The sequence below is a fragment of the Xanthomonas graminis pv. graminis genome, from assembly GCF_030168915.1.
GTDB classification, from domain to species: Bacteria; Pseudomonadota; Gammaproteobacteria; order Xanthomonadales; family Xanthomonadaceae; genus Xanthomonas_A; species Xanthomonas_A translucens.
The window spans coordinates 115,344-346,029 of sequence record NZ_CP076255.1 but is presented as its reverse complement, the minus strand read 5'-3'; the positions used below and the strand labels follow the sequence as shown (position 1 = coordinate 346,029).

177 protein-coding genes, 4 tRNA genes, 3 rRNA genes, 11 pseudogenes and 2 riboswitches (2 of these 197 only partly in view) are annotated in these 230,686 nt (G+C 67.4%); of the genes and pseudogenes, 67 read left to right on the top strand and 128 right to left on the bottom strand.

The features are described 5' to 3' along the window. The 7 genes from KHF85_RS01435 to glnA form a co-directional block, all read right to left on the bottom strand. A protein-coding gene (locus KHF85_RS01435) for a superoxide dismutase family protein (protein ID WP_284568233.1) crosses the window boundary here: on the bottom strand, window positions 1–65 show its 5' portion. 595 nt of this gene lie to the left of the window's left edge; 65 of the gene's 660 nt are visible here — the first part of the coding sequence; the start codon lies at window positions 63–65; the stop codon falls past the left edge of the window. Window positions 66–134: 69 nt separating this feature from the next. Beyond that, complete coding sequence (locus KHF85_RS01430) at window positions 135–716, bottom strand: superoxide dismutase family protein (protein WP_284568232.1); 582 nt, start codon at window positions 714–716, stop codon at window positions 135–137. Window positions 717–1,046: 330 nt separating this feature from the next. Continuing rightward, window positions 1,047–2,471, bottom strand: a complete 1,425-nt coding sequence (gene ntrC / locus KHF85_RS01425) for a nitrogen regulation protein NR(I) (RefSeq protein WP_284568231.1) — start codon at window positions 2,469–2,471, stop codon at window positions 1,047–1,049. 10 nt (window positions 2,472–2,481) lie between these two features. Further along, window positions 2,482–3,519, bottom strand: a complete 1,038-nt coding sequence (locus KHF85_RS01420) for a two-component system sensor histidine kinase NtrB (protein ID WP_284568230.1) — start codon at window positions 3,517–3,519, stop codon at window positions 2,482–2,484. Window positions 3,520–3,859: 340 nt separating this feature from the next. Further along, on the bottom strand, window positions 3,860–5,296 hold the full coding sequence (gene amt, locus KHF85_RS01415) for an ammonium transporter (protein WP_284568229.1): 1,437 nt from the start codon (window positions 5,294–5,296) through the stop codon (window positions 3,860–3,862). 19 nt (window positions 5,297–5,315) lie between these two features. Then, window positions 5,316–5,654, bottom strand: coding sequence for a P-II family nitrogen regulator (locus KHF85_RS01410; protein WP_003470522.1), 339 nt, complete (start codon window positions 5,652–5,654; stop codon window positions 5,316–5,318). 329 nt (window positions 5,655–5,983) lie between these two features. Next, window positions 5,984–7,393, bottom strand: coding sequence for a type I glutamate--ammonia ligase (gene glnA, locus KHF85_RS01405; protein ID WP_003480122.1), 1,410 nt, complete (start codon window positions 7,391–7,393; stop codon window positions 5,984–5,986). A gap of 224 nt (window positions 7,394–7,617) precedes the next feature. Here glnA and KHF85_RS01400 point away from each other — a divergent pair, with 224 nt between their 5' ends. Further along, complete coding sequence (locus KHF85_RS01400) at window positions 7,618–8,409, top strand: undecaprenyl-diphosphate phosphatase (protein WP_284568228.1); 792 nt, start codon at window positions 7,618–7,620, stop codon at window positions 8,407–8,409. A 155-nt stretch (window positions 8,410–8,564) separates the two neighbouring features. On the opposite strand, the gene KHF85_RS01395 is transcribed toward KHF85_RS01400, so the two are convergent. The 17 genes from KHF85_RS01395 to dusA form a co-directional block, all read right to left on the bottom strand. Next, complete coding sequence (locus KHF85_RS01395; protein ID WP_284566649.1) at window positions 8,565–9,521, bottom strand: IS1595 family transposase; 957 nt, start codon at window positions 9,519–9,521, stop codon at window positions 8,565–8,567. A gap of 93 nt (window positions 9,522–9,614) precedes the next feature. Continuing rightward, the gene (locus KHF85_RS01390; RefSeq protein ID WP_284568227.1) at window positions 9,615–10,226 is read right to left on the bottom strand and encodes a YbhB/YbcL family Raf kinase inhibitor-like protein; all 612 of its coding nucleotides are present in this window, start codon (window positions 10,224–10,226) and stop codon (window positions 9,615–9,617) included. Window positions 10,227–10,247: 21 nt separating this feature from the next. Beyond that, complete coding sequence (locus KHF85_RS01385; RefSeq protein ID WP_284568226.1) at window positions 10,248–12,320, bottom strand: tetratricopeptide repeat protein; 2,073 nt, start codon at window positions 12,318–12,320, stop codon at window positions 10,248–10,250. Window positions 12,321–12,551: 231 nt separating this feature from the next. Further along, window positions 12,552–13,541, bottom strand: coding sequence for a YheT family hydrolase (locus KHF85_RS01380; protein ID WP_284569453.1), 990 nt, complete (start codon window positions 13,539–13,541; stop codon window positions 12,552–12,554). Window positions 13,542–13,612: 71 nt separating this feature from the next. Continuing rightward, window positions 13,613–14,407, bottom strand: coding sequence for a lysophospholipid acyltransferase family protein (locus KHF85_RS01375; RefSeq protein ID WP_284568225.1), 795 nt, complete (start codon window positions 14,405–14,407; stop codon window positions 13,613–13,615). Between the two features lie 76 nt (window positions 14,408–14,483). Continuing rightward, on the bottom strand, window positions 14,484–14,903 hold the full coding sequence (locus tag KHF85_RS01370) for a hotdog fold thioesterase (RefSeq protein ID WP_284568224.1): 420 nt from the start codon (window positions 14,901–14,903) through the stop codon (window positions 14,484–14,486). 295 nt (window positions 14,904–15,198) lie between these two features. Then, window positions 15,199–17,196 carry a phospholipase D family protein gene (locus KHF85_RS01365; protein ID WP_284568223.1) on the bottom strand — a complete coding sequence of 666 codons (1,998 nt, stop codon included), beginning with the start codon at window positions 17,194–17,196 and terminating at the stop codon, window positions 15,199–15,201. Then, the gene (locus KHF85_RS01360; protein WP_231104168.1) at window positions 17,193–17,741 is read right to left on the bottom strand and encodes a YceI family protein; all 549 of its coding nucleotides are present in this window, start codon (window positions 17,739–17,741) and stop codon (window positions 17,193–17,195) included. Before KHF85_RS01360 ends, KHF85_RS01365 begins: the two co-directional genes overlap by 4 nt. Window positions 17,742–17,797: 56 nt before the next feature. Then, window positions 17,798–18,274 (bottom strand): SixA phosphatase family protein, encoded by a 477-nt coding sequence (locus KHF85_RS01355; RefSeq protein WP_284569452.1) that lies wholly within the window; start codon window positions 18,272–18,274, stop codon window positions 17,798–17,800. A gap of 15 nt (window positions 18,275–18,289) precedes the next feature. After that, window positions 18,290–18,922: a ParA family protein gene (locus KHF85_RS01350; RefSeq protein ID WP_284568222.1), complete on the bottom strand. Its 633-nt coding sequence runs from the start codon at window positions 18,920–18,922 to the stop codon at window positions 18,290–18,292. A gap of 316 nt (window positions 18,923–19,238) precedes the next feature. After that, window positions 19,239–20,153 (bottom strand): AEC family transporter, encoded by a 915-nt coding sequence (locus KHF85_RS01345; RefSeq protein WP_284568221.1) that lies wholly within the window; start codon window positions 20,151–20,153, stop codon window positions 19,239–19,241. 588 nt (window positions 20,154–20,741) lie between these two features. Then, window positions 20,742–21,932, bottom strand: coding sequence for a DUF1501 domain-containing protein (locus KHF85_RS01340; RefSeq protein WP_284568220.1), 1,191 nt, complete (start codon window positions 21,930–21,932; stop codon window positions 20,742–20,744). A 63-nt stretch (window positions 21,933–21,995) separates the two neighbouring features. Further along, the gene (locus KHF85_RS01335; protein ID WP_284568219.1) at window positions 21,996–23,576 is read right to left on the bottom strand and encodes a DUF1800 domain-containing protein; all 1,581 of its coding nucleotides are present in this window, start codon (window positions 23,574–23,576) and stop codon (window positions 21,996–21,998) included. A 136-nt stretch (window positions 23,577–23,712) separates the two neighbouring features. Continuing rightward, window positions 23,713–25,083, bottom strand: coding sequence for an ATP-binding protein (locus tag KHF85_RS01330; protein WP_175402490.1), 1,371 nt, complete (start codon window positions 25,081–25,083; stop codon window positions 23,713–23,715). Between the two features lie 85 nt (window positions 25,084–25,168). Further along, window positions 25,169–25,852, bottom strand: coding sequence for a response regulator transcription factor (locus KHF85_RS01325; protein WP_003469280.1), 684 nt, complete (start codon window positions 25,850–25,852; stop codon window positions 25,169–25,171). Between the two features lie 73 nt (window positions 25,853–25,925). Beyond that, the gene (locus KHF85_RS01320) at window positions 25,926–26,249 is read right to left on the bottom strand and encodes a hypothetical protein (protein WP_409975995.1); all 324 of its coding nucleotides are present in this window, start codon (window positions 26,247–26,249) and stop codon (window positions 25,926–25,928) included. Between the two features lie 434 nt (window positions 26,250–26,683). Continuing rightward, window positions 26,684–27,703: a tRNA dihydrouridine(20/20a) synthase DusA gene (gene dusA / locus KHF85_RS01315; RefSeq protein ID WP_284568218.1), complete on the bottom strand. Its 1,020-nt coding sequence runs from the start codon at window positions 27,701–27,703 to the stop codon at window positions 26,684–26,686. Between the two features lie 145 nt (window positions 27,704–27,848). Next, window positions 27,849–28,102, top strand: a riboswitch (cobalamin riboswitch). Between the two features lie 213 nt (window positions 28,103–28,315). Between dusA and metE the strand changes: the two genes are divergently transcribed. After that, window positions 28,316–30,607: a 5-methyltetrahydropteroyltriglutamate--homocysteine S-methyltransferase gene (gene metE, locus KHF85_RS01310; protein ID WP_284568217.1), complete on the top strand. Its 2,292-nt coding sequence runs from the start codon at window positions 28,316–28,318 to the stop codon at window positions 30,605–30,607. A 185-nt stretch (window positions 30,608–30,792) separates the two neighbouring features. After that, a pseudogene (locus KHF85_RS01305) lies at window positions 30,793–30,984 on the top strand (conditioned medium factor domain protein); the annotation flags it as partial. A gap of 40 nt (window positions 30,985–31,024) precedes the next feature. On the opposite strand, the gene purU reads toward KHF85_RS01305, so the two are convergent. The 5 genes from purU to KHF85_RS01280 all read right to left on the bottom strand — a co-directional run bounded on the left by purU (window position 31,025) and on the right by KHF85_RS01280 (window position 35,846). After that, entirely contained in the window at window positions 31,025–31,876 is an 852-nt protein-coding gene (gene purU, locus KHF85_RS01300; RefSeq protein WP_003469272.1) for a formyltetrahydrofolate deformylase, read from the bottom strand. 354 nt (window positions 31,877–32,230) lie between these two features. Beyond that, entirely contained in the window at window positions 32,231–32,641 is a 411-nt protein-coding gene (locus KHF85_RS01295) for an XVIPCD domain-containing protein (protein WP_175402592.1), read from the bottom strand. Window positions 32,642–32,811: 170 nt separating this feature from the next. Continuing rightward, window positions 32,812–33,687 carry an NAD(P)-dependent oxidoreductase gene (locus KHF85_RS01290; protein ID WP_284568216.1) on the bottom strand — a complete coding sequence of 292 codons (876 nt, stop codon included), beginning with the start codon at window positions 33,685–33,687 and terminating at the stop codon, window positions 32,812–32,814. 61 nt (window positions 33,688–33,748) lie between these two features. After that, complete coding sequence (locus tag KHF85_RS01285) at window positions 33,749–34,846, bottom strand: NADH:flavin oxidoreductase/NADH oxidase (RefSeq protein ID WP_284568215.1); 1,098 nt, start codon at window positions 34,844–34,846, stop codon at window positions 33,749–33,751. A 130-nt stretch (window positions 34,847–34,976) separates the two neighbouring features. Then, window positions 34,977–35,846 carry an NAD-dependent protein deacetylase gene (locus tag KHF85_RS01280; protein WP_409976638.1) on the bottom strand — a complete coding sequence of 290 codons (870 nt, stop codon included), beginning with the start codon at window positions 35,844–35,846 and terminating at the stop codon, window positions 34,977–34,979. Window positions 35,847–36,150: 304 nt separating this feature from the next. On the opposite strand from KHF85_RS01280, the gene KHF85_RS01275 reads away from it, so the two are divergent. Next, on the top strand, window positions 36,151–36,900 hold the full coding sequence (locus KHF85_RS01275; protein WP_284568214.1) for a response regulator transcription factor: 750 nt from the start codon (window positions 36,151–36,153) through the stop codon (window positions 36,898–36,900). Here KHF85_RS01275 and KHF85_RS01270 read toward each other — a convergent pair. Next, window positions 36,881–38,260 carry a sensor histidine kinase gene (locus KHF85_RS01270; RefSeq protein WP_284568213.1) on the bottom strand — a complete coding sequence of 460 codons (1,380 nt, stop codon included), beginning with the start codon at window positions 38,258–38,260 and terminating at the stop codon, window positions 36,881–36,883. The genes KHF85_RS01275 and KHF85_RS01270 overlap by 20 nt on opposite strands. Window positions 38,261–38,405: 145 nt before the next feature. Between KHF85_RS01270 and KHF85_RS01265 the strand changes: the two genes are divergently transcribed. Then, window positions 38,406–40,742 (top strand): YadA family autotransporter adhesin, encoded by a 2,337-nt coding sequence (locus KHF85_RS01265; protein ID WP_284568212.1) that lies wholly within the window; start codon window positions 38,406–38,408, stop codon window positions 40,740–40,742. Window positions 40,743–40,799: 57 nt separating this feature from the next. Continuing rightward, entirely contained in the window at window positions 40,800–42,758 is a 1,959-nt protein-coding gene (locus KHF85_RS01260; RefSeq protein WP_284568211.1) for a S8 family serine peptidase, read from the top strand. A 114-nt stretch (window positions 42,759–42,872) separates the two neighbouring features. Here the strand turns inward: KHF85_RS01260 and KHF85_RS01255 are convergent, their stop codons facing one another. Next, entirely contained in the window at window positions 42,873–44,126 is a 1,254-nt protein-coding gene (locus tag KHF85_RS01255; RefSeq protein ID WP_284568210.1) for an MFS transporter, read from the bottom strand. A gap of 96 nt (window positions 44,127–44,222) precedes the next feature. Here KHF85_RS01255 and KHF85_RS01250 point away from each other — a divergent pair, with 96 nt between their 5' ends. Further along, window positions 44,223–45,128, top strand: a complete 906-nt coding sequence (locus KHF85_RS01250; protein ID WP_284568209.1) for a LysR family transcriptional regulator — start codon at window positions 44,223–44,225, stop codon at window positions 45,126–45,128. A gap of 121 nt (window positions 45,129–45,249) precedes the next feature. On the opposite strand, the gene KHF85_RS01245 is transcribed toward KHF85_RS01250, so the two are convergent. The 6 genes from KHF85_RS01245 to KHF85_RS01220 form a co-directional block, all read right to left on the bottom strand. Then, window positions 45,250–45,915 (bottom strand): VOC family protein, encoded by a 666-nt coding sequence (locus tag KHF85_RS01245; RefSeq protein WP_284568208.1) that lies wholly within the window; start codon window positions 45,913–45,915, stop codon window positions 45,250–45,252. Between the two features lie 169 nt (window positions 45,916–46,084). Then, window positions 46,085–46,417, bottom strand: a complete 333-nt coding sequence (locus KHF85_RS01240; RefSeq protein WP_003469256.1) for a thioredoxin family protein — start codon at window positions 46,415–46,417, stop codon at window positions 46,085–46,087. Window positions 46,418–46,508: 91 nt separating this feature from the next. Then, the gene (locus tag KHF85_RS01235; protein WP_284568207.1) at window positions 46,509–47,054 is read right to left on the bottom strand and encodes a flavodoxin; all 546 of its coding nucleotides are present in this window, start codon (window positions 47,052–47,054) and stop codon (window positions 46,509–46,511) included. Between the two features lie 197 nt (window positions 47,055–47,251). After that, window positions 47,252–48,292 (bottom strand): ribonucleotide-diphosphate reductase subunit beta, encoded by a 1,041-nt coding sequence (locus KHF85_RS01230; RefSeq protein WP_003476601.1) that lies wholly within the window; start codon window positions 48,290–48,292, stop codon window positions 47,252–47,254. Window positions 48,293–48,417: 125 nt separating this feature from the next. Next, window positions 48,418–50,835, bottom strand: a complete 2,418-nt coding sequence (locus tag KHF85_RS01225) for a ribonucleoside-diphosphate reductase subunit alpha (RefSeq protein WP_284568206.1) — start codon at window positions 50,833–50,835, stop codon at window positions 48,418–48,420. Between the two features lie 180 nt (window positions 50,836–51,015). Next, window positions 51,016–51,238: riboswitch (cobalamin riboswitch) on the bottom strand. 204 nt (window positions 51,239–51,442) lie between these two features. Further along, the gene (locus tag KHF85_RS01220; RefSeq protein WP_284568205.1) at window positions 51,443–52,213 is read right to left on the bottom strand and encodes an SIR2 family NAD-dependent protein deacylase; all 771 of its coding nucleotides are present in this window, start codon (window positions 52,211–52,213) and stop codon (window positions 51,443–51,445) included. An 811-nt stretch (window positions 52,214–53,024) separates the two neighbouring features. Between KHF85_RS01220 and KHF85_RS01215 the strand changes: the two genes are divergently transcribed. Beyond that, window positions 53,025–54,169 (top strand): IS3 family transposase gene (locus KHF85_RS01215; RefSeq protein ID WP_284568204.1). Its coding sequence is split into 2 segments (ribosomal slippage): window positions 53,025–53,277 and window positions 53,277–54,169, totalling 1,146 coding nucleotides; the frame shifts between segments, so codons are not numbered across the junction. A gap of 100 nt (window positions 54,170–54,269) precedes the next feature. On the opposite strand, the gene KHF85_RS01210 is transcribed toward KHF85_RS01215, so the two are convergent. The 5 genes from KHF85_RS01210 to KHF85_RS01190 all read right to left on the bottom strand — a co-directional run bounded on the left by KHF85_RS01210 (window position 54,270) and on the right by KHF85_RS01190 (window position 57,817). Continuing rightward, complete coding sequence (locus tag KHF85_RS01210; protein ID WP_284568203.1) at window positions 54,270–54,509, bottom strand: hypothetical protein; 240 nt, start codon at window positions 54,507–54,509, stop codon at window positions 54,270–54,272. A 151-nt stretch (window positions 54,510–54,660) separates the two neighbouring features. After that, window positions 54,661–55,092 (bottom strand): organic hydroperoxide resistance protein, encoded by a 432-nt coding sequence (locus KHF85_RS01205; protein ID WP_284568202.1) that lies wholly within the window; start codon window positions 55,090–55,092, stop codon window positions 54,661–54,663. 111 nt (window positions 55,093–55,203) lie between these two features. Further along, on the bottom strand, window positions 55,204–55,671 hold the full coding sequence (locus KHF85_RS01200) for a MarR family winged helix-turn-helix transcriptional regulator (protein ID WP_064538942.1): 468 nt from the start codon (window positions 55,669–55,671) through the stop codon (window positions 55,204–55,206). A 321-nt stretch (window positions 55,672–55,992) separates the two neighbouring features. Then, complete coding sequence (gene zapE, locus KHF85_RS01195; RefSeq protein ID WP_053838093.1) at window positions 55,993–57,090, bottom strand: cell division protein ZapE; 1,098 nt, start codon at window positions 57,088–57,090, stop codon at window positions 55,993–55,995. Window positions 57,091–57,151: 61 nt separating this feature from the next. Next, window positions 57,152–57,817: an alpha/beta hydrolase gene (locus KHF85_RS01190; RefSeq protein ID WP_284568201.1), complete on the bottom strand. Its 666-nt coding sequence runs from the start codon at window positions 57,815–57,817 to the stop codon at window positions 57,152–57,154. Between the two features lie 84 nt (window positions 57,818–57,901). On the opposite strand from KHF85_RS01190, the gene KHF85_RS01185 reads away from it, so the two are divergent. Continuing rightward, window positions 57,902–58,765, top strand: coding sequence for an EamA family transporter (locus KHF85_RS01185; protein ID WP_284568200.1), 864 nt, complete (start codon window positions 57,902–57,904; stop codon window positions 58,763–58,765). Between the two features lie 95 nt (window positions 58,766–58,860). Here KHF85_RS01185 and KHF85_RS01180 read toward each other — a convergent pair whose 3' ends face one another. Further along, window positions 58,861–59,787: an IS110 family RNA-guided transposase gene (locus KHF85_RS01180; RefSeq protein ID WP_284567062.1), complete on the bottom strand. Its 927-nt coding sequence runs from the start codon at window positions 59,785–59,787 to the stop codon at window positions 58,861–58,863. Between the two features lie 319 nt (window positions 59,788–60,106). Further along, a complete protein-coding gene (locus KHF85_RS01175; protein WP_284568199.1) occupies window positions 60,107–61,432 on the bottom strand; it encodes a GTP-binding protein in 1,326 nt (441 codons plus the stop codon). A gap of 323 nt (window positions 61,433–61,755) precedes the next feature. Here KHF85_RS01175 and KHF85_RS01170 point away from each other — a divergent pair, with 323 nt between their 5' ends. Continuing rightward, entirely contained in the window at window positions 61,756–63,045 is a 1,290-nt protein-coding gene (locus KHF85_RS01170) for a hypothetical protein (protein ID WP_284568198.1), read from the top strand. Between the two features lie 111 nt (window positions 63,046–63,156). On the opposite strand, the pseudogene KHF85_RS01165 reads toward KHF85_RS01170, so the two are convergent. Further along, window positions 63,157–63,260: pseudogene (locus KHF85_RS01165) on the bottom strand (c-type cytochrome); the annotation flags it as partial. An 88-nt stretch (window positions 63,261–63,348) separates the two neighbouring features. Here KHF85_RS01165 and KHF85_RS01160 point away from each other — a divergent pair. Then, window positions 63,349–63,759, top strand: coding sequence for a MerC domain-containing protein (locus KHF85_RS01160; protein ID WP_284568197.1), 411 nt, complete (start codon window positions 63,349–63,351; stop codon window positions 63,757–63,759). Between the two features lie 192 nt (window positions 63,760–63,951). Here the strand turns inward: KHF85_RS01160 and KHF85_RS01155 are convergent, their stop codons facing one another. The 3 genes from KHF85_RS01155 to KHF85_RS01145 form a co-directional block, all read right to left on the bottom strand. Next, window positions 63,952–65,679 (bottom strand): ExeM/NucH family extracellular endonuclease, encoded by a 1,728-nt coding sequence (locus KHF85_RS01155; RefSeq protein WP_284568196.1) that lies wholly within the window; start codon window positions 65,677–65,679, stop codon window positions 63,952–63,954. Between the two features lie 94 nt (window positions 65,680–65,773). Next, complete coding sequence (locus tag KHF85_RS01150; RefSeq protein WP_053114211.1) at window positions 65,774–66,292, bottom strand: c-type cytochrome; 519 nt, start codon at window positions 66,290–66,292, stop codon at window positions 65,774–65,776. A 259-nt stretch (window positions 66,293–66,551) separates the two neighbouring features. After that, the gene (locus KHF85_RS01145; RefSeq protein ID WP_009574648.1) at window positions 66,552–67,169 is read right to left on the bottom strand and encodes a TetR/AcrR family transcriptional regulator; all 618 of its coding nucleotides are present in this window, start codon (window positions 67,167–67,169) and stop codon (window positions 66,552–66,554) included. Between the two features lie 133 nt (window positions 67,170–67,302). Here KHF85_RS01145 and KHF85_RS01140 point away from each other — a divergent pair, with 133 nt between their 5' ends. The 5 genes and pseudogenes from KHF85_RS01140 to KHF85_RS01125 all read left to right on the top strand — a co-directional run bounded on the left by KHF85_RS01140 (window position 67,303) and on the right by KHF85_RS01125 (window position 74,108). Further along, window positions 67,303–68,466, top strand: coding sequence for an isovaleryl-CoA dehydrogenase (locus tag KHF85_RS01140; protein WP_284568195.1), 1,164 nt, complete (start codon window positions 67,303–67,305; stop codon window positions 68,464–68,466). A 127-nt stretch (window positions 68,467–68,593) separates the two neighbouring features. Next, entirely contained in the window at window positions 68,594–70,204 is a 1,611-nt protein-coding gene (locus tag KHF85_RS01135) for a carboxyl transferase domain-containing protein (protein ID WP_284568194.1), read from the top strand. A 972-nt stretch (window positions 70,205–71,176) separates the two neighbouring features. Then, window positions 71,177–72,853: pseudogene (locus KHF85_RS01130) on the top strand (acetyl-CoA carboxylase biotin carboxylase subunit); the annotation flags it as partial. Between the two features lie 45 nt (window positions 72,854–72,898). Beyond that, a pseudogene (locus tag KHF85_RS20555) lies at window positions 72,899–73,165 on the top strand (acetyl-CoA carboxylase biotin carboxyl carrier protein subunit); the annotation flags it as partial. A gap of 208 nt (window positions 73,166–73,373) precedes the next feature. Beyond that, window positions 73,374–74,108 (top strand): DUF6065 family protein, encoded by a 735-nt coding sequence (locus KHF85_RS01125; RefSeq protein WP_284568192.1) that lies wholly within the window; start codon window positions 73,374–73,376, stop codon window positions 74,106–74,108. 279 nt (window positions 74,109–74,387) lie between these two features. Here the strand turns inward: KHF85_RS01125 and KHF85_RS01120 are convergent, their stop codons facing one another. From KHF85_RS01120 to KHF85_RS01100, 5 genes are all read right to left on the bottom strand, one after another. Beyond that, on the bottom strand, window positions 74,388–75,314 hold the full coding sequence (locus tag KHF85_RS01120; protein WP_284566813.1) for an IS110 family RNA-guided transposase: 927 nt from the start codon (window positions 75,312–75,314) through the stop codon (window positions 74,388–74,390). A 348-nt stretch (window positions 75,315–75,662) separates the two neighbouring features. Beyond that, the gene (locus KHF85_RS01115) at window positions 75,663–76,271 is read right to left on the bottom strand and encodes an excalibur calcium-binding domain-containing protein (RefSeq protein WP_284568191.1); all 609 of its coding nucleotides are present in this window, start codon (window positions 76,269–76,271) and stop codon (window positions 75,663–75,665) included. 31 nt (window positions 76,272–76,302) lie between these two features. Beyond that, a complete protein-coding gene (locus KHF85_RS01110; RefSeq protein ID WP_284568190.1) occupies window positions 76,303–76,572 on the bottom strand; it encodes a hypothetical protein in 270 nt (89 codons plus the stop codon). A gap of 483 nt (window positions 76,573–77,055) precedes the next feature. After that, on the bottom strand, window positions 77,056–77,400 hold the full coding sequence (locus KHF85_RS01105; RefSeq protein WP_284568189.1) for a hypothetical protein: 345 nt from the start codon (window positions 77,398–77,400) through the stop codon (window positions 77,056–77,058). A gap of 150 nt (window positions 77,401–77,550) precedes the next feature. Beyond that, a complete protein-coding gene (locus tag KHF85_RS01100) occupies window positions 77,551–80,247 on the bottom strand; it encodes a bifunctional acetate--CoA ligase family protein/GNAT family N-acetyltransferase (protein ID WP_284568188.1) in 2,697 nt (898 codons plus the stop codon). 599 nt (window positions 80,248–80,846) lie between these two features. Here KHF85_RS01100 and yedA point away from each other — a divergent pair. Both yedA and rarD read left to right on the top strand, forming a co-directional pair. After that, complete coding sequence (yedA, locus tag KHF85_RS01095; RefSeq protein WP_284568187.1) at window positions 80,847–81,752, top strand: drug/metabolite exporter YedA; 906 nt, start codon at window positions 80,847–80,849, stop codon at window positions 81,750–81,752. Then, on the top strand, window positions 81,749–82,660 hold the full coding sequence (gene rarD / locus KHF85_RS01090) for an EamA family transporter RarD (RefSeq protein ID WP_284568186.1): 912 nt from the start codon (window positions 81,749–81,751) through the stop codon (window positions 82,658–82,660). The genes yedA and rarD overlap by 4 nt, the downstream gene beginning before the upstream one ends. 626 nt (window positions 82,661–83,286) lie before the next feature. Here rarD and KHF85_RS01085 read toward each other — a convergent pair. From KHF85_RS01085 to KHF85_RS01075, 3 genes and pseudogenes are all read right to left on the bottom strand, one after another. After that, window positions 83,287–84,942 (bottom strand): M28 family metallopeptidase, encoded by a 1,656-nt coding sequence (locus tag KHF85_RS01085; protein WP_284569450.1) that lies wholly within the window; start codon window positions 84,940–84,942, stop codon window positions 83,287–83,289. A 148-nt stretch (window positions 84,943–85,090) separates the two neighbouring features. Next, window positions 85,091–86,014: pseudogene (locus KHF85_RS01080) on the bottom strand (MBL fold metallo-hydrolase). A gap of 219 nt (window positions 86,015–86,233) precedes the next feature. Further along, window positions 86,234–87,544 carry a tryptophan--tRNA ligase gene (locus KHF85_RS01075; protein WP_284568185.1) on the bottom strand — a complete coding sequence of 437 codons (1,311 nt, stop codon included), beginning with the start codon at window positions 87,542–87,544 and terminating at the stop codon, window positions 86,234–86,236. A gap of 110 nt (window positions 87,545–87,654) precedes the next feature. Between KHF85_RS01075 and KHF85_RS01070 the strand changes: the two genes are divergently transcribed. Continuing rightward, window positions 87,655–88,497, top strand: a complete 843-nt coding sequence (locus KHF85_RS01070) for a hypothetical protein (RefSeq protein WP_284568184.1) — start codon at window positions 87,655–87,657, stop codon at window positions 88,495–88,497. Between the two features lie 52 nt (window positions 88,498–88,549). Here the strand turns inward: KHF85_RS01070 and KHF85_RS01065 are convergent. The 8 genes and pseudogenes from KHF85_RS01065 to birA form a co-directional block, all read right to left on the bottom strand. Beyond that, window positions 88,550–88,782 (bottom strand): annotated as a pseudogene (locus KHF85_RS01065) (CsbD family protein). 201 nt (window positions 88,783–88,983) lie between these two features. Further along, entirely contained in the window at window positions 88,984–89,118 is a 135-nt protein-coding gene (locus KHF85_RS01060; protein ID WP_003469322.1) for an entericidin A/B family lipoprotein, read from the bottom strand. A gap of 99 nt (window positions 89,119–89,217) precedes the next feature. Then, entirely contained in the window at window positions 89,218–89,370 is a 153-nt protein-coding gene (locus KHF85_RS01055) for an entericidin A/B family lipoprotein (RefSeq protein ID WP_003469323.1), read from the bottom strand. 144 nt (window positions 89,371–89,514) lie between these two features. Continuing rightward, complete coding sequence (gene rocF / locus KHF85_RS01050) at window positions 89,515–90,438, bottom strand: arginase (RefSeq protein WP_064540906.1); 924 nt, start codon at window positions 90,436–90,438, stop codon at window positions 89,515–89,517. A gap of 189 nt (window positions 90,439–90,627) precedes the next feature. After that, window positions 90,628–90,703 (bottom strand) — tRNA-Thr (locus tag KHF85_RS01045). Window positions 90,704–90,837: 134 nt separating this feature from the next. Continuing rightward, window positions 90,838–91,698 (bottom strand): SPOR domain-containing protein, encoded by an 861-nt coding sequence (locus KHF85_RS01040; protein ID WP_284568183.1) that lies wholly within the window; start codon window positions 91,696–91,698, stop codon window positions 90,838–90,840. A gap of 9 nt (window positions 91,699–91,707) precedes the next feature. Next, complete coding sequence (locus KHF85_RS01035; RefSeq protein ID WP_284568182.1) at window positions 91,708–92,448, bottom strand: type III pantothenate kinase; 741 nt, start codon at window positions 92,446–92,448, stop codon at window positions 91,708–91,710. Further along, a complete protein-coding gene (gene birA, locus KHF85_RS01030; protein ID WP_284568181.1) occupies window positions 92,445–93,416 on the bottom strand; it encodes a bifunctional biotin--[acetyl-CoA-carboxylase] ligase/biotin operon repressor BirA in 972 nt (323 codons plus the stop codon). Before birA ends, KHF85_RS01035 begins: the two co-directional genes overlap by 4 nt. A gap of 161 nt (window positions 93,417–93,577) precedes the next feature. Between birA and KHF85_RS01025 the strand changes: the two genes are divergently transcribed. Together KHF85_RS01025 and KHF85_RS01020 are read left to right on the top strand one after the other, a co-directional pair. Continuing rightward, on the top strand, window positions 93,578–93,850 hold the full coding sequence (locus KHF85_RS01025; protein ID WP_284568180.1) for a hypothetical protein: 273 nt from the start codon (window positions 93,578–93,580) through the stop codon (window positions 93,848–93,850). Further along, window positions 93,817–94,605 carry a M90 family metallopeptidase gene (locus KHF85_RS01020; protein ID WP_284568179.1) on the top strand — a complete coding sequence of 263 codons (789 nt, stop codon included), beginning with the start codon at window positions 93,817–93,819 and terminating at the stop codon, window positions 94,603–94,605. Before KHF85_RS01025 ends, KHF85_RS01020 begins: the two co-directional genes overlap by 34 nt. Before the next feature lie 592 nt (window positions 94,606–95,197). On the opposite strand, the gene KHF85_RS01015 is transcribed toward KHF85_RS01020, so the two are convergent. Continuing rightward, window positions 95,198–95,797, bottom strand: coding sequence for a tetratricopeptide repeat protein (locus KHF85_RS01015; RefSeq protein WP_064540918.1), 600 nt, complete (start codon window positions 95,795–95,797; stop codon window positions 95,198–95,200). 191 nt (window positions 95,798–95,988) lie between these two features. Between KHF85_RS01015 and KHF85_RS01010 the strand changes: the two genes are divergently transcribed. Continuing rightward, window positions 95,989–99,708, top strand: a complete 3,720-nt coding sequence (locus KHF85_RS01010) for an indolepyruvate ferredoxin oxidoreductase family protein (RefSeq protein WP_284568178.1) — start codon at window positions 95,989–95,991, stop codon at window positions 99,706–99,708. A gap of 577 nt (window positions 99,709–100,285) precedes the next feature. Here KHF85_RS01010 and KHF85_RS01005 read toward each other — a convergent pair. The 5 genes from KHF85_RS01005 to KHF85_RS00985 all read right to left on the bottom strand — a co-directional run bounded on the left by KHF85_RS01005 (window position 100,286) and on the right by KHF85_RS00985 (window position 105,378). After that, entirely contained in the window at window positions 100,286–101,068 is a 783-nt protein-coding gene (locus KHF85_RS01005) for a hypothetical protein (protein WP_284568177.1), read from the bottom strand. Between the two features lie 175 nt (window positions 101,069–101,243). Beyond that, a complete protein-coding gene (locus KHF85_RS01000) occupies window positions 101,244–101,846 on the bottom strand; it encodes a DUF938 domain-containing protein (protein ID WP_284568176.1) in 603 nt (200 codons plus the stop codon). A gap of 146 nt (window positions 101,847–101,992) precedes the next feature. Then, window positions 101,993–102,781 (bottom strand): NYN domain-containing protein, encoded by a 789-nt coding sequence (locus KHF85_RS00995; protein WP_409976637.1) that lies wholly within the window; start codon window positions 102,779–102,781, stop codon window positions 101,993–101,995. A gap of 260 nt (window positions 102,782–103,041) precedes the next feature. Next, window positions 103,042–103,857, bottom strand: coding sequence for an EcsC family protein (locus KHF85_RS00990; protein WP_231104361.1), 816 nt, complete (start codon window positions 103,855–103,857; stop codon window positions 103,042–103,044). Window positions 103,858–103,968: 111 nt separating this feature from the next. Continuing rightward, window positions 103,969–105,378, bottom strand: coding sequence for an MFS transporter (locus KHF85_RS00985; RefSeq protein WP_284568175.1), 1,410 nt, complete (start codon window positions 105,376–105,378; stop codon window positions 103,969–103,971). 408 nt (window positions 105,379–105,786) lie between these two features. Here KHF85_RS00985 and KHF85_RS00980 point away from each other — a divergent pair, with 408 nt between their 5' ends. The 3 genes from KHF85_RS00980 (at window position 105,787) to KHF85_RS00970 (ending at window position 107,270) form a co-directional block, all read left to right on the top strand. Next, a complete protein-coding gene (locus tag KHF85_RS00980; protein ID WP_284568174.1) occupies window positions 105,787–106,407 on the top strand; it encodes a lysozyme inhibitor LprI family protein in 621 nt (206 codons plus the stop codon). Between the two features lie 142 nt (window positions 106,408–106,549). Beyond that, on the top strand, window positions 106,550–106,807 hold the full coding sequence (locus KHF85_RS00975; protein ID WP_284568173.1) for a hypothetical protein: 258 nt from the start codon (window positions 106,550–106,552) through the stop codon (window positions 106,805–106,807). A gap of 67 nt (window positions 106,808–106,874) precedes the next feature. Continuing rightward, complete coding sequence (locus KHF85_RS00970) at window positions 106,875–107,270, top strand: BA14K family protein (protein ID WP_284568172.1); 396 nt, start codon at window positions 106,875–106,877, stop codon at window positions 107,268–107,270. Window positions 107,271–107,453: 183 nt separating this feature from the next. Here KHF85_RS00970 and KHF85_RS00965 read toward each other — a convergent pair whose 3' ends face one another. The 3 genes and pseudogenes from KHF85_RS00965 to KHF85_RS00955 all read right to left on the bottom strand — a co-directional run bounded on the left by KHF85_RS00965 (window position 107,454) and on the right by KHF85_RS00955 (window position 109,090). Beyond that, on the bottom strand, window positions 107,454–107,918 hold the full coding sequence (locus KHF85_RS00965) for a hypothetical protein (protein WP_284568171.1): 465 nt from the start codon (window positions 107,916–107,918) through the stop codon (window positions 107,454–107,456). Between the two features lie 88 nt (window positions 107,919–108,006). Then, complete coding sequence (gene trhA / locus KHF85_RS00960; RefSeq protein WP_409976636.1) at window positions 108,007–108,669, bottom strand: PAQR family membrane homeostasis protein TrhA; 663 nt, start codon at window positions 108,667–108,669, stop codon at window positions 108,007–108,009. A 148-nt stretch (window positions 108,670–108,817) separates the two neighbouring features. After that, window positions 108,818–109,090: pseudogene (locus tag KHF85_RS00955) on the bottom strand (HigA family addiction module antitoxin). A 180-nt stretch (window positions 109,091–109,270) separates the two neighbouring features. Between KHF85_RS00955 and KHF85_RS00950 the strand changes: the two are divergent. Both KHF85_RS00950 and KHF85_RS00945 read left to right on the top strand, forming a co-directional pair. After that, complete coding sequence (locus KHF85_RS00950; protein ID WP_284568170.1) at window positions 109,271–111,769, top strand: DEAD/DEAH box helicase; 2,499 nt, start codon at window positions 109,271–109,273, stop codon at window positions 111,767–111,769. A 341-nt stretch (window positions 111,770–112,110) separates the two neighbouring features. Next, window positions 112,111–113,226 carry a ribonuclease H-like domain-containing protein gene (locus KHF85_RS00945; RefSeq protein ID WP_345782173.1) on the top strand — a complete coding sequence of 372 codons (1,116 nt, stop codon included), beginning with the start codon at window positions 112,111–112,113 and terminating at the stop codon, window positions 113,224–113,226. Window positions 113,227–113,363: 137 nt separating this feature from the next. On the opposite strand, the gene KHF85_RS00940 is transcribed toward KHF85_RS00945, so the two are convergent. The 7 genes and pseudogenes from KHF85_RS00940 to KHF85_RS00910 form a co-directional block, all read right to left on the bottom strand. Continuing rightward, on the bottom strand, window positions 113,364–115,202 hold the full coding sequence (locus tag KHF85_RS00940) for a M56 family metallopeptidase (protein ID WP_284568169.1): 1,839 nt from the start codon (window positions 115,200–115,202) through the stop codon (window positions 113,364–113,366). 3 nt (window positions 115,203–115,205) lie between these two features. Beyond that, complete coding sequence (locus KHF85_RS00935; RefSeq protein WP_228320807.1) at window positions 115,206–115,592, bottom strand: BlaI/MecI/CopY family transcriptional regulator; 387 nt, start codon at window positions 115,590–115,592, stop codon at window positions 115,206–115,208. A gap of 521 nt (window positions 115,593–116,113) precedes the next feature. Further along, window positions 116,114–117,559, bottom strand: a complete 1,446-nt coding sequence (locus KHF85_RS00930) for a hypothetical protein (RefSeq protein ID WP_284568168.1) — start codon at window positions 117,557–117,559, stop codon at window positions 116,114–116,116. Beyond that, window positions 117,556–118,734, bottom strand: coding sequence for a caspase family protein (locus KHF85_RS00925; RefSeq protein ID WP_284568167.1), 1,179 nt, complete (start codon window positions 118,732–118,734; stop codon window positions 117,556–117,558). Before KHF85_RS00925 ends, KHF85_RS00930 begins: the two co-directional genes overlap by 4 nt. After that, window positions 118,731–119,915, bottom strand: a complete 1,185-nt coding sequence (locus KHF85_RS00920; protein ID WP_284568166.1) for a hypothetical protein — start codon at window positions 119,913–119,915, stop codon at window positions 118,731–118,733. Before KHF85_RS00920 ends, KHF85_RS00925 begins: the two co-directional genes overlap by 4 nt. Before the next feature lie 205 nt (window positions 119,916–120,120). Then, window positions 120,121–120,360: pseudogene (locus tag KHF85_RS00915) on the bottom strand (IS3 family transposase); the annotation flags it as partial. A gap of 258 nt (window positions 120,361–120,618) precedes the next feature. Next, window positions 120,619–121,488, bottom strand: coding sequence for a WYL domain-containing protein (locus KHF85_RS00910; RefSeq protein ID WP_284568165.1), 870 nt, complete (start codon window positions 121,486–121,488; stop codon window positions 120,619–120,621). A gap of 113 nt (window positions 121,489–121,601) precedes the next feature. Between KHF85_RS00910 and KHF85_RS00905 the strand changes: the two genes are divergently transcribed. The 3 genes from KHF85_RS00905 to KHF85_RS00895 are packed head-to-tail and all read left to right on the top strand — an operon-like array spanning window position 121,602 to window position 126,460. Next, complete coding sequence (locus KHF85_RS00905; protein WP_284568164.1) at window positions 121,602–124,658, top strand: HsdM family class I SAM-dependent methyltransferase; 3,057 nt, start codon at window positions 121,602–121,604, stop codon at window positions 124,656–124,658. Next, window positions 124,633–125,361: a hypothetical protein gene (locus tag KHF85_RS00900; protein ID WP_284568163.1), complete on the top strand. Its 729-nt coding sequence runs from the start codon at window positions 124,633–124,635 to the stop codon at window positions 125,359–125,361. The genes KHF85_RS00905 and KHF85_RS00900 overlap by 26 nt, the downstream gene beginning before the upstream one ends. 25 nt (window positions 125,362–125,386) lie before the next feature. Continuing rightward, the gene (locus KHF85_RS00895; protein ID WP_284568162.1) at window positions 125,387–126,460 is read left to right on the top strand and encodes a DUF3800 domain-containing protein; all 1,074 of its coding nucleotides are present in this window, start codon (window positions 125,387–125,389) and stop codon (window positions 126,458–126,460) included. 513 nt (window positions 126,461–126,973) lie between these two features. Here KHF85_RS00895 and KHF85_RS00890 read toward each other — a convergent pair. After that, window positions 126,974–127,903 (bottom strand): hypothetical protein, encoded by a 930-nt coding sequence (locus tag KHF85_RS00890; RefSeq protein WP_284568161.1) that lies wholly within the window; start codon window positions 127,901–127,903, stop codon window positions 126,974–126,976. A gap of 945 nt (window positions 127,904–128,848) precedes the next feature. On the opposite strand from KHF85_RS00890, the gene KHF85_RS00885 reads away from it, so the two are divergent. Further along, window positions 128,849–129,993 (top strand): IS3 family transposase gene (locus KHF85_RS00885; protein ID WP_284566970.1). Its coding sequence is split into 2 segments (ribosomal slippage): window positions 128,849–129,101 and window positions 129,101–129,993, totalling 1,146 coding nucleotides; the frame shifts between segments, so codons are not numbered across the junction. Window positions 129,994–129,999: 6 nt separating this feature from the next. Here the strand turns inward: KHF85_RS00885 and KHF85_RS00880 are convergent. Then, window positions 130,000–132,093, bottom strand: a complete 2,094-nt coding sequence (locus KHF85_RS00880) for a hypothetical protein (RefSeq protein ID WP_284568160.1) — start codon at window positions 132,091–132,093, stop codon at window positions 130,000–130,002. Between the two features lie 598 nt (window positions 132,094–132,691). Between KHF85_RS00880 and KHF85_RS00875 the strand changes: the two genes are divergently transcribed. The 4 genes from KHF85_RS00875 to relB all read left to right on the top strand — a co-directional run bounded on the left by KHF85_RS00875 (window position 132,692) and on the right by relB (window position 134,105). Then, window positions 132,692–132,784, top strand: a tRNA-Ile gene (locus KHF85_RS00875). A gap of 61 nt (window positions 132,785–132,845) precedes the next feature. Then, entirely contained in the window at window positions 132,846–133,235 is a 390-nt protein-coding gene (locus tag KHF85_RS00870; protein WP_284568159.1) for an SAM-dependent methyltransferase, read from the top strand. Between the two features lie 200 nt (window positions 133,236–133,435). Further along, window positions 133,436–133,795 (top strand): hypothetical protein, encoded by a 360-nt coding sequence (locus KHF85_RS00865; RefSeq protein ID WP_284568158.1) that lies wholly within the window; start codon window positions 133,436–133,438, stop codon window positions 133,793–133,795. 121 nt (window positions 133,796–133,916) lie between these two features. Next, window positions 133,917–134,105, top strand: coding sequence for a type II toxin-antitoxin system RelB family antitoxin (gene relB, locus KHF85_RS00860; protein ID WP_284568157.1), 189 nt, complete (start codon window positions 133,917–133,919; stop codon window positions 134,103–134,105). A gap of 39 nt (window positions 134,106–134,144) precedes the next feature. On the opposite strand, the gene KHF85_RS00855 is transcribed toward relB, so the two are convergent. Together KHF85_RS00855 and KHF85_RS00850 are read right to left on the bottom strand one after the other, a co-directional pair. Next, window positions 134,145–135,128, bottom strand: coding sequence for a hypothetical protein (locus KHF85_RS00855; RefSeq protein WP_284568156.1), 984 nt, complete (start codon window positions 135,126–135,128; stop codon window positions 134,145–134,147). A gap of 254 nt (window positions 135,129–135,382) precedes the next feature. After that, window positions 135,383–136,318: a hypothetical protein gene (locus KHF85_RS00850; protein WP_284568155.1), complete on the bottom strand. Its 936-nt coding sequence runs from the start codon at window positions 136,316–136,318 to the stop codon at window positions 135,383–135,385. Window positions 136,319–136,983: 665 nt separating this feature from the next. Here KHF85_RS00850 and KHF85_RS00845 point away from each other — a divergent pair. Next, complete coding sequence (locus KHF85_RS00845; RefSeq protein ID WP_284568154.1) at window positions 136,984–137,742, top strand: hypothetical protein; 759 nt, start codon at window positions 136,984–136,986, stop codon at window positions 137,740–137,742. Window positions 137,743–138,088: 346 nt separating this feature from the next. Here the strand turns inward: KHF85_RS00845 and KHF85_RS00840 are convergent, their stop codons facing one another. Beyond that, entirely contained in the window at window positions 138,089–139,045 is a 957-nt protein-coding gene (locus tag KHF85_RS00840) for an IS30 family transposase (protein ID WP_009597007.1), read from the bottom strand. A gap of 188 nt (window positions 139,046–139,233) precedes the next feature. On the opposite strand from KHF85_RS00840, the gene KHF85_RS00835 reads away from it, so the two are divergent. The 4 genes and pseudogenes from KHF85_RS00835 (at window position 139,234) to KHF85_RS00825 (ending at window position 143,467) form a co-directional block, all read left to right on the top strand. Further along, on the top strand, window positions 139,234–140,874 hold the full coding sequence (locus tag KHF85_RS00835; RefSeq protein ID WP_284568153.1) for a DDE-type integrase/transposase/recombinase: 1,641 nt from the start codon (window positions 139,234–139,236) through the stop codon (window positions 140,872–140,874). Further along, entirely contained in the window at window positions 140,874–141,950 is a 1,077-nt protein-coding gene (locus tag KHF85_RS00830) for a TniB family NTP-binding protein (RefSeq protein ID WP_284568152.1), read from the top strand. Before KHF85_RS00835 ends, KHF85_RS00830 begins: the two co-directional genes overlap by 1 nt. Then, window positions 141,950–142,273 (top strand): annotated as a pseudogene (locus KHF85_RS20550) (TniQ family protein); the annotation flags it as partial. The gene KHF85_RS00830 and the pseudogene KHF85_RS20550, both read left to right, overlap by 1 nt. 165 nt (window positions 142,274–142,438) lie before the next feature. Continuing rightward, a complete protein-coding gene (locus KHF85_RS00825; RefSeq protein ID WP_284568151.1) occupies window positions 142,439–143,467 on the top strand; it encodes a hypothetical protein in 1,029 nt (342 codons plus the stop codon). Between the two features lie 465 nt (window positions 143,468–143,932). Here KHF85_RS00825 and avrBs2 read toward each other — a convergent pair whose 3' ends face one another. Next, complete coding sequence (gene avrBs2 / locus KHF85_RS00820; RefSeq protein ID WP_409976635.1) at window positions 143,933–146,119, bottom strand: type III secretion system effector avirulence protein AvrBs2; 2,187 nt, start codon at window positions 146,117–146,119, stop codon at window positions 143,933–143,935. Window positions 146,120–146,235: 116 nt separating this feature from the next. Here avrBs2 and KHF85_RS00815 point away from each other — a divergent pair, with 116 nt between their 5' ends. Next, window positions 146,236–146,592 carry a hypothetical protein gene (locus KHF85_RS00815; protein WP_284568149.1) on the top strand — a complete coding sequence of 119 codons (357 nt, stop codon included), beginning with the start codon at window positions 146,236–146,238 and terminating at the stop codon, window positions 146,590–146,592. A gap of 96 nt (window positions 146,593–146,688) precedes the next feature. Here KHF85_RS00815 and KHF85_RS00810 read toward each other — a convergent pair whose 3' ends face one another. Further along, window positions 146,689–147,897 (bottom strand): DNA topoisomerase IB, encoded by a 1,209-nt coding sequence (locus KHF85_RS00810; protein ID WP_284568148.1) that lies wholly within the window; start codon window positions 147,895–147,897, stop codon window positions 146,689–146,691. A gap of 151 nt (window positions 147,898–148,048) precedes the next feature. Here KHF85_RS00810 and KHF85_RS00805 point away from each other — a divergent pair, with 151 nt between their 5' ends. From KHF85_RS00805 to KHF85_RS00765, 9 genes are all read left to right on the top strand, one after another. Beyond that, window positions 148,049–148,444 (top strand): I78 family peptidase inhibitor, encoded by a 396-nt coding sequence (locus tag KHF85_RS00805; RefSeq protein WP_284568147.1) that lies wholly within the window; start codon window positions 148,049–148,051, stop codon window positions 148,442–148,444. 205 nt (window positions 148,445–148,649) lie between these two features. Beyond that, entirely contained in the window at window positions 148,650–153,107 is a 4,458-nt protein-coding gene (gene gltB / locus KHF85_RS00800; RefSeq protein ID WP_284568146.1) for a glutamate synthase large subunit, read from the top strand. A gap of 127 nt (window positions 153,108–153,234) precedes the next feature. Further along, window positions 153,235–154,725 (top strand): FAD-dependent oxidoreductase, encoded by a 1,491-nt coding sequence (locus KHF85_RS00795; protein ID WP_284568145.1) that lies wholly within the window; start codon window positions 153,235–153,237, stop codon window positions 154,723–154,725. Window positions 154,726–155,397: 672 nt separating this feature from the next. After that, window positions 155,398–156,456: a glycoside hydrolase family 5 protein gene (locus KHF85_RS00790; protein ID WP_284568144.1), complete on the top strand. Its 1,059-nt coding sequence runs from the start codon at window positions 155,398–155,400 to the stop codon at window positions 156,454–156,456. 295 nt (window positions 156,457–156,751) lie between these two features. Beyond that, window positions 156,752–157,795, top strand: a complete 1,044-nt coding sequence (locus KHF85_RS00785; RefSeq protein ID WP_284568143.1) for a glycoside hydrolase family 5 protein — start codon at window positions 156,752–156,754, stop codon at window positions 157,793–157,795. 213 nt (window positions 157,796–158,008) lie between these two features. Beyond that, the gene (locus KHF85_RS00780) at window positions 158,009–159,064 is read left to right on the top strand and encodes a glycoside hydrolase family 5 protein (protein WP_284568142.1); all 1,056 of its coding nucleotides are present in this window, start codon (window positions 158,009–158,011) and stop codon (window positions 159,062–159,064) included. Window positions 159,065–159,201: 137 nt separating this feature from the next. Further along, window positions 159,202–160,080: a methylglyoxal synthase gene (locus tag KHF85_RS00775; RefSeq protein WP_284568141.1), complete on the top strand. Its 879-nt coding sequence runs from the start codon at window positions 159,202–159,204 to the stop codon at window positions 160,078–160,080. Window positions 160,081–160,342: 262 nt separating this feature from the next. Further along, complete coding sequence (locus KHF85_RS00770) at window positions 160,343–161,701, top strand: substrate-binding domain-containing protein (protein WP_284568140.1); 1,359 nt, start codon at window positions 160,343–160,345, stop codon at window positions 161,699–161,701. Window positions 161,702–161,797: 96 nt separating this feature from the next. Then, window positions 161,798–161,932: a hypothetical protein gene (locus tag KHF85_RS00765; RefSeq protein WP_284568139.1), complete on the top strand. Its 135-nt coding sequence runs from the start codon at window positions 161,798–161,800 to the stop codon at window positions 161,930–161,932. A 414-nt stretch (window positions 161,933–162,346) separates the two neighbouring features. On the opposite strand, the gene rrf is transcribed toward KHF85_RS00765, so the two are convergent. The 5 genes from rrf to KHF85_RS00740 form a co-directional block, all read right to left on the bottom strand. Further along, window positions 162,347–162,461, bottom strand: a 5S ribosomal RNA gene (gene rrf, locus KHF85_RS00760). 170 nt (window positions 162,462–162,631) lie between these two features. Beyond that, window positions 162,632–165,511 (bottom strand): 23S ribosomal RNA (locus tag KHF85_RS00755). Between the two features lie 227 nt (window positions 165,512–165,738). Further along, window positions 165,739–165,815: transfer RNA gene (locus KHF85_RS00750), tRNA-Ile, on the bottom strand. A gap of 76 nt (window positions 165,816–165,891) precedes the next feature. Further along, window positions 165,892–165,967 (bottom strand) — tRNA-Ala (locus tag KHF85_RS00745). 85 nt (window positions 165,968–166,052) lie between these two features. Next, window positions 166,053–167,597: ribosomal RNA gene (locus KHF85_RS00740) — 16S ribosomal RNA — on the bottom strand. Together the 16S, 23S and 5S rRNA genes with 2 tRNA genes alongside form the textbook arrangement of a ribosomal RNA operon. Window positions 167,598–168,311: 714 nt before the next feature. Between KHF85_RS00740 and KHF85_RS00735 the strand changes: the two genes are divergently transcribed. Next, window positions 168,312–169,493 (top strand): benzoate/H(+) symporter BenE family transporter, encoded by a 1,182-nt coding sequence (locus KHF85_RS00735; RefSeq protein ID WP_284568138.1) that lies wholly within the window; start codon window positions 168,312–168,314, stop codon window positions 169,491–169,493. 22 nt (window positions 169,494–169,515) lie between these two features. On the opposite strand, the gene bphP is transcribed toward KHF85_RS00735, so the two are convergent. The 6 genes from bphP to KHF85_RS00705 all read right to left on the bottom strand — a co-directional run bounded on the left by bphP (window position 169,516) and on the right by KHF85_RS00705 (window position 176,820). Further along, a complete protein-coding gene (gene bphP / locus KHF85_RS00730) occupies window positions 169,516–171,420 on the bottom strand; it encodes a bacteriophytochrome BphP (protein ID WP_284568137.1) in 1,905 nt (634 codons plus the stop codon). After that, the gene (locus KHF85_RS00725) at window positions 171,417–172,013 is read right to left on the bottom strand and encodes a biliverdin-producing heme oxygenase (RefSeq protein ID WP_409976634.1); all 597 of its coding nucleotides are present in this window, start codon (window positions 172,011–172,013) and stop codon (window positions 171,417–171,419) included. Before KHF85_RS00725 ends, bphP begins: the two co-directional genes overlap by 4 nt. 220 nt (window positions 172,014–172,233) lie before the next feature. Continuing rightward, window positions 172,234–173,478 carry a TCR/Tet family MFS transporter gene (locus KHF85_RS00720; RefSeq protein ID WP_064542462.1) on the bottom strand — a complete coding sequence of 415 codons (1,245 nt, stop codon included), beginning with the start codon at window positions 173,476–173,478 and terminating at the stop codon, window positions 172,234–172,236. A gap of 294 nt (window positions 173,479–173,772) precedes the next feature. Beyond that, complete coding sequence (locus KHF85_RS00715) at window positions 173,773–176,016, bottom strand: lytic murein transglycosylase (protein WP_409976723.1); 2,244 nt, start codon at window positions 176,014–176,016, stop codon at window positions 173,773–173,775. Between the two features lie 184 nt (window positions 176,017–176,200). Then, window positions 176,201–176,311: a hypothetical protein gene (locus KHF85_RS00710; RefSeq protein WP_284568134.1), complete on the bottom strand. Its 111-nt coding sequence runs from the start codon at window positions 176,309–176,311 to the stop codon at window positions 176,201–176,203. A gap of 116 nt (window positions 176,312–176,427) precedes the next feature. Further along, on the bottom strand, window positions 176,428–176,820 hold the full coding sequence (locus tag KHF85_RS00705; protein WP_064542461.1) for a YchJ family metal-binding protein: 393 nt from the start codon (window positions 176,818–176,820) through the stop codon (window positions 176,428–176,430). A gap of 99 nt (window positions 176,821–176,919) precedes the next feature. Between KHF85_RS00705 and KHF85_RS00700 the strand changes: the two genes are divergently transcribed. Beyond that, window positions 176,920–177,693 (top strand): sulfite exporter TauE/SafE family protein, encoded by a 774-nt coding sequence (locus KHF85_RS00700; RefSeq protein ID WP_284568133.1) that lies wholly within the window; start codon window positions 176,920–176,922, stop codon window positions 177,691–177,693. A 12-nt stretch (window positions 177,694–177,705) separates the two neighbouring features. On the opposite strand, the gene KHF85_RS00695 is transcribed toward KHF85_RS00700, so the two are convergent. The 6 genes from KHF85_RS00695 to KHF85_RS00670 all read right to left on the bottom strand — a co-directional run bounded on the left by KHF85_RS00695 (window position 177,706) and on the right by KHF85_RS00670 (window position 186,913). Further along, the gene (locus KHF85_RS00695) at window positions 177,706–178,914 is read right to left on the bottom strand and encodes a Wadjet anti-phage system protein JetD domain-containing protein (RefSeq protein WP_284568132.1); all 1,209 of its coding nucleotides are present in this window, start codon (window positions 178,912–178,914) and stop codon (window positions 177,706–177,708) included. Between the two features lie 5 nt (window positions 178,915–178,919). Continuing rightward, entirely contained in the window at window positions 178,920–182,477 is a 3,558-nt protein-coding gene (locus tag KHF85_RS00690; protein ID WP_284568131.1) for an ATP-binding protein, read from the bottom strand. 82 nt (window positions 182,478–182,559) lie between these two features. Continuing rightward, the gene (locus KHF85_RS00685) at window positions 182,560–183,264 is read right to left on the bottom strand and encodes a DUF4194 domain-containing protein (protein WP_284568130.1); all 705 of its coding nucleotides are present in this window, start codon (window positions 183,262–183,264) and stop codon (window positions 182,560–182,562) included. Next, window positions 183,251–184,720 carry a DUF3375 domain-containing protein gene (locus KHF85_RS00680; RefSeq protein WP_284568129.1) on the bottom strand — a complete coding sequence of 490 codons (1,470 nt, stop codon included), beginning with the start codon at window positions 184,718–184,720 and terminating at the stop codon, window positions 183,251–183,253. The genes KHF85_RS00685 and KHF85_RS00680 overlap by 14 nt, the downstream gene beginning before the upstream one ends. Window positions 184,721–184,791: 71 nt before the next feature. Then, a complete protein-coding gene (gene folE / locus KHF85_RS00675; protein WP_284568128.1) occupies window positions 184,792–185,394 on the bottom strand; it encodes a GTP cyclohydrolase I FolE in 603 nt (200 codons plus the stop codon). A gap of 145 nt (window positions 185,395–185,539) precedes the next feature. Next, window positions 185,540–186,913: an MFS transporter gene (locus KHF85_RS00670; RefSeq protein ID WP_284568127.1), complete on the bottom strand. Its 1,374-nt coding sequence runs from the start codon at window positions 186,911–186,913 to the stop codon at window positions 185,540–185,542. 237 nt (window positions 186,914–187,150) lie between these two features. Here KHF85_RS00670 and KHF85_RS00665 point away from each other — a divergent pair. Together KHF85_RS00665 and KHF85_RS00660 are read left to right on the top strand one after the other, a co-directional pair. Then, window positions 187,151–187,587 (top strand): annotated as a pseudogene (locus KHF85_RS00665) (MCP four helix bundle domain-containing protein); the annotation flags it as partial. Window positions 187,588–188,036: 449 nt separating this feature from the next. After that, entirely contained in the window at window positions 188,037–188,927 is an 891-nt protein-coding gene (locus tag KHF85_RS00660) for a type II toxin-antitoxin system RelE/ParE family toxin (RefSeq protein ID WP_284568126.1), read from the top strand. 23 nt (window positions 188,928–188,950) lie between these two features. On the opposite strand, the gene KHF85_RS00655 is transcribed toward KHF85_RS00660, so the two are convergent. Further along, window positions 188,951–189,907, bottom strand: a complete 957-nt coding sequence (locus KHF85_RS00655; protein ID WP_284566649.1) for an IS1595 family transposase — start codon at window positions 189,905–189,907, stop codon at window positions 188,951–188,953. Window positions 189,908–190,199: 292 nt separating this feature from the next. Here KHF85_RS00655 and KHF85_RS00650 point away from each other — a divergent pair, with 292 nt between their 5' ends. Further along, on the top strand, window positions 190,200–190,631 hold the full coding sequence (locus KHF85_RS00650; RefSeq protein WP_064542437.1) for a hypothetical protein: 432 nt from the start codon (window positions 190,200–190,202) through the stop codon (window positions 190,629–190,631). A gap of 119 nt (window positions 190,632–190,750) precedes the next feature. On the opposite strand, the gene KHF85_RS00645 is transcribed toward KHF85_RS00650, so the two are convergent. Next, complete coding sequence (locus KHF85_RS00645) at window positions 190,751–191,056, bottom strand: hypothetical protein (protein WP_284568125.1); 306 nt, start codon at window positions 191,054–191,056, stop codon at window positions 190,751–190,753. 157 nt (window positions 191,057–191,213) lie between these two features. On the opposite strand from KHF85_RS00645, the gene KHF85_RS00640 reads away from it, so the two are divergent. Next, window positions 191,214–192,476, top strand: coding sequence for an alpha/beta hydrolase family protein (locus tag KHF85_RS00640; protein WP_284568124.1), 1,263 nt, complete (start codon window positions 191,214–191,216; stop codon window positions 192,474–192,476). 190 nt (window positions 192,477–192,666) lie between these two features. On the opposite strand, the gene KHF85_RS00635 is transcribed toward KHF85_RS00640, so the two are convergent. After that, window positions 192,667–193,518 (bottom strand): hypothetical protein, encoded by an 852-nt coding sequence (locus KHF85_RS00635; protein ID WP_284568123.1) that lies wholly within the window; start codon window positions 193,516–193,518, stop codon window positions 192,667–192,669. Between the two features lie 325 nt (window positions 193,519–193,843). On the opposite strand from KHF85_RS00635, the gene KHF85_RS00630 reads away from it, so the two are divergent. Then, window positions 193,844–193,996: a hypothetical protein gene (locus KHF85_RS00630; RefSeq protein WP_284568122.1), complete on the top strand. Its 153-nt coding sequence runs from the start codon at window positions 193,844–193,846 to the stop codon at window positions 193,994–193,996. Here the strand turns inward: KHF85_RS00630 and KHF85_RS00625 are convergent. From KHF85_RS00625 to KHF85_RS00610, 4 genes and pseudogenes are all read right to left on the bottom strand, one after another. Further along, window positions 193,993–194,681 (bottom strand): annotated as a pseudogene (locus tag KHF85_RS00625) (DUF2306 domain-containing protein). The gene KHF85_RS00630 and the pseudogene KHF85_RS00625 sit on opposite strands and share 4 nt — an antisense overlap. A 179-nt stretch (window positions 194,682–194,860) precedes the next feature. Then, window positions 194,861–195,217 carry a SymE family type I addiction module toxin gene (locus tag KHF85_RS00620; RefSeq protein ID WP_284568121.1) on the bottom strand — a complete coding sequence of 119 codons (357 nt, stop codon included), beginning with the start codon at window positions 195,215–195,217 and terminating at the stop codon, window positions 194,861–194,863. Then, on the bottom strand, window positions 195,210–195,539 hold the full coding sequence (locus KHF85_RS00615; protein ID WP_284568120.1) for a hypothetical protein: 330 nt from the start codon (window positions 195,537–195,539) through the stop codon (window positions 195,210–195,212). The genes KHF85_RS00620 and KHF85_RS00615 overlap by 8 nt, the downstream gene beginning before the upstream one ends. Before the next feature lie 259 nt (window positions 195,540–195,798). Further along, on the bottom strand, window positions 195,799–196,335 hold the full coding sequence (locus tag KHF85_RS00610; protein WP_284568119.1) for a hypothetical protein: 537 nt from the start codon (window positions 196,333–196,335) through the stop codon (window positions 195,799–195,801). 114 nt (window positions 196,336–196,449) lie between these two features. Here KHF85_RS00610 and KHF85_RS00605 point away from each other — a divergent pair. Then, a protein-coding gene (locus KHF85_RS00605; RefSeq protein WP_284567722.1) for an IS3 family transposase occupies window positions 196,450–197,594 on the top strand; the annotation gives its coding sequence in 2 pieces (ribosomal slippage) (window positions 196,450–196,702 and window positions 196,702–197,594; 1,146 coding nt in all). 367 nt (window positions 197,595–197,961) lie between these two features. Here the strand turns inward: KHF85_RS00605 and KHF85_RS00600 are convergent. The 4 genes from KHF85_RS00600 to KHF85_RS00585 all read right to left on the bottom strand — a co-directional run bounded on the left by KHF85_RS00600 (window position 197,962) and on the right by KHF85_RS00585 (window position 201,005). Then, a complete protein-coding gene (locus KHF85_RS00600; protein WP_284568118.1) occupies window positions 197,962–198,423 on the bottom strand; it encodes a hypothetical protein in 462 nt (153 codons plus the stop codon). A gap of 279 nt (window positions 198,424–198,702) precedes the next feature. Next, window positions 198,703–199,056 (bottom strand): lysozyme, encoded by a 354-nt coding sequence (locus KHF85_RS00595; RefSeq protein WP_409976722.1) that lies wholly within the window; start codon window positions 199,054–199,056, stop codon window positions 198,703–198,705. Window positions 199,057–200,044: 988 nt separating this feature from the next. After that, window positions 200,045–200,497 (bottom strand): hypothetical protein, encoded by a 453-nt coding sequence (locus KHF85_RS00590; protein ID WP_284568117.1) that lies wholly within the window; start codon window positions 200,495–200,497, stop codon window positions 200,045–200,047. Window positions 200,498–200,846: 349 nt separating this feature from the next. Beyond that, complete coding sequence (locus tag KHF85_RS00585) at window positions 200,847–201,005, bottom strand: hypothetical protein (protein ID WP_284568116.1); 159 nt, start codon at window positions 201,003–201,005, stop codon at window positions 200,847–200,849. A 356-nt stretch (window positions 201,006–201,361) separates the two neighbouring features. Between KHF85_RS00585 and KHF85_RS00580 the strand changes: the two genes are divergently transcribed. Next, on the top strand, window positions 201,362–201,808 hold the full coding sequence (locus KHF85_RS00580; protein ID WP_284568115.1) for an HIT family protein: 447 nt from the start codon (window positions 201,362–201,364) through the stop codon (window positions 201,806–201,808). Between the two features lie 268 nt (window positions 201,809–202,076). Beyond that, the gene (locus tag KHF85_RS00575) at window positions 202,077–202,409 is read left to right on the top strand and encodes a hypothetical protein (RefSeq protein WP_284568114.1); all 333 of its coding nucleotides are present in this window, start codon (window positions 202,077–202,079) and stop codon (window positions 202,407–202,409) included. Between the two features lie 103 nt (window positions 202,410–202,512). Here the strand turns inward: KHF85_RS00575 and KHF85_RS00570 are convergent, their stop codons facing one another. From KHF85_RS00570 to recC, 5 genes are all read right to left on the bottom strand, one after another. Beyond that, on the bottom strand, window positions 202,513–202,902 hold the full coding sequence (locus tag KHF85_RS00570; RefSeq protein ID WP_284568113.1) for a type II toxin-antitoxin system RelE/ParE family toxin: 390 nt from the start codon (window positions 202,900–202,902) through the stop codon (window positions 202,513–202,515). 3 nt (window positions 202,903–202,905) lie between these two features. Continuing rightward, window positions 202,906–203,250: a type II toxin-antitoxin system Phd/YefM family antitoxin gene (locus KHF85_RS00565; RefSeq protein WP_284568112.1), complete on the bottom strand. Its 345-nt coding sequence runs from the start codon at window positions 203,248–203,250 to the stop codon at window positions 202,906–202,908. A gap of 224 nt (window positions 203,251–203,474) precedes the next feature. Then, window positions 203,475–205,496 (bottom strand): exodeoxyribonuclease V subunit alpha, encoded by a 2,022-nt coding sequence (gene recD / locus KHF85_RS00560; RefSeq protein WP_284568111.1) that lies wholly within the window; start codon window positions 205,494–205,496, stop codon window positions 203,475–203,477. Next, window positions 205,493–209,350 carry an exodeoxyribonuclease V subunit beta gene (gene recB / locus KHF85_RS00555; protein WP_284568110.1) on the bottom strand — a complete coding sequence of 1,286 codons (3,858 nt, stop codon included), beginning with the start codon at window positions 209,348–209,350 and terminating at the stop codon, window positions 205,493–205,495. Before recB ends, recD begins: the two co-directional genes overlap by 4 nt. After that, window positions 209,347–212,766 (bottom strand): exodeoxyribonuclease V subunit gamma, encoded by a 3,420-nt coding sequence (recC, locus tag KHF85_RS00550; RefSeq protein WP_284568109.1) that lies wholly within the window; start codon window positions 212,764–212,766, stop codon window positions 209,347–209,349. The genes recB and recC overlap by 4 nt, the downstream gene beginning before the upstream one ends. Before the next feature lie 176 nt (window positions 212,767–212,942). Here recC and KHF85_RS00545 point away from each other — a divergent pair, with 176 nt between their 5' ends. Continuing rightward, window positions 212,943–213,899, top strand: coding sequence for an IS1595 family transposase (locus KHF85_RS00545; protein WP_284566649.1), 957 nt, complete (start codon window positions 212,943–212,945; stop codon window positions 213,897–213,899). 223 nt (window positions 213,900–214,122) lie between these two features. Here KHF85_RS00545 and KHF85_RS00540 read toward each other — a convergent pair whose 3' ends face one another. Beyond that, complete coding sequence (locus tag KHF85_RS00540; protein ID WP_284568108.1) at window positions 214,123–214,641, bottom strand: hypothetical protein; 519 nt, start codon at window positions 214,639–214,641, stop codon at window positions 214,123–214,125. A 140-nt stretch (window positions 214,642–214,781) separates the two neighbouring features. After that, window positions 214,782–215,672 carry a phenylalanine 4-monooxygenase gene (phhA, locus tag KHF85_RS00535; protein ID WP_284568107.1) on the bottom strand — a complete coding sequence of 297 codons (891 nt, stop codon included), beginning with the start codon at window positions 215,670–215,672 and terminating at the stop codon, window positions 214,782–214,784. A 127-nt stretch (window positions 215,673–215,799) separates the two neighbouring features. Between phhA and KHF85_RS00530 the strand changes: the two genes are divergently transcribed. From KHF85_RS00530 to KHF85_RS00515, 4 genes are all read left to right on the top strand, one after another. Continuing rightward, on the top strand, window positions 215,800–216,279 hold the full coding sequence (locus KHF85_RS00530; RefSeq protein ID WP_284568106.1) for an Lrp/AsnC family transcriptional regulator: 480 nt from the start codon (window positions 215,800–215,802) through the stop codon (window positions 216,277–216,279). Window positions 216,280–216,425: 146 nt separating this feature from the next. Further along, entirely contained in the window at window positions 216,426–217,304 is an 879-nt protein-coding gene (locus KHF85_RS00525; RefSeq protein ID WP_284568105.1) for a hypothetical protein, read from the top strand. Window positions 217,305–217,501: 197 nt separating this feature from the next. Continuing rightward, window positions 217,502–218,458, top strand: coding sequence for an IS30 family transposase (locus KHF85_RS00520; protein ID WP_009597007.1), 957 nt, complete (start codon window positions 217,502–217,504; stop codon window positions 218,456–218,458). Further along, window positions 218,455–219,726, top strand: coding sequence for an XVIPCD domain-containing protein (locus KHF85_RS00515; protein WP_284568104.1), 1,272 nt, complete (start codon window positions 218,455–218,457; stop codon window positions 219,724–219,726). Before KHF85_RS00520 ends, KHF85_RS00515 begins: the two co-directional genes overlap by 4 nt. Window positions 219,727–219,888: 162 nt before the next feature. Here the strand turns inward: KHF85_RS00515 and KHF85_RS00510 are convergent, their stop codons facing one another. From KHF85_RS00510 to KHF85_RS00485, 6 genes are all read right to left on the bottom strand, one after another. Beyond that, a complete protein-coding gene (locus tag KHF85_RS00510) occupies window positions 219,889–220,908 on the bottom strand; it encodes a patatin-like phospholipase family protein (RefSeq protein ID WP_284568103.1) in 1,020 nt (339 codons plus the stop codon). A gap of 289 nt (window positions 220,909–221,197) precedes the next feature. Then, window positions 221,198–222,211 carry a TIGR00266 family protein gene (locus tag KHF85_RS00505; protein WP_284568102.1) on the bottom strand — a complete coding sequence of 338 codons (1,014 nt, stop codon included), beginning with the start codon at window positions 222,209–222,211 and terminating at the stop codon, window positions 221,198–221,200. A gap of 157 nt (window positions 222,212–222,368) precedes the next feature. After that, complete coding sequence (locus KHF85_RS00500; RefSeq protein WP_284568101.1) at window positions 222,369–223,223, bottom strand: acid phosphatase; 855 nt, start codon at window positions 223,221–223,223, stop codon at window positions 222,369–222,371. Between the two features lie 246 nt (window positions 223,224–223,469). After that, complete coding sequence (locus KHF85_RS00495; protein WP_284568100.1) at window positions 223,470–224,339, bottom strand: acid phosphatase; 870 nt, start codon at window positions 224,337–224,339, stop codon at window positions 223,470–223,472. A gap of 354 nt (window positions 224,340–224,693) precedes the next feature. Continuing rightward, a complete protein-coding gene (locus KHF85_RS00490) occupies window positions 224,694–225,479 on the bottom strand; it encodes a rhomboid family intramembrane serine protease (protein ID WP_284568099.1) in 786 nt (261 codons plus the stop codon). A gap of 120 nt (window positions 225,480–225,599) precedes the next feature. Next, the gene (locus KHF85_RS00485; protein ID WP_284568098.1) at window positions 225,600–226,553 is read right to left on the bottom strand and encodes a TerC family protein; all 954 of its coding nucleotides are present in this window, start codon (window positions 226,551–226,553) and stop codon (window positions 225,600–225,602) included. A 255-nt stretch (window positions 226,554–226,808) separates the two neighbouring features. Here KHF85_RS00485 and KHF85_RS00480 point away from each other — a divergent pair, with 255 nt between their 5' ends. Together KHF85_RS00480 and KHF85_RS00475 are read left to right on the top strand one after the other, a co-directional pair. After that, the gene (locus KHF85_RS00480; RefSeq protein ID WP_284568097.1) at window positions 226,809–227,990 is read left to right on the top strand and encodes a class I SAM-dependent rRNA methyltransferase; all 1,182 of its coding nucleotides are present in this window, start codon (window positions 226,809–226,811) and stop codon (window positions 227,988–227,990) included. A gap of 701 nt (window positions 227,991–228,691) precedes the next feature. After that, window positions 228,692–230,686, top strand: the 5' portion of a protein-coding gene (locus KHF85_RS00475) for a TonB-dependent receptor (protein ID WP_284568096.1). 1,185 nt of this gene lie beyond the right edge of the window; the window shows 1,995 of its 3,180 coding nt (coding positions 1–1,995); the start codon lies at window positions 228,692–228,694; its stop codon lies off the right edge, out of view.

Sequence of the window (230,686 nt, the reverse complement as noted above, 5' to 3'; positions counted from 1 at the left end):
TCGCGCTTGCAGGCGCCGAGCGCGAGAGTCGTGGCCAGGAACAGGACGGTAGGAAGCGTGCGCATGGTGGTTCTCCTTGAGGGGCCGCGGAATGCGGACGTTCGCCGCGGAGCAAGCTCTGGGCGGATGATCGGTTAGCGCAACACGCGGATCACGCCGCAGGCCACGCGCGCACCGGCGTTGCCGGCCGGCTGGCTGCGGTAGTCGTCGGCATCGGCATGCGCGACCAGCGCGCGCCCGGCGATGTCGTTGGCCGCGCCGCCGCCGAGCACCACCCCGTGCAGCAGCACATCGACCTGGGCCACACCGTCGGCGTTGGCGCTGAGGTTGTCCATATCGCCGGCATGGTGCGGGCCGCTGCCGGCGCGGCCGTGCGGGCCGCCAAGCGGATTGAAGTGGCCGCCGGCGCTGCTGGCGTCGGCCGCGCTGCAATCGCCGCGCTCATGTACATGGAACGCGAACGGGCGGTTGGGCTGCAGGCCGCCGAGGGTGCCGGTGATGCGCACCCCGCCAGGCGCGACCACCAGCGACAGCTTGCCGCTGACCAAGCTGCCGGAGGCCGGCGCGAGCACTGCCTGCGCCTGCTGCGCGGTGCCGCTGGTAGGCATCGGCGGCGCTTTCGGCGGCGGCGGTGGTGGCGCGACCGGCGGCGCACTGCTGCAGCCGGCCAGTACCAGCAACGCGCTTCCCACGATGGCATGCAAGCTGTAACGCATCGGCATTGGCTCCTTGTGCAGCGAAACTAGAGGGAGGGCCGTTCAGACCTCATGAAGGCTGCGGCGGTGGCGGGGAAGTCTAACCGGCGCTGGGAGCTCGTATCGGGACCAGGGACCAGGGACCGGGGACCCGGAAGAGCTCGGCAACTGGTGGCTTGCGAAGTCTTCGGAACGATCAGAGCGAGGCACCTTACTTTTCCGGATTCCAGTCCCTAGACTCGGGACGGCAGAGCATCGCAGCTGCCGGTTTACGAAGTCTGCGGAACGATCAGAGCAAGACATCGCGCTTTCCCGGGTCCCCGGTCCCCGGTCCCTCGCCCCCAAGCCCCTTCAGCGCCGCCGCCGCCCCGGCCCCAACTTGCGCGTCACCGTATTGCGGCCCACCCCCAGGCGCGCGGCGGCTTCGGCGCGGCGGCCCTGGGTGAAGCGCAGCGCCACTTCCAGCAGCGCCTTGTCGAAACGGTCGCGCGCTTCCGCGTGCAGGCCCTCGGCGCCGTCGGTCAGGCGTTGCTGCGCCCAGGCCGACAACTGCGCGTCCCATTCGCCGCCCTCGCCGCTGCGCTCGCGGCGGCTGCCGCGCAGCAGTGCGCCGTCCACGTCGTGCGCGTCGATGACGTCGGCCGGCGCCAGCGCGGCCAGCCGCCAGCACACGTTCTCCAGTTCGCGCACGTTGCCCGGCCAGGCGTAGCCGCGCAACGCGTCCAGTGCCGCCGGCGACAGCCGCTTGGGCGGGGTGTCGAGCTTGCGCGCGGCCATCGCCAGGAAGTTCTCGGCCAGCTGCGGCACGTCGGCGCGGCGCTCGCGCAGCGGCGGCAGCTGCAGCCGCACCACGTCCAGCCGGTGCAGCAGGTCGGCGCGGAAGCGGCCCTGTTCGACCAGCGCTTCCAGGTCCTGGTGGGTGGCGGCGATCACCCGCACGTCGACCCGGATCAGTTCGCGGCCGCCGACGCGGAAGAATTCGTTCTCGGCCAGCACGCGCAGCAGCCGGGTCTGCAACGGCAGCGGCATGTCGCCGATCTCGTCGAGGAACAGGGTGCCGCCGTCGGCCTGTTCGAAGCGGCCGATGTGGCGCCGCTGCGCACCGGTGAAGGCGCCGGCCTCGTGGCCGAACAATTCGCTTTCCAGCAATTCGGCCGGGATCGCCGCGGTGTTGAGCGCGACGAACGGCTTGCGCGCGCGCGGCGACTCGGTGTGCAGCGCATGCGCGACCAGTTCCTTGCCGGTACCGGTTTCGCCGTTGATCAGCACCGACAACGGCGCCTGCGCCAGGCGGCCGATGGCGCGGAACAGCGCGCGCATCGCCGGGGTGTCGCCGATCAGTTCGGCGCTGCCCTGGCTGGACGCCGGCAGCGCGGCCTCGGCAATGCCGCCGGCCGCCGGCAGCGCGCGCGCGGCCAGCGCCACCGCGTCGTCCAGGTCGAACGGCTTGGACAGGAATTCGTGTGCGCCGCCGCGGAACGCGCCGGCAGTGCTGGCCACGTCGGTGTAGGCGGACATCACGATCACCGGCAGTTGCGGATGCGCGGCCTTGAGCTTGTCCAGCAGCACCAGGCCGTCGTCGCCGGGCATGCGCACGTCGGTGAACAGCAGGTCCGGCAGCGGCCGCTGCGCCAGCGCCTGCAACGCCGAGGCGGCGCTGTCGAAACCGTCCACGCTGTAGCCGGCATCGCGCAAGGCGGTGGACAGCACGAAGCGGACCGAGCGGTCGTCGTCGACCACCCAGATGCGTTGCGATCCTTCCAGGGATTCGGTCATCGGAATGCTCCTATGCGGGGTCCGCTGCGGCCTGCGGCAGCAGCAGCGTGAACACGGTATGCCCGGGGCGGGAGCGGAAGGTCAGCGAACCGGTGTGTTCGCGCGCCACCTGCTGCGCCAGCGCCAGGCCCAGGCCGCTGCCTTCGGCGCGGCCGCTGACCAGCGGCAGGAACAGGTGCTCGGCCAGTTCCTCCGGCACGCCGCGGCCGTCGTCGACGATCTCCAGGCGCACGCCGCGCGCATGCACGCGGTCGCGGATGCGCTGGGCGTGCTCGACGCGGGTACGCAGGGTCACCTGCGCGGCGCCGGCCTGGATCGCGTTGCGGACCAGGTTCCACACCGCCTGGGTCAGGCGGTCGGCATCGCCGAGGAATTCGGGAATGCTGGGGTCGTAGTCGCGTTGCAGGCGCACCGACCAGCCGCCTTCGTTCTCGGCCAGGCGCAGCACCCGCTCCAGCACCGCATGGATGTTGAGCATGGCGTGCGGCCGCGCCGGCGCCGGCGACAGCAACTGGTCGAGCAGGCTGTTGAGGCGCTCGATCTCCGCGCCGATCAGGTCGATCAGTTCGCGCTCGTCCTCGTCGCGGTGCTGCGCGCGCCGCGCCAGCAACTGCGCGGCGCCCTTGAGCCCGGCCAGCGGGTTGCGCAGTTCGTGGGCCAGCCCTTTCAGCGCCGCGCCGAGCGCGTTGGGCAGCGCCTGGGTCGGGTCCAGGGTGGGGAATTCATCGACCGGATGCGCCTCGAGCAGCCAGCCGCCCGCGTCCAGCCGCGACAGCCAGCCCTCGGCGAAGCGCGGGGTCTCGCCGGGAATGGCCAGGGCCATGCGGTGCAGGCGCAGCACGTCGCGCTCGTCGTTGAGCAGGAACCGCGCCAGCGCGTCGCCCTGCACTTCCAGCGAGGCCAACGGCTGGTCGAGCAGGCGCCGCACGCTCACCCCCAGCCAGCGCGCGAAGGCCGGATTGGCGCCGAGCAGGCGGCCGTCGGCATCGGCCCAGACCACCGGGGTGCCGAGGGCGTCGAGCGGGGGCGGCGGCGAGGTCATGGGCATTGCACCAATGTAGTGCAAAGGCTGCCGGAAGGCGTTGCGCGCCCGGCCGGGCGGGCCATTTGCCGGAACCTGCCGGCGACGTCGGTCGGCACCGAAGCGCAGCCTGGCGCAGCCACCGCCGCCGACGGGCACGAGGCGCCGCAGGCAACGGAGAAGAAAAGAATTGGGGGTCGGGCGAGGCTAGCGGCCACGCGGGAATACCTCGGATCGCGAAGAAAACTGCCGTCGTTCCGCCCCATGGAGCGCCGGCGATGGCCACTGACCGCCAGCACCGGTGCATACCGGCCGCAGGCGGGGGTGCCGCAACGGCCCGCGACGCCAGGTCGCGGGCCGCTCTTGCTCAGGACTCGTACGCGGCTTCGCCGTGCGAGGTGATGTCCAGACCTTCGCGCTCGGCTTCTTCCGAGACCCGCAGGCCGAACACCAGCTTGGCGACCAGGAAGCCGAGCACCGAGACCACGCCGATCCAGACCACGGTCACGCCGACACCGGTGGCCTGCACCAGCACCTGGTGGCCCATGCTCCCGCCTTCGGCATAGCCGGCGCCGCCCAGCGCCTTGTCGGTGAACACGCCGGTCAGGATCGCGCCGACGATGCCGCCCACGCCGTGCACGCCGAACACGTCCAGCGTGTCGTCGGCATTGAGCAGCTTTTTCAGCCCGGTCACGCCCCACACGCAGATCGCGCCGGCGGCCACGCCGATAGCGATCGCGCCGAACGGGCCGACGGTGCCGGCCGCCGGGGTGATGCCGACCAGGCCGGCGACCATGCCCGAGGCCACACCCAGCGCCGAGGACTTGCCCTTGACCAGCTTCTCGACCAGCGACCAGGCCAGCACCGCGGCGGCGGTGGCCAGCAGCGTGTTGAGGAAGGCCAGCGCCGCGGTAGCGTTGGCTTCCAGCGCCGAACCGGCGTTGAAGCCGAACCAGCCCACCCACAGCAGCGAGGCGCCGACGAAGGTCAGGGTCACGTTGTGCGGCTTGAGCGCGGTCTGGCCAAAGCCCAGGCGCTTGCCGACGAAGTAGGAACCGACCAGGCCGGCGACACCGGCGTTGATGTGCACCACGGTGCCACCGGCGAAGTCCAGCGCGCCCTTGGTGAACAGGAAGCCCGGGGCCGCCCACACCATGTGCGCCAGCGGCAGATAGCCGAAGGTGAACCAGATGACGATGAACAGCAGCACCGCGGCGAACTTCACCCGCTCGGCGAAGGCGCCGACGATCAGCGCGCCGGTGATGCCGGCGAAGGTCAGCTGGAAGGCGACGAACACGTATTCCGGCAGCTTGAAGCCCTTGGAGAAGGTATCGGCCAGTGTGGTGGTGTCGACCCCGCTCAGCAACATCTTGCCGAGCGTGCCGATGAACAGGCCACCGTCGGCGAAGGCCAGGCTGTAGCCGTACAGCACCCACAGCACCGCGATCAGCGAGAACACCACGCCGACCTGGATCAGCACCGACAGCACGTTCTTGGAGCGCACCATGCCGCCGTAGAACAGCGCCAGGCCCGGCACCACCATCAGCAGCACCAGCAGCGTGGAGGTCAGCATCCAGGCGACGTCGCCCTTGTCCACCACCGGCGCGACCACGGCCGGCGCGGCAGCGGCCGGCGCCGGCGGCGGCGTCAGTTGTTCGGTGACCACGTCCGCGCTCTGCACCGGCGTCACTTCGGCCTGGGCGAAGGCCGTGGCGGGCACGCCGACCGCCATCGCGCTGACCAGCATCAGCATGCCTACCGCGTAGAACCGGGCCTTCCACCCGGAGAAAAGACCTGTCTTCATGAGGGGCTCCAGGGTGGGGTTAGAGCGCATCTGCGCCGATCTCGCCGGTGCGGATCCGGATGACCTGTTCGATCGCGGTGACGAAGATCTTGCCGTCGCCGATCTTGCCGGTCCCGGCCGCGGTCTGGATCGCCTCGACCACGGCGTCCAGACGCTCGTCGGTCACCACGGTCTCGATCTTGATCTTGGGCAGGAAGTCGACGACGTACTCGGCGCCGCGATACAGCTCGGTGTGGCCTTTCTGCCGGCCGAAGCCCTTGACCTCGGTGACGGTGATGCCGGACACGCCTGCCTGCGACAAGGCCTCGCGGACCTCGTCGAGCTTGAATGGCCGGATGATGGCGGTGATCAGTTTCATGCGCATACCCCGTTGGTGGAAGGAGCCGGCCGCCGAACGCCGGCCGGCGGTTTGCATGTCATCGGCGCCGCGAACGGCGCCGTCCTGCTGCGCGGTGCGTCCCGCGGATCACGCCGTGGCGCGGCGCACGCGAAGTGCGACGGCAACGGCGACGTGGGAGGGAGCGTGGCCCACGGCACGCAAGCGCTGTCTTTCGTGGTGCATCCCCTGGAAACACCGCTGGTGCCACTGCGTTCGGGCGCGGACCACCGGCGCGGCTCCCCAGCCGAGTAGGTGGCGGCGATGACGAAGGAGGGAGGGGGAACCTTCGCCATCGCCGCGCGTGAAACTCAGTTGGCGTAGTACAGCTGGTATTCCAGCGGGTGCGTGGCGGCGCGGAACTTGGTCACTTCCTGCATCTTCAGCGCGATGTAGCCGTCGATGAAGTCGTCGCTGAACACGCCGCCGGCCTTGAGGAACTCGCGGTCGGCGTCGAGCGCTTCCAGCGCCTGGTCGAGGCTGGAGCACACCTGTGGGATCTTCTTCTCTTCTTCCGGCGGCAGGTCGTACAGATCCTTGTCGCTGGGCGCGCCTGGGTCGATCTGGTTCTTGATGCCGTCCAGGCCGGCCATCATCAGCGCGGCGAAGGTCAGGTAGCCGGACTGCAGCGGATCCGGGAAACGGATCTCGATGCGGCGCGCCTTCGGGTTGGAGACCCACGGAATGCGGCACGAGGCCGAGCGGTTGCGCGCCGAGTAGGCCAGCATGACCGGCGCCTCGAAGCCCGGGACCAGGCGCTTGTAGCTGTTGGTGCCGGAGTTGGTGAAGGCGTTGATCGCCTTGGCGTGCTTGAAGATGCCGCCGATGTACCACAGCGCCATCTGCGACAGGCCGCCGTAGCCGTCGCCGGAGAACAGGTTGGTGCCGCCCTTGGCCAGCGACTGGTGCACGTGCATGCCCGAGCCGTTGTCGCCGACGATCGGCTTGGGCATGAAGGTCGCGGTCTTGCCGTTGCGGTAGGCGACGTTCTTGATGATGTACTTCATCATCATCAGCTCGTCGGCCTTCTTCACCAGGGAGTTGAACTTGGTGCCGATCTCGCACTGGCCGGCAGTGGCCACTTCGTGGTGGTGCACCTCGACCTCGATGCCGACCTGCTCCAGGGTCTTGCACATTTCCGCGCGCAGGTCCTGCAGCGAGTCGGTCGGCGGCACCGGGAAATAGCCGCCCTTGACCGCCGGACGGTAGCCGCTGTTGCCGCCTTCGATCTTGCTGCCGCTGCTCCAGGCCGCTTCTTCCGAATCGATCTTGAAGAAGGTGTGGCCCATCTCGTTGCCGAAGCGCACGCCGTCGAAGATGAAGAATTCCGGCTCCGGGCCGAAGAACGCCTGATCGGCGATGCCGCTGGACTTCAGGTAGGCCTCGGCGCGCTTGGCCACGCCGCGCGGGTCGCGGTCGTAGCTCTGCATGGTGGCCGGGTCGAGGATGTCGCAGGTCAGGACCAGGGTCGGATCGGCCATGAACGGGTCGATGAACGCGGTGTCGGCGTCTGGCAGCAGGACCATGTCCGACTCGTTGATGCCCTTCCAGCCCGAGATCGAGCTGCCGTCGAACATCTTGCCCTCTTCGAACAGCGCCGGCTCGATGATGCTGACGGGGAAGGTCACGTGCTGCTGCACGCCGCGCATGTCGACGAACCGCAGATCGACGAACTCGACCTTGTTGTCCTTGACCAGCTTCTCAATATTTTCCGCAGACATCGATGAAACCTCGGGTTGGTGAATGACTTGGTCCCAGTGACAGCAATCACCGTGCCAACTGTGACTGATTCACAAGTCCTTGATTTTGGTAAAGGAAGCACGCCAACGGGGCGGACTGCATGCACCAAAGTGGTTCGATGGCAATTAAATGCACCAAAATGGTGCTCAAAGCAATGTTCTATCCTTGCCCGGCTTTTTCCTCCCCCACGAGCCGAACCCTCCCCATGAGCGACATGTTCTCCGCCCTGCTGCTGGGCATCCTCGAAGGCCTGACCGAATTCCTGCCGGTTTCCAGCACCGGCCACCTGCTGATCGCCGAGCAATGGCTCGGCCGCCGTTCGGACTTCTTCAACATCGTGATCCAGGCCGGCGCGATCCTGGCCACCACCCTGGTGTTCCGGCAGCGGCTGTGGACGCTGGCCACGGGGCTGGGCGACCGCGCCAACCGCGACTACGTGCTCAAGCTGGGCACCGCATTCCTGGTCACCGCGGTGGTCGGCCTGGTGGTGCGCAAGGCCGGCTGGCAGCTGCCGGAGTCGGTGCAGCCGGTGGCCTGGGCGCTGGTGATCGGCGGCGTGTGGATGCTGGTGGCCGAGCATTTCGCCGCGCGCATGCCCGAGCGCGAGCGGGTGACGTGGAAGGTGGCCATCGCGGTGGGCCTGGCGCAGGTGGTGGCCGGCGTCTTCCCCGGCACCTCGCGCTCGGCGGCGACGATCTTCCTGGCGATGCTGCTGGGCCTGAGCAAGCGCTCGGCCGCGGCCGACTTCGCGTTCCTGGTCGGCATCCCGACCATGTTCGCGGCCAGCGGCTATTCGTTCCTGGAGCTGTACAAGAACGGCGCGGTGGGCAGCGAGGACTGGGGCGACGTGGCCATCGCCTTCGCCGCCGCGGTGGTGACCGGTTTCATCGTGGTGAAGTGGCTGCTGGGCTACATCAAGTCGCACCGCTTCACTGCGTTCGCGGTGTACCGCATCGTGCTGGGTGCGGCGCTGTTGCTGTGGCTGCCGGCGGCCTGAGGGCCGTTCCCTTCTCTCATCGGGACCATGGCCCCCTTTTCGGGGGAAGGTGTCCCGCGGGGGCGGATGAGGGTACGGGCGCAGCTTCGTGCACCCAAACTCCGCGAGACGCTGCGCGCCGGACCCTCACCCCAACCCCTACTCCGACGGCCTGATTAGCGCTGTGTCTCAGCTGTCGTACGCAGTTGCTGCTCTGTGAGCCTTCCCGCGCCGGCCAGGGCACTGGCCAGGCGCGGCACCATGGCGGCCAGGTTGAAGCGGCGATTGAAGCGGTAGGCATGCGCATGCAGGTAGCGCGCGCCGTATTTGGGGAAGTCCACCGCATGGTGGGTGCCGCTAAGCGCCGTTTTGAGATTGCCCAGGATCGTATTGACCCAACGCAGACGAGGCTGCTGGACGCCTTTGCGGCCGCTTCCGGTCACGATGGCATCGTGGGTCAGGCCTGCCCAGCCCACACCGGTGAACGCTGTCAGCCCATCACTGACGACATGGGTGCCCGGTGCCAGTGCCTGCTGAGCCCACGTGTGCACGACGCTTCTTCGGAAGCTGGAGACCACATCCAGGCGGAGATAGCGCGGGCGCCCTTGATGCAGGGAAACCGCTGCAATAAACGGCACTTTATTGCGCCACTGCGGTTGGCCTGGACCACCGGCGCGTTCGCCGCCCAGATAGGCATCATCGATCTGGACCTCTCCGTCGAGCCGGCGTGACTGCTCACGATCGGCCATCGCCGACATCACTTTGTGCTTGATCCGCCATGCAGTGCGATAGCACACGCCCAGTTGCCGAGCCAGTTCCAGCGCAGCAATTCCGTTCTTGGCTTGGCTCACCAGATAGATGGCCAGCCACCACACCCGCAAGGGAAGCTTGGTGTCTGCCATGGGCGTGCCGGCGGTCAAGCTGGTCTGTACCCGGCAGCGCGCGCACTGCCACAGGTGCTGGCGTCCCCGCTCAAAGCCACTGGCATGCGTGTGTCCGCACTGCGGACACACGAAGCCATTGGGCCACCTGGCCTGAACCAAGGCCTCGACACATTGCGCCTCGGAGCCGTAGCGGCTCAGAAAAGCCGGAATCGAAAGCCCCTTTTGGAACTGGATCCGATTGAGCGTCATCGCCGTATCTCACTGAAGAACCTGCATTTCTAAACCAAGGCAGCATCACCAGCTGAGACACAGCGCTAATCAGGCTCCGACGGGAGAGGGGCTTTAGGCGAGCTTGGGATTCAGGCTGTACGTGCCATGGAGGCTGGCCTCGGCCAGCACATGGCCTTGCATCGCGCGCAGCGCGTCGGCGGCGGTGAAGCGCGCCGGCAGCGCCAGCGTGGCCACGTCCAGCGCGAACAGGCGGAAGAAGTAGCGGTGCACGCGCAGGTCGTTGGCCGGCGGGTACGGGCCGTCGTAGCCGTAGTAGTCGCCGCCCATCTGCGCATCGCCGGCGAACCAGTCGGTATAGCTGTTCAAGCCCTGCCGCGCGCCTGGCAGGCCGGGCGGTTGCCGCTTGCCCTTGGCCACGACCCCGTCGCTGGCGCTGCCCTCGGCGATCTCGCGCAGGTCGGCCGGAAGATCAACGGCAGCCCAATGCACGAAATTGGTGCGTGGCTGCTCGACCGGGATCTGCACGTCGTCGCGGCCGACCATCGCGGCCACGGTCGGGACGTCCGGATCGAGGCACAGCAGCGCGAAGGCCGCGGTGCCGGCCGGCACGTCGTCCCAGGCCAGGTGCGGATTGCGGTTGGCGGCGAAGCCGTGTGCCTGGCCCATCGCGTAGGTCGCGGCGATCGGCTGGCCGGGCTGGATGCTGTCACTGCGAAGACGCATGCGAAAACTCCGGTGGGGGAATCAGGTTTCGGTGTAGCCGAGGCGCACGGCCACCGGCGTGAGCAGCGCGAACGCGGCCGCCAGCGGCGCGGCATAGGCGCGCCAGTGGCCGGACGGCAGGCGCGGCGGGCCGATCGTGGGCACGCTCGGGAACGGGACGCCGAAGGCCTGCTGCAGCGCCGCGGCCACGCCGGCCGGATCGGCCTCGATGCCGTCCAGGCGCAGCAGCCGGTGCGGATACAGGTCCTGTTCGTGCAAGTCGGCGACCTGGGTCAGCACCGCCGCCAGCCAGTGCGCGCCGGCCTCCGCGGTGGCCAGGCCGAGCGGCGCCGGGGCGCCGTTGGCCAGCCAGTCCAGCAGCATGTCGCGCGGGTCGCGCAGCGCGATCAGCAGCCGCCCTTCCGGCAGCTGCGGGCGCAGCGCGCGCAGCAGTGCGTTGTCCCACCACAGCAACCAGTCGACGATGTTGCCGTCGTCGATGCCGCGCGCCGGCAGCTGCGCGCGCCACTCGGCGATCAGCGCCGCGCCGTCGCGTTCGCCGCTGTCCAGTTCGGTGACGCTGCGGTAGCGCTGGAAGCCGTCGGTGGGCGGCTGCGCGCCGAAGCGGTCGCTGCGCAGCACCTGGCTGGCCGCGTCCATCAACGCGACCACCCGCTCCACGCCGCTGCCCGGCGCGCCCCACACGAACAACGGCCGCGCCCGCACCTGCGGATCGATCTCGGCCAGCGCCGGCCATTGCGCCGGGGCCTGGCCCAGCGGCGGCAGCGGCAGGCGCTGCGGCAGCTGTTCCTGGTGGAACGCCAGCCAGGTCGCCAGCGCCTCGGCCGGGCGCCCGGCGCGGTCCTGCACCGCCGCCAGCCACGGCCGCAACACGCTCTGCTCGGTCTCGGGCATGCGCTGCATCAGGCCACGCACGTGGGCGATGGCCGCGTCGTGCTCGCCGCGTTCCAGCAGCGCTTCGACCAGGCGTTCCTCGCCGCTGATGCGGCCCGGCTCCAGCGCCACGATGCGCTGCGCCACGGCTTCGCCTTGATCGCGCTCGCCGGCCATGTCGTGCACCCGCAGCTGCGCTTCCAGCGCCGGCACGTGGCCCGGCATCGCCGCCTGCCAGCGTGCGATCAGCGCGCGCGCCTCGGCGCCGCCGACCGGCTCCAGCGCCAGCCGCGCCAGCCACAGGTCGTGCGCATCGGTGGTGGTGGCCAGCGCCGCTTCCAGGGTGGCGCGGGCATCTTCGACCGCGCCCAGCCGCTGCCAGGCGATCAGCGCCGCATGCAGGGTGCGGCGATCGGCGGGGGCGGCGCCCAGCGCGCGCCGCAGGTGCTCCAGCGCATCGGCCGGGCGCCCGGCCTGCAAGGCGTATTCGCCCGCCAGCCGGCGCATGCCGGCGGTGTCGCTGCGCGGATCGGCCAGCACCGCGTCCAGCGCCGCGATGGCGTCGTCGAGGCGACCCTGGCGGTGCGCCAGCTGCGCGACCAGCGCCATCAGCGCGCTGCTGCCGGGCGTCAGCGTGGCGACGCGGCGGAACGCGGTTTCGGCGAAGGCCAGGTGCTGCTTGTCCAGGTAGGCGAAACCGAGCGCGTACAGCAAGCGCGGATCGTCGGGCAGCGCCTTGCTGGCGCGCGATAGTAGCGCCAGCGCGCGATCGGCATCGCCGCGGCGCAGCGCCAGCATGCCGTCCAGGCACAGCAGTTGCGGATGGTCCGGATCCAGGCGCGCGGCGGTGCGGCTGAGCCGCTCCACTTCGTCCAGGTCGCCGCGGCCCAGCGCCAGGTGCGCGCGCATCACGTAGGCCAGGAACTGGTTGGGATCCAGCGCGGCGGTGCGTGCCAGCGCGTCTTCGGCCTGGGCGATGTCGTTGCCGCTGAGCAGCAGGCCGGCGCGCAGCAGGTGCAGGCTGGCGTCTTCCGGCGCCAGCGCGATGGCCTGGTCGATGCTGTGCAGCGCGGCAGCGGTGTTGTCGTTCTGCTGCTGCGCCAACGCAAGCCAGCGGTGCGCCTGCGCGTCGGCGGCGGCATCGGCCACCCAGGCCTGGGCGATGCGCAGCGCGTCGGCGTCGGCCTGGCGGCGCAGGGCGTCGAGAATTTGCTCTTGCATGAGGGTCCGGCTCGCGGCAAACCGGCATTGTAGCGGGCGCGCCCGGACGGCCTGCGCTGGAACGCGCCAGGCCTGTCACCCGTTCGCGAGGGTGTGGCAGACCGGCTGCGTGGCGCAGCGCCCCGCTGGCGGTCAGGTCGAGCTGCGCGGTACCGACTGGGGGTCTGCCAGGCCCAATCGGCAGGGCCACGCCCGGCGCGGCCTGCGCTGGCACCCGCGACAGGCCCTGGCTCAGGCGGGCAGACCGTGGGTCAGGCGCTCGGCCACCCAGCGCTCGGCGAACCCGTCGCCGCGCGCATTCTCGATGAAGCCGCAGTGCCCGCCCCAGCGCGCGATTTCCAGCCGCGCCAGGGGCGGCAGGCGCAGGTTGCGGAAATCGTCCAGCGGGATCACCGGGTCGTCCTCGGCCATCAGGATGTCGGCCGGCACGCTCAGGGTGCGCAGGCGCTCGCCGGCGATCGAATAGCTTTCGAAGTACGCGTCCAGGCTGGCGAAACCGGCGTGGCGCTGCGCCAGCCAGCCCATCAGCTTGCGCATGTCCAGCGCCAGCGTGGCGTCGTCGTAACCGTGCCGCTCGGGGAACAGTTCGCGCTTGCGTAGCAGCGACTCGCGCCACCTGCGGCGGAAATACCAGTCGTAGAACTGCGGGCCGTTCTCGATCCGCTGCATGGTCGTGGCCGGATCCAGCAGCGGACACACCGCGGCCACGTGCTGCAGCGGCAGGCCAGCGGCCGGCGCGCGCAGTGCCAAGCGCAAGGCGAAGTTGCCGCCCAGCGAATAGCCGGCGGCCAGCAGCGTCGGCGCCGGGAAGCGCCGCCACAGGTCGCCGGCGGCGTTGACCACTTCGTCCAGGCGCTCGGAGTGGAACAGGTCCACGTTGAGGTGGTGGGTGCCGCCGTGGTCGCGGAAGTTGAGCCGGAACACCTGGTAGCCGCGCGCCAGCAGCTGCGCCGCGGTCAGGCGCATGTAGCCGGAGTCGGCACTGCCTTCCCAGCCGTGCAGCAGCAACACGGTGCCGCGCGGCTCGGTACCGGCCGGCGCGCTGAGCCAGCCCTGCAGGCGCACGCCGTCGCCGCCATCGAGGATGTGCGAGGTGGTGGTCGCGCCGCTGGCGGCGAGCAGCTGTTCGCCGCGGCGCACGCGCAGGGCGCTGGAGCCCAGCACCGATTGCAGGTGCGGGTTGCGCAGCCAACGCGGGGGGAGGTAGTCGGCGGCATTCATCATCGGCAGCGAGCTTGCCCCGGGCGAGTGGAGCAATGGATCAAATCGCGCGGGCCGCAGTGTTCCATGGTTCAGCGTTGCGCCATTGCCGCGACGATGCGTGCGCGCGCGATCTCGGCGATGCGCCGGCGGCCTTCCACGTCCTGCAGCCGGATCGGCTCCAGGAAGTGCACCTCGGCCACCGTGCCCGGCTCGCCGAGCAGGCGCAGGAAATTGGTGAAGAAGCTCTCGTGAGGGCCGAACGCGATCGCCGTCTGCGCCGAGCCGCCGGCGCCGTAACGCACCGCCACCGGCTGCACCGCCACCTCGGCCTCCACCGCGGCCTGGAAAATGCGCGCGTGGAACGGGCCGACATCGTGGCCGCCGCGGGTGCGTCCTTCCGGGAACACGCCGACCGAGCGCCCCGAGCGCAGCCGTTCCAGCATCGCCTGCAGCACCCCGCCCAGCGATTCGGTGTTGCCGCGCTGGTGGAAGATGGTCTGCCCGCGCGTGGCCAGCCAGCCGACCACTGGCCAGCCGGCGATCTCGCGCTTGGCGACGAAGCCCATCATGCGCTGGCTGTGCAGCATCACGATGTCGATCCAGCTGACGTGGTTGGCCACGAACAGCACCGGATTGGGCAGCGGCGTGCCGACCCGGCGCACGCGCAGGCCGAAGATGCGCAGCAGCCAGGTCGACCACCAGCACACCACACGGTCGCCGAACGATTCGACGCCGGCGCGGCCGGGCGACAGCGCCATGCACGCCAGCAGGAACGGCAACGACAGTAACACGTGCAGCGCAAGCAGCGGAAGGCGGTAGCCGTAACGGACCCAGCGCAGCGCCCCACCGTGGTGGTGCGGGGCGGTTGAGGAGAACTCGCTCATTCTGGTCAGGGTACCGGAAGCCGGGAGGGAAGCACCCTATTGTGTCAGCATGAAGACGGTTGCGACTGAGCGCACGCTAATTGCCTGCGATCACCGCCAGGGTCAGCCGCGAGACGCAGACCGGCTTGCCGGCCGCGTCCTCGATGCGGATCTCCCAGACCTGGCTGGTGCGGCCGAGGTGCAGCGGCCGCGCGGTGCCGGTCACCGTGCCGGTGCGAGCCGAACGCAGGTGGTTGGCGTTGATCTCCATGCCCACGCAGAGCTGGCCTGCTTCCACGCACAGGTTGCCGGCGCCGCTGCCCAGGGTTTCGGCCAGCACCATCGAGGCGCCGCCGTGCAGCAGCCCGTACGGCTGCCGCGTGCGCGCATCGACCGGCATCGTCGCGCGCAGCCAGTCCGGCCCGGCTTCGGTGAAGACGATGCCCAGGTGCGCGATCAGGGTGTCGCGGGCGGCGTCGTTGAGGGCAGCGAGATCGACGGGTTCGCGGAAGGTCATCGCGCAGGGTCCGTGGACGAGGAGGGCGCCAGCCTAACGTCAAACGGTACCGCGGGCGATGCGGTGCGCCACGCACGCCTGCGCCCGTCGGCAATCGCTCCGCCACCAGAGTCCTGGAACGCCAGCTTCAGGCAGCCTGGCCCGCAGCCGGGCATCGGCGATCGGAAGCGATGCATCAAGCCCTTGCGCCCTTGCGCCTTTGCGGCCCGGCCCCGGCCCCGGCTCCGGCTCCGGCTCCGGCTCCGGCCCACGCGATTTTCCGAGTCCCCGATCCCGAGTCCCAAGTCCCGGCCTCTCAAAGAATCGGCACCAGGCCCGAGCCGAACGCCGTCAGCATCCGCACCAGCAGCCACTTCGGGCCGACGTTGACCTCGGGGAAGTCGCCGACCGCGCTGTAGCAGCGGTGGAAGCCGGGATCGCGCCGGGTCAGCGGCGCCGGGCATTCGGGGCCGGGCTGGAATGCGTAGTTGGTGGCGTAGCGCCATGGCCAGAAATCCAGCACCGGCAGCGCCTCGGAGGCCTTGCCCATGCTGTAGTTCAGGCCCGACAGCAGCGGCGGCTTGACCCGCGCCGCCACCGTCCACGAATTCTCCGGCTCGATGTCGCGGCCGATGCTGGCGGCCAGCGCCTGGGCGAAGGCCGGGTCGTCGATGATCACCGCGCCCTCGGTGTTGTAGGTCTCGCTGCGCGGATCGAAGTTGTGGGTGCCGATCACGCCGACGCGCCGGTCCACCACCAGCGACTTGGCGTGCAGGCCCATGCGCGCGCCGTCGCGGGTCACCGGCAGCGGCCGGTTGGCGACGCGGCGGCTCAACAACGAGGGCCGGGTCTCGGTGCGCAGCACGCGCCGATCGACCTGGCTACCGTCGGCGCGACGGCTGCTGCCGGAGGGTCCGCCGCTGCCGAGCACCGAGCTGCGGCCGCTGCGCGCATTGCTGCCGGCGGCACTGCCGCCGATCAGCGGATTGCGGCCGCCGGCCTCCCCGGCGTCCGGCAGCTGCAGCGGCGCAGGCAGCAGGTTGGCGTAGTCCACCGGCGCGTCCAGCGGGAACGGCTTGTACTCGTAGATGTCGAAGCCCAGCTCGCGCAGGTTGCGGCGCTTGTACTTGTACGACAGCGCATACACCACCGGGTTGTCGGTGCTGGCCAGGCTGTTAGTGGCCACGATCACCTGCGGCGGCTGCGCGCGCTTGCGCAGGTCGCGGAAGATCGCCTGCGCCGGATCCGACAGCACCAGGTACGGCGTCTGCAGGATGATCTCCTGCTGCGCCTCGGCGATCAGCTTGTCCAGCCTGGGTGCGGTCGAGATCGCCTTGGGGCCGTGCTCGCGGCGATGCTTCTGCGGTAGGTCGGCGACGTAGTCCACGTGCCTGACCGGCAGCGCCGGCAGCACGAAGGCGTCCTCGACGAAGGCGGGATCGGCGGCCTCCTCGCTCACCCGCTGCACCCGCTGCGGGTGCAGCAACTGGGCGGGCGGCAGCTGCGGCACGCCGTCGCGCAACAGCAACTTGCCGACGTCGTTGAGCCGCGCCACCGGCACGCTGCGCCGCGCCGCCCAGTAGGCGTCGAAGCTGGCGGCCATGGTGCGCGCCACCGGCCCGGCCACCAGCACGTCGCGGTCGCGGAAGTTGTACTCGCTGTCCCAGTCGTAATAGTCGTCCTGGTAGTTGCGCCCGCCGACCACGCCGATCGCGTCGTCCACCACCAGCAGCTTGTTGTGCATGCGCTGGTTGAAGTGGCGGAAACAGCACAGCACGCTGGCGGCGTAGTGCAGGTAGTTGGGCTTGGCCAGGCCGAAGGTGGGGTTGTAGATGCGCAGCGAGAAGTTCTGGTGCGCGCCGGCCAGCGCGCCGAGGATCTGTAGGTCGGAGATCGCCGACAGCTGGTCGATCAGCACCCGCACCTGCACGCCGCGGCGCGCCGCGGCCAGCAGCTCGTCCATCACCAGCCGCGCGCTGTCGTCCTTGTCGAAGATGTAGGTCTGCAGGTCGATGCTGCGGCTGGCGCTGCGGATCAGGTTGATCCGCGCCACCAGCGCTTCCTCGCCGTGGTCCAGGATAGTGGCGTAGTGGCGCGGCGCGGCGCCGCTGGCGGACTCGGCGAAGGCCTTGCCGGCCAGCGCGCGCAGCGGCGAGGCCAGCGCGCAGTGATCGCGTTGTGTGCAGTCGACGCGGCCGTCGCGCGCGGCCTCGGCGATCGCCACCGCACGGCCGTGCTCGGCCTGCGACAGGCTCGCGCAACCGCTGCCGAGCAGCAGCGCCGTCAGCATCAGGACCCGCAGCAGCAATGTCACGGAGCGTCCGCTGCCGTCAGCCGTGCGCGCAGCACGAAGGTGACCCGATCGCTCAAGGCCAGATCCCACTTATCCATCCCATAACGTCCACGCAGAACCGTACCGCGGCTGATCACGTCGCAATCATAGCCTGGGCGGCTGCACGCCGCCGGCATCAGGGTCAGCGTCTCGGTATGGCCGACCCCGCGGATGCTCAGCGTGCCGACCAGCGCACCGCCCGTGGTCAGCAGCGCCGGGGAGAACGGCTGCGAATCGAAAGAGACGGTCGGAAAGCGTTCGGCGTCGAAGAAATCCTCGCCGCGCATCCAGCCGGAGTAGCGCGGCTTGCCGGGAATCTGCACGTAGGCGGTGAACAGGCGCAGGCGCACCTGGTGGCGGCCGTCAGGCAGCATCTCCACGGTGCCTTCGAAGCGCGGGAAGAAGCCCTCGATGCGCTGCCCGAAGCGGGTGCGGATCTCGAAACCGAAGCGCGACTGGGCCGGATCGAGGGCGTGTTCCCCCAGCGCCAGCGGCGGCGCCTGCGCGTTGCTCCAGCCCGGCAGCAGGCATAGCGACAGCAGCGCGGTGCACAGCGCCGGGCGCAGGTGCCGGCGCGGTGCGTTCAGGGCCACCAGAATGCGGTCAGTTGCGCCACGCCGGGTTCGATCGCCGCGTCCTGCGGCACCGTCAGCACCACCACGCTGGCGGTGGGCATGCCGCGGTAGTCGCCGGACTGGCCGCTGTGCATCAGCGCCGCCAGCTGCTCCAGGCCGGGGTTGTGGCCGACCAGCAGCAGCCGCTCGACGTCGCGGTGATCGTCCAGCAGCGCGGCCAGGGTGCCGGAGGTGGCCTCGTAGGCCCGCGGCTCCAGGCGCTGCTCGACATAGCCGGTCAGCTCCAGCACCGCTTCCAGGGTTTCGCGCGCGCGCCGCGCCGGCGAGCACAGCACCCGGTCGGGCACCAGCCGTTGCTCCACCAGCCAGCGCCCGGCGGCTTCGGCCTCGGCCAGGCCGTGCGGCGACAGCGGCCGGTCGACATCGGCCTGGCCGGTATCGGCCGGTTCGGCATGGGCATGGCGCAGCAGGATTACTTCACGCAGGACGATGGTCATCGGTCAGGCCTTCTTGAGCCACTTGAGCAAGGGTTCCCAGTCCTGCTGGTGATCGCGCACCTGGGCAGAACGGTAGTCGAACAGGCTGCGGCCGAGGCCGACCAGCACCACATAGGCCTGGCTGTCGCGCAGTTGCGCCAGCACCGGATACGGCCAGCCGCCGAGCATCTCCAACGCCTGCTGCGCGGCGTGGGTCCACGGCTTGCTGCGGTTGATCACCAACCCCACCGGCAACTTGCGCTGATGCACCCGCGGCACCTTGGCCAGGGTGTTGAGGAAGCCGACGGTGGCCTCGATGTCCAGCGCCGACGGCATCACCGGCACCACCACCGCATCGGCCTCGTCCAGGAACTGGGACAGATCCTCGGCCATGGCGCCGGCGGCGCCGTCGATGATCACCCGCTGGGTGTCGTCCGGCAGCGCCGCGCGCCAGTTGCGTTTGCGGCTGGCGTCGATCGGCAGCACCGCGCTGTCCAGGCCGGCGCGGCGCTCGGCCCAGCGGGTCGAGGAGCCCTGCGGATCGGCATCGGCCAGCACCGTACGCTTGCCGGCCAGCGCGTAGTACGCGGCCAGGTGCGTGGCAATCGTGGTCTTGCCCACGCCGCCCTTGGAGCCGGCCACCAGGATCGTCTTCATGCGCGCCTCGCTTCCGGAAGAAGAGGCCGCAGCGTACACCGGCCCCACGTTGGCCGGTAGTCAACGCGTGGCGGGCGGGCCAGCGCGTTGCTATCGTGGCGGCCCCACGGCAACGGATCGCCCATGAGCGAGCTGCTGCAGGAACTGCGCGGCACGCGGCCGCTGTCGGTGATGATGGCCGAACAGGTGCAGGCGCCGCGCGAGTGGGCGCGCGCGCGTGCGGTGCCGGCGGATTGAGGAGCCGCGTTTTTGCAGGAGGGATTCAATCCCGACCTGGCATTGCCGGTAACGCCCCGGCCGCGGTTGCACCCCTTGCTTACGGAAGCGCCCCCAGCAGCCACGCCCAGGCCGGCAAGGTGACCAGCGACAGCAGGATGCCGTAGCCGACCAGCGCCGCCGCCAGCCGCGGCGCCAGCCGGTGCGAGATCGCCAGCGCGGCGGCGGTGATCATCGTCGGCATCGCCGATTCGAGCACGTTGGCCTGCAGCAGCTGCCCGCGCAGGCCCAGCGCCCACGACAGCGGCCAGGCCAGCGCCGGCAACAGCAGCAGCTTCAACAGCAGGCCGGCGGCGAGCGGCTTCAGTTCCTCGCGCGGCAGCCGCAGCTGGATCGAGAAGCCCACCGCCAGCATCACCAGCGGCAACATCGCGTCGGCCAGGTGCTGCAGGCCCGAGGCGATCCATGCCGGAGGCTGCTTGGGCATCAGCGTCAGCGCGAACGCCAGCGCCCACAGCGGCGGGAACCGGGCCATGCGCAGCAGCGTCTGCCGCGGCGTTGGCGGCGTCTCGCCGCTGTAGCGGGCCAGCACATACAGACCGAAGCTGGACAGCAGCACGAAGGTACCGAACTGGTCGTAGACCACCGCATACGGCAGCGCCGCCTCGCCGAGCAGCGCGCGCGCCATCGGATAGCCGATGAAGCTGGAATTGCCCAACGCCACGCACAGCAGCAGGACCGCGTACTGGTCGCGGTGCAGGCGCAGCGGCCGGCGCAACGCCAGCGCCGCGAGCACGGTGACGCCGGTCAGCAGCCACGGCGTCAGCATCAGCCCGAGCAGGGCCAGGTCCAGCTGCAGGCGCGGCACGTAGAGCAGCACCGAGGCCGGCAGGCACAGGTACAGCACCACGCGGTTGAGCACATCGGTGGTGTTGGGCGGCAGCGCGCGCAGGCGCGCGAACAGCATGCCGAGCGCCAACATGGCCAGGATCAGGGCGAACGCGTCGAAAGCCATAGGCACACCGGGAATCTGGCGGGTACGCCGGCATCATCGCATGCGCGTGCCGGCAGGCCGGTCGATCACATGCACCGCGGCGCGCGGCGCAGCGGCACTTACGCATGCAGCGTTCCCGCGTCGGGGCTGAAGCCCCTCCCACAGTGCACCCTGCCGGCTCGCTGCAAACCATTGATTGTGAGAGCGACTTCAGTCGCCACGCGCGGCGCCGTCCGGTTGCCGGGCTTCAGAAACCATCGTGACGGGTGGACCACGAAAATGCCGGGGATCGCAGCGGCTTGGGCAACCTGTCGCGGCTGAAGCCGCTCCTACAGTGCACACGGCGAGTCGGCAGCAAGCTTCCTGTAGGAGCGGCTTCAGCCGCGACGAACGAAGCCATCCAACTATCCGGCCTCGGAAACAGTCGGGACTGAAGTCCCTCCCGCAGTACACCCCGCCAGCTCGCTGCAAGCCATTAATTGTGGCAGCAGCTTCAGTCGCGACGAACGGAGCGGTAGACCTCGCTGCATCGAACGGCATCGACGCCGAGGCCCCCCACCCTGCACCCAGCCCGCGCACCGTTGTTCGTGCAAGGCCATACCGCGCCTCTCACACCAGTTGCAGATCCCGCACATGCGCCTGCGGGAACACTTGCTGCAATTGCGCCGGCGACAGGCCCCACATGCGGCTCAGCAGGCCGGCGAACAGGTCGCGGTAGTTGGTCAGCACCGGATAGTCGCGATCCTGGAACAGCGTGTCCTTGCTCACCGCGACCTGCTCGCCGGCGATGCGGCCGCCGTTGACCGCGCCGCCCATCACCCAGTACGTGGTGCCGTGGCCGTGGTCGGTGCCCTTGTCGCCGTTCTCGCGGAAGGTGCGGCCGAACTCGGACAGCACCACCACCACGGTGTTGCGCCATTCCGGTCCCAGCGCCTCGGCATAGGCGGCCAGGCCCTCGGACAGGTTGCCCAGATTGGTCGCCAGCGGGCCGTCGGTGCTGCCCTGGTTGACGTGCGTGTCCCAGCCGCCGACATCGACGAAGCCGAGCCGGTAGCGCTCGCGCATCAGCGTGGCGATGCGCCGGGTCTCCTCGGCGAAGGTGCGCGCGCTGGCGGCGCCGCGGTTGGCCTGCTGCATTTCGTCCTGCAGCGCCTGCGACACCTGCTGGCGTAGCGCCAGGCCTTCGTGCGCAGCGCTGGCCAGGCTCGTGCCCTGGTACATCTGCGCCAGGATCCCGGCCTGGCGCTGGTCGAAGGCCGGCGTGGGATTGCGCTTGAGCGACAGGTTGGGAATGTCGCCGCCGCCCTGGAAGCTCAGCGGCAGCGAATCGGTGAACGCGATCGCCGGAGTGCCGGTGGCCACCTGCGACAGCCGCGCCAGAAACCCGGAGCGGTAGTCGCTGCGCTGTCCGGCCGGCTGCCCGGCCTCGATGCTGTCCTGGGTTTCGAAGTGGCTGCGCGACAGGTCGTCGGTGCCGGCGAACGGCACGAACGCCAGCTGCTTGTCATTCCACATCGGCTGCAAGGTGTCGCGCAGCCGCGGGTTCAGGCCCCACTGCGCGTCCAGCGCGATGACGCTGTTGGGATTGGCCGGATCCGGCCGCGCGATCGCCAGGGTCGGCCGCGAGGCGTAGTAGAAATCGCTGGCGTAGGGAATCAGCAGGTTGCTGCTGTCGTAGCCGCCGCGCAGGAACACCACCAGCAGCCGCGGCGAGGGCGCCGGCGCGGCGAACAGGCGCCCGGCGAACGGCAGACTCGCCGCGGCGGTGGCGGAGGCGAACAGGAAGTGGCGACGGTGCATGGCAGGGACCTCCGTGATCGCTGGACGCAGCGCCGATCGCCGCGCCCAACGCTATGGGCCGGATCAGCGGTAATTGAAGTCGGGCGACGCCAGCAGGAACGCATTCCACTCCTGCTGCGAGCGCGCCTGCGCCAGCGCCTTGCGGGTGGCATCGCCGAGCTGCGGTGCGATCGCCTGGTAGTACAGCGGCGTGGTCAGTAGCGGGAAACCGCCGCCCTGCTGGCCGTCGCTGGTGAACAACTGGGTGTTGCCGCCGCCGATCGCGCGCGCGATCTCGAAGCGCTGCGCCATCTGCCCGGAACTGTTCCAGGCGCTGGACTGCAGCGGCCAGCCGTCGGGGGTGATCCGGCCATAGCTCGGCTCGCCCATCTGGCTCAGCCAGCCCAGCAGCGGCTGCGGATTGACGATGGTCTGCCCGTCGTAGGCCAGGCGCAGCGACGACACCAGGAAGCGGTACGGATCCTTGAACTTGTGCGGCGCCCCGGCGGCCATTTCCGGCGCGGTGAACAGCACCTGCAGCACGGCGGCGATGTCGCCATCGCTGTGCTGGAAGGTGCGCGCCATCTTCTCCACCAGCGCCGGCGGCGGATCGTCGGCGACGAAGTATTCGGCCAGGCGCCGCGACACGAAATGCGCGCACGCCGGCTGGCGCACGATCAGCTGCACCGCACGCTCGACTTCGTCGAAACCGCCGCCGGCGATGCGCTGGCCGAGCAGGGTCTTATCGCCGGGCTGGTGCCGCGCCGGATTGAATTCGAACGCGCCGCGGCGCAGGTATTGCGCCTGCTGCGGCGGCGGCAGCTTCGGCGGCGCATCGCGGTTGGGCGGGGCGATGCCGACGCCGGTGAGGATCAGCGCCAGTTGCTGCACGTCGTGCTGGCTGTAGCCGCTATCCACGCCCAGCGTGTGCAGTTCCATCAGTTCGCGCGCGTAGTTCTCGTTGACCTTGCCCTTGGCGTTCTGCGCGTTGTCCAGATACTCGAGCATGGCCGGACTCTGCAGCTTCGCCATCACCAAATCGGAGAACTTGCCCAGCGCGTGCGGGCGGATCGCGTTGTCTGTGTAGTCGGCGACGGTCCAGCGCAGGCGGCCCTTGTCGGCGAACACGCTGAAGTGGTTGAGCCAGAACCACGCCATCTGCTCGCGCAACTGGTCGCGCGAATACACCGCGCGCAGCAGCTGCGCCTGCCGCGCCTGCGCCAGCAGCGCATCGGCGCGCTGTTGCAGCGCCTTCTTCGCCGCAACCTTGGCATCGCCGTCGGGCATCGCCTTGATGTACTGCTGGCGCGTATCCAGTTGCTTGAGCAGTTCCTGCACCGGTATATGCAGCGCCTCGTAACCATCGAGCTGCGCGCGCACCGGCGCAGGCAGGGCCGCGTCGCCGCTGGAGGCCTGCAACTGATCGCGCAGGAAACGCGTGCGCCCATCGTGCTGTAGCTGCGACACGCTGGCGCTGTCCAGGCCGGTGGTCATCGATTGCAGCCAGCGCGCATCGTCGCGCTCGAGCACCTTCTGGCTGCCGGCGATGGCGGCCACGGTGAACAACACCAGCAGCAGCGACAGCAGCAGCCGCTGCGCCGTGCGCAACGCACGCCGTCCGTGCACGCGCAGACGCACTACAGGACGATGCCGGGGCTCGGGCATGCGGCGCTCCTTGGACGGAAAAACCGGGTTTGACGAACCATGCAGTATCCGCGCCTGTCTACGCCAGGGGTTAAGCGAATGTCGGAAGCCCAGCCGGCGTTTGCGCGGGATTCACCTGAAGCGCACGAACCGGCTGCTACAGGCCCGGCGGCATGGTCACCAGGAAGCGCGCGCCGCCCAGTTCCTCGGAGCGGCTGACCTGCAGCTCGCCGCGATAGCCCTTGACCAGATCCTGCACGATCGCCAGGCCGATGCCATGACCATGCACGCGTTCGTCGCCGCGCACGCCGCGCTGCAGGATGTGCGCGACCTCGTCCGGCGCGATGCCGGGGCCGTCGTCTTCCACCGACATCACCAGGCCGGCGCGGCGGCTACCGGCGGCCGGGGCCGGACGCACGCTCAACAGCACCCGCCGCCGCGCCCACTTGAAGGCGTTCTCGAGCAGGTTGCCGAGCAGTTCCTGCAAATCGCCGGGTTCGCCGTGGAAACGCGCGCTCGGCTCGATGTCGAACTCGCACAGCACGCCCTTGGCCGCATACACCTTCTCCAGCCCGCGCACGATCTCCTCGGCGTTGGGTTCGATCGGCAGCGGCGCGGAGAACAGCTTGTGGCCGCTGGACGCGGCGCGGCTGAGCTGGTAGGTCACCAGGTTGTTCATGCGCCGCAGCTGCGCGTCCAGTTCCTCGCGCAACTCCGGGCCGTCGTTGCCGCTGTCCAGCTGGGTGCGCAGTACCGCCAACGGCGTCTTCAGGCTGTGCGCCAGGTCGGCCAGGGTGTTGCGCTGGCGGTCCAGGTTCTCGCGCTCGCTTTCGATGAAGGCGTTGATGCTGTCGGTCAGCGGCTCCAGCTCGCGCGGATGGCGATCGCCCATGCGCACCGCTTCGCCACGCTGCACCTTGGTCAGTTCGTTGATCACCCGCCGCAGCGGGCGCAGGCTCCATTGCAGGATGAAGGCCTGCAGCAGCAGCAGGATCAGCCCGGCGCCGCCGAGGTTGAACCACACCCGGCCGCGGAACACCCGCAGCTGCGCGCCCAGCGCGCGGGTGTCTTCCATGATGTAGATGGTGACCGGGGTTTCCTTGTCGCGGCGCACATAGGCCAGGCCGATGCCGTAGCGATAGACCTCGCCTTCGCTACCGTCGATCTGGGTCATCGGCCAGGGACCGTCGAAGGTTTCCTGGCGCGGTTCGAGCATGTCGCCCTTGGGCGGCAGCGGGCCCTCGCTGGACATCGAGATCCAGCCCTCGTTGGGCAGCACGATCTGCGCGTACAGACCGCTGCCCGGCCGGTCGAAATGCGGGTCCGGCGGCGGCTTGTCGTTGTTGATGTACAGCGAGCCGTCGCGCGCCACGTCGACGTTGTTGGCGTAGGCGGTGGCGTAGCTCTTCAGGCGCTCGCGCATGTTGCTCAGCGCGGTGTCGGCGAAGGCCTGGTCCAGCGCATAGCCGGCCGCGGCCAGGAACGCCACCAGGCTGAGGCTGGCGGCCAACAGCTGGCGCGCCTGCAACGAACGCGGACGCCAGCGCTTGTACCACTTGGGCCGTGCCACCACGCCGTCGCGTCCTTCGCGTGCTTGTCGCAGGCGCGTGGGATCAGCCTTCGGTGCGCGGGATGGCGAAGCGGTAACCGCGGCCGCGCACGGTCTCGATCGGCTTCAGCTCGCCGTCGGGATCCAGCTTCTTGCGCAGGCGGCCGATGAACACTTCCAGCACGTTGGAATCGCGATCGAAATCCTGCTGGTAGATGTGCTCGGTGAGGTCGGCCTTGGAGACCAGTTCGCCGGCATGCATCATCAGGTACTCGAGCACCTTGTACTCGTAGCTGGTCAGATCCACGTTGCTGCCGCTGACGCTGACCGTCTGCGCGGCCAGATCCAGCGCCACCGGCCCGCATTCCAGGGTCGGCTTGCTCCAGCCCGCGGCGCGGCGCAGCAGCGCGTTGACCCGCGCCAGCAATTCCTCGACGTGGAACGGCTTGACCAGATAGTCGTCGGCGCCCTGCTTCAGGCCCTCGACCTTGTCCTGCCAGCTGGAACGCGCGGTGAGGATCAGCACCGGGAACTTCTTGCCTTCGTCGCGAAGCGCCTTGATCAGCTCCATGCCCGACATCTTCGGCAGGCCGAGATCGATGATGCCCACGTCGAACGGCACTTCGCGGCCCATGTACAGGCCTTCCTCGCCGTCCTGCGCCGCATCCACCGCAAACCCCTCGCGCTTCAGGCGAGCGGCCAGGGTTTCCCGCAGCGGGGCTTCGTCTTCGACCAGAAGGATACGCATGAACTCTCCCTAGTGACTTACAGATGGCCGGCGGCCGGGGCAGTGTGTGACAAGCTGAACCAGACTATCCAGGTCAGGGGTTATCGTCGCGTGGTGGTTCCTGCGCGTCGCTGGGGCGCGGCACGCGCGGCGGCGCCGTACGGCCAGGCTGCGGATCGTCCATGTAGCGCACGCGGCCGCGGCCATCCATGTACTTGACGCGGTTGATGTCGCGCCCGTCGAACGGTACGCGCTCGGCGCCGAGGATTTGTCCGCCGGTGGACCGCTGCACCCGGCGCACCGCGTCGGACAGCGAACTGCCGTTGTAGTCGCGCGGCCGGGCCGCCTCGCCGGGCGGCACCATGGGCGGCACGCCCGGCGGACCCGGCTGCTGCGCCCAACCGTCGGCCACGGCCATGAGCGCGAATGCGATCACGGCGGCGGTGCGGTAGCGGCGGAGAGTGGGCGAGGTCACGAGCGGGCATCCTAACGGACTGATCGGAAACGTTCAAAATTTGTGAAACTGAGCCCTGCCAGCAGCCGAGGTTTCGCAAAATCGTGCCAAATTCTTGATTTTTCGGGGTGAATCCGATCTGAACTTTTCCCGCAGCGGCCGGCGGCGTTCAGTGAAATGAACTTCCGCTTCCAGCCCCGCGAGCTGTCCCTGCCGGCGCCCGGCCCCGCCTCGGCAAGGCTCTGCCGCCTCTGCCGCGGCGGTGCAGACTGCCGCGACAAGCTGAACAAAGTAACTGAACGGGCGTCCGAAAGGGAAGCACGGCATTCGTCTGGACAGCTTGCGTTGTGCAGCGGCGCACGCCTGGCGTGCGCGCACCGCCACGCGTGCCCATCTCGCTACGCCGCGACGCGGGGCGTCCCCTCGGTCACAAGCAACGCCTGTTCCAACAGCGCCCAGTCCGCGCCCGGCCGGTGTGCGCCCTCGCTGAGCACCTGGCGGAACGCGCGGCCGCCCGGCTGGCCGTGGAACAGGCCGAGCAGGTGGCGGGCGATGTGCTTGAGGGCGACGCCGTCGGCCAGGCGCGCCTCGACATAGGGCCGCAGCGCGCGCAGCAGCTCGGCGCGCGGCCGCGGCGTGGCGCCGGTTAGGGCCGCGTCCAGCCGGTGCAGCACATAGGGATCGTGATAGGCGGCGCGGCCCAGCATCACGCCATCCACCGCGTCCAGCTGCGCGCGTGCTGTATCCACGTCGGCCAGCCCGCCGTTGAGAACGATCTGCAACTGCGGCCGCTCGCGCTTGAGCCGGTAGGCCCAGTCGTAGCGCAGCGGCGGCACCTCGCGGTTCTCCTTCGGCGACAGGCCCTGCAGCCACGCGTTGCGCGCATGCACCACGAACAGTCCGCAGCCGGCCGCGGCGACCTGATCGACGAAAGCGAGGAAGACCTCGTAGTCGTCGTCCTGGTCAACGCCCAGCCGGCACTTCACCGTGACCGGGATGTCCACCGCCTGCGCCATCACCGCCACGCAGTCGGCGACCAGCGCCGGCTCGCGCATCAGGCAGGCGCCGAAGCGCCCGGCCTGGACCCGGTCGGACGGGCAGCCGCAATTGAGATTGATCTCGTCGTAGCCCCACGCCTGGCCGATCCGCGCCGCCTGCGCCAGCAGCGCCGGATCGCTGCCGCCGAGCTGCAGCGCCAGCGGATGCTCGACCGCATCGAAGCCCAGCAAGCGCGCGCGATCGCCCAGCACCACCGCATTGGCGTGCACCATCTCGGTATACAGCCGCGCAGACGGCGCCAGCAGCCGGTGGAACACGCGGCAATGGCGGTCGGTCCAGTCCATCATCGGCGCGACGGACAGGCGCAGGGAGGCGGCATAGCGCGCATGCAGGTTGGAAGGCGGGAGCGGAAGCGTCATCGGGCGCGGCGGTGCTGCGCTGTCGCCTGCTGGCGGAAGCGTCAGATCATTAGGCTTTGGGATCAATAGCTTACACGTTCGTCCTGAATGCTGCCGGTGAACGTCCGCGAATTCACTTGGCGCTTGACCCGCCGCCGCATCCAGCCTATCGTGCGCTCGCCGAAGGTATCCATCGCTTCATTCGGATGAAGGGATGGATTTAAACGGGAATCCGGTGAAGGCCGGCGCCGCAAGCGCCTGCCCATTCCGGAGCTGCCCCGCAGCGGTGAATGGAAACGACCTCCGTCAATGGCACTGGGCCGGCGCATGCCGGCCTGGGAAGCGGCGGACAGTAGGCGCGCAGCCGGCACGGTGCGCTCGTCCATCAGCCCGAATACCGGCCCCGGCCGGAGGACCTGTGCGTCCTCCGATTCGACCTGGCACCTCCGCGGGGAGGCGGCCGGAAGCCGTGCCGTGGCCTTGCGCCGCGCCGCGCTCTTCCGCCTGCCCGCGTGGCGCCGGTTCGCCCGCGGGGGCGAAGGTCGCTGGCGTGGCGGGCGTCCCGTGCGAACGGGCGGACGGCGCGCGGTTCCTTCGTTCCTCAATGCCTATGACCGCAATGAGGAAACGCAAATGACGATCGTGACCAACCTGGGCTTCCCGCGCATCGGTGCGCGGCGCGAGCTCAAACGTGCGCTGGAAAGCTACTGGCGCCGCGAAACCGATGAGGCAAGCCTGCACGACACGGCGCGGCAGCTGCGCCAGCGGCACTGGCAACTGCAGGTCGAGGCCGGGGTGGAGCTGCCGCCCAGCAACGACTTCAGTCTGTACGACGCGATGCTCGACACCGCGTTCCTGGTCGACGCGATCCCGCAGCGCTACCGCGCACTGGCCGATGCCGATCCGCTGGCCGGCTACTTCGCGATGGCGCGCGGCACGCAGGAAGGCGGACTGGACCTGCACGCGCTGGAAATGACCAAGTGGTTCGACACCAATTACCACTACCTGGTGCCGGAACTGGCGCGGCGCCAGCACTTCCGCCTGCGCGGCGACAAGCCGCTGGCCGAATTCCTGGAAGCCAAGGCGCTGGGCATCACCACGCGGCCGGTGCTGATCGGGCCGGTGACCTTCCTGCTGCTGTCCAAGACCGTGGACGGCAGCGATCGCTGGGCGCTGCTGGACAGCCTGCTGCCGGTCTACGCCGAACTGCTGCAGCAACTCGACGCGGCCGGCGCCAACTGGGTCCAGATCGACGAGCCGGCGCTGGTGCTGGACCTGGACGAGGCCGCGCGCGAGGCCTATCGCCGCGCCTATGCGTTCCTGGCCCAGGCGCCGCGGCCGAAGCTGCTGCTGACCACGTACTTCGGCGAGCTGGGCGACAACCTGGAACTGGCCGCGGCGCTGCCGGTGGACGGCCTGCACGTGGACCTGGTGCGCGGCGTGGCGCAGCTGGACGCGGTGCTGCAGGCGTTGCCGGCCGGGCGCGTGCTGTCGGCGGGGCTGGTCAACGGCCGCAACGTGTGGCGCACGCCGCTGGAGAATGCGCTGACCCTGGCGCGCTACGCGGCCGGGCATGTCGGCCGCGAGCGTCTGTGGATGGCGCCGTCGTGCTCGCTGCTGCACGTGCCGGTGGACCTGGAACAGGAAAAGGCGCTGGACCGCGAACTGCACGCCTGGCTGGCCTTCGCCAAACAGAAACTGCAGGAGTTGCGCACCCTGGCCGACGCGCTGCAGGAATTGCCGCATGCGCAGGCCGAGTTGGACCAGGCGCGCGAGGCGTTGGCCACGCGGCGTACCTCGGCGCGCGTGCATCGCCCCGAGGTCGCACGCCGGGTGGCGGCGCTGAGCGAGGACGCCGGACGCCGGCAATCGCCATATCCGCAGCGGCGCGACGCGCAACAGGCGGCGCTGCGGCTGCCGGCCTACCCGACCACCACCATCGGCTCGTTCCCGCAGACCGCGCAGGTGCGGCAGGCGCGCGCGCAACACAAGGCCGGCAAGCTCGGCGATGCCGAGTACGACGCGTTCCTGGCCGCCGAAACCGAGCGCTGCGTGCGCGCGCAGGAGCAGATCGGGCTGGACGTGCTGGTGCACGGCGAGTTCGAGCGCAACGACATGGTCGAATACTTCGGCGAGCAGCTCGACGGTTTCGCCTTCACCAAGCATGGCTGGGTGCAGAGCTACGGCTCGCGCTGCGTGAAGCCGCCGATCATCTACGGCGACGTGCAGCGGCCGGCGCCGATGACGCTGCGCTGGACCCAGTACGCGCAGTCGCTGACCGACAAGCCGATGAAGGGCATGCTGACCGGGCCGGTGACGGTGCTGCAGTGGTCGTTCGTGCGCGACGACCAGGAACGCGCGCAGACCTGCCGGCAGATCGCGCTGGCGCTGCGCGACGAGGTGCGCGACCTGGAAGCGGCCGGCATCGGCGTGATCCAGATCGACGAGCCGGCGATCCGCGAGGGCCTGCCGCTGCGCCGCGCCGACTGGCAGGCGTACCTGGACTGGGCGGTGCAATGCTTCCGCATCGCCGCGGCCGGGGTGCGCGACGCCACCCAGATCCATACCCACATGTGCTACTCGGAGTTCAACGACATCATCGAGGCGGTGGCGGCGATGGACGCGGACGTGATCTCGATCGAGACCTCGCGCTCGCGGATGGAACTGCTCGATGCGTTCGTGCGCTTCCGCTATCCCAATGCGATCGGCCCGGGCGTGTACGACATCCACTCGCCGCGCGTGCCCAGCACGCAGGAGATGGTGCAGTTGCTGGACAAGGCGCGCGCAGTGCTGGATCCGCAGCAACTGTGGGTCAATCCGGATTGCGGGTTGAAGACCCGCGGCTGGCCGGAAACGCGCAACGCGCTGGAAGCGATGGTGGCCGCGGCGCGGCAGCTGCGCGCGCAGCAGGCACAGGCGGCGTAAGTCGGCGATGAGCCGACGATGCCCGGCGTGCTGCACGCCGGGCATCGCAACAGCCGCGTGCACGGCATGTCCGTGCGCGGACATCGCCGCGCAGCGCCTGGTTCATGCGCCGACGCTGGAAACAGACTGCCCTGCTCCACTGCACTGCGCGCGGCGGCGGCGGCGATATTGCTCGGGCGGGGGACTGCAACGCGGCCTGGGACCTGGTGCTGGACGACCCGGAGGACGGCGCGGTCGAACAGGTCAACGCGCAGCTACCGGGTGGGGTCAACCGCGGCCACACCACCGGCCCATGCCACACCGCCGGGATGCGCGATCCGGCGCACTCCCTGGACGCCAGCCGCAACGCGACGATCAACGCCAACGCGGCGCGCTGAGCGACCGGGATGACCCGCCGTTCGGCGGGTCATCCAGGCCTCACCGAAAAACGACCGTGCGATGCCCGTTGAGCAGGATGCGATGCTCGACGTGGCGGCGCACCGCGCGCGCCAGCACCAGCGATTCGGTGTCGCTGCCCAGGCGCACCAGTTCGCGCGGGGTCATCGCGTGGTCCACGCGGGCCACGTCCTGTTCGATGATCGGGCCTTCGTCGAGGTCGCTGGTGACGTAGTGCGCGGTGGCGCCGATGATCTTGACCCCGCGCGCGTGCGCCTGGTGATACGGCTGCGCGCCCTTGAAGCTGGGCAGGAAGCTGTGGTGGATGTTGATCGCGCGACCGGCCAGCGCGGCGCACAGCGTCGGCGACAGGATCTGCATGTAGCGCGCCAGCACCACCAGATCGATGCGTTCGCGTTCCACCAGCGCCAGCAGCTGCGCTTCCTGCTCGGCGCGGTTGTCGGCGCCGACCGGCAGGTGGTGGAACGGCACCGCGTAGGAGCGCGCCAACCCGGCGAAATCGTCGTGGTTGGACGCCACTGCGGCGATGTCCACGCGCAGTTGCCGGCTGTGCGCGCGGAACAGCAGATCGTTGAGGCAATGGCCCTGCTTGCTCACCAGCACCAGCAGGCGCGCGCGGCGCCGCGCATCGTGCAGTTGCCAGTCCATCGCGTAGTCGGCGGCGAGCGGCGCCAGCTGCGCCTGCACCGCGGCGACGCTGCCGTCGGCAGGCACGTCGAAGTGCACGCGCAGGAAGAAACGGCCGCTCTCCTCGTCGCCGAACTGCTGCGCGTCGAGGATGTTGCAACCGTGCTCGAACAGCAGACCGCTGACGCGGTAGACGATGCCGGTACGGTCCGGGCAGGACAGGGTCAGGATGTAGTCGGGGCGCATCCGGACAATGATAGAGGAGAATTCGGGATTCGGGACTTGCGATGGGATGGTCGGCTAGGGAGGTTGACAGGGCATCGGGGGTGGGATGGCGCGGGGGTATTGCCAGATGTTTGCCGAATGTAGGAGCGGCTTCAGCCGCGACCGAACCTTACCGGTAGAGCCCGGTCGCGGCTGAAGCCGCTCCTACAGGGGCTTGCGGTGAGCCGACCGGGTGCACTGCGGGAGGGACTTCAGTCCCGACGCTCTGCGGCACAGGAAGCTGCACCGCTTCACTCGTCGCGGCTGACGTCGCTGCAATGCGCTGCAGCATCGGCGTGCTGGCGGCAGGCGGCCTCGCCCGCGCGCCATGCCCGCTCACTCCGGACGCAAGCGCAGCGCCAGGCGCCGGTTGACCTTCTCCAGCCGCGCCAGCGAGTCTTCCACCGACATGCCGACCGCTTCGTGGGTGGTGATGTGCGCGCGCAGATGCGCCGGGTCGTCCAGATCGCCGCGCACCAGGAACACGTTCTCGCCCTGCTCCACCTCGCCCAGCTCGCGGCTCAGCACCACGTGGTCGACTTGGTCGAAACCGTACTCCTTGGCCAGCGGCAGCAGCCGCGCCACCATGCGCTCGCTGATCGCATCCGGCGCACGCCCGCAGGCGGCATCCAGCGCGTGCACGCCTTCGCGGATCTGCGCGTACAGCAGGTGGTCGGGGTGATCCGGATGCTCGGGGCCGAGCACGGCGTCGCGGGCGACGGCGCGCGGCGGCTGGATGGGCGTCATGGCGCCGGGATCGGACGAATTCGGGCTCATGGCATCCTCCTGTGATGCGCCTGCAGGCCGCCGCACCTTAGCGGCAAGGACACGGTCAGCTCAAGCGCAGCGACGGAGTCTGCACCATGCCGCGACAAGCGCGCCTGAAGCGCGCGCGGCGGTGTGGCCCGAGCGCGCGCTCAGGCCTGCCCGGCGCGGCGTGCGGCGACCTTGGCCAACGCCGACCAGTCCAGCTCGCCGTCGCCATGCGCGATCGCGTCGATGAACTGGTCGCGCAGCACCGCCGCCAGCGGCATCGGCACGTGCCGGCTCTCGCCGGCGTTCAAGGCCAGGCGCACGTCCTTGAGCCCCAGCGTGGTCTTGAAGCCGGCCGGGCTGTAGCGCTGCTCGGCGATCATGCCGCCATAGTTCTGGTACGCCGGTGCGGCGAACACGGTACTGCTGAGCATGCCCAGGAAATCGGCCGCGGCCACGCCGTGCCCGCGCACCAGTGCCGAGGCTTCGGCCATGGTGCCAATGGCGCTGGCCAGGCACAGGTTGGCGGCCAGCTTGACCGCGTTGGCCTGCTCCGGCGCATCGCCGAAATACCAGGTCTTGCGCCCGATCACTTCCAGCAGCGGCTGCACCCGCGCCAGCGCGGCGGCGTCGCCGGCGGCGAGCAGGTTGAGCTGGCCGGCCGCGGCCACGTCGCGGCGCCCCAGCACCGGGATGGCCAGGTAGGCCACGCCGCGCTCGGCATGCAGGGCGCTCAGCTCGCGCGCCAACGCCACCGAGATCGTAGCCATGTTGACGTGCACGCTGCCGGCCGGCAGCGCGTCGAGCGCGCCGCGCTCGAGCAGGATCTCGCGCACTGCGGCGTCGTCGGCCAGCATCGAGAACAGCACCGGGCCGCGCACCGCGTCGGCCGGCTGCGCGGCCAGCTGCGCGCCGGCCTCGAGCAGCGGCTGCGCCGCGGCCGCGCTACGGTTCCACACGGTCAGCGCATGCCCGGCGCGCAGCAGGTTGTGGGCGATGGGCTGGCCCATCGTGCCCAGGCCAAGAAATCCGATGCTCATCGCCAACTCCTTGCACAATTCGTGGTGGATGCCGCGACCTGCGCGGCGCAGCGCGCGCGCATCAGGCGTCGAACAGGCCGCGTGCCGAACGCGGCTCGCAACGCAGGTATTGCGGCGACGGGGTCAGCCTGGCGCCCAGCGCGGCAGCAGCGTGCCACGGCCAGCGCGGGTCGTAGAGGATGCCGCGGGCCAGCGCGATCGCGTCGGCCCGGTCCTCGGCCAGGATCGCCTCGGCGTGCTGCGGCTCGGTGATCAGGCCGACCGCGATCACCGGCATGCGCACTGCGCGATGGATCGCCTCGGCCTGCGGCACCTGATAGCCGGCCGCCAGCGGAATCTGCTGGCGGCGATCGAGGCCGCCGCTGGACACGTGCAGATAGTCGCAGCCCTGCGCCTGCAGCGCCTGCGCCAGCGCGACGCTCTGCGCCACGTCCCAGCCGCCCTCGACCCAATCGGTGGCGGAGATGCGCACGCCCACCGCGACCGAGGCCGACACCGCCGCGCGCACCGCGGCCTGCACGCGCAGCAGCAGGCGCATGCGGTTCTCCAGGCTGCCGCCGTAGGCGTCTTCGCGCCGGTTGCTCAGCGGCGACAGGAACTGGTGCAGCAGATAGCCGTGCGCGGCATGCAGCTCGATCAGCTCCAAGCCCAGCCGTTCGGCGCGCTGCGCCGAGGCGACGAAGGCGGCGACGATGGCGTCGATGCCGGCCAGGTCCAGCGCCTGCGGCGGCGTGCCGTGTTCGGCGAAGGCCAGCGGCGACGGCGCCACGGTCTGCCAGCCGTTCGGCTGCCCCGGCGCGATCGCGCCGCCGCCGTGCCATGGCTTGGCGGTGGATGCCTTGCGCCCGGCATGCGCGAGCTGGATGCCCAGCGGCATCGGCGACCAGCGCCGCACCGAGGCCAGCACGCCGCGCAGCGCCGCTTCGGTGGCGTCGTCCCACAGGCCAAGATCGGCGTAGCTGATGCGCCCGCGCGGCTCCACCGCGGTGGCTTCCAGGATCAGCAGGCCGGCGCCGGACTGCGCCAGCTGGCCGAGGTGGATGGTGTGCCAGTCGCTGGCCTGGCCGTGCTCGGCGGAGTACTGGCACATCGGCGCGATGACGATGCGATTGGACAACGACAGCGGCCCCAGCGCGAGGGGCGAGAACAGATGGCTCAAGGTGGCGTTCCGTGGGGGCGCCCGCTGCAGTGCGGGCAGGTTGCCATTGCACTCCTGCCGGCGCTGCCGATCAACCACTGCGGATGGATCAGTTCGTACGCGGATTCGGAACGCGCTGCGCCGCGGGGCGCTACGCGGCCACCGGCGGCAGCAGAAACTCCAGCGCCTGCGCGCAGGGCTGGGCCAGCTTCAGGCTCAGCAGGTCGTCGCCGCGGGTGCGGCCCAGGTTGACCGCGGCGATCAGCATTCCGGCCTTGGCCGCGGCCTGCACGAAGCGGAAGCCCGAATACACCATCAGCGACGAGCCCAGCACCAGCATCGCATCGGCCTGCTGCAGATGCGCGAAGGCGGCGGCCACGCGCTCGCGCGGCACGTTCTCGCCGAAGAACACCACGTCCGGCTTCAGCACGCCGCCGCATTGCGTGCAAGGCGGCACCGCGAAGGCGGCGAAGTCCACGTCTTCCAGGTCGGCGTCGCCATCGGGCGCCTGCCCGGCCTGCAGCGTCGCCCAGTGCGGATTGCGCTGCAGCAGCTGTTGCTGGAAGTCCTCGCGCGGCAGGCGCCGTTCGCACTCCATGCAACGCACCACGTCCAGGCGCCCATGCAGGTCGATCACCGCTGCGCTGCCGGCGGCCTGGTGCAGGCGGTCCACGTTCTGGGTCAGCAGCAGTTCGACCTGGCCGCGCGCTTCCAGCTGCGCCAGCGCCGCATGCGTGGCGTTGGGCCGGGCGTGGCCGAAGCGCGGCCAGCCGACCAGGCTGCGCGCCCAGTAGCGCTGCCGCGTCGCCAGCTCGCCCATGAAGGCCTGGTAGGTGACCGGCTGCGCGCGCTTCCAGTCGCCGGCGGCGTCGCGGTAATCGGGGATGCCCGAATCGGTGCTGCAACCGGCGCCGGTCAGCACGAACAGGCGCCGGTGGCGCGCGACGAACGCGTGCAGCGCGGCGTCCGCAGCGGCCGGCGCAGGCATGGGCAGGGCGTGATCCGGCAATGTCTGGCGCATCGTACGGTGTCCTTGGGCGGTTGCGTTGGCGCGGCGTGAACATGCGCTGCCAGCGACCCGATAACTCCCATCTTGGGCCCGCCGCGCGGCAACGCAAGCGCCAGCATGCCGGCTTCGCAGCGCGGCATCTGCCGCGCGAAGACGGCGCGCGGCGCCGAATACGCGTGAAGCCGCAGCGCGCCACGCATTGAAAGCGCTGCAGAAACTGGCTACTGTCGAGCCCAGGCAGGGTGCATCGGCTGCGCGCAGCCTCGCTGCCGCACGATGGCTCCGCAAGGAATGCCGCCCATCCCGATTCCGCGTCGTGAGCAGATTTTCCGATCCGATAGGCCAGCCGATCGCCGCCACCGCCAACGCCCCGCTGCGGGTGGCGCTGCTGGAGGACGACGACGTACTGCGCGACCGGGTCCTGGTGCCAGGATTGCAGCGGCACGGTTTCGACGTCACGCCGCTGCGCACCGCGCAGGCGCTGTGGGCGGCGCTGGACGACCACCGCTTCGACCTGATCGTGCTCGATATCGGCCTGCCAGATAGCGACGGCTTCACCTTGACCGAGCAACTGCAGGCGCGGCGCCCGGGGCTGGGCATCGTCATCCTGAGCGGGCGCGGCGAGCAGCCGGATCTGGTGCGCGGCCTGACCCAGGGCGCGGACTCCTATCTGATCAAACCGGTGGAGATCGAGATCCTGGCCGCCACGCTGTTCAGCGTGGCCCGGCGCATGTCGCGCCCGCTGTCCGCGGCGCCCGACGCGGTGGAGGGATGGCAGCTGCAGGACGATGGCTGGTGCCTGTTCTCGCCCGATGGCCAGGCGGTGCCGTTGACCGGCTCCGAACGCAAGGTGGTGCAGAGCCTGTGGAGCGCGCGCGGACGCCTGGTCACCCGCGACGCGTTGATCGGCATGCTCGGCGGCAACCTCGGCCTGGAAGTCGACCCGCATCGCCTGGACGCGCTGCTGCACCGGCTGCGGCTCAAGGTGCAGGGGCGTACCGGCGTCGCGCTGCCGCTGAAGGCGGTGCGTGGCGAGGGTTACCTGCTCATGCCGCAGGAGCACTGATCGCCGCTAGCGGCAGGCGCAGCACGAAGCAGCTGCCCGCGCCCGGCGTGCTGCGCACCTCCAGGCTGCCGTGCGCCTCCTGCGCCATTTCGAAGGCGACCGCCAGCCCCAAGCCGGTGCCTTGACCGGCCGGTTTGGTGGTGAAGAACGGCTCGAACGCCTGCCGCTGCACGTCCGCGCTCATGCCAATGCCGGTATCGGCGATCTCGATGCGGGCACAGGCGCCATCGCGGCGCAGGCAGATCGAGAAACTGCCGCCGCCGGGCATGGCATCGCGCGCATTGGCGGCGAAATTGAGCAAGGTCAGGTCGAACCGGCTGCGGTCCAGGAACAGCGGCAGCGGTTCCGGCGCCACGTCCAACTGCAAGCGCACGGTCGGCCCGAACAGTTGCCGCAGCATCGGCTGGATGCCGTGCAGCGCCTCGCCGGCGTCGAAGCGCTCGGGTACGCTCACTTCGCGCCGGCTGAAGCTCAGCAGCTTGCGGCTGATCGCCACGCCGCGCTGCGCGGCAAGCGCCACGCCGTCCAATGCGTCGGCCAGCGCCAGCGCATCGCGCCGCGGATCGAAATCCAGTTCGTGCACGCAGTGGCGCTGCTCGGCATAGCCGAGGATCGCGCTGAGGACGTTGTTGAAGTCGTGCGACACGCCGCTGGCCAGTTGCCCGACCAGCTCGATCTTCTGCAGATGCAACAGCCGCTGTTGCGCCTGCGCGCGCTCGCGCATCTCCACCCGCAGCCGCGCGGCGCTGCGCCGCGCACGCCACAGGCTCTCGCGCAACGCGGCCACGGTGCGATCGAGCACCAGGGTGATCATCAGGTAGCTCAGTGCCAGCGACGGCAGGTTCTGGAACGGGCTGCGGGTGCCGCGCGGGTCGCGGCCCCACGGGCTCTCCATGCCGGCCCAGAAGATCAGCGTGATGCACAGGTACACCACCCACAGCGCGCGCCGCCCGATCACCAGTGCGGCCAGGGTCAACATCATCATCGGGTAGGGATCGAAGGCCTGCACCTGGTAGCCGAAGGCCAGGTTGGCCGCCACCGCCGAGCACAGCACCACGCCGATGAACGCGGCGGCGGCCTGTTGCAGCAGGCCGCGGCGGATCATCCACACCCCGGCCCAGGCGGCCACCGACATCGCCGCGTCGGTGCCCACGTCCACCGCCAGCTGGCCGGCGCTCATCTGGATCTGCGGAGCGGTCAGCAGGTGGTAGAGCTTGTTGAGCGGGATCTCGCAGCCAAGGAACAGGAACAGCACCTGCAGCGCAGGCGCGTTGCGGCAGTCGACCGGATCGGCAATGGGAACGCGCCGCAGCCAGGTCCAATGCCGGCGCCACAGCCGGACCAGCAGATTTTGTGGCATGCGTCGCACCCAGACTCCCATGTCGGTGAGTCTACCGTGAGGTTGACGTGAATTTACCGGCATTGAAGGCGGCCGGGCTTGCCGCCTTAATCGGGGCTAAACCCATTGCCGGGACCGTCGTCCCAGCGCTTCCATGGAACCGCTCATGCCTGTTAAGCACACGCTCGTTCGCTCGCGCCGCACACGCTCTTCGTCCACTCTGTCGCACGCTCCTTACAGCCTGCTGACGGTCGCGTTGCTGCTGGCGGCGGCGCCGCTGGCCGCCAGCGCGGCCGATGCGCCCGCGGCCGCCACGCCAGCCGCCCAGCCAGCCACGACCACGGCAGCAGCAAACAGCGGCGATGCGCAGCCCGCCGACAAGGCGGATGCCTCCGCACCGGTGCAGCCCGGCAGCCAGAACACCACGGGTTACTTCATGGCCGAGGGCCTGAACGACGGCAGCGACGTCGCCACCGCCGCCGGCCTGCGCGCCGTGGCGATGGGCGCACGCGCCAACGCGTCCGGCGCCTTCGCCATCGCCATCGGCCACCACAGCGTGGCATCCGACGCCGCCGCCATCGCGATGGGCGACGGTGCGGTAGCCAGCGGCACCTCGGCGATCGCGATCGGCGGCAGCTTCTTCGGCAGCACCTACGGCGATGCGGCCGGCGCGCAGAGTACCGGCTTCGGTGCGCTGGCGCTCGGCACCGCCGCCAACGCCAGCGCCGCCAACGCCAGCGCGCTGGGCTGGAACACCAGCGCCAGCGGCGCCAGCGCCACGGCGATCGGCGCCACCTCCTCAGCCACCGCCAACTACGCCACCGCCGCCGGCACCTCTGCCGTTGCCGCAGCCGAACAGGCCAGCGCCTTCGGCTATGCCGCCAAGGCCAGCGGCGTCGGTGCGATCGCCAACGGCGGCTATAGCGCTGCCTCCGGCTTCTTCGGGGTGGCCATGGGCTACAGCGCCATGGCCACCGGTGCCGGCAGCATCGCCATCGGCGACAACGCTTCCTCGTCCGGCCAGCAAAGCGTGGTGATCGGCGCCAGCAACGCCGGCATCCCGTCCCAGTCCAATGGCTTGGGCGCGGTGACCATCGGCGCCGGCAGCTGGGCGCTGTCCGACTACGGCACCGCGCTGGGCTTCGACAGCCATGCCGACGCGACCCACAGCCTGGCACTGGGTGCCCAATCGGTGGCCACCAGCAACAATGCCGCCGCGGTCGGCGCGCAGGCCTTCGCCGATGGCGAGGACGCCAGCGCCTTCGGCGCCATCGCCAGCGCCAACGCGGCCGGTGCGACCGCGCTAGGTAGCGGCGCCACCGCGCTGACCGCCGGCAGCGTCGCACTGGGCTACAACAGCGCCGCGACCGGCGCCAACAGCGTGGCGATCGGCGCCGGCGCGGTCGCCGACCGCGACAACACGGTGGCCTTCGGCACCAATGGCGCGCTGCGCCAGCTGACCTATGTCGCCGCCGGCACCGCCGACACCGATGCGGTCAACGTGCTGCAGCTGCGCAGCATCGCCACCGCGCTCGGCGCCGGCAGCGTGGTCGGCGACGACGGCACGCTCAGCGGCAGCGCCTACCTGATCCAGGGCAAGACCTACGGCAGCGTCGGTACCGCGCTGTCGGCACTGGACGGTGCGCTGTCGACACTGGATACCCGCGTCGGCAGCCTTGCCCAGAGCGGCGGCGGTGGCGTGGCCATCGGCAACGGTAGCAGCGGCGGGCCCAGCGTCGGCGCCGGCACCAATGCCGTGGCGGTCGGCGCCGAGGCCACCGCCAACGGCCACAACGGCACCGCGATGGGCGCCAATGCCCTGGCCTACGGCCCCAACGACACCGCGTTAGGCGGCAATGCGCGGGTCAATGCCGACGGCAGCACCGCGGTCGGCGCCAACGCCAGCATCAGCACCAACGCCACCAACGCGGTGGCGGTAGGCGAAAGCGCCACCGTCACCGCCGCCTCAGGCACCGCGCTGGGTCAAGGCGCCTCGGTCTCGGCCGACAACGCAGTGGCGCTGGGCCGCGGCTCCAGCGCCACCCGCGCCAATACCGTGTCGGTGGGCAGCGCCGGCAACGAGCGCCAGATCAGCAACGTGGCGGCCGGCAGCGCCGCCACCGATGCGGTCAACGTCGCGCAGATGCAGGCCGGCGACAGCGCCACGCTGCGCAGCGCCAATGCCTACACCGACAGCCGCATGGCCGGTTGGGACGACAACCTGACCAAGCTACGCAGCGACACCGACCATCGCTTCCAGGACATGGACCGGCGCATCGACCGGATGGGCGCGGTCAGCGCGGCCTATGCCGGCATGGCGACGAACACCTCCGGCCTGGCCGGCGCCAATCGGGTCGGCGTCGGCGTCGGTTCGCAAGGCGGCGAGAACGCGCTGGCGGTGGGCTACCAGCGCGCGATCGGCAACCGCGCCAGCGTCTCGCTCGGCGGCGCCTTCTCCGGCAACGAGAAGAGCGTCTCCGCCGGTGCCGGCTTCAGTTGGTGATGCCACGTCTCAGCGCACTGCCTCCGCATCCTTCCGACCTTCCGTAGAGATCCAGACATGACCGACATTTCCTCGTTTCCCCGCACCCTGCTGGCGCTGGCGCTGGGCGTGGCGCTGGCCTCCGGCGCGCATGCGCAGTCCGCCCCGCGCTTCTCCGTCCTGGACACCGCCGCGCCCGGCCAGTCCAAGCTTTACGACGGCCTGATCGTCACCTATCGCGACGGCAGCAGCGAGCGCCGCGATGCGACCGCCGCCGCCGTCAAGCTGAAGCAGATCATGGCCGCACCGAGCGCCGTCAACGTGTGGTCGAGCACCTACCAGCAGAGCGCGCCGGCGCTGAGCCGGGTGCGCCGGCTCGGGATCGGCGCCGATCTGGTCCGGCCCGACCGCCGCCTGAGCCAGTCGCAGCTGGAGACGCTGATGGCCAGACTCAAGGCCGATCCGGCGGTGGCGCACGTGGAACCGAACCTGCTGCTCAAGCCGGTGCGCAGCACCGCGCAGGCCAGCGCCACGGCCGTTGCCACGCCCAACGATCCAGGCTACGTGTTGCAGTGGCACCTGCGCACGCCGGACGGCCACCTGGAAACGCTGGCGCCGGATACCACCGGCTACGCCAACCGCGGCGGCATCGACCTGCTGCCGGCCTGGCAGTACGGGACCGGCCAGGGCGTGGTGGTGGCGGTGATCGACACCGGCATCACCGCGCACCCCGATCTGGACACCTCGCTGGCCAGCGCCGGCTACGACTTCATCAGCGACGCGCTGATGTCGGGCCGGGCCAGCAACGGGCGCGTGGCCGGCGGCTGGGACACCGGCGACTGGACCACAGACGACAAGTACCTGGCGGCCAACGGCGGCTGCGCGCAGCCGGGCGAGCAGAGCGACAGCAGTTGGCATGGCACCCACGTGGCGGGCACCATCGCCATGCGCACCAACAATGGGGTGGGCATGGTCGGCATCGCCCCGGACGCCAGGATCCTGCCAATCCGCGCGCTCGGCCACTGCGGCGGCACCACCGCCGACATCGCCGACGCCATCGTCTGGGCATCGGGCGGCCACATCGACGGCGTGCCGGACAACGCGAACCCGGCCGAGGTCATCAACATGAGCCTGGGCGGCGGCGGCTCTTGCGGGCAGGGTACGGTCACCGCCAACGCCATCGCCAGCGCGATCGGGCGCGGCAGCGTGGTGGTAGTGGCCGCCGGCAACAGCAACGCCGACGCGGTCGGATTCAACCCGGCCAGTTGCCCGGGCGTGATCAACGTGGCCGCCACCGGCATCACTGGCGGCCGCGCCCACTATTCCAACTACGGCAACAGCATCACCCTGTCGGCGCCGGGCGGCGGCGTCTATCCCAACGACGCGGCCAGCGGCTCCGGCTCGGTGCGCACCGGCCTGATCTGGTCCACCCTCAACAACGGCAAGCACGGCCCCGATCAATCGGTCTATGCCGGCTATGCCGGTACCTCGATGGCGTCGCCGCACGTCGCCGGCGTGGTCGCGCTGGCGATCAGCGCCGCGCTCAACGCCAATCGCCCGGTGCCGTCGCCGACGCAGATACGCGACATCCTGACCCAGACCTCCAATCAATTCCCGGTCAAGCCGGTGCTGCCCCTGGGTGTCGGCATCCTCAACGCGGCGAAGGCCGCGGCGCGTGCCGCCGGCGCCGATGGCGGCGGCGAGGAAGGCAAGGCCATCAACGTCGACCGCGGCACGCTGAGCAAGCTGTCCGCCGCGGCCGGCCAGGGCCAGTTGTACCGCCTGGACGTGCCGCTCAACGCGCGCAACCTGCAGATCCGCACGCTGGGCGGCAGCGGCCAGCTCAAGCTCTACGTGCGTGCCACGCGCGCGCCCAGTGCGGACGGCAGCGATGCCGACTTCGCCTCGGTGCGCAACGGCACCACGCAGAACGTGCAGACGGCACTGCCGGCGACCGGCAGCTACTTCATCCGTGCGCTCGGCGGCAACGGCGGCTATGCCAACGTGACCCTGTCGGTGAGCTACTCGGTGCAGTGAAACGCCAATGACGCCGGGAGTGGAAAAACGGGAATCGGGAATCGGAAAACACGGGCAATCGCCTTTGCTCTGTTCCGACCCCTTTCCTATTCCCCACTCCCCATTTCCCGTCCGCTATTCGCCGCGCGGCGGGTGCGGACCGAAACGCCCGTACGGCCGGCTGTCGTCGGCGCCACGGCGCACTACCTGCGCGGCAACCAGTGCGATGCCCAGCAACAGCAGACAACACGCGGCCAGCGCGTTCCAGCCGCCGTGTTGCCAGGCCGCGCCGCTGAGCGAGCCGATCAGGCTGGCGCCGCTGTAGTAGGCCAGCAGGTACAGCGACGCGGCATGGCCCTTGTTGCGTCCGCCGAGGCGGCCGACCCAGGCGCTGGCCGCCGAGTGCGCGATGAAGAAGCCGATGGTCAGCAGCACGATGCCGGCGATGACCAGCGCCAGCACATGCGCCAGGGTCAGCGCCACGCCGAACGCCGCCACCGCGATGCCGGTCAGCACCACCGGGCCGCGGCCGAAGCGGTCCGACGCGGCGCCCGCCACCGACGAGGACACGATGCCGAACACGTAGGCGCTGAAGATCATCCCCAATTGGCTCTGGCTGAGGCCGAACTCCGGCCCGCCCAGGCGGAAGCCGGCATAGTTGTAGACGCTGACGAACACGCCCATCGCCAGGAACGGGATCGCGAACAGCCACGGCAGGCAGCGGTCGCGCAGATGCCCGCCCCAGGCCTGCAGGTGGAAGCGCAGGTTGATGCCGCGGCGGCGCACGAAATGCCGCGACGGCGGCAACAGCAGCACGAAACCGACCGCGGCCAGCAGGTCGATGGCCGAGACCGTCGCCAGCGCGGTGCGCCAGTCGAAGTGATCGGTGAGCACGCTCATGCCGATGCGCCCGGCCATGCCGCCGAACGCGTTGCCGGCCACGTACAGGCCGGTGGCCGCGCCGAGCCTGGACGCCGGCACTTCCTCGGCCAGGTACACCATCGCCACCGCCGGCACCCCGCCCAGGGCGATGCCGGACAGCGCGCGCACCACCACCAGCGCACCCCAGTGCGGCAGGCACGCGGCGATCAGGTTGAGCACGGCGGCCAGCGCGATGGACACGAACATCAGCCCGCGCCGGCCGAGGTTTTCCGACACCGCGCCGGCGCAGAAGATCGCGATCGCCAAGCCGCCAGTGGCCAGCGACAGCGGCAGCGAACTGGTCGCCGCATCGACCCCGAATTCGTGCGCGAACGCCGGCAGCAACGGCTGCACGCTGTACAGCAGCGAGAAGGTGGCGAAGCCGGCCAGGAACAGCGCCAGGAGGATGCGCAACAGCGGTGCAGCGTCCGCGGCGTGCAGGGGCGGGCATTGGCTGGAAGAGGTCACGACGGTGTGGCGCGGACAAGGGCAGCCAGTATTTGCCTGCACCGATCCGGTGTCCAATATATGATTCAGGCATTCTCCATATCTTCTTAATATGACATGGAACTGCGCCATTTGCGCTATTTCCTGGCCGTCGCCGAGGCCGGCCATTTCACCCGCGCCGCCGCGCAGTTGGGCATCCAGCAACCGCCGCTGAGCCAGCAGATCCGTGCGCTGGAACAGGAACTGGGCACGCCGCTGTTCGTGCGTACCCCGCGCGGTGCGGACCTCACCGAGGCCGGGCGCGCGTTCCGGGTCGAGGCCAAACGCGTGCTCGCCGACCTGGAACGCGCCGGCGACGCCGCCCGCCGCGCCGCGCGCGGCGAAAGCGGCGTGCTGCGGCTCGGCTTCACCGCCTCGGCCGCGTTCAACCCGATCGTGCCGATGCTGGTGCGCAACTTCCGCCGCGGCTGGCCGGCGGTGGCGCTGGCGCTGGAGGAAACCAACACCGCCGGCCTGCTCGCCGCGCTGGTGCAGGGGCGCCTGGATGCGGCCTTCATCCGCTACAGCGTGGCCACCCCACCCGAACTGCAGCTGCTGAAATTTCCCGACGAGCCGATGAAGATCGCGGTCCCGGCCGCGCACCGCCTGGCCAAGCGCCGACGCGCGCCGTTGTCGGCGCTGGCCGGCGAACCGTTCATCCTGTTCCCGCGCAGCTTCGGCACCAGCCTGTACGACGAGATCCTCGAGGCCTGCCGCCAGTCCGGCTTCGACTTGCAGATCAAGCAGGAAGCGCCGCAGATGTCGTCGATCGTGAACCTGGTCGCCGCCGAACTCGGCGTCTCGGTGGTGCCGGCCTCGACCACCCAGGTGCAGTTGCCCGGCGTGCGCTACCTGGACATCGAAGGCCGCGTGCCGATGGCGCGGCTGGCGTTGGCGGCGCTGCCGGCCACCGCGCAGGCGCTGCCGGTGGTGCGCCATCTGTGGCAGCTGGCGCAGGCGCATGCGGCGGGAAAGCGCGGGTAGCTGCGGATCGGCCGCTGGGCTCCGCTCCACCTGTAGGAGCGGCTTCAGCCGCGACAGGACCTCCGGTTAAAACCTGTCGCGGCTGAAGCCGCTCCTACAGGTAACGACTGCGCGGACAAATTCACTCCGACACCACCTCCCACCCCGCCGGGTCGCGCAGCACCTGCCCGCCGCGCACGCCTGCGACGACCGCCCGCACGCCTTGCGCTAACGGCAGCTGGCGTTGCTCGGGGAACCAGCGCCGCTGCGCATCGACCACGACCAGCAGGCCCTCATGGTCGCCGAGCGGCGCGAACACATCGGATACCGGTGCGAACGGCGGCACCCCCAGCCGGTGCTGCGCCGCGGCGGCGACCGCCGGCACCTGCGCGCTGGGCAGCCCGATCTCGCTGATGCATAGCACTTCGGCCGCGGAGAACGCGCCGGCGGCAGCGGCGTGCACCGGCAACGGCTTGCGTGCGATCAGCTCCAGCACCGCGCCGTCGGGCCCGGCGAAATACACCGACTGCGATTGCCACGCCGCGTCGAGCGCGAAGCGCGATTCGCCGAGCGGATCGCGCAGCCGCCGCACACGCCGGGATAGCCAATCGCAGGCGGCGTCAAAGCGGGCCGCAGCGATGTTGAAGGCCAGATGCACGCTGCCGACATCGACGGTAGCCACCAGTTCGAGTTGGCTCCAGCCGATCCGCACCTGCGAGGCCACGACCGGGAGTTGCAGCACGTCGCGATAGAAGGCGGCGCTGGCCGCAGGGTCGCTGCAGGGCAGGCCGAGTTGGACGCTGCGCATGCTGGCTCCTTGTGCGGGAGCCCCCATTTAGCGACCTCAAGCGCGGTTGAGGTCAAGCGCGGTGGCGATGCATGCTCGGCACATCCCTGTAGGAGCGGCTTCAGCCGCGACAGGACCGCCGGTTAGAACCTGTCGCGGCTGAAGCCGCTCCTACAGAAGAGCCGCGCGCTCAGCCCAGATGTGCGCGCACCGCTTCGTCGATCTTCGCTGGCGGCACGAAGCCCGGCACCCGCGCCACTTCCTCGCCCTGGCGGAACAGCATCAGCGTTGGCGTCTGGCGCAGGCCCTGGGCGCGAAAAAAGTCCTCGCCCACATCCTCCATCTTTACCTTCAGCAAGGTCACGCCCTGCGCGCTGTCGCTCTCGGCGAAGCGCTCCAGCGACTTGTCGAGCATGCGGCAGCCGGGACAGTTGTCCTTGTTGAAATCGGCCAGCACGCGCGGATGCGCGGCGATGGCGTCGGCGAACTGCTCGGCGGTGGCGACGGTGATGGTGGTGAACATGGAGCGGGACCTTGTCTGATGTCGGAAGAAGCCCGGCGCGGGAAGGTGCGACGCCGGCGATGCCAGGAAAAACCGATGGACGAATGCAGCGTCAGCCGCTGCCGTGCGGCGGCAACGCCAGCGCGGCGAATCCGGCCGCGCTGGCGGACGCGGATTCGGCAGCGGCAACCTCGGTCGCACGTGCGGCGCGCAGCGCCAGCACCTGCGCGCACCAGGCGTCGATCGCGGCGGTGTCGCGGTCGCCATGCGGCATCTGCTCGATCTCCAGCAACGGATAGGCGCTGTCGAAAAAACGGGCGATGCGCTTGACCGCGCCGCAGTAGTACTCCAGCCCCCACTGCGTCTCGCCGGTGCCGAACGCGGCGACCTCGATCCTCTTGCCCGCCGCCTCGACCAGGTCGGCGATGTAGCGCTTCATCTCTGCCGGGGTGCGCCCGGCGTTGTCGCTCCAGCTGCCGAGCAGGTGCAGGTCGAAGCCGGCCGCATGCGCGGCGTCGCCAAGCACGCCGTGCAGGGTCTGCACGTCGGTATGGATCAAGGTCACTTGATGCCCCGCGGCCTCGCACTGCGCCTGCACGCGGCGGGCGACGTCGCGGGTGTTGCCGCTGAGCGAAGCGTAGGCGAGCAGGAGGCGCATGAGGCGGGGACTGGAGGATTCTGGATTCGAGATTGGTGAAAGCGGGGCGGCGTGACGGCGAGCAAATCACGCCTCACACATTCCCGGATCGCTGCTTCTCAGAGTCAATGCGTGGGCATAGCAGATCAGTGGTTGGGAAAGACAGGTTCGGCATGGCTTTTACCAATCCCGAATCCCGGCTCCCCAATCCCAACCCCTCACAGATCGTCGAAGCCGTTGTCCGAGTTGGTCTTCTTGTAGCTGGCGTTGCGCATCTCGAAGAAGTCGGTCTTGGTCTCGGTGAAGTTGTCCGCGTAGGCCTTGATCCACGGCATCACGTTGTCGCTGGCGTCGGTGTACAGCTTCTCGATGCCGAGCATGCCGGACATCTTGTTGGCGCGGTACTTCACGTACTGGATCATCTCGTCCACGTCGATGCCCTCGATGCCGTCCAGCACTTCCGCGGACCATTCGGTCTCCAGCCGGATCGCATGCTCGAACGCCTGGTGCACGTAGTCGGTCAGCTCGTTGCTCTGCAGCTCGGCGTTCTCGCCGATGATGGCGCGGATCAGCTCGCTGATGAACTTGGTATGCGCCAGTTCGTCGCGGTTGATGAAGCTGATGATCTTGCCGGTGCCGGTCATGCGGTTCTGTCGCACAAGATTGTAGAAATACGCGAAACCGGAATAGAAGTTGATGCCTTCCAGGATCGAGGACTGGATCAGCGAACGCAGCAAGGTCTCTGCGGTCTTGTCGCGCATGAAGTCGTCGTAGGCCTGCATGATCGGCTGGTTGCGCGCGATGATGGTCGGATGCGTGCGCGCGATCTCGAACACGCGGTTCTGGTCGGCCAGCCCGGCGATGGAGGCCAGCACGTAGGAATAGCTCTCGTTGTGGATCACCTCCTGCTGGCCGATGATCGCCGCGTTGGCGTGCGCGGCCGGGTCGGTGATGTATTCGGCGACGTTGTAGATGAAGCGCGTCTGCGGCGAATCCAGCGTGGCCAGCAAGCCGATGATCGAGTCGTAGGCGTTCTTCTCGCGCGCCGACAGTTCGCCGTACTGCTTGGCGTCGCCCTTCATGTCCACCTCGTCGGGGATCCAGAAGTTGGTCGACAGCTCTTTGTACGCGCGATAGAACGACGGGTACGGGATGTCGTTCCAGTTGAGGATGCCGCTGGTGGTGCCGTTGATGATCCCGGTGGAACGGTTGGGATGCATCGGTTCGAGGATCTTGATGCGGTCGAGCGCAATAGCCATGGGTCGGATTCGGTAGTCGGTTGAACGGCGCCGGCAAGCGGCGCGGCGATGCGGGACGACGCAGCGGGCGCATGGCGTTCCCGCGGGAAGGCCATGCGCGCACCGGCGCCGCTACGGGGTGGCGATCAGCTCGAGCACCACTCGCATTCGCTGATGTCGATGTCGTTGGAGCGCACGTAGTAGGTGGTCTTCAGGCCTTCCTTCCACGCGGTCATGTGCAGATCGAGCAGGGTGCTGGCGCGGATCGTGCTGGGTACGTAGAAGTTGAAACTGATCGACTGGTCGACGTGGCGCTGGCGGCGCGCGTTCTGGCGCACGCTGGCGAACTGGTCGACCCGGTAGGCGCCCTTCTCGTAGTACGGATAGGTGTCCACGTTCAGGCCCGGGGCCACCACCGGGCGGCGGAAGTCCTTCTTCTCTTCGTAGTAGAACGCGCTGTAGATCGGGTCGATCGAGGCGGTGGAGCCGGCGATCTGCGCGGTGCTCATGTTCGGCGCCACCGCGATCATCCACGCGTTGCGCACGCCGTTGATGCTGACCTGCGCGGCCAGTTCCTGCCACTCGGCGCTGTCATAGCCGCGCTTGCTGAAGTACTCGCCGTTCTGCCAGTCGCTGCCCTTGAACACCTTGTACGCGCCCTTCTCCTTGGCCAGCGCCAGGCTCGCCTGGATGGTCAGGTAGTTGATGCGCTCGTACAGCTCGTCGCAATAGTCCTCGGCCTGCCGGGAATTCCACTCGATGCCCTTCTGCGCCAGCAGGTGGTGCCAGCCGAAGGTGCCCAGGCCGATCGCGCGGTACTTCTGGTTGGTGATGGTGGCCTGCGGCACCGGCAGATCATTGAGATCGATGACGTTGTCGAGCATGCGCACCTGCACCCGGATCAGCCGTTCCAGCACGTCGGGCGACAGCAGGTCCGGCTGCGCGGTGACCGCGCGGCCCAGGTTCACCGAGGACAGGTTGCACACCACGAAGTCGCCGGCCTGCTTGGTGGTCACGATCTGGTCGCCGCTGATCATCTCCTGGATGACCCGGGTCGGGCTCATGTTCTGCAGGATCTCGGTGCACAGGTTGCTGGAATAGACCATGCCCTGGTGCTTGTTCGGGTTCATGCGATTGACTTCGTCGCGATAGAACATGAACGGGTTGCCGGTCTCCAGCTGGCTGACCATGATCCGCTTGAGCATGTCGATGGCCTTGACCACCTTGCGGCCGATACGCTCGTCGGCGACCACTTCCTCGTACCTGGCGCGGAACGTGCCTTCGCCGCGCTTCTCGTCGAAGAAGTCCTGCAGGTACCAGCCCTTGACCTCCTTCACCTCGTGCGGGTCGAACAGGTACCACTCGCCGCGGCGCTCCACCGCTTCCATGAAGATGTCCGGCACGCACACCGCGGTGAATACGTCGTGCGCGCGCAGGCGCTGGTCGCCGTTGTTCAGGCGCAGGTCCAGGAACGCCTCGATGTCGCGGTGCCAGATGTCCAGGTACACGGCGATGGCACCCTTGCGCTGGCCGAGCTGGTCCACCGACACCGCGGTGTTGTTGAGCTGCTTGATCCACGGCACCACGCCGCCGCTGGAATTCTTGACCCCGCGGATCGCCGAGCCGGACGAGCGCACGTAGCCCAGGTAGGCGCCGACGCCGCCGCCGTGCTTGGACACGCGCGCCACGTCGGTATTGGAGTCGTAGATGCCCTGCAGGCTGTCGTCGACGGTGTCGATGAAGCAGCTCGACAGCTGCCCGCCGATCTTGCCGGCATTGGCCAGGGTCGGCGTGGCCACGGTCATGTACAGGTTGGACAGCGCCCAGTAGGCCTCGCCGACCAGCTGCATGCGGCGTTCGCGAGGCTTTTCGTCCTGCATCAGGTACAGCGCGATGGTCAGCCAGCGCTCCTGCGGCAGCTCGTAGACCTTGCGCGAGTTGTCGGTGGCCAGGTAGCGCGTAGCCAGCAGGTACAGGCCGTTGTAGGCGAACAGCTTGTCGCGCTCCGGGTCGATCATCTTGCCGGCTTCGGCGAGTTCGTCCTTGGAGTAGTTCTTGAGGATGTCGATCGAATACACGCCGCGGTCGGCCAGGCTTTCCTGCAGGCCGACGTAGGAGCCGTACTTCTCGCCGGCATCGTAGAAGCGGTTCTTGCTGGCGCGCTTGTACAGGCGGTGCAGGTACAGGCGCGCGGCGAAGTACTCCCACTCCGGCGTGGCGATGTCCACGCGCGACTCGGCCTCGCGGATCAGGTAGTCGACCATCTCGTCGGCCGACAGGCTTTCCTTCTTCTCGACGAAGGCGAACGCCTTGCGCTCGTAGTCGACCACGTCCAGCTGCGGGAACTCGGCATGGATCCGGTCCAGGGTGCGCTGCAGGCGCGAGCGGTCGAAGGCCATGCGGCGGTTGCCGCCGTCCTTGACGATCCAGGTCACGGCGCGCTGGTCGTTGCTCGGCTCGCTGGCGGCCGCATCGGGCTGCGCGGCAGCGGCGGCGGCAGGCGTGGGGTCGACATCGGCGGTGTCGAGGGGGGCTGCGGCCGGCAGGCTGTGGGTCTGGCTCATGAAGGTCTCCAAGCGTGGTGCACCTGGCTGCCTGACCCTCGCAGGCAACGGTCCGACCGGATCAGCAGGTGAAGACGCGGTGTCGCAGAGACCGCAACGGCGCAGGCGCGAGGCCTGCGGGCGGTCAACGCTTCACCGACCCTCTCCCCCCGGAGATGTAACGGTCGGCGCCGCGCTGTGTGCATCGCGCGGCTGTCGGCAGGTCTTCGGGCTTATGGGCGACGGCCGATGGCCGGTGTCCTAGCCCATCGCTTCCCAAGGCAGGGCGCCTCAGTGCGGGTGACGGGTTCGTTCCCAATTACCGCTGCGGGGCAGCGCCGGCCTAAGCGCTCGCGCGCCGCACCGGCTTCCCTTTTGATCCCGCAGCCTGGTGGCCGCTGGAACCGACCACCACAAGATAGTGTGGTCCCCGGGCGTCGTCAACGCTAAATGTAGTCATAAAACTGAAAACCCAAGCGGGGCAAGAGTTTGCCGCTGCGGGCGGCAAACCTCTGCGGCCGGGCGCCGGATCGCGCCTGGTGCGGGCCGTATCGCATACGCTGCAAGGGCCGCCGCGGCGGCGCTGGCGGTCTGTCGCGATTGCCGCGGCACGGCGCTTGCGCCGGCCTCAGCCCGCCGGCCAGCGCTGCAGCAACAGCGGCAGTGCCGCCGCGGCGCTATCGCGCCAGTGCAGGTCGGCGCGCGAAGACAGGCCGCTGGGGTCGGGATTGATTTCGACCACGTAGGCGCCGCGCTCCTTGGCACGCAACGGCAGCCCGGCCGCCGGATGGACCAGGCCGGAGCTGCCGATCACCAGCACCAGGTCGGCGGCATCGGCGGCGCGATCGGCGCGCGCCCAGTCGGCGGCCGGCAACGCCTCGCCGAACCAGACCACGCCCGGGCGCACGGCGCCGCCGCAGGCCGCGCACGCCGGCGGCGCCAGGCGCTGGGTCGGTGCCTGCAGGTCGATCGGCGGCAGCAGTCCGTGCCAGGCCTGGCCGCAATCGCCGCAACGCAACGCCGATAGCCGCCCGTGCAGGTGTGCGGCGACTTCGCTGCCGGCGCGCTGGTGCAGGTCGTCCACGTTCTGGGTCACCAGCGTGGTGCGCTTCAGTCCGGCCAGGCGCACCAACGCGTGGTGCCCGGCATGCGGCTGGGCCTGCGCGACGATGGCCATGCGCCAGCGGTACCAACCCCACACCAGCGCCGGGTTCGTCCGCCAGGCGTCCTCGGTGGCCAGCTGCTGCGGATCGAAGCGCGCCCACAGGCTGTCGTCCTGACCACGGAAGGTCGGCACGCCGCTCTCGGCGGACATGCCGGCACCGGTGAGCACCAGCAGGCGGCGCGCGCCCTGGATGAAAGCGGCGACGGTCTCGGCGGTGTAGGCGGAACTGAGCATGGCGCGCACAAAAGTGATGAGATCTGCACTATTACATTGACCCAGTTCCACCTCAATCTGCGCCACAGCAATGCCGCCGCGGCTGTCGGTACGGCAAAGGGTTCGGTACGAGGGCGATGCGATCGCTGTCGCCATGACAGGCGGCCCGCCACCGTCGGCGCTGTTGTCAGCGTCATCGCGTGAGGCGTTGCTGTTGCTGTTGCTGTTGCTTTGGCGGTTGCTGTTGCTGTTGCCATTGCTTTTGACTTACTGGGTTCCCTTCCGAAGCGGCGGCCATGGCGGGGAAAAACCCGAAGGGCGGCGCACATGGATGTGCGCCGTTCGCGGCAGGGGCAGGATGCCCCTTCCGCGAATCCCCGGTATGGACGCGGACCCGGAGCGCGCAGCGCGGAGGGCGCTAGGCAGGGCGCGCTTTCTTTTGGTTACTTTTCTTTGCGCGAGCAAAGAAAAGTGACTCGCCGCAAGGCGAAAGCCTTTGCCTTTGCCTTGGTTCTGGCATTGAGCTTTTGAAGCTTTGAAGCTTGAAGCTTTGAAGCAAGAGCAAGAGCAAGAGCTTCCGCTGGCGCGGGTCACTTTTCTTTGCTTGTGCAAAGAAAATTAACCAAAAGAAGCGCTTTACCACAGCCGAAGGCTGGTCAAGCACACCCCGCAGCGCGCCCTCCGCGCTACGCGCTCCGGGTCCGCAGCCCCAACGGGCATTTTTCGATGGCACTTGTCCGCTCCGCGGCCAAGCCCGGGGCAGGTGTCCTGGTCTAATTCTCGTGGACACCTCGATAGGGGATGATCATCCCCAGCGAGGACTTTGAACGACATGACGCCCCGTATCCGTAGAAATTTCGATACCGCCTTCAAGCTGCAGGTGGTGCAAATGATCCGCGACCAAGGCCTGAGCGTGGGTCAGGTGTGCCGCGACCTGGACTTGGTCGATAGCGCCGTGCGTCGCTGGCTGGCCCAATACGAGGCCGAGCATGCCGGCCAGCCTGGGCAAGGTCGGCCCCTGACCCCCGAGCAGCAACGCATCCGTGAGTTGGAACGGGAGAACCAGCGACTGCGTGAGGACAACAGCTTGTTAAAAAAAGCATCGGCCTTCTTCGCCTGGGAACTGAAATGATCCAGCAGATGATCGATCAGTGGCAGGAGAAGGCCGCAACCGCCCGGCTGTGCCAGCTGCTGGGCGTGAGCCGCTCGGGGCTGTATGCGGCCCGTCGGCGGCGCTCAGCACCGAGGGCGTGCACGCTCGCTGCGCCATTGCAGACGGCGTTCCAGGCCAGCGGCGGCAACTATGGCAGCCGCCGGCTGAGCGCGAGCCTGAAGGCCCAGGGTCTGCCCGCCAGTCGCCATCGAGTCCGCCGCCTGATGAAGCAGCAGGGACTGAAGGCGCGCTGGAGGCGCAAGTTCGTCCATACCACCGACAGCCGACACGAGATGCCGGTGGCGGACAACCATCTGGATCGGCGCTTCAACCCGGACGCCCTCGACCAGGCCTGGGTGGCCGATATCACCTACATCCGCACCGAGCGCGGCTGGCTGTACCTGGCCGCGGTGCTGGACCTGTACTCGCGCAAGGTGGTGGGCTGGGCAATGGCACCGACCATGCCGGCCGAGCTGGTCTGTACCGCCTTGCAGATGGCCATTGCCCTGCGCCAGCCCAAGCCGGGGCTGATCGTGCATAGCGACCGCGGCAGCCAGTACGCCAGCCAGGCCCACCGCGACCTGCTGACCAAGCACAAGCTGGTGGCCAGCATGAGCCGCAAGGGCAACTGCTGGGACAACGCGGTAATGGAGCGGTTCTTCCTGAGCCTGAAAATGGAGCGCGTCTGGCAGCGTCGCTACACCAACCCCAACGAGGCCATCGCCGATATCACCCACTACATCGTCGGCTTCTACAACACCCACCGCCTGCACTCCACCCTCGGCTATCGATCTCCAGCCGACTACGAGAAAGCCACTACCTGAAACCCCCTATCCACGTGTCCACCAAAACTTGACCACAACAAGGCGCCTCACGGCGCCTGCCCGTTCGCCGGGGCGAAGCAGTGCTTCGCCTTTATCCGGCTCACCCATGTGCCAGCGAAAAACGTCGCGCATCCTGCGCGCCGCCCTTCGGGTATTCGCCCGCCGGGTCTGCCGCGCCGAGGAGACCCGGTAGATCAAAAGCAAAAGCAACAGCGGCAGCAAAAGCAGCGGCGACTCTCTCGGCCATGGGCCAATGACCGCCGCGCGTGTAAAACAGAGCGATCGCGCACGCCCACATCCGGAACACGCCCGACCAAGTTGGTTCCGCCGGCACGTTCAAGGCCGTCTAGTTCTCCACCGACCAACTTCCGCCCTCGCTCTCGATCGCGTCGCAGCGCATGCCATGCTGACTCGACCACTGCCGTATGGCAGACAGCAAAAAACCCCGCCGCGCAGGACGCGCGACGGGGTCTTCGGACAGGCCGCATCGATCAGTCGAGGACGACCAGATTCACGTCGATGTTGCCGCGGGTCGCGTTGGAGTACGGGCAGACCTGGTGCGCCTTGTCGACCAGCGCCTGCAGCTCTTCGCGCGGCATGCCCGGCACCGCGATGCGCAGTTCCACCGCGATACCGAAACCGCCCGGGATCTGGCCGATGCCGACGCTGCCTTCGATGCTGATCTCGCCCGGCAACTTCTGCTTGTCCTGCGCGGCCACCGCCTTCATCGCGCCGATGAAGCAGGCCGAATAGCCGGCCGCGAACAGCTGCTCCGGATTGGTGCCGTCGCCGCCAGCGCCGCCCAGTTCGCGCGGAGTGGACAGCTTCACGTCCAGCGCCTTGTCGGAGGACACGGCGCGGCCTTCGCGGCCGCCGGTCGCGGTGGCGTGGGCGGTGTAGAGGATCTTTTCGGGTAAGGCCATGGTGGTTGCTCCTGATGAGGCGCGTCGCGCCGGTTGATTGACAGCTATTTAATAGCAGACTACTTAATTAACGAAACGTCATTGCTTGGTGTCGGCTCCGTGGCAAGGGCGTCAGCCGCCGCCCAGGTTGCCGCGCAAGGTTTCCAGTTGCTGCTTGAGCTGGCGCAGTTCCTGCAGCGAGCACGCCGCCGCGCAGAACACCTGCTCGGGCACCGCGCCAGCCTTGTTGCGCAACGCGCGGCCGGCGGCGGTCAGGCGCACCACGACCTGGCGCTCGTCGTCGGCCGAGCGTTCGCGCGTGACCAGGCCGCCGGCCTGCAGGCGCTTCAGCAGCGGCGTCAGCGTGGCCGAATCCAGGAACAGGCGCTCGCCGATCGCCCCGACCGTGCGCGCATCCCCTTCCCACAGCACCAGCATCACCAGGTACTGCGGATAGGTCAGGTCCAGCGTCTTCAGCAGGCCGCGGTAGAGCTTGTGCATGGCCAAGTTGGCCGAGTACAGCGCGAAGCACAGCTGCTGGTCCAACTGCAGCGCCGCGTCGCGGCTGGGGATCTCGGCGGGGGCGCGCTGCTTCGGCATGGGCGCAATTTACATAGCGCGCTATTTAATTGCAAGCATTTTTTCAGGATCGCACCAGTCGGCACGTGCGCCGCTTCGCTCGTTGCGGCCGTCGGCCCAGACAGGAATGCGACGTCTGCCGGTCGCCTTGCTTCGTTCGTCGCGGCTGAAGCCGCTCCTACAGAAACCGCGGCGGGCTGACTGGGTGCACTGTAGGAGCGGCTTCAGCCGCGACGAACGCAAGCGGCAAGCGTCCCGTGTAAACGACACTTCCCGGCCGCTGTGCCGCGGCACAGCGCAATCCGACCCTCGCCAGGGCAGGCCGCGGCCCACACGCCCCCCTCAGGCGCGGTGCGCGGTGGCCAGGTATTCGGCGCTCTGCATCTCGATCAGGCGCGAGGCGGTGCGCTCGAAGGCGCCGGCCAGGCGCTCGCCGCTGTACAGCTGCGGCGGCGGGTCCTGCGCGGTGCAGACCAGGTTGACCTGGCGGTCGTAGAGTTCGTCGATCAGGTTGACAAAACGCCGCGCCGCGTCCTCGTTCATGCGGTCGAAGTGCGGGATGCCGCCGAGCAGCACGGTGTTGAACTCGCGCGCGATCTCGATGTAGTCGGCCGGCCCGCGCGGGCCTTCGCACAGCGCGGCGAAATCGAACCAGGCGATGCTCTTGCCGCGGCCGCGCACCGGAATCTTGCGCGCCTCGATGACGATGTTGCCGCTGCGCGCGGCTTCATTGCCGCTAAGTTCGCTCCAGCGCCCGCCCAGCCATGCGTCGGCCTGCGCATCCAGCGCGGCGCGGTACACCGGCGAGCGGGTCAGTGCGCGCATGCGGTAGTCCTCAGTCCCTTCGGCGTACAGCTCCACGCAGTACTTCTGCAGCAGCGCGATCGCCGGCAGGAAGCTCTCGCGCTGCAGGCCGTTGAGGTACAGGTGCTGCGGCGCGGTGTTGGAGGTGGTGACCAGGGTCACGCCCTCGGCGAACAGGCGCTCCAGCAGCCGCGCCAGCAGCATCGCATCGCCGATGTCGGTGACGAAGAATTCGTCCAGCACCAGCACGCGCAGTTGCGTGCGCCATTCCTGTGCGATCCTGGCCAGCGGATCGCTCTGCCCGGCGTGCTCGCGCAGGCGCTCGTGCACGCCGCGCATGAAGCGGTGGAAGTGGGTGCGGTACTTCTGCTCGATCGGCAAGCCGTCGTAGAACAGATCGACCAGGAAGGTCTTGCCGCGGCCTACGCCGCCCCAGAAGTACAGGCCGCGCACCGGCTCGGGCTTCTTCCAGAACGCGGCCAGGCGATCCAGCCAGCCATCCTGGTCGCTGTCCACGATCGCGGCGTGGATGCGGTCCAGCGCGGCCAGCGCGGCGTGCTGCGCCGGGTCGTCGCGCCAGTCGCCGCGCGCCACGCCGGCGGCGTAGCGCTGCGAAGGCGTGGCCGCGGTGCTCATCGGCGCGTGTCCGCGCAGCGCCCTGCCTGCGGCCATGCGGCCGCCTGTCTACGCACAGCGCTCACGCCTGTTTCGCCGGCAGCCATGCCTTGACCACGTGCTGCAAGGCGCCGCGCAGGTCGATCAGTTTGCGGTGGAAGAAATGGCTGGTGTCGGGCATGCGCACCAGCTCGGGCTGCTGCGGCAGCGTCTCCAGCCAGTCGTACACGGCCTGCGGCTCGACGATTTCGTCCGCGTCGCCCTGGATCACCAGCCACTGCGGCGGCGGTTCCACACCGGCGAAATCCCAGCGCCCGGCGGGCGGCGCGATCGACACCAACGCCTGTGGCTGCAGCGCGGCGCTGGCGCGCAGGGACACATAGGCGCCGAAACTGAAGCCGGCCAGCCACAGCGCGTCGTGCGGGCGCTGCGCGCGCACCCAGGCCGCCACTGCGGCCAGGTCCTGCTGCTCGCCGTCGCCATGGTCGAAACTGCCGGCCGAGGCGCCGACGCTCCGGAAGTTGAAGCGCACCACATGCACGCCGAGTTCGCGCAGCGCGCGCGCGACCATCGTCACCACCTTGTTGTGCATGGTGCCGCCCTCGGTGGACAGCGGGTGGCAGACGATCGCAGTGACCGGCAAGGCGGCCACCGCGGCATCGGGCAGATCGACCGCGGCCTCGAGCGGGCCGACGGGGCCGTCCAGCGTCAACGCGCCGGATTCGGTAGGGAAAGCGGGAGAGGTCATGCGCTCATAATAGCGGGGCTGGGTGCAGGCCACATGCAGGCCACGCGCACGCAGCGTTCTCTTCCCCAACCGGATCCCCTGCGCGTGGCGTTCGTTCTTCTGAGTGTGGTGTGCAGCGTGCTGGTCTCGGTGCTGCTGAAGCTGGCGCCGCGCCGGCGTATCGACCTGGCCCAGGCGGTGACCTGGAACTACCTGGCCGCGGCGTTGCTGTGCGCGGCGCTGCTGCAACCGCCGCTGGCCACGTTGCGCAGCGCGCAGACGCCGTGGCTGGCGCTGCTCGGCCTGGCCTTGCTGCTGCCGGCGCTGTTCCTGGTACTGGGTCGCGCGGTGGCGCTGGCCGGCATCGTGCGTACCGACGCCGCGCAGCGGCTGTCGCTGCTGCTGTCGCTGGCGGCCGCGTTCGCGCTGTTCGGCGAGCGCGCCAACGGCTACAAGCTGGCGGGGCTGATGCTGGGCCTGCTGGCCATCGCCGGCATCGTGCACCGGCCCGAACCGGTGCCGGCCGGCGCGGCGCGCGCGGCGCCATGGCTGCTGCTGGTGTGGGCCGGCTTCGCCCTGATCGACGTGTCGCTCAAGCGCATCGCCCAGGCCGGCACGCCGTTCGCCGCCTCGCTGCTGGTCGCCTTCGCGATCGCCTTCGTGTTGCTGCTCGGCGTGCAGCTGTGGCGGCACGTCCGCGGCATCCGACCGCTGGCCTGGCGCAACGTCGGCGCCGGGCTGCTGTTGGGCACGCTCAACTTCGGCAACGTCGCGTTCTATGTGCGCGCGCACCAGGCGCTGCCGGACAGCCCGGCGCTGGTGTTCGCGGCGATGAACCTGGGCGTGATCGTGATCGGTGCGCTGCTCGGCGTGCTGGCCTTCGGCGAGAAGACCAGCGCCTGGAACCGCGCGGGTCTGTTGGCGGCGCTGCTGGCGATCGTGTTGATCGCGGTCGGTGCACGCGGTTAGCGGTGGTGCGTGCGCCACCGCTTCTGTCGCGGCTGAAGCCGCTCCTACAGAACGTGCGGTCGCGGGCTATGTGCACTGTAGGAGCAACTGTCTTCTCATCCGATAACCTCACGCCATGGTGTGCGATCTCGTGCCATGGCGTTGAGTCGGATAAGCAGCACGCGCATGCATGCGGTGATGGCGACCTTGGCGGGCTCGCCGCGTGCCCGTAACTGTTGATAACGCTCCTTGAAGGAGGCTTGAGTGCGCACAACGCTCCAACAGGCCATGTACAGCACTCGTCGGATCGTGGCACGCCCGCCGCGGATGCGGCGTTTGCCGCAGTGCTGCCCGCTGTCCACGTTGTAGGGAGCCAGGCCGACCAGGGCCGCGATCTGGCGACGATCCAGCGTCCCCAGTTCGGGCAGATAGGCCATCAGGCTGGCGGTGGTGACCTCGCCGATGCCCGGGACCGTGCCCAGGGCGTGCGCCAGCGCATCGTCGAGCTGGCACCGCACCTGCTTGATCGCCTGGTTCATCCGCTGGATACGGCGGCGCACGTCGCCGATCTGCTCGATCAGGCACGCGCGCACCATGGCCAGGGTCGCCTGATGCAAGCGACGGCGCTCGTCGTCACGTTGCTGGACCAGTTGCTCGCGGCGCTGGACCAGCATGCGCAGTTGCTCACGCAAGGGATCGGGAGCCGGCGCGGGCGCTTGCACCAGGTGAGCCATGCGCGCCAGCAAGGCCGCATCCAGCGGATCGGTCTTGGCGGTTGTGCCCAAGGCCGTGGCGAAAGCGCGTGCCCGGCGCGGATTGATCCGGGTCACCGGGATCCCTGCCGTGGCCAGTGCCGTCATCACCGCCCGTTCGTAGCCGCCGGTGGCCTCCAGCAGCGCGTTGCCGACGCAGTGCCCGGCAAGGTGGTCGCACAGGCGCTGGTGGCCCTGGGCGGTATTGGGAAAGGACAGCAACTGGTCCAGGGGAAGCACGTGGACGGCCAAGGTGTCCTTGGCCACATCGATACCGATCCAAAGAGGCATAAGCGTTAGGTAGACTGGGGGACAGGAGAGAGCCACCTCGTCGCTGCCCACGCTTGTGAAGTTCGAGCGAACGCTCGTTCAACTGTTCGGGCTAGGCAACGAGGTCGATGTGCGGCCGCCCTGGCTCCTACACGTGCTTGAACACTACGGCCTGTCGGCGTGCCGCACATCGCTCTCCACTCAAACTGTAGAGCAATCTCCAGACACAAGCGGCTTCAGCCGCGACGAACGCAGCGCGGAGCCATCCGTGCAAAGCATGTGTCTGCGCCAATGCTACCCACACGCCAGGCCCGAAACGTCGAAGCCATCGGCAACAAACTCAGCGCCGCCACACCGGGAACGGATCGGCCAGCGCCTGCCAGGCCGAGGGACCGCGTCCCAGCTCTGCGTCGTCGAGCAGGCAGGCGTCGAGTTCGGCACGCACCTGCGCCTCGTCCAGGCCGACGCCGATCAGCGCCAGTTCCTGGCGGCGGTCGCCCCACAACGGATGCCACAGCGCGCGCAGCGCCGCGTATTCGCGCGCATCGCCCACCTCCTCGGCCTGCGGCGGCGGTGCGCTCCAGCACGCGCTGTGCTGCCGCTGCCAGCCCAGCTCGGTATAGGGCAGCGGTTGCGGCGGCAACGGCAACGGCGTGTCCAGCAGGCCCTGCTCCACGCGTTCGCGCGCCGCGTACCAGAAGCCGGCGGCCTGGGTCTGGGTGGCCGCGCCGACGATGGACAGTTCGCCGACCCAATCCATGCGGCTGGCCAGCCAGAAGAAGCCCTTGCTGCGGATCACGTCGTGCAGGCCGCGCTGCGCCAGGCGCGCGAAGCGCAACGGATGGAATGGGCGCTGCGCGCGGTAGACGAAGCTGCCGATGCCGAACTGCTCGGTCTCCGGCGTGTGCTCGCCGCGCAGCGCCTGCATCCAGCCCGGCGCCAGCTGCGCGCGCACGAAATCGAAACGGCCGGTGTCGAGCACCAGATCCAATGGCACGTCGCCGTCGCGGGCCTCGACAATGCGCGCGTCGCGGTTCAGCGCGCGCAGTACCGCGCGGGTGCGCGCCACCGTGTCCGCGCTGGCCAGGTCGCACTTGCCGATCACGATCACATCGGCGAATTCGATCTGCTCCACCAGCAGGTTGACCAGGCCGCGCTCGTCGTCGGCGCCAGCTTGCAGGCCGCGCTCGGCCAGGCGCTCGGTCGAGCCGAAATCGCGCAGGAAGCTCACTCCGTCGACCACGGTGAGCATGGTGTCCAGCCGCGCCACGTCGGCCAGGCTGCGGCCGTGTTCGTCGCGCACCGCAAAGGTGGCGGCGACCGGCATCGGCTCGGAAATGCCGGTGGATTCGATCAGCAGGTAGTCGTAGCGGCCGCTGTCGGCCAGGCGCTGCACCTCCTGGCGCAGGTCGTCGCGCAGCGTGCAGCAGATGCAGCCATTGCTGAACTCGACCAGGGTCTCTTCGGTGCGGCTGAGCGCGGCGCCGCCGTCGCGGATCAGCGCGGCATCGATGTTGATCTCGCTCATGTCGTTGACGATCACCGCCACGCGGCGGCCGTCGCGGTTGCGCAGCACGCGGTTGAGCAAGGTGGTCTTGCCGGCGCCGAGGAAGCCGGACAGGACGGTGACGGGAAGGCGGCGGTCGAGCACGGCGGACGAGGGCATGGCGAGCCTTGGCGGAAGGGCGTTGGATGCAATCTTCAAATGTTACTATATAACACACCAATCCGCATCGAGTCGCAAGCCAGTGCGCTCCCTACCGCCCTGGGCTTGATGCCTCCATAACGACCCTGTCCCTCCGGTTCGGATGGCTTGGTCGGCCGATGTCATTGACTGCATCGTCGATCCTCCGCGGTATGCGCATCCGTCGAGGCATCACCATGCTGCATGCCAATTTCTCGCTTCAGACGAAACAACTTCGCATTCCTTGCGCCTGGAGGGCGTGCCATCGCCTAGCGTTGCTTCATATTGATCCCTGAGAGTTGGCCATGAAGCTGAAGGTACCGTTTCTTAGCAAGTCCAGGATCGCTCCTGAGCCAACCGCCACGCCTGCTGGCAATCACGCGCATGGCGCTGCCAAGGCCGATGGCGCGGCGACCGTCCCGCAGCCGTTGGGCCGCGCCCCTCGGTCCCATTCGGCGGGGGATGCAGGCAGGCCGAAGAGCCTGCTCAGCTCGATGCAGAAATCATTGAATTCGGCACAAAAATCACTGCTTTCGCTGCAAAGAAAAATGTCCCAGCAGCAGACTGCAACTTCGCCACGGCCATCGCGCGAAGCGTCCGGACAGGCAAATGCCGCTGATCGCCGGCCAACCCCGACACCGGCGGCAACGGCCTTCGGTAGACAGCAACGCCCTGCCATGCAGTCGCCCGGAAACGCGCCACCACGCACCACCCGGCCACCCGCTGCGGCAGCTCCTACCCGACCCGCGCCACAGGCCGGGCCGATGCGCCGTCCTGCCCATGCCCAGGCGATGGAGGGCATGCCATCGCGCGCCCAGCCACAGCCCTCCACGCGCTATGGCAGACACGACGCATTGATCAACATGCTCCACGAGGAACGCGATCCCAACCCACTGGAGCAGCACTTGCTCGATAAGCTGAGGGCTGAATTGACCGTACCGAAGCAGAAACCTGACCAGGCCCAGGCCGAAAAGCCAATGGCGCAGCGTCACCATCCAGAATTTTCGATCCGCGCCCTGAATAAGGAATTGGCGGCACTGGACAATCAGGAACGCACTATATCGAGCAAACTGTCGAAAGAGCGTCGCGGGCCGACGCCGCAGGAGCAGCAGGTGCTCGACAGGCGCACTGCCCTGATCGAGACGCGCAACCAGGCGCGCGACCGTCAACTCGCAGACATGCTGCGCGCGCTCGGGCCACTGGAGACGATCTCTGCGCCCAGGACCACGACCAGCCGTATGGCCAGCGTGCAACAAGATGTCATGCAGTTCAATGCGAGCAAATTGCGCGCAGCCCAGGCGCAAGGACTGCATCCGGAGAAATTCGCGCGCCACCACGCGCGCGCCGAGCGCCGTCTGCAGTCCTTGCGTGATAGCGGCGCGCCCTTGGCGGATGTGCAACGTCTCGAACGCATGATGCAGGGCTACCACAATCTTGTGGACCTGGAAAACATCGTTAAGCACACCGACGATCAGTTGCAGAGACTGGGCGGGCGACGGCTGATGGATAGCATGCCGACGACCCCCGAGGAACGTGCGCAGATGCGTGAAAACGACTATGCCGAGCAGGAAGAGGCGATGCGCAATGGCTACTGACCGGAGCCGGATGCGACGCCGACCCACATAGCGGCGGAATCAAAGAAGCGCCGGTCGGCGCGGCAAGGATGCCAAGCCCGGGCAGCAGCCGCCAAGGGCATTTCGCGTTGCCAACATCCAGCACACCGTGGCTGGATTTGGGCTTGGGTCAGCGCAGGATTGCCGCCCTTGGGCGGCATGATCGCGCTATCGGCACCGCTGTGGCCTTCAACGGCAGCAGCACATCCAGCAATCGCTGTGCGATGCGTTCGCGGCCTGGACTAAATGTTACTATGTAACACAATAGCCCGCGAGTCGCCGCCCATGAAATCCCTGCCCCAGCCCTTCTTCGACGCCTCCGCGGTGCTGCTGTCGGCGCTGTGCCTGGCGCACTGCCTGGCCCTGCCCTTGCTGGCCGCGACGCTGCCCCTGTTCGGGGTGTGGGCGCAGGCCGAGTGGGTGCATGGGCTGTTCGTGGCGATCGCGCTGCCGCTGGCGGGGCTGGCGCTATGGCGCGCACAGCGGCAGCGTCCGCTGCCGTGGCCGTTGTGGACGATGGCCGGGCTGGGCCTGTGCGGATTGCTGGCCGGCGCGACCGGATTTCCCAGCGCGCAGGCCGAAACCCCGGTCACCGTGGCCGGCAGCCTGCTGCTGGCGAGCGCGCACCTGTGGAACTGGCGGCGCAACGGGCATCGGCATGCGTCGCCGGGATTGGGAATTCGGGATTCGGGATGACCCGCCATTCGGCTGTTGAAACGCAGAGATCGGCAACAGCGGGGGGACGCGCGACCTGGGAGACCGCGCCTCTGCTTGCGCATCAGGACCCCACCCAGTAGCACCATCCGTTATTCCAAGAGCCGAACTGAACGCAGCCGCGCTCGGCGAAAGTCGCAGCCCTCCGCTTCGACGAATCCCGAATCCCGGCTCTCAGAGTTCGAAGCCCAGCAGCAACGGGGCGTGATCGGAGCTGCGCCACGGGCCGGGCAGATTGCGTTCGCGGTAGCCGTCGGCGTCGGGCGCGTCGGCGTTGACGTGCCATTCGGCCGCGCCGCGCAGCTGCGGCGCCAGCGCCGGACTCAGCAGGGCGTGGTCGAGGCGGCCGCTCAGGCCACGATAGATGAAACTGTAGGGCTGCTCGACCTGCGCCCGCGCCAGCGCATCGCGCCAGCCGGCGTCGCGCAGCAGGCGCAGCGGGTCTTCCATCGCATAGGCGTTGAAGTCGCCGAGCAGCACGCTGGCGCGGCTGCCGCTGCCGGTCGGATCGGTGCGCAGCCACGCGTCCAGGCGCCGCGCCGAATCGGTGCGGGTGGCGTTCCAGCAGCCCTGGCCATCGCCGCGGTCGGCATCGTCGCCGCTCGCCTCGCCGCAGCCCTTGGACTTGAAGTGGTTGGCGACGACCACGAACGGCGGCCCATTGCCGCGCCGGAACGCCTGCGCCAGCGGCACCCGGCTGTGCGCGGCGAACGGGCCGCCTTCCAGCACCGCCGGCTTGCCGACCGGGCTGACCCGCGAGGCGCGGTAGATCAGCCCGACCCGGATCGGGTTGTCGCCCGGGCCGCGCCCGGCATCGACGAAGCGCCAGTCGCCGCCGTCGCCGGCATTGAGCGCGGCGACCAGCGTGGCGATCGCCGAGCTCGGGCCGTCGCCGTCGTTCTCCAGTTCCATCAGCGCGGCGACGTCGGCCTGCAGCGGGCGAATGGTGGCGACCAGCTTGGCCAGCTGCGCCTGGAACTCGGCCGCATTGCGTGCGCCGCGCAGGGTCGGGAAGCCGCCGCCGCGGCCGTCGCCGTTGAAGAAGTTCTCCAGATTGAACGCGGCCACGCGCAGCGTGCCGGCGACCTGCGGCGGCGCCGGTACCGGCGGCGCGGTCAGCTGCAGCGGTGCGGTCGGATACAGCCGCGCCGCGCCCTCGACCACGCCGCCGACGATGCCTTCCACGCCCTGCAGCGTGGTGCCGGCGCGCGGCGCGGCGGCGGCCTCGCCGGCGCCCAGATAGGCGGGCAGGCTGTCGGGCGCATGCGCGCCGGCTTCGCCCAGCAGCAGCAGGCGCCGCGCGTTGTCGGCGCTCGCCGCGACCTGCTCGGCGCTGCCCGGCGCGGCGATCTCGCTGGGTTGCCACAAGCGTCCGCCGAAGGCGACGCCGAGTTCGCCGGCCTTGGCCAGCGCGTCGGTATCGACCACGGTCAGCGGCGCGTCGATGCGCACGCGCATGCCGGCCAGCGCCGACCAGTCCGCCGGCGCGGCGTCGAGCACCTGCAGCGGCAGCGGCTGCGCGCGCGCCAGCACGGTGTGGCCGGCGGCGCGCACGCTGCGCCCGGCGAACGGCGTGCCAGCCGACGCCAGGCTCGCCGCGCGCCGCGGCGCCAGTTCGCCCCAGACCCGCACCCGGTCGCCCGGCGCCAGCGTGGCGTCGGCGTCGCCCTGCACCAGCAGCGCGTCGGCGGTGAGCGGATCGCCATCGCCGGCGTCCTGCACCAGATAGGCGTCTCCGCCGACCTGCACGCGCGCGGTGACCACGCCTTCGAACACCACGCCCTGCGCGCTGTCGGCCGGGCGCAGCTGCCCGATCGGGACCATCGGCGGCGGCGTCAACGCATGCGCGGCGGGCGCGCCGGCCAGCAGCAGCAACGACAATAGCGGGGGCAACAGGCGCATGCGATCACGCTCCTTAGTGCGCCGGCATGCGGCCGGCATCGAACACGAACGCGCCGCCCGCAGGCGGCGCTGGAAACCCGCAAGCCGCGCGCGCTTACTTCAGGTTGGACAGCATCCAGTCCACCGTGGCGTGGACCTGCGCTTCGCTGAGCGCCGGATTGCCGCCCTTGGGCGGCATGATCCCGCCATCGGGGCCGGTGTAGCCCTCGATCGCGTGCTTGTACAGCGTGTCCTTGCCTTGCGCGATGCGCGCATCCCAATGCGCATGGTCCAGGGTCGGCGCCTTGCCGACGCCGGTGGTGTGGCAGGCGGTGCACAGGTTGTTGAAGATCACCTTGCCGTCGGTGGTGCCGCCGTAGGCGACCTGCGCCGAGGCCTTGGCCAGCGCCGCCGCCTGCGCGGCGGCCTGCGCTGCGGCGCCTGTGCTGCCGGCATAGACCGCGCCCGCCGGGGCGATGCGTTCCTCGGTGCGCTTGAGCGCCACCGGCGAGACCTCCGGCGGAATCGATCCGTGCAAATACGCAGCGAACGCGATCAGTCCGAGCGTGATGATGGCCAACAGGCCGAGCACCAACGAGAACCTCTTGAGGAATTCGAGGTCGTAATTCCGCACATCACACCCCTTTGGCACGTGGTGACCGGACCACCGCTACGCAGCCGAGTATAGCCAGCGTTTGCCGCGCACGGCAGTCCGGCGCGGCGTCCAATCGCAGACGGTGCGTGCTGCATCGCAGCAGTTTTGCGGCGCGCCGGGAGACGCCATCGGCCATATGGCTGTTTCCATGCGCTGCCGGGGGCGCAGCCGCGTACCGCGACCGCGTCGTCCTGCACGCGGCCGTGTCGGCGCCGACACTGCGCTACGCAAGCGCGGCCTATCCGGTCTGCGCGCTGCCGACCGCGCGCAGGCAGAAACCGCATACCGCCTCGACCAGGCGGTGGCTGTCGCGCGGGCCGTCGCGGCTGGGCGCGGTCGGCCCGACCAGGGCTTCGGTGTAGGCGCCGACCAGGCAGGCCGCGGCCGCGTCCAGGTCCTGCGCCGGGAATTCGCCGGCGGCCACGCCGTCGGCGAGGATGCCCTTGAACAGATCGCCGAACAGGCGCCGGCAGCGGATGCGCTCGGCGTCCACCTCCGGCTCCACCGGCTCGGCGATGAAGGCGTAGGCCAGTCCCGGCCCGGCCAGCGCGCGACGCACGAACGAGGCGATCGCCGCGCGCAGGCGCTGCGCCGCCGGCGCCGGTTCGGCGGCGATGCCGCGCAGGATCGCCAGCTCGTGGTCCACCGCCGCGGTCAGCACTTCCACGAACAGCTCGGCCTTGGACGGGAAGTGGCGGTAGATCAGCCCGGTGGACACCCCCGCCTCGGCCGCCACCGCGGTGACCGGCGCGCCGCGGAAACCGCCGGCGGCGACCAGCCGCCGCGCCGCCAGCAGGATCCGCTGGCGGTTGCCGGCAAGGCGTTCTTCCATCAGCGCGGAGCGTTTGTAGGCCATGGGGTGATTCTAGGTTCAATTAATGAATTATTGTTCACTTCTTCGCCGTTCCCGGCTACGCTGGGGTCCATTCCCCGGCGCCGCCTGGATTCTAGGCGTCCCGTCCGCTGCACGCCTGCCTCCGGAGCCCGCCATGCTGATGCCGTCGTTGAATTTCGAACTGGGCGAGGACATCGACCTGCTGCGCGACACGGTGGCCGCCTTCGCCGCGCGCGAGATCGCGCCGCTGGCCGAGCAGGCCGACCGCGACAACGCGTTCCCGGCGCCGCTGTGGCGCAAGCTCGGCGAGCAGGGTTTGCTCGGGCTGACCGTGGAGGAGGAGTACGGCGGCAGCGCGATGGGCTACCTGGCGCATGTGGTGGCGATGGAGGAGATCTCGCGTGCCTCCGGCGCGATCGGCCTGTCCTACGGCGCGCATTCGAACCTGTGCGTGAACCAGCTGCGCAAAAACGGCAGCGCCGCGCAGAAGGCGCGCTACCTGCCCCGGCTGTGCAGCGGCGAGCACGTCGGCGCGCTGGCGATGAGCGAGCCGGGCGCCGGTTCGGACGTGGTTTCGATGAAGCTGCGCGCCGAACTGCGCGGCGACCGCTACGTGCTCAACGGCAACAAGATGTGGATCACCAACGGCCCCGACGCCGACGTGCTGGTGGTCTATGCCAAGACCGACCCGGCCGGCGGCGCGCGCGGCATCACCGCTTTCATCGTCGAAAAGGGCATGCCGGGTTTCAGCACCGCGCAGAAGCTGGACAAGCTCGGCATGCGCGGCTCCAACACCTGCGAACTGGTGTTCCAGGACTGCGCCGTGCCGGTGGAGAACGTGCTCGGCAGCGTCGGCGGCGGCGTGCGCGTGCTGATGTCGGGCCTGGACTACGAGCGGCTGGTGCTGTCCGGCGGCCCGCTGGGGCTGATGGCCGCGGCGATGGACGTGGTAATGCCGTACGTGCACGAGCGCCGCCAGTTCGGCGAGGCGATCGGCAACTTCCAGCTGATCCAGGGCAAGCTGGCCGACATGTACGTGGGCCTCAACGCCTGCCGCGCCTATGTGTACGCGGTGGCGCGCGCCTGCGACGCCGGCCGCACCACCCGCCAGGACGCCGCCGGCGCGATCCTGTACGCGGCCGAGAAGGCGACCTGGCTGACCGGACAGGCGATCCAGGTGCTCGGCGGCAACGGCTACATCAACGACTACCCGACCGGACGCCTGTGGCGCGACGCCAAGCTGTACGAGATCGGCGCCGGCACCTCGGAGATCCGCCGCATGCTGATCGGCCGCGAATTGTTCGAGCGGACCAAGTGATGCGATGCGCAGTGATGTGATGCGCTTCGTGTAGGAGCGGCTTCAGCCGCGACACGCTCCCGGTACAGTGTCGCGGCTGAAGCCGCTCCTACACGGAGTCTCTTTTCCTCCTTTCGATGGCCCTGCCATGAGCGTGATCCAGACCCAGTTGCAACCCGGCAGCGATGCCTTCGCCGCCAATGCCGCGGCGCTGCGCGCGGTGGTCGACGACCTGCAGCAGACCCAGGCGCGCATCGCCCAGGGCGGCAGCGCCGCGGCGCGTGCCAAGCACCAGGCGCGCGGCAAGCTGTTGGCGCGCGCGCGCATCGACGCGCTGCTCGACCCGGGCAGCGCGTTCCTGGAAATCGCCCCGCTCGCCGCGCTGGGCCTGTACGCCGACGAGGTGCCGTGCGCCGGCGTGGTGGCCGGCATCGGCCGCGTGTCCGGGGTGGAATGCGTGATCGTCGCCAACGACGCCACGGTCAAGGGCGGCACCTATTACCCGATGACGGTGAAGAAGCATCTGCGCGCGCAGGAAATCGCGCAGCAGAACCGGCTGCCGTGCATCTACCTGGTCGATTCCGGCGGCGCGTTCCTGCCGCTGCAGGACGAGGTGTTCCCGGACCGCGACCATTTCGGCCGCATCTTCTACAACCAGGCCAACCTGTCGGCGCAGGGCATCGCCCAGATCGCCTGCGTGATGGGTTCGTGCACCGCCGGCGGCGCCTATGTGCCGGCGATGAGCGACGAGACGGTGATCGTGCGCGAGCAAGGCACCATCTTCCTCGGCGGCCCGCCGCTGGTGAAGGCGGCCACCGGCGAGGAGGTCAGCGCCGAGGAACTGGGCGGCGCCGACGTGCACACGCGCATCTCCGGCGTGGCCGACCATTTCGCCGACAACGACCTGCAGGCGCTGGCGCGGGTGCGCGCGATCGTGGCCCAGCTCAACTGGCGCAAGCCCGAGCCGGCGCTGGCGTTGCGCGCGCCGGAGCCGCCGCTGTATCCGGCCGAGGAGCTGTACGGGGTGATCCCGGCCGACCCGCGCAAGCCGTTCGACGTGCGCGAGGTGATCGCGCGGGTGGTCGACGGCTCGCGCCTGGACGAGTTCAAGGCGCGCTACGGCACCACCCTGGTCACCGGCTTCGCGCATCTGCACGGTTATCCGGTCGGTATCGTCGCCAACAACGGCATCCTGTTCTCCGAGTCGGCGCTGAAGGGCGCGCACTTCATCGAACTGTGCGCGCAGCGCGGCATCCCGCTGGTGTTCCTGCAGAACATCACCGGCTTCATGGTCGGGCGCAAGTACGAGCACGGCGGCATCGCCAAGGACGGGGCCAAGCTGGTGATGGCGGTGGCCTGCGCGAAGGTGCCCAAGTTCACGGTAGTGATCGGCGGTTCGTTCGGTGCCGGCAACTACGGCATGTGCGGCCGCGCGTATTCGCCGAATTTTTTGTGGATGTGGCCGAACGCGCGGATCGGGGTGATGGGCGGGGAGCAGGCGGCAAGCGTGCTGGCAACGGTGCGCCGCGACGGCATCGAGACCAAGGGCGGCAGTTGGTCGGCCGAGGACGAGGGCGCATTCAAGACGCCGATCCGCGAGCAGTTCGAGCGCCAGGGGCATCCGTATTACGCGAGTGCGCGGCTGTGGGACGACGGCATCATCGATCCGGCGCAGACGCGGCGGATGCTGGGGCTGGGACTGTCGGCGGCGTTGAACGCACCGGCGGAACCGACCCGATTCGGGGTGTTCCGGATGTGAGCGGGCGCGATCGCTCTGCTTTGCAAGCGCGACGGTCATTGGCCGCCATGCGCCGCATGGCCGAAAGAATCGCCTCGGCCTCTGCCGTTGCCTCTGCAGTTGCCGTTGCTGTTGCTGTTGCTGTTGCTTTGCTCTTGATCTACCGGGCCCCCTCGGCGCGGCAGGCGCGGCGGGCGAATACCCGAAGGGCGACGCGCAGGATGCGCGTCGTTTTTCGCTGGCACATGGGTGAGCCGGAGAAAGGCGAAGCACTGCTTCGCCCCGGCGAACGGGCAGGCGCCGTGAGGCGCCTGCCCTGGGCTTGGCCGCGTAGCGGACAAGTGCCATCGAAAAATGCCCGTCGTGCCTGCGGACCTGGAGCGCGAAGCGCGGAAGGCGCGCTGCGGGGTGTGCTTGACCAGCCTTCGGCTGTGGTAAAGCGCTTCTTTTGGTTACTTTTCTTTGCACAAGCAAAGAAAAGTGACCCGCGCCAGCGGAAGCTGTTGCTCTTGCTTCAAAGCTTCAAAAGCTCAATGCCAGAAGCAAGACAAAGGCAAAGGCTTTCGCCTTGCGGCGAGTCACTTTTCTTTGCTCGCGCAAAGAAAAGTAACCAAAAGAAGCGCTTTACCACAGCCGAAGGCTGGTCAAGCGCGCCCTGCCTCGCGCGCTCCGCGCTCCGCGCTCCGGGTCCGCGTCCATGACGGGGATTCGCGGAAGGGGCATCCTGCTCCTGCCGCGAACGGCGCACATCCATGTGCGCCGCCCCTTCGGGGTTTTTCCCCGCCATGGCCGCCGCTTCGGAAGGGAACCCGATAAGTCAAAAGCAATGGCAACAGCCAAAGCAACAGCAACCGCAACCGCAACCGCAACCGCAAACGCAACAGCAACAGCAACCGCAACAGCAACAGCAACAGCAACAGCAACAGCAACAGCAACAGCAAGACACGACACCCCTTTTCCAGGCAACTGACCATGGCCACGCCCAACCTGCCGATGTTCGACAAGATCCTGATCGCCAATCGCGGCGAGATCGCCTGCCGGGTGATCGCCACCTGCCGCAAACTCGGCATCGCCAGCGTCGCCGTCTACTCCGATGCCGACCGCGACGCCCGCCATGTGCGCCTGGCCGACGCAGCCATCCACATCGGCCCCGCCCCCGCGCGCGACAGCTACCTGCGCGGCAAACGCATCCTCGACGCCGCCCACGCCAGCGGCGCCCAGGCGATCCATCCCGGCTACGGCTTCCTATCCGAGAACGCCGAGTTCGCAGAGGCCTGCGCCGCGCGCGGCATCGTGTTCATCGGCCCGCCGCCGGCAGCGATCCGCGCCATGGGCGACAAGAGCGCGGCCAAGGCGCTGATGCATGCCGCCGGCGTGCCGCTGACCCCGGGCTACCACGGCGAACGCCAGGAGCCGGCGTTCCTGCGCGAACAGGCCGACGCCATCGGCTATCCGGTGCTGATCAAGGCCAGTGCCGGCGGCGGCGGCAAGGGCATGCGCCGGGTCGATCGCAGCGAGGACTTCGTCGCCGCGCTGGCCGCCTGCCAGCGCGAAGCGCAGGCCGCGTTCGGCAACGCCCACGTGCTGGTCGAGAAATACGTGCTGCGGCCGCGGCATATCGAGATCCAGGTGTTCGGCGATACGCATGGCGAAATGGCCTACCTGTTCGAACGCGATTGCTCGGTGCAACGCCGCCACCAGAAGGTATTGGAAGAGGCTCCGGCGCCGGGCATGAGCGCCGAACGCCGCGCCGCGATGGGCCAGGCCGCGGTGGAAGCGGCGCGCGCGGTCGGCTATGTCGGCGCCGGCACGGTGGAGTTCATCGTCGCGCCCGACGGCGCGTTCTACTTCATGGAAATGAACACGCGGCTGCAGGTAGAACATCCGGTCACCGAGTGCATCACCGGCACCGATCTGGTCGAGTGGCAGCTGCGTGTGGCCGCCGGCCAGCCGCTGCCCAGACGCCAGCATGAGCTGGCGATCCGCGGCCATGCGCTGGAGGCGCGGCTGTACGCCGAGGATCCAGCGCGCGGCTTCCTGCCCTCGACCGGCACGCTGCAGCATCTGCGCCTGCCGGCGGCGGATGCGCACACCCGCGTCGATGCCGGTGTCGAACAGGGCGACGTCATCGGCCCGCACTACGACCCGATGATCGCCAAGCTGATCGTCTGGGACGAGACCCGCGAACGTGCACTGCGGCGCATGCAGGCGGCGCTGGCGGCGTGCCAGGTGGTCGGCGTGGCCACCAATGCCGCGTTCCTGCAGCGCCTGATCGGCACCGCTGCGTTCGCCGGCGCCGATCTGGACACGGCGCTGATCGAGCGCGAGCATGCGGCGCTGTTCGAAACCGCGCCGGCCACCGCCGAGCCGACCTGGAGCCTGGCCGCGCTGGCCTGGCTGCTGCACGAGCGCAGCGAGGCCGCGCAGCCCAGCGACCCGCATTCGCCCTGGGACCTGCGCGACGGCTGGCGGCTGGGCGAACCCGCGCCGCGCAGCTTGATCCTGCAACAGGGCGATGCGCGCCGCACGCTGCGCGCGGCGGCGACCGACGCAGGCTGGCGCATCCACGACAACGCGACCGACGCCGTGCTCCTCGCCACCGGCAGCTTGCAGGACGGGCGCTTGCTGGCACAGCTCGATGTGCACCGCGTGCACGCCGACGCGGTGTTCGCCGGCAGCCGCCTGCATCTGTTCGTCGCTGGCCAGGCGCACTCGTTCGACCTGCACGATCCAGTCGCCGAGGCCGACCAGCCGATCGCCGAGGCCGGCGGGCTGACCGCGCCGATGCCCGGCCGCGTCGTCGCGCTGCTGGTCGCGCCCGGCACCCGCGTGGCGCGCGGCACGGCGTTGCTGGTGCTGGAGGCGATGAAGATGGAGCACACCCTGCAGGCCCCCGCCGACGGCGTGGTGCACGGCTACCGTGTGCGCGAGGGCGAGCTGGTCGGCGACGGCGTGGCGCTGCTGGAATTCGAAGCGGACTGAGCACGGGTCCACGCGCCGGAGCACCGCGCACGCCCTGCAACGCAGGCACCTTCTGCTTCGCAGCATCGACCGCGCACGACCGCGCTGCGGTGCGCGGCCGCGACCAGCCGCGACCGACCGCAGCGAGCGCACTGCGGCAACCGTGCACGGTCGCCAGGCCGGCGCGGACGCGTCACACTCGGCGCATCCCTCAGCCAAGCCCGCCGCCATGAAACTCACCGCCCACGTTCTCGATGGCCATACCCTCGACGTGCGCCCGGCGCCGCGCGAGCGGCCGTGGATGGACCGCACCGACCAGCGCTACGCCTACCGCTGCCTGCCGCTGGACATCGCCAACGCGCACGGCTGGGAGCTGCTGTGCCAGAGCGGATTCGAGGCCGAATGGAGCGGCGGCAACGCGCTCGACGCCATCCGCCTCCACCCCGACGCCGGCAGCAACGCGCCAGCGGTCAGCCATTTCGGCTACGGCGTGCTCACCTTCCACGTGCCCTGCCTGTTCCGTACCGAGCCGGGCATGGATCTGTATGTGACCGCGCCGGTCAACCGGCCCAAGGACGGCATCGCCGGGCTGACTGGCCTGATCGAGACCGACTGGAGTCCGTACACCTTCACCATGAACTGGCAGTTCACCCGTCCGGGACGCGTGCGTTTCGACGCCGGCGAGCCGTTCTGCCACTTCTTCCCTGTGCAGCGGCAGGTGCTGGCCGAGACCGAACCGCGCTGGCAACCGCTATCGCAGACGCCGGAACTGGAGCGCGACTATCAGGCCTGGATGCGCAGCCGCGGCCAGTTCCTGCACGATCTGGAGCAAGACGATCCAGAGGCCAGGCGCGAAGGCTGGCAGCGCAGCTATTTCCGCGGCCCGGCGCCGGGGCAGTGCCCGGCTGGGGTCGAGCATCGGGTCAAATTGCGCTTGGCGCCGTTCACCCGCGACGAGGACTGAGCTCGCTTCGGAGCATCGCCGAGGGGATGCCGCTGCCGATCCATGTGCCGAATGCGCTTCGATTCGGATGTGGGCGGTTCGCTCGTGCAAGCGCCACTGCGCTGCGAACAACGACCATCCAAGGCGCTTTGCCCTTGTCATGCGCGACAGGCAGCCTCGAACCAAAGGCCGCGACGCTGACCGGCGTCGTCAGCTCCATCGCTGCGTTCGTCGCGGCTGAAGCCGCTCCTACAGAACGTGCGGTCGCGGGCTATGTGCACTGTAGGAGCAACTGTCTTCTCATCCGATAACCTCACGCCATGGTGTGCGATCTCGTGCCATGGCGTTGAGTCGGATAAGCAGCACGCGCATGCATGCGGTGATGGCGACCTTGGCGGGCTTGCCGCGTGCCCGTAACTGTTGATAACGCTCCTTGAAGGAGGCTTGAGTGCGCACAACGCTCCAACAGGCCATGTACAGCACTCGTCGGATCGTGGCACGCCCGCCGCGGATGCGGCGTTTGCCACAGTGCTGCCCGCTGTCCACGTTGTAGGGAGCCAGGCCGACCAGGGCCGCGATCTGGCGACGATCCAGCGTCCCCAGTTCGGGCAGATAGGCCATCAGGCTGGCGGTGGTGACCTCGCCGATGCCCGGGACCGTGCCCAGGGCGTGCGCCAGCGCATCGTCGAGCTGGCACCGCACCTGCTTGATCGCCTGGTTCATCCGCTGGATACGGCGGCGCACGTCGCCGATCTGCTCGATCAGGCACGCGCGCACCATGGCCAGGGTCGCCTGATGCAAGCGACGGCGCTCGTCGTCACGTTGCTGGACCAGTTGCTCGCGGCGCTGGACCAGCATGCGCAGTTGCTCACGCAAGGGATCGGGAGCCGGCGCGGGCGCTTGCACCAGGTGAGCCATGCGCGCCAGCAAGGCCGCATCCAGCGGATCGGTCTTGGCGGTTGTGCCCAAGGCCGTGGCGAAAGCGCGTGCCCGGCGCGGATTGATCCGGGTCACCGGGATCCCTGCCGTGGCCAGTGCCGTCATCACCGCCCGTTCGTAGCCGCCGGTGGCCTCCAGCAGCGCGTTGCCGACGCAGTGCCCGGCAAGGTGGTCGCACAGGCGCTGGTGGCCCTGGGCGGTATTGGGAAAGGACAGCAACTGGTCCAGGGGAAGCACGTGGACGGCCAAGGTGTCCTTGGCCACATCGATACCGATCCAAAGAGGCATAAGCGTTAGGTAGACTGGGGGACAGGAGAGAGCCACCTCGTCGCTGCCCACGCTTGTGAAGTTCGAGCGAACGCTCGTTCAACTGTTCGGGCTAGGCAACGAGGTCGATGTGCGGCCGCCCTGGCTCCTACACGTGCTTGAACACTACGGCCTGTCGGCGTGCCGCACATCGCTCTCCACTCAAACTGTAGAGCAATCTCCAGACACAAGCGGCTTCAGCGGCGACCTCCGTCAAACATCGCCACCTCCCGCCGGTACGGTTGCAGCAAGCTGCCGCGACTGAAGATCCGACGCCACCGAGAAGTTGCTTTCTCAACGCCGCCTCCGAACTACCCAATGGAAGGGCGGCTAATGACACCACTGCCGCTCGCACGGCACGCCGTCGTGGTTGCCGTCCATCTGCACGCCAGGGCAGTTGCGCAGGAAATAGGTCGCTTCCTCGCATGAGGTCATCTGTGCGCAGTGGGTGCGTCCGTCGCACTGGAAGTGCTGAGCGGGTGCCGCTGCCGCGGGTATGGCCTGCGCTGTTGCTGTCGGTGTGGCCGGTGCAATGGAAGTGGGTGCAGTGGCCGCACTCGATGTCCTCGGCACGGCTACGCTCGGCGTCGGCGTGGCCGCGAAGCGCGGCGCAATCAGCAAATACGCACAGGCGCCAATGCCGATCACCAGCAGCACCGCGAGCACGCGGCCGAACGCGCTGCCGGAAGGTGCGTCAGCCGCGGCGCGGCGCGCCGGCGTGGTCGGCGCGCGTCCGGGACGCATCACCCGCACCGCGCGCGGCCGTCCTTCCGCATCCTGTTCCAAATCGAACGAAATCAACTCGCCCAGCCGCGGACGCGCGCCATCGCACGGGGACGCGGCGATGTGCACGACTATCTCGCCATCGCCATGCGCCGAGCGTACGAAGCCGATGCCCCGCTCATCGTCCCACTTGATCAACGTTCCGTGTGTGCGCATGGGACCACCTCGAAGCGAACCCTATTCCTGTCTACCGCCGACAATAACGTGGACGATGCCCGGTTGCGGCCATCGCCGCACACCATGCCACGACCCACAGCGCCGAGCGCTGCAGGCGTGCCATCAAGACCAGCCCCAGTGCCCCCACCAGCAGATCCGGCGGACTGCGGATGCCGTCGCGCCATGGCAAGCCGTACAGCGCCGCAGCCAGCAAGCCGACGACCGCGGCGTTGAGTCCCGCCAGCGCCTGCCACAGCCGCAATGCCGCACCCAAGGCCAACGGACACCGCTGCCAGCGCAAGTGCCGCCTCCGCGCGCGGAGCGATGCCGCTCCCGGCGTTCGCTCCCAGGTAAGCGGCCAGCGCGAACATCGGCCCGGCATCGCCTGTACTGCCCCATCGCCGGCGAGCGCTGGCGTGCACGGCACCGGCACCGCGGCGCTACAACTGTCTACTCATTGCCTCGGGACAATCGGCTAGAGTCGAAATGGTCGAGCAACACGACGGATCGCACGATGGACGCGTATCCACGTACGACGCCTTGGCTGGCCCCGCGCGGCAGCATCATCGCCCGCCCCGCAGCATTCTCCCCCGATGCTGCCTGCCACGCCCGCGCGTTTGCTGTGCGCTCGACATCGTTGCAGCGCCATGGAATGCATGCCGGGCGGGGTGTCTTGCCCCGCCTGGCGTGCGGCGTTTTGCTCAATGTCAGGAGCGTGAGGAAGGATCTGCTTCAAACGGATATTTCCCCTGGCCGCTTTAGTTACTGGCCCCTTTAAGTTAGATCAGCGTGCATTGCTGGCCCCTTTACGAAAGCATAGCCCAATCATTGCCAATCCAAAGCCAGCCAGAAGCACGAACATGGCATAGAGCACAAGCACGATCGCCCAGTATTGCAAAGGATCTTGCGCCAAGCCGGCGTGGATATCTCCGGCGTACCTGCTATTGAAGCGGACATAACCAGACTGGAGCGCGGGGCGTAGTGCATAGCCCCCCAGTGCGCCCAAGACCGATATGAAACAGCCGCCGGCAATGAAGATCAGCGGCCTGCGTTGCGCTGGCTGGAGTGTGCTTGCGACATATGCCGCTGCCAATGCAGCAAAAGGAAGGAACGCGATCGCCATCAACATAGGCACTGCTCGATTCTCCTTGACTCTTGGCGTCTTCGCTGGACGCCAACTTCCCTGGGATGGATTGGCGACTTCCAGCCAATCCGCACCGTCGCGTCTTTTGCACATCGCCACTGCGCGCAAAAACCGGACACGCGACTTAGCGCCCCCTCACCCCTTCCCCACCGGCAACACCACATCCATCAGCGTCGCATCTTCCGGGTCCGGGGTGGCCTTGAAGCCCAGGTGTTCGCACATCGCCAGCATGGTGCGGTTCTCGCGCAGGACCTGGCCTTCGACGACGTTGAGGCCGAGCCAGCCGGCGTATTCGATCATGATCCGCATCAGCTGCCAGCCGATGCCGTGGCCCTTGAGGTCGGAGCGGATCAGGATGCCGTATTCGCCGCGGTCGTAGTCGGCGTCGGCGTGCAGGCGCACCGCGCCGAGCATGTCGCCGGTCTTGGGTTCGATCGCCACCAGGGCGATCGAGCGGGCGTAGTCGAGCTGGGTCAGGCGGGCGATGAATTCGTGGCTGAAGTGCTTCACCGCCTGGAAGAAGCGCAGGCGCAGGTCTTCGTCGGTGACGCGGGCGAAGAAGCTGCGGAACAGCGCGTCGTCTTCCGGGCGCACCGGGCGCACCAGGGCGGTGCCGCCGTCGTTGAGCGCGATGCGCCGCTCCCATTCCTTGGGATACGGGAAGATCGCAAAGCGCGGGTGGCCGCGGCCCTTGTGCAGGCGCCGCGACGGCGCCACCGCCACGCGGGCGTCCACCGCGATCACGCCGTCGCGGTCGGCCAGCAGCGGGTTGATGTCCAGCTCGCGGATCTCCGGCAGGTCGGCGGCCAGCTGCGCGAGCTTGACCAGCACCATCGCCACCGCGCGCTCGTCGGCCGCAGGCACGTCGCGGTAGGCCTTGAGGATGCGGCTGACGCGGGTGCGGCCGATCAGTTCGTGGGCCAGGCGCAGGTCCAGTGGCGGCAGCGCCAGCGCCTTGTCGTCGATCACTTCCACTGCGGTACCGCCGCGGCCGAACACGATCACCGGGCCGAAGGTGGGGTCGTCGGCGATGCCGGCGATCAGTTCGCGCGCCTTCGGCCGCAGCAGCGTGGGCTGCACCAGCACGCCGTCGATGCGCGCGTCGGGACGCGCGGCGCGCGCGCGGGCCAGGATGCCTTCGGCGGCGTCCTGCACCGCCTGCGCGCTGACCAGGTTCAAACGCACGCCGTCCACGTCGGACTTGTGCGGGATGTCGGCCGAATGGATCTTCACCGCGACCGCCAGGCCGTCGGCCAGCATCGGTGCCGCTGCCAGTGCGGCGTCGGCGGCGCTGGCGGCATGCACCACCGGCGCGGTGGGAATGCCGTAGGCGGCGAGCAGGCGGGTGGTGGCCAACGGATCCAGCCAGGTCTGGCCGGCGGCCAGTGCGGCATCGACGATGCCGCGCGCGGCGGCCGCATCGAACACGAAATCCTCGGGCAGGCTGGGCGGGGTCTCCATCAGCGCCGCCTGCGCTTCGCGGTAGCGCACCAGGTGCATGAAGCCGCGCACTGCGTCGGCCTCGGTGGCGTAGGTGGGAATATGCGCGGCGTTGAGCGCGGCGGTGGCGCTTTCGTCGTTGCCGAGCCACACCGCGAACACCGGCTTGTCGCGATGGTGGCGCGGGCGCAGGCCCAGGGTGCGGGTCAACGCCTGCGCGGCGTCGGCCGAGGAGGTGAACGCGGTCGGCACGTTGACCACCAGCACCGCGTCGTTCTCCGGATCGGCCAGCAGCGCTTCGGCGGCGGCGGCGTAGCGCTCGCCGTCGGCATCGACCACGATGTCCACCGGGTTGGCGTGCGACCACTCCTGCGGCAGCGCCTGCTCCAGGCGTTGCAAGGTCTGCGGCGACAGCGCGGCCAGTGTGCCGCCGAGGTCGGCGAGCTTGTCCACCGCCAGGCGGCCGACGCCGCCGCCGTTGCTGAGGATGGCCAGGCGGCGGCCGGGGAAGGTGCTGAGCCGGCCCAGGGTCTCGGCCGCGGCGAACAGCTCGTCCAGCGCGCGCACGCGCAGCAGGCCGGCGCGGGCGAAGGCGGCGCCGTAGACCGCATCGGAACTGGCCAGCGCCTGCACGTGGGTGTCGGCATTGGGATCGATGCGCAGCTGGCGGCCGGACTTCACCACCACCACCGGTTTGGCGCGCGCCGCGGCTCGCGCGGCGGACATGAACTTGCGCGCGTCGTGGATGTGTTCGACGTACAGCAAGATCGCGCGCGTGCGGTAGTCGGTGGCGAAGTAGTCGAGCAGGTCGCCGAAGTCCACGTCCAGCGCGTCGCCCAGCGACACCACCGCGGAGAAGCCGACCGAACGCGCCACGCCCCACTCCACCAAGGCGGCGGCGATGGCGCTGGATTCGGAGATCAGCGCCAGATCGCCCGGCTGCGGGCAGTGCGCGGCGATGCTGGCGTTGAGCTTGGCGTGCGGAGCGATCACGCCCAGGCAATGCGGGCCGAGGATGCGCAGGCCCTTGGCGCGCGCGGCCGCTTCGACCCGCGCCGCGGCCGAGCCCGGGCCTTCGCCCAGGCCCGCGGTGAGGATGATCGCCGCGGCGACGCCGCGCCGCGCGGCGATGGCGACGATGCGCGGCACGATCCGCGCCGGCGCGGTGATGACCACCAGGTCCGGCACCCACGGCAAATCGGTGAGCCGGCGCACGGTGGGCACGCCGTCGATCTCGCGGTAGCGCGGGCTGACCCAGCCGATCTGCCCGGGAAACCCGGCCGCGCGCAGGTTGCGCACCACCGCGCGCCCGGCCGAGCGCTCGCGCGGACTGCCGCCGACGATGGCGACCGAGGCGGGGCGGAACACGGACTGCAGGTGGTAGGTGCTCATGGCGGGCGCGGGCGGGCAAGCGGTGCGCCAACGGTACACGGGTGATGCTGGCGTGGGGATGATCGGGGCATGTGGACGCGCCGCGGCCTGCCACGTCGCGGCTTCGGCCGGTGCGGGAAAGGCGGTAGGTTGCGGCGTGCACGCGTCGGGGGTGAAGCCACGCCCACGGCGCATCCTCGGCCTATCGCAGGGATTTCGCGCGTGGCTGCTGCCGTTCTTGTAGCAGGGGCTTCAGTCCCGACAGACACTGAAACCTGCCAGCGGTGCCGCTTCGTTGGTCGCGGCTGAAGCTCCTACACAAAGGGCTTGCGACCCGCGTGCCGGGTGCACTGTGGGAGGGACTTCAGTCCCGACGCGGACCAGCCTGCCGGCGTGGCGCGGGGCTTCGACGGGCCGACGTCGCCATGACTGCTCCTGCGCGGAAAGCGCGTGCGCTGTCACGATCGGAGATCGCGCATGCGTCGTCGATGCGTCGCGCACAGGGCGCGTGCGCCGCATGCAAAACAGCGTGCTGCGCGTGCCGTGTCGTCTTGCGGTGCTGTCGCTGGTCGCCGCCGCTGGCCTAGAATCCCTATCCACACCGCCCGGTCTTTCTGCGCATGTCGTCGTCCCCGCCTTCTCCCGTCGCCGCCGTACCCACGCGTGGCGGTTTCGTGGTCCTTGCGCTGCTGCTGGTCTACGTGGTCTGGGGCTCGACCTATCTGGCGATCCGCTTCGCGCTGGAGGGCGGCATCCCGCCGCTGAGCATGGTCTCGGGACTGCGCTTCGTGGTCGCCGGTTCGCTGCTGTACGCGGTGCTGCGCTGGCGCGGCGTGGCCGCGCCGACCCGGGCGCAATGGGGGGCGCTGACGGTGCTCGGCGCGTTGCTGCTGTTGTGTGGCAACGGCCTGGTGGTGCTGGCCGAGCGCCAGGTGTCATCGGGCCTGGCCGCGGTCGCGCTGGCGTCGGTGCCTTTGTGGATGGCGTTGTTCGGCGCATTGCGCGGGCAGCACGCCAGCCGCGGCGAATGGCTGGGCATCGTGGTCGGGTTTGCCGGCGTGCTGTGGCTCAATGCCGGCAGCAGCCTCAGCGCCAGTCCCAAGGGCCTGGTGCTGCTGTTGATCGCGGCGATCGGCTGGGCGTTCGGCTCGGTGTGGTCGCGCGGACGCGATCTGCCGATGCCGTTCATGGCCGCGGCCGGGCAGATGCTGTGCGGCGGCGTGCTGCTGGTCGCCACCGGCCTGCTGAGCGGCGAACGCGCGCATGCCTGGCCGACGCCGCACGCGTTGATGGCAGTCGCCTACCTGTGCGTGTTCGGCTCGATCGTGGCGTTCACCGCCTACGTGTGGTTGCTGCAGAACGTGCGCCCGGTGCTGGCCGGCAGCTATGCCTACGTCAATCCGGTAATCGCGGTGGCGCTGGGCAGCTGGCTCGGCGCCGAGCGCTTCACTACCAGCGACCTGTGCGCGATGGCGGTGATCCTGGCCGGCGTGGTGGTCATCACCGTGGCGCGGACCCGCCGATGACCGCTACCGAACAGGACACGCGGCGCGGGCTGCTGATCACCGCATTGACCTTCGTGCTGTGGGGCGTGGTGCCGGTGTACTGGCATCTGCTCAAGGCGGTGCCGTCGGTGCACATCATCGTCCATCGCATCGTCTGGAGCACGCTGCTGGTGGTGGGTTGGCTGCTGTACCGCACGCGCTTGCAGTGGTGGCGCAGCATCGCCGCGCAGCCGCGTGCGCTGGGCATCCTGGCCTTGAGCAGCGTGGCGATCGCGTCCAACTGGAGCCTGTACATCTGGGCGATCAACGCCGGCCATGTGATCGAGGCCAGCCTGGGCTATTTCATCAATCCGCTGGTCAACGTGCTGCTCGGCGTGCTGGTGCTGAAGGAGCGGTTGCGCCCCTTGCAGTGGCTGGCGGTGGCGTGCGCGACGCTGGGCGTGGCCTGGCTCACCGTCGATGCCGGTGCGCTGCCGTGGATCGCGCTGAGCCTGGCCGCCTCGTTCGGGCTGTACGGCCTGCTGCGCAAGCTGGTGCAGGTGGATGCGGTGGCCGGGCTGGGCGTGGAGAGCCTGTACCTGTTCCTGCCGGCGCTGGGTTTCGTGCTGTGGGGCGAGAGCGGCCACGGCGGCGGTTTCGCCGACGGCTGGGGCTGGCGCAACGATCTGCTGCTGGTGTTCGGCGGCGTGGTCACCGCGGTGCCGCTGATCGGCTTCGCCTACGGCGTGCGGCGCATTCCGCTGTCGCTGGTCGGGTTGCTGCAGTACATCGCGCCGAGCCTGCAGTTGCTGCTCGGGGTGTGGTTCTTCCGCGAGCCGTTCGACAGCGGCAAGGCGATCGGCTTCGCCGCGATCTGGGTCGGGCTGCTGCTGTTCGCGGGCGAGAGCCTGTGGCGCTCGGGTTGGGGGCGGCGCCGCGGCGGTGGGTAATCGCGGCCGCGCAGTGCGCGTTTGACCTGTAGGAGCGGCTTCAGCCGCGACGAGCGAAGTCGGGAACCGCACCGCCCTCGGACACTCTCTGTCGGGACTGAAGTCCCTCCCACAGTGCACCCGGCACGCGGGTCGCAAGCCCTTTTGTAGGAGCGGCTTCAGCCGCGACGAGCGAAGTTGGGAACCGCACCGCCCTCGGACACTCTCTGTCGGGACTGAAGTCCCTCCCACAGTGCACCCGGCACGCAGGTCGCAAGCCCTTTTGTAGGAGCGGCTTCAGCCGCGACGAGCGGAGTCGGGAACCGCACCGCCCTCGGACACTCTCTGTCGGGACTGAAGTCCCTCCTACAGTGCACCCGGCACGCGGGTCGCAAGCCTTTTGTAGGAGCGACTTCAGTCGCGACGAGCGAAGTTGGGAACCGCACCGCCCTCGGACACTCTCTGTCGGGACTGAAGTCCCTCCTACAGTGCACCCGGCACGCGGGTCGCAAGCCCTTTTGCAGGAGCGACTTCAGTCGCGACGAGCGGAGTCGGGAACTGCACCGGCTTCGGACGCTGTCGGTGCTAAAAGAGCGTCTCCCACAGTTCCCCGGCAAAGCAACGCCCACGCCGCACCCACGCCACCCTCAGCGCCGCGCGGCCTCGCTCGCATCGCGCGCCGGCTTGAATTCGGAACCGTCGTCCCAGCGCGGCCATTCGCGGCTGTCGGCCAGGCGCTGGCCCAGGTCGTACAGCAGCAGCGTGTCGGCGGCATGCCCGGCCGGATCCCAGGACGCGCTCCAGCGGTCGCAGGGCTGGTGGTAGCAGTCGGCGAAATAGCGGTCGCGGATCGCCTTGCCGGCCGCCACGCCGCCGTCCAGCTTGTCCAGCCCCGGCCCCACGGTGATCGCCGGCACCCCGGCGCGGGCGAAGGCGAAGTGGTCGGCGCGGTAGAAGAAGCCCGCCTCCAGGTTCGGATCCGGCGAATAGGCGCGGCCGCGCGCCTGCGCCGCGGCGGCCAGGTCGCGCTCCAGCGAGACCCGTCCGCGGCCCCACGAGGCGATGTCGCGGGTGGCGCCATCGGGGCTGAACATCTCGCTGTTGATCACCGCCACGGTGGTCGCCAGCGGCGCCAACGGATGCGCGGCGTAATAGGTCGCGCCGAGCAGGCCTTTCTCCTCGGCGGTGAGCGCGATGAAGTACAGCGTGCGCTGCGGCCGCGGCCCGGCCGCGAAGACCCGCGCCAGTTCCAGCACGCTGGCCACGCCGGTGGCGTTGTCGACCGCGCCGCGGCGGATGCGATCGCCGCTGGCGTCGGCCGCGCCGATGCCGAACGCATCCCAATGCGCCGAATAGATGACGGTCTCGTGCGGATGCGTGGCGCCTTCCAGCTTGGCCACCACGTTGTGGGTGACCACGCGCTCGCGCTTGAGCGCGAAGCGCACCGACAGCGCCGCATCGCCCAGCGCCTGCGGGCGGAATTCGGCGCGCTGCGCACGCTTTTTTCCCGCCTCGAAATCCAGCCCGGCGCGCTGGAACAGCGACACCGCCAGCGCGCGCTGCATCCAGCCGCGCACCGGCACGTGCTGCGCGCGCGCCTGCGCGTCGCTGCGATCGATGTCGAACAGCGGCGACAGCCCGGAACTCTTCACCGTGGCCCAGCCGTACGCGGCCGGCGCGGTCTCGTGCACGATCAGCACGCCGGCCGCCCCCTGCCGCGCGGCTTCCTCGTACTTGTAGGTCCAGCGCCCGTAGTAGGTGACCGCACGGCCGTCGAAGGCGCCGGGCTGCGGCGTCTCGAAGTCGGCGTCGTTGATCAGCATCACCGCGATCTTGCCCTTCAGGTCCACGCCCTTGTAGTCGTCCCAGCCGCGCTCGGGCGCATGGATGCCGTAGCCGACGAACACCAGCGGCGCGTCCTTCAGCGCCACTTTGCTGCCGGGGCGCAGGCTCTGCAGCACCACGTCCTCGCCGTTGACCAGCGCCTGCGCCGCGCCGGCCACGCGCAGCGTCGCCGTCACCGGCCCGTCCACCTGCGCGCGCACCAGCGGCACCGCCTGGGTCCAGCCGCCTTCGTCGCCCGCCGGTTGCACGCCGGCCAGGCGGAACTGCTCGCTGAGATAGGCGATGGTCTTGTCCTCGCCCGGCGTGGCCGGCGCGCGGCCCTCGAACCCATCGGACGCCAGCGTGCGCACATGCCGCTCCAGCGCTTCGGCATCGATGCCGCCGCCGGGCAGCGCCTCGTTGGCCGCCTGTGCGGCACCTCCCATGAACAGGCAGGCGGACAGCAGCAACATGCGCATCGGATTCACGGCAACGACCTGAAAAAAGCTGGCCGCACAGTGTAAAACGTGACGCCGTCATGAAACAGCAATGAGGTGGATGGAGACGCGAGAAGCGCAGACACACGCTGTTCCCATTCCCGATTCCCCATTGCCGTTTCCCGGCGCCTCAGCGGTCCAGCCAGCAGGCCAGGCCCTGCGCATTGAGCTCGATATCCATCTGCAACACCCGCTCCACGCCGGCATCGTCGAGCGGGCAACCGTGCAGTCGCGCGCGCTCCAGGTACAGCGCGCCGAGCGCGGCCACCAGGCAGCGATGGCGATCGGAACGCACATCGCAACTGCGTGCGATCGCCACCATCGCATCGAGTTGCTCGAACAGATCCGCCGCCAAGGTATCCGCCGCGCCGACCGGGCCGTAGTGGGTCAGATACAGCGTCTCCGGCGCATGGCCGAGCATGCGCTGGATCGAGGCGCGCATCGCCTCCGGATCGAACTGCACCGGCGAGGATGTCGGGATCACGAACGCGCCCTGCGCGCTGTCCAGTTCGCGATACGACAGGCCGAAGGTGTCGCCGCTGAACCAGCTGCGGCTGCGCGCGTCCCACACGCACAGATGATGGCGCGCGTGGCCCGGCGTATCGATGCACAACAGTTCGCGCTCGCCCAGCCACAGCCGATGGCCGTCCTCGGCCACGACGACGCGCTCGGCCGGTACCGGCACGATCGTGCCTTAGCTGCGCGCGATCTCGGCCTCGCCGTACACCGCGGTGGCGCCAGCGATCAGCCGAGCCGGATCGATCATGTGCGGCGCGCCGCGCGGATGCACCAGCAAGCGTGCGTTCGGCAGGTGCTGCAGCAGCGCGCCGGCGCCGCCGGCATGGTCCAGGTGCACGTGGGTCAGGATCAGCCAGTCCACGTCGCCCGGCGCCAGGCCGGCATCATCGAGCGCGGCGAGCATGGCCGGCAGCGAGTGGCTGGTGCCGCAATCGACGAATGCGCCACGCCCGTGCTCCACGATCAGGTAGGCCGCATCGAACTGCGCGCGCTGGAAGCCGGTGTCGATGAGATGGATGCTGGGATCGCGTGGCATGGCGCAGGGCGGTGGCTGGGCGAGGATCCATTCTAGGCCGTATGGAGGCTGTTGCCAGCCTGCGCATCGCGGCAGGCAGGGCGACGACCCGGTGCGCACGCGGCCTGCGCTGCTGCTCACTTCTCTGTAGGAGGGGCTTCAGCCCCGACCGGGCGTTACCGGTAATGCCCGGTCGGGGCTGAAGCCCCTCCTACAGGAGTGCTTCGCCGCGCACCGCGCTCAGCCCGCGTCGCGCAACCGCTGCAGCGCGGCCAGCACGGCCTCGGCCGGTACAGCCAGGGTGAGCTCTGCGGCCTGCAGCGCATCGGCCTGATCGGCCTGCTTGAGCGTGCCGATCACGCGCCCGGCGTCGCGCGGCGAATCGAAGCCGCCGCTCTGCAGCAGCAGCGCGCCTTCGCCGTCGAGCAGCTTGAAGTAGAAGAGGCCATCCTGCTCGCGGTACTGCTTGAATACCGGCAACGCCGATGTGATCAGCACACTCGCCGAAGCTGACGTCTCGATCACGCCCGCCGCCGGCTCGACGACAAGGTCGCGCAGGCCCACCGCATGCCGCAGTTCGGCCAGGAACGGCGTGGCATAGCGTTCGCGCAGGCGCTGCGCGTTGTCGCGCAATATGGCCTCGATGTCGCCCGGCCGCGCCATCAGCGCCTCGTAGCGCTCGCGCATCGGCGCGATCTCCGCATCGATGCGCGCGAACAGCTGCTGCTTGGCCTCGCCCCAGCCGATGCCGCCGGCGAACGCCTGCGCGAACGCAGCGGTTTCCTCGGCGCTGGCGAAAGCCTGGTACAGCTGGAACAACGCCGAACCCTCGGTGTCCTTCGGCGCGCCCGGCGCGCGCGAATCGGTGACGATGGAGAACACGCGCTTCTTCAGTTCCTCGCGCGGGGCGAACAACGGAATCGTGTTGTCGTAGCTCTTGCTCATCTTGCGCCCGTCCAGTCCGGGCAAGGTGGCCACGTTCTCGTCGATCAGCGCTTCGGGCAGGGTGAAATAGTCGCGGCCGTAGACGTGGTTGAAACGCTGGCCGAAATCGCGCGCCATCTCGATGTGCTGGATCTGGTCGCGGCCCACCGGCACCTGCTGCGCGTTGAACAGCAGGATGTCGGCGGCCATCAGCACCGGATACATGAACAGTCCGGCGCTGATCCCGGCATCGTCGTCCTCGCCGTCGGCGCGGTTCTTGTCCACCGCCGCCTTGTAGGCATGGGCGCGGTTGAGGATGCCCTTGCCGGCAACGCAGGTCAGGAACCAGGTCAGCTCGTTGGTTTCCGGCACGTCCGACTGGCGGTAGAACCACACCTTCGACGGATCCAGCCCGGCCGCCAGCCACGACGCGGCGATCTCCAGGGTCGAGCGCTGGGTGCGCGCCGGGTCCTGCGCCTTGATCAGGCTGTGCAGGTCGGCCAGGAAATAGAAGCTCTCGATGCAGGGGCGCAGGCTGGCCTGCAGCGCCGGGCGGATCGCGCCGACGTAGTTGCCCAGGTGCGGGGTGCCGGAGGTGGTGATGCCGGTAAGGACGCGGGTGGTCATGCGGGGAATCGACGGCCGGAAGAAAACCCGGCGAGTTTAACCGCTGCGCGGCAACCCCGTTCCGGCGCATGGCGCGTTCAACAGCAGGTCCCTTCCGTGGAGTCGCCGTGATGCGCAAGCACGCCCGCCTGTTTCTTTCGCCCCGCCCGATCGGCCCGCTCTCGATCGCCTTGCTGTGCATCGGCCTGTTGTGCGGTTTCCGCCCCTCCCCTGCGCCGCCCGCGTCCGCGCCGCTGGTGACGCTGCGCGTGATCGACCGCGACGCCGACGGCGCCGACCTGCCGCAATACGCGCAGCGCGGCGAGCGCTGGATCGCCGCCACGCCGGGCCACCGCTATGCGCTGCGCCTGACCAACCGCAGCGACCGCCGCGTGCTGGTGGTGCTGTCGGTGGACGGGGTCAACGCGGTCAGCGGCGAAACCGCGTCCAGCGACCAGCGCGGCTACGTGCTGGCGCCATGGCAGAGCACCGAGATCGCCGGCTGGCGCAAGTCGCAGCGCGAGATCGCGCAGTTCGTGTTCACCGACCTCGCCGACAGCTATGCCGCGCGCACCGGCCGCCCCGACAACGTCGGCGTGATCGGCATGGCGGTGTTCGACGAGGCGCCGACGATCGTGCCGCAGGCGAGCGTCGAGCAACGCCGCGAGCGCCCAGACGCGCCGATGCCGGCCGCCGCGCCGATGGCCGCCGCGCCGGTGCAGGAAAGCGATGCAGCGCAGGGCAAGCTGCAGCGCCTGGGCACCGGCCACGGCGAGCGCGAATGGTCGCCCTCCAGCGTCACCGAATTCGAACGGGCCAGCGACCTGCCGCAGCAGCGCCTGCAACTGCGCTACGACAACCATGCGCGGCTGGTTGCGCGCGGCGTGATCCCGCGGCCACGGCGGTACCCGCGCGTGGCCGACGTGCCGCAGGCCTTCCCCGGCGACTTCGTACCGGACCCCCCGGCGTACTGAGCCTGCGGCAACGCGCAAAACGCAACGGGCCGCAGCGCGGCCCGTTTCCACGTCAGGCGCAGCGCGCGCCTCCGTCGCGGTCTTCCTTGCCCAGCCCGTCCTGGAACGTGCGCACCTGTTTTTCGGCGCGGTCGCGATCCCAGCCATAGCGTTCTGCAGCTTGCCCGACAGGTACTGCGCGTTGCCAGCGGCCACGTCGAAATCGTCGTCGGTCAGGTCGCCCCACTGCGCCTTGATCTTGCCCTTGAGCTGGGTCCATTTGCCGGAAATGATGTCTTTGTTCATCGCCTCGCGCTCCTTGGATGTCCGCGGCGATCGCACCGCGTGCGCAGCATTGCGCCGGCACCATCGCCGATCGATCAATGCACCGTCAACGGCGCATAAGGGCGCTGAAGCGTTGACCGCGAACGCGGGCGACGCTGGCGAAAAGCGCACAAAAAAAACGGGCCGGCAAGCCGACCCGTCTTTCGTCACCGAGCGCTGGGCTCAGTTCTTGGCGGCGTCTTCGACCTTCTCGCCGGCGCTCTTCACGTCCTTGCCGGCACCGGCAACCGTGTTGCAGCCCGACAGCAGGCCCACCGAAAACATCGCCAGCAGCATCCACGCAAACGTACGCTTCATAGGTCTTACTCCTTACTTGGTCATGGGAACGCGGCGTATGCGCCGCGCTGGGTTACGCATTGGGTAATCGGTCAACGCCAAGCCACTGCGGACGATCGATCAGCACTTGCCGTCTTTGCAGTCGTCGGCCTTGGTTTCCACCTTATCGCCGGCCTTCTGCATATCCTTGCCAGCACCGGCCATGGTGTTGCAGCCAGTCAGCATGCCTGCACAGAACAGGGTCAGCATCGTCAAGGTGAACAGTCGCTTCATTGTGGATTCCTCGCAGTGGATCGGGTCTGGGACAGCGGCGATAGCCGTTGCCGAGCTACCGTCTGGCGCTGAATCTGACTTCACGACTGTGGATGTCACGTGAATGAAGCGTCACGGCATTCAGCTTTGTGCCGAAAAGCCACGTCAATCGCGCATCAGCGTGGACTTGCCGAACAGGCTCTCGACCAGGTCCACCGCCAGCTCGGCGGTCAGATTGCGATGGTCCAGCACCGGATTGAGTTCCACGATGTCCAGCGAACCCATGCACCCGCTGTCGGCGATCATCTCCATCACCAGCTGCGCTTCGCGGTAATTCGGCCCGCCGGGCACCGTGGTGCCGACGCCCGGCGCGATGCTGGGGTCGAGGAAATCCACGTCGAAGCTGACGTGCAGGTGGGTATCGGCATCGATCCCGTCCAGCGCCGCCTCCATGGTCCGCTTCATGCCCATCTCGTCGATGTAGCGCATGTCGTACACGTCGATGCGGTGCTGCTTGATCAGCCGCTTCTCGTCCGGATCCACCGAGCGGATGCCGATCTGGCGGACCTGGTCCGGGCGCAGCGCCGGCGCGGCGCCGCCCAGTTCGGTCAGCGCCTGCGGCCCCAGCCCGCACAGGCAGGCCACCGGCATGCCGTGCACGTTGCCCGACGGGGTCACCGCGCTGGTGTTGAAGTCCGAGTGCGCATCCAGCCACAGCACCCGCAGCTTGCGCCCCTGCTCGCGGCAATACCGCGCCACCGCAGTGATCGAGCCGATGCCCAGGCAATGATCGCCGCCGAGCATGATCGGCATGCGCCCGGCGCACAGCTCGGCGTAGCTGGCCTCCATCAGCGCGCGGTTCCAGGCCACCACCTCGTCCAGATGACGGTAGCCGCCGACGGGGGATTGCCACGGATTGCGCGGACCGTCGAGGTTGCCCAGATCGCGCACCTCGATGCCGCGACCGGCCAGCGCCTCATGCAGACCGGCGATGCGCAGCGCCTCCGGCCCCATGCGCGCGCCACGGTGGCCGGCGCCGATATCGGTGGGAACGCCGATCAGGGACACCGGCAAAAAAGAGGAAGTCATGCGGACGCGCTCCAGCGAAAAATGTGCGCCAGTCTAGCGAGCCGCCCGCAGCACGACCCGCCGCGGCGCAGCAGGCGAGCGCCAGCGGCGTGCGTTGGTTGCCGGAAACACACGGGAAGTGCCGCGCCTGCGCGTGCATGCAGGCAATCGGCTGAAGCAGCCTGGCGCATGCCTGTGCGATGCGAAAAGTGGTGCCGCTTGTCCGAATCGAACGGACGACCTACTGATTACAAATCAGTTGCTCTACCGACTGAGCTAAAGCGGCACGAGGACTGCGCTGCCCGCGCTGCGGGCCGTCGCAGTCTACCTGCTGGAGGCCGCTGCGGCACATCGCGGCGGCGGCGCTGGACCGCGATCCGCGGCGGCCGCACACGGCCGAAGCCGCCGCGGCGCGGCATTCTAGCGCAGCGTGGCGCAGTCCAGCACGCGTTGCCGCGGCGCGCCGAGGCGCCGGCGCAGCGCCACGGCCTGCGCCGCGGAGTCGGCGCGCAGGTCCAGCCACCAGCGCGACTGGCCGCTGCTGCCGCTGGGAATCAGATCGACGTTGAAGCCGGCGCGGGCCAGCTCGGCCTTGCGGCGTTCGGCGCCTTCGCGGCTGCGGTACTGGCCCAGGGCGATGGCATTGCCGGCATCGCCCTCGCGGATCGGGTAATAGTCGCGGATGCCGGCGGCGACGATGCGATCGACCGCGGCCTTGACCCCGTCCTCGCCGCCGATGGTCGGCAGCAGCACGCGGAAACTGCTGGCGTCGCCGTCGCCGTCGCCGACCTCGCGCAGGCGCGGACGCGGCGCGGACGCGCCGAGTGCGACCACGGCCGCCTGAGCGGCGGCGCGGTCGGGATATGGCCCCAGGCTCAGGCAGACCGACGCGGCGGCAGGATCGGCGGCGGTGACCACTGCTGCTGCGCTGGACGCCTCGACCGGCGCAGGCGGCGCCGTGGCGGCAACCGGCGATGCGGTAGCGGGCACCGCCGTGCGCGCCGGCGCGTCCGCGACGAGTGCGCCGGGGACTGCCGGAGCGACAGCGGCCGGCGCGCTGGCTGCGGGGTCGGCCACGGACGGCGCCGCGGCAGCGGCAGCAGGTACCGGGGCAGAAGTCTGTGCTGTGGCCTGCGGCACCTGCACCAATTGCAGCGTCGCCACGCCGGCCGGCAGCGCCGGCAGCGGCGCAGGCGCCGGGGTCTGCGGCTGCGTCGCCCACCACAGCGCGACACCGAGATTGAGGATGGCCAGGACGACGAGCAGGGCGCGAACGAGCATGCGCCGATTCTACCCGGCACATCCGGCCGCGGCATGCGCCTGCGCCCACAGCGCCAGCCCGTCCAGCACCAGCGATGGCCGCTGCTCGGCGGCCGGCAACGCGTGCAGCAACGGCGGTGCGCCGCCGCCGTGCAGCAGCAGCCGTGGCCGCCGCGCCAGCAGCGCCTCGCCCCGCTGCAGGCTGCGTTCGATCAGCGCCAGCGCCGCGCCGTCGCAACCGGAGGCCAGCGCATCGGCGGTATCGGCGGCGAACTCATGATAGTTGCCGCCCTCGGCCGGCAACTGCGCCGCACGCTGCTGCAGGGCCTGGCGCATCGTGGTCGGCGACGGTGCGATGCGCCCGCCATGGTGCAGGCCGTCGCGATCGAGCAGGTCCAGGGTCAGCGCGGTGCCGACCCCGACCACCAGCACATCGCCGTCGCCGTGCGCGGCGAGCAGCGCCAGGAAGCGGTCCACGCCAAACTTGTGCGGCTGCGCATAGGCGATGCGCACGCCGGCGCAGACCGCCTCGGTGCGCGCCACCCGCACCTGCGCGAAGCGGGTACGCAACGCGTCCAGCACCGTCGCGGTCAGTGCCGGCGCGGCGACGCTGGCGACATAAGCGGTGTCGCCGCGCGGCAGCGCCGCCACCGCCGCCGCGTCCATCGCTTCGGCGCCATGCGGCCAGGCCTGCACGGCGCCGGGATGGCCGCGCTCCAGCGCGGCGAACTTGAAGCGCGAATTGCCCAGGTCGAACAAGCAGTCGCTCATGCCGGCCTCACGCTGACTTCGCCGGCATGCAGCGCGCGCTCGCCATCGGCGAAGGCCACCCGCAATGCACCGTCGTCGGCCAGCCCCAGCGCCACGCCCTCGCGGGCGACGCCGCCCTCGTCGATGCGGATCGCGCGCCCGGCGAGCAGGTCCAGCGCGGCATAGCGCGGCAGGAACGGCGCCAGGCCCTGCGCGTCGAACAGCGCCAGCGCCGGCAGCAGGTGCGACAGCACTGTGGCCGCGATCGCGTTGCGCGAGACCTTGGCGCCGGTGCCGGCCAGCGTGGCCAGGTCGGTCCACGGCTGGTCGATGCTCGCGGCGCTGGCCGCCGGCATGCGCACATTGAGGCCCAGGCCGATCACCGCGCGCGCCGGCCCGGCGAACTCGCCGCCGCCTTCGACCAGCAAGCCGCCGAGTTTGTGCCCGTCGGCGAGCAGGTCGTTCGGCCATTTCAGCCCGACCGTGGCGAAGCCGGCCGCGTGCAGCGCCTCGGCCACGGCGACGCCGGCGGCCAGGCTGAGCCCGCCGAGGCGGCCCAGCCCGCCGTCGAAGCCGCGCGCCACCGACAGGTACAGATGCGCCGCCAGCGGCGAGGCCCAGACCCGGCCACGGCGGCCGCGGCCGCCGGTCTGGCGCTCGGCCAGCAGCACCTGGCTGCCGCGCGGCGGGGCCGGCCGCGCCAGCAGCGTGCTGTTGCTGGAAGCCAGGCTCCAGGCGATTTCCAGCCCGGCCAGCTCGTCGCGCGCCGCCGGCGCCAGCGCGGCGCCGATACGCTCGGCCTCGAGCAATTCCAGCGGCCGTGCCAGCCCATAGCCCTCGCCGGCGCGGCCGTCGATCTCCACCCCGGCCGCGCGCAGGCCCTGGATGCGCTTCCACACCGCGGCCCGGGTCAGCCCGAACGAACGCGCCAGGGCGTCGCCGGAAAGGCGGCCCTGGCTGAGCCGGGCCAGTAGTTCGCGCTCGTCCACGCCGATTCCATCGCCTCGTTTCAATCCACACGCCCCTGAAGACGTGATTGGGGACGCAAAAGTATGCGGGAAGCGCCGGCCCTGCGCCCAGCGCCAGCCCCGCAGCGGGTGAAAACCGCGTTAGAATCGCGATTCACCGCCGCTCGCCCTGGATGCCGACGATGCGCCGCTTCCTGCCGTGCCTGATCCTGCTGTTGCTCCCGCTGGCCGCCGCCCAGGCGTCCGAAGCACTGGCGAGCAAGCAGCGCAACGACTGCGTCTATACCGACGCGACCGACGCGGACGCCGTGCAGGCACGCCCGGCAGCGACGGCGCGCCCGTCCTCGGCTGCGGCCAAGCCGGCGGCGCCAAGCGGCGGCGGCAGCGACAGCGACCTGGTGCCGCGCCTGCGCATGCCCAAGTGGCACAGCTTCCTGCCGGGGATGTTCCGCTGATCCCACGCTGGTTGCGCTGGCTGAGGCCGGCGCCTGTGGCGATCGACGATGCGACCTGGCACCTGGTGCGGCAGCGCTGCGCGTGGGTGGCGGCACTGGATGCGCAGCGAGAGCACACGCTGCGCACGCTGGCCGCGCACTTCCTGCAACGCAAGACCATCTCGCCGCTGGACGGGCTGACCCTGGACGCGGCGCAGCGCACCGTGCTGGCTGCGTTGTGCTGCCTGCCGTTGCTGGAATTCGGGGCCGAGGGCCTGCGCGGCTGGTCGCAACTGCTGGTGTATCCGGACGCGTTCCGCGTGCAGCGCAGCCACGTCGATGCGGCCGGCGTGCTGCACGAATGGGAAGACGAGCTGATCGGCGAATCCTGGGACAGCGGCCCGCTGATCCTGTCCTGGGCCGACGTGCAGGCCGACCTGGACGACCCCCACGCCGGCTACTGCGTGGCGGTGCACGAGATGGCGCACAAGCTCGACGTGCTCGACGGCGCACTGGACGGCACGCCGCCGCTGCCGCGCGACTGGCAGCGGCACTGGGCCGCGGATTTCCAGCGCAGCTACGACGCGTTGTGCAAGCGCGTGGACCGCGGCCGCGCCAGCGAGATCGACGCCTACGCCACCGAGGCGCCGGAAGAATTCTTCGCGGTGGTCAGCGAATACCACTTCTCCGCGCCGGCGCGGCTGCAGCGCGAGATGCCGGAAGTCGCCGCGCACCTGGCGCGGTTCTACGGCCGTTCTCCGTTCGCCGCGGCGTAAGCGCGCGACATGAAGCGCGCAGGCGGCGATCAGCGCATGGCGGGTGCCCGGCAGGAACGATTTCAACCGCGACAAGTGCAGCGAGAACCCCTCCGGCTTCGGATGCTGTCGGGCCTGAAGTCCTCCCACAGTGCACCCGGCTGGCTCGCCGCAAACCCCTGTAGGAGCCGCTTCAGCCGCGACGAACGAAACCGTCCAACTATCCAGCCCCGGAAACAGTCGGGACTGAAATCCCTCCCACAGTGCACCCGCCGGCTCGCTGCAAGCCATTGATTGCGGAAGCGACTTCAATCGCCACGCGCGGCGCCGTCCGGTTGCCGGGCTTCAGAAACCGTCGTGACGGGTGGACCACGAAAAGGCCGGGGATCGCAGCGGCTTGGGCAACCTGTCGCGGCTGAAGTTGCTCCTACAGTGCACCCAACGAGTCCGCCGCTTGCTACCTGTAGGAGCGACTTCAGCCGCGACGAACGGAGCGATGCACCTGACGACCGCGCACAGCATCGGGGCCGAAGACCCTGCTGCAGTGGCCCAGCCGCGCCATCGCCAGCTGCGGTGGCGGCGACTCGGGCCGCGGCGCGGATGCAAGCGCGGCTCAGGGCCAGGCGGGCGGCTTGGCCTGCCAGGCGGCCTGCACCTCGGCCAGGGTCGCGCGTTCGTCGTCGCGCCAGGCCGGCAGCAGCTTGGCGAAGTCGGCGCCGGCACCCCACTGGTCCGGCCAGGTACGCACCGCGGCGGCATACCACTTCACCGCCTCATCCTTGCGGTCCAGCCGCCACAGCACCAACGCCAGCGTCGGTGGCACCCAGTCCGGCGCCGCCGGGCGGCCATTGACCAGGCCGCTCCATTGCGCCAGCGCGTGCGCCGGATCGCCGGCACGCAACAGGTCCCAGCCGTAGTTCCACTCGATCTGGCGGCGCTGCGCGCCAGCGCTCAGCGCGGTCTGGTACAGCTCTTCGCCCAGTGCGCGGCGCCCGCCGGCCATGGCGATCGCGGCCAGCTGCGCGCGTGCCTCGACCGCGTTCGGATCGCGCTGCACGGTGCTGGCGAGACGATCGACCAGGGCCTGGCCGCTGCCGGCGATCGGCGCCACCGGCCGCGTAGTGCTGCGGTCCTGGTCGAAATAGAACTCCTTCGGCGCGGGCAAGGCCTGTGCGTGCGCATCGGCCGCGGCCATGCCCACCCAGGCCAGCATCGCGGCCAGTGCGTATCTATGTGCATTCACTGCTGACAACCCCTCGGCGCATGGTCCCCTACCCCATCGGCATCCTAACCGCGTCCGCCGCCAGCGGCGAGGAGCGGGCTCACAAAATGCCACTGATACAATCGGCGCATCGTGCCTGGCCTGCGCCGCGCACGCGCCAGCCTTCCATCTCCGGGCACGCCATGAACCGCACTGCCGATCCGCGTCTGCCGTCTTCCCTCGCCGCACCGGCCGCCGACAGCGTGGATGGCGGCTATACGCTGGAGCACAAGTACACCCGCACCGACGGCCGCATCTACCTGTCCGGGGTGCAGGCCTTGGTGCGCCTGCCGCTGATGCAGCAGCTGCGCGACCGTGCCGCCGGGTTGAACACCGGCGGCTTCGTCAGTGGCTACCGCGGCAGTCCGCTGGGCGGCTTCGACCTGGAGCTGTGGCGCGCGCGCAAGCACCTGGACGCGGCCAAGGTGAAGTTCCAGCCCGGCCTCAACGAGGACCTGGGCGCGACCATGGTGTGGGGCACGCAACAGACCAACCTGTTCCCCGGCGCGCGCGTGGATGGCGTGTACGCGATGTGGTACGGCAAGGGCCCGGGTGTGGACCGCTGCGGCGACGTGTTCAAGCACGCCAACGCCGCCGGCACCTCGCGCCACGGCGGCGTGCTGGCGCTGGCCGCCGACGACCACGCCTGCCGCAGTTCGACCCTGCCGCACGGCTCGGAAGAGGAATTCGTCAGCGCGATGATGCCGGTGCTCAATCCGGCCGGGGTGCAGGACATCCTCGACCTGGGCCTGCTCGGCTGGGCGATGAGCCGCTACACCGGGCGCTGGATCGGCTTCAAGACCATCGCCGAGACGGTGGAATCCTCGGCCTCGGTGGAGGTGGATCCGTTCGCGCGGCAGATCGTGCTGCCGGAGGATTTCGAACTGCCGCCGGGCGGGCTCAACATCCGCTGGCCGGATCCGCCGCTGGACCAGGAGATGCGCCTGCACCGTTACGCGATAGGCGCCGCGCAGGCCTTCGCCCGCGCCAACGGCGTGGATCGCACGGTGATGGATTCGCCGCACGCGCGGCTGGGCATCGTCACCACCGGCAAGAGTTACCTGGACGTGCTGCAGGCGCTGGAATACCTGGGCCTGGACGCGCGCGCCTGCCGCGACATCGGCATCCGCGTATACAAGGTCGGCATGACCTGGCCGCTGGAGCCGATCGGCATTGCCGCGTTCGCGCAGGGCCTGGACGACATCGTGGTGGTGGAGGAGAAGAAGGCCTTCATCGAGCGGCAGATGAAGGAGCAGTTCTACAACTGGCCGGCCAGCGCCGGTCCGCGCCCGAGCATCGTCGGCAAGTACGACGAGGCTGGCGAGTGGATCCTGCCGTCCACCGGCGAACTGACCCCGGCGACCATCGCCGCGGTGATCGGCAAGCGCATCCAACGCTTCTTCAATACCGAATCGATCGAGCAACGGCTGCGCTGGATGGAGGCCAAGGAAGCGGAAATGGCCCTGCCGCGCGCCAATTTCCCGCGCGTGCCGCACTACTGCTCCGGCTGCCCGCACAACACCTCCACCGTGGTGCCGGAGGGCTCGCGCGCGCTGGGCGGGATCGGCTGCCACTACATGGTGACGTGGATGGACCGCTCCACCGACACCTTCACCCACATGGGCGGCGAAGGCGTCACCTGGGCCGGGCAGGCGCCGTTCACCGACACCCCGCACGTGTTCCAGAACCTGGGCGACGGCACCTATTTCCACAGCGGCTCGCTGGCGATCCGGCAATCGATCGCCGCCGGCGTCAACATCACCTACAAGATCCTCTACAACGACGCGGTGGCGATGACCGGCGGGCAGCCGGTGGACGGCAGCCTCAGCGTGCCCGACATCGCCCGGCAGATGCGCGCCGAAGGCGTGCACAGCATCGCGCTGGTCAGCGACGACATCGGCAAGTGGACGCGGCGCCGCGAACTGTTCCCCAGCGAGGTGGAATTCCACGACCGCAGCGAGCTGGACGCGGTGCAAAAGCGCCTGCGCGAGGTCAAAGGCACCAGCATCCTGATCTACGACCAGACCTGCGCCACCGAGAAGCGGCGCCGGCGCAAGCGCGGCAAGCTGCCCGATCCGGCCAAGCGCGTGCTGGTCAATTCGCTGGTCTGCGAAGGCTGCGGCGATTGCGGCGAGAAGAGCTTCTGCGTGTCGGTGCTGCCGAAGGAGACCGAGTTCGGGCGCAAGCGCCAGATCGACCAGTCCGGCTGCAACAAGGACTACTCCTGCGTCTCCGGCTTCTGCCCCAGCTTCGTCACCGTGCACGGCGGGCAGCTGCGCAAGGGCGGCAAGGCCGACGCGGCCACGCTGCTGCAGGACCTGCCGCTGCCCAGTTTCCGCAGCGACCTGAGCCAGCCCTGGAACATCCTGATCACCGGCGTCGGCGGCACCGGCGTGGTCACCATCGGCGCGCTGCTGGGCATGGCCGGACACCTGGAAGGCAAGGGCGCCAGCGTGCTCGACCAGACCGGGCTGGCACAGAAGGGCGGCGCGGTCACCACCCATATCCGCCTGGCGCGCCAGCCCGAGGATCTGCACGCGGTGCGCATCGCCGCCGGCGAGGCGGATCTGGTGCTGGGCTGCGACATGGTCGTGGTCAACGACTACTGGGCGCTGTCCAAGGTGCGCGGCGACCGCTCGCAGGTGGTGCTCAACACCTACGAAGCGATGCCCGGCAGCTTCACCACGCATCCGGACATGCAGTTCCCCGCCGCCGACATCGTCGCCGGCGTGCGCCTGGCCCTGGGCGGGCGCGAGCCCTTGCTGCTCGACGCCACGCAACTGGCCACCGCGCTGCTCGGCGACGCCATCGCCAGCAACCTGTTCATGCTCGGCTATGCCTGGCAACAGGGGCTGGTGCCGCTGTCGTACGCCGCGCTGATGCGCGCGATCGAACTCAACGGCGCTGCCGTGGCGATGAACCAGCAGGCCTTCGCCTGGGGCCGCCTGGCCGCGCTGGACCTGGCCGCGGTGCAGCAGGCCGCAGGCATGCCCGGCAGCGTCGCGACCGGGGCCGAATCCGCCGCGCAACGCCTGCAGCAACTGCCGCCCGGCGAGTGGGAAGGCCACGAGGGCGGCGCCAGCGCCGCGCCGCGCAATCCGCACAACGCGCGCCAGGCGCGCGACCTGCCCGCCGCCGGCGACGCCACCGACACCGACACCGACACCGACCATGCGCCGCTGGACGACACCCGCCTGTCGCGCTCGCTGCACGAACTGGTCGCGCGCCGCCGTGCGTTCCTGGTCGATTACCAGGACGCCGCCTACGCCGCGCGCTACGCCGCGCTGGTGGAGCGCGTGCGCGAGGCCGAGCAGCGCGTCGCCGCCGGTTCCACCGCCTTGACCGAGGCGGTGGCGCGCTACGCGTTCAAGCTGATGGCCTACAAGGACGAATACGAAGTGGCGCGGCTGTATACCAGCGGCGATTTTCAGCGCCAGCTGCAGCAGCAGTTCGACGGCGCCTATTCGCTGCGCTTCCACCTGGCGCCGCCGCTGCTGGCCAGGAAGGACGCGCAAGGCCGCGCGCTCAAGCGCGAGTTCGGGCCATGGATGTTCACCGCCTTCAAGTGGCTGGCCAAGCTGCGCGTGCTGCGCGGCGGCGCGTTCGACCTGTTCGGCTACAGCGCCGAACGCCGCGGCGAACGGCAGCTGATCGCCGACTACGAACGCACCGTGGGCGAGCTGCTGGAACGCCTCGGCGCCGACAACCTGGCGCTGGCGGTGGAGATCGCCAGCGTGCCGGAACACATCCGCGGCTACGGCCACGTCAAGGAAGCGCACCTGCACGACGCCAAGCAGCGCGAGGCACGGCTGCTGGCGACCTGGCGCAATCCGAAGGCGCTGCACATCGTGCAGGCGGCGTGATGCGGAGTCGGCCGCCGATCGCGCTGTTGCGATGTGCTGCGGCGTCTGCGCCAGGTGTCAGCGCTTGCTTGCTGGAGCGGCGTCCAGCGACCAAATGCGTCTTGCAATCCGCCCACGACTCCTGACATGCAGCGCCACGCATAAAGACTGTGGCAGCGACTTCAGTGGCAACGGGACTTAGCCGCGAAGGCCCCGTCGCGACTGAAGTCGCTTCCACAAGTATCAGCACTCAAGTGGCAGGGCTGGTCCGAATCCAGGAGCGACCGGCACAGCCTTGTGTGCAAGGCACCCGATTTCTGTAGGAGCGGCTTCAGCCGCGACCAGGCGTTATCGGCAAGTCCCGGTCGCGGCTGAAGCCGCTCCTACACGGACTGCGGATCGCCTGCCGGGTGCACTGTAGGAGCGGCTTCAGCCGCGACAACTTACTTCCGAAGCCGGAAGGCCCGCCACTGCGCTCGTCGCAACTGAAGACAGTCGCTCCTACAGATTGGACAGCAGGCATCAGCTTTCCAGGTCGGAAAGCACGCATCGCCAGGCATCGGGCGGCACGCTTGCCCTGGCCTGGCGATGCGCCGGTTCAGGCCCGCGGATCCGGCGGCGTGCCACGACCCGACCCGTGATAGCGGTCCGAATGGAAGGCCTCGCGCACCGCTGCCTTGGCCTGCGCCCAGGTCAGCCGCGAACGGTCCTTGGCGCGTTCCCAGCCGCTTTCCAGATCGGTCTCCAGGCGCTCGTCCCAGTCGCGGCCCTGATGGCGGCTGCGCGCCTGCACGCCGTAGCGGTAGGCCGGACGGTAGTCGTCATAGCCGGCATCGGCATCGCGGTAGTCCACGCTGTCGAAGCGTTCGGCGTAGTAGCGGTCGCTGTCCTCGTAGGTGCGATACGTGGTGTCCGCACGCTGCCAGGAATCGCGTGCCGCCAGGCGCGCATCCTCCCACTCCAGGCGCGAGTCGCCGCGGCGCGTGCCCCAGTCGCGCGACAGCTCGGTTTCGCTCTCTTCCCAGCTGCGGGTCGGATACTGCTCGCGCGCCTGCAGGCCGAGGCCGTACGCGGCCGCGTAATCGCGCTCGTAGTCGTAGTCGGACTTCACGTAGTCGCGGTTGCGGTATTCCTCGCGCCAATACTCGGCTTCGCCAGTGGGGTCGATGCGTTCGGCCACGCCCTTGCCCGCGGCCGCACCGGCGACCACGCCGACCGCGGCGCCGATCAGCGTGCCGAGCGGACCGAACACGGTGCCGGCCAGCGCACCGGCGGCGACGCCGCCCGCGGCGCCGCCGATGCCGACCCCGACCGGATGCGAACCCGGCGTGCCGGAGATGGGATCGCGATTGAGATCGCGTGCTTCGTTGCTGCTGCTCATGGGAACGCTCCGCCGTGATAAGGATCACCGGCCATCTGCATCGGCCCGTGGTGATCGCACAGTGGCGAAGGTCCGGTTAATCCCCCGTGCCACCGGGGTGAGCGCGCGATGAGGCTGCGCCCGGGTCCCGTCACGCCTTCGCAACGACGGCGGCTGCGAGCGCGCGGCGCGTGCCTCAGCCGCGCCGCCACACCAGGCAGCGATTGTTCGCCGGCATTGCCGCATCCTCCTGCAGCAGCAGGCCCTGCGCCTGCGCCAGCGCGGCGACCGCCTCGACATCGCGGATCCCGCTCGCAGCATCGCGCGCCTTCAGCCAGGCGTCGAACACGCGGTTGCTGTCGCTGCTGAACGTGCCGCCGTAGTTGAACGGCCCATACACCGCCAGCATGCCGTCATCGCGATCGGCCAACAGCGTGCCGACACCGGCGAAGAACGCCTGCACCGCGGGCCAGCCCATGATATGCAGCGTATTGGCGGTGAACCCCGCATCGTAGCCGGCGCTTGGCCATGGCCCGTGCTGCACGTCCAGCGCCAAGGCCGGCGGCGTGTTCGGCAATGCCGCCGCGTCCAGCCAGTGCGCGATGCCGGGCAGCTGCTCGGCGCGCTCGCTGCATTGCCAGGTCAACTGCGGCAGCGCGGCGGCGAAATACACCGCATGCTGGCCGGTACCGCTGCCGATCTCCAGCACCTGCCGGCGATCGGCGAAATGCCGCTGCAGCACCTGCAGGATCGGCGCGCGATTGCGCTCGCAGGAGGGCGCGTAGGGTTTGTCGGTCATCGTCATGTCTCAGCTGCGCGCGCTGCAGCGCAGGGTGTCGGAGGGCTCAACTGCGCGAACGCACGAAGATGCGCTTGCCGCTGCCTTCGTTGCCGCGCTCCTCGAGTTCGAACTGCGCCGACAGCCGGCGCAGCAGGTCGCTCAGCTTACTGCGCCGACAGCCGGCGCAGCAGGTCGCTCAGCTTCTTGTGCCCGTACAGGCGCGGATCGAAATCCGGGCGCACCTTGTTGAGATAACTGCCGACGCTGCCGAGCCCGGCCCAGCCCTGGTCGTCGGAGGCTTCCTCGATCGCCTGGCGCAGCAGTTTCAGCGGTGCCGACAGCGGCGCGGCCTTCGCATCGGCCGGCGCGGCAGGGGCGGTCGCGGTCGCTTCAGGCCTGGCCGCCTGCGCGGCCTGCGGCGCCTTGCTTGCCTTGCGCGCGGGCTTGGCGGCGGGCGTTGACGGCTTGGACGGTTCGCTGCTGGCGGCCTCGCTGCGCAGCACTTCGGTGTAGATGAACTTGTCGCAGGCCTGCACGAACGCGTCCGGGGTCTTGCGCTCGCCAAAGCCGTACACGGTCGGCCCCTCCTCGCGCAGGCGCTGCGCCAGGCGGGTGAAGTCGCTGTCGCTGGAGACCAGGCAGAAACCGTCGAAACGGCCGGTGTACAGCAGGTCCATCGCGTCGATGATCAGCGAGCTGTCGGTGGCGTTCTTGCCGCTGGTGTAGGCGAACTGCTGCACCGAGCTGATCGAATGCTTCAGCAGCGCCTGCTTCCACTGGGTCATGCGCGTGCTGGTGAAGTCGCCGTAGATGCGCTTGACGCTGGCCACGCCGTACTTGGCCACTTCGGCCAGCAAGCCTTCGATCACCGACGGTTGCGCGTTGTCGGCATCGATCAGCACCGCCAGGCGCGGCTGGTCGTCGTCGGTCTCGGATCTGGAACGGGTTTTCATGGCGGGGCCCTGCGTGGAAACGAAAGCGGCGGCAGCGCCGCGCTGGCACGCTGCGGCGCCAGCTGCCACTGTGCCACTGCGGGGCAGCGGCGGCCAGTCTGGGGCGATGACGAACGCATGGCCCATGCCGTCCCCTGCATGCAGCTCCGCTTTGCGGCGCAGATCGACCAGGCGCGAACGAGGGAGGCGACAGGGCTCCGTTCGGCTACCCGCGTGCCGGTGTTGAACAGCAGCGGCGGGAAGCGAGCGGCTGCGCTGGCTTACGCCGACGCCGGCAACGCCTCGTACGCCTGCCGCACCGCGACCTCGCCGTAGCGCCGCTCCAGCCGGCGCACGATGAAGTGGCCGCGCGCCATCGCCTGGAAGTGGGACATGAATACCGTGTTGAGCAGCGCGCCGCTGGCCGCGCCGACCAGCGGCACCGCCTGCGCCGCCAGTTTTTCGCTGACCGTGATCGAGAACTTCGCCGCGATCCGCGACATCAGCGACACCAGCGCCGGCGCGCCCTTGCTGCCGATGCCGTGCGCGGCGACGTATTGCGCGGCGGCGCTGAGCTGTTGCGCCATCGCCGTGCGCACCGCGAAGTAACCCGACTCGCTGCCGTCGTCGCGCGCGCTGCGACCACCGTGCGCCAGCACTTCCAGGCAGGCCAGGGTGGTCGCCGGATCGTCCAGCCGCTCGCCCTCGGCGCGGGCGATGTCGGCGATCGAACGCAGCATCAGCGTGGTGGTCAGCGGCAGCTCCACCAGCAGCCCGGGCAGGCCGAAGAAACCGCCGGCCGCGCCGGTGGCGGCCACCGCCATGCCATGCAGGCGCGGCCGCGCCGTGCCCGGCGCCTGCGTGCGCAGGGTCAGCAGCGCCGAGCGCAAGGCGATGCGCAGCGCGCGCTGGCTGACCGCGTCGATGCGCGAGGACAGCGCCTTGGGCAGGCGCTTGCTGAGCAGGTCCTCGATCGGCGCGCCGACGGTATTGGCGATCTTCGCCGCCAGGCCGGGATGTTCAAGCAGCGCATGCGCCTGGGCCAGATCGCGGTGGTCGGCGGCATCCATGGCGGGAACGGGGAGATTGGAGGTCATGGCCAGGAGTCGTGGCGTGGGAGCGCACAGCATGCACCGGCCGCCGCCGCAATGTTGTCGAGGGCAGATGACGAACGCGGGAAAGCCGGTACGCGGCCGCTCGCCGCGGCCCTAGCCCGCGATCTGCTCCAGGGTGCGGTTGCGGGTGCGCGGGCCGAACACGCCGATGACCACGGCCACCGCCAGCAGGCTGGCGACGATGAAGGCAAGCACCCCGCGGTTGCCGGTACGCTCCAGCAGCAGGCCGATCAGCAGGCTGCTGCCGGCGGTGGACAGGCGACTGAAGGAATAGCAGAAGCCCACCGCACGGGCGCGCAGCGCGGTCGGGAACAGCTCGGCCTGGTAGCCGTGGTAGGCGAAGCTCATCCAGGCATTGCAGAAGGTGATCGCCGCGCCGCAGGCGATGATCGCCAACGGCTGGGTCTGCCAGGCGAACAGCGTGCCGAACAGCACCGCGCCGAGCGCCGACCACACCACCTGCCACTTGTTCTCCCAGCGTTGGGCGCCGCGCAGCAACAGCAGCGGTGCCAGCGGATACGCCAGCGAGATCGCGAACGCATAGCCCAGTCCGTGCACGCTGTCGGCGCCTTGCGCCGACAACAGCGTCGGCAACCAGTTGCCGAAGCCGAAGAAGCCGATCGCCTGGAACACATGGAACGCCACCAGCATCAACACGCGGCGCCGGTAGGGCGCCTTCCACAACGCACCGAAACGCGGCTGGGTCGCAGCGCAGGCGAGCGCTGGTTCGATCTGCGGCGTGTCCAGCGCGCGGCCCAGGTCGGCCGTACAGCGTGCTTCCAGATCGCACAGCACGGCATCGGCCTCGGCATGCCGGCCCTGCGCCGCCAGCCAGCGCGCCGATTCCGGCAGGCGCCGGCGCAGCCACCAGATCGCCACCGCGAACATGCCGCTGAGCAGCACCACCCAACGCCAGCCGCTGACCCCGAACGGCGCATGCGGCACCAGCGCCCACGCGCTCACCGCCACCGCCGGCACCGCCAGGAACTGCACGAAGAACACGAACGCGAAGGCCGACCCGCGCATGTGCCTGGGCATCAGCTCGGACAGGTAGGTGTCGATGGTGACCAGCTCGATGCCCAGACCGATGCCGACCACGAAACGCCACCCGATCACCCCCAGCGCCGTGCTCTGCAGCCCCATCGCCACGGTCGCGGCGGTGTACCAGAGCAGGGCGAAGGTGAACACCGGGCGGCGTCCGAAGCGGTCGGCGAACGGACTGAGCAGGCTGGCGCCGAGAAACAGGCCCAGGAACGTCGCCGAGGCGAACGCAGCCTGATCGGCGATGCCGAACACGCCCGCCGCGCCGGTGGCGAAGATGCCGTCGCGCAGCAGGCCCGGGCTGATGTAAGCGGTCTGGAACAGGTCGTACAGCTCGAAGAAGCCGCCCAGCCCGAGCAGCGCGACCAGGCGCCACAACGTCGCCGTCGCCGGCAGGCGATCGATACGCGCGGCCACCCGTGCAACGGGATCGTCGGAAACAGCGGCAACAGGGTCGAGCATGGGCAGGCACCGGTGGAAAGGGTCGCCGACAGCCTCGGCTGTCGGCGAGGGCGCATGCTTACCGATTGTCCGGCGCAAACGCCAGCGCGAATGTCGGAAAGTGCCGACGCCTGCCGACCGGCGTTCAGCGGAACGTCGGCTTGCGGATCTTGCGTGGCGCCAGCCAGCTGGCGCAGCAACGGCATGTCCTGCTCGCATTAAAAGGTCGGCGGATCGGTGCACTGCAGCGCGCCGTGCAGGCACAGGCTGAGGATGTCGCGCGGCGCCCGCGTCTGGAGTGGCGTCACAAGCAACCGTTCGGTCACGGGAGGCTTTACCCAGCCAAGGCCAGGTTGCGGACGCAGGCCGAGGGCGTCGCAGCCGTGCACAGTGTTGCGTTGCGATCGCGCGCGCTACGCCGACCTGGCCGTGACCTTCGCTATCCTTAGCAAAACATTAACCGCACCCTTGTTAAAGCTGTGCACATCAGGATCAGCATCGGCAGAACGGGGAGGACGTATGCAAAGCAAGGGAAACCAGCGCCGCTGGCTGTTGTGGATCGTGTTGCTGGCCGCGGCGGCCGCCAGCGCCGAAGCCAGCGCGCAGCAGGATCAAGCACAGCAACAGATGCAACAGCAACAGCAACAGCAACAGATCCAACAACAACTTCAGCAACTCCAGCAACTGCAACAGCAGCAACAACCGTCGGCAAACCCCAATGCGCCCAAGGGCTTGTCCGCCGCCTATCTGGACTGCCGCAAGCAGGCCAGCGGGGTGTACGACCAACAGCGCTGCATCGAGCGCGAACGCAGAGCGCAGGAAGATCGCATGGCCCGGGCCTACGACACCCTGCGCTACCGGCTCAGCGGCAGCGACAGGGCCAAGCTGATGGACGCGCAGTACACCTGGCAGCAATCCGATGCGCAGGCGGGAGATCTGGACAAGGCGCTCGGCGGCGGCGGCCAGGCAGCCGCCTTGCAGCGCGCAGAAGCGGCGCTGGAGCGGATCAACGCACGCGCCAACGAGCTGGAAAAGTACGCACGTCGCTGACGTGGTAAGCGCATGTGCGCATTCGCCGCGTCTGCGTGTGCGGCGGCGCCGCTCAGCTCGTCGCCCTTGTGCGCAATGCAACCCGGCGTTGATGGAGGATTGGTCTGCGCACGATTGCAGCCATCCGCAGCGGGGGGAGTCCATGCACACAGACGCCATCGCCCTGGGCGACTGGCACGATGGCCCAACGTGCCCGCCGCCGGCACTGGTGGACGGGCCCCTGCGGCACGCGCTACCGGTGCCGCAGGGGTTCGGCACCGGCACGGCCGCCGGCTTCAGCGCATGCGAGCGCCGGGAAGCGCCGTGGCCGTGCGGACTGAAATGCCGAGCAGGCGTGGCGGCAGCGATGACCCGCCGCGGCCGCGTCGTGCGCCAGGCGGCGGCCGGCATCACGGCGTGAGCGTACCGGTGCGCGTAGCGTCGGCACCGGATCGCACGCACTGCGTTACCCGCCCATGGAGAATCGAATGAACAAGATGCTTGGAGTTGTGCTCGCTTGCGCCCTGGCCGCCGGCCTTCCCGCCGTTGCAGGCGCCGACCAGGTCCCGCCGCAGGACCGCCACGACGATGGCCGGCGCCACGACGACCCGCCGCGGCCGGGCCAACTCGGCCACGATCGCCGCGACGCCCCCCGGCATGACGATCGGCCCGGCGACCACCGCAGGGACGATCGCCCGGACGACAGGCGCTATGGCCGCTGGGATCCCAAGTGGGGTCCACGCCCGGGCAATCCCCCCGCGCACCGGTCGCGGCACGACGATTGGTATCGCCACGTGCACACCTGTCAGCAGCGCTACCGTAGCTACGACGCGCGCACCGACACCTTGGTCACGCGCGGCCGCCGTGTGCGCTGCACGCTGTAAGTAGCAGGTGCCTGCCCGCCCCGCTGCGCACGCCGCGCAACAGGGCGGTGCAGGCGTGATGCCGGATCCGCGCAACGCGGGGGGCCCGGACCGAATCCCGAATGCAGCGGCGCGATCGGCCACGGGATAGGGGTACCGGCCGGCGAGCCGCTCAACCCGACCGCAGCACCCGCCGGGACACGCTCACGGCTTGTCCGCGCACTCCGCGTTCTGCGCATCGCAAAACTCTGCCGCACGACGGATCTGCGCGTCGCTCAACGGCGCTGGGCGGGCGATGGCCGGCTGGACCTGGTCCGGCGCGCCGGTGAGAGTGTGCAGGCCCTTGGCGACCTTGCCGGCAACGTAATAGATGCCGAGCGCGAGGTAGCCCCCGCCCTGGCTGACCTGCTCCACCGAGGGCGGTGGCCGCCAGTCCTTGTCGAAGCGGCTGGGTTGGGCGCTGACCGGATTCTTGAAGCGGTAAAGGTCCAGCGGCTGCTCCTGGTCCGGCGGCAGCGCGCGCACTTCGTCGAGGGTCTGGATGTCCTGCTGCGGCGGGCTGGCCACGGCGGGTGCGGGTGCGGGATCGGGGGCGGCCTGCTGGGCATGCGCATGCGCGACCACGCCAAGCAGCGCGGCGGCAACGACGGAACGCACGGCATTGCTCATCGAGATCGGTCCTTTCCCAGGCATACCCATTGCAGATGCCGAGCTTACGGTTGCCGGCTGAACCTCACCAGCGCCGCGCCGCGGACGCTCAGGCCGCCTGCAACGGCTGCAGGCACAGCCAGATCGCGCACCAGTGGCTCAGTGCGCCGCCGAGCACGTGCGCGTGCCAGATGGCGCGGTTGTAGACCATCGACTTGCGCACGTAGAAGCCCACGCCCACGGTGTAGAACATGCCGCCAGCGGCGATGCACCACAGCACGGCGCTGTCCAGGTTGGCCATGAGCGGCTTGATCGCGACGATGCCGGCCCAGCCCAGCAGCAGGTAGATCGCCACCCAGAAGCCCTTGCTGATGCCGGGCAGGAACAGTTTGGCGAACACGCCGAACAGCGCCACGCCCCACACCGCCAGGGTCATCGACCAGACCCAGGCGCCGGACAGCGCCAGCACGAACAGCGGCGTGTAGGAGCCGGCGATCATCACGAAGATGCCGGCGTGGTCGAGCTTGCGCAGGAGCGGCTGGCGCTGCGGCGGGGCGAAGTTGTAGGCCGCCGAGCAGGCGAACATCACCAGCATCCCCAGCGCGTAGACGCAGGTGGCCAGGAGCAGCGCGTGGTTGGCGTGGGGGCGCCAGATCAGCATGGCGCCGCCGACGATGGACAGCAGCAGGCCAGCGGCGTGCACGATCAGGTCGGCGCGGCGGGCGCCGGCGGTCTTGTAGTGAGCGGCGATAGCAGGGGCAGGCAGGGACAAGGCGAGTCTGCGGCGCGTCGGGGGACGGCGCCGCTGCGCTAGGGGGGAGCACAGGATACCCGCTGGCCGCGACGATCAGGTCAGCGTTGTCGGTCTGCGCGCGCCGTCGCCGTCCGCCATCGCCAAGGCGGCCACGCACCTGCGTGGGCTACGCCGCGATGCGCGCGATCTTGCACGCCTGCGCGCCCCAGCGCGCGCCGTGCCTGTTCCAGGTCGTGATCGGCCTGCAGGCAGAGCCAGAAGCGCTCGCTGGTACCGCGCGCGGCCGCCAGCCGGATCGCGCTGTCGGCGCTGACGCTGCGCTTGCCCAGCACGATCTCGTTGATGCGGCGCGCGCCAGTGCATTCTGGCTGATGCCCAGCGGCGTCAGGAATTCCTCCAGCAGGACGTCGCCGGGATGGATGTTGGGCAGGGTTTTCATCGCGCTTCGCTCGATCGGTGCGCCTCGGCGCATGCTATGCCCAAGGCGATGGCTTGCGCGCATGCCGCCAATTCCCGCGTCTTCTGAACGCGGTCAGTCGGTGCGTTCGCATCCGCAGTGTCGTGTCTCATACCCTGAGACGCGTTTCCGCTTCCCTGTCCCGCTTTGAGAGCCGTGCCGATGCCCGCCCACGCCCTAGCCCGCCGCACCGAGGACGCCGAGCGCGCCCTGTCCACCACCGGCGGCGAGCCCTCGCGCGACGGCGCACTGCTGACCGAGCGGCTGGAGCGGCGCTACCACGACCGCATCACCGGCAGCTTCATGCTCCCCGGCCGCGCGGGCCGCTATGCGCCGATCCCGGACGACGTGCCGGCGGCACTGGTCGCGGCGCTGAAGGCGCGCGGCATCGCGCAGCTGTACAGCCATCAGGCCGAGGCCTGGGACGCGGCGCAGCGCGGCGAGCACGTGGCCATCGTCACCCCGACCGCCTCGGGCAAGTCGCTGTGCTACACGCTGCCGGTGGTGGCCGCGGCGATGACCGCACAGGCCAAGGCGCTGTACCTGTTCCCGACCAAGGCGCTGGAGCAGGACCAGGTGGCCGAGTTGCTGGAACTCAACCGCGCCGGCGAGCTGGGGGTGAAGGCCTTCACCTTCGACGGCGACACCCCGGGCGATGCGCGCCAGGCGATCCGCCTGCACGGCGACATCGTGGTCAGCAACCCGGACATGCTGCACCAGGCGATCCTGCCGCACCACACCAAGTGGGCGCAGTTCTTCGAGAACCTGCGCTACGTGGTGATCGACGAGATCCATACCTACCGCGGCGTGTTCGGCAGCCATGTCACCAACGTGCTGCGCCGACTCAAGCGCATCTGCGCGTTCTACGGGGTCAACCCGCAGTTCATCCTGTGCTCGGCGACCATCGGCAATCCGCGCGCGCACGCCGAGGCGCTGATCGAGCAGCGCGTGCATGCGATCACCGAATCCGGCGCGCCGTCCGGCGACAAACACGTGCTGCTGTGGAACCCGCCGGTGGTCAACGCCGACCTGGGGCTGCGCGCGTCGGCGCGCTCGCAGAGCAACCGCATCGCGCGGATCGCGATCAAGAGCGGACTGAAGACCCTGGTGTTCGCCCAAACCCGGCTGATGGTGGAGGTGCTGACCAAGTACCTGAAGGACATCTTCGACCACGACCCGCGCAAGCCGCCGCGCATCCGCGCCTACCGCGGCGGCTACCTGCCCACCGAACGCCGCGAGGCCGAGCGCGCGATGCGCGCCGGCAGCATCGACGGCATCGTCTCCACCTCGGCGCTGGAACTGGGCGTGGACATCGGCGCGCTGGACGTGGTGGTGCTCAACGGCTACCCCGGCAGCGTGGCCGCGACCTGGCAGCGCTTCGGCCGCGCCGGGCGCCGCCAGCAGCCGTCGCTGGGCGTGCTGGTGGCCAGCTCGCAGCCGCTGGACCAGTACGTGGTGCGGCATCCGGACTTCTTCGCCGATGCCTCGCCCGAACACGCCCGCATCGCCCCGGACCAGCCGCTGATCCTGTTCGACCACATCCGCTGCGCCGCGTTCGAGCTGACCTTCGTCGCCGGCGAGGCGTTCGGCCCGGTGGATCCGGCGGTGTTTCTGGAAGCGCTGGCCGAAAGCGACGTGGTGCATCAGGAAGGCGACCGCTGGGAGTGGATCGCCGACAGCTACCCGGCCAACGCGGTGAGCCTGCGCTCGGTGGCCGACGGCAATTTCGTGGTGGTGGACAAGACCGACGGCAAGCAGCAGATCATCGCCGAGGTGGACTATTCCGCCGCCGCGCTCACCCTGTACGAGGGCGCGATCCACATGGTGCAGAGCACCCCGTACCAGGTCGAGAAACTGGACTGGGACGGGCGCAAGGCCTACGTCACCCGCACCCACGTGGACTACTACACCGACAGCATCGACTTCACCAAGCTCAAGGTGCTGGACCGCTTCGACGGCGGCGCGGCCGGGCGCGGCGACAGCCATCACGGCGAGGTGCACGTGGTGCGACGCGTGGCCGGCTACAAGAAGATCCGCTACTACACCCACGAGAACATCGGCTACGGCCCGGTCACCCTGCCCGACCAGGAACTGCACACCACCGCGGTGTGGTGGCAACTGCCGCAGGCCACGCTGCTGAAGGCGTTCGCCGCCAAGCAGGACGCGCTGGACGGCTTCCTCGGCGCGGCCTACGCACTGCACGTAGTGGCGACGGTGGCGGTGATGGCCGACGCGCGCGACCTGCAAAAAGCGGTGGGCGACGGCGACGGCGCCTGGTTCGCGATGGCCGACGCCAAGGGCCGCGGCCAGCTGCGCGGCGGCGACACCGGCGAGCCGGTCGGTGCGGAGCTGCAGCAGTTCGTGCCCACCGTGTACCTGTACGACAACTTCCCCGGCGGCGTGGGCCTGAGTGAACCGCTGTGGCAGCGCCAGGCCGAGCTGGTGCAGCGCGCGCGCGAACTGGTGCAGCGCTGCGACTGCGTGGCCGGCTGCCCGGCCTGCGTCGGCCCGGTGCTGGCCGCGCAGGAGGACAGCGCGACCACGCCGAAGGCACTGGCGCTGCAGGTGCTGCGCCTGTTGCTGGACGGTGGCGCGGCACTGGACGAGGAAACGACCGCGATCGACAGCGAGCTGGATGCGCTGCCGGAGTGGAGCGCATGAGCATCGGCCCAGAGCGTCCGTGGGCATTGCGCCTGTTGCCGCAAGGCGTGATGCTGGATAGCGCGTCGAGCGCCGTCGACGTCGATCTCCACACGCTCACGGAGCGGAGCGCATGAGCGTCGGCTTCAGGCATCCGTGCAGGTTGCGTTTGCTGCCGGAACGATCGGTGCGCAGCAACGCATCGAACCGATCCACCGATGCCAGCGCGTTGCCGGGGTTGAGCGTATGAGCGTTAGGCTGGAACGTCGGTGCGCATCGCGTTTTCTGCTGCAACGGGTAGTGCCGCAGGACGCATCGATCGCAGTCCATGCCGGTCCCGCAGCATTGTCGGCGTCACGCGCATGAGCATCAGCCTGGAACGCCTGCGCGCGCTGCGCAAGCAGGCCGGCGATGCGAGCGTGGACGCGCCGCGTCCGTCGACGCCGGGCGTACGGCCAAACAGCCCTGCCGGTGCCGGAGGTGCCAACGCGTCGGTACCCGTGCCTGCAAGGGCAGCCGCGCCCGCCAGCGGGTCCACGCTGCTGCGCAAGCCACCACGCGACACCGTTGCAGCGCCCATCCCACCCGCGTCACGCACGCCGTTGCCTGCGCACCGCGGCGACATCGCCCTCGCCGTGGCGCCGCCGATCGCGATCGAACCGTTCGACCGGCGCGGCGCCGACGTCGCCGCGCTGCGGCGCCTGCTCGGCATGCGCGAGCGCGCGGTGGCGCCGGCCGTGGCGCCGCGCAAGCCGCAGGCGGCAGACCGCCACCTGCCCGGCGTGGAGATCGCGCCCGGCCTGCACCTGATCGAAGCCTTCCTGCCGCAACCGATCCCCGCCGCCGCGCTCTCGCTGGCCTTCGCCCGCCGCGAGGACGCGGTGCAGCCGTCGGACCTGCTGTTCTTCGACACCGAGACCACCGGCCTGGCTGGCGGCACCGGCACCCGCGCCTTCATGATCGGCGCCGCCGACTGGTTCCTGCATCCCGTCGAAGGTCCCGGCCTGCGCATCCGCCAGCTGATGATGGCCACGATGGGTGCGGAGAAGGCCATGCTCGAAGCGTTCCGCGCCTGGCTGGCGCCGAGTACGGTGCTGTCCAGCTACAACGGCCGCTGCTACGACGCGCCGCTGCTGAAGACCCGCTACCGGCTGGCGCGCAGCGCCGATCCGCTGTCGGCGCTGGACCACGTGGACCTGCTGCATCCCACCCGCCGCCGTTACCGCGGCACCTGGGAGAACTGCAAGCTGTCAACCATCGAACGCCAGCTGCTGCGCATCGTGCGCGAAGACGACCTGCCCGGCTCCGAAGCGCCGGCCGCATGGCTGAGCTATTTGCGTGGCGGCAGCGCGCGCAACCTGCGCCGCGTCGCCGCCCACAACCACCAGGATGTGGTGACGCTGGCGCTGCTGCTGCAACGCCTGGTCGCCGCCGAGGCCGAAGAGCGCGAAGTGGTGCCGTTCGCAGAAGCGCCATAGCGCAGCCTACAACGCCCCTCTCCCCCGGGAGAGGGCTTGGGGTGAGGGTCCGCCGCGAAAGCGGCTCGCGCTCCCCTGCCCCCATGCTGTCGGCATCCGCGACGACGATCCGCGCGGGCGCCGCTGCGGGGAATCGCTCAGCCGTCGATCGGCGTGGCCAGCCCTTGCGCGATGGCCTGGCGGATCAACTGCTCGGCCTGCTGGCGCGCACGCAGGCTGGCGTCGGCCTGCTGTTTGCCCAGTTGCGACTGCTGCAATCCGAGTTGCGCCTGTTGCCTGGCCAGGTCCTGGATCTTCTTGCCCAGTTCCTGCCGGCGCAGTTGCTCGGTCGCGCGCTGCGCCGCCACGCGCTCGATCTGCGCCTGGCTGGCGGCGCCACGACTGACGGCGACCACCGCCTCGGCCTGGCGCGCAGCGCTTTCGGCCATCTGCGCGCTCAGTTCCGCCATGCGCTCGCCCAGATCGCCCTGGCGCTCGCCGAGATCGCCTTGCTGGTCGCCCAGCTCGGCCTGCGCATCGGCCAGGTCCAGGGTCTGTGCGTGCAGCGCCTGGAAGCGCGCCAGCGCCGCCGGATCGCGGACCACGTAGCGATGGCCGTCATGCCGGAACCACAGGATCTCGCCGTCGTCGCCGGCCAGGCGACGCGCTTCGCGCAGGTCGTCCAGCGAGGCGTCCATCAGGTTGTGCCCGTTCTGCACCAACACGTAGGCATCCTGGTCGTCGTGCTGCGAGAGCGAAACGCGGCCTTGGCTGAGCAGCGGCGCATCGGCTTGCAGCGGTGCAACGGGAGCTGCGGGTGCGGCTGGCGGTGCCGCAGCCGCAGGCACAACGGGTGCGGGCTGCGCCAGTACGCTCGCCAGGATCGGAACCGCCGGCGCTGGCACCGCGGGTACAGTCGGTGCAGCGGCCGGCGCAGCCGCCGCTGCCGCATTCACCGGCGCCGGCTTGGCGACCAGGCGCAGCGGCATCACCCCGGCCAGCGCGATCGCGGCGGTGATCAGCCCGGCGCCCAAGCGCGAAAAGGAGGCGGTGCTCTGCAGCATCAGCAGCCGCCGCTTCAGGCTGACGAAGCTGGGCGAGGCGCTGGCCACCCCGGCCGCCGGCCGTGGCGCCACGCCCAGTTGCACCAGCAAGCGCGCGTAGTTGTGCCGGCAGTGCCGGTGCCCGGCGACCACTGCCGCATCGCAGGCCGCTTCGCGGGCCAGCGCGTATTCGCGCAGCGCCAGGTGCACCAGCGGGTGGAAGAAGAACAGGTGCTGCGCCAGCGCCGGCAGCAGGCCCCACCACAGGTCGCGGCGCTGCAGGTGCACCAGTTCGCGGGTCAATGCCATATCAAGATCGTCGGCGTGCATCGCCGCCAGGCGCCGTGCCGGCAGCAGCAGCGCCGGCCGCCACGGCCCGATCAGCTGCGGCGAATCGATCTGCGTGGACAGCCGCAGCTGCGGCGGCTGGCGCAGGCCGTGCGCCTCGGCGGCCAGACGCAGGGCGCCGAGCAAGGCGGCATCGCTGCACGGCGCGCTAGCCTGCACCAGGCGCCGGCTGGCGCGGTAGGCATGCCCGCTGCGCAGCCCACCGAGCAACACGCCCGCCAGCCACAGCGCGGCCAACGCCTGCGCCCAGGACCACGGCGCGGCAGAAGCGGCCTGCGGCGTCGTGGCGTGCGGCGATGCGGCCGTCGTTGCAGTCGCAGTGCCCGCGACCTGCAGCGATGCAGCCGGCAATGCGGTCGCGGCAACGGCGGTCTGTGCCGGCGCGGCAGGCAACACCGGCAGGTGCAGCGCACCGGCCCAGAGCAGGCCGAGCACGGTCTGCACGCCGACCAGCCACCACAAGCGGCAGCGCGTGGCAGCGGGCAGCGTCGGCAGCCAGCGGCACAGCGCCCAGATCGCCGCGACCAGGATCACCGCCTGTACGCTGGTCGCCAGCAGCCGCGACAGCAAAGTCTCGAACAACGTCGTGCCGAAGATCGTGTCCATGCCTCAGTCCTCCCGCCGCTGCGATTGCAGTTTGGCCACCAATGCCTCGAGTTCGGCCAGTTCGTCGTCGCTGACCTCGGCGCGCTGCGACATCCACGCCACGAACGGCGACACCGAGCCTTGCAGGGTCTTCTCGACGAAGCTGCCGACCGCGCTGCGCACCACGTCGTCCTGCCCGGCGGTGGCGGCATAGCGGTACACGCCCTGCACCTGGCGCCGGCGCAGATAGGCCTTGGCGCGCAGCCGCTCCATCATCGTCAGCACGGTGGAGCGGGCCAGCCCGCGGGTCTCGCCGAAACCGGCGGCGACCTCGCCGACGCTGGCCTCGCCCTGTTCGCCGATGTACTGCAGCAGGGCCAGTTCCTGATCCCCGATCGATTTGCGTCGCATCCGCCCACCCCAGTGACTACACGTGTCGCCAAACGTACCCATGGCGACACGTGTAGTCAATCGGCCGTCGGTCATTGCCTTGCTTGCGCGACAGGGATGGTTTGTTGGTTGCGGTAGAAGGTGAGAATTGGGCTTGGTTCGCGAGAGCGATTATTAGGCAGAAGTCGAGAGCGGAAACCTATATAGGGGCCTCACAGTTTGTCATCTTGCGCACTGTTCAAGAGCCGTGTCACGCCTCGAAGTTCTACGGCTCTCGTGCCCAAATCGAGAGCGTGAGTGGGAATAACCTCTTGAAACATCACAGCTAGGCATCGAGGACTGCGAGTAAGCGCTCAACCACGTGGCCATCTCGAGGCCATCTCGATGCTCTCGGCTTAGCGCGCGCAGGGCTTGGGAACGAACTCGGCTGCGCCGCGCAACCTGCTGACGGTTCAGCGGCACGGCTTGAGCAGAAGCGGCAGGCACCGCACGCGCCCCATAGCGGGCTGGTGCAGTTCTATCCGTTTCGCTGAAATAACGCGCTACCTAGCCACGCTTCCCAGCAGGAATTCGTCGTCGTCTTGTTGACGTCGTTCCCTCCGAGGATTTCCCGCCGCCGCGGGGACCGATTCAAGCGAGCGAATGAGCGAGAGTCGTGGGACGGCTGGCGCGATACCAAGTTGGATTCCGGTTCGGGGCAATTCCTCAAGCAGCTCGGTCGCGAGCCTTAAGCTGTTGTCCAAGGCCAGCCGTGACTTGGTCAGCTGCGGGATGATCTGCCGCCGACGAGGCGCCCTTGGCATGCCGGCCCACCGCAGTGCATCAGGCTCGCCCGGGTGGCGCCCATAGAAGCTGGTGGTCGCGCCCGCCCAGCCTTTGGCGGCACCAAGCGCTTGGACCTTGCGGAAGGCCTCCGGGTCAGATTCCATCAGCGTGTTGCCTAGCAGCGAGGCTGCTTCTTGGAGCAGGTTGACGCCCTCCGTGAAGACCGGCCAGCCGTGAGACAGGCTTTCGCGCAGGAGCTTGAGCGGGTTGAACTCCGCCGTGTGCGTGCTGCTTCCCTCACGAAGCAGTCTGGCGCAGTGCACGATGGCGGTATCGGGCATCCAAGAAAAGTAACGCGACAGGTTTTCGAACCACTCCAGCGGGACATGCATAGTCGCGTCGACGCGCAACAGGAAGTAAGCGGCGGCCACGGCCCCCGTCGGATCGTCGAACTTCCGGCGAAGCAGATCACGCGCGACCTGCACCGGATCGGCGACCGCGTTCATGGAGCGGATCGCGTCCCGGGACAAGAACTCGAGTAGCGTCTCGGCGCCGGAGCGGAAACCTGTGACGACGACTTTAAGTTCGTCCGCTCGCGGATCGCGTGAGTCCTTTGGCGTGATTAGCACCCGCGCACGACCGTTCCCAGGCAGTGCGATAAAGCGCCACGTGACGCTGGATCCACCGAGCTGCATCAGCCAGTTCGACGCGTCCAGTTGCAGGTCCATCTGCCACGCCGAGCGGCTGCGGTGCGCCTCCACGGGTTTCACGGACACGTGCTTCCACTCACCGTCGTGATACTTCCACAGGCGGAGCCAGACCTTCGCGAACTCGTCCATGCCGAGGTCCAGGTCAGTTTGCGTACTTGCTAGACGACTGCGCGGGTTGAGCTTGGGAATTGCCCAGGCCGACCATTCGTTGGCCGATACCTCTACCGGCCTGAATGACAAGGAATAGTGGCCCATACCCTTGTTTGGCGTATCGCTCAGGTCCAAGCGTTGCGTCATGGTACGGCCGGAAGGCCAGGTCAGCCGCACGAACGCAAGTTTCACTTCATCGGGCACGCTCAACTTGCACTGATCTCCAGATCGTAAAGAGCCGACTGCCAGCACGGCGCCTTCGGCGTCCAGCACTTTCATTGGGAGGGCTGCACCCGGATCCGCATGTTGGTTGAGCATGTGATCATCGGTCGGATAATCTAGCAAGACGACGATGTGCTTCATGGCTCCGACTTCATCGTGAACAGGTATATCGGGGGAGACAACTCTTCGTCCGCATGAACTAGCTGGGGCAGGACACCGGCCGGGTCCAGCGCACCGACCTCGTAGATGCCACGCGGAAGCTCCACCTTGAATACCTGATCTAGCAGTGTCTGCGCGACTCGGTTGTTCCCTTTGGGCGACTCCAAGTACAGCTCGTACAGCGCCCGTCGCTGGCTGGGCGCGAGGTCCAGGCGAACCTTTACCTTGGGCACGATCGTCCGCCTCATCAACGGCACCATAAGCCCGGTGACAAGTTGCTCTAAGACCTGTCTGCCGTCGCCGGCATCCGCCAGGTCGGGATCATTCTCAGCAAGCAAGGTGCGAATCGCCACCGCGAGATTGTCACCATCGACGGCCCAGGTCTGCTGACCTACGTCCTTGGTGCCACAGTAGCCCGACAGCGCGCAGATAAGCGCGGAGGTGAACCTCGACACCGTGTAGCCCAGCGGCGCGAACGCAAGGTCGCCTTCGCCCGTCGCGTGGATCACAGTGACATGCTTGCGCGACACGTCTCTCCCGAGATCGGCTGGCAGCAGCGGCTGTGGCTGTGCCCCCAAGGACATTGCCAGGGCACGCGGGATTTTCCGGCAGGCGTCGATGAAGAAGAAGGCGGACCCGCGAATCTCCCGTTCGACGGCGCGGACCGTCAACGACACGTTAAAGGCCTTTGTCCAAGGCTGCCCCGCGTGGCCGAACTCCTGCGCCAGGAGATAGTGGTCGGAAACCATCACGCCATGGCCACAGAAGTAGAAGATCCCGACGTTGTCGGAATGGCCTTTCAGCCGAGCTAGCCAGTCCTCGAAGGCCCGCTGGATAGCGTCCTGAGTCGCCTCAGCGAGCGCGATAGAGCCGTTGGGCGTGTCGATGACCACCGGTTGCTCGGCCGATGCGAGTCCCTCGATCGACGCCAGTGGCGCGTCCGAGTTCTCGAACATCCCGGCGCCGGAGACGGACGACAGGAACCAGTCGATCAAGGCCTTGGCCGAGACAGGCGGTGATTCCAACTGCCCGAGCCCCATTGGCTCCGCGGTGAGATTGGCCGTCCCGCCCAGCAGATGGGGGTACTTCCCCACGCCGATGGCCAAGACGTGCGTACCGGGCTGGCCAACTGCTCCTGTATCCAGCAGCACGGTCACGGGGTGCCTGCTCCGGCAGCGGGATTTGTCTCCTTGAGCCGTGCAGCCAGGCGCTTGTAGAAGCTGGGGCGCAGGAAGTAGCCGCCATGAGCCCCCAGCGTGCTGTAGCCGGTGTCGAAGCTGAAGTCAGACATAGCATCCACGACCGGCGCCAGTTGGTAGCTCAGAATGTCGTTCGTGTCGAACACGTTGAGCCAGCGCTTAATCCCCTCGGGGCGAGCGACATGATCGGTCTTCAGATTGGCCGGGATATTGCGGTCGCTGACCTTGTAGAGCTTCATCTCTTCGAACAGGCCGACCTGGGAGCCGACCGTGATCAGACAGTCGATGCTCAGGGACGGGGCGAAGTAGGTAAGGATGTCGTAGACGATCTCGCCGCCGAAGCTATGCGCGACCACGATGAGCTTGTCGTCCTCGGTGCGCTTGGCATGGGCTTCGCGCAGCGCCTTCAAGACGGTCGTGACAATCGGACCTGGTGCATCGACGGTGCCACGGCTATTTAGATAGACGAACGCATCGCCCGCAAAACGGGTGACGGTGGCATTGAGCTTTTTGCGCAGTAGCAGGCCGGCGACCTCGGTCGTGACGTCAGGCGCGGCGTTGAACAGGCGCGAAGCACCTTCCTTGACCGAGTCGAGGATCTTGCTCCCGGGGCCGAAGCTCTGTACCTGGCTGGCCTTGGACGCGCTGAGGAGCTGGTCTGCAAAGTTCTTCGGCCCGGCAGTGGCGACCCAGCTCGGATGTGGGTTCGCCTCGGCATACTCGCTCGCAAGCTCGTAGGAGCGCGCCAAGTATCGCGCCTCGTCTTCGGTGGTCGCGCCGGCCATCGCCGAAGCGTAGAGCAGATCGACCGCGGCGGGCAGGTTTGTCTTGGCCAGGGCGAGCAGATCGCCCTCTTGGTTCGACTCCGCGAGCAGGCCGACCACCCGGCCGCGGGCCTTGGCTTCCTCGTCGGCCCCAAAGGCCTGGAACTTCGTGGTGGGGTTCGGGAGCACCGCCATGTTCCAAGCGAAAGTAACGCCGAACTCGCCCCAGTACGGGCTGGTGACGGTGAGCTTGTCGGCACTCAAGCCGAGCGCTGGCGCCACGTACTCTCGCAGGAATCCATCCCGCGCCTTCTCGTTTTCTCGGTAAGCGTCGCCGTCTCGATTGTTAACGCCGTGAACGAACACGATAGGCATGTCGATATCCCCGGTATCGAAGTCGCGTCCTGGAGCCTATTCCGGTCGCAGAGGTGTTGCCTACGACCATCTTGTCACGATCTTGAACTGGACCACCCAGCATTTCGTAGACATCTTCGGGCCATAATTTCTTATCCAGGAAGTCGGTGAGAGCGGGAAGCGGTACTGAACCGCCCCGGGTTTCCCGAAGGCCCCTTGGTTTGAGTCACGTCGACATGACGGACTCAGGGGAGTACGAATAGTAGTTGGCCTCAGCCTTGGTCGGCGGGATATTCACGATCGGCTCAAGCAATCGGCGGTTGTTGAACTAGTGGACACAGTTGAGCGTGGCCCACTCGACCTCCTCGCGCGTTCGCCAGGACGACGTGCGATGGATGATCTCGGCCCTGTAGAGGCCGTTGATGGTCTCGGTCAGCGCGTTGTCGCAGGAGCCCCCCCCCCCCCCCCGCGCTGCCTACCGAATGCGGATCCGCGGGTGGCTTTCCGTGCTCGAACGCCCGATTTCTTCACTGAGCAGTGGCGGCCGTCGATGGCACGGCTATTCGGCGTACAACCCGACTGTCCTCATGCGCCTGCTGGAGGTCTTCCGCGTGAGCTACAACTAGGTGCTGACAGGTGCTGATGGCCAGACACCAGTCATGGGATTAGGTGTCGCGGATCAACCGGTGACGCTGAGCGACATCATTGCGTTCATGCCACCGCATCAGTCGTCGACGAACGCGTAGTCGCTGGCCACCTTTGGATCGAGCAGCGCGATACGGCGATGGTTAGCGTGCTTGTCCGGGAGATCCAAGCGGTGTGCTTGAAGGAAGTACTTCACGAGGCAAGTGCGCAGCGGCACCGCCCAGCTGGTGACTCCGCCTTTTTGGCGCATGCCGTATTCCCGCACGATCGCATCGTGTTGGCTCGCAGACAGCGAGCTGGTCGGCACCACGTGGACGGTGACCTTCTCCTGCCATCCCACATCCGCGCTCGGCGGATGCGGCGCCGGATCCGTGAAGCTCTTGGCCTTGATGATGCGAGTCAAGACGAAATCGCCAAACCGTTCCTTCCGATCGTCGTACGCCCGCACATGCCATCGCCCGTTAGCAAAGACCAAGGCGTGGGGGTAGAGCGTTCGTTCCGCGGGATCTGCTTCCGAGAAGGACTGGTAGCGCACGCGTGCACCATGCCCCGACTTCAGGGCAACGATGATCTCGCGCAGCACGGCGCGCTCGATCTTGCCTACCGACTGCGGCAAGGTTTCGGCCACCACGGGCGGCCCCGACCTGAGCATGACCAAGCGATCACCGCTCAAGGCATAGGCGTGTAGCAAGGTGAGGTATTCATCGACATCGCCTGTAGCGTACGCTGCCACGAACTTTGGACTGATGCGCCAGGTGCGCTTTTCGGCGTCATAGACCAGATTCTTGCTGTGCTTCTTGCGATACTTCGTGATCTCGCGCGTGACGTGGTTGTCGCTCAGCTTGAATGCTTCACTGACAGCCCGGCGCCGAATCCTGCCCTCCCACAGGAGACAGGTCTCGATGAAGCGAAATCGCTGCAACTCAATGACTGTGGGCCCCGCGACCATCTTTTTCTGATCCTACGCAAGACGAGTAGCTCGCTCGTCGCAAGGTTAGCACGCATGTTGCGTGGCGCAATTAGGGTAGGTACCATGGTGCGAACCGCCATCGGATGCCACACGTGATCGCACGCCCGCTCCAGCGCTGGCTTGATGCCTGGGGCTACTCGGAGGCGCCTGAGGCGCTGCACGTGTCGGTGTCCGGCGTTCCTGCGGATCACGTGTACCGGCGTGAGATCGAGGACCTGCTCGATCCCGAGGGCGCGATTCGCGCCCGCGCTGTATTCAGCGTCGACGGCGTGCCCGCCATCTGCTTCCTGACGGCCGACGGCCGCCACGACGACCAAGCCGCCTTTCTCGCGATCCGCGAGCGCATCTGGAACCAGAACCTGGTGTCGATCGTCTTGACCGTGGATGACGATCAGGCAATGGCTTTGCCCGTGCTGTCCCCAAAGCTTGCGGGGGTCAAGCTTGCCTTCGCTGACGCATCGACGGCGAGTGAGTTCTCCCGCGCCGACGTGCAGTCAGGCCAGGTCTTCGTGCGTCGTCCGGACTGGTTCTCCCCCGAAGACCGCGTCGATCGTGTGCTGCTGGCGAACCTGCAGGTGATGGTGCAGGAGTTGGTCAAGCACGGACTGTCAAAGACGGAAGCGCAGCTACTCATGGCGCAGGTCATGTTCGTGTCTTATCTCGAACAGCGCGACATCGTCGGCGATCGGTACCGGAAGGAACATCAGCTTGAAACGCTGTTGACCCTGACGGGCAAGGGTGATCGCCAAGGCGTCGGCGCGCTGCTCGCGCACTTGAAGGACGACTTCAACGGCGACCTTCTGCCGCACGAGCCGGAAAGCACGGACTTCTGGAAAAAGCTCCCCAGCAAAGCGTTCTCGCAGCTGCACGACTTCCTGCGACGCATGGTGCTGGAAAATCAGCAGCACGATTTCTGGACCTACGATTTCCGCTTCATCCCGGTGGAGCTGATCTCGGGCATCTACGAGTCGTTCCTGGCGGACGACAAGAAGGTGGTCGGGGCGTACTACACGCCGCGCCATCTCGCGATGCTGGTGGTCGACCTGGTATTGGTTGGGTCGACGGATCCGACGCAAGAGCGCATCTACGACGGCGCGTGTGGGTCCGGCATCCTGCTGACGACGGCGTTTCGGCGACTGCTGACCCTGCAGGAAGCCAAGCGGGGCGAGCAGCTGCCGTTTGGTGACCGCGTCAAGCTGCTCACCAAGACGATCTTCGGTTCCGATCTCAACGAATCGGCGTGCAAAGTCACCGCGTTTAGTCTGTATCTCGCGGTCCTGGAAGGGCTGAAGCCGGCCGACATCTGGGTCTTGACGCGTGGTGGCAAGTCGAAGCTTCCAAAGCTCACCGGCAAGAATCTCTACGGCGGTGAAACCGGGGGCGACTTCTTCTCTGGCGACAACCCGCTCGCCAGCACCCCGCAGTTCACCGTCTTTCTCTCCAATCCTCCGTGGGTGGAGCCGAGCAAGAGCGTCGAACTCGCGAGCGATCGATGGGCGCACAAGGAAGGAGTCAAGATTCCGCGGCGCAATACCGCCGGCGCCTTTCTACTGCGTGCCACGGAGTGCGTCCAGCCGGAGGGCACGCTGTGCTTCATTCTGCCGGTCAGTCTGCTCGCGGCACACACCAGTAGGGCGTTCGTCCGTGAGGTGTTGGAACGCTATGAAATTCTCTCGCTGATCAACTTCGGTGATCTGCGCAAACTGCTGTTCGCCGCTGCCCGTCAGCCGTGCATCGTCCTGATCGCGCGGCCGCGGCCACCGGGCCAGTCGGCTCCGACGCCCACAGAGACCATCCAGTACTGGGTGCCGAAGGCGGACATCAGCTTCGCATTCGGGCGCCTGACGCTGCATGGTAGTGATCGCCATGTGGTGCGTGCCCAGTCACTCGCCCATAGCAACGAACTGCTGACGACCCTGTTCTGGGGCGGTCCTTCCGATGTCGCCTTGCTGGCCACGCTACGCGCCCCGGGCACGCTGGGCGACTTCCTGGACGCGACTGAGGGATGGAACGACCCGAAGGGCTTCCATGCGCTGGACAATTCGATTGAAGACCCGGTGTCGTCGAAGCCGCTGTGGAAAGCGCCGTACCTCGACGCCCGAGCGTTCGTGATGGATGGTCCACTACTCGACAACGCCGTGCTCAAGCCGTTCCCGAAGTCAGCCATCCGCGAGGTCAGCCGGCTGAGTCACGATGTCATGAGCGCGTTCACGGGTCCGCGGATCGTGTTCAAGGACGGCATGAGCACCGATCGTGGCGTGTGTGCGGCTTACACCTCTGCACCGTGCTCCTTCAAGCACAGCGTCGCGGCGATCATCGCACCGGTTGGTCAGGAAGATCTGCTGCGCTTCCTTGCTCTGTACCTGCAGTCGGATATGGTGCGCTACGCGCTACTGCTGACCGCGTTCCAGGTGGCATTTGAGCGCGAGCGCGTCACGAAACGCGACATCACGGGCCTGGCGTTCCTGCCGCCCGATCAGCACGCGAACCCGACGCGCGCGTGGGCGATCGTTCGCGAAGTCAGCAAGCAGCTGAAAAAGATTGAGCGTGCATCCGCCCTGACGCGCGCTCACCAGTACGACCAATGGAAGCCGGAAGCGCAGGCTCTGATCGCGGAGTACTTCGGTCTATCGTCTGCGCAAAGCGCACGAATCAATGAGGTTGTCGAACTGGTGCTCGACAGCGTCCAGCCCAATGCGATCGCATCGCTCTACACCCCGCTGCAGCATCGGCCCACTCAGGCCATGGTGCAGACCTACGCCAAGACCTTGGTCAACGAGCTCGGCCTCTGGCGCGACGCGATGCAAGGCGAAGGCCGCATCCAGGCATCGTTGATCCTTAGCGAGCGCTCGGCGCACGGTCCGCTCGGCATTTTGCGTCTGACGCCAACCGCCGCCGCCGGCCCCAACCTCGCCGTGAACGTTGACCAGTCCGATGCTGCGGTGCAGGCGTTGATCGCCACGCTGCAACGTGAACAACTCATTCCGGCTCAAGCCAGCGAAAACCTCTATCTGGCATCGGATGTAGTGATCCGGAACGGAAACACGCTGTACCTGGTCAAGCCGCTCCTACGCCGCTTCTGGATGGTGGGAGAAGCCCTTCGCGACGCAGAAAGGATTGTGCGTGCCACCCAAGCCAGCCATCACTAAGTCGACGCGGATCTCGACGCCACACGATCCGTGGACGGCGCTGTTTCCCGCCGAAGAGCCGCAGCGAGCCACGCGGTTTCTTGTCGAGACGTGGGTCGCCTTGACCGCGCGTGCGCCCCGGCAATTTGCATCCAATCTCAGCGAGCCAAAGCTGACGGAGCAGTTCTGGATCTATCTGAACAATCTGTCCTCCCCCGAAGGCAGGCTCACCGGATTCTGGAATTACGAGACACACAAGCTGGCGTTTGATCTGGAGCGAGGCGAGATGATCAAGCGCATCCGCACCGATATCGACTATTTGTCCAACGCCGGCGGGGCGCGGATTGAATTGACGTTCGAGTTCAAAAAGCTGAAAGCGACGAGCAACAGTTGGCGCGCCTATCAAGGCGTGAGCGGCATGCGCCGTTTCGTGGATGGCTACTACGCGAGGCATGCGCCTGTCGCTCTCATGGTGGCGATGACCGTCGACGACACGAAGGCGTGTGTCGATGGGTTGCGTCGCTCGCTGCAGAACTCCGGCAAGCGAACCGATCTGTGCATGCTGCCCGACGCCGCGGGACGCTACATTCGCGACCCGTCGGAGATCTTCGCGGGAAGTGCTACGTTCGATACCGAACACAAGCGGCCAGAAGATCAGGCCCCGCCGCAGGGTGCGACCACACTGGCGCACATCTTCCTGCCGCTCCCACCCAAATTACGCTAGCGGCCTGACCGTTCGGGTGTCGCACATGCACGTCTATTGCGATGAGTCTGGCAATACCGGTACTAACCTGCTGGACCCCAATCAGCCGGTGTTCGCACTTGCCTCGACGACGCTCGACTTCGCGGCGGCGAAGAGCCTGGTCGACCCGCTGCTGATCAGAGGTCAAAAGGAAGCGAAGTACGCCAAGGTGAAGAGCTCCGCGCAAGGACGCTCCGCGCTGATCAATCTCTTCAAGTCGTCCCTGTTGACCCCGGCGGTAGCCACTATCTTGATGGCCGACAAGCGCTTCTATCTCGCGGTGCAGCTGGTCGACAAGCTGATCGAGCCGCCGATGCATGAGGCTGGTATCGACCTCTATGCGCGGGATGGCGCAGTGAATCTGGCGAACCTCTGGCACTACGCGGGCAACGACATTTTTCGCAACGGGGGCTGGGAGCAGCTGCTGCTGGCCTTCAAGGACGCGCTCCAGCTGCGAACGCAAGAAGCGTTCGATCGCTTCGACAGGATGGTGATCGCCGCGGCGCATGATGTCGCTCCGGAAATGAAGCATCTGGTCGTCGCGTTGTTGCAGGCTCAAGGTCGATTGCCCCAGTTTTTGGGGATCTTCCCGCAAGCCGCATTCGACCCCGCGGTGGACGTGTTCATCATGATTATCTCCATGCACATGGAGACCGAACAGGGTTGGTTCGATGTGACACACGATGCGTCGAAGCCGCTCGTGCAGCAGGCTGACCTGTTGATGGCACTGATGACGCCTAACGCGGACCCAACGGTCCTAGGCTACGGTGATCGGAAGATGGAGCTTCCGCTACGCGTGTCGTCCCTGAGCTTCGGCAACTCGGTGGACCTGCCGCAGTTGCAGCTTGCAGATCTCCTTGCCGGATGCGCTGTGGATTGCCTGCTGGCTATCAGCGGCAAGCGCGAAATGCTGCCCTTCCACCGTGAGGTGCTCAGCACGCCATTCAATGATCTATTCGCCGGCGGCATCTTGCCATCGCGGGTAATCGAGCCGACGGCGCCACCAGCGGCCGGCGAGCGCAGTCTGGTGGACGGCGCGAAGCAATTCCTGAAAGGCGCGGGCTACTTTTCCTCCAAGTGAGCGGCGATCTGCTATAGCAAGATGCGGCTATGACCAAGCGCTGCACCCGACTGGACTTGCGAATACCGGCGTGATCGTTCGCAACGATCACGCCCCTGGTGCTTACTTTGGTCAAAGCGCTGGGCTTATAACCCAGTGAAAGCACGCGCCGGATAAGCGCGTCTAATTCGGTTCGATTCCGACCAGGGCCACCACCCTGTTGCTACAAATGCTCAGGTGATCGAGCTGCAGCGCACCAGTGCGGCCCACAGCGACCGCGCGCACTGCGGACACCTAGTGATAACCATTCACGAAGGCTTGGCTAGCACCACGTAGCAGCTACGCAAGACAGCTACACCTGCAGGGCATTCTGACTTTGGACCAGCTCGCCCTCTATGCGAGAGGTTCCCACAGGGGAAGCCACGCGCGGGTATGGAGATTACAAGCTGCGCTGAAGGCGCAGCTTCGGATCCAGAGCTGCCCTAGGGATGAGCGGCGGTAGACTTGCCGCTCAGCAGGTGAGCAATCGCTCGGTCAGTGTGGCCATCCGGCGTAGCGAACGCCGTCGAAGAAGGCCGGTCCGACCTCGAACTGAAGTGTGCCATGCTCTCGCATGATCCTGGCTGCCGCCTCAGTGCTGGCGTAGTCGCTGAAATCGATCAGATAGCCATAGATCATCTCGCCACTGCTGCCATCGAGCGGCATCTCCTCGACGTCTTCAAGGTCGCCGACCTCGTCAACCTTCCAGCCGAGCAACTCAGCATAGGCTTCAGCCCTGCTGCGAATCGGAGGTTCGCCGAAGTCGTCATGATCTTCATCCCAAGGCGCCTTAAGCACTCCGCCAGTTACCTCATATTCGATGTTGCTGAAGCAGCGCCTTCCGAGTCTTTTCGCGGTCACGGACGCCCGAAAATCTATTTTTGTGCCGGCATAGGGGCGGTCTGGATCATGCCGAAGACTCACATGTCCTGGTACGCTCTCCTTCAGAGACGACCCTACCTGGACACGTTCAAGGTCGATTTTCAGCTCAAAATAGACCTCTTCCAAGCCATCGTGATTGGCTTCGTCGATCTGGCCGTTGATGCGCCCATTGTTGGTTATGACGTGCTCAATCTGCGCACGAATGTAGTCTTCGAGATCGCCGTACGAGCGGTGTAGCACAGTCCCAGCGAGCCGATGTGCGAATGCTTTGGTCAGGAAGTGGATAAGCTGGGCAGGATTGCATTCGATGCCAAGTTCAGCGGCACGTTGCGTCAGGCAGGCGCGATCAAGCACCACGTGGCGGACTTCTTTGAAGTTCTCGAGTTCTTCATCGGAGGCTTTGGCCACTTGGTAGGCAGCAAGCGTCTTGTAGCCAAACGCTGCGACCAAGAGCTGCTGTGCGTTTCCATGCTTGATGGAGACGGCTGCAGCGCCGCTATGAAAACGGAATGAGTGGGTGATGTCAGAAAGGCCAATGTTCACACGATTTTTCCATGGTGATGCGCTGGACCAATCGAGCGATTACTTGGCCGGCGCCCAGGGATATCGGGTGATGGCTGAAGTCGGTAACGCAGTTACGAATAAAGCAGTCAGGTTGGAGCCGCTCGAAGCTCAGGCCGACGCAGCCCGGGGCGAAGCCCTGAGTACGATACTGCCCTCAATGCCCGGCGCGCGCAAGTAGTTTTTCCTCCAGCCTGCCCAAAAGGCGAACTTGAGGCAAAAAACTCGCCTATCGGAAGGCAGCGTGTGGGCGGAAGCATAAGTTGGCCGCGGGACTAAAGCATAAGTTGGCCGAAACAGACAATCCTTGCATCCGCCGACCGTAAGCCATTGAAAGGTATAGACAAGGGTCCCAGCCAGGCCTTGTGAGTGGATCCAATGCCTTAAGATCTAGTGCTAGCTGTCCGCAGGTTTAGAGCAGACGTTCTACGCGACATCCAATGGTCTTGAACTTGGCTGTGGCAGTCGGTGTTCGACGTCGCCAGACGCGCGCCCCTCCGGCTAGCCTCGCGCTTGGAAGGTCGGAAGGTCCGCTGGATGTTTGGCAAAGCCGGCCGCCACGCTACAAAGCCGCTCAACCCGGTCATACATCCCTGAGAAGAGTACAAAAGGATCCGCCCGCTCGGGCGGATTGCCGTGCTCATGCAACGATGCACTCAGTCGAATCGTCTCGACTATACCTCTCGAGGTCGAATGGGAATGAAGCCTCAGCAGGCGCGTGTGGGGGTCTACGGCCATCGGCAGCCGATGGACAAGTTTGTTTCTCATGTCTCCCAGCTCACGCAGCCGCTTGGGGTCAGTCTTTGTGCCCCAGTTGGCAAAAAGATGTCGCGCTATCGGATCCAGAAGTTCATCAACCTGTCCTGGTCTAATTCTCGTGGACACCTCGATAGGGGATGATCATCCCCAGCGAGGACTTTGAACGACATGACGCCCCGTATCCGTAGAAATTTCGATACCGCCTTCAAGCTGCAGGTGGTGCAAATGATCCGCGACCAAGGCCTGAGCGTGGGTCAGGTGTGCCGCGACCTGGACTTGGTCGATAGCGCCGTGCGTCGCTGGCTGGCCCAATACGAGGCCGAGCATGCCGGCCAGCCTGGGCAAGGTCGGCCCCTGACCCCCGAGCAGCAACGCATCCGTGAGTTGGAACGGGAGAACCAGCGACTGCGTGAGGACAACAGCTTGTTAAAAAAAGCATCGGCCTTCTTCGCCCGGGAACTGAAATGATCCAGCAGATGATCGATCAGTGGCAGGAGAAGGCCGCAACCGCCCGGCTGTGCCAGCTGCTGGGCGTGAGCCGCTCGGGGCTGTATGCGGCCCGTCGGCGGCGCTCAGCACCGAGGGCGTGCACGCTCGCTGCGCCATTGCAGACGGCGTTCCAGGCCAGCGGCGGCAACTATGGCAGCCGCCGGCTGAGCGCGAGCCTGAAGGCCCAGGGTCTGCCCGCCAGTCGCCATCGAGTCCGCCGCCTGATGAAGCAGCAGGGACTGAAGGCGCGCTGGAGGCGCAAGTTCGTCCATACCACCGACAGCCGACACGAGATGCCGGTGGCGGACAACCATCTGGATCGGCGCTTCAACCCGGACGCCCTCGACCAGGCCTGGGTGGCCGATATCACCTACATCCGCACCGAGCGCGGCTGGCTGTACCTGGCCGCGGTGCTGGACCTGTACTCGCGCAAGGTGGTGGGCTGGGCAATGGCACCGACCATGCCGGCCGAGCTGGTCTGTACCGCCTTGCAGATGGCCATTGCCCTGCGCCAGCCCAAGCCGGGGCTGATCGTGCATAGCGACCGCGGCAGCCAGTACGCCAGCCAGGCCCACCGCGACCTGCTGACCAAGCACAAGCTGGTGGCCAGCATGAGCCGCAAGGGCAACTGCTGGGACAACGCGGTAATGGAGCGGTTCTTCCTGAGCCTGAAAATGGAGCGCGTCTGGCAGCGTCGCTACACCAACCCCAACGAGGCCATCGCCGATATCACCCACTACATCGTCGGCTTCTACAACACCCACCGCCTGCACTCCACCCTCGGCTATCGATCTCCAGCCGACTACGAGAAAGCCACTACCTGAAACCCCCTATCCACGTGTCCACCAAAACTTGACCACAACACCAAGGTGGTCCAATTCGTCGTCCAACTCAATCAGTTTTGACCGAAGCGATTTCGTCCGTTGCTCGACGAAGTGCAGAAATCCAAAGGGATTCTCGAAGATGTCAGCGTAAACGCGGATATCATCGATCGATACTGACCAGACGGGGTCTCCTCCCATCGAAAGCCCAATGTCTGAAAGCTTCTGTGATTGTGCAGCAATTTCCGTGAATGGATCTAGTGTGATAGCAAGTAGTGTTGTCTGCCTGTAGTCAGTAAGGCTAACCCGGTCAATCTCATTCTTCTGGACATCGAAGAGCGCTACTTCCTTTGCTGACCCAAGGTAATTTAGGAAGCGAGTTCCTTGCTTTGCCGGGTCTTCTACTAAGGCTTTCAGAGAACTGATGTGGGCTTCAGCATCAGTTGCTGGAGAGGTGTAAGTGAATGCCCCGGACTTCACTTCGACGATAAATAGGTGGTCGTCGAAAGTAATAAGACCATCAAGTTCACACCATTTTGCAGCCTTGCCTGACTCGCTGACATTATAGTAGACGCCTTTCAGGACACGTGCGCCTGGAAGTATTGCTTGCAAGTATGCAAATGGAAGTTCTTCTGTGACCAGCTTTCGCCCGTCTATCCATTGCTGTTTCTCAGCTCCTCCTAACGCAAAAGCGCGCTTCTCAATCTGTCGATAGATCCTGTCGAACAGTGTCGAGGAGTCATAGAAGTAATGCTTGCCATCCAGACTCAGGAATGGGCGTTTAAAGGTAGGCCAGACTCTGAGCGGCCATCCCTTGAATTTTCCTTCAGAAAAGAAGTCGCCATCCTCTCCCGGCTCCCACGAGAAGTCTCTTTTGAATGAGATCGGGAGATTGCTGTTCTTCTCAACGTCCAGTAGGTCGGAGCCAAGAAGCATGCCGAATGCGCGCTCGCCTTCCTCACGCAACCCGTGTCGTTCCACCGATTCGCGAAGCATTTCAGCAAAGTCACTTCCATGCGCCACGCCATATTCGATGTCCGATTGCAAATGCGCCAGACTATTTTCCCTGAATTGATGCATCGCGCTGAAAGCGTCTGACACACCAAAGGTCTGTGCGTACTGGAGTTTTTCGAGCTCATCGCAAAGCTCATCGCTAGTGATGCCGTACAAACTTTTTACGATCGAGGACTCGGGCAGTAGGAGATCGCGAAGTGTCAAAACTTGATGAACTTGATACTGGGTCGCCTTGACGTTCGCCCAATATAGCTGGGACTGGAATTGGAAGTACTCCATGGCAGGTGTAATGTCTGGATCCGCCTTTCTGCGTTTGGCTGTTGCGGCAAGAAAGTAGCTTGAATTCAGTTTGGATAATATCTCATCAACGAATGACCTGAGGCTTGTCCAGTCTTCATCACTCACAGTTGTCTTTTGCTCAGCGTCTCGCGGATAGCCGGCTATAAGGCTTTGGACGTAGTCGACCATTCGTTCTGCCAATACTTCTGATTGACCGACTTCCGACTCGCTTTTAACTTGGAGCATTGCACTCGCTCGCGTCCACCACGCTCGATGCATGAGTTCCAGCGGAGGAAGTGTGGATACCAGTCTTCCTGCGGAATCGACCAGCATGTCGATCTCCGCGACGATTCTATCGTAGTCTGCGGCGAGCTGATCCTGAAGTGCTTCAAACTGGCCCGGCGCAAAGTTCGTCTTGGCAACTATGTGTCGCCCAAATCGTGCCATTTGGAATGGCCCGTTTGAGAATGATTCATCGGGGCGAGTTGGCCGTCTCTTCTTGCTATTCCCTTTCATTTCTATCCTCCTATGACCATTGTGGCTTTTATGTTTTTTCGCGTTGATCTGATCTAGTTTCTGGAATTGGCCGTCAGGTAAGCGGGTCGTTGGCGGAACATAGCGGAAGCTGCTCCCTTCATAACTGACTCGCCAAGACAGTGGCTGAGCGCGAAGGCGTCTACGACAATCTGAGCGTTTCAAGCGGTGCAGTCGCTCACACAGAAGCCCTAGCATCGCTTTAGCAAAGCATAAATTTGGCGCGCCGGCCCATATCAGCGGCGACCACGGTACATCACGTTGATTTTTCGACATTTTCTTTCGGCAGCGTCACTTCGATCGATTCGGCCTTCCAGGGCCGCCCTGACGGTGTTACCTACTGGAATCAACGTCGGGCGGCTCCGACGCCTGCTATCACAATGCTCCGGAGCCACCCCGGACGTGAGGGTGCAGGTGGGGCGGGACGATAGAAGACCTCAGATGAACGGGGCAAGCGTGGCTAGAACAAGCCCCCCTGCCGGCTTGGTAAGGATGCCTATGATCTGCTCGCTCGCTCAGTTTGCCCACGTCAGGAGACCAGCACCGTAGCGCCGCCTGCTACCCAATGCCCGCCGTCTTGATGGCCATATGCAGGGGTATCATCTGTTTTAAGTGTATGGCCAGGACACGGCGAAACGAGTCTCCCTGGGGCCCGACAAGGATGGTGACCTGACAATCAGCGCCGAGCACTGGCTTCCTGTGCTAGCGAAGAACTCGCTTCACGCGCATCCTTTTGGGACACCGGGCTTATAGCCACTTCCAGACACCGAAAAGCCCGTCCCACCAAAGATCGAAGATGTGCTAGATTTCCATCATATGCAGACTCCGCGCTACCAGAGCTACCACCGAATACCGGCGTGATCGCAACGATCACGCCCCTGTAGCTCAATTGGTAGAGCAGCGGATTTATATCCCGTCAGCGCCAGATAAGCGGCAAGTGCCGGTTCGAGCCCGGCCAGGGGCACCACCTGTTCGCGTCCTCGCAGATGACGCGTTGAAATGCCTTGCTTCCGTCTGGGCCTCCATTCATGCGCTTCTTTCTCGATACCGAATGGGCCGACATTCTGGGCTCTGAGCTCGTCAGCATTGCTCTCGTGGCTGAGAATGGCGTTGACTACCTCTACGCCGAACGAGAGATCTTGCCGGCGCGTCCGACTGACTTCGTTCGCAGCGTTGTCTATCCACTGCTGGATCGGGACAAGTCGGTCCTGTCGGATCAGGCAATGACCATGCGCGTACGCGGTTTTCTCAACTCCGCAAGTGCTCCAATGATCTTTGCGGACTACGCCAACGATCTTCAGCTTCTGCACTACGTGCTCGCGGGCTTCGATCTACCCGATACCCAAGTCTCTGCGTGCGGCCCGACACCTCGGGCGGTGATGTGCAGATCATTCACGACAGGCCGACGGCGACATTGATGGAAGCCTACTTTGAGGCTCATCCTGCAGTTCGGTCCAGACGACACCATGCCTTGGTCGATGCAGAGGCACTGCGAGTGGCATGGCATGTCTCTACCGGTCGCGTGCCATGCCCCGCATGGGGCGTTAATGCTATGGCACGAGTGAGCGCACACCTTAGCTAACCATCGCAAGCAGAACCGTGCGGAGAGAGAAGCGGCATGAACGACCTCGCAGACGAACTAGATCCGCAGTACCGATCATGGCTGTTGTCTCAGGCTGTGCCTCAGGTATGGGCTGCAACGTTTTCCCTCCATCTTGATAAAGGCGAGGGCACAGCAATCGCGACAGCAGATGCTGCCGCCAGCGTGGTGAAAAGGCTAAAGGATGAACCTGCGCTCCCTCCAGAGGACGTTGTTGCCAAGTCGGGCTTCGTCTTTTCCTTCGACGATTTTCGGGGCTGGTACCGTGTCACTCATCGATTGCAACAGCCCAGTGGCTCGATCTACCGAGATCCCACTGATGCTGAGATCGAGCAAGCCTTCGAGAGCTACCAACAAAGCCGCAGTGACTTCTACTAAGGTCTGGGAACACCAGGCCGATCTAGCCGCAAGGAGGTCATTGCACTCGCAACCGCCGCCATCGGTATGCCATCTTGGCGAATCCGGGGCAGCTTTTCCGTCGTTCCATCTTGGAGTAGGCATGGCCAAGCTCGATCCCCGTGTTTCCGAATTTGAGTCCACCGAAGCCGTCGAGGACTACGACCGGTGGTTCCGAGCGAAGATCGAGCGCGCCGTGGCCGACACGCGGCCGACGATTCCGCACGACCAAGTGATGGCGCGCGCACTCGCTGCGATCGAAGCCGCCGCGAATCGACAGAAGCTCGCTTGAGCCTGCTGTAGAAGACGGCCGCATGGGACATCGCGACAGTCACAGGATGTGTTTGCGTCGTGCCTTAATCAACGGCGCACACCACGCGACGGCCAGGCCCACGGCAAGGCCTGTTAGCCCCCACGAAGCGGCGTCCCTCCAGCCTGCAAGGAGATGCTGCGTAACGAAGGACGCCGCCAACAAGCCCACCAGCCCGCCAAGGACGAGCCTCCAGCGCGGCCTATATACGTCCAGAGCCATTATTGACGCGTTTGACCAGCTCTCCGAGCGCGCTTCCAGATCCTCAGCCTTCGCCTTCCACTCGCGCAGTCGTTGCAGGTCGACCGGCTCATGAAAAGCGGTCTTAGCAGCCTCGGCAATGGAATCCAGGACCTGCTCCACGGATGGCCAATCCCGTGGCCAACGACCGGTGTCCACGCCATAGGGATCCAGCATCCTATGAGTCACTTCGGGTAGGGGCAGTGGTTCAAGCCAGCGGTCGTCGAGTACGCACCATGCGTGTTTCCCTTGGACGGTCTGGACGTGGTAGATGCGCAGCCGATCAGGCGTGGGGTAGTCTGCGATCGCGACGGCAGAGGGCATCTGCTTGACTCCTCGATTGCGCAGGAACCGCACACGGTTCTTGCCCTCATAGGCGACGGCCAGGCCGAGCGACGCAACATAGGTGGTGAGAGACGCCTGCTTGTTAGCCCTGTAAGCGCGTTCGGGAGCTGTCAGAAACGCTTGCAGTTCCTCCTCCCCCATCTGTGATCCTGGCGAGTGCGCTCGCCAGGACCATGACTCGCCAATCACCACGCTCACGTCGATCAGCCCGGGCACTTCAGGCGCCTTGTCTCCAACGAAGGGGAGAACCGCAGCTAGGAAGGCGCTGCCAACGGTCGCCGACCCAGCCGCGTTGGGGAGCTGCGGGCACAGCCGCTGCACGATCCAACTTCCGTAATAGCTATGGCATAGATCGTCCAGCGTCTCCTTGATTCGCACCACATCCCGCGCAGCGCGCACGAGGCGATCGTTGGCGGTCACCGGGACTGCCGGCAGGGGATGCTCAAACTCCATGTCGATGCTCGTTTGTGGCCAGTGCTCTTAGGATAGCCAAGCAGGGCCGCCGCCGCTCGGCTGCAACAAAGTTGACATATCCGACACCGTCCAGCGCAAAACATGGCTTTCTAGATGTGATCCAGAAGTCATGTAGGTTGAAGTACGCATGCGATGAGAGAGGCGGGGCCAGACCTGACCCATGATCGGACGATGCTGTGGCGCTGGACTTGATGCGATCCTCAACGAACTTGCACTGATCCTTGATTTTGGCGAGATCTACGAATCGTGTTGCACTTGAGTTGCTCCTTATCAGCAGGCGGCATAGGAACTTCTTTTGACTTCCGCAAGCGATACGCAGGAGGAGCAGCATCGTTGAGGAGACGCTGCCAGATCCATGGGTATCGAGCTTGCAGTGCGATATCGCGCTCTAGGATGGCCTGGACGCTATCGATGACTCCGCCGATAGGAATGCTTCCCGTAACGTGCTTATTAGCAGGACTCCATACAAGCTCACGCATCAGCTCTGCCAAGAACTGCCATCCAGCGAGCAGGTGCGGACTTGTTGATAGTGAACGGACAAACATCTCTTGCGATCGTGCGGCCGCTTGGAAGAACAACTCATCATCACCAAGCATCTGTGCCTTCAGACCCATTGCGACACAAGCCACCAGCTGGTCCAGGGGCGCCAGCGAGTCCAACCATCTTTCGTTAAATACCGCATGCAGCTTCGCAGTGTCCAGAATCGGCGCCACACTAGCTGTCCAAGGCGCGTCGCCGGTGACTTCAGCTGGCCAGAACGAGAGCCTGATGATGCCTGCCAACGAATCCAGCGCGTAGAAGATCGCTAGCTCTCGTTTGGAATTTACGACGTCGCGATCCAGTAAGTAGAAGAGAGGGTGATGCGCCCAATGGAAGACCTGCGCGCCAGCAAACCCTTGATCCACCAACTTCACGTTGAATGTCGGAACTTTGTCAGCGCCCAGGCGCCTCATAAAACGGTCGGGTAGCCGTGTGCCGGCAGGCAGACCAACATCGCAACGTCTAGCAATCTCAAGCGCCTCCCAGGTCCCGGCATGGAATGCCATTTCTGCGTAGATGGCGCGGCAGTTGGCGCGTCGGATCCTCGCGTCGCGCTTGCCGGTCAACAGGTTGGAGTGATTTTTTTCGAGGCTCATAGGACTGTGCTTCAGCTCTCACTTTCTTGCTCGGTGGACTCAGACGCTCGCGCACGAGTCCAACGCGCGCGCTCATCTTGGAGCTAAATTTCCTCCAGATACTGACATTCAGGTCGAGCAGTGACTAGACGTGACTTGGCATCACCAATCCAGGAAGACATCAGACGAGCCCAGGTGCTGGAGCGCTGGCTCATCTCGTCTTACGGACCGTTTGTGTGCGGAAAGACGCTTCGGGACCTGCTTGGCTTCGCTACGGCAGACGCGTTTCGCCAAGCGGTAAGGCGGGGAACGCTGCCAGTGCCGACGTTCTTCGAAGAGGGAAAGCGAGGGAGGTGTGCGCGGAGCAAAGACATCGCGGCTTGGATCGCGGCGGCAGAGGCACGCCTAGAGTCGGAATTTATTGCAGAGCCATCAACCGGAAGCCAAAACAAGCAGGAGGACGTCCCCTAAAGAGACCCATCAACCGCAGCTAACCACTTCCGGACCCCAGAAACGCTTGTGGGCCAGACTGACAGGTCTGGCCCACGGTATTGCGCTAAAAGCTTGGTCGGCTTTGCGCGATTATGGGCAGCTTCTCAGCCGCACGTCAACAGGGTGAGGAGTCACTGTGTCCGGATCCTTTTCAGCCCCCCGTCTCGATCGAAACGGGTACCTGGAGTGATCCCATGCCATCTACGACATCACGTAGCGATGCACCGTTCACCAAGTTCCCTACCCCCCTCTGCCGCTGGCAGTTCAACACCCTGGCCGCAGATCCAGCGCAGATCCGCGTGGCACATCCAGACCCCGAGAAGATCAGGATGCGTCGCTTGGTCTCCAGGGCGGCCAGAAGGCCTGTCTTCAAGCAATTTGCCCTCAAGCCGGGAAGGGTTGTGCAATGCGAATCCCAGGCGGAGCTGGACTTCAGTCTATTTTTGGACGCTACGCCTCAAGTCACTGCCTACGGTGAGCAGCCGTTCTGCATCTACTACCTTGATAGCGGCCAGCTCAGGAAGCACATCCCTGATTTCGCCGCACAGATCGATGGTCAGCGCCACGTTTTCGAGATCAAGAGAGACGATTGGCAAGATCCTGACGTTCTAGAACGCACCGAACTTCTCAAGGAGGCATTGTCGCGTTACAGCATGCACTACCACCTGATCGTTCCGGGCCACCTTCCCGAAACCAACTTGCGGAATGCCATCTTGCTCCTGCAGCGTGCCCGTCTCGCAAATACGCGATTGGGGAGTCAGTGGCTTCAGGAAACCGTCCGGCGTAGCGGCTCGCTGACCTTGGCGCAAGCGGGATGGGAGGACCCCGATAGCCACGGCCAATCGGTAGCGCGTGAGATTGTCGAAGGTCGCCTGTTTGTCGACCGGAGCAAGCCGCTGACCGGCGCAAGTTTGGTTTTCCCCGACCGCGTCGCTGCACAGGAGGGCGTGTAGTGGCCGTTGGTACTATTAAGAAGTCTCAGCAATTCCTAATGGATGGGCGGCCATTTGTCATTAGCCGCCTACTCGAAGGCGATCGTGTCCAATACGAGGATGTGATCAATCAACGTGTTGAAGAGGCGACTCAGTCCAAACTGCTAGGAGCATACGCCCGCGGCCAACTGAGCTTTGTATCGAATGAAGCAGGAAAAGCGGCGGAGGAGACCTCGGGCGGCGCTTCTTATATCAACGCGTGGAACGGTTGCCTGAAGCGCGAGATTTCTGACGAAGAACAGGCCCGCGTCGCTGAAAAGCTCAAGTACATTCGCACGCTGGAAGGAACCGCACTGACCCGGCGGATTCAACTCCGATTCGCAACGCTGTTGAGGACCTCCTCGGAGAAGACTTCGAGGGGCGTTTTGAATCCGAGTATCTTGCGCGGACGATTGTAGAGTCGCTGTTCGATCCATCGCAGGTGCGCATCGGTGATGGTGCTGAAATCGATGTGTCGTGGCAAGTACTGGCGCGTCAATCCGTTGGCATTTTCGTTGCTGCCTCGCTGCCATGCGCAGTACGGATCTGCAAAATAGAAGTCGCTCTGCAAGCAGGCGGCAATGAGCCGATGATCGGCGAATTCCTTGCCGTTGTCGGCGGTGAGGGTGTGCACCGTGTGGCCTAGGCCGCCCAGGCGCTGGACGATGGCGTTGCGCACGTTCTCGGCGGTGCCGTCAGGCGAGTAAGCCAGCAGATGCAGGCGACTGCGGCGTTCGGTCATGCTGACCACCACGGCCTTTCCGTGTGAGGCCCGGAGGGTATCCAGCTCCCAGTCGCCGATGCGGCTTCGCTGCTCCACCACGCTGGGGCGCTGTGTCCAGCTGCGCCGATGTGTCAGCTGTCCGCGGCCATCGCGCACGCCCCGCCGACGGCGCTTGCGGCGGCGCTTGCGTAGATGCGTGAACAACTGGCCACCGCGCTTGTGGTCAGCGTAGATGTGCCGATAGATCCATTCGTGACTGGCCAGGCCGGTGCGACCGGCAATCTGTTCCGGGCTGAAGTCCTCGCTCAGCAGGACCTCGATCTGTGCGATGCGCTCAGCGTCGATGCGTGGACGCCGGCTGGCCTGCGTGCGCCGATGCTCGCTGATGCGCTGTGCGTGATCTGGCAGATAGTGCCGAGCGTGCTGATTGCGGCGCAGTTCGCGGCTGATCGTGCTGGGCGCGCGCTCCAACGCATCGGCGATGGCCCGCATCGACATCCCGGTTTCATATAACGCATGCAAACGGTATCGTTCGGCCTGGTCCAGGCGGCTGGATGACATGGGCAACTCCACTTGGCGGTGAAGTCGCTCAAGTCAGGTCGCCGGGCCACTTCACAACCGTTGGTGTTGCGAATCGGAGTTGAAGCCGCCCCCCAAAATATGTCGTTCCAATCATTGATGAAGCTTGGCGGAAGCAGCGTGATTCCAAACATGGGTCGTGCTTTACCAGCGCACCGTCTTTCAGCTCCGTGGCACGTTGGATCAAGGCATATCGTGAAGGCTCCGGCGACCACCGTAGCTTGGTGGACAAGCACGAACTGAAGGGTAGCCGGAAGCACAAGCTCTGCTATACCGCGCTTGATATGCTGGATACGGCTATCGAAGAAATCTACCTAAGCCCACTGCGTCGAACGATGCAGGACGTTGTTGACCATACCAATACCCTGATTGCCAATGAGAACAGGCGACGCGTTCCTAGTGAGCGGATTGCGGAAGTCGGCATGTGGGCTGTACGCAATCGGATCCAAGACCATTCAGCATATGAAGTTGCAGCTGCACGAAATGGGCAACGCGCAGCGGACGTGATGTTCAGAGGCGTTGGGGCCGGTGCAATCACGACCAGGCCTTTACAACGCGTTGCTGTTGATCACTACAGGATGGACATATTTGTAGTTGATGAAAGGTCTGGTCTACCACTTGGCCGGCCATGGTTGACGCTGCTGTTGGATGAGCACACCCGCATGGTGCTCGGCTATCACATCGGCTTTGAGGAACCTAGCACCGCCAACGTCATGCTGGCCCTGCGCAACGCGATGACGCCCAAAGTCGAGTTCCTGAGCCAGTTCTCCAAGGTCAAAGGTAAATGGGACGCCTGGGGCATCATCGAGGTGCTCGTGGTGGACAACGGAATGGAGTTCCACGGCAAGGCGATTGAGCGCATCACAGAGCAGTTCGGCACGGTCGTGCAGTTCTGCCCTCGGAAAAAGCCTTGGTACAAAGGAAAGATCGAGCGCTTCTTTCGCACAATCTCATCTCGCCTACTGGCGTCCATACCGGGTAAGACTTTTGAGTCGATCAAGGCTCGAGGAGACTACGACCCATCCGGTAGCGCCATCCTCAGCCTCGACACCCTGAAGCATCTCCTCGTGGTGTGGATTGTCGACATCTATCACCAGACCCGTCACCGCACATTGCAGATCTCGCCTCAGCAAGCTTGGCAACAGGCTATCGGGCAAATCCAACGGAAATTGCCAGATTGCTCAACATGGATGGACGCTGCATTCGGAAGACCCGAAAAACGCGTCCTTTCTCATAGCGGTATCGAGGTAAACAGACTCACCTACAATTCTAGGGATCTGCAGAGTATGCGTATGGAGCATGGCCATAAGATCACCGTCGATCTTGTGCTTGACGACAGCGATGTCGGCCACATCTGGGTGGCTGATCCCATCACCAGACAGTTGGTTAAAGTTCCAGCGCTACAGCTTGAGTACGCACAGGGCCTGACGCGCTGGCAGCACAATTTTATCAGCAACGCTCGGAAGGAGTTCGATGAGGGAGGCACCAAGCTCTCACTGGCGGAAGCACGCGCACGACTGATCGACATGATTGAGCAGGACATGCGATTCACGAAGCGCAAGCAGCGGCAGCGGCAGCGGCAGCGGCAGCGTCAAGGTCGCTTCTTAGAAGGCAATAGCAACCAAGCCAACACCAGTGGGGACACACAAGCTATCCCGATGTCTGCACCATTGGCTGAGGACAAGCAGGTCAAGGCCAAGCGCGCCAAGGTTCCTACTGAGCTGCCCGTCCCGCATGTCCCTCTCGATGGCGGCGTCGCCCAACTGGCGGTTCGGCGTGTCCCGGACGAAGTTACACAGGAGGCATGCTGATGAAGCGTAGTGCCTCCAAGCTTCCAAGAGCACTGGTTAAAACAATTCGCGTTGGATTCCATGCCTATGGCAGCGTTCTCGATGCACTGGACGATGCCTACGATGATGTCCCGTATGCGTCGTCTCCCATATGCCTTCACATCGTTGGGCCGCCGCGCGTATCCAAATCGAGCGTGGTTCGGGAGTTTGAGGCTCGATACCCCTTGGAGCGGACCGATGAGGGCCTAGTCAAGCCAGTCCTGTACGTTGGCATTCCCTCCGACGGCACCATCAAAGGCATCTTGCACAGTGCCTTACGAGCACTCGGAGATCCGAACTTCAGCAAAGGCACGCGTGATCAGCAAACACTGCGGCTGAGGCGACTACTTATCGAGGTCGGCTGCAGGATGGTCATCCTCGACGAGCTTCAGCATCTATGTGACAAGGGTCAGAAGCGCCTGCTGGACCGCGCCTCGGATTGGCTCAAGACCTTGGTCGAGGACAAGCAGTTCGCACTGGTCCTGGTCGGACTGCCCGAATCGCAGTCTGTTATCACGGCCAACCCCCAACTTGTCGATCGATTTCGTGCGCCGCTCTGGATCAAACCCTTTGATTGGTCAGACTCAGGTGATCGCTCCGAATTCCGCGGGGTACTCCAAAGCTTTCGCAACGAGCTTGCCCCATATGAGCTTCCAGACCTAGCAGGAAGCGTGGACCTTTCATTTCGCTGCTACCTGGCGTGCGCTGGAAAGATCGGACTACTAACACTCATCCTAGATGAGGCCATGCGAAGCGCGTATCGACGACAGCACCCAGCTGTTGGTCTTGAGGAACTCCAAGCTGCCTACGACTCAGCCATCTACTTCGCAGGCGCCTTTCCTGTTCCCGACGGCCCATTTCTAGGCCGTCTAAGCGCTGGTTCCACCGATGCAACAGAGATCATGGAGCAGGTGATGAATATTTCAAAATTCGCCAGAAATGAGCCTCCGGATGTTGCGCATCTAGGAACCCTAGATGGAGTCAGACATGCTCCTAAAGATAGTCCGGGAAAGAAGTATTCCAGACGGCCTAAAAATGTTCTGGAGAGGATCGTCTAATGCTAATACGCACACCACGGCCCATGGAACGTGAAAGTCTTGCGGGATTTCTTCTTCGCCTCGCTGAGCAAAACGGCTATCACAGTCCATTCTTATTCCTCGGCCACTACAATTGGAAGCCAAGCGGCGTCTACTATTTGACCGCTGAAGCGCTGGGGAGGCGGACAGGTATTTCAGTCGATTTTCTTGAGGGCGTCGTCGCTCAGCACGCGAAGTCGAGTGGATCTCGCTATACACGCTTTGGCCCGTCCTTGATGCTAACTTCTCACTTGGAGCTGAGTGCAGTTCCTGTTTGCTCAGACTGCATCGAACAGGGCCTTCCTCATTTGGCTTTGTTTCATATCATCTGGGTAACAGCATGTCCGCATCATGGGAAGGAGTTGATCACGCTATGTCCTGCGTGCAAGAGACCTCTCGATTCTCGCCGCCCCGCGTTGAACAGGTGCAGGTGTGGCGAAAGCGTCATACGCAAGCTTCCACCCAAGACCTTGGACCCGAACTACCTTGCGTTACTTAGAGTTCTTGACTCAGCCTTCTACGAAGGCTATTCGTCAATCGTTGATGATGACCTCATTCATCTCCGCGGCATCAGCGCACCAAGTCTTTGCGTGCTTTTCGAGGCTTTGGCCAATCTCGTTCTTGAACCAGACCAGCCCGATATTTATCGAAGCCCCTTCGGAGGAGGCGTAACTAGCGCAGCAAAGGCTGTTCCATGGCTACTGACTAATTGGCCGAGGAATCTTCACAGCTATCTCGATGCGAGATATGGGCGCTACTTCTCCGCGCTTGATCCATTAGAGGTCTTCTCCGCCGTTATCGGACGTTGGATACAGCTATTCCGAAAGAAGGCCCCTGATAAGGCTATTGAATTTCAGTTCTTCACCAGTGCACTCATCGACTTCTGCTCTCGGTTCGCAGATCTTCGGCGGCTTCACATGGCGATCGACGACCCTGATCTGAATTCCAATTGGATTCTACTCAGCACTTTTTCTGCTGAAAAAGGCATTGAAGAAGGAGATGCGCTTGCGTTTCTGAAGGAGCGAAACATCCATACGACAAGGTCTCGCACCAAGCGAAGGGGCCTTATGTTTCTGATTTCTGATCTAGGAGCGGATAGTACTGAGCAACAATGTGATTTCAATGTTCGAAGTCGCCTAAAGCTGCAGCCTCGAACTATTGCCGCACTACGCGATGCGGAAGTTCTTACCAGTACCGGTCGAACACCTCGCTCGACCCGGAATTTTTTCACTGAGCAGGACATCAGCCGATGTCTCACTCTCCTGCACCACGCACTGAGATCCTTTAATTCCGGATCAGCTATGACTGATCATCTCAACCTCTCGCAAGCCTGCAAAGGCATCCATCTTGCCAGGATCATTTCTCAGGTTTCATTTATAAAGGAGCAGGCAAAAAAAGATCTTAAAGAGCACATCTCACTAGTCAACAGCAGTGCAAGGGACCAGAGAGAAGCTGGACAGCCAAAAATCAGCTGGCGAACTCTGGTTGGCAGTCAGTAAAGATAAGCACTCGCGCCTTGAGCACGCCCAGATCTTTCTACTTTTGAGAGCCCCCCATCGGGGCTTTTCTTTTCACGCGCATTAGTTTTTGAGCCTGGGGGAAAGTGTCTAGTATTTCACTCTCACCTTCTCCCACATAGCTTCCGCCCTATTCTTACCTTCTGCCCAAGAATCGATCTTTGAGTGGCCTCAATATCGTCCAGCAAACCGTGTCATGACGGGAAAGTCACTCTCATCTTCTGCCGTGCCCTACATGGTTGTTGGCTGGGAGGCCACAGTCTGGCCAAGCCCGCGGCCACCCCGGTGAAGCCCGACAGCGGCCTCTTCATGACGCAAACAGCTGACGCCGACTGGCGCGATCGGCGCAAGCGAACGTGTCGCCTGCGGCAGCCCGCAGATCGCCGCGTTGCAGCCGCCATCGCGCGGTGCAGACGCTCCGCTCGCCTGCACCGCGGCGGCGCCGCGCTACTCTTCCGGCTCGGTCTGCTTGGCCTGCTCGTTGAGATAATGGCTCACCGGCGCGCCACGGTGGCGGTCGGTCAACAGGCCTAGCGCTTCGGCCTGCTTGTCGATGGCCTGCCGTGCCGCCGGCGGCAGCTGCAGGGACGCACCTTGATCCAGCCTCACCCCATCGCGTGCCGCCTGGATATGCGCCGCATCGGGGGGCTGCTTGGCCTCCATGAACTGCTTGCGACGTTCCTGGACGATGTCCGCATCGCGGTCGCGATCGAGCGGAGCGTCCGGCGGCACGTCCAACTCCAGTCCGGTATGCCCGCGCGGCAAGGTGCGGTTCTCGCGCTGCGCCAGCACTTCTTCGTCCGGCTGGTCGGTGAGCACGCTTTCGCCGTGCTCGCGAAACGCGCCGGCGATACCGCGCTGCGGCTCGAAGCCGCTGGTGGGAACCGGATTGATCTCGCCGAAGACGCCCCAGGTGTAGTAGTCGGGTTGGCCGCCAGAACGCGGAATCGAGAAATCCTCGTAGCGGTAGGCGGCGGTGAAGGCCGCCTTCTCGTAGCCTGAGCCTGGCTGCTGCAAGCGTTCCTTGGTCAGTAGCATGGCCTTGCCGGCGTCGCTGCCGGGATTGGCGACCGTCACCTCGGCGACGATCGGATGCATGCTGTTCCAGCTCTGCATCCATTGGGTGCCTGTATCGGCCAGCCCTTTCGCGTCCTCGGCAGCGGGGAAGAACGCGCGCAACTGGGTGTCCTTGAGCGTGTCCTCGCTCAGTATCGGCACCACGTTGATCTGGCTCAGATCGCGCCGCAGCTTGTCGCGGCGCGGCTGGTCTTGCGAATGCAGAGGATTGATCTGCAGCTTCTGGCAAAGATTGGAGAAGAATTCGTCGAAACCGCCCTTGTAGGCGACGGAATACAACTTGACCGCGGTGATCGGGCGCAGTTGCGGGCGCCGGATCAGCATCAGCGCCACGTTCTCGGGGATGTGTTCCTTGCAATCCAGCACCACCGACATGCCGGGCTTGGTGTGCAATACGTTCTCCAACATCGGTTCGATGCCGGCGATGCGTTGGTTGGTACTGACGAAATTGCCGTCCATCGGATTGCGGATGACCAGGTGCTTGCCCTGCAATTCGGCATATTTCACCTGCGTGGCCAGGCGATTGTCGGGGTCGTCCGTGGTGCGCCCGATCACGAAATCGTGCAACAGCACCGGCACGCCTTCGGTGCTCACCTGCACATCCATTTCGACGGTGCGATAGCCCTCGGCATAGGCGTGATCGATCGCGGCGAGGGAGTTCTCCGGGATGCCGGCATGGGGGTCGAACAAGCCGCGATGCACCATCACGTCCTTGCCCAGCGCCTTGGTGCTTTCTGCCTGGACATAGTTCGCATGCACGAACTCGGGCAGCTGCTTGCGCACCACCTCGCGCTTGTCGCCCAGCAGGCGATGGTCGTTGGCCTTGTAGAAGCCGGCGCCACCGTTCTGTGCGGGGATCTCATGGCCTTTGTAGCGCGGGGCCGCTTTCAGGGTTCGACGCGACGTGGCAGGCTGCAACCACGCGGGGGTGTGCAGTCCCTGGCCCGGCAGATCCAGCGCCTTGCCCAGCGCGGCGGTCGCCTCGTCGCTGAGGCGGTCGCCGGGGGCGAAGGCGCGCTGCAGGTCGAACACGATGCGCTGGCCCTGCTTGTCCACCAGCAGCGGCTCGGTCTTGCGGCCCGCGCCCTGGCCGGACAGGCTCTTGGCCATCGCGCGGAAGGCGGGCGGATCCAGATAGACCGGGGTTAGTGCGCCTGCGGCGAACTGCGCCGCGACGCTGTCCGGTTTCAAGGCCACTCCGGATTCGGCGCTCAGTGTGCCCAGCTTGGTCTGCAGCGCTTGCACGGTGACCTGCCGCGCGTCTATTTCGGCCAGGCGGTCCTTGGAGAAATCGCCATCCAGCGCGACCAGCACCGCAGGCGCGCGCTTGTCGGCCGCATTCGGCAGCGGTACCAGTGGCGGGGCTCCGGCATTGGGCAGGCGCGGCCGTGGCCGTCCCGCCAGCCCTGGAGGCGCGGCGGCCGTCGACGTTGACACTGTCGCCGTGTCGACGAAAGGAGCATCGGTGGTTTTCACCGCAGTTGTTGACGCGGCGGCAGGGGGGTACGAAACGCGCATGACGATCTCACAGAACAACGGGCCGCCAATACACCGCATGCAATATGACAATTCACGGAAGAGGCGAAGCCGCGCGTACCATCTGCGAAGCGGGCTTCATGCTGCGGCAACATCCGCCGCGACACGCTTGCCTCATCCTCAACAGGAAACCGTCCATGATTCGCCATCCGCTCGCCCCCACCGTCGCGCTCGCCGCCAGCCTGCTGCTCGGTGCCTGCAGCACTACCCAGGTCGCCCAGGTACAGCCGATCGACGGCGTCATCTCCGGCCAGTGCCACGTCGACAAGGTCCGCGGCGCGGTCGGCCTGGCCGCCGCGCAGACCACCGTGGAACGCGCCCGCGTCGACAGCGACAGCCTGAAGGTGCAGGTGGTGAACAGCAGCGTCGGCCACAGCGGCGCCACCTCCAGCGGCGTGGACAGCGCGTCCCGCGGCGCCGGCGAGAGCGGCGGCGAGCGCCTGACCATCGAGGTCGGTCCGTACAACAACATCACCACGCTGTATTGCGGTTGATGGCGCGCGGCGCCGGCTGAGCGGCGCAGGCCGCATCGGCGCGGCGCAACCGCGGCGGCAGCGTCGCTGCCACACGCGGCGGTGCCGGCGCCTGCCTCAGCTGCGCGCGCGCGCGGCGGGCGCGCGCCTGACGGGCCGACGCGGCGATGCCGACCTGGGTGCTTTGCCCACTGCCGCCGTGGCACCTGCCTGCCTGGAAGTCGTGGCCTTGGCTGTTTTGGCCGTCTTTCGGGTCGCAGCACGCGCCCGCGCCAAATACTTCAGCGTCGCCAGGTCCCACTGCCGCTCGCCGCGCACGGTTTCGCTCAACCCGTGCAGGTGGCCGCAGCGCCAGCCTTCGAACACGCACGGGTCGATATAGGACTTGCGGCATACCGCCGGGGTGTTGCCCAGCGCATCGGCCACCTCGCGGATCACCGCATTCTGCGCCAGCTGCAGCGCGCGCTCGCTGCCGGGTTCGGGCAACGGCAGCTGCGCCAGCCGCTGCAACGCGGCGCGGGTGCCGCCCCAGGTGCGGAAGTCCTTGGCGGTGAAGCTCTCGCCCATCGCCTCGCGCAGGTAGTCGTTGACCTCGCCCGAGTCCACCGGCTGCAGCTGGCCGTCGTCGTCGCGATACTGGAACAGCGCCTGCCCGGGCAATTGCTGGCAGCCGCGGATCAGCTTGACCAGATGCGCGTCGTCGACCTCGATGTCGTGCGCCTGCCCGCCCTTGCCACGGAACTTCAACCGCGCGCGGCCACCCTTGACGAATTCCAGGTGGCGGTTGCGCAGCGTGGTCAGGCCATAGGAGCGGTTGCTGCGCGCGTATTCGGCATTGCCGACGCGCACCAGGGTCTCGGCCATCAACGCCACCACCATCGCCAGCACCTTGTCGCGCGGGTAGCCGGGCAGCGCCAGGTCGCGGCGCAGGCGCCGGCGCAAGCGCGGCAAGGCCTGGCCGAAGGCGATGATCCGCTCGAACTTGCCGTCGCCGCGCAGCTGCGCCCAGTCGGCGTGGTAGCGGTACTGCTTGCGCCGCCGCGCGTCGCGGCCGGTGGCCTGCACATGGCCGTTGGGCTTGGTGCAGATCCATACCTCGGTATAGGCCGGCGGGATCGCCAGCTGACGGATGCGCTGCATGGTCTGCGCATCGCGCACCGCGCGGCCGTCGGGCAGGCGGTAGCCGAAGCCGGTGCCGGCGCGGCGGCGGGCGATGCCGGGCTCTTCGTCGCTGACATAGACCAGGCCGGCGCTGCGGGCGGCCTGCCTGGCCTGCAGCGCGCGGGCCGCCTCGGTGGCGGCGGTGGTGCGGGACGCGTTGGACATCGGGATGCCAGCGGGTAAGGAGCCGGGATTGTCGGCAGCGCAGCGCCTAGGCCGCGTCAACGGCGGCCGGTTAACGTGCGGCGAACGCGACTTGTCCGATTCTTCTGCGCTTATGCTGGACCCATCCCCCCTCCATCCACCAGGAGCCTCGATGAGCACTTTCCTTTCTTCTCGTGCGTCCGCGCGTGCCGGCCTGTTGGGCGCGGCGTGCCTGGCGTTGGCCTTGGCCGCGTGTACCGCGCCGGCGCCGGACGAGCAGGAACAGGTGGCGGCCAAGGCCCAGGCCGCCGCGCAGCGGGCCGCCGCGCCCGATCCGGCAAGCGCGCCGGAGCCCCCGCCGGTGGGCAGTTGCGACGCCTCGCAGGCGCAGGGCCTGGTCGGCCAGGCCGCCGAACAGGCGTTGCTGGACCAGGCGCGCAGCGACACCGGCGCCAAGAGCCTGCGCGTGCTCAAGCCGAACCAGGCGGTGACCATGGAATTTGACGGCGAACGGCTCAACATCGAGGTCGATGCCAAGAACCAGATCACCGGCGTGCGCTGCGGCTGAGGCCCGTCCGGCGGCACGTGCGCACGGCGCACACGGGGGCGGCGACAAGGTGGTTGCCGCCACTACGGTTGCAGCTGAAACTTTGTATTGCGGCACCGCACCAACATGTGCTTTAGTCGATGTTCCGGTGACCTCAAGATGCGCTCCAGGACAGAGCGGGGGCGAGTGTCGCCGCGTTCCTTCGGATCGCTTTTCAGAGGCAGACATGGCCCCCCGCAACCGCCACGGGCTCTACGACCCCCAAGATGAGCGCGATGCCTGTGGTTTCGGCATGGTCGCGCAACTCGATGACCAACCCTCGCGGGCCTTGGTGGATACCGCCATTGCCGCGCTGTCGCGGATGACCCACCGTGGCGGCGTCGCCGCCGACGGCCTGACCGGCGACGGTTGCGGCCTGCTGATCCGCAAACCCGATGCGTTCCTGCGCGCGCTGGCGCGCGACGCCGACATCGCGGTCGGCGCGCGCTTCGCCGCCGGCCAGGTGTTCATGCCGCGCGACGACGCGGATGGCGCCGCACGCTGCCGCCAGGTGCTGGAAGAGGAACTGCACCGCGCCGGCACGCAGCCGCGCGGCTGGCGGGTCACCCCCATCGACGACTCGGTGTGCGGGCAGCTGGCCAGGGACACCTTGCCGCACATCGAGCAAGTGTTCGTCGATGCCGGCGCCGAGCACAGCGAGGACGGCTTCGCCCTGGCCCTGTTCCTGGCGCGCCGCCGCGCCGAGCAGCGCCTGCGCGACATCGCCGACTTCTACGTCACCACGCTCTCGCCCAGCGGCATCAGCTACAAGGGCATGGTGCTGCCGGACAAGCTGAGCACGTTCTACCCGGACCTGCAGCGCAGCGACCTGGCCTCCAGCGCGATCGTGTTCCACCAGCGCTTCTCGACCAACACGCTGCCGCGCTGGCCGCTGGCGCATCCGTTCCGGCTGCTCGCGCACAACGGCGAGATCAACACCATCGAGGGCAACCGGCACTGGGCGCAGGCGCGCAGCAAGGTGTGGAAAACCCCGCGCTTCGACATCGCCGAGTTCGACCCGGTGATCTCGATGCACGGCTCGGACTCGCAGAGCCTGGACAACATGCTCGAGCTGCTGGTCGCCGGCGGCATGGACCTGCTGCACGCGCTGCGCATCCTGGTGCCGCCGGCGACCCAGTCGCTGGAGTTCAAGGACGCCGACCTGGCCGCGTTCTACGAGTTCTACGGGCTCAACACCGAGCCGTGGGACGGCCCGGCCGGCATCGTCGCCTGCGACGGCCGCTACGCGGCGTGCATGCTCGACCGCAACGGCCTGCGCCCGGCGCGCTGGATGCTGACCTCCGACCGCCATTTCCTGGTCGCCTCCGAGGCCGGCGTGTGGGAACTGCCGGCCGAGCGCGTGCCCCGCAAGGGCAAGCTCGGCCCGGGCGAGATGATGGCCATCGACCTCAAGCGCGGCGATCTGCTCGATTCGGACGCGATCGACCGCATCAACCGCGGCCGCGCCCCGTACAAGCAGTGGCTGCAGCAGGGCGTGACCTACCTGCAGACCGAACTGATCGACCCCTCGCTGGTCGAGGAGCCGTTCGACGAAAGCACCCTGCGCAGCTACCACAAGCTGTTCCAGCTCAGCACCGAGGAAGTCGAGCAGGTGCTGCGGCCGCTGGCCGAGACCGAGCAGGAAGCCACCGGCTCGATGGGCGACGACACCCCCATGGCGGTGCTCAGCCGCCACACCCGGCCGCTGTACGACTACTTCCGCCAGGCGTTCGCGCAGGTCACCAACCCGCCGATCGATCCGCTGCGGGAAGACTGCGTGATGTCGCTGACCACCCAGCTCGGCAAGGAGACCAACATCTTCCACGCCGGCCCGGAGACGGTGAACCACGTCATCCTCAACTCGCCGGTGCTCAGCCAGCGCAAGCTGCGCCAGCTGCTGAAGATGGAGCAGTACCAGACCCGCAACGCGCAGATCGATCTGTCCTACAGCGTCGAGGAAGGCCTCAAGGCCGGCCTGGAGCGGATCTGCGCGCAGGCCGAGCAGGCGGTGCGCGACGGCAAGGTCATGCTGCTGCTGACCGACCGCTACCCGGTGCCGGAACGGCCGATGGCGCATGCGCTGCTGGCCACCGGCGCGGTGCACCACCACCTGTCGCGCGCCGGCCTGCGCTGCGACGCCAACCTGATCATCGAGACCGGCACCGCGCGCGACCCGCACCACATGGCCTGCCTGCTCGGGTTCGGCGCCACCGCGGTGTATCCGTACCTGGCCTACCAGACCCTGTTCGACCTGGGCCGGCGCGGCATCCTGCTGCTGAAGACCGGCGGCGAACAGGCGCAGATCGGCCGCAAGTACCGCAAGGGCGTCTACAAGGGCCTGTCCAAGATCATCTCCAAGATGGGCATCTGCACCATCGCCAGCTACCGCGGCGCGCAGCTGTTCGAGATCGTCGGACTGGACCCGGACGTGGTCGAACTGTGCTTCCCGGACACCGCCTCGCGCATCGGCGGGGTGAACCTGGCGCGGCTGGACACCGAGGCGCGGCAGCTGAACGCACGCGCCTGGAACGATCTGCTCAAGCCGGAAGTGGGCGGGCTGCTGAAATACGTGCACGGCGGCGAGTACCACATGTACAACCCGGACGTGGTCATGACCCTGCAGCGCGCCACGCGCAGCGGCGAGCAGGCCGACTGGGCCGCGTACGCCGAGGCGGTGCACGCGCGCCCGCCGTCGGCGCTGCGCGACCTGCTGCAGCTCAAGCGCGCCGAGGTGCCGACCCCGCTGGATGACGTCGCCCCGGCCTCGGACCTGCTGCGCCGCTTCGACACCGCCGCGATCAGCCTGGGCGCGCTGTCGCCCGAGGCGCACGAAGCGCTGGCGATCGCGATGAACCGCCTCGGCGGGCGCAGCAACTCCGGCGAAGGCGGCGAAGACCCGGCCCGCTACGGCACCGAGAAGCGCTCCAAGATCAAGCAGGTGGCCTCCGGCCGCTTCGGCGTCACCCCGGAGTACCTGGTCAATGCCGAGGTGCTGCAGATCAAGGTCGCGCAGGGCGCCAAGCCCGGCGAAGGCGGCCAGCTGCCCGGGCACAAGGTCAACGAACTGATCGCGCGGCTGCGCTACGCCAGGCCGGGCATCGGCCTGATCTCGCCGCCGCCGCACCACGACATCTATTCGATCGAGGACCTGGCGCAGCTGATCTACGACCTCAAGCAGGTCAATCCGACCGCGCTGGTGTCGGTGAAGCTGGTCAGCCATGCCGGCGTGGGCACCATCGCCGCCGGCGTGGTCAAGGCCGGCGCCGACCTGATCACCGTGTCCGGCCACGACGGCGGCACCGGTGCCAGCCCGGTCAGTTCGATCCGCTATGCCGGCGTGCCGTGGGAACTGGGCGTGGCCGAGTCGCATCAGGCGCTGGTCGCCAACAACCTGCGCGACCGCACCATCCTGCAGACCGACGGCGGCCTGAAGACTGGCCTGGACGTGGTCAAGGCGGCGATCCTGGGCGCCGACAGCTTCGGCTTCGGCACCGGCCCGATGATCGTGCTCGGCTGCAAGTACCTGCGCATCTGCCACCTCAACAACTGCGCCACCGGCGTGGCCACGCAGGACGAGCGCCTGCGCGCCAACTACTTCACCGGCCTGCCCGAGCGCGTGGAGAACTTCTTCAAGCTGCTGTCCGAAGAAGTGCGGCAATGGCTGTCGTACCTGGGCGCGCGTTCGCTGGACGAGATCATCGGCCGCACCGAGCTGCTGCAGCAACTGGACGTATCGCCGCGCGAAGGCGTGCGCGTGGACCTGTCGCGGCTGCTCAAGGACGTGCGCTACGACGGCAGCCACTGCGCCGCGCAGCGCCTGTACGAATCGCCGGACAGCCTGGCCACGCAAATGGACGGCCTGCTCGCCGACGCGATCGCCAACAAGACCGGCGGCGACCACCGCTTCCTGATCCACAACACCGACCGCTCGATCGGCGCGCGCCTGTCCGGCGCCATCGCCCGCGTGCATGGCAACCACGGCATGGACGATGCGCCGCTGAGCCTGCGCTTCCGCGGCTCGGCCGGGCAGAGCTTTGGCGCGTTCAATGCCGGTGGCCTGCAGCTGGAGCTGGAAGGCGAGGCCAACGACTACGTCGGCAAGGGCATGGCCGGCGGCCGCCTGGTGGTGCGTCCGCCGCGCGGCGCGCGCTTCGAGGCGCGCAGCACCGCGATCATCGGCAACACCTGCCTGTACGGCGCCACCGGCGGCGAGCTGTACGCCGCCGGCCGCGCCGGCGAGCGCTTCGGCGTGCGCAACTCCGGCGCGCTGGCGGTGATCGAGGGTGCCGGCGACCATTGCTGCGAGTACATGACCGACGGCATCGTGCTGGTGCTGGGCAAGGTCGGGCTGAACTTCGGCGCCGGCTTCACCGGCGGGCTGGCCTACGTGCTCGACGTGGACCGCGATTTCGTCGACCGCTACAACCACGAACTGATCGACATCCATCGCATCTCCGCCGAAGGCTTCGAGAGCCACCGCCAGCACCTGCACAAGCTGATCAGCCGCCACCGCGAACTGACCGGCAGCATCTGGGCGCAGCAGATCCTCGACGAATTCCGCGACTACGTCGGCAAGTTCTGGCTGGTCAAGCCGAAGGCGGCGAGCATCGAGTCGCTGACCGAGTCGTTGCGGCGCGCTGCCTGATGGCTGGATCCCCCTCTCCTGCTTTTGGGAGAGGGGATCGCGCAGGCCCTGCGCGCCCCGTCCCCTCATCCGCCCCTTCGGGGCACCTTCTCCCGAGCGGAGAAGGGATTACGCCACGGAATTTTTTATGAGCCGCAAGCAAGCCTTCCAGTTCCTCGACCTGCCCCGGCAGATGCCACAGCGCATCCCGGTGGAGCTGCGCACGTCCGGCGACTGGAACGAGCTGTACGGCAAGTTCGACAAGGCCGACGCGCAGTACCAGGCCGGGCGCTGCCTGGATTGCGGCAATCCGTACTGCAGCTGGAAATGCCCGGTGCACAACGCGATTCCGCAGTGGCTGCAACTGGTGCAGGAGAACCGCATCGAGGAAGCGGCGGCGCTGTGCCACAGCACCAACCCGCTGCCGGAAGTCTGCGGCCGGGTGTGCCCGCAGGACCGCCTGTGCGAAGGCAGCTGCACGCTGGAGGAATTCGGCGCGGTCACCATCGGCGCGGTGGAGAAGTACATCGTCGATACCGCACTCAACAACGGCTGGCGCCCGGACCTGAGCCAGGTCCAGGCCACCGGCAAGCGCGTGGCGGTGATCGGCGCCGGCCCGGCCGGGCTCAGCTGCGCCGACCGCCTGGCCCGCGCCGGCATCCATGCGGTGGTCTACGACCGCTACGAGCAGATCGGCGGCCTGCTGCAGTTCGGCATCCCCAGCTTCAAGCTCGACAAGAGCGTGATCGGCAAGCGCCGCGAGGTGCTCGAAGGCATGGGCGTGGAGTTCCGCCTGGGCGTGGAGATCGGCCGCGACGTCAGCCTGGAGCAGTTGCTCGGCGACTACGACGCGGTGTTCCTCGGCACCGGCGCCTACCGCTACACCGACGGCGGCCTGGCCGGCCAGGACCTGCCCGGGGTGCTGCCGGCGCTGCCGTTCCTGGTGCAGAACAGCCGCATCGTCGGCGGCAACGACCCCTGGGGCCGGCCGATCGCCGGCTGGGAAGACACCATCGCGCTGCCGGACCTGAGCGGCAAGCGCGTGGTGGTGCTCGGCGGCGGCGACACCGGCATGGACTGCGTGCGCAGCGCGATCCGCCTGGGTGCGGCCAAGGTCACCTGCGCCTATCGCCGCGACGAGGCCAACATGCCCGGCTCGGCGCGCGAAGTGGCCAACGCGCGCGAGGAAGGCGTGCGCTTCCTGTTCAACCGCCAGCCGCTGGCGGTGGAAGCCGATGCCGCCGGCAAGCTGGCCGGCGTGCGCGTGGTGCAGACCCGTTTGGGCGAACCCGATGCGCGCGGGCGCCAGGCCGCGGTGCCGATCGAAGGCAGCGAATCGCTGCTGGACGCGGACGTGGTCATCATCGCCTTCGGCTTCTCGCCGAGCGTGCCCGAGTGGCTGGCCGCGCAGGGCGTGGAAGGCACCGCCGCCGGCCGCATCCTGGCCGGCGGCAACGATCCCGATGGCAGCGCCCGCCTGCCATACCAGACCACCAACCCCAAGCTGTTCGCCGGCGGCGATGCGGTGCGCGGCGCGGACCTGGTGGTGACCGCGGTGGCCGAAGGCCGCGACGCGGCCGCCAGCATCGCCGAATGGATCGGCAACCGCCTGCCGGTGACCACCCAGGCCGCCGCCTGAGCGACCTCGCCCGCGCCTGCGCGGACGACATCCATGCATGCCCGGCGGCGAACCGCCGGGCCACCGTTCGCACGCGTTGCCGCCGCCGCCGCGTTGCCCGGCAACCGCGCCGGCCCGACCCACAATGCGCCCGGCAGGCGAAACGCAAGCCTCCCTGTAGGAGCGGCTTCAGCCGCGACGAGCGAAGCGGTGGATTTTCCGACTTGGCATGCCGTCGGGACTGAAGTCCCTCCCACAACAGGCCTCGCCGCTCCACCGTGCCGGCGGAATCCTTGGGGGAGCGACTTCAGTGGCGACGAACGCAGCGGTGGGCCTTCCGGCTTAGGACGTTGTCGCGGCTGAAGCCGCTCCTACAGTGCACCCAGCAAGCGATCGGCAGGCGGTGTAGGCGGCTTCAGCCGCGACGAGCGAAGCCACCGGCTCGGCGGCATCTCCGGGCTGAAACCCCTCCTGCATGCGCACTACGCCGCGACGAACCGTGCCTGCGCGCCCGGTCGCGACCTCGCCCTGAGCGACGCGAACGCAACGCCGTCTTTCGCACGAGTGAATGCACCGCTAACGCGCAAACGCCTAGGCTGGCCGCGCGGGTGCGATCCGCGCACCCTTGCACCGCCGGCTGCTTCCCCCGATGGCAAAACGGCATCCTCCCCTCCCCCAAGGACGCTTTCCCCCATGTCGCTTCTCTCTCTCTGGTCGTCGCGGCTACGCCCCGCCGCTCCCGCCGTGTTGCTGCTCGCCGCCGCCTTCAGCGTGTCCGCTCAGGACGGCAAAAGCGTGCTCAAGTACGCGGGCGTCAACCTGTCCGGTGCCGAATTCAATTCCGGCAAGAAGCCGGGCACGCTGTACAAGGACTACACCTATCCGGGTGCGGCGGACTACGGCTACTTCGCCGGCAAGGGCATGAACATCGTGCGCCTGCCGTTCCTGTGGGAGCGCCTGCAGCCCACCGCCAAGGGCGAGTTCGATCCCGCGCAGCTGGCGCAGATCAAGAAGGCGGTGGCGCAGGCCAAGGCCAGCGGCCTGCACCTGATCCTGGACCCGCACAACTACGCCAAGTACAACGGTGCGCTGATCGGCAGCGCCGGCGCGCCGGCCGAGGTGTTCGCCGACCTGTGGCGGCGCCTGGCGACCGAGTTCAAGAACGACGACACGGTGATCTTCGGCCTGATGAACGAGCCCAACGCGGTCTCCTCCACCGACTGGGCCGCCGCCGCGCAAGCGGCGATCAACGCCATCCGCAAGGCCGGCGCGAAGAACCTGGTGCTGGTCCCCGGCACCGCCTACACCGGCGCGCACAGCTGGCGCAGCACCTACTACGGCACCTCCAATGCGGTGGCGCTGCAGCCGCTGAAGGATCCAGGCAATCGCATGGCCTTCGAAGCGCACCAGTACTTCGACAAGGACAACAGCGGCACCAAGGGCGAATGCGTCAGCGCCGGCGCCGGCGCCGAGAAACTGGCCGGCTTCGTCAGCTGGCTGCGCGAGAACAAGAAGGTCGGCTTCATCGGCGAGTTCGCCACCGCCGATACCCCCGTCTGCAACCAGGCGCTGGAAGGCATGCTCAGCTACATCGAGCAGAACAAGGACGTGATCGTCGGCTGGACCTGGTGGGCGGCCGGCGCGTGGTGGAAGAACGACTATCCCTTCAACGTGCAGCCGAACAAGGACGGCAGCGACAGGCCGCAGATGTCGATCCTGTCCAAGCACGCGCGCAAGATCACTGGGAAGTGAGCCGGCAGGTGTGCCGGGCGCAGCGTCCGGCACGCCGTCGCTGCACGCATGGGCGACACAGATCACGCATGCGCTGCGCCGGTCGCCACATGCACCGCGGTGGCGAAGATCGACAGAGAACCAGTGCGCGTTGGCGTTGCAAAGCCCAACACAGATCCGCGCACGCACGCATGTTGGTCGTAGAGGCGAGGACGCGAATGGACTACGTTGGGGCGTAAGCACACCATTTGCCATCAGTTCGGCCGTTTCGCACTGTGCTTGGTCGATCCCCCGCTGATGCAGAAGGACGCCACCCATGTCTCGTTCACCCTCTTGCCTGGGCGCGCTGCGCCTGGCACTGTTGCTTTGCCTGCTCGCCGTGCTGCCTCAGCTGCACGCACAAAGCGTGCTGAAATTCGCCGGGGTCAATCTGTCCGGCGCGGAGGTCAGCTCCAGCCAAAAGCCCGGCGTGCTCAACGTCGACTACTTCTATCCCAGCGCTGCCGACTACGCCTATTTCGCCGGTAAGGGCATGAACATCGTGCGCCTGCCGGTGTTGTGGGAACGCCTGCAGCCCAAGGCGCAGGGCCCGCTGGACAGCGTGCAATTGGAGTTGATCAAGGCGGCGGCCAAGCAGGCCAGGGCGCATCACATGCGCCTGATCCTGGATATCCACAACTACGCCAGCTACTACGACCGCAAGATCGGCAGCACGGCCGTGCCGATCAAGACCTTCAGCGACCTGTGGCAACGTCTGGCCTGGGAGTTCAAGGACGACGACAACGTGGTCTTCGGGCTGATGAACGAGCCCCACGACATCTCGCCCGGACTGTGGGCTGCAGCCGCGCAGTCCGCAGTGGACACGATCCGCGCCGCCGGTGCGCGCAATCTGATCATGGTGCCGGGTGCACTGTGGAGCGGCGCGCACAGCTGGTACTCGACCGTCAACGGCGAATCCAATGCCACCGCGCTGGCCTCGCTGTACGACCCGCTCCAGCGCACCGCCATCGAAGTGCATCAGTATCTGGACCCCGATTCCAGCGGGACCAGTGTTGCCTGCGTGAGTCCCAGCGCCGCTACAAAACGCCTGGTCGACTTCACCAACTGGTTGCTCAAGACCAAGCACATCGGCTTCCTAGGCGAATTCGGCGCTAGCCGCCATCCTGTTTGCCAGCAAGGGCTGAACGACATGCTCGGCTACATCGAACAGAACAGCGGGCTGTGGTGGGGGTGGACCGCCTGGGCCGGCGGCGCCCGGTGGAACGTGCACTATCCGTTCAACCTGCAGCCCGATGTGGATGGCCGCGAAAAACCGCAGATGTCGATCCTGTCGGCCAGGGCGAAGCGCATCACGCGCTAACACGGCCTTCGCTACGCGCGCTGCGATAACGCCGCCGATCGTGGCGCGCAGCATGGCGCGCCGCAGCGTCTGTCGACGCAGCGGCGCCACACACGTACCACCTCGGGAGAGGAGCGGTAGCCGCACTGGCATGCCGATTGCAACCGATCAGGACGACCGCCGCCACACAGTGCGGCGGCCACGTCCGTTCGTTCTTCTCCATGAGGCAATCCCATGCGACGCATCTCCTCTTCCATTGCATCCCCGCGCCGGCTGCTGCGCGGGGCGCTGTGCATGGCGCTGGCCGCCTGCGCATCCACCGCCATCGCGCAGGATCCAGTGCGCTACGCCGGCGTCAACCTGGCCGGCGCGGAATTCAATTCGGCCAGGAAGCCGGGCGTGGTCTTCAAGGACTATCTGTATCCCAGCGACAGCGACTACGCCTACGTCGCCGCGCAGGGCATGAACATCGTGCGCCTGCCGTTCCTGTGGGAGCGCCTGCAACCCACCGCCAACGGCGCGCTGGACGCCGCCCAGCTCGGCTATCTGCGCACCGCGGTGAGCCGCGCCAAAAGCCACAACCTGCGCGTGATCCTGGACCTGCACAACTACGCCAAGTACAACGGCGTACGCATCGGAAGCGGCGGCATGCCCGCCAGCGTGCTGGCCGATCTGTGGCGGCGCCTGGCGATCGCCTTCGGCAACGACGACACGGTGATCTTCGGGCTGATGAACGAACCCAACGGCATTTCCTCCGGCGACTGGGCCGCCACGGCGCAACTGGCGATCGATGCGATCCGCAGCGCCGGCGCCTACAACCTGATCATGGTGCCGGGCACCGCGTTCAGCGGCGCGCACAGCTGGAACAGCAGCTGGTACGGCGTGCCCAACGCGCAATCGATGGTGGCGATCGAGGATCCGGTCGAAAACCTGGTGTTCGAAGTCCACCAGTACCTCGACCAGGACTACAGCGGCACCAGCGCCGATTGCGTCAGCGCCAGCATCGGCTCGGAAACGCTGCGCGGCTTCACCCAGTGGCTGCGCGACAACGGCCACCAGGGCTTCCTCGGCGAATTCGGCGCCAGCAGCAATGCCACCTGCATGGCCGCGCTGGACGACATGCTCGGCTATGTGCACGACAACGCCGACGTGTGGATGGGCTGGACCGCGTGGGCGGCCGGCGCCTGGTGGAAGCTCGACTACGCGTTCAGCCTGCGGCGCAACCCGGACGGCACCGACAAGCCGCAGATGGGCGTGCTGTCGGCGCGGGCGAAGCAACTGCTCGACTAGCCGGGATTGGCGACTGGAAGAACGTGTTGCGATGTGTGGCTGCTCGCTGCCGGCCCGGGGCGATGGCGGTAGCCGGCGATTGAGTCCGTACCGCGATCCGGCGCAGACTGTCGTTCCTTCTCCGCACGGATCGACGTATGCGCCTGGGCCTGGCCGCCAACCGACTGCACCACCAGGGCAAGGACGCCGCCCTGTTCCGCTGGCTGCGCGCCTGCGAGGCCGGCATCCGCGAACTGCAGCTCGGCCTGCACGCGGTCGGCCGTACCCACGAGGCGATCGCGCGCGCCGGCTGGCTGTCAGGCTACACGGAACTCAAGCGCTATCCGTTCGGCCGCGAAGGCGGGCTGATGAAGCTGGTCGCCGAAGTGGTGGGCCTGGAAGGCGCCGAGCGCACCCTCGACGGGACGATCTACTTCATCGATCCAGTGGATCCCTCATCGATCTTCCCCGAGGCGATCGCGCTCAAGCGCCAGTGCGTGATCCACGGCAAGCCCTTCATCTCCACCGTGGCCAGCGCCCGCGACTGGATCGAGATGGAGCGCGTGCACGCCGGACTGGCGGCCGACGCCGGCGCCGACGACTTGCACGCGCTGGAGCAACACACCCTGGCACTGATCGCGCACGATGCGATGAAGCCGCAGATGCTGGCCTTCGCCAGCGAGCATTTCGACCTGCTGTCGCGCTTCGAGCAGCGCGTGGCCACCGGCACCACCGGCCTGCGCCTCAACGAACTGGCCTGGAGCCGCGGCTGGCCGCAGGGCCAGGACTGGGTGCACCGCTACCAGAGCGGGCCGATGGGCGGCGACGCGCAGATCGCCGACCGCGTACTGGAACGGCGCTGCCAACGCGCGATCTTCTTCGAGGATCCGCACGTGGCACGCCAGCACGAGGCGGACATCCAGCTGCTGGAGCGCGCGGTGACCACGGTGACCGACAACGCGGTCTGCATCACCTCGCCGCTGGTCGCCGCACGCTGGGCGCAGGCGGCGGCGAAGCGGGCACTTTCGTCCGCCTGAGCGATGCTGCGAGCGATTTCCCTAGGCCATTCGCCCGCTGTGGGAACGACTTCAGTCGCGACGCGCATTACCGGGAATGCGCGTCGCAACTTTGGCGCGAAGCCATAGCCGGCAGCGTCGGTCCTAGCCGCGAAAAGATGCAGCGCACGCGCGATCGCAACAGGTCATACGCACCACCCACATCGCGTGACCGCGCTCACAGTCACTGCCATGTCACGCCTGTCGCCAACACTGCCCCCTGTCCAGATCCTGGGGGGATCCGATGTCCGGTTTCATCTTGCGCCTGCTGTTGGCAGCTGCGGCAGCGCTGTGCGCCATCCCATCCGTCTGCGCGCAGCAGGCCGAACGCTTGCGCGTGCACGGCTCCAACAGCGTCGGCGCGCAGCTGATGCCGGCCCTGGTCGAATCCTGGCTGCACAGCATCGGCTATCGGCAGATCCAGCGCCGCCGTGTCGATGCAGCGACGCTGGAAATCTCCGCGCTGCGCGACGATGCACCGCTGGTGGTCGAAATCGGCAGCGCCGGTTCGGCCGCCGGCTTCGCCGATCTGGTCCGCGGCGACGCCGAACTGGCGATGCTGGCGCGGGTCCCCGATGCGCGCGAACGCGATGCCGCCTGGCAGCTTGGCGATCTGTCCTCGCCTGACCAGAACTTCGTCCTCGCGCTGGATGGTGTCCGCGTGCTGGTCGCCGCCAATAATCCGTTGACCTCGCTCAGCGTCGCGCAGCTGCGCGACATCCTGAGCGGGCAGCTGACGCGCTGGTCGCAACTCGGAGGTGCGGACCTGCCGATCGAAGTGCAGCGCAACCCCGAGCGCAGCGGATTGGGCGATTTTCTGCGCGAACGCCTGTCGCTGCCCGCCAGCGCACAGCCCGCCGCGCAACGCCTCCATGCCAACCTGGTCGAGACGGCGCAGTCCGCGGCCGGGCACCCGGCTGCGCTGGCGATCGTCGCGCTGACCACACCGCTCCCGGCCGGCACCCGTGCGCTCGCCATCGCCGACGGCGGCATCGCCGTGCTGCCCACGCAGGCCAGCATTCGTGGCGAGGACTACCCTCTGGTGCAGCGCTATAGCCTGTATGGCGGGCAGATGATGTCGGCGCTAGGCCGCAGCCTGGCCATGTATTCGGTCGGCGCGCAGGCGCAGCAGGTCGTGCGCCGGATCGGGCCGATCCCGATGAGCATCGCCCCCGACCCGACGCAGCCGCCGCGCGCGAGCGGCGACGCGCGCCAGGCCGATGCCTACCTGCAGGCCGGTGCCGGCGCGCAGCGCCTGACCACCACCTTGCGTTTCAGCCTGCAGTCGCTGAACTCGATGTTCGAGGCGCGCAGCGCGCAGGACCTGGACCGGCTGATCGCCTTCATGCAGCAGCCGGCGATGCGCGGTCGGGCCTTGGCGGTCATCGGCTTCGCCACACCGGATACGGCCAACCGCCTGTATCCGACCATCGCCAGCAACGACCGCGCCGACGTGGTCGCCGCCTATCTGTCCCAGCGCGGCATCGTGGTCAAGCGCGCGCGCGGACTGGGCGCGGCGCGCCCTCTGCTCGGCGGCGAAGATACGCTGGCCAAGGTGCGCAATGAGCGGGTCGAGATCTGGCTGCTGGACGCCGGGCGCTGAGCCCTGCGGCAAAGGCTGAAGCTGACGCGAGGGTATTCACTCCCTTGCACAACCCCGCATTGGGAGCATGGCCACTCTGCGCAAACGGAGAACGCCATGAACGACCCCAACACGATCCGGTCCCGGCCGCTGCTGGCGGCAGCGCTCGCGCTGGCCGTCGGCAGCGCCTACGCGCAATCGCCGGCGCCGGCGCAAGCCGCGGGCACAGGTAAGGCGCTGCTGGGCGAGTAGGGCTACAGCAAGCTGGAGAGGCTGAAGTTCGAAGACGGGCTATGGAAGACCGAGGCCACCAGCGGCGACGGCAAGCGCGGCGATGTACGGATCGGGCCGCGCGGCGGGTATCTACACGAAGGGCACGCCGTCCAAGCTGAGCGAAGCTCCAGTGCACGCGTCGCTGACGGATCGGGCTACTGGGCTACTGGGCAGGAGCATGACCTGGAAGAGGACGAGGGCTTGTGGGAAGCGCCGTCGCAGAACGCGGGCGGCCAGGGCGTGGAACTGTAGGCGGCCCCGGAGGGCGGTCGGTTGGTGAGGGCGCAGCGCGAGTGAGGCGCAGGGTTTGGGTGTGAGGGCTGTTGCGGTGGTGCTTTTGGATCGCGCAATAAAAAATCCCCGTCCTTGTGGGACGGGGATTAGGGGTAAAGCCCCTGGCGATGACCTACTCTCGCATGGCTTGAGCCACACTACCATCGGCGCAGCTGCGTTTCACTTCCGAGTTCGGGATGGGATCGGGTGGTTCCACAGCGCTAATTTCACCAGGGAGACGGTTGGAGTGTCGCCTGGTTGTGTCTTCGGACAAGGCACGGATGTGCGGCTTGTGTGGAAGACGGCAACTGGCGCCAGCCTCTCATAGGGTGTGACGTAGCGAGCGTTTGTAGAGCTATCGACGTGTGTCGTGCTAAGGGATGCTTGGAAGCACCTTGAGGTTATATGGTCAAGCCGCACGGATCATTAGTATCAGTTAGCTCAATGCATTGCTGCACTTACACACCTGACCTATCAACCACGTAGTCTACATGGTTCCTTAAGGGGGCTTGTGCCCCGGGAAGTCTCATCTTGAGGCGCGCTTCCCGCTTAGATGCTTTCAGCGGTTATCGCTTCCGAACATAGCTACCCGGCAATGCCACTGGCGTGACAACCGGAACACCAGAGGTTCGTCCACTCCGGTCCTCTCGTACTAGGAGCAGCCCCTCTCAAACTTCCAACGCCCATGGCAGATAGGGACCGAACTGTCTCACGACGTTCTGAACCCAGCTCGCGTACCACTTTAAATGGCGAACAGCCATACCCTTGGGACCGACTACAGCCCCAGGATGTGATGAGCCGACATCGAGGTGCCAAACACCGCCGTCGATATGAACTCTTGGGCGGTATCAGCCTGTTATCCCCGGAGTACCTTTTATCCGTTGAGCGATGGCCCTTCCATACAGAACCACCGGATCACTAAGACCTACTTTCGTACCTGCTTGATCCGTCGATCTTGCAGTCAAGCACGCTTATGCCTTTGCACACAGTGCGCGATGTCCGACCGCGCTGAGCGTACCTTCGTGCTCCTCCGTTACTCTTTAGGAGGAGACCGCCCCAGTCAAACTACCCACCATACACGGTCCCCGATCCGGATAACGGACCTAGGTTAGAACGTCAAGCACGACAGGGTGGTATTTCAAGGTTGGCTCCACCACAGCTAGCGCCATGGTTTCATAGCCTCCCACCTATCCTACACAGACGAACTCAACGTTCAGTGTAAAGCTATAGTAAAGGTTCACGGGGTCTTTCCGTCTTGCCACGGGAACGCTGCATCTTCACAGCGATTTCAATTTCACTGAGTCTCGGGTGGAGACAGCGCCGCTGTCGTTACGCCATTCGTGCAGGTCGGAACTTACCCGACAAGGAATTTCGCTACCTTAGGACCGTTATAGTTACGGCCGCCGTTTACTGGGGCTTCGATCAAGAGCTTCACCTTGCGGCTGACCCCATCAATTAACCTTCCAGCACCGGGCAGGCGTCACACCCTATACGTCCACTTTCGTGTTTGCAGAGTGCTGTGTTTTTGATAAACAGTCGCAGCGGCCTGGTTTCTGCGACCCTCTTCAGCTATAGCTCGCATGAGCCACCAAAAAGGGTGCACCTTCTCCCGAAGTTACGGTGCCATGTTGCCTAGTTCCTTCACCCGAGTTCTCTCAAGCGCCTGAGAATTCTCATCCTACCCACCTGTGTCGGTTTACGGTACGGTCTGCGTAAGCTGAAGCTTAGGAGCTTTTCCTGGAAGCGTGGTATCAGTGACTTCGTCTAAAAGACTCGTCTCGGTGCTCGGTCTTAAAGGATCCCGGATTTGCCAAAGATCCAAACCTACCGCCTTTCCCCGGGACAACCAACGCCCGGTACACCTAACCTTCTCCGTCCCTCCATCGCACTTACGCGAGGTGCAGGAATATTAACCTGCTTCCCATCGACTACGGCTTTCGCCCTCGCCTTAGGGGCCGACTCACCCTGCGCCGATTAACGTTGCGCAAGGAAACCTTGGGCTTTCGGCGTGCGGGTTTTTCACCCGCATTATCGTTACTCATGTCAGCATTCGCACTTCCGATACCTCCAGCAGACTTCTCAATCCACCTTCAACGGCTTACGGAACGCTCCTCTACCGCGCATCGCTTATCGCGATGCACCCCAAGCTTCGGTTCACTGCTTAGCCCCGTTAAATCTTCCGCGCAGACCGACTCGACCAGTGAGCTATTACGCTTTCTTTAAAGGGTGGCTGCTTCTAAGCCAACCTCCTGGCTGTCTGTGCCTTTCCACATCGTTTTCCACTTAGCAGTGAATTTGGGACCTTAGCTGTGGGTCTGGGTTGTTTCCCTTTTCACGACGGACGTTAGCACCCGCCGTGTGTCTCCCGGATAGTACGTACTGGTATTCGGAGTTTGCAATGGTTTGGTAAGTCGCGATGACCCCCTAGCCATAACAGTGCTCTACCCCCAGTAGTATTCGTCCGAGGCGCTACCTAAATAGCTTTCGAGGAGAACCAGCTATCTCCGGGTTCGATTAGCTTTTCACTCCTAATCACACCTCATCCCCTACCTTTGCAACGGGAGTGGGTTCGGGCCTCCAGTCAGTGTTACCTGACCTTCACCCTGGGCATGACTAGATCACCCGGTTTCGGGTCTACTGCCCGCGACTATGCGCCCTTATCAGACTCGGTTTCCCTTCGCCTCCCCTATACGGTTAAGCTTGCCACGAACAGTAAGTCGCTGACCCATTATACAAAAGGTACGCAGTCACTCTTGCGAGCTCCTACTGCTTGTACGCACACGGTTTCAGGATCTATTTCACTCCCCTCTCCGGGGTTCTTTTCGCCTTTCCCTCACGGTACTGGTTCACTATCGGTCGGTCAGGAGTATTTAGCCTTGGAGGATGGTCCCCCCATGTTCAGACAGGGTTTCACGTGCCCCGCCCTACTCGTCTTCACTGGAATGGCCCTTTTAAATACAGGGCTATCACCTTCTATGGCCAACCTTTCCAGGTTGTTTTTCTAGAACCATACCAGCTTAAGGGCTAGTCCCCGTTCGCTCGTCACTACTTAGGGAATCTCGGTTGATTTCTTTTCCTCCGGTTACTTAGATATTTCAGTTCACCGGGTTCGCTTCCAGCAGCTATGTATTCACTGCAGGATACTGCCGAAGCAGTGGGTTTCCCCATTCGGATATTGCCGGATCAAAGCTTGTTGCCAGCTCCCCGACACTTTTCGCAGGCTGCCACGTCCTTCATCGCCTCTGACCGCCAAGGCATCCACCGTGTGCGCTTATTCGCTTGACCATATAACCTCAAGTTGCCTCGAGGTCATGCTGAGTCCGGGGGTACAACGCCCGGACGCGAACTATAACGACTCAATTTCTAGGGACTCGAGGTCCCCGCCTTAGCCACAACGACACGTCAAGATAGTTTGATCTCAAACGCTCGCTACGTCACAAATTTTAAAAGAACATACCCCAGCCTCAGTGCTGGCGCATCTTAAATTCTTAGTGTGCTTCTTACATTCAGAGTGGTGGGTCTGGGAGGACTCGAACCACCGACCTCACCCTTATCAGGGGTGCGCTCTAACCACCTGAGCTACAGACCCAAAGTCTTGGCTCTTGCAGGTCCCTGAGACCGTCCGCACACGGATGCGCGGGCGTTTGCAGAGGGATCTGCAAATCTGGTGGAGCCAGTCGGGATCGAACCGACGACCCCCTGCTTGCAAAGCAGGTGCTCTCCCAGCTGAGCTATGGCCCCGAAATCGGGGTGCTCCGCCCTATGGCGGAACTCTCTGAATGCAGGTTACTTGTGAGGACGCCTGTAGGCGTAGCTGTCATGCTCAAAAGGAGGTGATCCAGCCGCACCTTCCGATACGGCTACCTTGTTACGACTTCACCCCAGTCATCGGCCACACCGTGGCAAGCGCCCTCCCGAAGGTTAAGCTACCTGCTTCTGGTGCAACAAACTCCCATGGTGTGACGGGCGGTGTGTACAAGGCCCGGGAACGTATTCACCGCAGCAATGCTGATCTGCGATTACTAGCGATTCCGACTTCATGGAGTCGAGTTGCAGACTCCAATCCGGACTGAGATGAGGTTTCTGGGATTGGCTTACTCTCGCGAGCTTGCAGCCCTCTGTCCTCACCATTGTAGTACGTGTGTAGCCCTGGTCGTAAGGGCCATGATGACTTGACGTCATCCCCACCTTCCTCCGGTTTGTCACCGGCGGTCTCCTTAGAGTTCCCACCATGACGTGCTGGCAACTAAGGACAAGGGTTGCGCTCGTTGCGGGACTTAACCCAACATCTCACGACACGAGCTGACGACAGCCATGCAGCACCTGTCTCACGGTTCCCGAAGGCACCAATCCATCTCTGGAAAGTTCCGTGGATGTCAAGACCAGGTAAGGTTCTTCGCGTTGCATCGAATTAAACCACATACTCCACCGCTTGTGCGGGCCCCCGTCAATTCCTTTGAGTTTCAGTCTTGCGACCGTACTCCCCAGGCGGCGAACTTAACGCGTTAGCTTCGATACTGCGTGCCAAGTTGCACCCAACATCCAGTTCGCATCGTTTAGGGCGTGGACTACCAGGGTATCTAATCCTGTTTGCTCCCCACGCTTTCGTGCCTCAGTGTCAGTGTTGGTCCAGATGGCCGCCTTCGCCACAGATGTTCCTCCCGATCTCTACGCATTTCACTGCTACACCGGGAATTCCGCCATCCTCTACCACACTCTAGTTGCCCAGTATCCACTGCAATTCCCAGGTTGAGCCCAGGGCTTTCACAACGGACTTAAACAACCACCTACGCACGCTTTACGCCCAGTAATTCCGAGTAACGCTTGCACCCTTCGTATTACCGCGGCTGCTGGCACGAAGTTAGCCGGTGCTTATTCTTTGGGTACCGTCAGAACAATCGGGTATTAACCGACTGCTTTTCTTTCCCAACAAAAGGGCTTTACAACCCGAAGGCCTTCTTCACCCACGCGGCATGGCTGGATCAGGCTTGCGCCCATTGTCCAATATTCCCCACTGCTGCCTCCCGTAGGAGTCTGGACCGTGTCTCAGTTCCAGTGTGGCTGATCATCCTCTCAGACCAGCTACGGATCGTCGCCTTGGTGGGCCTTTACCCCGCCAACTAGCTAATCCGACATCGGCTCATCTATCCGCGCGAAGCCCGAAGGTCCTCCGCTTTCACCCTAAGGTCGTATGCGGTATTAGCGTAAGTTTCCCTACGTTATCCCCCACGAAAAGGTAGATTCCGATGTATTCCTCACCCGTCCGCCACTCGCCACCCATGGTATTGCTACCACTGTGCTGCCGTTCGACTTGCATGTGTTAGGCCTGCCGCCAGCGTTCACTCTGAGCCAGGATCAAACTCTTCACTTAAAATTACAGACCCGAAGGCCAATACTTTGATATGCAGAGTTCAAACCAAGCTTACGTATCGCTTGCTTAGCAATTGATTTGTTGCTCTTGATTCGAACGTCTGCAAGATGGACATACTTCCACCTGCAGGCGCCCTCACAAGTTACCTGCGCACACTGTCAAAGAACTTCGGGGCCGGCCTCAGCGCCTTTCCCGTTTCACGGCGACGTTTCCGCCGTAGCGAGCCGCCCATTATAGCGGACTTTTTCTTGCCGTCAACACCTCGTTTCGGAGGGTTTGACGCCGGCTCAACTCAAACCCTGAAGGCTTTTCGCTGAACCGAGCCGCCCATCATAGCGCTGATTTATCAGGAGGTTGACGCCGCTTCTTGATGAGGACCCGGAGGTCTTTTCGTTGAAGCGAGCCGGCCATATTAGCCGTTTTTTTCACGCCGTCAACACCCGATGTTCGCTAGGTGTTTCCGGCCCGTTTCGCTTCTGTCGAGCCGAAGATCGGCAGCTGCGTAGCGGGCCGAGCAGTCTACCGGGCCAGGAAAAAACGTCAACCGCTTTCTTGCGCTCGGTGCGTATGCGGCCATTGCGGACGCTTCCGGCAGCGTTCCCATCAGTAGAACGCGCACGCGGCGCGTCCGCGCGCGGCGGCGACCCCATGCCGCTGCTGCCGTTGGCGGCCGCTTCGCCGAGAATGCAGGTTCACCCCCTGCAGGACCTCGCAATGCCCTCCACCGCCGGACGCTCCCTATGGCGCGACGCCTCGCTGCCGGCACTGGTCGCCGGCTTCATCACTGTCTTGGTCGGCTTCGCCAGTTCGGCGGTGATCGTGTTCCAGGCCGCGCGTACGCTGGGCGCCTCGCAGCCGCAGATCGCGTCGTGGATGTGGGCGCTGGGGCTGGGCATGGGCATCACCTGCATCGGCCTGTCGCTGCGCTACCGGATGCCGGTGGTGACGGCCTGGTCCACGCCCGGCGCGGCGATGCTGATCAGCAGCGGCGGCGGCTTGCCGCTGTCCGAGGCGATCGGCGCGTTCGTGGTGGCGGCGCTGCTCGGCACCGCGGCAGGATTCTCCGGCGTCTTCGAGCGGATGATCCGGCGCATCCCGGTGTCGCTGGCCTCGGCGATGCTGGCCGGGGTGCTGCTGCGCTTCGGCCTGGACGTGTTCGTGGCGATGCAGCACCAATTGGGCATGGCGCTGGCGATGTTCGCGGTCTATCTGCTGGGACGCCGCGCATTCCCGCGTTATGCGGTGATCGCGACGCTGGCGGTGGGGATCGCGATCGCCGCCGGCAGCGGCACGCTGCATCTGGAGACCGCGCAGCTGCGTCTGGCGCGGCCGGAATTCGTGTGGCCGACGTTGTCCTGGCAGGCGCTGTTCGGCATCGCGCTGCCGCTGTTCGTGGTGACGATGGCCTCGCAGAACCTGCCCGGGGTGGCGGTGATCCGCGCCTCCGGCTACGCGGTGCCGATCTCGCCGACGATCGGCTGGATCGGCGTGGTCAATACGCTGCTGGCGCCGTTCGGGGCCTATGGGCTGAACCTGGCGGCGATCACTGCGGCGATCTGCATGGGCCGCGAGGCGCAGGAAGATCCGCAACGGCGCTACATGGCGTCGGTGTTCGCCGGCCTGTTCTACCTGCTGATCGGCCTGTTCGGGGCGACCGTGGCGGCGCTGTTCGCCGCTTTCCCGAAGGAGCTGGTGATGGCGATCGCCGGCATCGCGCTGTTCGGCACCATCGGCAACAGCCTGGCGATGGCGCTGAAGGACGAAGGCGAACGCGAACCGGCGCTGATCACCTTCCTGGTCACCGCGTCGGGGTTGTCGCTGTTCGGCATCGGCGCCGCGTTCTGGGGCCTGCTGGCCGGGGCGGCGACCTCGCTGCTGTGGCGGCGCACGCGCTGAGCGTGTGCCGCCACGGGTTTGCTCAACGCGGGTCGCGCAACTGCAGCAGCCAGTGCGTGGGGACGCCGGATGGGCTGGGCAAGGGTTCGAAATCGAACTGGCGATGCACGGCGGCGGCGGCGTCGACGCGCAGCGGCAAGGTCACGTAGGCGGCGCGTCCCTGGCGCAGCAAGGTGGCGATGCGCTGGGTTTCGGCGGGTGCGGCATCGCTGGCGTACAGCTGGTCCAGTTCGCAGCCGATCAGCTCGGCGATCTCGCGCTGGTACAGCGCCGCGAAGGCATCGTTGACGAATGCCAGCCGGCTGGGCCGGCCGTCGCTGCCACGCTCGATGATCGCCACCGGTTCGCGCAGCCGCGACAACGAGGCCTCCAGCAGCGCGAAATCCTGCTGGAAGCGCTTGCGCTCCATCAGCTCGATCAACACCCGCAGGCTGCGCGCCGACTCCAGGCTCAGCGGCGACCACGGCCGCGCGCGGCCGCGCACGGTTTCCTGCCACAGGTCGAAGCTCTTGCGCGGCGACAGGCGCGAGTTGGGAATGTCCTGCAGCTTGGACAGCTGCGGGTTGCCGGCCCAGTTGACCGTGCGCACCTGCTCGCGCCGCGTCCACAGCAGCGCGCTGCGCGCCTGCGGCATCAGCGGGACGAAGATGAAACCGGCGGCGGTGGGAGCCAGGTCGGCCAGTTCCGGGAAGGTCGCGCCGATCTGCTCGGTATGCAAGGCGCCGACCGCGTCGTGGCGCAGCGCTTCGTGGTGGCTGGCCTCGATCTGCTCGCGGATCCGGGCAAGTTCGGCGGCGCTCGGCACGGTGCCGTGGCGGGTGACGTGGTCGCCATGGAACACCGCCACGCCGTCGGCATCGACCACGTCGAGCAGATCCGAGGCCATGTCGTCGAGCATGTCCCCGGTCAGCGTCTCGGCTTCGTTGAAATTGGTGATCAGCTTCTCGCGCACGGTCAGCAGCACCGATTCCACGCGCGCGCGCGCCACCGCGGTCAGCGCGCCGATGCGCCCGGCCAGGGCACGGCTGACCGCGTCGGTGACGTCGCGCATCTCGTGGTTGCAGAAGTACGGGCGGTAGTGGTGGCAGGCGATCAGCCCCCACAGCGCATCGTTGACCACGATCGAGGCCACCAGGGTGGCGGTGACGCCCATGTTGGCCAGGTATTCCAGGTGCACCGGGGAGACGCTGCGCAGGCTGACGTCGCTCAGGTCCAGCGGCGCGCGCAGCCGCGGATGCAGGGTCGGCTGGATCGGCGAGGGGATGTAGCCGACATCGGCGATCTGGCGCACGCGGTTGCGCAGGTACAGCGTGCGCGCCTGCGCCGGGATGTCGCTGGCCGGATAGTGCAGGCCGAGATAGGACTCCAGCTCGGGCGTGCGCGCCTCGGCCACGACGTCGCCGTTCCACTCGTCGTCGAAGCGGTAGATCATCACCCGGTCGTAGCCGATCAGCGTGCGCAGGCTCTTGGCCGCACGCTGGCAGGCTTCGTCGATGCTGTTGTCGGTCTCCAGCCGGCGCAGCAACGGCAAGGCCTCGCGCAAGGTGGCGTCGGCGAGCGGCGCGTCGCGGGGCTCCAGTTCCAGCAGCCATTGCTCCGGGTACAGGTGCCAGGCGCCGACCCAGCGCTGCCGCGAGGCCGTGGCGCGGCGCGGGAAGTCGACATCGATGTAGCCGAGCTGGGTGGGTTCGGAGGCGTCCGCCGACACGCGCGGTGCCTGCAGCGTCAGCAGCGCGTCGTAGCGCTGTCCGAGCAGGTCCGCCAACGGCACATCGAGCAGGTCGGCGGCGCTAGCGCTGGCCTGGACGATGCGGCCGTCGCCGGGTTCGATCACCAGCAGCACGCCGTGCGGCTGGATCGATCCGGGAATATGGATCGGCTCGCGCGCGCAGGCGTCCATGTCCAAGGGCGCAACGGTCTCGCTCATGCGGCGGTCTCCAGGGCGAAGTGGGTGTGGAAGTGCGCGAACATCGCGCGTGCGCCATCGACCGCGGCCTGCCGCGATTGCGGCGTCGGCAGGGCCTGCTCCAGGCGTTGCTGGAACCGCCGCCAACAGGCCGGGTCGGCATGGCCGAGCTCGAAATAGGTCAGTGCCGGGGCGGCGTCGGCCAGGGTCTGCCGCAGCCGCCGGGCGATCAGGCGCCCGCCCAGGCGCGAGCCTTCGACCACGTACAGCATGCCCCAGCAGTTGCAGGCGTCGGGGGCTGGCGGCGCTGGCGCCGGCAGCGGCGGCGTGGCCCGCAATGCGGCCAGATCGTGTTCCAGCAGCGGACTGCGCGGCTGGTAGCGCCAGTCCGCATCGCCGCTGGCGTGCAGCCAGGCCGACTCGCGTTGCTCCCAGCCGGCCAGCACCGCGTGATGGCGGCGCAGCACCTGGACGTAGTCGGGCACGGACAGGGAGTCGTGCAGCAGCGCGCGCATCGCCGGCAACTGTTCGACGGCCAGGTGCTGTTGCGCGGTGGCTTCGCGCAGCAGGCGCGAAGCGGTGAGGTGCGCGGCGGAACCGTCGGAGAGCGACATCATGGAGGGCGGGCGGTCTACCGCAGCCGGACCGGCCGCGACGGCGGAGATGCCGCACAGCGTAGCATCGTGGACGCATGGCGCCGGGCGACAAGGCGGCCACGCGCGGCTGCGCGCCGGTTCAAGCTGAGCAATTCATCCGCCGCCAGCGGCGCCACGCCGGCCATGCGGGCCATGCGGGCCATGCGGGCAACTGTCCGCCGCAGTGCGGTTCGGCGTGCTAAGCGGTGGCGCTGTCGGGTAGCCGCGCGCGGCGCCAGGCCACGACCCAGCCGGCGGCCAGCAACAGCGCGGCCAGCAGCCACGGCGCGCCGGGCAGATGCGCTGGTGCGTGCTTGCCGATGAACAGCGCAAAGACGCGGGTGTACAGCAGCGGTCCGACGATGCCGGCCAGGCTGACCAGGCTCATCAGCGCGCCCTGCACGCGGCCTTGCGCATCGGCGCCGACGTGACGGGTGACGATGGCCTGCGCGGACGGCGACGCCACCGCCCACAGCGCGCTGAGCGGCACCCCGAGCAGGAACATCGCGCCGCTGCCGGCGACGCTGTAGATGGCGAAGCCGGCCACCCCGCAGCCCAGCCCGAACAGCAGTGCGCCGCGCTCGCCGAGCCGGCGCACCACGCGCGCGACCAGCAAGGCGTTGACCACGATGCTGCACACCCCGACCAGGGCCAGCACCCAGCTGACCTGCTTCGGTCCCCACTGATATTGATACTCGGCGAACAGCACGAAGATGCTCGGATAGACGTAGTGCGCCAGGTTGGCCAGGAAGATCACCGCGGCCAGCGCGAACACCTGCGGGTAGCTGCGCAGCAGCCGCAGCGCGCCGAACGGATTGGCGTGCTTCCAGTCCAGGCGCGGGGTGCGCCGTTGCGGCGCCAGCGATTCGGGCAGCACCCACAGGCCGTACAGGAAATTGAGCAGCGCCAGCGCCGCGGCGAACCAGAACGGCGCGCGCAGGTGGTAGCTGCCGAGCCAGCCGCCGAGCAGCGGCCCGATCACGAAGCCTAGCCCGAACGCGGCGCCGATCATGCCGTAGGCCTGGGCGCGCTTGTCCGGCGTGGTGATGTCGGCGATGTAGGCGTTGGCGGTGGTGAAGCTGGCCGAAAATACGCCCGACACCACCCGCGCCAGCAGCAGCAGCGGCAGGCTCTGCGCCAGCGCCATCACCACGAAATCCACGCCCAGGCCCAGGCACGAGGCCAGGATCACCGGGCGCCGGCCGTAGCGGTCGGACAGCGCGCCCTGCAGCGGCGAGCTGACGAACTGCAGCGCGGCGAACAGGAAGCCGAACCAGCCGACCCACTTCGCCGCCGCGGCGAAATCGCCGCCGGTGAAGCCGCGCACCAGCCCCGGTAGCACCGGAATGATGACGCCGAAGGCCAGCACGTCGATCAGCAGGGTGATGAAGATGAAGACCAGGGCGGCGCGGCGCGTGCGCGCGGCAGGGGGCGAGGAATGCACGGTAGGGTCTCCCGATGGACGCGGCAGTGTAATCGGCAGGCGCGGGGTCGGGGTGGGGCTGGATTTGTGGCTGCGCGCCTGGCGGCAAGACAGTCGGGATGCAATTGCTGCGGGAGGGTTCGGTCCCGACGCCTCGTCCGGCGCCGTGTCGGTAGAGCGCGTCGGGACTGAAGTCCCTCCCACAGGGGGCGCGTCAGCCTCCTGGTGGCGATGGACAGCGCGGCTGCGGCTGATGGTGCGCGGCCAGCGCAGCCGCTGCCTATCCGGCGCGAGCGCTCGCGGCAGCGCGCGCGGTCACAGCGGCGCGACCGCGATGGTCTGCTGCAGCACATGCTGCGCGCCCGCGGCCAGTTCGATCACCTCGGGGCCGGCGTTGGCCGCTTCCAGGCACACGAACTGGCGCCAGTGGGCGCCGACGTCGGCCATTTTCTGCGCGCCGGCTTCGCCCGGGTTCCAGGCCACCAGGGTGCGGCTGCCGGCGGTGGCGATCTCGATGCGGCGCTGCAGGCCGGGGTCGAGCAGCGTGTAGCGGCCGCCGGCGCCGGTGTAGATGCGGTCGCTGCGGCCCGGATCGCGCGGGTCCTGCAGGCTCCAGTCGCCGTGCTGGCGGTGCGGCGTGGCGTAGTTTTCGAACTTGTCCAGGTAGTCGAGCCCGTCCAGGCCCTGCACCCGCACCTGGGTGGCGTCGGCGACGTGGAAATAGTTGTGCAGCGCCTGGGTGAAGCGCGTCGGCGCCTGGCCGACGTTGTCGGTGATCAGGCGCTGCTGCAGGGTCGCGCCGATGCGCAGTTGCATGCGCAGGCGCAGCGGCAGGTCGTCGAAGTCCGGTGGCGCCAGGGTCAGCAGCATGCTGCCGTCGGCCTCGCGACGCGCGTCCTGCAGCTGCCACGGCACGGTGCGCACGAAGCCGTGCGCCGGCACGTCGGCACGCTGGTCCTGGCGGCCGAAGTACGGCCAGCACACCGGGGTGCCGCCGCGGATCGGGGTGGGCGTGGGCTGCGCGCTCGGCGACAGCCACATTACCTCGGTGCCGCCCTTGGGCACGAACGACAGCAGTTGGCCGCCGAACAGGCTGATCGCGGCGGTGGAGTGCGGGGTCTCCACCAGCAGCGAGGGATAGCCGTGGAAATCGCCTGTGCTCAGGCCGGGGATTTCGGACATGGGGGTGATGCTCCGTGGCGCGGGGGTTTGGACGAAGGCCGGGTAGCGCGCCGGCACGCGGAAGGCGCTGGCGGGCTTGCCGCCGAACGGCGTGGCGGGTGCGGGTGCGGGCGCTGGTGCCGGTGCGGGCGTCGGCGGCGGGGCGGCGGGACCGGCGGGCGCCTGGCGGCGCAGGGCGTCGAGGATGCGCTGGCCGGCGCGGCCGTCGGCCGGCTGCAGGCCCAGGCGCAGTTGCTCGGCCTGGATCGCGCGGCGGCTGGCGCTGCCGATCATGCCGTCGGCCTGGCCGATGTCGTGGCCGCGCGCCAGCAGCAGGGTCTGCAGTTCGCGTCGCTCCGGACGGCCCAGGCCGGGATCGTCGGTGGGCCAGGCGGTGGCCAGGCCGGGCTTGCCGCGCAGCTGGTCGGACAGCAGCGCGATCGCCAGCGCATAGCTTTCGGCGGCGTTGTAGGCGTAGATCGCATCGTAGTTGCGGAACACCAGGAACGCCGGGCCTTGCGCGCCGGCCGGGAGCAGCACCGCGGCCGGGGTCTGCGGCGCCAGCGTGGGCAGTTCCAGCGCGCTGCCGTCGATGGCGGTCAGGCCACGCGTGCGCCAGTCCGACAGCGGCCGGCGCTGGGTGCGCCCGGCCAGGGCCGGGTCGAACCCGGCCGGCAGCTTCACCTCCATGCCCCACGGCTGCCCGCTCTGCCAGCCGGCCAGCTTCAGATAGTTGGCGGTGGAGGCCAACGCGTCGGGAATGCTGGCGACCAGGTCGCGGCGGCCGTCGCCATCGCCGTCCACGGCGACGCGGGCATAGGTGCTGGGCATGAACTGGGTATGCCCGAACGCACCGGCCCAGGAGCCGCTCAGGCCGTCGGGCCGCAGGTCGCCGGCCTGCAGCAGTTTCAGCAGCGCGAACAGTTCGCCGCGGAAGAACGGCTGGCGGCGGCCGTTGCACGACAGGGTCAGCAGCGACACCAGCAGCGGGCGCTTGCCGGAGACGCGGCCGTAGTCGCTCTCCACGCCCCACACCGCGACCACGGTCGCCGCATCCACGCCGTATTGCTGCGCCACCTTGGCGAGCAGATCGCGGTGGGTGGCCAGCATCGCGCGGCCGTCGGCGACGCGCTGAGTGTCCACCAGACCGGCCAGGTAGTCCCAGATCGGCGTGGTGAATTCGGGCTGCGCATCAAGCAGCGGCAGCACGCTCATGTCCGGCTGCACGCCCGCGGTGAAGCGGTCGAACGCGGTGGCGGTCACCCCGGTCTTGGCGGCGGCCGCGCGCAGCGTGGACAGGCAGCCGACGAAGGCGGGATCGGGCGCGGCGGGCGGCGCGCGCAGGGTCTGCGCGGCGGCACAGGGCGCGGCCAACAGCAAGGCCCAGGCGAAACGCATCATCGGAACTTCCTCGCCAACAGCAGGCCGGACATCATAAACAACCATGGGCAATGGACTGCTCACGGGCAGTGATGGGGCACGGGAGTCCGGGGTTTTGTAGGAGCGGCTTCAGCCGCGACAGGCTTTACCGATAGATCCTGTCGCGGCTGAAGCCGCTCCTACAGGGGTGCTGGCGGCCGGCTCAGTACACGGCGACCACGCGGTTGCGGCCGCCGCTCTTGGCCGCGTACAGCGCCTCGTCGGCGCGCTGCACCAGGCCGTTGGCGTCGTCGCCGGGGCGCCGCTGGACCACGCCGATGCTCAGCGTCGGCTGCAGCTCGGGGAAGGCCAGCGCGGCCTGCGCGCGGACGCGTTCGCACCATCATCGGCCAGCGCCGCGCGAAGCGGATGCCACAGCGGAGCATGGGTTCAGTCCAGCGCGTCCAGGTAATACCAGCGGCCATCCTCGCGCACGAAACGGCTGTGCTCGATCATGCGTACCGCGCTGCCGCCGCCGATGCGGTAGCGCGCCAGGAACGCGACCTCGGCGCTGTCGGCGGCGCCGGCAATGACCCGCTGTACGGTCAGGCCGAGCCAGGTGGTGTGCGTATCCAGCTCCAGTTGCGCCGGGCGCGTGGACGGGTGCCAGCTGGCGCGCAGGTAGTCGGCGTCGCGGCGCACGTAGGCGCTGTAACGCGAACGCATCAACGTCTCGGCATCGGGCGCGGCGGCGCCGGCGTGGTAGAGCCCGCAGCACTGCGCGTAGTCGCGCGGGCGGCCGCAGGGGCAAGGATCGGCGAGGCGCGGGGCGGACGGAGGCATGCGCCGATTGTGCCGGCTGCGGCGGCGCGGCGCATCCCTGCGCGGCCCTGGGCGGCGGCCCCGGCTATGCTTGCGCCCCCCATCGCGCGGAGCGCCGCCTTGCTGGAGCTGATCCCGACCGAGCTGCCGTGGCTGCTGTGCATCGCCTTCGTCGCCGGGCTGGTGGATGCGGCGGTGGGCGGCGGCGGCCTGATCCAGTTGCCGGGGCTGTTCGCGACCCTGCCGCAGCAGGCACCGGCGGTGCTGCTGGGCACCAACAAGTTCAGCGCGATGGCCGGCACCGGCGCGTCGGCCTGGCGCTATGCGCGCAACGTGCGCTTCCCGTGGCGGCCGGTGCTGTACGCCACCGCGGCCGCGTTCGCGTTCTCCTTCCTCGGCGCCAGCGCGGTCAGCCTGCTGCCGAAACAGGCGGTGCGGCCGCTGATCCTGGGGCTGCTGATCGCGATGCTCGCCTACACGCTGGTCAAGAAGGACTTCGGCGCGCTGCACCGGCCGCGCCATATCGGCCGCCGCGAGCTGGCCATCGCACTGGCGATGGGCGCGGCGATCGGCTTCTACGACGGCTTCTTCGGCCCCGGCACCGGCAGCTTCCTCATCTTCCTGTTCATCCGCTTCTTCGGGCTGGACTTCCTGCGCGCCTCGGCCGCGGCGAAGGTGGTGAACCTTGCCACCAATCTGGCTGCGCTGTGCTTCTTCGTGCCGAGCGAGCAGGTGCTGCTGGCAGTGGCGGTGCCGATGGCCGTGGCCAATATCGCCGGCGCGGTGGCCGGCACGCGGCTGGCGCTGCGCGGCGGCACGCCGTTGATCCGGCAGCTGTTCCTGTTGCTGGTGGTGGTGCTGATCGGCAAGATGGGCTGGGATTTGCTGCGCTGAGGCGCGGCCGAATCAGCGGACGATTGCGCACGGTTCGTCGCGCTCTCCGGCCAGCGCGGCGCGGATGCGCGGCCATGCGTAGTCCCAGGCGATGCGCTCCTGTTCCAGGCGCGGCGCGGGGCCGAAGCGGCCGCTGCGCAAGCCGGTGTACAAGGCCTGCTCGGCGGTGCTGAGCGCGTCCAGGCGCTGCGCGCGATGCTGGCGGCGCTCGTGTCCCCACAGCTCGGATGGCGTAGCGCGCAAGGTGGTTTCGTCCATCAGCAGCGCGACCGTGCGCGGCGCATGCCGGCGCAGGCGATGCAGGATCGCCAGGCCGTGGGTGTCGATGTCGCCCCAGTAGTACAGCGGCAGTGCTTGCAGCCAGTCGATGGCGCGCACGTAGTCCACCGCGTAGCCGCGCGCCATCAGCAGCAACGTGCCGGGCAGGTCCTCGCAGGCCAGGCCGGTCTCGCGGTTCTCCACGATCAGCACCTGCCGCACCGGCAGCTGCAGCGCGGCGATCTGCGCGATCAGCGCCTGGATGTCGTCCAGCCCGCCGAGCCGCGCGCGCAGGTCCGCATCTAGCAGGCGCAGGCGCACCCGGTCGGGCGCGCGGCGTAGCCCGGACAGGCTGTCGAAGCTGCGGGGTTCGGCGCTGCCGCGCAGCCCGGCCAGCCAGTCGGCGATGACCCCGCGGCGCGGCTCGATCCATTTGCTGTCGATGCCGGCGATCGGCAACTGGCGCAGGAACAGGCCGCTGTCCGGATGGGCATGCAACCAATCGACCACCGCTAGCAGGCGCGCGACATCCGCTTCCGGCGCATCGGCGAGCAGGTCGAACTGCCGGCGCAGGCGCGCGGCAAACCCCAGTGCCTGCGGCCAGCGCGCGACGAGTGCTGCGCAGCGCTGGCGTGCGCGCTGCCAGCGCGCGTGTTCGCCCAGCGCCAGCGCGGCCTCATCGGCGTTCGGCTGCCAGGCAGACGGCAGACATTGCGCGCCGAGCTGCGGCCATTTCACCTCGCGCCATTGCACGTGCCCCGGCAACGCGGTGGTGCGCCAGGCGCGCAACCAGGCGCCGAACGCATCGAATCCGGCGGTGGCCTGGGCCTGGGTCGGCATGCGCAGCGCCACCGGTTGCGGCGCGGCCTCGCCGAGCAGCCAGGCGCCGCGGTGCAGCCGCCATTGCCCGCGCAGCGCGGCCAGCGCGGCGTCGGGCAGCAGCATCGCGTTGGCGCGTGCCATCCCGGTCAGGCCCTGGGCGGCTTGCTCGGCTCGGCCGGGGGACGCGGCGTGCGTGGCGCGCGCGCGGTGGCCGGCGTGGCGCTGGCGGAAACCGCAGGGTCACCGGCATCGCCACGCACGACGGCCGCAGTGCCGGCGCGCAGGCGGCGCGGCGCGGCGCCGGGTGGTTGCGCTTCCGGCGCTGGCGCTGCATCGCCTGGCGTGGCCGCACCGCGCGTGCGCTCGGGCAATTTGAGCCGGCGCGCCTGCTCGTCGTATTCGATCAGCAGCACGCCCGAATCGTGGCGGCCGCTGATCTCGACGAAACAGGCGCCACCGATGAACGGTTCCAGGGTCATCACCGATTTCAGCGGCGTGGCCACCACCATCTGGAAGCCGAAGTTCTCGAAGATGTTCATCGCCAGCGCGGTGAATTCGTTGTCGGCCTTGTCGAAGGCTTCGTCCAGCACCACCGCGCAGTAACGCGGCAGTTCGCCGTCCTCGCCGCCGAGCTGGTAGCGCAGCGCCGCGGCCAGGCAGGTGGTGGCCAGCTTCTGCCGCTGGCCGCCGGACTTGCCGGCGCCGCTGCGGTAGATCTCCACCTGCTGGCGGGTGGCGGCATCGAGCTCGACGCCGACGAATTCCACGTGCAGGCGCACATCCAGCACCAGCTCGCGCCAGCGTTTGTCCTCGCCGTCCTGCGAACCGAGCCGGCGCACCAGTTCGCGCAGCACCGCGAACTGTTGTTCGGCCAGGTCGCGCTGCTCGGTCTGGTGATGGCCGAGCACGTCGCGCAGGCGCTGATGGAACTCGATCACCTCCGGCAGGCGGCGGTCGCCCAGTTCGATGGTGAGCAAGGTGCCGCGGTTGAACGGCACCTGTTCCAGGCTGGCGTTGACCTCGTCCAGGCGCTGGGCGATGGACTTGCGCGCCTCGGCGGTATGCCGCTGCAGGGCCAGCATGTTGTTCTTGCTCTGGCTCTGCAGCAGTTCGAAGAAGCGCGCCTCGTGCTGCGGCAGGCCGTCGCGTTCCAGGCGCTGCAGGCGCGCGAGGAAATCCTCGGCGCTGCTCAGGCTGACGGTGAAATCGCCGCTGTCTTCGGGCCATTGCTGGCAGTAGCGGCGGAAGCAGCCGAGCAGCAGTTGCTCCAGGCGGTTGTGTTCCTTGTCGCTGGCGCTGGTCTGCTCGACGATGGCATTGCCGATCTGGCGAAAATGCGCCTCGAGATTGTCCAGGCTCAGCACGCCCAGACCGGCGAGGCGCTCGTCCAGCCCCTGCCGCTGCAACGGTGTGACCACGCGCGCGTCCGCGTCGGCGCAGGACAGCCGCTGCTTCTCGAGCCGCGCCCGTTCGGCACCGAGGGTGATCCGCTCCGTCCGCACGCCCTCGAAGGTGCGTTCGGCCTGCTTGATGTCCGCGCGCGCATGGTCGATCGCCTCGCCCAGCGCGCGCAGGTTGGCATCGCCCTCGCGCAACTGGCGCAGCGCCGTGGCGATGTCGTCCAGGCGCTGCAGCGGCGCGGCCACGTCGATCTCGTCCCAGGCCAGGTTGGCCAGGGTGTGCTGGGCCAGGCGCCGCTCGCCGTCGCGTTCGCGGCGCGCGCGCAACGCGGCCACGTCGGCATCGCAGGCGGCGATACGCTGCGCCAGCGCCAGGCCCTCTTCTTCGAACAAGCCCAGCTTGTCGCGGTTGTCGAAGCCCAGCAGCCAGCGCCGGCGATCGTTCACCGCATGGCGGTCGTCCTTCTCGTAGCGCTCGCCGGGATGCTTGACCTGGCCTTCGCGGGTGATCGCGCGCTCGGCATGGCGCAGCGCCTTGGCGCTGTCCACGCAGTCGTAGTCGAAGCGCTTGCCCAGCTCGCGGCGCAGCCAGCCGGCGAAGGCGTGCTCGCGCAGTTCCAGCTTGTGCAGCAGCGAGCCGGCGGCCGGCGCGCGCCCAGGCAGGGCGTGCTCGTTGTCGCGCACCCGGTAGTACACCAGGCGGATGCCCAGATGGGTACGGTTGACCCAATCGGCCACATCGGCGTAATGGCGTTCGTCCACCAGCAGCGATTGCGCGAAGCCGTGCAGCACGCGTTCGATGGCGCCGCGCCAGTCGGCGTCCTCGCTGCGCACCTGCAGCAGCTCGCCGACGAACGGCAAGGCGGCCTCGGGCACGCCGGTGTCGGCGCTCAGGCGCGCGCGCAGCGCCTGCATCGGTGCAGGAATATTGGATGGATTGCGCTTGAGCGCATCGATCTCGGCGCGCACTTCGGCAAAGCGCTTGGCGTCCTCGGCCTTGCCGGCGATGCGCTGGCCGATCGCCTCGTCGAGTTCGGCGGCCGCGCGCGTGCCGTCCTCCAGCGCCGCGCGCGCCTGTGCGGCCTGCTCGGCGAAGCCCTGCGCGCTGCCGGCCAGGACCTGTTCCAGCTGGCGGCAGGCCTGCTCGGCCTGGCTGCGCTTGGCGGCGCGGCGGTCGCACTCGGCTTGCTGCTGGCCGCGCTCGCGTTCCAGCGCATCGATGCGCTCGCCGCCCTGGGCGCGGCGCTGCGCTTCCAGGTCGTCCAGGCGCCGCTGATGGTTCTCCAGCGCGGCACGGCGTTGCCCTTCCTCCCCGGCCAGGCCGCGATCCTGAGTGTCCAGTTCCTGCAGCCGCGCATCCAGCAATGCCAGGCGGCGCTGCTCGCGGTAGCTGTCGATGCCGAGCTTGAGTTCGTCCAGTTCGCTGCGCTGGCGGCGCACCGCCATCAGCTCGGCGTGGTGCGCGCGCGCCGGCAGCAGGGTCTCGACCTGGAGGCGCGCGGTCACCACCGCCTGATGCGCGCCGTCGAGTTCGGCGAAATCGCCGACCAGGCGCTCGGCGGCGTCGAAGGTCTTCGGCTCCTCGAGCATGAAGCCGCGCAGGAAGGCGTTGAGATCGCCGAGGTTCTTCGCCGACTGGGTCTTGTGCAGCAGCCGCAGCGCCATCTCGTTGCCGATCCCGAGCTGGTGGCGGAAGCGTTCGGCGTAGCCGGCGAAGCTGTCGAAATGGTGCACGTCGTGCAGGCGCTGCTTGAGCTTGCGCAGGTCCAGGTCGAAACCGTCCAGGTCGCTGGCGATGTCGAACGCGCGCTCGGCCACCATGTAGTGCTTGCGCACGTCGGCCGCGGCGGTGCCGTTGCCGGCGATCCAGAACAGGCGCACCAGGCTGACCACGCGGTCCTCGCCGTTGCGGTACTCCAGCACCAGCGCGGTCCAGGTGGCGCCCTTGCGCAGGTACTGGGTGGCGATCTCGCCCGATTCGCTGTCCTGCTGGTCGGCCCAGGCGCCGCGCACGTAGGACACCAGGTTGCGGTCGCGGCCGCTGCGCTCGGCCTCGCGCGCGGCGGCGTTGAAATCGACGATGCTCGGCGGCGTCAGCAAGGCCGACATCGCATCGAGCAGGGTGGACTTGCCCGAGCCGGAGCGGCCGACGAACAGGAAGCCGCGCGCGGCGATCGGGATCTCGGTCAGGCCGGAAAACGTGCCCCAGTTGTGCACCTGCAAGCGGCGCATGCGGAACTGCTGGAGGCGCGCATCGGGCTGATCGCCGGCGAACAGGCCAGGCGTGGAAGCGGAGGATTTCATCGGCACAGTCTAGGGACGCGGACGCACGGAACCAAGCCGGGGCGGGCGCTTTCGCGGCAGTCCGCTCCGGCCAACGCGCGGCCTAGGCGTCCTGTGCAGCCTCGGCGGCATCCTCGCCGCTGCCCGGGCCTTCGCGCAGCTGGCGGTACACCTGCGCCAGCGCGGCCACGTCCTCGGCCGAGAACAGCAGCTTCAGCGCCGGCGAGACTTCATAGCGTTCGTCTTCGCCGCGCAGGCGGGTCAGGATGTGGTTGTCCTTCATCTTCTGCACGGCATTGCCGACCCGGCGCAGGAAACCGGCACGGTCGGTGGAGAGGTTCTTCTCGTACACCGCCAGCGCCTCGCCCAGCTGCGCTTCCTCCACCACCGCGCGCAGGCCGCGCGCATCGGCTTCGGCCAGTTGCTGGCGCAGGTGCAGCAGCAGCACCGAATCGATGAAGGTCAGCGGCGAGGAGCGCAGCAGCACCGGCGTTTCCAGTTCGCCGGTGTCGGCCTGGCGGGTGAAGGCGATGCCGGCCTCCCGATCCAGCACCAGTTCCAGGAACAGGTCGGCCAGGGCGCTGCGGATCGCCGCCTCGCTGCGCAGCAGCGCCGGCCACAGCTTGCTGTGGCGCTGCGCGTCCACGCTGGGGCCGCTGAGCAGCTGGCACAGCGCGCGCCGCGCCTCCACCGGCAGGCGGCCGCTGTCGCCGGGGAACAGGCCGCTGCCGGCGTCGGGCGCCGCGTTGTCGGCCGCGTCCGGCAGGCGTTCCTGCTCGGCATCCCATTCGTGTTCATGCCAGTTCATGGCGTTTCTCCTGGGTGAACCACACCAACGGAATGCGCGCGCGGCGCCACTGGCCATCGCCGCCACGCCATTGCGCGATCTCGTGCTGCCCGGCGGCAACCACGCCATGGCGGGTGCCCAGCGACAGGTAACCGATCACGCTGCCCAGGCCCTGGCTGGCCTCGCGCTGGGTCAGCACCTGGGCGATGGACAGTTGCGGCTGCTCGGCGAGCAGCTCGAACAGATCGCGGCGCAGGCTGCGGAAGTCGATTTCCGACTGCACCACCAGATAGCCGACGCTGTCCAGCGAAATCGCCGCCGCCTCGTTGCGCTGGATGCCGCCCTCGACCTGCTGCTGGCGCGGGTCGTGCAGCCGCCATTGCGCCAGCGAGCGCAGGCGGCTGGTGGTCAGGTTGAGATCGCGGCCGATGCCGCGCTGCGCGGGAATGTGCTCGCGCAAGGCCAGCGCCTCGGCCTGCGCCTGCTTGAGCAACTGGTTGAGCCGGCGCTGCTCCAGGTAGCCGCGGCTCTGCACGAAGCCGCGCAGGCTGCGCGCAAAATGCTGCATCACGTCGTGCACCTGGCCGCCGCGCTCGAGCATGGTGCCGGTCAGCCCGCGCAGGAAGCCGCGCTCGCGGCGGTCGAGCTTGCGCGCGAACGAACGCGCCAGCACCGTCTCCAGCGCCGCGTCGAGCTGCGCGCTCTGTTCGGCATCGTTGAGCAAGGCCCAGAACGCCTGAAAGCTGCGCCCGGCATCGCTGTCGCCGATCACGTCCACGCCTTCGAACAGCTTGCCCAGGATCTCGCCGCGCTCGCCCTCGTCGTCGATGATGCGCTCGCGGAAGTCGCGGTTGAGCTGCTCGAAATCGTCGCGCACGCGGCGGAAATCCTCGGTCAGTTCGTCGGCCAGCGCGATCACCTGGCGCGCGCGCTCCAGCGCGCGCTTGCCATCCAGCGCCGCCACCTTGCCCTTGGAGACCCGCGCAATCTCCGCATCGATGCGCTCGCGTTCGTCGCGCAGCGCCGACAGCCGCGCATCCGGATTGGTCTCGGTCAGCGCCGCCAGCTGCGCCAGCTGCTGCATCACCAAGGCCAGACGGCTCTCGGTGGCCGCGCCGCGCGCATGCTCCAGGCCATCGGCGAAGCGGATCGCCTGCGTGGCCTGGGTGGACAGTTCGTATTCCTCCTGCTGCGCGCCGTCCGGCAGCCGCCGCTCCAGCCAGCCCTGCGCCAGCCAGTGCGCCACATAGGCTTGCGCGGTGCGCGGCAGTTCGCGCGACAGCTGCTCGGCGTTGAGTTCGTCGAGCATGCGCTGCAACCGCTCGTGCAGCACCGCCGCCGGCAGCCGGCGTTCGCTGTCCAGCAGCAGCGACTGCAGCAGGCCGATGACTTCCGGCGCATGATCGGCGGCGAGCAGCTTCCACAGCGGCTGCTCGCGTAGGCTGCGGTAGCGGGCGATGCGGGTGCGGTGCTTCATGCCGATGCTGCGGGACCGAACGTACGTGCCGAAAAGGCAGAAATGCTAGCGCGGCAGCGCATGCGGCACGCTCAGCGCTTGCCGCCGTCGATGAAGCGCAGGAACTCGGCGCGGGTGCGCGCGTCCCCGCGAAAGGCACCGAGCATCTTCGAGGTGACCATGCTGACGCCGCGCTTGTGGATGCCGCGGGTGGTCATGCACTCGTGCGCGCCTTCCACCACCACGGCCACGCCGAGCGGCTGCAGCACGTCCTGGATGCATTGCGCGATCTGCGCGGTCATCTTCTCCTGCACCTGGAAGCGCCGCGCGTAGGCATCGACCACGCGCGCCAGCTTGCTGATGCCCACCACCTTGCCGCGCGGCAGGTAGCCCACATGGACCTTGCCGATGATCGGCGCCATGTGGTGCTCGCAATGGCTTTCGTATTCGATGTCGCGCAGCACGATCATCTCGTCGTAATCGGCCACTTCTTCGAACGTGCGCAGCAGGTACTGGCGCGGGTCGGCCTGGTAGCCGCTGAACCAGTCGCCATAGGCCTCGGCCACGCGCCGCGGCGTGTCCAGCAGGCCCTCGCGGTCCGGGTCCTCGCCGGCCCAGCGCAGCAAGGTGCGTACGGCGGCTTCGGCCTGGTCCTGGGTAACGGGGGTGTCGGGGGTCTTCTTGGAATCGGCCATGAGCGAACGCGCCCGTGAGTGGGGCTGCATGGTACCCGAGTCGCACGCGCGCCGCCGAAACTGCGACGGCGGCCCCTGCCGGCGGGCTTGCAGCGCGCCGCGGCACGGGCGCGACCAGGCCACGCCCGTGCAGGCGCTGCCGGCCTCAGCCGGGCCGGGCCGCCGCCTTCGCGGCCCGGCGCTCGCGCATCGCGCGCTCGTCGTCCAGCCAGTTCGCGCCCTTGTTGCTCAGGAAGACGATGTACACCACCAGCGACACCGCGATCACCGCGGTGGCATACCAGACGAAGGTGGTCACGTGGCCGGTCTTCAGCGAGGCCTGGTACAGCAGCGGCGCGGTGCCGCCGAAGGCCGAGTTGGCCAGCGCGTAGCCCAGGCCCACGCCCAGCGCGCGGATGTGGGTCGGGAACAGTTCGGCCTTGACCACCGCATTGATCGAGGTGTAGCCGGTCAGGATCACGAAGCCGCCGGTCAGGATCGCGAACGCGGTCAGCCAGTCGCTCTGCCTGGGCAGTTCCAGCACCAGGAACCAGGTGTAGAGCACGCCGCCGATGCCGAAGAACACCAGCAGCGTCTTGCGCCCGACGATGTCCGACAGCCAGCCGCCGACCGGCTGCATCAGCATCAGCACGGTCAGCGCCACCAGATTGATGAGGGTGCCGGCCATCACGTCGTCGCCAGCGAACGCGGTCTGGATCATCTTCGGCCCGGTGACCGAGTAGGTGTAGAAGGCGATGGTGCCGCCCGCCGTCACCAGGAAGCACAGCAACAGCGGCCGCCACTGGTGCACGAACAGCTCGTGCAACGAACCGGCAGCGCGCGCCCCGCCCTTTTTGGCCTCGGCGATGGCGTCCGACCCCAGCGACTCGTCCATGGTGCGGCGCAGCCAGAACACCACCAGCGCGCCGATGCCGCCCAGGCCGAACGCCAGGCGCCAGCCCCATTCGGACACCCAGCCCTTGTCGGCGAAATGCAACATCGCCAGCAGCGTGGTTTGCGCCAGCACATGGCCGCCGACCAGGGTCACATAGTGGAACGAGGACAGGAAGCCACGCCGGCCCGGGATCGCCGCTTCGGACATATAGGTGGCGCTGGTGCCGTACTCGCCGCCGGTCGCAAAGCCCTGCAGCAGCCGCGCCAGCAACAGCACGATCGGCGCGGCAATGCCGATCGTGGCCACCGTCGGCGTCACCGCGATCGCGAACGAACACAGCGCCATCAGCGACACCGAGATGGTCAGCGCCAGGCGCCGGCCGTAGCGGTCGGCGAAGCGGCCGAAATACCACGCGCCGATCGGCCGCATCAGGAAGGTCATCGCGAAGATCGCCCACACGAACATCGTGGCGTTCTTGTCTTCCTTCGAAAAGAACTGCGACTCGAAGTAGGTGGCGAACACCGAATAGACGTAGACGTCGTACCACTCGACCAGGTTGCCGGCCGAGCCCTTGAGCGTATTGGACACCGAGCGGCGGAGGCTGCCGGGCGCGGCGCTGGCGTTGGACCCAGAGGATGCGTGCATGCGCATAACCTGTTGATGGACACCGGGCGAGTATAGGCAGACGCAGGCGAGGACCCTGTCGTGACCACCGTCACGGATGCCACGCACCCCGGCCCATGGGCCGCGCCGCTGGGGCGCTTCAGTTCGCCCGTGCGACGCCGCTACTGCGGGGTTACCTCAACGTAGGCGCCGTGAGGGCGCGGCAACCCAGTTGCCCGCCGGCCGCCACCCCTCCCCTTCGCCCAGTTCCCCGCCCCCATGCACCTCTTCTCGAATCTGCGCATCGGCCAGCGCCTCGCGCTCGGTTTCCTCGCCATCATCGTGCTGATGATCCTGCTCACCTTCGTCGGCATCCAGCGCGTGCACAGCATCGACCAACGCCTGACCGCCATCAACCAGGTCAACAGCGTCAAGCAGCGCTATGCGATCAATTTCCGCGGCAGCGTGCACGACCGCGCCATCGCCCTGCGCGACGTGGTGCTGCTGGACGACCCGGCGAGCCGGCAGGCGACCGAGCACGCCATCGACGCGCTCGCCGCCGACTACGCGCGCGCGGGGCAACCGCTGAACGCCCTGCTCGGCGCCTCCGCCGACCGCAGGAACAGGCCATCCTGCAACCGATCCAGCGGATCGAACGGCGCACGATGCCGCTGATCGCGCAGGTGCGCAGCCTGCGCGCGGCCGCCGCCCGCTCTGCCATCGACCCGGCCGCGCCCATCCGGCGCCAGCGTGGCCGGCAACGGCTGGCCGGCAAGCGTGCGCTCCACGCGGAGCATGCGACGCATCGGCCCCCTGGCGCTCGCCGTGGCGGGCAAGGCCAGGCAGGGCCACGCCGCGGCCTTCGGCGTGGACCGCAGCAGCAGTTCGTCTTCTTGAAGCGGATGGCGGGCGTTGCCCATGAACATCGCACCCAAGACGAAGGCAGCGCCACGCCGGCCTGGCGCCGCGAAAGCGGACCCCTGCGCGTGGAACCGGCGGTTACGCCGGATCGGCCGCCTGGTCATGCCGACAGCGCCAACAGCAGTTAAGCGTGCTGCGGCCCGACAAAGGAACAGAGCCTCGCACGCGTTACGATGGCGCCCCCACCGGCCGCACCCTGCAGACCCCCCATGAAGGCCCGCACTCCCGACGCAGCCGCGGCGGCATGAGCAACGCGTCGCATCGCGCGGCCCCCCGGGCCACATCCTGGGTCGAACGCCTGGACCCCTGGATTGCCGCAATCGTCAGCGCCGTGCTGCACCTGCTGATGTTGCTGCTGTTGCTGCTGGCCGACCCGCCCACCATGAGCACGCCGCAAGGCGCGGCCAGCGGCGGCCGGACCAAGGTGGACTTCATCGGCGCCACACGCCAGCCCGTGCCACCGGTCAAGACGCCGCCCAGCCCGCAGCCCAAGCACACACCCGCACCGGCCAAGGCACGGCCGGCGACCTCGCCGGTCCAGTCCACCCTGGTCGCGCAGGCCGACGACCCGGTACCGCCGCCCGATCCGGTCGCCGCCGCCAGCGCGCCGGCTCTGCCCGCGACCGCGCCGGCAGAGCAGCCGGCACCGCCGCAACCGGACCCGGCCGCGCAGCAACAGACCCAGGCCGCCGCCAGCGAACCCGAACCGACCCAGCGCCGCGAGACCTGGACCGGACGCCCGCCGGGCGCGATCGACCAGGACCTCGGCCCCAACGAGGCCGGGCTGGTGCGCGACGGCGGCGGCCGTGGCGGCCGCCGCGGCGACCCCAGCGACGCCGGCCCGAGCATGGAACTGGGCGGCTACCTGGTCTACTACGACCTGCGCAGCGAAACCCTGCTGCGCGCCTGGATGGACCAGGGCATGAAGGAATTCTTCATTCTGCTGCCCGGCACCCAATACCGCATGGCCTGCCCGCTGGAACTCGCGATGAAGCGCGGCTCCGGCAAATGCCGTGCGCTGCCGCCGGACTCCCCGGAACTGAAGGCCATCGGCGACGCCCGCGAGGTCATCACCATGCTGCAGGTCTACAAGCAGGGCGAACTGGTCTGGCGCGGCCCGGGGCCGTACAAATAGCCCCTCCTCCCCTCGGAACCTGATTAGCGCTGTGTCTCAGCTGTCGTACGCAGTTGCTGCTCTGTGAGCCTTCCCGCGCCGGCCAGGGCACTGGCCAGGCGCGGCACCATGGCGGCCAGGTTGAAGCGGCGATTGAAGCGGTAGGCATGCGCATGCAGGTAGCGCGCGCCGTATTTGGGGAAGTCCACCGCATGGTGGGTGCCGCTAAGCGCCGTTTTGAGATTGCCCAGGATCGTATTGACCCAACGCAGACGAGGCTGCTGGACGCCTTTGCGGCCGCTTCCGGTCACGATGGCATCGTGGGTCAGGCCTGCCCAGCCCACACCGGTGAACGCTGTCAGCCCATCACTGACGACATGGGTGCCCGGTGCCAGTGCCTGCTGAGCCCACGTGTGCACGACGCTTCTTCGGAAGCTGGAGACCACATCCAGGCGGAGATAGCGCGGGCGCCCTTGATGCAGGGAAACCGCTGCAATAAACGGCACTTTATTGCGCCACTGCGGTTGGCCTGGACCACCGGCGCGTTCGCCGCCCAGATAGGCATCATCGATCTGGACCTCTCCGTCGAGCCGGCGTGACTGCTCACGATCGGCCATCGCCGACATCACTTTGTGCTTGATCCGCCATGCAGTGCGATAGCACACGCCCAGTTGCCGAGCCAGTTCCAGCGCAGCAATTCCGTTCTTGGCTTGGCTCACCAGATAGATGGCCAGCCACCACACCCGCAAGGGAAGCTTGGTGTCTGCCATGGGCGTGCCGGCGGTCAAGCTGGTCTGTACCCGGCAGCGCGCGCACTGCCACAGGTGCTGGCGTCCCCGCTCAAAGCCACTGGCATGCGTGTGTCCGCACTGCGGACACACGAAGCCATTGGGCCACCTGGCCTGAACCAAGGCCTCGACACATTGCGCCTCGGAGCCGTAGCGGCTCAGAAAAGCCGGAATCGAAAGCCCCTTTTGGAACTGGATCCGATTGAGCGTCATCGCCGTATCTCACTGAAGAACCTGCATTTCTAAACCAAGGCAGCATCACCAGCTGAGACACAGCGCTAATCAGGCCCTCGGAAGAGGGGTTGGGGTGAGGGTCCGGCGCGAAAGCGCCTCGCGGAGTTGGGCATCGCGCCATCACGCGCCTTTTGCAATTCCCCATCGTTCCGGTTGCTAGAGTGCCGGCGCGTCCCTGGCAGCGCCGCACCTGTGCAGCGTGGCCAACCGCGACGTCTGGAGAATTCATTCAATTAGGAGGTGTCACGTGCACTGGAAGTCCACTGTCGCAATGCTCGCCCTGTCGGCCGCCGCCCTGCCGGCCTTCGCCCAGTCCGACCGGCAAGTGGTCGAGGACATGCTGCTCCGCTCGGCCAATGTCTGCCCTGGCCACAGTACCGACCGCACCGCGCCCACCGTGAACGCCGTGCCGGTCGGCGCGTTGCGCGTGATGCTCGACCGCGGCCTGGTGATGTGCCCCGACCGTCGCCTCGACGCCGACGCGCCGGCCGTGTTCTACGGCAGGCTCGGCGTGTTCGCCTGGAACCCCGAAGTGAAAGCCGGTTCGGCGGTGATCGTCAAACAGATCGACAGCATGACCCGCAACGAGGAATACCCCGCCGAGACCCTGGTGTGGGACGCCAAGGGCACCGCGCTCAAGCAGCAGACCGTCCCCATGTTCGAGCCGAAGCCCGGCGCGGCGGTGCTGTACAAGGTGCGGTAACCCCATTCGTCCGGCCGGCGCGCGCTCGATGGCGGCGCGCCGGTCGCACGTCTTTCGCATCGCCTCCAACAGCCACGCCGCATCCGCCCGCACCGACCACCGTCATCGGTGCGGCGCAGTCAGGCAGCCATCTGCGCGACAAGCGACATTGCCACCTTGCTGCCGCGTCGCTTCCCGACCGACGCAACCACTCGGTGCCAGCGCGCAACGGATGCCATATTATCCGGCGACGCACCGCGGTTATCTTTAAACCCATGATTATCCAATACTGAAATATTGGATCCTGGCAAACCGCCGATCCGGGGCCATTTCGCGAATTGGCCGGAATTGGGCAAAATCCCCGTGAAAACATGCGGATTTTCCGCAAATCGCTGCACCGCTGTCGCGCAGCGCACGCTACGCCGCCGACACGCCGCACGTTTCATCGGTGGCATGCGTCCCGATAATCTTCCAATGATTGCGCGAATCAATACCGCAGATAAATCCTTCCCTGGTTGTCGCAAAAAACACCCACGTTGCCGTAGTAGAGTTTGCGCCCTACTCACCCCAAGTCATCGGGATTCAACTGCGAGGATGTTTTCCATGGCCCTACTGTGCAACCGGCTGGCGCTGTGCGCGCTTTCCGTGATCGGCGTTGCGGCGGCGGCCCTGCCCCTGGCCGCGTCGGCGGCACCGGCACGCGGCACGCTGCTCAAGAGCAGCATCCTGAGCAACTACACCCGCCAGGCAATCGGCACACTGCTGGCCAACGCCCAGTCCAGTGACCAGGCCAAATGCGACGTGCGCGTGGCAGAGTTTACCTACGTCACGATCGGCGTCGAAGGCGAACCGGCCACGGCCTCCGGGACGCTGCTGGTGCCGGGCGGCAGCCAGTGCACCGGCCCCTTCCCGCTGCTGAGCTACAGCCAGGGCACCGAGTCGCTGCGCCACGCCGAACAGGCCAAGGAGATCCGCGACGCCAAGGGCGACGACACCATCGTCACCCACCTCGCCACCCAGGGCTACGTGGTGGTCAGCAGCGACTACCTGGGCATCGGCCAGTCCAACTATCGGTTCCACCCGTACCTGCACGCCGCATCCGAAGCCAGCGCCTCCATCGACGCCCTGCGCGCCGCGCGCCAGCTACTGCAGCGGCTCAACACGCCGCTGTCGGGCAAGGTCATGCTGACCGGCTTCTCGCAGGGCGGGCATTCCGCCATGGCCACCCAGCGCGAGATCGAAGCGCACCTGTCCAACGAGTTCCAACTGGTCGCCAGTGCGCCGATCTCCGGCCCGTATGCGCTCAGCCAGACCTTCCGCGACAGCTGGAGCGGCCGCAATGCGGTGGGCGAGAGCACCTTCGGCATCGTGCTGAGCAGCTACGCCGTGATCGGCATGCAGCGCACCTACCACAACATCTACCTCGCCCCGTCGCAGGTGTTCCAGGATCCGTGGGCCAGCAAGGTGGAAGCGCTGTTCCCCGGCAAGCTGAGCCTGATCGACCTGGCGCTCGGCGACACGCTGCCCGGCGTCGACAAGGTGCGCAGCTACTTCCAGCCGGGCTTCTACAACGACTTCGCCAGCAACCCCAACGCCCCGTTCCTGCGCGACCTGGAGCGCAACGACCTGCTGTCCTGGACGCCGCGGACCCCGACCCTGCTGTGCGGCTCGGACAACGACGCCACCGTGCCACTGAAGAACGCCACAACCGCCATCGCCGCGTTCAAGGCCCGCGGCAGCAATCAGGTGTCCATGCTCGACCTGGGTTCCGGCAATCCCAACGACAACAGCGCGCTCGAGCACCTGTTGACCAAGGAAGCCTGCACCATCGCCGTGCGCCAGGAGTTGTTCGACAAGTACCGCTGAAGTCAGTACCGCTAAGTCGCGGCATGATCGCAGGCGCGCCCCTCCCCCCGCGCCTGCGATCATGCCGCGCATTTTATCGCTGTCGCGCACTGCGGGCGGCGATCGGGCGTTGCGCCAATCGAAGTTGGACATCGCATCGACCTGGACCGGAGGCGCGGCCGCCGTGTCTCATGTCCCTTACCGGGCTTTATCACTTCAAAAGGTTGGGGAGCCGCTTGACGAGGTGCTTCAGGGCATTTACCAACTCGACGGCGTCGCCGTTGGTTTCCATGTTGGCTTCCTTGGCCCTGATCACAACCAGCATATTCACCATTTTATTTTCTTTGATGGCCTCGAGAAAATCTACAACCTTGGCATTCACTATATTTTCTTCGTCTTCCATCGCCCTAGACGTCTGACACTCAACTTTTACCAGACTCAAGGCGGCCTCCATGACCTCCTTGTCGATATTGGCATCCGATCCAGGCCGCCTCACCGGTGCCACTTTCTGCACGAATGGCCGGACGGATGGCCGACGTGAGCGAACTGGCGTATCTGCGTGAACTGGCGCATCCGCCGCAGACAACCGAGGACGCAATGTCGGCGGTGGTGTGTCTGGGTCGCTGTCGAAGTAGAGCTCAACTTGTTTTTCAAGTTGGCAAATGGCCTCGTCCAATTCGTCGCCGCCGCAGATCAGCATGCCATCCTCATCTTGGAGCAGCCCTTGACTGCGCATCTCCAGCTGTTTCTGTAACTCCAGCGCTATTCCGTACTCTGGAGCACTTCCGTTTTCAAAATGCTTGCAGATTTCGACAAGATCGTTGATTTTTGGCAGCAATTTCTTATTGATCCGGTTACGCAGCTGGTGTTCTGGAGAGGACCGCTCAAATCCTTGCGTGTAAGCCCGTATTGGCCTCTCAGCGAGCGCGTCAAACCGCGTGTCGCCAGATGCAGCGGGCCCTTGCCTGCGATCGCTGCTTTCCTCGGCATCGCGGTGGGCCGGAGGAGAGCTGGGAGAAGTGATAGAACTGGAACACGTCAATATCCGTTTCAGTTTTTGCATTGCGACGTCTCTTTGCTTGAGTCAGACAGACCAATAAACCGCCAGACGCTGCCTGGTTGATCGCGACAACCGAAGAAGTGATGCAACGAACGAATTGCTCGCCGGCGCGATTGGCCGGAACACGCTCGCGCGGTGGACAGCGAAAAAAGATGGGATACAGCGCACTTCATGGCAGCACATCGTCAGCATCACGGCTGGAGCGGTGCGACGTCGAAAGCAGGCGACCGGCGATGCCGATAACGGCTGATTCCGGCGCCATGTTTAAATTGAATCTGGGATAGGAGTCGCATGGACGCAAACGGAGACACATCGGATCGACCGCGGCTTGGTGCTGTGCCCCGACCGCCACCACCTCGACACCGAGGCGACGGCGGCGTTCTACGGTAGGCTCGGCGTGTTCGCCTGGACCCCGGAAGTGAAAGCCGCCAAGACCCGCCGGCGCCTCGCTTCGGGAAGCGCCGACCGCAGTGTGCGCTAGCCGGTCTCTGCCCGGACCGCGGCCGCTCGCGCGCCGCGTATTGCGGCACCGGCCACCCGACGGCCCAGCGCGTCCACCAACAGGGGCACCGCCCAACTGCCCCATAACAGCGCCGCGATCATGTTCGGCGACGGCACCATGCCGGCATCCACCGCACTGTAGAGTGCGATGCGGAACACCATTGGCGCCAGGGTCACCAGATACGCCCGCACCATCCAGCGCTGGTGCAGCGCCACCTGACCGCGGCGAATGGCCAGCAATCCCGCGGACGCCACCACCAGCCATGCCGCTTCGGTCGCGGCGAAGGCCACGCGGATCGGCATCGGTGCCGGCGACGTGACGATCAACACGCTCGCCCCGAGCATCGCCACCAACATGCCGGCGAAGTAGGCCCGCCCCACCCAAGGATGCACCCACGCATGCCGGCGCCAGCGCTGCGTAGCGAACTGCAGCGTGCCGAGCACGATGCCGACCGCACCGCCGCCCAGGTGGCACCACAGCCAGCCGCGGCGGGTGAGAAACATGGTGTAAGCGGGCGAATCCAGCGGGACGTATTCAGGTAGACGTGGCGGACGAACACGGCCGCGGACGCGGCAAGCGCCAGCCACAGCAGCGCCCACCCCACGCGGGCGGCGGGTCTGCCACGTGGCACCGCGACACCCTCGCGTATCGGATCGACCTGCATGCCCTGCTCCTGTGGCCTGCCTGCTCTCGGTAGCGGAACGCTAGCATGGACGCGCGGCCGGAGCGCGGGTGCGGAAGGAGAGGAAATGGCGAGGGCGCAGGAACAATCGCGACGCGGTTTGCTGCCCTCCCCTCCTGCGAACGGTGCAGCGGCCTTGCACCCGATGGCGGCCTGCCGCGTCAGTCCGCGTCGGCCACGCGCACCACCAGTTCGCCGGCACGCACCTCGATGCGCAGCGTGCTGCCGATGGCGAAACCCAGCTGTTCCAGCCAGCGCCCGCGCAGGCGCAGCGCCGGCACCACCTGGTTGCTGGCCGGGTAATAGCCGTAGCCCATCTTGCAGCGCTGCGGCGGGCGCGAGCGGCGTGGTGCGCGCGGCGTGCGGGCCTCCTCGGCGGCAAGGTCGGCGGCGATCTGCTCGGGCGTCAGCATCGGCGTGAGCGATGGCTCCACGATGGTCCAGTCGCGAAATCGCGCTGTCTGGCGCGGCGCACGCTTGCGCGAGGTGGCGGCGGGACGGGAAGGCGGCTTACGCATGACGCGGCTCCCCCTGCGATACCGGCGCCAGGCCATCGCCGCCCAGCCGCTGTGCGTGGATCTCGTCCACGATCCCGCGCACCGCGCGGGCGGCCGTGAAGATGCTCTCGCCCAGGATCGACACGCTCTTGTCGTCCAGCGGCGCCCCGCTGCACACCGCCACCATGTCGCTCTGCGCGGTGATGGTGCGCAACAGCGCGTGGAACTGGTCAAGTTGTTGCAGGGTGACGCCGAAGGTGAAGGGCTCTTCCTGCGGCTGCGGCGTGGCCGCTGGCGCGGTGTGCCGCGGGGCGGCGGTGGTGCGGGCTTTCGAAGTCGTCATGGCATCCGTCCTCGACGTGGGCGGACGGGGTGTCCGCGCAACCACCGTAGCGCGCGCTTTCGGATATCCAAAAAGCAGATATTTACGCCTAGCCTCAACAAGAAATCGGGCGGGATAAGTATCTTCTTAAGAGATTATTTTCTCTAGCTTCGTATCCCAATGCCTCGAGCATAATATGTAAAAAGCCGCCAGCGGATGGCTGGCGGCTTCTGCTGCTTCCCGATTCCTTGCAGGGGCGAGCCGATTCATCTTTCAGGGACTACTGAATCCCGAGCTTGCTCTTCGTTACCTTCGCGGGCGTGACAGCCACGCGGCTCATGCAGTCCAGCTTTTTGGCTGGAAACGAGTAGGCGACGATGGCATCGCCGACCTGTGCGCCGAAGGTGTAGGTTGCGTGCTCGTTGTCGCCGCGGGCGTAGTCCATCACGATGAGGCTCGGATACCGGTTGCGCAGCGCTGCCATCGAGACGCAACTCCCGGTCACGTCGAAGGATGCCGAATCGGTTTGGTTGTCGGGCGTCGTCACCACCACGACGTTAGACGCGAACAACGATGGGGCGATCTCCCTGGATGCTTCGCGGTGCTCCAACCCAGCTGGCGTAGCGACGGAATCAGAGGAAGCCGAAACGATCTTCAGGACGTCCCTGCCATCGCCGGGAAGGGCCAGCGCAAGCCTCTCGGAGAATGCCCACAGTTGCTTTTCAGCGCTCGCGGTGGCGCGAGGGGTTGCGGCGGTCGACACCAGCGGAGCAATCGCAAGGGCGACAACCCCCAGTGCGGCAACGAAAGTCTTCATGGCTTACTGCTCCTCATCCGTAGGGTGGTTGGGAAGTTTGTCGTACTGTCCTGGTCTAATTCTCGTGGACACCTCGATAGGGGATGATCATCCCCAGCGAGGACTTTGAACGACATGACGCCCCGTATCCGTAGAAATTTCGATACCGCCTTCAAGCTGCAGGTGGTGCAAATGATCCGCGACCAAGGCCTGAGCGTGGGTCAGGTGTGCCGCGACCTGGACTTGGTCGATAGCGCCGTGCGTCGCTGGCTGGCCCAATACGAGGCCGAGCATGCCGGCCAGCCTGGGCAAGGTCGGCCCCTGACCCCCGAGCAGCAACGCATCCGTGAGTTGGAACGGGAGAACCAGCGACTGCGTGAGGACAACAGCTTGTTAAAAAAAGCATCGGCCTTCTTCGCCCGGGAACTGAAATGATCCAGCAGATGATCGATCAGTGGCAGGAGAAGGCCGCAACCGCCCGGCTGTGCCAGCTGCTGGGCGTGAGCCGCTCGGGGCTGTATGCGGCCCGTCGGCGGCGCTCAGCACCGAGGGCGTGCACGCTCGCTGCGCCATTGCAGACGGCGTTCCAGGCCAGCGGCGGCAACTATGGCAGCCGCCGGCTGAGCGCGAGCCTGAAGGCCCAGGGTCTGCCCGCCAGTCGCCATCGAGTCCGCCGCCTGATGAAGCAGCAGGGACTGAAGGCGCGCTGGAGGCGCAAGTTCGTCCATACCACCGACAGCCGACACGAGATGCCGGTGGCGGACAACCATCTGGATCGGCGCTTCAACCCGGACGCCCTCGACCAGGCCTGGGTGGCCGATATCACCTACATCCGCACCGAGCGCGGCTGGCTGTACCTGGCCGCGGTGCTGGACCTGTACTCGCGCAAGGTGGTGGGCTGGGCAATGGCACCGACCATGCCGGCCGAGCTGGTCTGTACCGCCTTGCAGATGGCCATTGCCCCGCGCCAGCCCAAGCCGGGGCTGATCGTGCATAGCGACCGCGGCAGCCAGTACGCCAGCCAGGCCCACCGCGACCTGCTGACCAAGCACAAGCTGGTGGCCAGCATGAGCCGCAAGGGCAACTGCTGGGACAACGCGGTAATGGAGCGGTTCTTCCTGAGCCTGAAAATGGAGCGCGTCTGGCAGCGTCGCTACACCAACCCCAACGAGGCCATCGCCGATATCACCCACTACATCGTCGGCTTCTACAACACCCACCGCCTGCACTCCACCCTCGGCTATCGATCTCCAGCCGACTACGAGAAAGCCACTACCTGAAACCCCCTATCCACGTGTCCACCAAAACTTGACCACAACAGGTTGAACTAGATAAACCCCTTGTAGTTCCACTGAAAGTGGAACTATGGGTGCTCTTAATAGTTATTCTAGGGCAGAATGCTCCCATTGTAGGATAAAGCCCTATCTGGGGATATATTCCTTCACGGGGTTTGTCTCCGCGCCGACCGCGGCACGTCCATGTGCCACTGCCAGTTCACTTCAAGAGACCTTCGGGAGCTTCGGCTTTCTTCGGGTGAGCTTGAACGCCTCGGTGTCTAAGGTGACTGCAGATAAAGAAAACGGGCCGTTAGGCCCGTTCCTTGAAGTGGCACTGTCTCTCTCAAGAGCGGCGACTCCAAATCTCTAATCAATCTGACGAGCCTGAGCAAGCTTTCGTATTGTATTTGTAATCAACCAGCTTCCAGGAGCCGCCGCTGGAATTGTTAACGAATACAAATGACCAGGTTTGACTGACGCTCTTGGAGCACGAGCTGACCGAGTACGTATCGCCGGGTTGTGCGTGGATCGGCAAATCTGTTGGAGGACTGTCCCCTGGTGACTGAAGGTGCGCAAGGCCGTCCGAAGCGGTTTCACGGCTGTGCGCAACGGTGATGTCGCCTATTTGATTGAAGTCTCCGACCGGGCGGCCGTTAACGCGCGCAGTATGCTGTTGCAGCCAGAGTACGACCTGCTGCGTTTCGGAAGACGTTGCCGAATAAGTCGATTCCGTTACGACGACTTGCGACGAAACCGCAGCGCTTGCGAAAAACGGTAGTGCGATCAACTGAAGAGCAAGTGCCGCTTTAAGCATAGTCATTTTCAGGTTCATTGAGGCGATCTTCCATGACAGACGTGTCTGCCTGTCAATCTAATAGAATCCGCTTCCTGTCGCAACACGCAAAGCCTGCTGTCTACCAAATCGACCGGGCTGCGTGAGCTATTGCCAGTGGCGCGCAGCAGGGCCGAGTGTGCAATGACTAGAGAAGCCGCACACAGCCCGCCAAGAAGATGGAGGACGATCACACTATGTGCCTTAGCAGGGCGTACAAGCCATAAGCTAGCGCCAGCCCGGCCGTCAGTTCGACGGCGAAGTTGCGGACTCGGCGCTTCATCCGAAGCCCCACAGAGCACCTTCGGCAGCGCGGCGGGTGACCAGGCCGGGCAGCACAACAAGCTGGCCCTTGACCGTGCCCTTGTTCCATCGCGCGAGCTGCGCGGGGACGCAGGCGTAGTCGCCCTTGTTCAACAGGCGCACGAGGGTGGAGCCAGAGAACCGTGCCCAGCCGACGTTGAACACGAAGGACACCAGAGCGGCCTCCTGTGGCGTTGTGAGGGGCACGCGGACGTACTTGCGGACGATGGTCGCGGCAGCGGCCAGGTCGGCCGCCAGTAGCGCCTCCGCGCGTTCCTGAGTGATCTTCAGGCCGGCGTAGACATCCTTGCCGGTGTGGCCGTAGCCGATGGTCCAGATGCCCGCGGGGCACAGGTAGGCGACAAGCCGGCAGCCCTCGCTCGAAACAATGGGGCCAGAGGAAATATCTGTTTGAAAAGCATATTTCCTCTTACTCTATATTTGCAAAAATGTAGCAGCTGGGCTTAGGAAAAGCCCAGCATGAAATACTCAGGATCTATCCTACTTGCTCCGGATCACCAACGTCCACAACGGGCATCTTCCCACCGCAGCTTCCATAGCATCCACCACCAATCAGAATGCCACCACCACTACCAGTGGATCCACCGCCCCCGCCACCACCACCGCCCCCACTTGTTGCTTGCTGCTGAAGCTCTTCAGTAACTTGTTGCGCTGTTTTTCCACATGGCTTCTCGATGTATATTATCGCGCGCCCCGTATACATCAACATACTGACTGTATACGCCACATATCCCTTGTAAGAATTATCAACCCAATTACTTCTGCCTAAAATTTTCGATGCGGCGCATAAAGTTTTTCATGAAAGCTGCATTAGCCGGATTGGAATAATTGCTGAATTTCGGCAATTCCGTGGAGACTTCGATAGGCTTTAACGGAGGCATTCGAAGCTCAGAGCACGCATAGGCAATACAACGAGCCCACCCAAAGATAAAGCAATAATGCTGAATTTTTTCAATTCCACTGTATCATCCTTAATTGAAAGCCGAACCTGTTATTTAACCCCAATTGGGCGTTTATCCAGAGATGGAGCAACCCCATGTTTTGCTATATAGATCTTTTCGATAGCCTCATTCAGACGTAGCGCCTCTGCTTCACCCAGCATCCTTTGCTCATTTGAAAGCGGCTTAGTTATCATCAAATCCCTTGTTATTCCAGCCCGTGTGTCACCTCGCATTTCCGTGACGCGCGACAAAGCGTACGCCGCCACAGGGTCTCCACCGTTGCTTCCACCTTGATAAGAGGCGAGCATGGTCAACGCAAACAAATTTCCTTCAGCGCCCGCTTCAACAAGGCGCTGCTAAGCTTGTCTATCGACGGGAAGCAATCTTGCATCAAGCATTGCTTGAGCAGCCATATCACCGGCTTCAGCCGCCTGCTTCAAAAGTGCATCTGGGGCAAGCATATAAGCTTCCCATTGCTTTTCATTGGGATAACCATGACGATCCAACCACTGCTGCTCAGCTCTACTTTCCGCAAAGGACGGATCATCCTTAAAGCTCAGCCCCTCTCGTGTTCGAGGGACTTCTGGAAAAGGATGCCTGACTGATTTTTTTTTCGGGGAGTCGCTAGATAAAACAGCTTTGGAGCTTGGAATGGGGTCGGTAGAATGCGAAACATCGGAGGATACAGCCGGGGCAGCGTTCCCAATATTCGCTTCTACACCTTCATCCTTCCCGATACGCTGCATCCACACAAGGCCCACGACGGTGGCTATCGCCAGAACGCCTAGTCCGACAGTTTTTTGATTCATGGCTATTTAACTCTTCTCGCAATTCACGTCATAATAAAAATTATAGATGATAAACTTATTGACGCCTTAATGTAAAGACACGGCACAAATGATACATTAGCCTGCAAAGCGCTTTTCTGCTATCGATATATCGTTGGTTAGTAGCCTCTCTGGAAGATTTCAAGCCAAACCGGTACGAGCGGCCTTGGTGTCGCCCAGCCGCTGGACTTTGACCACGATGCGATCCAATGACTCCGGGTCGCCTGCTAACGCGTCCCGCATATCTTTAGTGGTCAATGTATAGATTGTCGAGAACGCCTTTCAACCCGCTGCAGCAGTCCCTGATAAGGCCACCGCTATGGGGCGAAACTCACAGGCTGTGAGCCAACGTCCTGTTGTTGGGCATATTGATAAGGTTGGACGACGAATCCATGTCGAACCTCCCGAAGTCCGCCAGCATCTTCAGCGGCTGGCTATGCGCCAGGGTCTGCTGCTCGATCGCGTGGTGCCGCATGCCTTGGTATGGCATAAGGAAGAGGTGCGCAGAACCCAGCACTTTCTTCTGCGCGCGCCCGGCTCAAGGATGAAAATTCACCTGGCCTTGGTCTATTCGTTGCCATCGTTTCCTGGCCTTCAGTGCCGTCCATTGAGCTGTGTTCTCCATCGCGCTGGTCGCATTTTTCCGTCCTTGGCATCCGCGTAGGTAGACAAACTGCCAGATCACACTATCGCCACAGCATGCACTCTCCCCGGCCAACATCCACTGCGCGGGCGCTATAGATATCGGCACCTGCCCATCAGCCGGTTGTCCGATTGACGCGTCGCCAAAGCCCGCCACAGAATCCGTTCCCGCCCCACAGTGGGTTCTCTTCGCCATTGCGCCTCATGCAGCACGCTCCCCCCGGGTACGACTGTCCGTTCTGCGGTATCGCCGCCACGCTGCCCTCGCCTGCGCCGGAATCGGCCGTTGTGCTGGTGGATGCCAACGTGTTCGCCTTGGTACCGACGCACCACTACGCCGGCATCCACGGCAACTGCCTGGTGATCCCGCGTGGCCACTACGAGAACGTGCTGGACATGCCCGACGAGCTGGGCCGCGAGGTCTTCTGCGCCACGCGGCGCCTGGCGCACGCGATGCTGGCGGCCTTCGGCTGCGAAGGCATCTCCACGCGCCAACACAACGGGCCGGCCGGCAATCAGGATGTGTGGCACTACCATCTGCACGTGTTCCCGCGCTACGCGAACGACGGTCTGTATGGGGGGCAGAAAGTGCGCTATGCCACCCAGCAGCGCGTTGCGCTGGCCGCCCGTCTCCGGGCTGCGTTGCCGTAGCGTGCCGGCGTAGGAGCTGCACGCCTGCGCTGCGGGCAACGACGGCGCCCGCGTCATCGACGGCTCTTGGTTGCTGGGTCGAGCGAGAACGTCACGCGCTGGGCGCGTTCGCCCGCGGGACGTCCCACCGTCGCGTTGAAAGCACCGCTGCCCGCTTGGCGCACTTGCGCTTTCGGCACGATTGGCGCCTTTTACGCCTGTAATGTTGACCTCCCATACATCCGAAACTCATCATCCTTGCGCCGATTTCAACACCGGAGAGCTGGACATGACGAAGTGGATGGGTGCCGCGCTGGCCGCGGCGATGCTGATGACCGGCTGCGCCAAGGTGGAGGGCGAGAAGTTCGTCGGCCACTGGGTCAACGTGCACTCGCAGGACGACGTGATGGACATCGAGCACAACGGCGAGTCCTTCATGGTGCGCAACACCACGCCGCGGTTCTTCAGCCGCAAGCCCAAGACCGAGAGCTACCCGGCCATCTACAAGGACGACGTGCTGCAGGTCTCCAACGACGGCGAAACGGTGAACTTCGCCATCGATCAGGCTAATGGCCACCTGCGCACCGGCAGCGACGAGTACCAGCGCGTTCCGGCCAAGTGAGCGCGAGTGAACAGGGACGCAGGCAATGACTCCGCCTGCGATCCCCCCGCGGCCGAGGATGAACGAGCACGGGCGGTAGGGTGCACGTTCCCGCCGGCCGCCATCATCCTCCGGGCCACAGCCTTGCGAAGTCGAACGACAGCTGCCGGTGGTGCCGGATGGAGAGCAAATACACCGTGGCGGTGGCGGTGGTGGAGGCGGACGCTTCCACCACCGTGTAGAGCATCAGGTAGTCGCCATGCAGGTAATTGCGCAATGCATCGGGCGCGCCCACCGGCAACGCGGCCAACTGCGCCAATGCCTCGGCCGACTGCGGTGGGTTGTCCAGATGGCGCCGGCCTATGCGTGGGAAACGGCGCAGGTTCGGGATGACCGTGGCGCGCAACTCGGCGAGTAGGTCGTCGAAGGCGGCACCGGCCTCGGCTTCCAGCAAGAACGCTTCGATGGCGTCCAGGCACGAGAGGAAGCTCGCGGTCAGTTCGACCCGGTACAACGGTCAACTACGCTTCTTGGCCGCGCGCTTGCCAGCGCTTGCCGCGTTGGATGCACTGGTTGCCGCGCGTCGCTGCTGCAGCTGGCCGATGGCCACGTCCGCTTCGACCGTGCGACCGGCGGCGATGTCGGCCAGGCCGCGCTTGGCATCATCGATCAACAGCAGATGGATGCGCTCGCGCTCCAGCCGGTGATAGTAGTCCAGCCGGTCGGCGTCGATTAGCGCAACGTAGCTCTCGCCGTTCTTGGTGATGATCTTCTCGGCGCCGGCCTTCGCCTGGTCGGCCAACTCGGAGAGGTTGGCGCGTGCAAGGGTGAAGGGCACCACATCGCTGGCGGAAAAGCCCATGGTCGACTCCTGGAATCTGGATTACAGAATTCTGTACATTCCATCTTGTCACTGTCCCCGCAAGGCGGCAAGGCAATTTTTCGCCACCGATGCTCCCGTTCCGGCGATGTCGCGCAACCTGACTTTGTTCGACCACGATGCTATCCGGCTCCTTCGGGGGATGACGATAGGCAAACCTGCCGTCCTGACGTAGGTGGATCGCCCATCGCTCCGGTTCGCCTCCTTCAGAACAACGCACCCTGCACAGGCGCGCCAGTGGATGTTTCTGATGCTTCCGTGGCCGGTGTGGCTTCCTGCTCTGCCCCCAACCGCCACGCCAACCCCGAGATCCGCGCAGCATGCCTTGCCAGCGCGCCACGCAACACGGCGTCGCTGGCGGCCAGATGCAACGTGCGCCGCGCGCGGGTGATGCCGGTGTAGACCAGTTCGCGGCTGAGCACGCGCGCGTCGCGGGTGGGCAGTTGCAGCCAGACTTCGTCGAACTCGCTGCCTTGCGCCTTGTGCACGGTCATGGCGAAGGCGCTTTCGTGCGCGGGCAGCGCGGCGGGGTGGAAGCCGCGGACCTGGCCGTCGCCCTCGCCTTCGAACCAGGCCACCAGGGCGCCTTGCGCATCCCTCAAACAAATGCCGACGTCGCCATTGAACAGGCCGTGGCGGTAGCTGTTTTCGGTGATCAGCAGCAGGCGGCCGTGGAACCAGGGAGAGGCGGCGCCGAGGCGGCGTGCGCCGGAACCGCTGTCGGCCAGCAGGTGTTCGATGCGGGCGTTGAGGCCGCGCGCGCCTTGCGCGCCGGCGCGCACGGCGGTGAGCAGGCGCAGGCGGGCGGCGTCGCGCAGGGCCGCCGCGGGATCTTCGGCGTCGGCCAGGGCGCGCCAGTGCGCGAGCAGCGCGTCGCGGCGGGTGGCGAGCGGGTCCTCGCTGTCTTCGTGGAAGTGCACGCCGGCCAGTTCGCCGCTGCGCAACAGGGCCAGGGCGGTGTCGGCGTCGCCGGTGCGTACGGCGTCGGCCAGCGGGGCCAGGGCGAAGCCGTGCGCCTGGCGGTAGCCGCGCAGCAGGTGCACGCGGTGGCCGGCGAGTCCGCCGCGGTGCGTGTCGCTGCGGGTGTGGCCGAGCAGCGGCTGCAGCGCTTGCGCGTCGTCCGGCTGCAGGGCGTCGCCGGGACCAGCGGCCTGCAGGATCGCGGCGAGCACGTCGCCGGCTTCGACCGAGGGCAGCTGGTCGGCGTCGCCGAGCAGGATCAGTTGGGTGCCGTCGGCGACGGCTTCGACCAGTTTGCACATCAGCGGCAGGTCGACCATCGAGGCTTCATCGACCACGATCAGGTCGAACGGCAGCGAGTTGTCGGCATCAAAGCGGAAACGCGGCAGGTCGGGGATGACGCCGAGCAGGCGGTGCAGGGTGCTGGCGCCGGCGGGTAATGCGGCGGCCAGGGCCGGGTCGATGCCGTGGTCGAGCGCGCGTGTCACCGCCGCGCGCAGGCTCTCGGCCATGCGTTCGGCGGCGCGGCCGGTGGGAGCGGCCAGGGCGATGCGCGGGGCGGCGCCGCCCGTGGCCTGCGCCTGGGCGATGCGCAGCAGCAGCAGGCGCGCGATGGTGGTGGTCTTGCCGGTGCCGGGACCGCCGGTGACCAGCAGCAGGGCGCGGCGCAGGGCGAGTGCGGCGGCTTGGGCTTGGTGGTCGGTGGGGTGGTCGGTGATGCCCGTCCCCTCACCCGCGCTTCGGGCACCCTCTCTCTCACGGGGACTTCCTTCGGTCGCCGGGGGGAGAGGGGAGGCGGCTGCGTTCGGGAACAACTTCGCGAACAGCGGTGCCAGGGTAGTGACGTCGAAGGGCGGCAGCGGTTGCGCGGCGAGGCGGCGCAGGCCTTGCGCCAGGCGGCGTTCGTATTCGCGGTAGCGGCGCAGGTAGAGCAGGCCGTGTTCCAGCACCAGCGGGCGGTCGGCGGCCGCCGGTTTCTCCGGCGCGGGCTGGGCGATCCAGCGCGAGGCGGCCAGGGCGCGTTGCCAGTCGGCGGGATCCGGGAGGTGCGGCGGCGGGCCGTCGCGCGGATCGAGCAGGACGTTGGCGCGGGCCGGGTCCAGGCCGGCGTGGCCGCTGGCGACGGCGAGCGAGGCCAGGGCGGCGGCGGACAACACCAGGTCGGGGGTGTTTGGGTCCAGGCGGCTCAGGGTCTGGGCGAAGGCGTGGTCGAGCGTGCGCAGGGTGCCGCTGCGGTGCAAGGCGGCTAGCAGGTTGGGTTGATTCACGGGGTGGGGGCTCCGTGGGCTGAGGCACCCTCACCCCAAGCCCTCTCTCCCATGGGGACTTCCTGCGGTCGCCGGGCGGAGAGGGGCTCCAAAGCGGCGCCGGCGAACAGGGCGTCGACGGACTCGACCAGGTCGGGGTCGAAGCGCCAGGCGTGGACGCCCGGCGAGGGTTCGCGGGTGGCGTCGAGGCCGCGGCAGAACAGGTAGCGCACGCCGCCGAAGTCGCGGGCGTAGGCATACGTTTCGCCCAGGCGGAAACGCAGCCAGCGGTGCAGCGCGACGGTGTAGATCAGCGCCTGCAGGGCGTATTCGCTGTGCGCCATGGCCCGCGCCAACGCGTCGGCGTCGTAGCTGGGCAGGCGGTTGGATTTGTAGTCGAGCACGTACCAGCGCCCGTCGTGCTGGTAGGTGAGGTCGATCAGGCCGGTCATCAGCCCTTCCAGGCGCTGGCGCGCGCCGAAGGCCTGGCGCTCGCCGACCACGCCGAAGCGGTGCAGCAGCGCCAGCAGCGCATCGACGCGGGTAGGCCGCATGGCGAAGTGGAATTCCATTTCGTTGCGCCGCTGCGGTGCGGGTACCGCGGCCAGGCGAGTACCTTCGGGCAGGGCGACGCTGAGGGTGTGGCCGACCAGGGCGGTGAGCATGGCGGCGCCGTCGTCCAGTTCGTCCTGGGCGTAGCCGCCGCGTTGCAGGGCTTCGACGATCGCCGCGGTCTGCCCGTCGGGTGCCGGTTGGCCGGGCACCCAATCGCGCCAGGCGGCGAAGTCGCAACGTTCGAACACGTCGTGCATGGCCACGCCGAAACGGTTGCCGGTGAAGCGCCGGTCGAACGCTTCCACGTCCAGCGTCGTCGCCACCGCCTCGCTGGCGGACGGCTCGTCGCTGCCGCCGCTGCCGACCACGGTGGCGCTGGCCATCGGGTCGGCGGCGCCGGCATCGGCATTGGCCAGCTGGGTGAAGCTGTACACCCACCACTCCGGCACGACATGCCGCTGCGGCACGCGCGCCGGCGGCACCTGGATGGCGTCGGCCAGCGGCAGGCGCGGCAAGGTGACCGGCGGCGGCGTGGTGTCGATGGCGATCGCACCCTCGCCCGCGGCGGCCTGCAGCGCGTCCAGGTCGCCGACCATGGCCGCCAGTGCGGTGCGCTCGTGCTGGTGGAACGGGCCGGTGGCGATCCACAGCGCGTGCTCGGCGCGGGTCAGGCCGACATAGAGCAGGCGCGCGTCCTCGGCGCGCTGTTCCTGTTTCCACGCCGCCTCGGCCGCGCTCCAGGCCGGGTCGTCGTTGCCGCCGCTCCATTTCGACGTGTTCCAGTGCAGCTGGCGGCCGAGCGGCGGCGCGTGCACGACGCAGTGGCGGCCAGCGCCACGATCGCTGCGGCCGATGCCGACGTAGGGCAGGAACACCAGCGGATACTCCAGGCCCTTGCTCTTGTGCAGGGTCACGATCTGCACCCGGCGCGCGTCCGATTCCAGGCGCAGCTGCTGGGTTTCGTCGTTGTCGTCGGCATTGGCGATGCGCCGCGACAGCCAATCGACCAGGCCGTGCGGGCCGAGCGCGCGGGTGTCGGCTCCCTGCAGGGTTTCGGCCAGCTGCAGGTAGTTGGTCAGGCGGCGCTCGCCGTCGGCCAGCGCCAGCAGGCGCTGCGCATGCGCGGCGCCGAGGTCGCCGATCAGCGCCAGCGGGCCGCCGCGCTGCCAGCGCTCGCGCCAGTCCAGCGCCTGTTGCTGCCAGCTGCGGTGCCGATCGCCGTTGTGTTCGAGCGCGGCGATCGCGGCGGCGTCCTCGCCGATCAGCACCGTCGCCAGCGCCGCGCGCAGGCGGCTGTCGTCGCCCGGGTCGAGCAGCGCCTGCAACAGGGTCAGCAGTTCCAGCGCTTCGTCGGTGGCGAACAGGCTCTGCCGGCCGGCCGCCACCGCGGGAATGCCGACCGCACCCAGCGCCTGCTGGATGCGGGTGGCCTCGCCATGGCTGCGCACCAGCACCGCGATATCGCCGGCCTGCACCGCGCGGCCGCCAAGCGTCGCGGTGCCGGCGCGGCCGCCGGCCAGCCAGTCGCGGATCGCGGCGACGCAGGCGGCGGTGCACAGCGCACGGGCGCGGCCGGCGCTCCACGGTTTGGGCTTGCCTGCGGATGTGTTTTTGGCCGCAGACGCGGCCGGCGGCGGCGGCTCCGGCGCGCACCACACGGTCAGCGCCGGGGCGGTGGCGCCGTCGCGCTGCAGCTCGGCGTCGTGGCGCTTGCTGCCCGGCTGCACCGGATGGAAGGCGATGCCCTCGGTCAGGAACGCCTGCGCGTAGCCGGCCTGTGCGTACAGCGCGTCGATCGCCGCCAGCAGCGACGGGCGCGAGCGGAAGTTGTGGCTTAGCGGCGGCGCAAGCTCGGCGGTGGCGGCCGCGGCCAGATAGGTCTGCACGTCGCCGCCGCGGAAGCCGTAGATCGCCTGCTTGGGATCGCCGATCACGAACAGCGCCGGTTCCAGCCCCGCCTCGCGCGCCAGCGCGGCTTCGCCGAACACGTTGGAGAAGATCGACCACTGGCGGTCGTCGGTGTCCTGGAATTCGTCCACCAGCGCGATGGCGTATTGCGCGCGCAGCCGCCGCGCCAGCGCTTCGGCCTGCGGGCTGTCGGGCTGCAATGCGTGCGCGACGCCATCGACCAGGTCGTCGTAGGTCTGCACGCGGCGCTGGCGCTTGAGCAAGGCAAGCCGCGCGACCGCGTCGCCGCGCAGCGCGTGCAGCAGGCGAATGCGGCGCCCGGCGCGCGCCTGCTCCAACTGCGCAAGCGCGGCCAGATAGCCATCGATCTCGTGACTCATCGGCGAGGTCGGCGTGCGCCCGACGAATTTCTTGTTGGTACCGGACGTCAGTTCCGTAGCGGTGAGCTTGATCAGCTTGGCGTGCGGCGGGAGGCCGGCCGCAGGCGCGGCGGCGAAGCCTTCGCACCAATGCCACAGCGATGCCAGCCATTCCGGCTTGTAGCTGACCTTGCTCAGCACGCCGTCTTCGATGGCGGCGGCGATCGCTTCGAAGAACGCGGTGCCGTGCGTGTGGAACTCGGTGGCGAGCGCGGCGGCCGCAGCCTGCACCTGCTGCATGGCTGCGGCGACATCGTCGGCCAGTGCCGGTGCCGCCGGCAGCAGTTGCGGATGCCGCACCAGTTGGCGCAGGTCGCTGGCCAGCGCGTCGGGTCCACCCGGCCACAGTGCGACCAGATCCTCGGCGTTCGTCGCGTCGGCGGCGCGCAGGCGCCACAGGTCGGCGGCGACTTCGCCCAACAGTTCGCGGTCGTTGGCCAGCAGCTTGGGCGCGGCGAAGATCTGGCCGCTCTCCAGCGCATGCTCGCGCAGTACCCGCGCGCAGAAGCCGTGGATGGTGAAGATGGCGGCGAGGTCGATGTCCTCCACCGCCTGCTGCAGGCGGCGGCGCAGGGCGGCGGGGGTTTCGTCGCTGGCGGCCAGGTGCGCGATGAGGATGGCGCGGGTGAGAACGGCGTCGGGCGCTTCTTGTAGGAGCGGCTTCAGCCGCGACAGGTCGTCGGTGATCTCGGTCGGCACCAGGTCGCCTGGGATTTCTGTCGCGGCTGAAGCCGCTCCTACAGGAGCCGCCGTAGGCACCAACGTCGCCGCGAGCGCCAGGCGCTCGCGGATGCGCCGGCGCAGTTCCTGGGTGGCGGCTTCGGTGAAGGTGACCGCCAGGATCTGGCCGATGCGCAGGCCGCGCTCGACCACCAGCCGGGTGAACAGCGTGGCCAGGGTGAAGGTCTTGCCGGTGCCGGCGCTGGCCTGGATCAGGCGCACGCCGTGCAGCGGCAGGCTCAGGTACGGGTCGTCGGCGAAGGCGGCGCTCATTCGGCGTCCTCCTGCGCGCCGCGCCACTGCCGCCAGCTCTCGGCCAGCCGCGCCGGATCGAGCGCGCCATCGGCGCTGCCGCGTTCGAGCAGGGAGTACAGCGTGTGGCTGGTGGTGGCGAACTCGGCGAAGCGCTGCGCATCGGCGAACGGGTCGCGGCCGCGGTGCACCAGGCGCAGTTCCGGCGTGTCCGCTTCGCTCCAGCCGAAGCTGGCCTGCCATTGCGCGGCAGCGTCCTTGATCGCCTTGTCGAGGTCGTCGTTGCGCGCGGCCTGGTGGTATGTCCAGCCGCTGTACGGGGCGAACGCCAGCGGCGCCTGCAGGCCGTGCCGATACAGCCGCAGCAGGTCGGCCAGCGCGGCCTGTGCCTGTGCCTGCGGCAGCGGTTCGGCCGCGTCACCCTGCATCGGATGCGGGCCTAGGCTGTCGTCGTCTTCGAAGAAGCGCACGTAGTCCGCGCGTTCGCCGGCGGCGCGCAGCAGCAGCCATTCCAGGCCGTGGCGGATCGCCGCGCGGCCGCCGAGCGCGCCGACCTGCACCCGCCCCACGCCGTTCGCGTACCAGCCGGGCAGGCGGCCATGCAGCTCGATGCCGTCGATCCGCACCTGCAACCGTTGCGACTGCGACTGCGCCGGCGCGTCGCCGCGCCACTGCGCGAACGCCTGCGCATACGGGCGCAGCTGGCGCAGGCGCTCGTCGAGCAGGCGCCGGCCCAACGGCCCGGACGGCAGCAGCGCGCGGGCGCGCAGGCGTGCGTACAGGCCATCGGTGTTGTCGCTCAGCACGGCCTCCAGCACCTGTTGCTGCAAGCCGTACTGGTCCAGGCCGCTGCCCGGCGCCAGCAATGGCTCCAGGTCGCTGTCCTCGCCGGCCGGGTCGGGCAGGCGCATGCCCAAGCGATGGCGCAGGAACTGCCCGGCCGGGTCGGCGAACAGGCGCCGCAGGTCGTCGATCGAGACGCTGGTTTGCAGCGCCGCGGCGTCGGCCGGCAACGCCGCGGCCACCCACGGCGCCAGCGACTGGCGCTGCCCGGCCAGGCTGTCCACCGCCGGCCGCCATTGCCGGCGATAGCTGAAGCGGCGCGGATCGGCGCCGTCTTCGCCAAGCGCGCCGAACGCGGCGGCGGCGAACGGTTGCAGCGGGTGGCGCACAACCAGCATGTCGATGGCCTTGGGATCGGCGTGGTACTGGGCCGCGCTCGCCAGCAGTTCGCTGACCAGCACCGAAGGCTCGCGCACGCTGCCGTCGCGCGCATCGGCGCCGAGATAGCTGAGGTAGAACACGTCCTGCGCCGAGGCGAACAGCTGCAGGAACAGGAAGCGGTCGTCCTCGCGGGTGGAACGGTCGCCGTGGCGGCGGCGCTCGCTGCCCAGTTCGGCGGTGAGGCGGTTGAGGCCGGCGGCCGGATCGCGGCGCGGGAAGTCGCCGTCGTTCATGCCGAGCAGGCAGATCACGCGGAACGGCAGCAGCCGCATCGGCACCATGCGCCCGAAGCTGATGCCGCCGGTGAGCAGCGGCGCGCGCGTGTCCGATTCGCCCAGCACCGCGGCGAAATGCGCGCGCACCACATCGGCCGGCACCTTGCCGGCGTAGTCGGCGCGCGCGGCGTCGCGGGCGAACTGGTCGATCAGAGTGCGCAGCCGTTCCAGCGCGCGTTGCGCGCGCGGCGCCGACGGCGCTTGCGAAATCAGCGCGTCGAGCAGGCCAAGCAGGCATTCGCGCCAGTCGGCCGGGGCCATCGGCTCGGCCAGCATGGCCTGGTGGCGGTCGAGCACGCGCAGCAGCCGCAGCAGCGTATCCAGCGCGGCCAGGGCGCTGCCTTCCAGCTGCGGCCACGGCGCCACCCCGGCGATGTCGTCCTCGGCGCCGCTGGCGTGGCCGAGCAGCAGCCGGTCCAGCGCGAAACGCCAGGTGTAGGCGTCGTCGGTAGGCGCCTGGTGCTGGTGCCGATGCGCGGCATCCAGGCCCCAGCGCACGCCGGCGGCATGCAGCCAGCCGCGCAGGCGTTCCAGCCCGGTTTCGTCCAGCCCGGCGGCCTCGGCGAGCGGCGCGCTGGCCAGCAGGTCGAGAATCTCGTGCAGGCCGAAGCGCGACAGCGGCAGGCCGAGCAGGGTCAGGAACACTTCGGCCAGCGGTTCGCTGGCCAGCGGGCTGGCGTCGGCCAGCGCGTAGGGCAGCGCGTCGTCGCGGCCGTGGCCGCCGAACACCGCGTCCAGGTACGGCACATAGGGGTCGATGTCCGGCGACAGCACCGCGATCTCGCGCGGCTGCAGCGGCGGATCGAAACGTGGGTCGTCGAGCAACGCGCGCAGTTGGTCGTGCAGCACCTGCAGTTCGCGCAGACGGGTATGGCAGGCGTGCAGTTGCAGGCTGGGATCGGCCAGATCCACCTGCGGCAACGGCGGCGGCACGGCTGGCGCGCGGCGCTGGAACAGGTCGCTCTGCATGCGCCGCAGCAGGCTGTCGCCCAGGCCGCCGGCGGCCAGCGGGCGCTGACCTGAGGCCAGCGGATCGGCGTAGACCGCGATCTCGGCCAGCGGATGCACCACTTCGTAGTCGCCGACCAGCGCCATGAAGTCGCGCCCGGCCGCGCCCCAGGCCTGCAGCAGCGGATTTTCCTGCACCTGCGCGGCGAACAGGTCGACCGCGCCGTCCTCGCGGCGGCGCTGCCATAGCGTCTGCAAATCGCCCCAGTAGCCCTGGGTCGGCGTGGGCAGGTAGAAGTGCAGCGTGCCCACGCGCGCCTGCGTGGCGAGGACGCGCAGCACGTCGGGCGAGATGTTGAGGATGGCGAAGGCGAATAGCCGTTTCGGCAGGCCTTGCGGGAGCGGGCCGTCGGGCCGCGCGTAGCGGTCCAGGTACTGGCCGATGCGGCGGGCGCGGTACTGGCGGCCGCTGGCGATCCGGCGCCACAGGCGTGCCTGCGGATCGTCGGCATCGGCGCCGCCTTCCCAGCGCAGCAGCCAGTCGCGGCGCCAGGCCTGGTATTTCTCGAACACGTTGCCCAGCTCGCCGGCCAGCGCCCAGGGTTTGAGTGCGTCGCCATCGGCCAGGTAGCCGGCCAACGGCGCCAGCGCCGCATCGCTGCCGAGATCGGCCTGCAATGCCGCGTACAGCCGCCACTGGGTGCTGGCCATGTCCAGATCGTCGGCGGCCGGGCCGAGGTTGGCGTCCAGCGCGCGCGCGACGAATTCGCCGGGCGTCAGGAATTCCAGGTTCGCGGCGACGCCGTGCGCGGCCGCCAGCGTGGACTGCAGCCAGCGCCGCATCGCCACCTGCGGGATCAGCACCACCTCCGGCGCCAGCAAGGGCTGCTCCGGCACCGGCCGGCGCAGTTCCTCGGCGAGCAGGGCGGCCAGGGTATCCAGCGCATTGGACGGGTAAAGGCGAAAATCGGGCGCGGAAGGGGCGTGCATGCGTGCGGCATTGTGCCGGATGCGCGGGTGGGGGTGTCGTTGCGCGATGGCGGTGGCCGACGGCTGTTCCTTCTCCCACCGGGACCATGGCCCCCTTTTCGGCCTGATTAGCGCTGTGTCTCAGCTGGTGATGCTGCCTTGGTTTAGAAATGCAGGTTCTTCAGTGAGATACGGCGATGACGCTCAATCGGATCCAGTTCCAAAAGGGGCTTTCGATTCCGGCTTTTCTGAGCCGCTACGGCTCCGAGGCGCAATGTGTCGAGGCCTTGGTTCAGGCCAGGTGGCCCAATGGCTTCGTGTGTCCGCAGTGCGGACACACGCATGCCAGTGGCTTTGAGCGGGGACGCCAGCACCTGTGGCAGTGCGCGCGCTGCCGGGTACAGACCAGCTTGACCGCCGGCACGCCCATGGCAGACACCAAGCTTCCCTTGCGGGTGTGGTGGCTGGCCATCTATCTGGTGAGCCAAGCCAAGAACGGAATTGCTGCGCTGGAACTGGCTCGGCAACTGGGCGTGTGCTATCGCACTGCATGGCGGATCAAGCACAAAGTGATGTCGGCGATGGCCGATCGTGAGCAGTCACGCCGGCTCGACGGAGAGGTCCAGATCGATGATGCCTATCTGGGCGGCGAACGCGCCGGTGGTCCAGGCCAACCGCAGTGGCGCAATAAAGTGCCGTTTATTGCAGCGGTTTCCCTGCATCAAGGGCGCCCGCGCTATCTCCGCCTGGATGTGGTCTCCAGCTTCCGAAGAAGCGTCGTGCACACGTGGGCTCAGCAGGCACTGGCACCGGGCACCCATGTCGTCAGTGATGGGCTGACAGCGTTCACCGGTGTGGGCTGGGCAGGCCTGACCCACGATGCCATCGTGACCGGAAGCGGCCGCAAAGGCGTCCAGCAGCCTCGTCTGCGTTGGGTCAATACGATCCTGGGCAATCTCAAAACGGCGCTTAGCGGCACCCACCATGCGGTGGACTTCCCCAAATACGGCGCGCGCTACCTGCATGCGCATGCCTACCGCTTCAATCGCCGCTTCAACCTGGCCGCCATGGTGCCGCGCCTGGCCAGTGCCCTGGCCGGCGCGGGAAGGCTCACAGAGCAGCAACTGCGTACGACAGCTGAGACACAGCGCTAATCAGGCCGCGGGAGAGGGGTTGGGGTGAGCGCCGAACGGTTCGACCACCCCGCACCGCGCGTCCCTTCCGCCACGCCGGCGTAGCCGCGGTGGCCTCCCTGGTGGTGCGCGACTGGGCGGCGCTACAGCCGGCGCTGACGGCGCCGCTGCGCCGCGACATCGATTGCGGGATGGCGGCTGTCAGTGCGGCGGCGCCGCCGCCGCGTTCGCCGGTCGCGCAATCTCATTGCACCAGCAACAGCCCTTCCTGCAGTGGATAGTTCCGCTCGGGACAGGCGATGTGCATGCTGTCCACCACATAGAAACGCTGCCCCAGCTTTTGCTCCTGGTGCACGACGTAGGTCAGCGTGCCGCGCGGAGCGTACAGCTTGGCGAGGATGCCTTGCTGCACCAGAAGTGGCTTCAGCTCCTTGGCGAAATTGCCGGCAATGGAGTTGGTCTGGCTCTGCGCACCCACCTGGCAGGCCATCAGCACGATCTCCTCGAACGACTCCTTGGCCAGCCCCTTGCTCAGCAATTGCTGCAGGAACGCGGCGGGGGTGAGTCCGGCGAACACGTTGACGTTGCCGTGCGAGTTGACCACAAGGCGCTTGCCGCGCGCCTTGTTGCCGGGCGCCAGCGCGGTGGCGCTGAGCATGCTGAGCGCGTGGGATTCGGTTTCGCCGAAATGCGCCTGCAGCGCCTTCAGTTTGGCGCCGCGTTGATCGGCTTGATCGCCGTCCAGGCCGACATAGATGAGCATGATGGTGGTCCTCTCGGCGCGTAGGGCCGCCCGCAGCTGCGGGTCGGGAGCGACCGGAATGCCGTGGTGACCGCGCCGTGGTCGACCGAAGCGCTGGTCGGCGCCCAGCCTCGAGGCGTGCCGTGCGCGCCCGGGTAGGGCTACACGTCGCCGTCGCGGCTCCAGCCCTCGCCGCTGCCGCGCTGGTACACGCGATCCCCGGCCTGCACGTCGCCGGCGGCGATGTGCGCCTGGCCGTTCAGGTGCGCGTAGAGCGGGGTGAAGTCCGGCGCGGTCGCCTGCATCAGCTGTTCGAAGCTGTCGATGACGAAGTAGGTTTTCTGGTAGCTGTCGATGCGGTAGCGGGTGCGCATGAGCCGCGCCAAGTCGAAGCCGATGCGGTTGGGCGCGGCCGATTCCAGCGCGTACAGCGATTCGCCCTTGGAAGAGACGATGCCGGCGCCGAAGATGCGCAGGCCGTCGGCGCTGGCGATCAACCCGAATTCCACCGTGTACCAGTACAGGCGGGTGAGGTTCTGCAGCGCGTCCGGGCCGATGCCGTGCGCCTTCACTCCGCCGCGGCCATACGCCTGCATGTAGTCGGCGAACAATGGGTTCATCAGCAGCGGCACGTGGCCGAACAGGTCGTGGAACAGGTCCGGCTCGGCGATGTAGTCGATCTGCTCGGGGCGGCGGATCCACCAGGTCACCGGAAAGCGGCGGTTGGCCAGGTGATCGAAGAAATCCAGTTCCGGCAGCAGGCCTTCGACCCCGACCAGGGTCCAGCCGGTGGTGGCGCCCAGCACTTCGTTGAGCTGGTCGAAGCGCGGGATCGCCTGCGGGCTCATCCCCATCGCATCCTGCGCCTGCAGGAATTCGTCGCAGGCGCGGCCGACCAGCAGTTCGCGCTGGCGCTGGTACAGCGTGCCCCAGGTGGCGTGGTCGTCGGCGCTGTAGCGCTCCCACGGCTGCGCGACCACGGCGGTGGTGTAGACCGGCACGTAGCCCTTGTCGGTCTGCTGGTGTTCGACGCGGCGCGGTGCGGTGTCCATGGGCGGCGGCTCCGGAGGGGATACCGACGATGGTAGGCGCCAGGCCGCGCAATGGGCTTGCGAAGTTGCGCGATTCCAGCCCTTGCGCGCAAGATTGTTGCAGGCAATCCATGTTACAGGGCAATAAATGACCGAATCGGCCGTGTTCGACCGCACCGACCTGCGCCTGCTGGCCTTGCTGCAGCGGCAGGGCCGGGCCAGCAATGCGGAGCTGGCGGCACAGGTGAACCTGTCGCCGTCGGCCTGCCTGCGCCGGGTGCAGCGGCTTGAGGCCGACGGCGTGGTGGCCGGCTATGCGGCGCGGCTGGTGCCCGGCGCGATCGGCCTGGGCCTGCAGGCGTTCGTGCGCGTGCAACTGGAAAAGCACGGGCAAAGCGGCATCGCCCATTTCGCCGACAGCGTGCAGGGCTGGGAGGAGGTCGTCGCCTGCCATGCGCTGACCGGCGACATGGACTACCTGTTGCACATCTACGTGCGCGACCTGGCCCATTTCTCCGCGTTCCTGCTGGACAAGCTGCTCAATGCCGCCGGCGTGGCCGACGTCAATTCCAGCTTCGTGCTGCGCACGGTCAAGGACTTCACCGGGTTGCCGCTGCCGCGCGGCTGAGCGTGCGGTCAGGCAGCGGGCCGGGCCAAACGGCGACGGAGCCACGCGGGCCAGCATCCACGCCCATCCCGTTGTCGCGGTCGCGGGACGTGTGCTTTACTCAATACTCATAATGGGCGACCGTGCATCACCGGAGAACGCACACGATGAGATCGGTTTCGCGCCTGGCGTTTTGCTTGCTGTTGACTAGCGTCCTGCCGATGGTCGGCTGCGCCAAGCCCAGTGCTGCCGATTCGCCCGCTGCCACGTCCACCAATGCCCAGGGCTGCGTGAGGAAGCGCCATGTCGGCCCACAGGATCCGTTCCAGACGCCGCCGCCGCTGATGGAAGCGTGCCTGGGGCCTTACAAATTGCGGATTCCGGCCAACTACTTCGGCGACCAGATGGGGCCGAACTTCGACGACAGTTTCGGCCTGTACCTGGAGTATCCGACGCTGCAGCCGTTCGCTCCGGGCGAACGTACTCACCTGAGCCTGGATGTGGCCACGCGCACGGTCGATATCGGCTACCACTATCTGGATCGAGTGGATGTGCGTGAGGCCCTGCGCAACCAATATACGCCGAGCTCAAGTGAGCAAGACAATCCAGCGGAGCGCCTGGAAAGTCGCATCCGGGGCGCAACCACTTACGGCCTGACGCCGTATTATGCGGATCTTCCGAAGGTCTTCGCCTATTATCGTGCGAAAGGCTATAGCGAATCGCATTCGGATGAATCGACCAGCATTTTCAATGCCGCCAGCCACAAGGATTGGTATGTGGCCCGGGACGATAAAGGCCAGATCAGCACGATCATCAAGTGCACTTCGAAGGAAGTAACGCAATCCGGGGTGGAATACCATGATGGCAAGCTGGTGCGTAACAAGGAAGAAGCGCTGCCCGAATGCGACCATTTCTTCATCGTGCCGGATTTGAAAGTCCTAGTGGAAATCGGATACGTCCGTTTCGCGTTACCCGATTGGAAGAAGGTCGAGGAGACGGCGCGCGATGAGCTGAGGAAGTTCATGGTCGAAAAGCCGCATTCCTGATGCGCAATCATTTTACGATGAGGAGAAAGTCAGATGGCAGGGCTTGACGAAAAGGATATCGAAATCCTCAAGCATTACGCGGCAGACAGGAATCGAGAAATTTACTGGGCGGCTTCAACTCCGATTCGCAACACCAACGGTTGTGAAGTGGCCCGGCGACCTGACTTGAGCGACTTCACCGCCAAGTGGAGTTGCCCATGTCATCCAGCCGCCTGGACCAGGCCGAACGATACCGTTTGCATGCGTTATATGAAACCGGGATGTCGATGCGGGCCATCGCCGATGCGTTGGAGCGCGCGCCCAGCACGATCAGCCGCGAACTGCGCCGCAATCAGCACGCTCGGCACTATCTGCCAGATCACGCACAGCGCATCAGCGAGCATCGGCGCACGCAGGCCAGCCGGCGTCCACGCATCGACGCTGAGCGCATCGCACAGATCGAGGTCCTGCTGAGCGAGGACTTCAGCCCGGAACAGATTGCCGGTCGCACCGGCCTGGCCAGTCACGAATGGATCTATCGGCACATCTACGCTGACCACAAGCGCGGTGGCCAGTTGTTCACGCATCTACGCAAGCGCCGCCGCAAGCGCCGTCGGCGGGGCGTGCGCGATGGCCGCGGACAGCTGACACATCGGCGCAGCTGGACACAGCGCCCCAGCGTGGTGGAGCAGCGAAGCCGCATCGGCGACTGGGAGCTGGATACCCTCCGGGCCTCACACGGAAAGGCCGTGGTGGTCAGCATGACCGAACGCCGCAGTCGCCTGCATCTGCTGGCTTACTCGCCTGACGGCACCGCCGAGAACGTGCGCAACGCCATCGTCCAGCGCCTGGGCGGCCTAGGCCACACGGTGCACACCCTCACCGCCGACAACGGCAAGGAATTCGCCGATCATCGGCTCATTGCCGCCTGCTTGCAGAGCGACTTCTATTTTGCAGATCCGTACTGCGCATGGCAGCGAGGCAGCAACGAAAATGCCAACGGATTGACGCGCCAGTACTTGCCACGACACATCGATTTCAGCACCATCACCGATGCGCACCTGCGATGGATCGAACAGCGACTCTACAATCGTCCGCGCAAGATACTCGGATTCAAAACGCCCCTCGAAGTCTTCTCCGAGGAGGTCCTCAACAGCGTTGCGAATCGGAGTTGAATCCGCCCTGGAATTATCTGGCCCATAAACAGGGCAACGACGGCTATGGCCTGCTGGCGCTCGGTGTAGTACGCAACGACAACGCGCCAGGCGCAACGGCAAACATGTTTGCTGATACCCAGGCACGCCGTGATGGCGTGCAAATGAGCGAGCGCCAATGGAATAGCTTCGGCGTCGACTTGATGAGGCGTGATTTCGAGCGGCGCGAGTTATATCAAAGGAGCGGCCGCCCGGAACTCGCCCTCAATCTGCCGGTGAGGGACATCGAAGACGTTCACGACGCCACCTTTCAGAAAAGGAACATCAACCCAAACGCCTGGACCCCGCGCCAGCTACTCGATGCCGCGCGCCGCCACGGCGGCGAGGCCGAGGCGGAGAAGGTCTGGTCGATGATGCTCGACAACTCCGCGCTCGGGTTGAACCGGGCGACGCAGACGATGGACGATGTCCGCAAGTACGACGACGCGCAGCTCGATGCGGCTTCCTATGTCGAGCGGATGGCTGGCGCGCGTATCCAGGCCAGCCAGACGCTGCCCATCACCGACCCGGACCGGATCGGTGCGCCGAATTTTTCCTACATGTACGACCGGCAGACGCACAGCTGGAACACCTGGGTCAGCAACGGCGAGCAAACCGTGGTGCAGCCGGTACGCGATCCGCAGCAACTGCGCGAGCTCGACGACACGCGCGCGCTGCGCCTGGAACGCCAGCAGCTGCGGCAGCAGTTCCATCCCGAGGATCCGTACCGCCACCAGCCGATCCTGCGTAGCCCGCAGACGCTGGCCGAGGCCGATCCGGCGCAGCCGGCAAATGCCGAACTGCTGGCGGCGCGCGCCAGCGACCCAACCCGGCCGGACCATCCACGCCACGCCCTGCATCAGCAATGCGTCGCCGGCACGCAGGCGCTGGACCGTCAGCTCGGGCGCAGCCCCGACGCGGACAGCGCCTGCATGGCCGCCAGCCTTACCGATCTGGCGGCGCGCAACGGCCTGGAGCGGGTGGACCATGTGCAGTTGAGCGAGCGCGGGCGCACTGTGCAGGCGGGCGAACTGGTGTTCGTGGTGCAGGGCGACCCGAAGGATCCGGCGCACCTGCGCGCGCAGATGCCGACCGAAGCGGCGGTCCGCACGCCGGTCGCGCAGTCGTTCGAGCGGCTGGCCGAGTTCGATCAGCAACAGGCGCTCGCGCAAACGCAGCAAGCAGCCAGGCAGCAGGAGGTGCAGCAGCAGGAAGCGCAGCGCCAGGGCGCGGCGGCGATACGGATCTGAGCGAAGCGGTGGAGCTTGCGCGCGGCGATCAGCGTGGTCGCCGCGTGCATCCCCTCCACCTCATGCTCCGCGAGTCGCTACGCGCCGGACCCTCACCCCAACCCCTTTCCCGAAGGGAGAGGGGCTATGCGCGGTGCGGTTGTCCTGGACGTGCCGCGACGTTCAGTCCTGCTTTTTGCACGGATCGTCGCGGCCGATCAGGCGGCCCAGGCGCGAACGCGGTTCGCAGGGCGCGGGCGCCGGTTGCGCGGCCTTGGCAGCGGTGGCCGCGCGCTGTTGCTGCAGCTGCGCCAGCTTGGCCTTGATCTGCGGCATCGCCGCCAGCGCAGCCTTCTCGCCTTCCAGGATGGCGGCGTTGCGCTGGGTGAAATCGGCCGCGCCGATGTCGTTGACCTTGGGCCGGATCACGATGTCCGCACGCGCCAGCTCCTGCTGGCCCAGGCGCTGGCCCATGATCGCGATCGACTGGTTGACGATGCCGAGCATGCCGGCCGGGTTCTGGCCGCTGGCCTTGCTGGAAATGTCCACCGCGACCACGAAGTCGGCGCCGAGCTGGCGCGCGGCGTCCACCGGCACCGGGCTGACCACGCCGCCGTCCACATAATGGAACTTGCCGATGGTGACCGGTTCGAACACGCCGGGGATGCTGCTGGACGCGCGCACCGCCTGGCCGGCGTTGCCGCGCACGAACACGGTGCGCTCGCCGTCCTCCAGGCGCGTGGACACCGCGGCGAACGGCTTGGCGAGCTTTTCGATCGGGCGGTTCTTGAGCTGGGCGTTGACGTAGTCCTGCAGCGCCTGGCCCTGCACCAGGCCGCCGGAGAACAGGCGCATGTAGCGGATGCTGGTCTCGTCCAGCGCCACCGCGGCCTGCTGCATCTGGAACGCGTCCATGCCGCTGGCGTACAGCGCGCCGACCACGCTGCCGGCGCTGGTGCCGGACACCACCACCGGCTCCAGTCCGTTGGCCTGCAGCATCTTGATCACGCCGATATGGGCGAAGCCCTTGGCCGCGCCGCCGCCCAGGGCGATGCCGATGCGCAGCGGCCTGGCAGCGGCGGTCGGCGCCGGCCCCGCCACCACCGGGGCCGGCGTCGCCGGCTTGGGCTCGCCGCCGCATGCCGCGAGCAGGCCGAACAGGGACAGGGACAGGAGCAGGCGCGGGGAACGGAAGGCGGTCATGGGTGCGGCGTCGTGGAAGGAGAGGGCGGAGCCGGCGCGAGCATACCGGGATCGGCCTGCACCGCCCACGACCGGAGGTCATGCCCGGCGCGTCACCGGCGGCGGGTGACGGCGCCGCCGCCGCGTGCGGCCATCCTCGCGGTCTGCGCATATCGCCATGGGTGCCAGGCCAGTCGCGGCGTCTTGTGCTTCCGATTCTGCTTGGCGCTGCGCGCCTTACCCTCACCCCAACCCCTCTCTCCAGCAGACTTCCTGCGGTCGCCGAGGGGAGAGGGGCTAACGCGCTGCCTCAGAAGGTGTTATCGCCGTCCAGCATCCGGCCCAGGCCGCCGAGCACCGAGCCTTCGCCGCGGTTCTGCCCGCCGCCCTGCGGCGCGGCGGCGAACATGCGCCCGGCCAGGCGCGAGAACGGCAGCGACTGCAGCCACACCTTGCCCGGGCCGGTCAGCGTGGCCAGGAACATGCCTTCGCCGCCGAAGAACATGCTCTTGATGCCGCTGACCGCGCGCACGTCCATGTCCACCGTGGAGTGGAACGCGACCACGCAGCCGGTGTCCACGTCCAGGCGTTCGCCGGCGGCCAGCTCGCGCTCGACCACGCAGCCGCCGGCATGCACGAACACCCAGCCGTCGCCTTCCAGCTTCTGCATGATGAAGCCCTCGCCGCCGAACAGCCCGGTCATGATCTTGCGCTGGAAGTGGATGCCCAGCGACACGCCGCGCGCGCCGGCCAGGAAGCTGTCCTTCTGGCAGATCAGGCGGCCGCCGTGCTGGTCCAGCTTCATCGCCAGCACCGTGCCGGGATACGGCGCGGCGAAGGCGACCGTGGCCTTGCCCTGGCCCTGGTGAGTGAACACGGTGGTGAACAGGCTCTCGCCGGTGACCAGGCGCTTGCCGGCCGAGAACAGCTTGCCCATCAGCCCGCCGCCCTGGCTGGAGCCGTCGCCGAACACGGTGTCCATCTGCACCGCGGCGTCCTTGAACATCAGCGCGCCGGCCTCGGCGACCGCGCTCTCGCCCGGGTCCAGCTCGATCTCCACGAACTGCATCTCGTGGCCGACGATGCGGAAGTCGATGTCGTCGGCGCTGCCGCGGCCGCCGGGCGGGGGCGGCAGCGCCGGCGGCAGGCCGGCCTCGCTCGCGCCGCGCAGCGCGTCGATCTGGTTGGCCGGCTTCCAGCCGCTCTGGCCCTGGCGCCAGGCCATGGCGGCGGGGTTGTTGCGGGCGAAGGCGATGGCGTCGTCGTCGTCGAACGGGCCGGAGCGGGTCTGCTCGCTGCCGGTCAGGAAATACCACTGGGTCATGGCTGCAGGTCCTTGGCGGAAATCTGCGCCGAGTCTAGCCCGCCGTCCCGGTCGGCCCGCATCTGCCCAAAGGCAGGGGTGCGGGCCGTCGGCACAAGCATTTGTAGGAGCGGCTTCAGCCGCGACCGGACCCCAGGAACGCCCGCGCCAGCACGCCCTACAGCGCGCTCGCCGGCCGCACCTGCAGGGTCTTGGCTTCCACGCCGCAATCCTTGGCCGGCGTCAGTCCCTGCGCGCGGGCGGCGGCGATCTCCTTGCGGGCGCCTTCCAGGTCGGCGCGGAACTGCGGGTTGTCCTGCAGTTTGGCGACCGTGGCCGCGGCGACGATGCGGCTGGCCAGCACGTCGCTCTGCCAGTGCACGTTGCAGACCATGCGGCTCTCGCCGTAGCTGCGGCCGCGCGCCATCAGCGCATCGGTCCGCGCCGGGTCGGCCTCGCTGAGCACCTGCGCCCAGGCCCAGCCGATGGAGGTGTGGCCGGACGGGTAGGAACCGTTCGGGCGCAATGCGGCCTCGTCGGCGGGCGTGCAGCTGGCCAGGCCGTTGTCCATGAACGGGCGCGGGACGTGGTAGTAGGCCTTGGCCTTCTCCGCGGCGTCGCCGGCGTCCTGGGCCACGCGCTGCAGCAACTGGTACAGGTGCGGGGTGTGCGCGACGCTGACCTGGATGCCGAGCGGGCAGCTGAAGTGGTTGGCCGCGCCGGGGAAATGCAGTTGCGCGTCCTGGGCGGCCAAGGCGAAGCGCGGGCTGCCGCGCATCGCCAGCGCTTCCTTGTTCACCGCTTCGTCCAGCGCGCGTCCGGGCGAGCCCTTGGCCGGCGGCGGCGGCACCAGCAGCAGGCTGTCGGGCAGCTGCGCCGGCGTCAGATAGCCGCTGGTCTTGGCCTCGGCCATCGGCTTGGATGCCGTGGCGGCAGGCGGCTTGGCCTGCAGCAGGGCCGGCGCGGCGATCGCGGCGGTCAGGGCCAGGCCGAGGCCGGCCAACAGGGGGAAGCGGGAGGAGCGACGCAGCATGGCGGGAATCCATTGCGGGGGAAACCGACCATCAGAAGGCACAAATGTGACAGTGGGTAGCGCCATCGCGATCGCTGTACAGCTGGCGTCAGGCAATGCGGTGGCGTTTGGCGGCGGCGAAGTCAGCCTGGCGCGGAACGCGGCACGACCCGGCGCGCGCTTGCGGCCCGATGGCGCGTGAGTGCGCAGCACGACGACGGTGATGTTCGCCCATCCCTGTCCGGCCGCGCAGCGTGCCGGCAGCGGCTACAGCACGCTGGCCGGGCGTACCTGCAGCGTCTGCGCCTGCGCCGCGCAGTCCTCGCCCGGCATGGCGCCCTGCGCCTGCGCGCGGGCGATCTCGCTGCGTGCCGCGTCCAGGTCGGCGCGGAACGTCGGGTCGGCATGCAGCCGCGCCACGGTGGCCGCGCCCATCAGGCGGCCGGCCAGCACGTCGCTGCGCCAGTGCACGTTGCACACCAGCCGGCTTTCGCTGTAGCTGCGGCCGCGGAGGATCAAGGCATCGGCGCGGTCGGGCGCGATCTCGCTCAGGATCAGCGCCCAGGTCCAGCCGATGGCGCTGTGCCCGGACGGATAGGAGCCGTTGTGGCGCAACTGCTCCTCGTCCTGCGGGGTGCAGCTGGGCTGCTGGTTGAGCATGAATGGCCGCGGCCGCCGGTAGTGGTTCTTGGCCGCCTTGGTCGCGGCGCTGGCGTCGATGCGGCTGCGTTCCAGCAAGGCGTACAGGTGCGGGGTGCGCTGCGCATCGATGGCCACGCCCAGTGCGCAGGCGAAATGGCCTGCGCCGGCCGGGAAGCTCAGATCGGCATCGCGCGTGGCCTGCTGCCAGCGCGCGCTGCCGCGCAGCGCCAGCGCCTCGCGGTTGACCGCCAGGTCCAGCGCCTGCCCAGGCGAACCCTCGGCCGGTGGCGGCGGCAGCAGCTGCAGGCTGGCCGGGATCGCGGCAGGGGCCAGATAGCCGCTCGCCTTGCCCGCCGCCGCTGCGGCCGTCGCCGGTGCCGGTGCCGGTGCCGGTGCCGGCAGGGTGTGGGTCGCCAGCGTGCTGCACGCGGCGAGCGCGGCCGTCAGCAGGACCAGCGCGGCAGAGCGGAAACGCAAGGCGGGGAATGCGGACATCTGGTCTCGGGCGGGCGACGACGGGGCGGCCAGTGTATGGCCGGCGCTGCGGCGCGGCAGGAGCGCCGGCGTAGCGGCGTGCGGTCACCCGAAGGACAGGCTTGCAGCGCTGCTTGTTTTCCCGGGCAGCGTCACGGTTGGCGCCCCTGGGTGGCCCGGGGCGATCCGTCCCGACAGGGGTTACCGGGAACGCCCGTCGTGACCGACGTCGCTCCCACACCCTCCCGAACACCTGCGTTGCGACGCCTCAGCCAGGCCCTGTGGGGCCACCAGCGGGCGTACCGAATCGGGGCATGCCGATCGCCAGCGGCGCGCGCTGCAGCGCGACGCAAACGCAGGCCGGTGACGCCGGCCTCAACCCTGGTCGCGCTGCGGCCGCGGCGGAAAGCGCACCACCACCCCGCGCGGCACCGATGGCGGTTGCCACAGCACCGGCACCTGCGCCGGCGATGGCGGTTCCAGCACGTCGTCCACCGGCGCCAGCGCCTCTTCGTCCTCGTCTTCCCAGCTGTAGCGCTTGCGCGGCGGCAGCGGGTCGCGGTGGCGCAGCAGCAGGGCCGCGAGCGCGCCGCCCAGCGCGCCGCCCAGGTGCGACTGCCAGGACACGCCGGCCTCGTGCGGCAGCACCGACACCAGCATGCCGCCGTAGAACAGGAAGGCGATCATGCTGGCAGCGATCGCGGCGCGGTCGCGGCGCAGCAGGCCGAGCACGAACACCAGGAACAGCAGGCCGTGGGCGACGCCGCTGGCGCCCAGATGGTGGCTGCCGGGTTCGCCCAGCAGCCATGCGCCCAGGCCAGCACCCAGCCACAGCAGCGGCAGCGCGGCCAGGGTGGCGCGCGGATACACGCTGCCGGCCAGCGTGCCCAGGATCAGCAGCGCGCCGGCGTTGGCGGCCAGGTGTTGCAGCGAACCGTGCAGCAGCGGCGCGGTCAGCACGCCGAGCAGGCCGCCGGCGTGCTGCGGTCCCACCGACCAGGGCCGCCAGTCGAACAGGCTCTGGCTGGCGAACACCGCCACCAGCAGCGCGACCAGCGCCAGGCTGGCGTTGAAGGCGCGCAGCAGCCGTGTCCGGTCGAAGCGGTCCTGCGCCTGCGCAGCGTCGGCAGGCGGGGGCGAGGGGAGCGAAGAGGTGTCCATGCTCCCTGGATGGCGACGGCCGGCGCCCGGGGCAAGGCGCCGCCGCTGGGAGGGACTGGCCACGGCCGCGGGACAATCCCGCGGCCGTGGTCGTGCTTGTCCCGTGTCCGTCCCCGTGCCTCAGTGCGCCGGCTTGGCCGGGCGCAGCAGGCTCAGCGCCACCGTCGCGCCGATGATCAGCGCCACCGCCAGCAGCGACACCAGCACCGGAATCTTGTACAGGTCGATGATCAGCATCTTGGTGCCGATGAACACCAGCACGATCGCCAGCCCGTACGGCAGCAGGTGGAAGCGGTCGGCCATGCCCGCCAGCAGGAAGAACATCGCGCGCAGGCCCAGCACCGCGAACACATTGGAGGTCAGCACCAGGAACGGGTCGGTGGTGATCGCGAAGATCGCCGGGATGCTGTCCACCGCGAAGATCACGTCGGTGATGGCGATCAGCATCAGCACCGCGAACAGCGGCGTGTACCAGCGCTTGCCTTCCTGGGTCACGCTCAGCGCATTGCCGTGGTACTGCGGGGTCAGGCGCAGGTGCTTGCGCATGAAGCGCAGCACGGGGTTGGCTTCCAGGTCCGGTTCCTTGCCCGCCGAGAACCACATCTTGATGCCGGTCAGCAGCAGGAACGCGCCGAACACGTACAGCAGCCAGTGGAACTTGGTCAGCAGCACCGAGCCGGCGAAGATCATGATCGCGCGCAGCACGATCGCGCCGAGCACGCCGATCACCAGCACGCGCTGGCGCTGCTCCTCCGGCACCGCGAAGTAGCTCATGATCATCAGGAACACGAAGATGTTGTCGACCGCCAGCGACTTCTCCACCAGGTAGCCGGTCAGGAACTCCAGCCCGTACCGGTTGCCGGTGGCCACGTCGATGGTCTCGCGCAGGTACCACCACAGGCCGGCATTGAACGCCAGCGCCAGCCCGATCCAGCCCAGGCTCCACCACCGCGCTTCCTTGAAGCTGACCTTGTGCGCACCGCCGTGGCGCATCAGCACCAGATCCGCCAGCAGCGCCGCGATCACCACGATCGCAAAACCGCTCCACAACCACACGTTGCCTATCGTTTGCATGGGGAATTCCCGTCAGTGAAGGTTGAACCTCGGGCCGCGGCGGCGAGGCGTCCTGGACGGAAACGATGGGTTCGTTCCAGGGAATGCCTTCGCCACTGCGGCGAAGGTCTCGCTCGCAGCCGATGGTCCGGCTGCCGTTGCACCGGAGCCTGCTGGCTCGAATTGACGGCGACAACGCTGGGAGCTACTCCCCTTCTGCGCCCATTCTTGCGGCTGCCGGCGGTGGCGTCAATCCGGGCGGATACAATGGCCTGCATGAATACCCCCCTGCCCGTAGTCCGCCTCAAGAACGCCTGGCGCTCCACCCACCCGTGGATCTTCCAGAAACTGGTCGAAAAACCCGCCGCCAAGCCCAAGCCGGGCACGCTCGTCGATGTGGTCGGCGTGGACGGCGAGTGGATCGGCCGCGGGTTCTACAACGGCCATTCGCGCATCGCCGTGCGCATCCTGGAAATCGATCGCGAGGTGCCGGTGGACGAAGCCTGGTTCGCCGCCAAGATCGCCGAGGCGACGTCGTTGCGCCGTGACGTGCTGAAGCTGGACGCGGTGTCCGATGCGTGGCGCGTGGTGCATGCCGAAGGCGACGGCCTGTCCGGGCTGGTGGTGGACCGCTATGGCGACCTGCTGGTGGTGGAGTTCTTCAGCGCCGGCATGTTCCGCTATCGCGAGTGGATCTACGCTGCGCTGCGCACCCAGTTCCCCGGTGCGCGCTTCTACAGCTTCGCCGAGGAGCACGTGCAGAAGCAGGAGAGCTTTGACTACCGCCCGGTCTCCAGCAGCGGCGAGCGCCCGGAGCCGGCGATCATCAGCGAATACGGCGTGCGCTTCCGCGCCGATCCGGCCGGCGCGCACAAGACCGGCTTCTTCGCCGACCAGCGCGAGAACCGGCAGTGGCTGAGCCAGCAGGTGGCCGGCAAGCGCGTGCTCGACCTGTGCTGCAACACCGGCGGCTTCGCCGTCTACGCCAAGGTGCGCGGCGCCGAGGAGGTGGTCGGCGTGGACATCGACGAGGACGTGATCGAGATCGCCAAGGGCAACGCCAAGCTCAACGACGTGCGGCTCAAGCTGGTGCAGGCCGACATCTTCCCGTACCTGCGCGATGCCGCCGCGCGCGGCGACCGCTACGACGTGGTGATCCTGGACCCGGCCAAGATGACCCGCGACCGCGACCAGGTGATCCCGGCGTTGAAGAAGTATCTGGACATGAACAAGCTGGCGTTGGGCGTGGTCGCGCCCGGCGGGCTGTTCGCCACGTTCTCCTGCACCGGCCTGGTCGCCGAACAGGAGTTCCTGGACATGCTGCGCCGCGCCGCGTATTTCTCCGGCCGCACCATCCAGATCCTGAAAGTGGCCGGCGCCGGCGCCGACCACCCGTTCATGGCCCACGTGCAGGAATCGCGCTATCTGAAAGCGGTGTTCTGCCGCGTGCTGAACTGAGCCGGCGCGGCGCGCCGGCGTTCGCCGCGCGCCGCCGGTGCTGGCGCCGACCGGCGTCTATACCTCTCTGCACAGTCCCGTGCGCCCGGCGGCGGCGCATTCATATGCCTGCGCGTACCGCGAGGCAGCGCACGCCTCACGCGGTTGTGGCCGGCAACGCGCCGCACTGCACGCACTTGCCTGCAGCGCGCGGCGAGGTGCGCAGCGGCACGGCGCGTGTCCATCGCCGAGCGCGCCATTTGCGCAACGCCGACGCTGATAACGCTTACATCGTGGCCTGCATCCCACCAGATGTCAGCACCACTTAGCTTTGTTGCGCCGCATGGTGACAAACCCTGGCACACGGGATTAGGTTTGCGGCGTCAGGTGATAGCGCTATCACTCTCGGCCATGCGCCGGGATCTGTCGCCGTCGCCTCACGCACCGCGGCGGCGGCGCCGCACGCATTTCGATTCGGGTTCGAGTATCGGCATTCGCTGTAGCGGTCGGCTTGGTCAGCGTCCGGGTTGGAAACGGGCATGCGATGGCGCCCGGCGCCCTTCGGGGGAAGGCGCGATCCATCCATCGATCGAGACGTAGGGATCACATGCAGACATGCAGCGATGCGTGTCACCCACAGGGACCGCTTCGACGTCAGCATGCGCTGCGTCGCATGCCGCAGACGGCGTTGTCCGTCCGACTCCAGCACCGAGGACATTCTGATGCGTCAGCAGTTGAAGAAGTTCCGCTCCAAGGCCATGTTCACCTTCGTCGGTGGAGTGCTGGTGATCAATCCGGCGTTCGCCCAGCAGGCGCCGCCGGCCCAGGCGCAAACCCAGGCTCAGACCCAGACCCGCCAGCAGCAATCCTCTGCCGACGCCAAAACGCTGGACACGGTCAGCGTCACCGGCATCCGCAACAGCCTCAACCAGTCGATGGGGATCAAGCGCGACAATGCCGGCGTGGTCGATGCGATCAGCGCCGAGGACATCGGCAAGTTTCCCGACACCAACCTGGCCGAGTCGCTGCAGCGCATCACCGGCATCTCGATCGAGCGCCGCGACGGCGAAGGCGCGCAGGTCACCGCGCGCGGCTTCGGCCCGCAGTTCAACGCGGTCACCCTCAACGGCCGGGTGATCCCCGGCGCCGACGCGTTCGGCGCGCCGGGCGCGGTGCCGATCGGCGGCGTGGACGGCGGCACCCGCGCGTTCAACTTCGCCCAGCTCGCCTCCGAGGCGATCACCGGCCTGGAGGTGTACAAGACCAGCCGCGCCAATGCGCCCAGCGGCGGCATCGGCGCCACCATCAACATCCTCACCGACCGCCCGTTCAACCACAAAGGCCTGGTCGCCAGCGGCGGCGTCAAGGCCGCGTACGACGACTCGCAGCCGTTCGACAACAAGATCACGCCGGAAGTGTCCGGCATCTTCAGCTACACCAACCCGGACAAGACCTGGGGCATCGGCCTGAGCGGCAGCTACCAGAAGCGCCGCGGCGGGTCGGTGCAGGCGACCGAGAACGGCTGGAACATCCAGCGCTGGACCGGGACCGATCCGGCGCTGCGCCCGGACGCCACCGTGCAGAACGCGCCGGCGATCGGCCAGCTCTACGGCATGCCCAACGACCTGCGCTACGCCTTCGCCGACTTCGAACGCGAGCGGCTCAACGGCCAGGCGGTGGTGCAGTTCGCGCCCACCGACAGCCTGACCCTGACCCTGGACTACACCTACTCCAGCAACGAGATCCGCGAGGACCGCGGCGAGCAGGGCATCTGGCTGCAGCGCGCCAACAGCTTCACCGACCTGGTGTTCGACACCGGGCAGGCGGTGGCCACGCCGGTGTACCTGCGCGACGTGCCCAACGGCGCCAAGGACTTCGGCATGGAGCAGCAGCGCAACATGCAGAAGTACAAGCTCGGCTCGCTCGGCTTCAATGCCGACTGGCAGGCTACCGACCGCCTGCGCCTGACCTTCGATGCGCACAACTCCAAGACCCAGAGCCTGCCCAACGATCCGGTCACCGGCGGCAGCGCCACCTACTTCAGCTTCGCCGGCACCAACAATTGCACCGGCGGCACGCAATGCGGCGGCCAGTGGGCGCAGGAACTGTTCTTCAACAACGGCCTGCCGATCGGTGCGCGCACCTGGTACCCGACCGCGGCCGATTCCATCGCCGGGACCAACGGCTTGGTCAACCAGGACTTCACCCCGGCCGAACTCGGCTCGCAGGTGCTGCGGATCTATTACCAGAGCCAGGTGACGGAGGTGAAGGAAGGCCGCGTCGACGGCCAGTTCGACTTCGACAACGGCCGCTTCCAGTTCGGCGTGGACAGCGCCAAGACCACGATGCACCGGCGCATCAGCGACACCAATTCGCCGCTGGGCGACTGGAGCGTGGCCAATGCCGGCAACGAGCCGGGCATGATCGATCTGCTGCAGCCGGTCGGCATCACCGGCATGTTCAACGACTTCAACGCTTCCGGCGCCGCGCCGGGCGCCTGGCGCGGCAATGCCGACCAGCTGGCGCTGTGGGGCGGCAGTACCTACCGCGCGACCACGCGCTACAACCCGCAGTTCAGCTCCGACAACCAGGTTCAGGAGAAGACGCGCGCCGCCTACATGCAGCTGGAGTTCGACGGCGAGCTCGGCGGCATGACCACCAATACCCGCATCGGCGTGCGCTACGAGAAGACCGACGTGGTCTCCACCTCGCAGGTG

What these genes read in the sequence shown, in the direction of transcription:
- KHF85_RS01430 (WP_284568232.1), bottom strand. Translation starts at nt 716, where the DNA reads ATGCGTTACAGCTTGCATGCCATCGTGGGAAGCGCGTTGCTGGTACTG.
- ntrC (WP_284568231.1), bottom strand. Translation starts at nt 2,471, where the DNA reads ATGACCGAATCCCTGGAAGGATCGCAACGCATCTGGGTGGTCGACGAC.
- KHF85_RS01420 (WP_284568230.1), bottom strand. Translation starts at nt 3,519, where the DNA reads ATGCCCATGACCTCGCCGCCGCCCCCGCTCGACGCCCTCGGCACCCCG.
- amt (WP_284568229.1), bottom strand. Translation starts at nt 5,296, where the DNA reads ATGAAGACAGGTCTTTTCTCCGGGTGGAAGGCCCGGTTCTACGCGGTA.
- KHF85_RS01410 (WP_003470522.1), bottom strand. Translation starts at nt 5,654, where the DNA reads ATGAAACTGATCACCGCCATCATCCGGCCATTCAAGCTCGACGAGGTC.
- glnA (WP_003480122.1), bottom strand. Translation starts at nt 7,393, where the DNA reads ATGTCTGCGGAAAATATTGAGAAGCTGGTCAAGGACAACAAGGTCGAG.
- KHF85_RS01400 (WP_284568228.1), top strand. Translation starts at nt 7,618, where the DNA reads ATGAGCGACATGTTCTCCGCCCTGCTGCTGGGCATCCTCGAAGGCCTG.
- KHF85_RS01395 (WP_284566649.1), bottom strand. Translation starts at nt 9,521, where the DNA reads ATGACGCTCAATCGGATCCAGTTCCAAAAGGGGCTTTCGATTCCGGCT.
- KHF85_RS01390 (WP_284568227.1), bottom strand. Translation starts at nt 10,226, where the DNA reads ATGCGTCTTCGCAGTGACAGCATCCAGCCCGGCCAGCCGATCGCCGCG.
- KHF85_RS01385 (WP_284568226.1), bottom strand. Translation starts at nt 12,320, where the DNA reads ATGCAAGAGCAAATTCTCGACGCCCTGCGCCGCCAGGCCGACGCCGAC.
- KHF85_RS01380 (WP_284569453.1), bottom strand. Translation starts at nt 13,541, where the DNA reads ATGAATGCCGCCGACTACCTCCCCCCGCGTTGGCTGCGCAACCCGCAC.
- KHF85_RS01375 (WP_284568225.1), bottom strand. Translation starts at nt 14,407, where the DNA reads ATGAGCGAGTTCTCCTCAACCGCCCCGCACCACCACGGTGGGGCGCTG.
- KHF85_RS01370 (WP_284568224.1), bottom strand. Translation starts at nt 14,903, where the DNA reads ATGACCTTCCGCGAACCCGTCGATCTCGCTGCCCTCAACGACGCCGCC.
- KHF85_RS01350 (WP_284568222.1), bottom strand. Translation starts at nt 18,922, where the DNA reads ATGAAGACGATCCTGGTGGCCGGCTCCAAGGGCGGCGTGGGCAAGACC.
- KHF85_RS01345 (WP_284568221.1), bottom strand. Translation starts at nt 20,153, where the DNA reads ATGGCTTTCGACGCGTTCGCCCTGATCCTGGCCATGTTGGCGCTCGGC.
- KHF85_RS01340 (WP_284568220.1), bottom strand. Translation starts at nt 21,932, where the DNA reads ATGCACCGTCGCCACTTCCTGTTCGCCTCCGCCACCGCCGCGGCGAGT.
- KHF85_RS01335 (WP_284568219.1), bottom strand. Translation starts at nt 23,576, where the DNA reads ATGCCCGAGCCCCGGCATCGTCCTGTAGTGCGTCTGCGCGTGCACGGA.
- KHF85_RS01325 (WP_003469280.1), bottom strand. Translation starts at nt 25,852, where the DNA reads ATGCGTATCCTTCTGGTCGAAGACGAAGCCCCGCTGCGGGAAACCCTG.
- KHF85_RS01320 (WP_409975995.1), bottom strand. Translation starts at nt 26,249, where the DNA reads ATGGCCGTGGCCGACGGTTGGGCGCAGCAGCCGGGTCCGCCGGGCGTG.
- dusA (WP_284568218.1), bottom strand. Translation starts at nt 27,703, where the DNA reads ATGACGCTTCCGCTCCCGCCTTCCAACCTGCATGCGCGCTATGCCGCC.
- metE (WP_284568217.1), top strand. Translation starts at nt 28,316, where the DNA reads ATGACGATCGTGACCAACCTGGGCTTCCCGCGCATCGGTGCGCGGCGC.
- purU (WP_003469272.1), bottom strand. Translation starts at nt 31,876, where the DNA reads ATGCGCCCCGACTACATCCTGACCCTGTCCTGCCCGGACCGTACCGGC.
- KHF85_RS01295 (WP_175402592.1), bottom strand. Translation starts at nt 32,641, where the DNA reads ATGACGCCCATCCAGCCGCCGCGCGCCGTCGCCCGCGACGCCGTGCTC.
- KHF85_RS01290 (WP_284568216.1), bottom strand. Translation starts at nt 33,687, where the DNA reads ATGAGCATCGGATTTCTTGGCCTGGGCACGATGGGCCAGCCCATCGCC.
- KHF85_RS01280 (WP_409976638.1), bottom strand. Translation starts at nt 35,846, where the DNA reads ATGCGCCAGACATTGCCGGATCACGCCCTGCCCATGCCTGCGCCGGCC.
- KHF85_RS01270 (WP_284568213.1), bottom strand. Translation starts at nt 38,260, where the DNA reads ATGCCACAAAATCTGCTGGTCCGGCTGTGGCGCCGGCATTGGACCTGG.
- KHF85_RS01265 (WP_284568212.1), top strand. Translation starts at nt 38,406, where the DNA reads ATGCCTGTTAAGCACACGCTCGTTCGCTCGCGCCGCACACGCTCTTCG.
- KHF85_RS01260 (WP_284568211.1), top strand. Translation starts at nt 40,800, where the DNA reads ATGACCGACATTTCCTCGTTTCCCCGCACCCTGCTGGCGCTGGCGCTG.
- KHF85_RS01250 (WP_284568209.1), top strand. Translation starts at nt 44,223, where the DNA reads ATGGAACTGCGCCATTTGCGCTATTTCCTGGCCGTCGCCGAGGCCGGC.
- KHF85_RS01245 (WP_284568208.1), bottom strand. Translation starts at nt 45,915, where the DNA reads ATGCGCAGCGTCCAACTCGGCCTGCCCTGCAGCGACCCTGCGGCCAGC.
- KHF85_RS01240 (WP_003469256.1), bottom strand. Translation starts at nt 46,417, where the DNA reads ATGTTCACCACCATCACCGTCGCCACCGCCGAGCAGTTCGCCGACGCC.
- KHF85_RS01235 (WP_284568207.1), bottom strand. Translation starts at nt 47,054, where the DNA reads ATGCGCCTCCTGCTCGCCTACGCTTCGCTCAGCGGCAACACCCGCGAC.
- KHF85_RS01230 (WP_003476601.1), bottom strand. Translation starts at nt 48,292, where the DNA reads ATGGCTATTGCGCTCGACCGCATCAAGATCCTCGAACCGATGCATCCC.
- KHF85_RS01225 (WP_284568206.1), bottom strand. Translation starts at nt 50,835, where the DNA reads ATGAGCCAGACCCACAGCCTGCCGGCCGCAGCCCCCCTCGACACCGCC.
- KHF85_RS01220 (WP_284568205.1), bottom strand. Translation starts at nt 52,213, where the DNA reads ATGCTCAGTTCCGCCTACACCGCCGAGACCGTCGCCGCTTTCATCCAG.
- KHF85_RS01205 (WP_284568202.1), bottom strand. Translation starts at nt 55,092, where the DNA reads ATGGCCTTACCCGAAAAGATCCTCTACACCGCCCACGCCACCGCGACC.
- KHF85_RS01200 (WP_064538942.1), bottom strand. Translation starts at nt 55,671, where the DNA reads ATGCCGAAGCAGCGCGCCCCCGCCGAGATCCCCAGCCGCGACGCGGCG.
- zapE (WP_053838093.1), bottom strand. Translation starts at nt 57,090, where the DNA reads ATGAGCACCGCGGCCACGCCTTCGCAGCGCTACGCCGCCGGCGTGGCG.
- KHF85_RS01190 (WP_284568201.1), bottom strand. Translation starts at nt 57,817, where the DNA reads ATGACCTCTCCCGCTTTCCCTACCGAATCCGGCGCGTTGACGCTGGAC.
- KHF85_RS01180 (WP_284567062.1), bottom strand. Translation starts at nt 59,787, where the DNA reads ATGCCTCTTTGGATCGGTATCGATGTGGCCAAGGACACCTTGGCCGTC.
- KHF85_RS01175 (WP_284568199.1), bottom strand. Translation starts at nt 61,432, where the DNA reads ATGCCCTCGTCCGCCGTGCTCGACCGCCGCCTTCCCGTCACCGTCCTG.
- KHF85_RS01170 (WP_284568198.1), top strand. Translation starts at nt 61,756, where the DNA reads ATGAAGCTGAAGGTACCGTTTCTTAGCAAGTCCAGGATCGCTCCTGAG.
- KHF85_RS01160 (WP_284568197.1), top strand. Translation starts at nt 63,349, where the DNA reads ATGAAATCCCTGCCCCAGCCCTTCTTCGACGCCTCCGCGGTGCTGCTG.
- KHF85_RS01155 (WP_284568196.1), bottom strand. Translation starts at nt 65,679, where the DNA reads ATGCGCCTGTTGCCCCCGCTATTGTCGTTGCTGCTGCTGGCCGGCGCG.
- KHF85_RS01145 (WP_009574648.1), bottom strand. Translation starts at nt 67,169, where the DNA reads ATGGCCTACAAACGCTCCGCGCTGATGGAAGAACGCCTTGCCGGCAAC.
- KHF85_RS01140 (WP_284568195.1), top strand. Translation starts at nt 67,303, where the DNA reads ATGCTGATGCCGTCGTTGAATTTCGAACTGGGCGAGGACATCGACCTG.
- KHF85_RS01135 (WP_284568194.1), top strand. Translation starts at nt 68,594, where the DNA reads ATGAGCGTGATCCAGACCCAGTTGCAACCCGGCAGCGATGCCTTCGCC.
- KHF85_RS01125 (WP_284568192.1), top strand. Translation starts at nt 73,374, where the DNA reads ATGAAACTCACCGCCCACGTTCTCGATGGCCATACCCTCGACGTGCGC.
- KHF85_RS01120 (WP_284566813.1), bottom strand. Translation starts at nt 75,314, where the DNA reads ATGCCTCTTTGGATCGGTATCGATGTGGCCAAGGACACCTTGGCCGTC.
- KHF85_RS01115 (WP_284568191.1), bottom strand. Translation starts at nt 76,271, where the DNA reads ATGCGCACACACGGAACGTTGATCAAGTGGGACGATGAGCGGGGCATC.
- KHF85_RS01105 (WP_284568189.1), bottom strand. Translation starts at nt 77,400, where the DNA reads ATGTTGATGGCGATCGCGTTCCTTCCTTTTGCTGCATTGGCAGCGGCA.
- KHF85_RS01100 (WP_284568188.1), bottom strand. Translation starts at nt 80,247, where the DNA reads ATGAGCACCTACCACCTGCAGTCCGTGTTCCGCCCCGCCTCGGTCGCC.
- yedA (WP_284568187.1), top strand. Translation starts at nt 80,847, where the DNA reads ATGTCGTCGTCCCCGCCTTCTCCCGTCGCCGCCGTACCCACGCGTGGC.
- rarD (WP_284568186.1), top strand. Translation starts at nt 81,749, where the DNA reads ATGACCGCTACCGAACAGGACACGCGGCGCGGGCTGCTGATCACCGCA.
- KHF85_RS01085 (WP_284569450.1), bottom strand. Translation starts at nt 84,942, where the DNA reads ATGCGCATGTTGCTGCTGTCCGCCTGCCTGTTCATGGGAGGTGCCGCA.
- KHF85_RS01075 (WP_284568185.1), bottom strand. Translation starts at nt 87,544, where the DNA reads ATGACCACCCGCGTCCTTACCGGCATCACCACCTCCGGCACCCCGCAC.
- KHF85_RS01070 (WP_284568184.1), top strand. Translation starts at nt 87,655, where the DNA reads ATGCGCAAGCACGCCCGCCTGTTTCTTTCGCCCCGCCCGATCGGCCCG.
- KHF85_RS01060 (WP_003469322.1), bottom strand. Translation starts at nt 89,118, where the DNA reads ATGAAGCGTACGTTTGCGTGGATGCTGCTGGCGATGTTTTCGGTGGGC.
- KHF85_RS01055 (WP_003469323.1), bottom strand. Translation starts at nt 89,370, where the DNA reads ATGAAGCGACTGTTCACCTTGACGATGCTGACCCTGTTCTGTGCAGGC.
- rocF (WP_064540906.1), bottom strand. Translation starts at nt 90,438, where the DNA reads ATGACTTCCTCTTTTTTGCCGGTGTCCCTGATCGGCGTTCCCACCGAT.
- KHF85_RS01040 (WP_284568183.1), bottom strand. Translation starts at nt 91,698, where the DNA reads ATGCTCGTTCGCGCCCTGCTCGTCGTCCTGGCCATCCTCAATCTCGGT.
- KHF85_RS01035 (WP_284568182.1), bottom strand. Translation starts at nt 92,448, where the DNA reads ATGAGCGACTGCTTGTTCGACCTGGGCAATTCGCGCTTCAAGTTCGCC.
- KHF85_RS01025 (WP_284568180.1), top strand. Translation starts at nt 93,578, where the DNA reads ATGCGCCGCTTCCTGCCGTGCCTGATCCTGCTGTTGCTCCCGCTGGCC.
- KHF85_RS01015 (WP_064540918.1), bottom strand. Translation starts at nt 95,797, where the DNA reads ATGCTGGCCTGGGTGGGCATGGCCGCGGCCGATGCGCACGCACAGGCC.
- KHF85_RS01010 (WP_284568178.1), top strand. Translation starts at nt 95,989, where the DNA reads ATGAACCGCACTGCCGATCCGCGTCTGCCGTCTTCCCTCGCCGCACCG.
- KHF85_RS01005 (WP_284568177.1), bottom strand. Translation starts at nt 101,068, where the DNA reads ATGAGCAGCAGCAACGAAGCACGCGATCTCAATCGCGATCCCATCTCC.
- KHF85_RS01000 (WP_284568176.1), bottom strand. Translation starts at nt 101,846, where the DNA reads ATGACCGACAAACCCTACGCGCCCTCCTGCGAGCGCAATCGCGCGCCG.
- KHF85_RS00995 (WP_409976637.1), bottom strand. Translation starts at nt 102,781, where the DNA reads ATGAAAACCCGTTCCAGATCCGAGACCGACGACGACCAGCCGCGCCTG.
- KHF85_RS00990 (WP_231104361.1), bottom strand. Translation starts at nt 103,857, where the DNA reads ATGACCTCCAATCTCCCCGTTCCCGCCATGGATGCCGCCGACCACCGC.
- KHF85_RS00985 (WP_284568175.1), bottom strand. Translation starts at nt 105,378, where the DNA reads ATGCTCGACCCTGTTGCCGCTGTTTCCGACGATCCCGTTGCACGGGTG.
- KHF85_RS00975 (WP_284568173.1), top strand. Translation starts at nt 106,550, where the DNA reads ATGCACACAGACGCCATCGCCCTGGGCGACTGGCACGATGGCCCAACG.
- KHF85_RS00970 (WP_284568172.1), top strand. Translation starts at nt 106,875, where the DNA reads ATGAACAAGATGCTTGGAGTTGTGCTCGCTTGCGCCCTGGCCGCCGGC.
- KHF85_RS00965 (WP_284568171.1), bottom strand. Translation starts at nt 107,918, where the DNA reads ATGAGCAATGCCGTGCGTTCCGTCGTTGCCGCCGCGCTGCTTGGCGTG.
- KHF85_RS00950 (WP_284568170.1), top strand. Translation starts at nt 109,271, where the DNA reads ATGCCCGCCCACGCCCTAGCCCGCCGCACCGAGGACGCCGAGCGCGCC.
- KHF85_RS00945 (WP_345782173.1), top strand. Translation starts at nt 112,111, where the DNA reads ATGAGCATCAGCCTGGAACGCCTGCGCGCGCTGCGCAAGCAGGCCGGC.
- KHF85_RS00940 (WP_284568169.1), bottom strand. Translation starts at nt 115,202, where the DNA reads ATGGACACGATCTTCGGCACGACGTTGTTCGAGACTTTGCTGTCGCGG.
- KHF85_RS00935 (WP_228320807.1), bottom strand. Translation starts at nt 115,592, where the DNA reads ATGCGACGCAAATCGATCGGGGATCAGGAACTGGCCCTGCTGCAGTAC.
- KHF85_RS00930 (WP_284568168.1), bottom strand. Translation starts at nt 117,559, where the DNA reads ATGAAGCACATCGTCGTCTTGCTAGATTATCCGACCGATGATCACATG.
- KHF85_RS00920 (WP_284568166.1), bottom strand. Translation starts at nt 119,915, where the DNA reads ATGCCTATCGTGTTCGTTCACGGCGTTAACAATCGAGACGGCGACGCT.
- KHF85_RS00910 (WP_284568165.1), bottom strand. Translation starts at nt 121,488, where the DNA reads ATGGTCGCGGGGCCCACAGTCATTGAGTTGCAGCGATTTCGCTTCATC.
- KHF85_RS00895 (WP_284568162.1), top strand. Translation starts at nt 125,387, where the DNA reads ATGCACGTCTATTGCGATGAGTCTGGCAATACCGGTACTAACCTGCTG.
- KHF85_RS00880 (WP_284568160.1), bottom strand. Translation starts at nt 132,093, where the DNA reads ATGTCGAAAAATCAACGTGATGTACCGTGGTCGCCGCTGATATGGGCC.
- KHF85_RS00870 (WP_284568159.1), top strand. Translation starts at nt 132,846, where the DNA reads ATGCGCTTCTTTCTCGATACCGAATGGGCCGACATTCTGGGCTCTGAG.
- KHF85_RS00865 (WP_284568158.1), top strand. Translation starts at nt 133,436, where the DNA reads ATGAACGACCTCGCAGACGAACTAGATCCGCAGTACCGATCATGGCTG.
- relB (WP_284568157.1), top strand. Translation starts at nt 133,917, where the DNA reads ATGGCCAAGCTCGATCCCCGTGTTTCCGAATTTGAGTCCACCGAAGCC.
- KHF85_RS00850 (WP_284568155.1), bottom strand. Translation starts at nt 136,318, where the DNA reads ATGAGCCTCGAAAAAAATCACTCCAACCTGTTGACCGGCAAGCGCGAC.
- KHF85_RS00845 (WP_284568154.1), top strand. Translation starts at nt 136,984, where the DNA reads ATGCCATCTACGACATCACGTAGCGATGCACCGTTCACCAAGTTCCCT.
- KHF85_RS00840 (WP_009597007.1), bottom strand. Translation starts at nt 139,045, where the DNA reads ATGTCATCCAGCCGCCTGGACCAGGCCGAACGATACCGTTTGCATGCG.
- KHF85_RS00830 (WP_284568152.1), top strand. Translation starts at nt 140,874, where the DNA reads ATGAAGCGTAGTGCCTCCAAGCTTCCAAGAGCACTGGTTAAAACAATT.
- avrBs2 (WP_409976635.1), bottom strand. Translation starts at nt 146,119, where the DNA reads ATGCGGTGTATTGGCGGCCCGTTGTTCTGTGAGATCGTCATGCGCGTT.
- KHF85_RS00815 (WP_284568149.1), top strand. Translation starts at nt 146,236, where the DNA reads ATGATTCGCCATCCGCTCGCCCCCACCGTCGCGCTCGCCGCCAGCCTG.
- KHF85_RS00810 (WP_284568148.1), bottom strand. Translation starts at nt 147,897, where the DNA reads ATGTCCAACGCGTCCCGCACCACCGCCGCCACCGAGGCGGCCCGCGCG.
- KHF85_RS00805 (WP_284568147.1), top strand. Translation starts at nt 148,049, where the DNA reads ATGAGCACTTTCCTTTCTTCTCGTGCGTCCGCGCGTGCCGGCCTGTTG.
- gltB (WP_284568146.1), top strand. Translation starts at nt 148,650, where the DNA reads ATGGCCCCCCGCAACCGCCACGGGCTCTACGACCCCCAAGATGAGCGC.
- KHF85_RS00795 (WP_284568145.1), top strand. Translation starts at nt 153,235, where the DNA reads ATGAGCCGCAAGCAAGCCTTCCAGTTCCTCGACCTGCCCCGGCAGATG.
- KHF85_RS00790 (WP_284568144.1), top strand. Translation starts at nt 155,398, where the DNA reads ATGTCGCTTCTCTCTCTCTGGTCGTCGCGGCTACGCCCCGCCGCTCCC.
- KHF85_RS00785 (WP_284568143.1), top strand. Translation starts at nt 156,752, where the DNA reads ATGTCTCGTTCACCCTCTTGCCTGGGCGCGCTGCGCCTGGCACTGTTG.
- KHF85_RS00780 (WP_284568142.1), top strand. Translation starts at nt 158,009, where the DNA reads ATGCGACGCATCTCCTCTTCCATTGCATCCCCGCGCCGGCTGCTGCGC.
- KHF85_RS00775 (WP_284568141.1), top strand. Translation starts at nt 159,202, where the DNA reads ATGCGCCTGGGCCTGGCCGCCAACCGACTGCACCACCAGGGCAAGGAC.
- KHF85_RS00770 (WP_284568140.1), top strand. Translation starts at nt 160,343, where the DNA reads ATGTCCGGTTTCATCTTGCGCCTGCTGTTGGCAGCTGCGGCAGCGCTG.
- KHF85_RS00765 (WP_284568139.1), top strand. Translation starts at nt 161,798, where the DNA reads ATGAACGACCCCAACACGATCCGGTCCCGGCCGCTGCTGGCGGCAGCG.
- KHF85_RS00735 (WP_284568138.1), top strand. Translation starts at nt 168,312, where the DNA reads ATGCCCTCCACCGCCGGACGCTCCCTATGGCGCGACGCCTCGCTGCCG.
- bphP (WP_284568137.1), bottom strand. Translation starts at nt 171,420, where the DNA reads ATGAGCGAGACCGTTGCGCCCTTGGACATGGACGCCTGCGCGCGCGAG.
- KHF85_RS00725 (WP_409976634.1), bottom strand. Translation starts at nt 172,013, where the DNA reads ATGTCGCTCTCCGACGGTTCCGCCGCGCACCTCACCGCTTCGCGCCTG.
- KHF85_RS00715 (WP_409976723.1), bottom strand. Translation starts at nt 176,016, where the DNA reads ATGCGTTTCGCCTGGGCCTTGCTGTTGGCCGCGCCCTGTGCCGCCGCG.
- KHF85_RS00705 (WP_064542461.1), bottom strand. Translation starts at nt 176,820, where the DNA reads ATGCCTCCGTCCGCCCCGCGCCTCGCCGATCCTTGCCCCTGCGGCCGC.
- KHF85_RS00695 (WP_284568132.1), bottom strand. Translation starts at nt 178,914, where the DNA reads ATGGCACGCGCCAACGCGATGCTGCTGCCCGACGCCGCGCTGGCCGCG.
- KHF85_RS00690 (WP_284568131.1), bottom strand. Translation starts at nt 182,477, where the DNA reads ATGAAATCCTCCGCTTCCACGCCTGGCCTGTTCGCCGGCGATCAGCCC.
- KHF85_RS00685 (WP_284568130.1), bottom strand. Translation starts at nt 183,264, where the DNA reads ATGAACTGGCATGAACACGAATGGGATGCCGAGCAGGAACGCCTGCCG.
- KHF85_RS00680 (WP_284568129.1), bottom strand. Translation starts at nt 184,720, where the DNA reads ATGAAGCACCGCACCCGCATCGCCCGCTACCGCAGCCTACGCGAGCAG.
- folE (WP_284568128.1), bottom strand. Translation starts at nt 185,394, where the DNA reads ATGGCCGATTCCAAGAAGACCCCCGACACCCCCGTTACCCAGGACCAG.
- KHF85_RS00670 (WP_284568127.1), bottom strand. Translation starts at nt 186,913, where the DNA reads ATGCACGCATCCTCTGGGTCCAACGCCAGCGCCGCGCCCGGCAGCCTC.
- KHF85_RS00660 (WP_284568126.1), top strand. Translation starts at nt 188,037, where the DNA reads ATGAGCAACGCGTCGCATCGCGCGGCCCCCCGGGCCACATCCTGGGTC.
- KHF85_RS00655 (WP_284566649.1), bottom strand. Translation starts at nt 189,907, where the DNA reads ATGACGCTCAATCGGATCCAGTTCCAAAAGGGGCTTTCGATTCCGGCT.
- KHF85_RS00650 (WP_064542437.1), top strand. Translation starts at nt 190,200, where the DNA reads ATGCTCGCCCTGTCGGCCGCCGCCCTGCCGGCCTTCGCCCAGTCCGAC.
- KHF85_RS00645 (WP_284568125.1), bottom strand. Translation starts at nt 191,056, where the DNA reads ATGAAACGTGCGGCGTGTCGGCGGCGTAGCGTGCGCTGCGCGACAGCG.
- KHF85_RS00640 (WP_284568124.1), top strand. Translation starts at nt 191,214, where the DNA reads ATGGCCCTACTGTGCAACCGGCTGGCGCTGTGCGCGCTTTCCGTGATC.
- KHF85_RS00635 (WP_284568123.1), bottom strand. Translation starts at nt 193,518, where the DNA reads ATGCAAAAACTGAAACGGATATTGACGTGTTCCAGTTCTATCACTTCT.
- KHF85_RS00620 (WP_284568121.1), bottom strand. Translation starts at nt 195,217, where the DNA reads ATGCGTAAGCCGCCTTCCCGTCCCGCCGCCACCTCGCGCAAGCGTGCG.
- KHF85_RS00615 (WP_284568120.1), bottom strand. Translation starts at nt 195,539, where the DNA reads ATGACGACTTCGAAAGCCCGCACCACCGCCGCCCCGCGGCACACCGCG.
- KHF85_RS00610 (WP_284568119.1), bottom strand. Translation starts at nt 196,335, where the DNA reads ATGAAGACTTTCGTTGCCGCACTGGGGGTTGTCGCCCTTGCGATTGCT.
- KHF85_RS00600 (WP_284568118.1), bottom strand. Translation starts at nt 198,423, where the DNA reads ATGAACCTGAAAATGACTATGCTTAAAGCGGCACTTGCTCTTCAGTTG.
- KHF85_RS00590 (WP_284568117.1), bottom strand. Translation starts at nt 200,497, where the DNA reads ATGAATCAAAAAACTGTCGGACTAGGCGTTCTGGCGATAGCCACCGTC.
- KHF85_RS00585 (WP_284568116.1), bottom strand. Translation starts at nt 201,005, where the DNA reads ATGCCATACCAAGGCATGCGGCACCACGCGATCGAGCAGCAGACCCTG.
- KHF85_RS00580 (WP_284568115.1), top strand. Translation starts at nt 201,362, where the DNA reads ATGCAGCACGCTCCCCCCGGGTACGACTGTCCGTTCTGCGGTATCGCC.
- KHF85_RS00575 (WP_284568114.1), top strand. Translation starts at nt 202,077, where the DNA reads ATGACGAAGTGGATGGGTGCCGCGCTGGCCGCGGCGATGCTGATGACC.
- KHF85_RS00565 (WP_284568112.1), bottom strand. Translation starts at nt 203,250, where the DNA reads ATGGGCTTTTCCGCCAGCGATGTGGTGCCCTTCACCCTTGCACGCGCC.
- recB (WP_284568110.1), bottom strand. Translation starts at nt 209,350, where the DNA reads ATGAGCGCCGCCTTCGCCGACGACCCGTACCTGAGCCTGCCGCTGCAC.
- recC (WP_284568109.1), bottom strand. Translation starts at nt 212,766, where the DNA reads ATGCACGCCCCTTCCGCGCCCGATTTTCGCCTTTACCCGTCCAATGCG.
- KHF85_RS00545 (WP_284566649.1), top strand. Translation starts at nt 212,943, where the DNA reads ATGACGCTCAATCGGATCCAGTTCCAAAAGGGGCTTTCGATTCCGGCT.
- KHF85_RS00540 (WP_284568108.1), bottom strand. Translation starts at nt 214,641, where the DNA reads ATGCTCATCTATGTCGGCCTGGACGGCGATCAAGCCGATCAACGCGGC.
- phhA (WP_284568107.1), bottom strand. Translation starts at nt 215,672, where the DNA reads ATGGACACCGCACCGCGCCGCGTCGAACACCAGCAGACCGACAAGGGC.
- KHF85_RS00530 (WP_284568106.1), top strand. Translation starts at nt 215,800, where the DNA reads ATGACCGAATCGGCCGTGTTCGACCGCACCGACCTGCGCCTGCTGGCC.
- KHF85_RS00525 (WP_284568105.1), top strand. Translation starts at nt 216,426, where the DNA reads ATGAGATCGGTTTCGCGCCTGGCGTTTTGCTTGCTGTTGACTAGCGTC.
- KHF85_RS00520 (WP_009597007.1), top strand. Translation starts at nt 217,502, where the DNA reads ATGTCATCCAGCCGCCTGGACCAGGCCGAACGATACCGTTTGCATGCG.
- KHF85_RS00510 (WP_284568103.1), bottom strand. Translation starts at nt 220,908, where the DNA reads ATGACCGCCTTCCGTTCCCCGCGCCTGCTCCTGTCCCTGTCCCTGTTC.
- KHF85_RS00505 (WP_284568102.1), bottom strand. Translation starts at nt 222,211, where the DNA reads ATGACCCAGTGGTATTTCCTGACCGGCAGCGAGCAGACCCGCTCCGGC.
- KHF85_RS00500 (WP_284568101.1), bottom strand. Translation starts at nt 223,223, where the DNA reads ATGCTGCGTCGCTCCTCCCGCTTCCCCCTGTTGGCCGGCCTCGGCCTG.
- KHF85_RS00495 (WP_284568100.1), bottom strand. Translation starts at nt 224,339, where the DNA reads ATGTCCGCATTCCCCGCCTTGCGTTTCCGCTCTGCCGCGCTGGTCCTG.
- KHF85_RS00490 (WP_284568099.1), bottom strand. Translation starts at nt 225,479, where the DNA reads ATGGACACCTCTTCGCTCCCCTCGCCCCCGCCTGCCGACGCTGCGCAG.
- KHF85_RS00485 (WP_284568098.1), bottom strand. Translation starts at nt 226,553, where the DNA reads ATGCAAACGATAGGCAACGTGTGGTTGTGGAGCGGTTTTGCGATCGTG.
- KHF85_RS00480 (WP_284568097.1), top strand. Translation starts at nt 226,809, where the DNA reads ATGAATACCCCCCTGCCCGTAGTCCGCCTCAAGAACGCCTGGCGCTCC.